The 230686-nt window shown below is 40.9% G+C and carries 230 protein-coding genes and 1 other annotated feature (2 of these 231 running past the window's edge); of the genes, 31 read left to right on the forward strand and 199 right to left on the reverse strand.

Annotation, left to right across the window (positions count from 1 at the left end; translation table 11 throughout):
* The 77 genes from infB to fapR all read right to left on the reverse strand — a co-directional run.
* Positions 1 to 1899, reverse strand: partial view of a translation initiation factor IF-2 gene (infB, locus tag ACFPZG_RS09565; protein WP_317940095.1) — the 5' portion only. 723 nt of this gene lie to the left of the window's left edge; the window shows 1899 of its 2622 coding nt (coding positions 1-1899); its start codon is at positions 1897 to 1899; its stop codon lies off the left edge, out of view.
* Entirely contained in the window at positions 1847 to 2224 is a 378-nt protein-coding gene (locus ACFPZG_RS09570) for a YlxQ family RNA-binding protein (protein ID WP_283731745.1), read from the reverse strand. Before ACFPZG_RS09570 ends, infB begins: the two co-directional genes overlap by 53 nt.
* Positions 2221 to 2499: an RNase P modulator RnpM gene (rnpM, locus tag ACFPZG_RS09575; protein WP_283731744.1), complete on the reverse strand. Its 279-nt coding sequence runs from the start codon at positions 2497 to 2499 to the stop codon at positions 2221 to 2223. Before rnpM ends, ACFPZG_RS09570 begins: the two co-directional genes overlap by 4 nt.
* Positions 2500 to 2518: 19 nt before the next feature.
* On the reverse strand, positions 2519 to 3730 hold the full coding sequence (gene nusA / locus ACFPZG_RS09580) for a transcription termination factor NusA (protein WP_283731743.1): 1212 nt from the start codon (positions 3728 to 3730) through the stop codon (positions 2519 to 2521).
* A 22-nt stretch (positions 3731 to 3752) separates the two neighbouring features.
* Entirely contained in the window at positions 3753 to 4229 is a 477-nt protein-coding gene (gene rimP / locus ACFPZG_RS09585; protein ID WP_317940096.1) for a ribosome maturation factor RimP, read from the reverse strand.
* A gap of 177 nt (positions 4230 to 4406) precedes the next feature.
* Positions 4407 to 8720: a PolC-type DNA polymerase III gene (locus ACFPZG_RS09590; RefSeq protein WP_317940097.1), complete on the reverse strand. Its 4314-nt coding sequence runs from the start codon at positions 8718 to 8720 to the stop codon at positions 4407 to 4409.
* Positions 8721 to 8789: 69 nt separating this feature from the next.
* Positions 8790 to 10490 (reverse strand): proline--tRNA ligase, encoded by a 1701-nt coding sequence (locus tag ACFPZG_RS09595; protein WP_317940098.1) that lies wholly within the window; start codon positions 10488 to 10490, stop codon positions 8790 to 8792.
* Between the two features lie 163 nt (positions 10491 to 10653).
* The gene (rseP, locus tag ACFPZG_RS09600; protein ID WP_317940099.1) at positions 10654 to 11916 is read right to left on the reverse strand and encodes an RIP metalloprotease RseP; all 1263 of its coding nucleotides are present in this window, start codon (positions 11914 to 11916) and stop codon (positions 10654 to 10656) included.
* Between the two features lie 40 nt (positions 11917 to 11956).
* The gene (locus ACFPZG_RS09605; RefSeq protein WP_317940242.1) at positions 11957 to 13102 is read right to left on the reverse strand and encodes a 1-deoxy-D-xylulose-5-phosphate reductoisomerase; all 1146 of its coding nucleotides are present in this window, start codon (positions 13100 to 13102) and stop codon (positions 11957 to 11959) included.
* A 23-nt stretch (positions 13103 to 13125) separates the two neighbouring features.
* The gene (locus tag ACFPZG_RS09610; protein ID WP_283731742.1) at positions 13126 to 13920 is read right to left on the reverse strand and encodes a phosphatidate cytidylyltransferase; all 795 of its coding nucleotides are present in this window, start codon (positions 13918 to 13920) and stop codon (positions 13126 to 13128) included.
* Positions 13917 to 14711 carry an isoprenyl transferase gene (locus ACFPZG_RS09615; protein ID WP_283731741.1) on the reverse strand — a complete coding sequence of 265 codons (795 nt, stop codon included), beginning with the start codon at positions 14709 to 14711 and terminating at the stop codon, positions 13917 to 13919. The genes ACFPZG_RS09610 and ACFPZG_RS09615 overlap by 4 nt, the downstream gene beginning before the upstream one ends.
* Before the next feature lie 301 nt (positions 14712 to 15012).
* Positions 15013 to 15570, reverse strand: coding sequence for a ribosome recycling factor (frr, locus tag ACFPZG_RS09620; RefSeq protein WP_317940100.1), 558 nt, complete (start codon positions 15568 to 15570; stop codon positions 15013 to 15015).
* Complete coding sequence (pyrH, locus tag ACFPZG_RS09625; protein ID WP_283731740.1) at positions 15571 to 16296, reverse strand: UMP kinase; 726 nt, start codon at positions 16294 to 16296, stop codon at positions 15571 to 15573.
* 85 nt (positions 16297 to 16381) lie between these two features.
* Positions 16382 to 17266: a translation elongation factor Ts gene (gene tsf / locus ACFPZG_RS09630; RefSeq protein ID WP_317940101.1), complete on the reverse strand. Its 885-nt coding sequence runs from the start codon at positions 17264 to 17266 to the stop codon at positions 16382 to 16384.
* Positions 17267 to 17447: 181 nt separating this feature from the next.
* Positions 17448 to 18179, reverse strand: a complete 732-nt coding sequence (gene rpsB, locus ACFPZG_RS09635) for a 30S ribosomal protein S2 (protein ID WP_317940102.1) — start codon at positions 18177 to 18179, stop codon at positions 17448 to 17450.
* Between the two features lie 143 nt (positions 18180 to 18322).
* Entirely contained in the window at positions 18323 to 18820 is a 498-nt protein-coding gene (locus ACFPZG_RS09640) for a hypothetical protein (RefSeq protein WP_283731739.1), read from the reverse strand.
* 4 nt (positions 18821 to 18824) lie between these two features.
* The gene (locus ACFPZG_RS09645; protein WP_283731738.1) at positions 18825 to 19133 is read right to left on the reverse strand and encodes an RNA polymerase subunit sigma; all 309 of its coding nucleotides are present in this window, start codon (positions 19131 to 19133) and stop codon (positions 18825 to 18827) included.
* Positions 19130 to 19909 (reverse strand): FliA/WhiG family RNA polymerase sigma factor, encoded by a 780-nt coding sequence (locus tag ACFPZG_RS09650; RefSeq protein ID WP_283731737.1) that lies wholly within the window; start codon positions 19907 to 19909, stop codon positions 19130 to 19132. Before ACFPZG_RS09650 ends, ACFPZG_RS09645 begins: the two co-directional genes overlap by 4 nt.
* Positions 19884 to 20039, reverse strand: a complete 156-nt coding sequence (locus tag ACFPZG_RS09655) for a hypothetical protein (RefSeq protein ID WP_283731736.1) — start codon at positions 20037 to 20039, stop codon at positions 19884 to 19886. Before ACFPZG_RS09655 ends, ACFPZG_RS09650 begins: the two co-directional genes overlap by 26 nt.
* Before the next feature lie 15 nt (positions 20040 to 20054).
* On the reverse strand, positions 20055 to 20549 hold the full coding sequence (locus ACFPZG_RS09660) for a chemotaxis protein CheD (RefSeq protein ID WP_317940103.1): 495 nt from the start codon (positions 20547 to 20549) through the stop codon (positions 20055 to 20057).
* Entirely contained in the window at positions 20550 to 21173 is a 624-nt protein-coding gene (locus ACFPZG_RS09665) for a chemotaxis protein CheC (protein WP_283731735.1), read from the reverse strand. It lies immediately after the preceding gene.
* Positions 21163 to 21642, reverse strand: coding sequence for a chemotaxis protein CheW (locus ACFPZG_RS09670; protein WP_283731734.1), 480 nt, complete (start codon positions 21640 to 21642; stop codon positions 21163 to 21165). Before ACFPZG_RS09670 ends, ACFPZG_RS09665 begins: the two co-directional genes overlap by 11 nt.
* A 16-nt stretch (positions 21643 to 21658) precedes the next feature.
* Positions 21659 to 23641 carry a chemotaxis protein CheA gene (locus ACFPZG_RS09675; RefSeq protein WP_317940104.1) on the reverse strand — a complete coding sequence of 661 codons (1983 nt, stop codon included), beginning with the start codon at positions 23639 to 23641 and terminating at the stop codon, positions 21659 to 21661.
* Between the two features lie 186 nt (positions 23642 to 23827).
* Positions 23828 to 24691: a MinD/ParA family protein gene (locus tag ACFPZG_RS09680; RefSeq protein ID WP_283731733.1), complete on the reverse strand. Its 864-nt coding sequence runs from the start codon at positions 24689 to 24691 to the stop codon at positions 23828 to 23830.
* The gene (flhF, locus tag ACFPZG_RS09685) at positions 24684 to 25790 is read right to left on the reverse strand and encodes a flagellar biosynthesis protein FlhF (protein WP_283731732.1); all 1107 of its coding nucleotides are present in this window, start codon (positions 25788 to 25790) and stop codon (positions 24684 to 24686) included. Before flhF ends, ACFPZG_RS09680 begins: the two co-directional genes overlap by 8 nt.
* Positions 25790 to 27820 carry a flagellar biosynthesis protein FlhA gene (flhA, locus tag ACFPZG_RS09690; RefSeq protein ID WP_283731731.1) on the reverse strand — a complete coding sequence of 677 codons (2031 nt, stop codon included), beginning with the start codon at positions 27818 to 27820 and terminating at the stop codon, positions 25790 to 25792. Before flhA ends, flhF begins: the two co-directional genes overlap by 1 nt.
* Before the next feature lie 25 nt (positions 27821 to 27845).
* Entirely contained in the window at positions 27846 to 28925 is a 1080-nt protein-coding gene (flhB, locus tag ACFPZG_RS09695) for a flagellar biosynthesis protein FlhB (RefSeq protein WP_283731730.1), read from the reverse strand.
* Positions 28926 to 28928: 3 nt separating this feature from the next.
* Positions 28929 to 29705 carry a flagellar biosynthetic protein FliR gene (fliR, locus tag ACFPZG_RS09700; RefSeq protein ID WP_317940105.1) on the reverse strand — a complete coding sequence of 259 codons (777 nt, stop codon included), beginning with the start codon at positions 29703 to 29705 and terminating at the stop codon, positions 28929 to 28931.
* Between the two features lie 4 nt (positions 29706 to 29709).
* Positions 29710 to 29979, reverse strand: coding sequence for a flagellar biosynthesis protein FliQ (gene fliQ, locus ACFPZG_RS09705; protein ID WP_283731729.1), 270 nt, complete (start codon positions 29977 to 29979; stop codon positions 29710 to 29712).
* A 58-nt stretch (positions 29980 to 30037) separates the two neighbouring features.
* Complete coding sequence (fliP, locus tag ACFPZG_RS09710; protein ID WP_283731728.1) at positions 30038 to 30703, reverse strand: flagellar type III secretion system pore protein FliP; 666 nt, start codon at positions 30701 to 30703, stop codon at positions 30038 to 30040.
* The gene (locus ACFPZG_RS09715; RefSeq protein WP_381426916.1) at positions 30696 to 31304 is read right to left on the reverse strand and encodes a flagellar biosynthetic protein FliO; all 609 of its coding nucleotides are present in this window, start codon (positions 31302 to 31304) and stop codon (positions 30696 to 30698) included. Before ACFPZG_RS09715 ends, fliP begins: the two co-directional genes overlap by 8 nt.
* An 81-nt stretch (positions 31305 to 31385) precedes the next feature.
* A complete protein-coding gene (locus ACFPZG_RS09720; RefSeq protein WP_283731726.1) occupies positions 31386 to 31748 on the reverse strand; it encodes a response regulator in 363 nt (120 codons plus the stop codon).
* Positions 31749 to 31766: 18 nt separating this feature from the next.
* Entirely contained in the window at positions 31767 to 32969 is a 1203-nt protein-coding gene (gene fliY, locus ACFPZG_RS09725; protein WP_317940106.1) for a flagellar motor switch phosphatase FliY, read from the reverse strand.
* The gene (fliM, locus tag ACFPZG_RS09730; RefSeq protein WP_317940107.1) at positions 32962 to 33960 is read right to left on the reverse strand and encodes a flagellar motor switch protein FliM; all 999 of its coding nucleotides are present in this window, start codon (positions 33958 to 33960) and stop codon (positions 32962 to 32964) included. Before fliM ends, fliY begins: the two co-directional genes overlap by 8 nt.
* A gap of 33 nt (positions 33961 to 33993) precedes the next feature.
* Complete coding sequence (fliL, locus tag ACFPZG_RS09735) at positions 33994 to 34425, reverse strand: flagellar basal body-associated protein FliL (RefSeq protein ID WP_283731725.1); 432 nt, start codon at positions 34423 to 34425, stop codon at positions 33994 to 33996.
* On the reverse strand, positions 34415 to 34636 hold the full coding sequence (locus ACFPZG_RS09740; protein WP_283731724.1) for a flagellar FlbD family protein: 222 nt from the start codon (positions 34634 to 34636) through the stop codon (positions 34415 to 34417). The genes fliL and ACFPZG_RS09740 overlap by 11 nt, the downstream gene beginning before the upstream one ends.
* A 65-nt stretch (positions 34637 to 34701) precedes the next feature.
* Positions 34702 to 35493 carry a flagellar basal body rod protein FlgG gene (gene flgG, locus ACFPZG_RS09745; protein ID WP_283731723.1) on the reverse strand — a complete coding sequence of 264 codons (792 nt, stop codon included), beginning with the start codon at positions 35491 to 35493 and terminating at the stop codon, positions 34702 to 34704.
* 83 nt (positions 35494 to 35576) lie between these two features.
* Entirely contained in the window at positions 35577 to 35957 is a 381-nt protein-coding gene (locus ACFPZG_RS09750) for a TIGR02530 family flagellar biosynthesis protein (RefSeq protein ID WP_283731722.1), read from the reverse strand.
* A 16-nt stretch (positions 35958 to 35973) separates the two neighbouring features.
* The gene (flgD, locus tag ACFPZG_RS09755; RefSeq protein WP_283731721.1) at positions 35974 to 36618 is read right to left on the reverse strand and encodes a flagellar hook assembly protein FlgD; all 645 of its coding nucleotides are present in this window, start codon (positions 36616 to 36618) and stop codon (positions 35974 to 35976) included.
* A 3-nt stretch (positions 36619 to 36621) separates the two neighbouring features.
* Positions 36622 to 37884 (reverse strand): flagellar hook-length control protein FliK, encoded by a 1263-nt coding sequence (locus ACFPZG_RS09760; RefSeq protein ID WP_317940108.1) that lies wholly within the window; start codon positions 37882 to 37884, stop codon positions 36622 to 36624.
* 30 nt (positions 37885 to 37914) lie between these two features.
* A complete protein-coding gene (locus ACFPZG_RS09765) occupies positions 37915 to 38514 on the reverse strand; it encodes a MotE family protein (protein ID WP_283731718.1) in 600 nt (199 codons plus the stop codon).
* A gap of 1 nt (position 38515) precedes the next feature.
* Positions 38516 to 38968 carry a flagellar export protein FliJ gene (fliJ, locus tag ACFPZG_RS09770; RefSeq protein ID WP_317940109.1) on the reverse strand — a complete coding sequence of 151 codons (453 nt, stop codon included), beginning with the start codon at positions 38966 to 38968 and terminating at the stop codon, positions 38516 to 38518.
* The gene (gene fliI, locus ACFPZG_RS09775) at positions 38968 to 40302 is read right to left on the reverse strand and encodes a flagellar protein export ATPase FliI (protein WP_317940243.1); all 1335 of its coding nucleotides are present in this window, start codon (positions 40300 to 40302) and stop codon (positions 38968 to 38970) included. The genes fliJ and fliI overlap by 1 nt, the downstream gene beginning before the upstream one ends.
* The gene (gene fliH / locus ACFPZG_RS09780; protein ID WP_381426929.1) at positions 40299 to 41075 is read right to left on the reverse strand and encodes a flagellar assembly protein FliH; all 777 of its coding nucleotides are present in this window, start codon (positions 41073 to 41075) and stop codon (positions 40299 to 40301) included. The genes fliI and fliH overlap by 4 nt, the downstream gene beginning before the upstream one ends.
* Positions 41059 to 42072, reverse strand: coding sequence for a flagellar motor switch protein FliG (fliG, locus tag ACFPZG_RS09785; protein WP_283731716.1), 1014 nt, complete (start codon positions 42070 to 42072; stop codon positions 41059 to 41061). Before fliG ends, fliH begins: the two co-directional genes overlap by 17 nt.
* Before the next feature lie 13 nt (positions 42073 to 42085).
* A complete protein-coding gene (gene fliF, locus ACFPZG_RS09790) occupies positions 42086 to 43666 on the reverse strand; it encodes a flagellar basal-body MS-ring/collar protein FliF (RefSeq protein ID WP_283731715.1) in 1581 nt (526 codons plus the stop codon).
* Positions 43667 to 43716: 50 nt separating this feature from the next.
* Positions 43717 to 44025 carry a flagellar hook-basal body complex protein FliE gene (gene fliE, locus ACFPZG_RS09795; RefSeq protein ID WP_283731714.1) on the reverse strand — a complete coding sequence of 103 codons (309 nt, stop codon included), beginning with the start codon at positions 44023 to 44025 and terminating at the stop codon, positions 43717 to 43719.
* A gap of 18 nt (positions 44026 to 44043) precedes the next feature.
* On the reverse strand, positions 44044 to 44502 hold the full coding sequence (gene flgC, locus ACFPZG_RS09800; RefSeq protein WP_283731713.1) for a flagellar basal body rod protein FlgC: 459 nt from the start codon (positions 44500 to 44502) through the stop codon (positions 44044 to 44046).
* Between the two features lie 2 nt (positions 44503 to 44504).
* Positions 44505 to 44897: a flagellar basal body rod protein FlgB gene (gene flgB, locus ACFPZG_RS09805; protein WP_283731712.1), complete on the reverse strand. Its 393-nt coding sequence runs from the start codon at positions 44895 to 44897 to the stop codon at positions 44505 to 44507.
* A gap of 307 nt (positions 44898 to 45204) precedes the next feature.
* A complete protein-coding gene (codY, locus tag ACFPZG_RS09810; RefSeq protein ID WP_283731711.1) occupies positions 45205 to 45981 on the reverse strand; it encodes a GTP-sensing pleiotropic transcriptional regulator CodY in 777 nt (258 codons plus the stop codon).
* Between the two features lie 80 nt (positions 45982 to 46061).
* Positions 46062 to 47465 (reverse strand): ATP-dependent protease ATPase subunit HslU, encoded by a 1404-nt coding sequence (gene hslU, locus ACFPZG_RS09815; protein WP_317940110.1) that lies wholly within the window; start codon positions 47463 to 47465, stop codon positions 46062 to 46064.
* Positions 47462 to 48007, reverse strand: coding sequence for an ATP-dependent protease subunit HslV (gene hslV, locus ACFPZG_RS09820; protein WP_317940244.1), 546 nt, complete (start codon positions 48005 to 48007; stop codon positions 47462 to 47464). The genes hslU and hslV overlap by 4 nt, the downstream gene beginning before the upstream one ends.
* Positions 48008 to 48016: 9 nt before the next feature.
* Positions 48017 to 48919, reverse strand: a complete 903-nt coding sequence (xerC, locus tag ACFPZG_RS09825; protein WP_283731710.1) for a tyrosine recombinase XerC — start codon at positions 48917 to 48919, stop codon at positions 48017 to 48019.
* 347 nt (positions 48920 to 49266) lie between these two features.
* Positions 49267 to 51342, reverse strand: coding sequence for a type I DNA topoisomerase (topA, locus tag ACFPZG_RS09830; protein WP_317940111.1), 2076 nt, complete (start codon positions 51340 to 51342; stop codon positions 49267 to 49269).
* 181 nt (positions 51343 to 51523) lie between these two features.
* Entirely contained in the window at positions 51524 to 52399 is an 876-nt protein-coding gene (dprA, locus tag ACFPZG_RS09835) for a DNA-processing protein DprA (RefSeq protein ID WP_283731709.1), read from the reverse strand.
* A 70-nt stretch (positions 52400 to 52469) separates the two neighbouring features.
* Positions 52470 to 53372 (reverse strand): succinate--CoA ligase subunit alpha, encoded by a 903-nt coding sequence (gene sucD, locus ACFPZG_RS09840; RefSeq protein ID WP_283731708.1) that lies wholly within the window; start codon positions 53370 to 53372, stop codon positions 52470 to 52472.
* A gap of 18 nt (positions 53373 to 53390) precedes the next feature.
* On the reverse strand, positions 53391 to 54551 hold the full coding sequence (gene sucC, locus ACFPZG_RS09845) for an ADP-forming succinate--CoA ligase subunit beta (RefSeq protein ID WP_317940112.1): 1161 nt from the start codon (positions 54549 to 54551) through the stop codon (positions 53391 to 53393).
* Between the two features lie 117 nt (positions 54552 to 54668).
* Complete coding sequence (locus ACFPZG_RS09850) at positions 54669 to 54968, reverse strand: EscU/YscU/HrcU family type III secretion system export apparatus switch protein (protein ID WP_283731707.1); 300 nt, start codon at positions 54966 to 54968, stop codon at positions 54669 to 54671.
* Complete coding sequence (locus ACFPZG_RS09855; protein ID WP_317940113.1) at positions 54965 to 56593, reverse strand: hypothetical protein; 1629 nt, start codon at positions 56591 to 56593, stop codon at positions 54965 to 54967. The genes ACFPZG_RS09850 and ACFPZG_RS09855 overlap by 4 nt, the downstream gene beginning before the upstream one ends.
* Positions 56590 to 57369, reverse strand: coding sequence for a ribonuclease HII (locus tag ACFPZG_RS09860; protein ID WP_317940114.1), 780 nt, complete (start codon positions 57367 to 57369; stop codon positions 56590 to 56592). The genes ACFPZG_RS09855 and ACFPZG_RS09860 overlap by 4 nt, the downstream gene beginning before the upstream one ends.
* Before the next feature lie 99 nt (positions 57370 to 57468).
* Positions 57469 to 58350: a ribosome biogenesis GTPase YlqF gene (ylqF, locus tag ACFPZG_RS09865; protein ID WP_317940115.1), complete on the reverse strand. Its 882-nt coding sequence runs from the start codon at positions 58348 to 58350 to the stop codon at positions 57469 to 57471.
* An 18-nt stretch (positions 58351 to 58368) separates the two neighbouring features.
* Positions 58369 to 58926 carry a signal peptidase I gene (gene lepB, locus ACFPZG_RS09870; protein WP_317940116.1) on the reverse strand — a complete coding sequence of 186 codons (558 nt, stop codon included), beginning with the start codon at positions 58924 to 58926 and terminating at the stop codon, positions 58369 to 58371.
* Positions 58927 to 59446: 520 nt separating this feature from the next.
* Complete coding sequence (gene rplS / locus ACFPZG_RS09875) at positions 59447 to 59791, reverse strand: 50S ribosomal protein L19 (RefSeq protein ID WP_283731704.1); 345 nt, start codon at positions 59789 to 59791, stop codon at positions 59447 to 59449.
* Between the two features lie 503 nt (positions 59792 to 60294).
* Positions 60295 to 61035: a tRNA (guanosine(37)-N1)-methyltransferase TrmD gene (trmD, locus tag ACFPZG_RS09880; RefSeq protein WP_283734623.1), complete on the reverse strand. Its 741-nt coding sequence runs from the start codon at positions 61033 to 61035 to the stop codon at positions 60295 to 60297.
* Positions 61035 to 61550 carry a ribosome maturation factor RimM gene (rimM, locus tag ACFPZG_RS09885; protein WP_283731703.1) on the reverse strand — a complete coding sequence of 172 codons (516 nt, stop codon included), beginning with the start codon at positions 61548 to 61550 and terminating at the stop codon, positions 61035 to 61037. The genes trmD and rimM overlap by 1 nt, the downstream gene beginning before the upstream one ends.
* A 141-nt stretch (positions 61551 to 61691) precedes the next feature.
* A complete protein-coding gene (locus ACFPZG_RS09890) occupies positions 61692 to 61925 on the reverse strand; it encodes a KH domain-containing protein (RefSeq protein ID WP_283731702.1) in 234 nt (77 codons plus the stop codon).
* 14 nt (positions 61926 to 61939) lie between these two features.
* Positions 61940 to 62212, reverse strand: coding sequence for a 30S ribosomal protein S16 (rpsP, locus tag ACFPZG_RS09895; protein ID WP_060209070.1), 273 nt, complete (start codon positions 62210 to 62212; stop codon positions 61940 to 61942).
* 112 nt (positions 62213 to 62324) lie between these two features.
* Positions 62325 to 63680: a signal recognition particle protein gene (gene ffh, locus ACFPZG_RS09900; protein WP_283731701.1), complete on the reverse strand. Its 1356-nt coding sequence runs from the start codon at positions 63678 to 63680 to the stop codon at positions 62325 to 62327.
* Positions 63681 to 63691: 11 nt separating this feature from the next.
* Positions 63692 to 64024: a putative DNA-binding protein gene (locus ACFPZG_RS09905; RefSeq protein ID WP_283731700.1), complete on the reverse strand. Its 333-nt coding sequence runs from the start codon at positions 64022 to 64024 to the stop codon at positions 63692 to 63694.
* A 191-nt stretch (positions 64025 to 64215) separates the two neighbouring features.
* A complete protein-coding gene (ftsY, locus tag ACFPZG_RS09910; RefSeq protein WP_283731699.1) occupies positions 64216 to 65205 on the reverse strand; it encodes a signal recognition particle-docking protein FtsY in 990 nt (329 codons plus the stop codon).
* A gap of 35 nt (positions 65206 to 65240) precedes the next feature.
* A complete protein-coding gene (smc, locus tag ACFPZG_RS09915; RefSeq protein WP_317940117.1) occupies positions 65241 to 68798 on the reverse strand; it encodes a chromosome segregation protein SMC in 3558 nt (1185 codons plus the stop codon).
* Between the two features lie 2 nt (positions 68799 to 68800).
* Positions 68801 to 69562, reverse strand: a complete 762-nt coding sequence (gene rnc / locus ACFPZG_RS09920; RefSeq protein ID WP_283734622.1) for a ribonuclease III — start codon at positions 69560 to 69562, stop codon at positions 68801 to 68803.
* Positions 69563 to 69751: 189 nt separating this feature from the next.
* Positions 69752 to 69988 carry an acyl carrier protein gene (locus ACFPZG_RS09925; protein WP_060209057.1) on the reverse strand — a complete coding sequence of 79 codons (237 nt, stop codon included), beginning with the start codon at positions 69986 to 69988 and terminating at the stop codon, positions 69752 to 69754.
* Positions 69989 to 70200: 212 nt separating this feature from the next.
* Positions 70201 to 70947 carry a 3-oxoacyl-[acyl-carrier-protein] reductase gene (gene fabG, locus ACFPZG_RS09930; protein WP_317940118.1) on the reverse strand — a complete coding sequence of 249 codons (747 nt, stop codon included), beginning with the start codon at positions 70945 to 70947 and terminating at the stop codon, positions 70201 to 70203.
* A 1-nt stretch (position 70948) separates the two neighbouring features.
* A complete protein-coding gene (gene fabD / locus ACFPZG_RS09935) occupies positions 70949 to 71884 on the reverse strand; it encodes an ACP S-malonyltransferase (RefSeq protein ID WP_283731694.1) in 936 nt (311 codons plus the stop codon).
* Positions 71881 to 72873, reverse strand: a complete 993-nt coding sequence (gene plsX, locus ACFPZG_RS09940; protein WP_283731693.1) for a phosphate acyltransferase PlsX — start codon at positions 72871 to 72873, stop codon at positions 71881 to 71883. Before plsX ends, fabD begins: the two co-directional genes overlap by 4 nt.
* On the reverse strand, positions 72870 to 73454 hold the full coding sequence (fapR, locus tag ACFPZG_RS09945) for a transcription factor FapR (protein ID WP_283731692.1): 585 nt from the start codon (positions 73452 to 73454) through the stop codon (positions 72870 to 72872). The genes plsX and fapR overlap by 4 nt, the downstream gene beginning before the upstream one ends.
* A 253-nt stretch (positions 73455 to 73707) precedes the next feature.
* Between fapR and ACFPZG_RS09950 the strand changes: the two genes are divergently transcribed.
* Positions 73708 to 74547, forward strand: coding sequence for an FtsX-like permease family protein (locus ACFPZG_RS09950; RefSeq protein WP_381426965.1), 840 nt, complete (start codon positions 73708 to 73710; stop codon positions 74545 to 74547).
* 23 nt (positions 74548 to 74570) lie between these two features.
* Complete coding sequence (locus ACFPZG_RS09955; protein ID WP_283731689.1) at positions 74571 to 75269, forward strand: ABC transporter ATP-binding protein; 699 nt, start codon at positions 74571 to 74573, stop codon at positions 75267 to 75269.
* A 73-nt stretch (positions 75270 to 75342) separates the two neighbouring features.
* Here ACFPZG_RS09955 and recG read toward each other — a convergent pair whose 3' ends face one another.
* From recG to ACFPZG_RS09980, 5 genes are all read right to left on the reverse strand, one after another.
* Positions 75343 to 77391, reverse strand: a complete 2049-nt coding sequence (gene recG / locus ACFPZG_RS09960) for an ATP-dependent DNA helicase RecG (RefSeq protein ID WP_317940119.1) — start codon at positions 77389 to 77391, stop codon at positions 75343 to 75345.
* Positions 77372 to 78280, reverse strand: coding sequence for an L-serine ammonia-lyase, iron-sulfur-dependent, subunit alpha (gene sdaAA, locus ACFPZG_RS09965; RefSeq protein WP_283731688.1), 909 nt, complete (start codon positions 78278 to 78280; stop codon positions 77372 to 77374). The genes recG and sdaAA overlap by 20 nt, the downstream gene beginning before the upstream one ends.
* 14 nt (positions 78281 to 78294) lie before the next feature.
* Positions 78295 to 78957: an L-serine ammonia-lyase, iron-sulfur-dependent subunit beta gene (gene sdaAB, locus ACFPZG_RS09970; protein WP_317940120.1), complete on the reverse strand. Its 663-nt coding sequence runs from the start codon at positions 78955 to 78957 to the stop codon at positions 78295 to 78297.
* A gap of 106 nt (positions 78958 to 79063) precedes the next feature.
* The gene (locus tag ACFPZG_RS09975; protein WP_317940121.1) at positions 79064 to 80722 is read right to left on the reverse strand and encodes a DAK2 domain-containing protein; all 1659 of its coding nucleotides are present in this window, start codon (positions 80720 to 80722) and stop codon (positions 79064 to 79066) included.
* Positions 80723 to 80742: 20 nt separating this feature from the next.
* The gene (locus ACFPZG_RS09980; protein WP_283731687.1) at positions 80743 to 81102 is read right to left on the reverse strand and encodes an Asp23/Gls24 family envelope stress response protein; all 360 of its coding nucleotides are present in this window, start codon (positions 81100 to 81102) and stop codon (positions 80743 to 80745) included.
* 220 nt (positions 81103 to 81322) lie between these two features.
* On the opposite strand from ACFPZG_RS09980, the gene rpmB reads away from it, so the two are divergent.
* Entirely contained in the window at positions 81323 to 81511 is a 189-nt protein-coding gene (gene rpmB, locus ACFPZG_RS09985) for a 50S ribosomal protein L28 (RefSeq protein ID WP_283731686.1), read from the forward strand.
* Positions 81512 to 81694: 183 nt separating this feature from the next.
* On the opposite strand, the gene spoVM is transcribed toward rpmB, so the two are convergent.
* The 13 genes from spoVM to gmk all read right to left on the reverse strand — a co-directional run bounded on the left by spoVM (position 81695) and on the right by gmk (position 94231).
* Positions 81695 to 81850 (reverse strand): stage V sporulation protein SpoVM, encoded by a 156-nt coding sequence (gene spoVM / locus ACFPZG_RS09990; protein ID WP_283731685.1) that lies wholly within the window; start codon positions 81848 to 81850, stop codon positions 81695 to 81697.
* Between the two features lie 14 nt (positions 81851 to 81864).
* Complete coding sequence (locus ACFPZG_RS09995) at positions 81865 to 82518, reverse strand: thiamine diphosphokinase (RefSeq protein WP_283731684.1); 654 nt, start codon at positions 82516 to 82518, stop codon at positions 81865 to 81867.
* Positions 82518 to 83183, reverse strand: coding sequence for a ribulose-phosphate 3-epimerase (rpe, locus tag ACFPZG_RS10000; protein WP_283731683.1), 666 nt, complete (start codon positions 83181 to 83183; stop codon positions 82518 to 82520). Before rpe ends, ACFPZG_RS09995 begins: the two co-directional genes overlap by 1 nt.
* Complete coding sequence (gene rsgA, locus ACFPZG_RS10005) at positions 83176 to 84072, reverse strand: ribosome small subunit-dependent GTPase A (RefSeq protein ID WP_317940122.1); 897 nt, start codon at positions 84070 to 84072, stop codon at positions 83176 to 83178. The genes rpe and rsgA overlap by 8 nt, the downstream gene beginning before the upstream one ends.
* A 14-nt stretch (positions 84073 to 84086) precedes the next feature.
* The gene (gene pknB / locus ACFPZG_RS10010; protein ID WP_317940123.1) at positions 84087 to 86051 is read right to left on the reverse strand and encodes a Stk1 family PASTA domain-containing Ser/Thr kinase; all 1965 of its coding nucleotides are present in this window, start codon (positions 86049 to 86051) and stop codon (positions 84087 to 84089) included.
* On the reverse strand, positions 86048 to 86806 hold the full coding sequence (locus ACFPZG_RS10015) for a Stp1/IreP family PP2C-type Ser/Thr phosphatase (protein ID WP_317940124.1): 759 nt from the start codon (positions 86804 to 86806) through the stop codon (positions 86048 to 86050). Before ACFPZG_RS10015 ends, pknB begins: the two co-directional genes overlap by 4 nt.
* Before the next feature lie 32 nt (positions 86807 to 86838).
* Positions 86839 to 88188 carry a 16S rRNA (cytosine(967)-C(5))-methyltransferase RsmB gene (gene rsmB, locus ACFPZG_RS10020; RefSeq protein ID WP_381427202.1) on the reverse strand — a complete coding sequence of 450 codons (1350 nt, stop codon included), beginning with the start codon at positions 88186 to 88188 and terminating at the stop codon, positions 86839 to 86841.
* Entirely contained in the window at positions 88188 to 89129 is a 942-nt protein-coding gene (fmt, locus tag ACFPZG_RS10025) for a methionyl-tRNA formyltransferase (protein WP_317940125.1), read from the reverse strand. Before fmt ends, rsmB begins: the two co-directional genes overlap by 1 nt.
* Positions 89126 to 89623, reverse strand: coding sequence for a peptide deformylase (gene def / locus ACFPZG_RS10030; protein WP_283731679.1), 498 nt, complete (start codon positions 89621 to 89623; stop codon positions 89126 to 89128). The genes fmt and def (ACFPZG_RS10030) overlap by 4 nt, the downstream gene beginning before the upstream one ends.
* Before the next feature lie 42 nt (positions 89624 to 89665).
* Positions 89666 to 92077, reverse strand: coding sequence for a primosomal protein N' (priA, locus tag ACFPZG_RS10035; protein ID WP_317940126.1), 2412 nt, complete (start codon positions 92075 to 92077; stop codon positions 89666 to 89668).
* Positions 92067 to 93284 (reverse strand): bifunctional phosphopantothenoylcysteine decarboxylase/phosphopantothenate--cysteine ligase CoaBC, encoded by a 1218-nt coding sequence (coaBC, locus tag ACFPZG_RS10040; protein WP_283731678.1) that lies wholly within the window; start codon positions 93282 to 93284, stop codon positions 92067 to 92069. Before coaBC ends, priA begins: the two co-directional genes overlap by 11 nt.
* A 101-nt stretch (positions 93285 to 93385) precedes the next feature.
* A complete protein-coding gene (gene rpoZ / locus ACFPZG_RS10045) occupies positions 93386 to 93610 on the reverse strand; it encodes a DNA-directed RNA polymerase subunit omega (protein ID WP_283731677.1) in 225 nt (74 codons plus the stop codon).
* 3 nt (positions 93611 to 93613) lie between these two features.
* Positions 93614 to 94231 (reverse strand): guanylate kinase, encoded by a 618-nt coding sequence (gmk, locus tag ACFPZG_RS10050; RefSeq protein WP_283731676.1) that lies wholly within the window; start codon positions 94229 to 94231, stop codon positions 93614 to 93616.
* 337 nt (positions 94232 to 94568) lie between these two features.
* Between gmk and ACFPZG_RS10055 the strand changes: the two genes are divergently transcribed.
* Positions 94569 to 96260, forward strand: a complete 1692-nt coding sequence (locus tag ACFPZG_RS10055; protein WP_317940127.1) for an Rqc2 family fibronectin-binding protein — start codon at positions 94569 to 94571, stop codon at positions 96258 to 96260.
* A 42-nt stretch (positions 96261 to 96302) separates the two neighbouring features.
* On the opposite strand, the gene pyrE is transcribed toward ACFPZG_RS10055, so the two are convergent.
* The 41 genes from pyrE to ACFPZG_RS10260 form a co-directional block, all read right to left on the reverse strand.
* Positions 96303 to 96929: an orotate phosphoribosyltransferase gene (pyrE, locus tag ACFPZG_RS10060; protein WP_283731675.1), complete on the reverse strand. Its 627-nt coding sequence runs from the start codon at positions 96927 to 96929 to the stop codon at positions 96303 to 96305.
* Entirely contained in the window at positions 96922 to 97641 is a 720-nt protein-coding gene (gene pyrF, locus ACFPZG_RS10065) for an orotidine-5'-phosphate decarboxylase (protein ID WP_317940128.1), read from the reverse strand. The genes pyrE and pyrF overlap by 8 nt, the downstream gene beginning before the upstream one ends.
* Positions 97638 to 98552 (reverse strand): dihydroorotate dehydrogenase, encoded by a 915-nt coding sequence (locus ACFPZG_RS10070; RefSeq protein WP_283731674.1) that lies wholly within the window; start codon positions 98550 to 98552, stop codon positions 97638 to 97640. The genes pyrF and ACFPZG_RS10070 overlap by 4 nt, the downstream gene beginning before the upstream one ends.
* Positions 98549 to 99325, reverse strand: coding sequence for a dihydroorotate dehydrogenase electron transfer subunit (locus tag ACFPZG_RS10075; RefSeq protein WP_317940129.1), 777 nt, complete (start codon positions 99323 to 99325; stop codon positions 98549 to 98551). The genes ACFPZG_RS10070 and ACFPZG_RS10075 overlap by 4 nt, the downstream gene beginning before the upstream one ends.
* A complete protein-coding gene (locus ACFPZG_RS10080; RefSeq protein WP_317940130.1) occupies positions 99322 to 100650 on the reverse strand; it encodes a dihydroorotase in 1329 nt (442 codons plus the stop codon). Before ACFPZG_RS10080 ends, ACFPZG_RS10075 begins: the two co-directional genes overlap by 4 nt.
* A complete protein-coding gene (locus tag ACFPZG_RS10085) occupies positions 100617 to 101531 on the reverse strand; it encodes an aspartate carbamoyltransferase catalytic subunit (protein WP_317940131.1) in 915 nt (304 codons plus the stop codon). The genes ACFPZG_RS10080 and ACFPZG_RS10085 overlap by 34 nt, the downstream gene beginning before the upstream one ends.
* Before the next feature lie 152 nt (positions 101532 to 101683).
* On the reverse strand, positions 101684 to 102979 hold the full coding sequence (locus ACFPZG_RS10090; RefSeq protein WP_381426989.1) for a uracil-xanthine permease family protein: 1296 nt from the start codon (positions 102977 to 102979) through the stop codon (positions 101684 to 101686).
* 29 nt (positions 102980 to 103008) lie between these two features.
* On the reverse strand, positions 103009 to 103551 hold the full coding sequence (pyrR, locus tag ACFPZG_RS10095) for a bifunctional pyr operon transcriptional regulator/uracil phosphoribosyltransferase PyrR (RefSeq protein ID WP_283731672.1): 543 nt from the start codon (positions 103549 to 103551) through the stop codon (positions 103009 to 103011).
* 232 nt (positions 103552 to 103783) lie between these two features.
* Positions 103784 to 104698 (reverse strand): RluA family pseudouridine synthase, encoded by a 915-nt coding sequence (locus ACFPZG_RS10100; RefSeq protein WP_283731671.1) that lies wholly within the window; start codon positions 104696 to 104698, stop codon positions 103784 to 103786.
* Positions 104698 to 105174, reverse strand: a complete 477-nt coding sequence (gene lspA, locus ACFPZG_RS10105; protein WP_283731670.1) for a signal peptidase II — start codon at positions 105172 to 105174, stop codon at positions 104698 to 104700. The genes ACFPZG_RS10100 and lspA overlap by 1 nt, the downstream gene beginning before the upstream one ends.
* A gap of 129 nt (positions 105175 to 105303) precedes the next feature.
* On the reverse strand, positions 105304 to 108066 hold the full coding sequence (ileS, locus tag ACFPZG_RS10110) for an isoleucine--tRNA ligase (protein WP_317940133.1): 2763 nt from the start codon (positions 108064 to 108066) through the stop codon (positions 105304 to 105306).
* Between the two features lie 307 nt (positions 108067 to 108373).
* Positions 108374 to 108585 (reverse strand) — a binding site (T-box leader).
* A gap of 56 nt (positions 108586 to 108641) precedes the next feature.
* Complete coding sequence (locus ACFPZG_RS10115; protein ID WP_317940134.1) at positions 108642 to 109148, reverse strand: DivIVA domain-containing protein; 507 nt, start codon at positions 109146 to 109148, stop codon at positions 108642 to 108644.
* Between the two features lie 90 nt (positions 109149 to 109238).
* Entirely contained in the window at positions 109239 to 110015 is a 777-nt protein-coding gene (locus tag ACFPZG_RS10120; protein ID WP_283731668.1) for a YlmH family RNA-binding protein, read from the reverse strand.
* Between the two features lie 51 nt (positions 110016 to 110066).
* Positions 110067 to 110357 (reverse strand): YggT family protein, encoded by a 291-nt coding sequence (locus ACFPZG_RS10125; protein ID WP_283731667.1) that lies wholly within the window; start codon positions 110355 to 110357, stop codon positions 110067 to 110069.
* Positions 110358 to 110382: 25 nt separating this feature from the next.
* Positions 110383 to 110829, reverse strand: a complete 447-nt coding sequence (locus tag ACFPZG_RS10130; protein WP_283731666.1) for a cell division protein SepF — start codon at positions 110827 to 110829, stop codon at positions 110383 to 110385.
* The gene (locus tag ACFPZG_RS10135; protein ID WP_283731665.1) at positions 110826 to 111521 is read right to left on the reverse strand and encodes a YggS family pyridoxal phosphate-dependent enzyme; all 696 of its coding nucleotides are present in this window, start codon (positions 111519 to 111521) and stop codon (positions 110826 to 110828) included. The genes ACFPZG_RS10130 and ACFPZG_RS10135 overlap by 4 nt, the downstream gene beginning before the upstream one ends.
* Before the next feature lie 71 nt (positions 111522 to 111592).
* Positions 111593 to 111835 (reverse strand): PRC-barrel domain-containing protein, encoded by a 243-nt coding sequence (locus ACFPZG_RS10140; protein WP_283731664.1) that lies wholly within the window; start codon positions 111833 to 111835, stop codon positions 111593 to 111595.
* Between the two features lie 77 nt (positions 111836 to 111912).
* Positions 111913 to 112695 (reverse strand): RNA polymerase sporulation sigma factor SigG, encoded by a 783-nt coding sequence (sigG, locus tag ACFPZG_RS10145; RefSeq protein ID WP_381426999.1) that lies wholly within the window; start codon positions 112693 to 112695, stop codon positions 111913 to 111915.
* A gap of 93 nt (positions 112696 to 112788) precedes the next feature.
* Positions 112789 to 113490, reverse strand: coding sequence for an RNA polymerase sporulation sigma factor SigE (gene sigE, locus ACFPZG_RS10150; RefSeq protein WP_283731663.1), 702 nt, complete (start codon positions 113488 to 113490; stop codon positions 112789 to 112791).
* Between the two features lies 1 nt (position 113491).
* The gene (locus ACFPZG_RS10155; RefSeq protein ID WP_283731662.1) at positions 113492 to 114346 is read right to left on the reverse strand and encodes a sigma-E processing peptidase SpoIIGA; all 855 of its coding nucleotides are present in this window, start codon (positions 114344 to 114346) and stop codon (positions 113492 to 113494) included.
* A gap of 324 nt (positions 114347 to 114670) precedes the next feature.
* The gene (ftsZ, locus tag ACFPZG_RS10160) at positions 114671 to 115831 is read right to left on the reverse strand and encodes a cell division protein FtsZ (protein ID WP_283731661.1); all 1161 of its coding nucleotides are present in this window, start codon (positions 115829 to 115831) and stop codon (positions 114671 to 114673) included.
* A gap of 39 nt (positions 115832 to 115870) precedes the next feature.
* Positions 115871 to 117154, reverse strand: a complete 1284-nt coding sequence (gene ftsA / locus ACFPZG_RS10165; RefSeq protein WP_283731660.1) for a cell division protein FtsA — start codon at positions 117152 to 117154, stop codon at positions 115871 to 115873.
* Between the two features lie 94 nt (positions 117155 to 117248).
* Positions 117249 to 117620: a small basic family protein gene (locus ACFPZG_RS10170; protein WP_317940246.1), complete on the reverse strand. Its 372-nt coding sequence runs from the start codon at positions 117618 to 117620 to the stop codon at positions 117249 to 117251.
* A 2-nt stretch (positions 117621 to 117622) separates the two neighbouring features.
* Positions 117623 to 118342 (reverse strand): DUF881 domain-containing protein, encoded by a 720-nt coding sequence (locus ACFPZG_RS10175; protein WP_317940136.1) that lies wholly within the window; start codon positions 118340 to 118342, stop codon positions 117623 to 117625.
* A gap of 27 nt (positions 118343 to 118369) precedes the next feature.
* Positions 118370 to 119089, reverse strand: a complete 720-nt coding sequence (locus tag ACFPZG_RS10180; protein ID WP_283731658.1) for a DUF881 domain-containing protein — start codon at positions 119087 to 119089, stop codon at positions 118370 to 118372.
* Positions 119070 to 119882: a cell division protein FtsQ/DivIB gene (locus ACFPZG_RS10185; protein WP_283731657.1), complete on the reverse strand. Its 813-nt coding sequence runs from the start codon at positions 119880 to 119882 to the stop codon at positions 119070 to 119072. The genes ACFPZG_RS10180 and ACFPZG_RS10185 overlap by 20 nt, the downstream gene beginning before the upstream one ends.
* A gap of 18 nt (positions 119883 to 119900) precedes the next feature.
* The gene (gene ftsW / locus ACFPZG_RS10190) at positions 119901 to 120989 is read right to left on the reverse strand and encodes a putative lipid II flippase FtsW (RefSeq protein ID WP_317940138.1); all 1089 of its coding nucleotides are present in this window, start codon (positions 120987 to 120989) and stop codon (positions 119901 to 119903) included.
* Positions 120990 to 121026: 37 nt separating this feature from the next.
* A complete protein-coding gene (gene murD, locus ACFPZG_RS10195; protein ID WP_283731655.1) occupies positions 121027 to 122376 on the reverse strand; it encodes a UDP-N-acetylmuramoyl-L-alanine--D-glutamate ligase in 1350 nt (449 codons plus the stop codon).
* Entirely contained in the window at positions 122377 to 123351 is a 975-nt protein-coding gene (gene mraY / locus ACFPZG_RS10200) for a phospho-N-acetylmuramoyl-pentapeptide-transferase (RefSeq protein ID WP_317940139.1), read from the reverse strand.
* Positions 123352 to 123507: 156 nt separating this feature from the next.
* On the reverse strand, positions 123508 to 125352 hold the full coding sequence (locus ACFPZG_RS10205) for a penicillin-binding transpeptidase domain-containing protein (protein ID WP_317940247.1): 1845 nt from the start codon (positions 125350 to 125352) through the stop codon (positions 123508 to 123510).
* Positions 125353 to 125486: 134 nt separating this feature from the next.
* Positions 125487 to 127676 carry a penicillin-binding protein gene (locus ACFPZG_RS10210; RefSeq protein ID WP_317940140.1) on the reverse strand — a complete coding sequence of 730 codons (2190 nt, stop codon included), beginning with the start codon at positions 127674 to 127676 and terminating at the stop codon, positions 125487 to 125489.
* 38 nt (positions 127677 to 127714) lie between these two features.
* Positions 127715 to 128092, reverse strand: coding sequence for a cell division protein FtsL (gene ftsL / locus ACFPZG_RS10215; RefSeq protein ID WP_283731652.1), 378 nt, complete (start codon positions 128090 to 128092; stop codon positions 127715 to 127717).
* A 16-nt stretch (positions 128093 to 128108) separates the two neighbouring features.
* Positions 128109 to 129041 (reverse strand): 16S rRNA (cytosine(1402)-N(4))-methyltransferase RsmH, encoded by a 933-nt coding sequence (gene rsmH / locus ACFPZG_RS10220; protein ID WP_317940141.1) that lies wholly within the window; start codon positions 129039 to 129041, stop codon positions 128109 to 128111.
* Between the two features lie 29 nt (positions 129042 to 129070).
* The gene (gene mraZ, locus ACFPZG_RS10225; RefSeq protein ID WP_283731651.1) at positions 129071 to 129502 is read right to left on the reverse strand and encodes a division/cell wall cluster transcriptional repressor MraZ; all 432 of its coding nucleotides are present in this window, start codon (positions 129500 to 129502) and stop codon (positions 129071 to 129073) included.
* 189 nt (positions 129503 to 129691) lie between these two features.
* Complete coding sequence (gene bshC / locus ACFPZG_RS10230; RefSeq protein ID WP_283731650.1) at positions 129692 to 131299, reverse strand: bacillithiol biosynthesis cysteine-adding enzyme BshC; 1608 nt, start codon at positions 131297 to 131299, stop codon at positions 129692 to 129694.
* Positions 131300 to 131389: 90 nt separating this feature from the next.
* A complete protein-coding gene (locus ACFPZG_RS10235; RefSeq protein ID WP_317940142.1) occupies positions 131390 to 131782 on the reverse strand; it encodes a DUF3397 domain-containing protein in 393 nt (130 codons plus the stop codon).
* 6 nt (positions 131783 to 131788) lie between these two features.
* Positions 131789 to 132679: a ketopantoate reductase family protein gene (locus tag ACFPZG_RS10240; protein WP_317940143.1), complete on the reverse strand. Its 891-nt coding sequence runs from the start codon at positions 132677 to 132679 to the stop codon at positions 131789 to 131791.
* 68 nt (positions 132680 to 132747) lie between these two features.
* On the reverse strand, positions 132748 to 134298 hold the full coding sequence (locus ACFPZG_RS10245) for an acyl-CoA carboxylase subunit beta (protein WP_317940144.1): 1551 nt from the start codon (positions 134296 to 134298) through the stop codon (positions 132748 to 132750).
* Positions 134299 to 134359: 61 nt separating this feature from the next.
* Positions 134360 to 134575: a biotin/lipoyl-binding carrier protein gene (locus tag ACFPZG_RS10250; RefSeq protein ID WP_283731646.1), complete on the reverse strand. Its 216-nt coding sequence runs from the start codon at positions 134573 to 134575 to the stop codon at positions 134360 to 134362.
* Positions 134572 to 135933 (reverse strand): acetyl-CoA carboxylase biotin carboxylase subunit, encoded by a 1362-nt coding sequence (locus ACFPZG_RS10255; protein ID WP_317940145.1) that lies wholly within the window; start codon positions 135931 to 135933, stop codon positions 134572 to 134574. The genes ACFPZG_RS10250 and ACFPZG_RS10255 overlap by 4 nt, the downstream gene beginning before the upstream one ends.
* A gap of 118 nt (positions 135934 to 136051) precedes the next feature.
* A complete protein-coding gene (locus tag ACFPZG_RS10260) occupies positions 136052 to 136810 on the reverse strand; it encodes an enoyl-CoA hydratase/isomerase family protein (RefSeq protein WP_283734619.1) in 759 nt (252 codons plus the stop codon).
* Between the two features lie 23 nt (positions 136811 to 136833).
* Between ACFPZG_RS10260 and ACFPZG_RS10265 the strand changes: the two genes are divergently transcribed.
* Complete coding sequence (locus ACFPZG_RS10265; RefSeq protein WP_381427017.1) at positions 136834 to 136971, forward strand: hypothetical protein; 138 nt, start codon at positions 136834 to 136836, stop codon at positions 136969 to 136971.
* 332 nt (positions 136972 to 137303) lie between these two features.
* On the opposite strand, the gene rpmF is transcribed toward ACFPZG_RS10265, so the two are convergent.
* Together rpmF and ACFPZG_RS10275 are read right to left on the reverse strand one after the other, a co-directional pair.
* Positions 137304 to 137477, reverse strand: a complete 174-nt coding sequence (gene rpmF / locus ACFPZG_RS10270) for a 50S ribosomal protein L32 (RefSeq protein WP_283731645.1) — start codon at positions 137475 to 137477, stop codon at positions 137304 to 137306.
* A 27-nt stretch (positions 137478 to 137504) separates the two neighbouring features.
* On the reverse strand, positions 137505 to 138038 hold the full coding sequence (locus ACFPZG_RS10275; protein ID WP_283731644.1) for a YceD family protein: 534 nt from the start codon (positions 138036 to 138038) through the stop codon (positions 137505 to 137507).
* Between the two features lie 127 nt (positions 138039 to 138165).
* On the opposite strand from ACFPZG_RS10275, the gene ACFPZG_RS10280 reads away from it, so the two are divergent.
* Positions 138166 to 139410, forward strand: a complete 1245-nt coding sequence (locus tag ACFPZG_RS10280; protein ID WP_317940147.1) for a nucleotidyltransferase — start codon at positions 138166 to 138168, stop codon at positions 139408 to 139410.
* Here ACFPZG_RS10280 and ACFPZG_RS10285 read toward each other — a convergent pair.
* The gene (locus tag ACFPZG_RS10285; protein WP_317940148.1) at positions 139383 to 140429 is read right to left on the reverse strand and encodes a SepM family pheromone-processing serine protease; all 1047 of its coding nucleotides are present in this window, start codon (positions 140427 to 140429) and stop codon (positions 139383 to 139385) included. The genes ACFPZG_RS10280 and ACFPZG_RS10285 overlap by 28 nt on opposite strands.
* A gap of 664 nt (positions 140430 to 141093) precedes the next feature.
* Between ACFPZG_RS10285 and ACFPZG_RS10290 the strand changes: the two genes are divergently transcribed.
* Positions 141094 to 141984 (forward strand): hypothetical protein, encoded by an 891-nt coding sequence (locus ACFPZG_RS10290; RefSeq protein WP_283731641.1) that lies wholly within the window; start codon positions 141094 to 141096, stop codon positions 141982 to 141984.
* Positions 141985 to 142029: 45 nt separating this feature from the next.
* Here the strand turns inward: ACFPZG_RS10290 and coaD are convergent, their stop codons facing one another.
* Genes coaD through ACFPZG_RS10305 form a run of 3 tightly spaced genes read right to left on the reverse strand, consistent with a single transcriptional unit; the run spans position 142030 to position 144486 of the window.
* Positions 142030 to 142512 carry a pantetheine-phosphate adenylyltransferase gene (coaD, locus tag ACFPZG_RS10295; RefSeq protein WP_283731640.1) on the reverse strand — a complete coding sequence of 161 codons (483 nt, stop codon included), beginning with the start codon at positions 142510 to 142512 and terminating at the stop codon, positions 142030 to 142032.
* 10 nt (positions 142513 to 142522) lie between these two features.
* On the reverse strand, positions 142523 to 143071 hold the full coding sequence (gene rsmD / locus ACFPZG_RS10300; RefSeq protein WP_283731639.1) for a 16S rRNA (guanine(966)-N(2))-methyltransferase RsmD: 549 nt from the start codon (positions 143069 to 143071) through the stop codon (positions 142523 to 142525).
* A complete protein-coding gene (locus tag ACFPZG_RS10305) occupies positions 143068 to 144486 on the reverse strand; it encodes a hypothetical protein (RefSeq protein ID WP_317940149.1) in 1419 nt (472 codons plus the stop codon). The genes rsmD and ACFPZG_RS10305 overlap by 4 nt, the downstream gene beginning before the upstream one ends.
* Before the next feature lie 97 nt (positions 144487 to 144583).
* On the opposite strand from ACFPZG_RS10305, the gene ACFPZG_RS10310 reads away from it, so the two are divergent.
* Positions 144584 to 144976, forward strand: coding sequence for a DUF7147 family protein (locus ACFPZG_RS10310; protein WP_283731636.1), 393 nt, complete (start codon positions 144584 to 144586; stop codon positions 144974 to 144976).
* Positions 144977 to 144986: 10 nt separating this feature from the next.
* Here ACFPZG_RS10310 and ACFPZG_RS10315 read toward each other — a convergent pair whose 3' ends face one another.
* Positions 144987 to 145259: a YlbG family protein gene (locus ACFPZG_RS10315; protein WP_283731635.1), complete on the reverse strand. Its 273-nt coding sequence runs from the start codon at positions 145257 to 145259 to the stop codon at positions 144987 to 144989.
* A gap of 136 nt (positions 145260 to 145395) precedes the next feature.
* On the opposite strand from ACFPZG_RS10315, the gene ACFPZG_RS10320 reads away from it, so the two are divergent.
* On the forward strand, positions 145396 to 146304 hold the full coding sequence (locus ACFPZG_RS10320) for a glycerophosphodiester phosphodiesterase (RefSeq protein WP_283731634.1): 909 nt from the start codon (positions 145396 to 145398) through the stop codon (positions 146302 to 146304).
* A 188-nt stretch (positions 146305 to 146492) separates the two neighbouring features.
* Here ACFPZG_RS10320 and ACFPZG_RS10325 read toward each other — a convergent pair whose 3' ends face one another.
* Positions 146493 to 146936, reverse strand: a complete 444-nt coding sequence (locus ACFPZG_RS10325; protein WP_317940150.1) for a YlbF family regulator — start codon at positions 146934 to 146936, stop codon at positions 146493 to 146495.
* Positions 146937 to 147000: 64 nt separating this feature from the next.
* A complete protein-coding gene (locus ACFPZG_RS10330; RefSeq protein WP_317940151.1) occupies positions 147001 to 148422 on the reverse strand; it encodes a UDP-N-acetylmuramoyl-L-alanyl-D-glutamate--2,6-diaminopimelate ligase in 1422 nt (473 codons plus the stop codon).
* 115 nt (positions 148423 to 148537) lie between these two features.
* Between ACFPZG_RS10330 and ACFPZG_RS10335 the strand changes: the two genes are divergently transcribed.
* A complete protein-coding gene (locus ACFPZG_RS10335; RefSeq protein WP_317940152.1) occupies positions 148538 to 149269 on the forward strand; it encodes an amino acid kinase family protein in 732 nt (243 codons plus the stop codon).
* 1 nt (position 149270) lies between these two features.
* Here ACFPZG_RS10335 and ACFPZG_RS10340 read toward each other — a convergent pair whose 3' ends face one another.
* A complete protein-coding gene (locus tag ACFPZG_RS10340; protein WP_283731631.1) occupies positions 149271 to 150362 on the reverse strand; it encodes a CAP domain-containing protein in 1092 nt (363 codons plus the stop codon).
* Between the two features lie 254 nt (positions 150363 to 150616).
* On the opposite strand from ACFPZG_RS10340, the gene ACFPZG_RS10345 reads away from it, so the two are divergent.
* Both ACFPZG_RS10345 and ytvI read left to right on the forward strand, forming a co-directional pair.
* Positions 150617 to 150982, forward strand: coding sequence for a YugN family protein (locus tag ACFPZG_RS10345; protein WP_283731630.1), 366 nt, complete (start codon positions 150617 to 150619; stop codon positions 150980 to 150982).
* Positions 150983 to 151090: 108 nt separating this feature from the next.
* Positions 151091 to 152149, forward strand: coding sequence for a sporulation integral membrane protein YtvI (gene ytvI / locus ACFPZG_RS10350; protein WP_317940153.1), 1059 nt, complete (start codon positions 151091 to 151093; stop codon positions 152147 to 152149).
* 30 nt (positions 152150 to 152179) lie between these two features.
* Here ytvI and ACFPZG_RS10355 read toward each other — a convergent pair whose 3' ends face one another.
* The 7 genes from ACFPZG_RS10355 to cyoE all read right to left on the reverse strand — a co-directional run bounded on the left by ACFPZG_RS10355 (position 152180) and on the right by cyoE (position 158740).
* Positions 152180 to 152641 carry a DUF420 domain-containing protein gene (locus tag ACFPZG_RS10355; protein ID WP_283731628.1) on the reverse strand — a complete coding sequence of 154 codons (462 nt, stop codon included), beginning with the start codon at positions 152639 to 152641 and terminating at the stop codon, positions 152180 to 152182.
* Between the two features lie 28 nt (positions 152642 to 152669).
* On the reverse strand, positions 152670 to 153596 hold the full coding sequence (ctaG, locus tag ACFPZG_RS10360; protein WP_317940154.1) for a cytochrome c oxidase assembly factor CtaG: 927 nt from the start codon (positions 153594 to 153596) through the stop codon (positions 152670 to 152672).
* A gap of 173 nt (positions 153597 to 153769) precedes the next feature.
* A complete protein-coding gene (locus ACFPZG_RS10365) occupies positions 153770 to 154117 on the reverse strand; it encodes a cytochrome C oxidase subunit IV family protein (RefSeq protein ID WP_283731627.1) in 348 nt (115 codons plus the stop codon).
* Position 154118: 1 nt separating this feature from the next.
* Positions 154119 to 154745, reverse strand: a complete 627-nt coding sequence (locus ACFPZG_RS10370) for a cytochrome (ubi)quinol oxidase subunit III (RefSeq protein ID WP_283731626.1) — start codon at positions 154743 to 154745, stop codon at positions 154119 to 154121.
* Entirely contained in the window at positions 154745 to 156619 is a 1875-nt protein-coding gene (locus ACFPZG_RS10375) for a cytochrome c oxidase subunit I (RefSeq protein WP_283731625.1), read from the reverse strand. The genes ACFPZG_RS10370 and ACFPZG_RS10375 overlap by 1 nt, the downstream gene beginning before the upstream one ends.
* A gap of 36 nt (positions 156620 to 156655) precedes the next feature.
* Complete coding sequence (gene coxB, locus ACFPZG_RS10380; protein WP_317940155.1) at positions 156656 to 157723, reverse strand: cytochrome c oxidase subunit II; 1068 nt, start codon at positions 157721 to 157723, stop codon at positions 156656 to 156658.
* A 99-nt stretch (positions 157724 to 157822) separates the two neighbouring features.
* Positions 157823 to 158740, reverse strand: a complete 918-nt coding sequence (gene cyoE, locus ACFPZG_RS10385; RefSeq protein WP_283731624.1) for a heme o synthase — start codon at positions 158738 to 158740, stop codon at positions 157823 to 157825.
* Positions 158741 to 159062: 322 nt separating this feature from the next.
* On the opposite strand from cyoE, the gene ACFPZG_RS10390 reads away from it, so the two are divergent.
* The gene (locus ACFPZG_RS10390; protein ID WP_283731623.1) at positions 159063 to 159971 is read left to right on the forward strand and encodes a COX15/CtaA family protein; all 909 of its coding nucleotides are present in this window, start codon (positions 159063 to 159065) and stop codon (positions 159969 to 159971) included.
* A 43-nt stretch (positions 159972 to 160014) separates the two neighbouring features.
* On the opposite strand, the gene pyc is transcribed toward ACFPZG_RS10390, so the two are convergent.
* The 3 genes from pyc to ACFPZG_RS10405 form a co-directional block, all read right to left on the reverse strand.
* Positions 160015 to 163458 (reverse strand): pyruvate carboxylase, encoded by a 3444-nt coding sequence (gene pyc, locus ACFPZG_RS10395; protein ID WP_317940156.1) that lies wholly within the window; start codon positions 163456 to 163458, stop codon positions 160015 to 160017.
* Between the two features lie 19 nt (positions 163459 to 163477).
* Positions 163478 to 164641, reverse strand: a complete 1164-nt coding sequence (locus tag ACFPZG_RS10400; RefSeq protein WP_317940157.1) for an FtsW/RodA/SpoVE family cell cycle protein — start codon at positions 164639 to 164641, stop codon at positions 163478 to 163480.
* A 61-nt stretch (positions 164642 to 164702) separates the two neighbouring features.
* Positions 164703 to 164984: a YlaN family protein gene (locus ACFPZG_RS10405; RefSeq protein ID WP_317940158.1), complete on the reverse strand. Its 282-nt coding sequence runs from the start codon at positions 164982 to 164984 to the stop codon at positions 164703 to 164705.
* A 184-nt stretch (positions 164985 to 165168) separates the two neighbouring features.
* Here ACFPZG_RS10405 and ACFPZG_RS10410 point away from each other — a divergent pair, with 184 nt between their 5' ends.
* Together ACFPZG_RS10410 and ACFPZG_RS10415 are read left to right on the forward strand one after the other, a co-directional pair.
* The gene (locus ACFPZG_RS10410; RefSeq protein ID WP_283731622.1) at positions 165169 to 165669 is read left to right on the forward strand and encodes a peptidyl-prolyl cis-trans isomerase; all 501 of its coding nucleotides are present in this window, start codon (positions 165169 to 165171) and stop codon (positions 165667 to 165669) included.
* Positions 165670 to 165711: 42 nt separating this feature from the next.
* Positions 165712 to 165915, forward strand: a complete 204-nt coding sequence (locus tag ACFPZG_RS10415; protein ID WP_283731621.1) for a YlaI family protein — start codon at positions 165712 to 165714, stop codon at positions 165913 to 165915.
* A 36-nt stretch (positions 165916 to 165951) separates the two neighbouring features.
* Here ACFPZG_RS10415 and ACFPZG_RS10420 read toward each other — a convergent pair whose 3' ends face one another.
* Both ACFPZG_RS10420 and typA read right to left on the reverse strand, forming a co-directional pair.
* Entirely contained in the window at positions 165952 to 166281 is a 330-nt protein-coding gene (locus ACFPZG_RS10420; protein ID WP_283731620.1) for a YlaH-like family protein, read from the reverse strand.
* 34 nt (positions 166282 to 166315) lie between these two features.
* Entirely contained in the window at positions 166316 to 168157 is a 1842-nt protein-coding gene (typA, locus tag ACFPZG_RS10425) for a translational GTPase TypA (protein ID WP_317940159.1), read from the reverse strand.
* Positions 168158 to 168254: 97 nt separating this feature from the next.
* Between typA and ACFPZG_RS10430 the strand changes: the two genes are divergently transcribed.
* Positions 168255 to 168440 (forward strand): YlaF family protein, encoded by a 186-nt coding sequence (locus ACFPZG_RS10430; RefSeq protein ID WP_283731619.1) that lies wholly within the window; start codon positions 168255 to 168257, stop codon positions 168438 to 168440.
* Positions 168441 to 168481: 41 nt separating this feature from the next.
* Here the strand turns inward: ACFPZG_RS10430 and ACFPZG_RS10435 are convergent, their stop codons facing one another.
* Positions 168482 to 169273, reverse strand: coding sequence for an inositol monophosphatase family protein (locus ACFPZG_RS10435; RefSeq protein ID WP_283731618.1), 792 nt, complete (start codon positions 169271 to 169273; stop codon positions 168482 to 168484).
* Positions 169274 to 169401: 128 nt separating this feature from the next.
* On the reverse strand, positions 169402 to 169599 hold the full coding sequence (locus ACFPZG_RS10440; protein WP_283731617.1) for a hypothetical protein: 198 nt from the start codon (positions 169597 to 169599) through the stop codon (positions 169402 to 169404).
* 144 nt (positions 169600 to 169743) lie between these two features.
* On the opposite strand from ACFPZG_RS10440, the gene ACFPZG_RS10445 reads away from it, so the two are divergent.
* Positions 169744 to 170382 (forward strand): YktB family protein, encoded by a 639-nt coding sequence (locus tag ACFPZG_RS10445; RefSeq protein WP_283731616.1) that lies wholly within the window; start codon positions 169744 to 169746, stop codon positions 170380 to 170382.
* A gap of 83 nt (positions 170383 to 170465) precedes the next feature.
* Here ACFPZG_RS10445 and ACFPZG_RS10450 read toward each other — a convergent pair whose 3' ends face one another.
* The 8 genes from ACFPZG_RS10450 to ACFPZG_RS10485 all read right to left on the reverse strand — a co-directional run bounded on the left by ACFPZG_RS10450 (position 170466) and on the right by ACFPZG_RS10485 (position 178472).
* Positions 170466 to 170735, reverse strand: coding sequence for a UPF0223 family protein (locus ACFPZG_RS10450; protein WP_283731615.1), 270 nt, complete (start codon positions 170733 to 170735; stop codon positions 170466 to 170468).
* 19 nt (positions 170736 to 170754) lie between these two features.
* Positions 170755 to 171711: an NAD(P)H-dependent flavin oxidoreductase gene (locus ACFPZG_RS10455; protein ID WP_283731614.1), complete on the reverse strand. Its 957-nt coding sequence runs from the start codon at positions 171709 to 171711 to the stop codon at positions 170755 to 170757.
* Between the two features lie 19 nt (positions 171712 to 171730).
* Positions 171731 to 172576, reverse strand: coding sequence for a polysaccharide deacetylase family protein (locus ACFPZG_RS10460; protein WP_317940160.1), 846 nt, complete (start codon positions 172574 to 172576; stop codon positions 171731 to 171733).
* Between the two features lie 122 nt (positions 172577 to 172698).
* Entirely contained in the window at positions 172699 to 174111 is a 1413-nt protein-coding gene (lpdA, locus tag ACFPZG_RS10465) for a dihydrolipoyl dehydrogenase (RefSeq protein ID WP_317940161.1), read from the reverse strand.
* Positions 174112 to 174115: 4 nt separating this feature from the next.
* A complete protein-coding gene (locus ACFPZG_RS10470) occupies positions 174116 to 175438 on the reverse strand; it encodes a dihydrolipoamide acetyltransferase family protein (protein WP_317940162.1) in 1323 nt (440 codons plus the stop codon).
* 39 nt (positions 175439 to 175477) lie between these two features.
* On the reverse strand, positions 175478 to 176455 hold the full coding sequence (locus tag ACFPZG_RS10475) for an alpha-ketoacid dehydrogenase subunit beta (RefSeq protein ID WP_317940163.1): 978 nt from the start codon (positions 176453 to 176455) through the stop codon (positions 175478 to 175480).
* Positions 176456 to 176458: 3 nt separating this feature from the next.
* Positions 176459 to 177574: a pyruvate dehydrogenase (acetyl-transferring) E1 component subunit alpha gene (gene pdhA / locus ACFPZG_RS10480; protein WP_317940164.1), complete on the reverse strand. Its 1116-nt coding sequence runs from the start codon at positions 177572 to 177574 to the stop codon at positions 176459 to 176461.
* Positions 177575 to 177830: 256 nt separating this feature from the next.
* Entirely contained in the window at positions 177831 to 178472 is a 642-nt protein-coding gene (locus tag ACFPZG_RS10485) for a YkyA family protein (RefSeq protein WP_283731611.1), read from the reverse strand.
* Between the two features lie 136 nt (positions 178473 to 178608).
* Here ACFPZG_RS10485 and def (ACFPZG_RS10490) point away from each other — a divergent pair, with 136 nt between their 5' ends.
* On the forward strand, positions 178609 to 179172 hold the full coding sequence (gene def / locus ACFPZG_RS10490; RefSeq protein ID WP_283731610.1) for a peptide deformylase: 564 nt from the start codon (positions 178609 to 178611) through the stop codon (positions 179170 to 179172).
* A 527-nt stretch (positions 179173 to 179699) separates the two neighbouring features.
* Here the strand turns inward: def (ACFPZG_RS10490) and ACFPZG_RS10495 are convergent.
* Entirely contained in the window at positions 179700 to 180122 is a 423-nt protein-coding gene (locus tag ACFPZG_RS10495) for a hypothetical protein (protein WP_283731609.1), read from the reverse strand.
* A gap of 339 nt (positions 180123 to 180461) precedes the next feature.
* Between ACFPZG_RS10495 and ACFPZG_RS10500 the strand changes: the two genes are divergently transcribed.
* On the forward strand, positions 180462 to 180671 hold the full coding sequence (locus ACFPZG_RS10500; protein WP_283731608.1) for a DNA-dependent RNA polymerase subunit epsilon: 210 nt from the start codon (positions 180462 to 180464) through the stop codon (positions 180669 to 180671).
* Positions 180672 to 180676: 5 nt separating this feature from the next.
* Positions 180677 to 182344 carry a ribonuclease J1 gene (gene rnjA / locus ACFPZG_RS10505; protein ID WP_317940165.1) on the forward strand — a complete coding sequence of 556 codons (1668 nt, stop codon included), beginning with the start codon at positions 180677 to 180679 and terminating at the stop codon, positions 182342 to 182344.
* Between the two features lie 53 nt (positions 182345 to 182397).
* Here the strand turns inward: rnjA and ACFPZG_RS10510 are convergent, their stop codons facing one another.
* Both ACFPZG_RS10510 and ACFPZG_RS10515 read right to left on the reverse strand, forming a co-directional pair.
* On the reverse strand, positions 182398 to 183057 hold the full coding sequence (locus tag ACFPZG_RS10510) for a potassium channel family protein (protein WP_283731607.1): 660 nt from the start codon (positions 183055 to 183057) through the stop codon (positions 182398 to 182400).
* Positions 183058 to 183154: 97 nt separating this feature from the next.
* Positions 183155 to 183610: a redoxin domain-containing protein gene (locus tag ACFPZG_RS10515; protein WP_283731606.1), complete on the reverse strand. Its 456-nt coding sequence runs from the start codon at positions 183608 to 183610 to the stop codon at positions 183155 to 183157.
* Between the two features lie 180 nt (positions 183611 to 183790).
* Between ACFPZG_RS10515 and ACFPZG_RS10520 the strand changes: the two genes are divergently transcribed.
* From ACFPZG_RS10520 to ACFPZG_RS10545, 6 genes are all read left to right on the forward strand, one after another.
* Positions 183791 to 184333, forward strand: coding sequence for a helix-turn-helix domain-containing protein (locus ACFPZG_RS10520; RefSeq protein ID WP_317940166.1), 543 nt, complete (start codon positions 183791 to 183793; stop codon positions 184331 to 184333).
* A 17-nt stretch (positions 184334 to 184350) separates the two neighbouring features.
* Positions 184351 to 185457: an ABC transporter ATP-binding protein gene (locus ACFPZG_RS10525; RefSeq protein ID WP_317940167.1), complete on the forward strand. Its 1107-nt coding sequence runs from the start codon at positions 184351 to 184353 to the stop codon at positions 185455 to 185457.
* Positions 185447 to 186271 carry an ABC transporter permease gene (locus ACFPZG_RS10530; protein WP_283734616.1) on the forward strand — a complete coding sequence of 275 codons (825 nt, stop codon included), beginning with the start codon at positions 185447 to 185449 and terminating at the stop codon, positions 186269 to 186271. Before ACFPZG_RS10525 ends, ACFPZG_RS10530 begins: the two co-directional genes overlap by 11 nt.
* Complete coding sequence (locus ACFPZG_RS10535) at positions 186255 to 187055, forward strand: ABC transporter permease (protein ID WP_283731604.1); 801 nt, start codon at positions 186255 to 186257, stop codon at positions 187053 to 187055. Before ACFPZG_RS10530 ends, ACFPZG_RS10535 begins: the two co-directional genes overlap by 17 nt.
* A complete protein-coding gene (locus ACFPZG_RS10540; protein ID WP_283731603.1) occupies positions 187052 to 188122 on the forward strand; it encodes an ABC transporter substrate-binding protein in 1071 nt (356 codons plus the stop codon). The genes ACFPZG_RS10535 and ACFPZG_RS10540 overlap by 4 nt, the downstream gene beginning before the upstream one ends.
* Positions 188123 to 188293: 171 nt before the next feature.
* A complete protein-coding gene (locus ACFPZG_RS10545) occupies positions 188294 to 189454 on the forward strand; it encodes an MFS transporter (RefSeq protein ID WP_381427205.1) in 1161 nt (386 codons plus the stop codon).
* 35 nt (positions 189455 to 189489) lie between these two features.
* On the opposite strand, the gene ACFPZG_RS10550 is transcribed toward ACFPZG_RS10545, so the two are convergent.
* The 15 genes from ACFPZG_RS10550 to ACFPZG_RS10620 all read right to left on the reverse strand — a co-directional run bounded on the left by ACFPZG_RS10550 (position 189490) and on the right by ACFPZG_RS10620 (position 209340).
* Entirely contained in the window at positions 189490 to 192087 is a 2598-nt protein-coding gene (locus tag ACFPZG_RS10550; protein ID WP_317940169.1) for a VWA domain-containing protein, read from the reverse strand.
* Positions 192071 to 193837, reverse strand: a complete 1767-nt coding sequence (locus ACFPZG_RS10555) for a vWA domain-containing protein (RefSeq protein WP_317940170.1) — start codon at positions 193835 to 193837, stop codon at positions 192071 to 192073. The genes ACFPZG_RS10550 and ACFPZG_RS10555 overlap by 17 nt, the downstream gene beginning before the upstream one ends.
* Positions 193838 to 193851: 14 nt before the next feature.
* On the reverse strand, positions 193852 to 194724 hold the full coding sequence (locus tag ACFPZG_RS10560) for a DUF58 domain-containing protein (protein WP_283731598.1): 873 nt from the start codon (positions 194722 to 194724) through the stop codon (positions 193852 to 193854).
* Positions 194721 to 195716: an AAA family ATPase gene (locus ACFPZG_RS10565; protein ID WP_283731597.1), complete on the reverse strand. Its 996-nt coding sequence runs from the start codon at positions 195714 to 195716 to the stop codon at positions 194721 to 194723. Before ACFPZG_RS10565 ends, ACFPZG_RS10560 begins: the two co-directional genes overlap by 4 nt.
* 22 nt (positions 195717 to 195738) lie before the next feature.
* Positions 195739 to 197202, reverse strand: coding sequence for a hypothetical protein (locus ACFPZG_RS10570; protein ID WP_283731596.1), 1464 nt, complete (start codon positions 197200 to 197202; stop codon positions 195739 to 195741).
* 13 nt (positions 197203 to 197215) lie between these two features.
* A complete protein-coding gene (locus tag ACFPZG_RS10575) occupies positions 197216 to 198058 on the reverse strand; it encodes an ABC transporter permease (protein ID WP_317940171.1) in 843 nt (280 codons plus the stop codon).
* Position 198059: 1 nt separating this feature from the next.
* Complete coding sequence (locus ACFPZG_RS10580; RefSeq protein ID WP_283731595.1) at positions 198060 to 198992, reverse strand: ABC transporter ATP-binding protein; 933 nt, start codon at positions 198990 to 198992, stop codon at positions 198060 to 198062.
* Positions 198989 to 201409 (reverse strand): hypothetical protein, encoded by a 2421-nt coding sequence (locus ACFPZG_RS10585; RefSeq protein ID WP_317940172.1) that lies wholly within the window; start codon positions 201407 to 201409, stop codon positions 198989 to 198991. Before ACFPZG_RS10585 ends, ACFPZG_RS10580 begins: the two co-directional genes overlap by 4 nt.
* 80 nt (positions 201410 to 201489) lie before the next feature.
* Entirely contained in the window at positions 201490 to 202380 is an 891-nt protein-coding gene (locus ACFPZG_RS10590; protein WP_283731593.1) for a LysR family transcriptional regulator, read from the reverse strand.
* Positions 202367 to 203851, reverse strand: a complete 1485-nt coding sequence (locus tag ACFPZG_RS10595; protein WP_283731592.1) for an MDR family MFS transporter — start codon at positions 203849 to 203851, stop codon at positions 202367 to 202369. The genes ACFPZG_RS10590 and ACFPZG_RS10595 overlap by 14 nt, the downstream gene beginning before the upstream one ends.
* Positions 203852 to 203932: 81 nt before the next feature.
* Positions 203933 to 204370, reverse strand: coding sequence for a cyclic-di-AMP-binding protein CbpB (gene cbpB / locus ACFPZG_RS10600; RefSeq protein ID WP_283731591.1), 438 nt, complete (start codon positions 204368 to 204370; stop codon positions 203933 to 203935).
* A 239-nt stretch (positions 204371 to 204609) separates the two neighbouring features.
* Positions 204610 to 204840, reverse strand: coding sequence for a hypothetical protein (locus ACFPZG_RS10605; protein ID WP_283731590.1), 231 nt, complete (start codon positions 204838 to 204840; stop codon positions 204610 to 204612).
* A gap of 83 nt (positions 204841 to 204923) precedes the next feature.
* Positions 204924 to 205682 carry a 2,4-dienoyl-CoA reductase gene (fadH, locus tag ACFPZG_RS10610; protein WP_283731589.1) on the reverse strand — a complete coding sequence of 253 codons (759 nt, stop codon included), beginning with the start codon at positions 205680 to 205682 and terminating at the stop codon, positions 204924 to 204926.
* A gap of 352 nt (positions 205683 to 206034) precedes the next feature.
* The gene (locus ACFPZG_RS10615) at positions 206035 to 206835 is read right to left on the reverse strand and encodes a DUF2268 domain-containing putative Zn-dependent protease (RefSeq protein WP_283731588.1); all 801 of its coding nucleotides are present in this window, start codon (positions 206833 to 206835) and stop codon (positions 206035 to 206037) included.
* A 447-nt stretch (positions 206836 to 207282) separates the two neighbouring features.
* Positions 207283 to 209340, reverse strand: coding sequence for a putative bifunctional diguanylate cyclase/phosphodiesterase (locus tag ACFPZG_RS10620; RefSeq protein ID WP_317940173.1), 2058 nt, complete (start codon positions 209338 to 209340; stop codon positions 207283 to 207285).
* 217 nt (positions 209341 to 209557) lie between these two features.
* On the opposite strand from ACFPZG_RS10620, the gene ACFPZG_RS10625 reads away from it, so the two are divergent.
* Complete coding sequence (locus tag ACFPZG_RS10625; protein WP_317940174.1) at positions 209558 to 210040, forward strand: YkyB family protein; 483 nt, start codon at positions 209558 to 209560, stop codon at positions 210038 to 210040.
* A gap of 23 nt (positions 210041 to 210063) precedes the next feature.
* Here ACFPZG_RS10625 and ACFPZG_RS10630 read toward each other — a convergent pair whose 3' ends face one another.
* The 5 genes from ACFPZG_RS10630 to ACFPZG_RS10650 all read right to left on the reverse strand — a co-directional run bounded on the left by ACFPZG_RS10630 (position 210064) and on the right by ACFPZG_RS10650 (position 214591).
* On the reverse strand, positions 210064 to 210936 hold the full coding sequence (locus ACFPZG_RS10630; RefSeq protein ID WP_283731584.1) for an NAD(P)-dependent oxidoreductase: 873 nt from the start codon (positions 210934 to 210936) through the stop codon (positions 210064 to 210066).
* A 147-nt stretch (positions 210937 to 211083) separates the two neighbouring features.
* Positions 211084 to 212319, reverse strand: coding sequence for a hypothetical protein (locus ACFPZG_RS10635; RefSeq protein WP_317940175.1), 1236 nt, complete (start codon positions 212317 to 212319; stop codon positions 211084 to 211086).
* Positions 212262 to 213470, reverse strand: coding sequence for a DUF58 domain-containing protein (locus tag ACFPZG_RS10640; protein WP_317940176.1), 1209 nt, complete (start codon positions 213468 to 213470; stop codon positions 212262 to 212264). Before ACFPZG_RS10640 ends, ACFPZG_RS10635 begins: the two co-directional genes overlap by 58 nt.
* A complete protein-coding gene (locus ACFPZG_RS10645) occupies positions 213470 to 214405 on the reverse strand; it encodes an AAA family ATPase (RefSeq protein WP_283731580.1) in 936 nt (311 codons plus the stop codon). The genes ACFPZG_RS10640 and ACFPZG_RS10645 overlap by 1 nt, the downstream gene beginning before the upstream one ends.
* Positions 214406 to 214432: 27 nt before the next feature.
* Positions 214433 to 214591, reverse strand: coding sequence for an aspartyl-phosphate phosphatase Spo0E family protein (locus ACFPZG_RS10650; RefSeq protein ID WP_283734615.1), 159 nt, complete (start codon positions 214589 to 214591; stop codon positions 214433 to 214435).
* A gap of 238 nt (positions 214592 to 214829) precedes the next feature.
* Between ACFPZG_RS10650 and ACFPZG_RS10655 the strand changes: the two genes are divergently transcribed.
* Both ACFPZG_RS10655 and ACFPZG_RS10660 read left to right on the forward strand, forming a co-directional pair.
* Positions 214830 to 215018, forward strand: a complete 189-nt coding sequence (locus ACFPZG_RS10655; RefSeq protein ID WP_283731579.1) for a YkvS family protein — start codon at positions 214830 to 214832, stop codon at positions 215016 to 215018.
* A gap of 49 nt (positions 215019 to 215067) precedes the next feature.
* Positions 215068 to 215661, forward strand: a complete 594-nt coding sequence (locus tag ACFPZG_RS10660) for a hypothetical protein (RefSeq protein ID WP_317940177.1) — start codon at positions 215068 to 215070, stop codon at positions 215659 to 215661.
* A gap of 58 nt (positions 215662 to 215719) precedes the next feature.
* On the opposite strand, the gene ACFPZG_RS10665 is transcribed toward ACFPZG_RS10660, so the two are convergent.
* Together ACFPZG_RS10665 and ACFPZG_RS10670 are read right to left on the reverse strand one after the other, a co-directional pair.
* Positions 215720 to 216160: a MarR family winged helix-turn-helix transcriptional regulator gene (locus ACFPZG_RS10665; protein WP_283731577.1), complete on the reverse strand. Its 441-nt coding sequence runs from the start codon at positions 216158 to 216160 to the stop codon at positions 215720 to 215722.
* Between the two features lie 83 nt (positions 216161 to 216243).
* Positions 216244 to 217674 (reverse strand): ATP-binding protein, encoded by a 1431-nt coding sequence (locus tag ACFPZG_RS10670; RefSeq protein ID WP_317940178.1) that lies wholly within the window; start codon positions 217672 to 217674, stop codon positions 216244 to 216246.
* A 187-nt stretch (positions 217675 to 217861) separates the two neighbouring features.
* Here ACFPZG_RS10670 and ACFPZG_RS10675 point away from each other — a divergent pair, with 187 nt between their 5' ends.
* A complete protein-coding gene (locus ACFPZG_RS10675) occupies positions 217862 to 219613 on the forward strand; it encodes a B12-binding domain-containing radical SAM protein (RefSeq protein ID WP_317940179.1) in 1752 nt (583 codons plus the stop codon).
* 48 nt (positions 219614 to 219661) lie between these two features.
* On the opposite strand, the gene ACFPZG_RS10680 is transcribed toward ACFPZG_RS10675, so the two are convergent.
* The 3 genes from ACFPZG_RS10680 to ACFPZG_RS10690 all read right to left on the reverse strand — a co-directional run bounded on the left by ACFPZG_RS10680 (position 219662) and on the right by ACFPZG_RS10690 (position 225224).
* Complete coding sequence (locus ACFPZG_RS10680; RefSeq protein WP_317940180.1) at positions 219662 to 221011, reverse strand: TrkH family potassium uptake protein; 1350 nt, start codon at positions 221009 to 221011, stop codon at positions 219662 to 219664.
* Between the two features lie 125 nt (positions 221012 to 221136).
* Positions 221137 to 221883 carry a TerC family protein gene (locus tag ACFPZG_RS10685; RefSeq protein WP_283731573.1) on the reverse strand — a complete coding sequence of 249 codons (747 nt, stop codon included), beginning with the start codon at positions 221881 to 221883 and terminating at the stop codon, positions 221137 to 221139.
* Positions 221884 to 222155: 272 nt separating this feature from the next.
* Complete coding sequence (locus ACFPZG_RS10690; RefSeq protein ID WP_317940181.1) at positions 222156 to 225224, reverse strand: efflux RND transporter permease subunit; 3069 nt, start codon at positions 225222 to 225224, stop codon at positions 222156 to 222158.
* A 563-nt stretch (positions 225225 to 225787) separates the two neighbouring features.
* On the opposite strand from ACFPZG_RS10690, the gene ACFPZG_RS10695 reads away from it, so the two are divergent.
* The gene (locus ACFPZG_RS10695; protein WP_283731571.1) at positions 225788 to 226765 is read left to right on the forward strand and encodes a nuclease-related domain-containing protein; all 978 of its coding nucleotides are present in this window, start codon (positions 225788 to 225790) and stop codon (positions 226763 to 226765) included.
* 369 nt (positions 226766 to 227134) lie between these two features.
* Here ACFPZG_RS10695 and ACFPZG_RS10700 read toward each other — a convergent pair whose 3' ends face one another.
* From ACFPZG_RS10700 to ACFPZG_RS10710, 3 genes are all read right to left on the reverse strand, one after another.
* The gene (locus ACFPZG_RS10700) at positions 227135 to 228709 is read right to left on the reverse strand and encodes a peptide chain release factor 3 (RefSeq protein ID WP_317940182.1); all 1575 of its coding nucleotides are present in this window, start codon (positions 228707 to 228709) and stop codon (positions 227135 to 227137) included.
* 137 nt (positions 228710 to 228846) lie between these two features.
* Entirely contained in the window at positions 228847 to 230337 is a 1491-nt protein-coding gene (locus ACFPZG_RS10705) for a UDP-N-acetylmuramoyl-L-alanyl-D-glutamate--2,6-diaminopimelate ligase (RefSeq protein WP_317940183.1), read from the reverse strand.
* 13 nt (positions 230338 to 230350) lie between these two features.
* Positions 230351 to 230686, reverse strand: partial view of a M42 family metallopeptidase gene (locus ACFPZG_RS10710; protein ID WP_317940184.1) — the 3' portion only. The gene runs 714 nt beyond the window's last position; the window shows 336 of its 1050 coding nt (coding positions 715-1050); the start codon falls outside the window, past its right edge — the gene reads right to left on this strand; its stop codon occupies positions 230351 to 230353.

Genomic DNA, 230686 nt, shown 5'->3' on the forward strand with positions numbered 1-230686 from the left:
CTTCTCATCCTCGAAGACAACAAAGCGGTCACCTGCTTGCGGAACATCACTCAAACCTGTTATTTCAACAGGAGTTGATGGACCAGCTTCCTTTACACGACGTCCTAAATCATTGATCATTGCACGTACTTTACCGAATGTGTTCCCGACAACAATAGGATCTCCAATACGAAGTGTCCCGTCTTGAACTAACAATGTTGCTACGGATCCTCGACCACGGTCAAGCTGTGCCTCAATGACAGTACCCCGAGCACGAATGTTTTTGCTCGCTTTCAATTCTCCTACTTCAGCGACTAATAAAACCATTTCGAGCAATTGATTGATTCCTTCACCTTTCAATGCGGAAATCGGTACAAAGATTGTGTCTCCGCCCCATGCTTCGGCTAAAAGACCATGTTCCGTCAACTCTTGCATCACACGATCAGGATTTGCAGATGGTTTATCCATCTTGTTGACAGCTACAATGATTGGTACTTCAGCAGCTTTCGCATGGTTTATCGCTTCTATTGTCTGCGGCATTACACCGTCATCAGCTGCTACGACAAGTATCGTAATATCGGTAACTTTTGCCCCACGTGCACGCATTGTTGTAAATGCAGCATGCCCTGGTGTATCAAGGAAGGTAATTTTCTTTCCTTCAACTTCAACCTGGTAAGCTCCGATATGTTGGGTGATACCGCCTGCTTCACCTTGAGTTACTTTTGTATCTCTGATTGAATCCAGTAGGGTTGTTTTACCGTGGTCGACGTGACCCATTATCGTTACGACTGGTGGTCGTTCAGTTTGAGTTTCCTCAACGACTTCATCTTCCTCGAAGTAAATCTCGAGATCCGTTACATCAATTCGAATTTCTTCTTCTACTTCAACGCCGTAATCAGCACAGATCAGCTCGATTGCATCCTTATCCAATTCTTGGTTAATGGTTGCCATAACACCAAGCATGAATAGTTTTTTGATGATTTCAGAAGGCTCCCGGCCTAGCTTGTTAGCAAGTTCACCAACAGAAAGGGATTCATAGAAAGTAATCTTTTCTGGTAGTGGTTTTTCCACTTTAGGCATTGGGGCTGGACGATGTCTTCTGCGACCTTGGTTTATGCCACGAGCTGGTGGTCTTCCACCACGTCCAGCTGGACGTCCGCCGCCTCCTTGGCCTTGGCGTTGTTGACCTTGTTGACCTTGTTGGCCTTGTTGGCCTTGTGCAGGGCGGTTGCCACCTTGCGTTCCTTGGCCTTGACGTTGTTGACCTGTAGCGGGACGGTTGCCACCTTGTGCCCCTGTACTTGGACGCTGTTGACCTGTTGCATTACGGTTACCGCTTTGTGTCCCTTGTCCTTGGCGTTGTTGACCTGTAGGACGGTTGCCGCCTTGCGACCCCTGACCTTGGCGTTGTTGTCCTTGTGCTGGACGGTTGCCACCTTGTGATCCTTGACCTTGTTGACCTGTAGGACGGTTACCGCCTTGTGATCCTTGACCTTGTTGACCTGTAGGACGGTTGCCACCTTGTGATCCTTGACCTTGGCGTTGTTGCCCTTGTACTGGACGGTTGCCGCCTTGTGAACTTTGACTTGGTCGCTGTTGACCTTGTGCTGGACGATTGCCGCCTTGTGAACTTTGACTTGGTCGCTGTTGACCTTGTGCCGCAGGACTGTCGCCTCTTCTTTGCTTATCTTGCGCATTACTTGCAGGACGTGAAGATTGCTTATGATCCTGTCCAGCCGACTTATCTGACGGTGTTGATCCACCCTTACCAAATCGTTGGTCCAATTTAGATGTAGCATCTCTATCCAACATAGACATGTGGTTAGTTACATTCACATTTAATTTTCCAAGCTCCTCGATGACTTCCTTACTCGTCCGATTCACTTTTTTCGCGTATTCGTGTACACGTATCTTCGTCATTAGCCCACCCCCGGTTATATTCGTTGAGGAGCCCGGACAATTTTCCGGCAAAACCGGTATCCGTTAACGCGAGTACGACCCGCGACTCTTTTCCGATTGCATGGCCGAGTGCTTCTCTACTCCCGAACACATGCTTCTCAACGTTATAAAAATCACATTTATCATTTATTTTCTTCAATGTATTCTTTGAAGCATCTTCAGAAACAATCACGATGCGTGCGTTCCCTGATCGTACTTCTTTTATGACGAGTTCTTCGCCTGTAATCAGTTTCCTGGCCCTTGCTGCCATCCCTAACAATTGGAATATTTCTTTAGGATGATTCATTTCAAAGCCTCACGACGGATTGCATGAAGAAGATCTTCGTATACTTCCTCCGGCACTGATGCTCCAAGCTGGTTTTCAATCGACCTGTTGCGCTTGGCTGTTTCGACAGCTGCTTCAGTTTTCGATACGTATGTACCACGTCCCGATTTTTTGCCTGTCAGATCGACTGAAACATCCCCTTCTTTCGTGCGGACAATGCGGATCATTTCTTTCTTAGGTAACATCTCGCCTGTCGCAGCACATTTACGCAAAGGGAGTTTCTTCTTGCTTGTCATGGGCAATCATCCTTTCAACTCAATTGTTTTCGTCAGTTTCTGAATATAAATCGATCTTTTCGTATTCAGATTCCTTTTCGGAGTCATTGTCGAAATACGGATCTTCCATATATTCATCTTTTCCATTTTCGGTTACGTCATATACATCTTCTGCGAAAGGACCTTCATTTGACGCTGCAGGAGGATAAATGCCCAACTCTCTTGCGTCTGTCTCGCTTTTAATATCAATTTTCCACCCAGTCAATTTGGCAGCGAGTCTGGCGTTTTGACCACGTTTACCAATTGCCAAAGATAGCTGATAGTCCGGAACTACAACCCTTGTCGATCTATCTTCTTCGTTCACTTGCACATCTAATACTTTTGATGGGCTTAACGCATTCGCAACAAACAAGACCGGATCTTCAGACCATTCCACGATATCAATCTTCTCACCGTTGAGTTCATTCGAAATGGATTGGACCCTTGCACCGCGTGAACCTACACATGAACCAACCGGATCTACTTCGTCATTTGTCGTATGAACTGAAATTTTGGAACGGTCCCCCGCTTCCCTTGCAATCGATTTGATTTCAACTGTTCCGTCATAAATTTCCGGAACTTCCATTTCAAACAGCCTACGCAATAGGCCAGGATGTGTACGGGAAACAAATACTTGAGGCCCACGGGATGTACGCTCAACCTTTGTAATATACACTTTAATACGATCATGTGGTTGATAGGATTCCGTAGTGATCTGTTCCGTTGCTGGTAAGACCGCTTCCACTTTACCTAACCCGACATACAGGTTTCTTGCATCTAAGCGTTCAACGATACCATTGACAATGTCATCTTCGCGGTCTACGTACTCATCATAAATCAGACCACGTTCAGCTTCACGTACACGCTGGGTAACAACTTGTTTAGCCGTTTGTGCAGCGATTCGACCAAAGTCACGTGGAGTCACTTCTTCTTCAACGATATCTCCTAATTCATACGCGGGATTAATGGCCAAGGCATCCTCCAAAGCCATTTGAAGTCTTTCATCATCCACTTCTTCAACTACATCTTTGCGTGAGTAAACTTTCATAGTCCCTTTATCTAAGTTCAAATCGACCCGCACATTTTGAGCTTGGTTGAAATTCCGTTTATAAGCCGTTACAAGGGCGGCTTCAATTGCTTCAACAATTACATCTCTTGAGATACCTTTCTGTTTTTCAAGAGCTGTTAATGCATCGAGTAGATCACTACTCATAGTTAATCACTCCTATATTCAATTATGCGGAAAAGTCAATCGCCAATCTTGCGAAGGCAATTTTTTCGTTTTCAATCTTCACTTGCAATTTTCTGGTCTTAATCCGAATTTCCACTTCTGCGAATTCAGAACCATAGGAAAGCAAGTACCCTTCAAATTCCTTCATGCCATTGATCGGTTCATATGTCTTTATAAATACATACTGACCGACCGCCTTATGAAAGTCCTCTTCTTTTTTCAAAGGTCGTTCAGCACCCGGTGAAGATACTTCGAGGAAATAGTTTTGGGTGATTGGATCGGTACGGTCCAGTTCTTCACTAAGCCTTTCGCTAACTTGTGCACATTGTTCAATATCGATATTCCCTTCAGGTGTATCAACATAAACCCGTAAAAACCAGTCTCTACCTTCTTTTACAAATTCAATATCTACCAATTCCAACTCGAGGTCGTTCACAATCGGACTGACGAGTTTTTGGACTTCCTCTGTAATTTTACTCATCAAAACCCTCCCGAAATTTGATTAAAATAGTTTAATACATACAGAACAACAGAAAAGAGCGGGAAACCCCACTCTTTTTCGCGCAAGACTTATAGCAAAAGTTGCTACAATTGTAGCATTTATAGGGCATCATTGCAAATAATGTGCCGTGCTAACCAATTTCGGCGTGGCCTAAGGTCAAAATAATGATAATTGATTCGAATCCGGCATGCCTTCCAAGCAACCTAATGAGTCCATATATTCAATGACGGTTTTAGATACCCTGCCTCGCTGCTGCAGGTCTTCTTTCGACAAGAAGATTCCATCCTTACGTGCCTCAACAATTGTTCTCGCTACGTTTGTACCAAGTGAAGGAATGGAGTCAAAAGGAGGAATTAGTTTATTGTCCTCAATAATGAATACGGAAGCATCAGATTTATATAAATCAGGCTTCGCGAAAGAAAATCCGCGTTCTCCCATTTCCAATGCTATTTCAAGTACTGTCAATAAGTTCTTCTCTTTCGGGCTTGCCTCTAACCCTTTGTCATTGATTTCCTTAATTTTTGCACGCATTGAAGCTGTGCCTTTCGTCATTACTAAAAGATCATAGTCTGTTGCACGCACAGTGAAATAGGCTGCGTAATACATAATTGGATGGTGCACTTTAAAATATGCAATCCTTAACGCCATGAGAACATAGGCTGCCGCATGGGCCTTAGGAAACATATATTTTATTTTCTTACAAGAATCAATATACCAGCCGGGAACGTTATTCGCCTTCATCTCTGCTTCAAATTCCGGAGTCAATCCTTTTCCTTTACGAACAGATTCCATAATTTTAAAGGCAATTGACGGTTCCAATCCTTGATAAATAAGGTAAACCATTATATCGTCACGGCATCCGATAACATCCGACAATTGACAAATATTATTTTGGATCAATTCCTGTGCATTTCCAAGCCAGACATCCGTTCCATGCGATAGTCCCGAAATCTGGATAAGTTCCGAAAATGTGGAAGGTTTTGTCTCCTCTAACATCTGCCTAACAAATCGTGTACCGAACTCAGGAACACCTAATGTACCCGTCTTACAGTCAATCTGTTCTTCAGTAACGCCTAAAGATGAGGTTCCGCTGAAGAGTGCCATTACCCCTTCGTCATCTGGTGGAATCGTTTTCGGGTCGATACCGGAAAGGTCTTCCAGCATTTTGATCATCGTTGGATCATCATGCCCAAGTATATCAAGTTTCAATAAGTTATTATCGATTGAATGGAAGTCAAAATGTGTTGTTCGCCAGCTTGATGAAGTATCGTCAGCCGGGAATTGAATTGGTGAAAAGTCGAAAATCTCCATATTATCAGGTACAACGATGATTCCACCTGGATGTTGCCCTGTATTTCGTTTAACGCCAGTACATCCTTGAACCAACCTGTCAATTTCCGCCCCTCTTAAATGGAGATTATTATCATTCATATATCCCCGGACATACCCATATGCTGTTTTTTCAGCAACTGTACCGATTGTTCCGGCACGATAGACATAATCCTCTCCAAAGAGCTCCTTCGTATAGTTATGCGCATGCGCCTGGTACTCTCCACTAAAGTTCAAATCGATATCAGGGACTTTATCTCCGTTAAACCCAAGAAACGTTTCAAACGGGATATCTTGTCCATCTTTTTTAAACATTGTTCCGCAGGATGGACACGCTTTGTCCGGCAAGTCAAAACCAGAACCGACAGAACCATCGGAAAAGAATTCGGATACTTTACATGATGGACAAACGTAATGTGGCGGCATCGGGTTCACTTCGGTAATTTCCATCATCGTTGCAACGAGTGAAGAACCTACTGACCCACGTGAACCAACTAGATACCCGTCGTCCAATGATCTTTTGACCAGCTTATGTGAAATCAGATAAATAACAGCGAAGCCGTTATCGATAATCGATTTCAATTCTTTTTCGATACGCGCTTCAATAATTTCGGGTAATTGTTCACCATAAATATGACGGGCCATCGAATAGGTAAGCTCCCGTACCTCTTCATCCGCCCCCTCAATCTCTGGGGTATAAAGGTCATCTTTGATAACTTTCACATCTCCGATTCGGTCGGCAATAGATTGCGGGTTATCAATGACAATTTGTTCAGCAGTTTCATTTCCTAAAAACGAAAAATGCTCGAGCATTTCATCGGTTGTCCTAAAATGCACTTCAGGTAATGAATGTCGATTCATCGGATTCGCGCCACCTTGTGATCGAACAAGTACTTGACGATACGTTGCATCCGTTTCATCTATATAGTGAACGTTCCCTGTAGCACAAACCGGGAGACTGAGCTTTTTTCCAAGTTTGATCATTTTACGCATTATATCTTCGAGATTCCATTCATCTCGTATAAGTTCTAACTCAATTAGATGCGAGTAAACCGGTTTTGGATGCAATTCAAGGTAATCATAAAAACGAGCAATTTCCTCTACTTCCTCCATCGATTTTTGCATTAAGCCTTCGAAGACTTCTCCTTTATCACATCCTGATCCAACTAATAAACCCTGTCGGTGTTTTATTAATAACGACCGTGGAATCCTTGGCACCCGATAAAAGTAGTCCATATGGGAAATCGAGACAAGTTTGAATAAATTCTTCAATCCTTCGTCATCGGTTGCAAGTAAAGTACAATGTGAAGGCCTCGACCTTTTATACGCATCCCCTTCCCCGATATTCTTATTGAAATCATCTAAGTAGACGATACCTTTCTCCGAAGCATCTTTCATTAGACGAATGAATAGATAAGCTGTCGCTTCCGTATCGTAGATCGCACGGTGATGCTGAGTCAGTTCGATATCGAATTTCTTCGCCAATGTATTCAATCTGTGATTTCGTAATTCAGGAAATAAAAATCGGGATAGTTCAAGTGTATCGATTGTTGGATAGTTCTTATCATGCAAATCAGCTTTTTTACTAGCCTCATAAAAGAAGCCCATATCAAAAGAGGCATTATGAGCGACTAAGATTGAATCACCGATAAATTCCTTGAAATCCCTGATGACTTCTGATACTTCTGGTGCATCTTTCACCATATCATCCGTAATGCCAGTTAGTTCTGTGGTTGTAGAAGATAGTGGATGATGCGGATTGGCAAAACGTTCAAATCTATCTTTTATTTCGCCATTTACTACTTTCACTGCTGCAAGTTCGATAATTGTGTCATACACAGCAGATAAGCCTGTTGTCTCTACGTCAAACACAACGTACGTATCATCTTCAAGTAAACGATGCTGTTCATCGTAAACAATTGGAACGCCATCATCTACAAGGTTTGCTTCTAAACCGAACAGTACTTTTATGCCATGTTTCTTACCCGCGGAATACGCTTCAGGAAATGATTGGACATTTGCATGATCCGTGATGGCAATTGCAGGATGACCCCATTTAGCTGCTTGAGCGACTAAATTCGATGCAGATGTTACGGCATCCATCTGACTCATATTCGTATGGGCGTGTAATTCAATACGCTTTCGATTCTCAGGTGCATTGTCCTTGCGGATAACTGGAGTGACTTCCATGATGTCTTGAGCCATCATAATAAGATCCCTGACAAAGGTATCATTCTGAATGCTTCCTCGAGCACGAACCCAAGAACCCTTTTTCAATGTTTTCATAAGCTCCGCATCTTCATTATCTCTCGAAAACATTTTAACTAATATTGAGTCGGTATAATCGGTCACTTTGATGGTGATCAATGAGCGTCCACTTCTTAGTTCCCTGACTTCTGTATCGAAGACATATCCTTCGATTGTGACACGTCTTTCTTCATCTTGAATTGTCTGGATGCCAATAATAGGCTCATCTGGTTTAATAGGCACACCTAACACGAATGGCCTGTTTCCGGCATCGCCATTTTCTTTTTTGCTTGCTTCTAATTTTTGAAGGTTTGCTAATGCATTTCTTGCAAATGCTTCTTCCTCCGCTTCCTTCTGTGCAATAAAGGCTAAACGCTCCGCTTCGTTATTTTCAGCCCCTTCAGATATCGTAAATTCAATAGCCATTGTCGGGAAACCGAAAGACCCATAAACTTCCGAGATAAGAGGCCCGTATTTACTTTTCAACGTTTGTTGTTCGAAGTCGTTTGTGCACTCCAATCTCATCTTTTCACCAATCATAACTGGTTGCTGTCCAATGAGACGTTCACGGATTGGTGGAGACATATCTCTCATCTCTTCGATGACGTACGGCCAGTATCCGACTACATTATCGGGATTCCACTCTGGAGAGCTTGTACTTATTTTAAGGCGAATTGTGGCAATGGATTTAAAGGCTTCTTTTAATTTATGTTGGAATAGCTGAAAAACTTGCAAAGGCAATGTTTTTTCAAGTTGAATATTGAATTGCCAGATCCTTGATTTTCGATGGATGTCCACTCGTTCAAGTGTGGCATGTTGGAAGTGGATGATGGTTTGGTCATCAGACATTCCGATTTGTTGCAATAGAGTTAGCATTTTCACTTTAGCATCCATATGTAACCCCCCTGTTTTACAGTGAAAAGGGAAGCGTCGGAACACCCGACCTCCCCTTTCATCATACTATTAATTAAAAAACGATTGTAGTTTTTCTGTAATTTCTTCTTTTTGCCAAACGACTGTTTCACCTGTCTCGCGGAATTTGACTTCTACCATTCCGTCCTGTGCCATTTTACCGATGGTGATACGGACTGGTAATCCAATAAGATCGGCATCCGTGAATTTCACTCCTGCTCTTTCATCCCGATCATCATGAAGGATATCGTACCGGTACGTTTTCAGGAGGTGATAAAGTTCGTTTGATAATTTTGTTTGAATTTCATCGTTCATATTGATTGTTATTAGATGAATGTCATAGGGTGCCAATTTTTTCGGCCATTTCAACCCGTTTGCATCATTGTATTGTTCAGCGATTGCCGCTAAAATTCGAGAAACGCCTATCCCATAACATCCCATTACAAAATGCTGGGAATTTCCATTTTCATCAAGATACGTCGCTTTCATCGCTTCACTATAGGAGACACCTAATTTAAATGTATGGCCGAGTTCAATCCCTTTCGCAAAACGAATTGTTCCGTTTCCGTCCGGCGAAAGGTCCCCCTCCTTTATGAATCTTAAATCTAAATACTTATCAACAGCGAAGTCGCGTTCAGGATTGACATTTTTCAGATGGAAGTCATCCTCATTCGCACCGCAAATTCCGTTAACGATTTCTTTTACAGCATTATCGGCATACACCTTAATTTCAAGAGGTAATTTAACAGGCCCAATAGTACCAACTTTGCAGGAAAGAGTTTTTTCAATTTCACTTTCTGAAGCAAGATTTAACTCACTAACAGAAAGTGCTTTTCTAAGTTTTATCTCATTAATATCATGATCACCACGAACTATAACTGCGCACAATTCATCATCAGCACGGAAGATAATCGTTTTGATAATTTTTGAAGGATCAACATTTAAAAATGTTGCAACATCCACTATAGTCTTTTTTTTAGGTGTTTCAACTTTTTCCAATTCCCTCATTGGTTCACTTGATTTGGCATAGTCGATGTTCACTTCTGCAATTTCAATATTAGCAGCATAAGGTGAAGTTTCACTGAACGCAATTGTATCTTCCCCTGTTTCTGATAGGGCCATGAACTCATGTGTGCTCTTACCACCTATCGATCCGCCATCTGCCAGAACCGTTCGAAATTCCAAACCAAGCCTTGTAAAAATCCTCGAGTAAGCTTCAAGCATTTCATTATACTTCACATCAAGACTTTCCTCTGTGGAATGAAAGGAATATGCATCCTTCATGATGAATTCCCTGCCACGCAGTAATCCGAATCTTGGCCTTTTCTCATCCCTGAACTTTGTTTGAATTTGATACATGGTTAGTGGAAGCTTTTTATAGGATTGCACATCATCACGAACAAGTGATGTGATCACTTCTTCGTGAGTTGGTCCTAATGCCATTTCCCTGTCATGTCTATCAGTTAAGCGGAATAATTCTTGACCATACGTTTGCCATCTTCCCGTTTCTTCCCAAAGGTCAGTTTGTTGCAATGTAGGCAATAAAACCTCTACCGCCTCAATTGCATCCATTTCTTCACGGATAATGTTTTCAATTTTCCTTAACACTTTTTTTGCTAATGGCAAATATGAATAGACCCCGCTCATATGTTGACGAATAAAACCGGCCCTTAATAACAATTGATGGGAGACGATTTCAGCATCGCTTGGTATTTCACGTAAAGTTGGGATGAATGTCCGTGATTGTTTCATAAAAGAGTTCACCTCGGATTCTAAAGAAAAGCGGAAGGCGCTTGCTCAGATGTGACAGGCATAAGGCAAATATGCGTAGTGGCGTCCTTTGACACGCGGCATATTTGACTTATGTCCCGAGTATCTAACGCCTCGAGCTGGACAATAAATTAGTCCAATTCTATTAAAAGAAAAACCTTTGTATATCGTTCCATGTAACGACTAACATAAGCACCATTAATAACATAATCCCTACAAAATGGACCATTCCTTCTTTTTGCTTATCGACAGGTTTGCCCCGTAAGCCTTCAAATAAGAAGAACAATAATCTACCACCATCAAGTGCCGGAAGTGGTAATAGGTTCATGATGCCTAAGTTAATGCTTAATACAGCCGCCCAATTCATAAGGGAGAAAACGCCAAATTGTGCAACTTCCTCAGTTGCCTTATAAATTCCCACTGGGCCACTTAATGCTTCAATTGTAAATTTACCTGTTACGAGCATACCTAAAAGCTCGAAGATTCGTTTAGTCCAGGTATATGTTTGTTCTGCTCCAAAAGCGAACGCCTTCATCGGGTTCTTTTCTAAAGGCGGATCGTACATAACTCCGATCTGGCCTACTTTCTCACCAGCCTCATTCACCACTGTATTCGGAGTTACTGCAAACGTAACGAGATCACCGCCACGCTCTACCTTCAATTGAATTTTTTCGCTGCCACTGCTTTTCACTATATCAGTAAATTCGGTCCACGTCTTAACAGGTACTCCATCCACTTCCTTAATGAAATCTCCTGGTTCCATTCCCGCAGAATATGCAGGACTGTCGCTGATAACTTCGCTAATGATTGGTTCATTAGTAGGGATTCCATGCAGAAGACCAATTGCCAAGAAGATGAAGAATGCAAGGATGAAGTTGAAAAGAGGACCAGCAAAGATAGCCATTGCCCTACTGCCTAAAGGCTTTGAATCAAATTGACGATCATAAGGAGCTATTATTGTCTCCTGACCTTTTTCATAAACAATAGCATTTCTTGAAACGTTGTATTTAACAAGATTTCCGTCTTCATCATATCCCTCGATGAAGAGCGCTTTACTCAAATCGGCCTTTTCCGTTTCTATGAATAGGACATTCGGATTTGAAACTTCCCGATTCAAGTAAATCTTTTCCACCACATCTTCATTATTTAAAATAACGCCAACACGATAACCGGGTTGTAATTCTACAGTGTCAAAATCATCACCTGCCATCCTGACGTATCCCCCCAAGGGAAGAAGGCGGATTGTGTAGAGCGTCTCGTTCTTTCGCAATGCTAATATTTTTGGTCCAAATCCAATTGCAAATTCACGGACCATGATTCCAGCCTTTTTCGCAAACAGGAAATGACCTAATTCATGAAAAAAGACGAGAGAACCAAATATGATTATAAACGCAATTACGGTTTCCATAAAAAACCACCTTAACTGGCCACTTTAGCCGATTTATGAATCATTTTACCTTATCATACACCATCTTACGGGTCAGGGAATCAATTTCAAGGATCGTTTCCAAGTCAGGTGATGAAATTTTTTCGTGCTGATTCATCATCCTTTCAACAATTTCCTCGATTTGTAAAAAAGGAATTTCACCTTTCATAAACAGTTCAACAGCAACCTCATTTGCTGCATTCATCACTGTTGGCATTGTACCGCCTTCCCTACCTGCAGCGTATGCAAGTGCAAGTGCTTTATATCTTTCCATATCCATTTTCTCAAAATGCAAAGTTCCAATTTCCTCGAGTTTGAGTGGTTTTGCATTTTGCATCTGAATCCGATCAGGATAGGTCATTGCGTATTGGATCGGAACACGCATATCAGGAGACCCCAACTGAGCAATCATACTCGTATCTTCAAATTCAACAATTGAATGGATAATACTTTCTTTATGAAGAAGACAATCAATTTTTTCATAAGGCATATTAAATAAATGATGGGCCTCTATCACCTCAAGTCCTTTGTTCATCATCGTCGCAGAGTCAATTGTCAATTTATTGCCCATTGACCAATTGGGATGCGCCAACGCTTGTTGAACAGTAACGTCCTTTAATCCGCTTCTCGACAAATGCCTGAAACTCCCTCCAGAAGCGGTAAGGATTAAACGGGACACTCGTTTGGGATTTTCACCATTCATGGATTGAAACAATGCAGAATGCTCACTATCTACCGGCAACAGTGCAACATTATTCTTTTTTGCTTCCGCCATAACGATATCTCCTGCAGCTACTAATGTTTCTTTATTTGCAATAGCTATCGTTATGCCTTCTTTGATGGCTTCTATAGTCGGCTCCAAACCGATACTGCCAATCACCGCATTGACAAGCATGTCCGCGTTGGAATGAGCAGCAACAATAATTAGGCCTTCTTTTCCATAAACGAATTTCGTCTTAGGGAATTCAGCTTGTAAGACACTCGCGTCAGTCGAGTTTATGACAGATACGATTTCGGGCTGAAACTCCGTTGTGATTTCTCTTACTTTAGTAATATTCATCCCAGCCGAAAAAGATACGAGCTTAAATTTTTCACGGTTTGATTGAATAATATCCAGGGTCTGTGTACCGATTGACCCTGTAGCTCCAAGCAGACTAATTTTTTTCACCATACTGAACTACATCCTTTCCTTTAACCAACAAGATGAAGAAAATGAATAAGTGGCAATACGAAAAGGAGACTATCAAATCTATCAAGAATTCCACCATGTCCCGGTAAAAGATTTCCTGAATCCTTCACTTTAAAATGCCGCTTCAATGCAGATTCAACCAAATCCCCCAACTGACCAACGATGGAGGCAATTATCGTAATAATAGCCAACACGAAATAAGAAGATGCTATTGGATAAAATAGTTGGAAAACTAACGCGAATAGAACAGCAAAAAGAATTCCACCAAGAAACCCTTCTACCGTCTTATTAGGGGAAATTTCCGGCCAAAGTTTACGTTTCCCTATTCTTCTTCCTGTAAAATAAGCTCCGGAATCAGTCGTCCAAATAACCAATAAGGCATAGAAAACATATTCAAATCCGTAAAATCGTGTTTCAATCAAGAAATAAAAACCTATGCCAAGGTATAATGCGCTAAACGCAGTAAATGCCGCATGATCGAATGTAAAACGATTTTTTGAGATTACTGTGAAAATAAGTAAGATAAGTATGAATGCGAATATCAATTCTGTTTTTGTGTAACCGGTAAATTGCAGCACTTCATTCGTCCATGTCGAAGGCATTAAAAGGATAGCAAGCATAAACCATGTAAGGATTCCCTCCACTGAGAATATGCGAATGTTTTTCATGCGTAGCAATTCGAATAAGCCTATTGAAGCGATGGCATAAATCGCTAGTGTAAACGGAAAACCACCTATGATGACGAGTGGGAAAAAAACTGCTAATGCTACAATTGCTGTAATGATTCTCTGTTTCAAAGTTCGTTATCTCCTTCCACACTCCCAAAACGCCTGTTGCGCTTTTGGAATTCTTCTATAGCATTAAGCATACATGATTCGTCGAAATCAGGCCAAAGAACATCTGTGAATGAGAATTCTGAATAGGCAAGTTGCCACAGCATGAAATTCGACAATCTTACTTCCCCACTTGTTCGAATTAGTAAATCCGGTTCAGGCAAATGTGAAGTCATTAAATGCGCATCAATCAAAGATTCATTAATATCATCTATCGATAATTGATTGTTTGCTGTCAATTGGACAATTTCTTTTACTGTCTCAACAATTTCGAGACGGCTTCCGTAATTCATTGCGAAGTTCAGTACAAGACCGGTATTCATCGAGGTAGCTTCTACCGCCTTCAAAATAGCTTCTTTCGTATGGGGTGGCAAAGCATCGAAGTTACCGATTGTTTCTACTTTAACATTCTGTTCAATCAATTCCGGTAAATATGTAGATAAAAACTCTCCAGGAAGCTTCATAAGAAAATCGATTTCCATTTTCGGACGTTTCCAGTTTTCGGTTGAAAAAGCGTATAGCGTTAAGACTTTAATGCCGATATCATTCGCAATACGGGTAATTTTACGGACTGTTTTCATTCCCTCATGGTGACCAGCAATTCTTGGCAAGCTGCGTTGTTTAGCCCATCTGCCGTTCCCATCCATAATGATGGCGACGTGTGAAGGTATTGTCCTACTTTTCACATTCTTAATCCTGTCGGAAATTGACAAATCGGACCCTTTAGTTTTTTTTCGCAACAGTTTTTCTAACATTCCGTTTCCTCCACTCGCCTGCTATTTGAGCAAGTACCTAGTCTATCGTATCAAATCGGCCAGCAAATTTCATTAAAACAAGCAAACGTTTCGATGAAATTTAAAGGATCCCTTGTATAAGACTATGCGTGCCTACTAATAATAATCAATAATATAATAGTTGCCTTCCGTTCCCGGCGGACGTTTTCCACTTTAAGGAACGGAAATCACCATTTACATATGTATGTCATTGGTTTAAACAATTTGGCAAAAAAAAGACGTCCTGAAGATAGGACGTCCGGAGATATAGAAAGTTCTTCGATCAGATTTCCATAATTTCGTTTTCTTTCGCTTTGGAGATCCCGTCAATCTTTTCAATGTACGAATCAGTTAGTTTTTGAATCTCATCGCCCTCACGACGTAATTCATCCTCAGTGATTTCGCCACTTTTTTCCAACTTCTTCAACTCGTCATTCGCATCTCTTCGAACATTTCGAATTGCAATTTTGGAATCCTCTGATTCCTTTTTAACTTCTTTCACAAGTTCCTTACGACGCTCTTCCGTTAAGGCAGGTACAGCCAAACGGATTACAGAACCATCATTGGAAGGAGTGATCCCGATATCAGATTTCAATATCGCCTTTTCAATATCCCCAATTGTCGTTTTGTCATAAGGTTGTATTACCATTAGTCTTGCCTCAGGCACGGAAATACCAGCCATTTGGTTTAACGGCGTTGGTGCTCCGTAGTAAAGAACATTGATTCGATCAAGCAATGATGCACTTGCACGTCCCGCACGGATTGAAGCTAATTGTCGTGAAAATGCTCCAATTGCTTTCTCCATTCTTTCAATCGTTTGGTCCATTAATTCTTTTGGCATTTACCCATTCCTCCTCACAACCGTACCAATCGGTTCCCCTAATACGGCCTTTTTAATATTTCCATTATCCATTATTGAGAATACTACGAGAGGGATATCATTGTCCATACATAGGGTTGAAGCTGTTGAATCCATAACCGCAAGACCTTGGCTAATTACTTCCAAATACGTCAAATCGGTGTATTTCACTGCGTCCTTATCTTTCAGTGGATCGGCAGAATAGACACCATCAACATTGTTTTTCGCCATCAGAATGACATCAGCTTCGATTTCAGCCGCTCTTAGAGCCGCAGTCGTATCGGTTGAGAAGTAAGGGTTCCCTGTTCCAGCAGCAAAGATGACGACACGTTTCTTTTCAAGATGTCTAATCGCTTTTCTCCGAATGTACGGTTCAGCCACTTGACGCATTTCGATAGAAGATGATACTCGTGTTTCAACTCCTAATTTTTCAAGTGCATCTTGTAGTGCTAATGAATTCATGACCGTGGCAAGCATACCCATATAATCAGCAGTCGTGCGGTCCATTCCCATCTCACTGCCGATCTTTCCACGCCAAATATTTCCTCCACCAACTACCACTGCAACTTCCACACCAAGTTCCGTTACATCTTTCACCTGTGCCGCAACTGTTTTAATGATTTCAGGAGATAATCCGAATCCCTTTTCACCTGCGAGTGCTTCACCGCTAAGCTTTAAGACAATTCTTTTGTATTTTGGGACGCTCATATGTACCCTCCGTCTTTAATTTTCTTGAAAAATAGGGAACACAAAGTTGTGTCCCCTAAATTATTTTGTATTCATTAAATGTGAATTAGTTACCTTTAACTTGGCTCATAACTTCTTCAGCAAAGTTATCTTCACGTTTTTCAATGCCTTCACCTACAGCATAGCGAACGAATTCTTTCAAAGAGCCGCCAGTGGACTTAACAAAGTCACGAACTTTTTGATCAGAATTTTTAACGAATGCTTGGTCAAGAACACAGATTTCTTCGAAGTATTTACCAAGACGGCCTTCAACCATTTTCGCAACAATATTTTCAGGCTTGCCTTCGTTCAACGCTTGTTCTGTAAGAACTTTACGCTCGCGCTCCACTTCTTCTGCGGACACTTCGTCACGTGAAATGTATTTAGGGTTCAATGCAGCAATATGCATTGCAACGTCTTTTGCAGCATCAGCGTCTGTTGTGCCTTCAAGGATTGTCAACACAGCAATACGACCGCCCATATGAAGATATGGACCGAATGCATCGTTATCTGTTTTTGTTTTCACTTCAAAGCGGCGAAGAGTGATTTTCTCTCCGATTTTTGAAACAGCGTTAGAAATATGTTCAGCGACTGTAAGGCCGTTTTCCAATTTAGATTCGTTAGCTTCCTCGATTGTAGCTGGTTTAGCTGCAAGAAGATGTTCTCCAAGTTCTTTTACAAGTGTTTGGAATCCTTCGTTTTTCGCAACAAAGTCTGTTTCAGCGTTTACTTCGAAGATAACTGCTTCGTTACCGTTAACGACGATTTCAGTTGTACCTTCAGCTGCGATGCGGTCAGCTTTTTTAGCTGCACTAGATAATCCTTTTTCACGGAGGAAGTCAACTGCTGCTTCCATATCACCGTTTACTTCTGTAAGTGCTTTTTTGCAGTCCATCATGCCTGCGCCAGTTTTTTCACGAAGTTCTTTTACCATTTGTGCTGTAATTGCCATTATAATTTCCTCCTGTATGAGTGATTTGTGACGACAATACTTTGTCTTGTTCAAAAATATTGTTGACCATTTGACGCGTTTCACACCAAAACTTGAACATCAACAAGTGAGTTGAACAAGCCTAATCTTTAAAAAAGACGATAAGGGGGTTGGCCGCTTATCGTCTGTTCATTTCCTAATTTTACTCTGCAGCTACCGTTTCAGACGCTTCTTCAGATACTTCTTCATCTGCGCCTTGTCTTGATTCGATCAACGCATCTGCCATTTTGCTTGTAAGTAAACGAACGGCACGGATTGCGTCATCATTCGCAGGAATGACGTAGTCGATTTCGTCCGGATCACAGTTCGTATCAACAATACCGACGAGTGGAATGTTCAATTTGATAGCTTCAGCTACAGCGATGCGCTCTTTGCGTGGGTCAACAACAAAGATAACATCCGGCAATGATTTCATATCACGGATACCGCCAAGGAATTTCACAAGACGTTCGTGTTCTTTTCTTAGTTCAGAAACTTCTTTCTTAGGAAGTACAGCAAATGTACCGTCCTCTTCCATCGTTTCGATCTTTTTCATACGTGCAACACGTTTTTGGATCGTTCCGAAGTTTGTAAGTGTACCACCAAGCCAACGTTGGTTGATGTAGTACATACCAGCACGTTCTGCTTCTTCTTTAATAGCATCTTGTGCTTGTTTTTTCGTGCCGACGAAAAGTACTTTTCCGCCATCTGCACCAACTTGACGCATGAAGTCATATGCTTCTTCAAGTTTTTTCACCGTCTTTTGAAGATCGATGATGTAGATTCCGTTACGTTCTTGGAAGATAAATTTCTTCATTTTCGGGTTCCAACGACGAGTTTGGTGTCCGAAGTGTACACCTGCTTCAAGCAGTTGTTTCATTGAGATTACTGACATTTGATATTCCTCCTATTTGGTTTGTTTCCTCCGTATGTTTCATCCGATGAAGCGACCTTTCGGCACCGTTTCCATCGTCCACGTACGTGTGTAGTAACACCATTTGATAATATACCATAGTGATTTTAATTTTGCAACTCTGTTCATCGGAATTTGAGTAGTAATTCTACTTCGGTTGTCCCTTTGCCGAGGGTTTTGGCGATTTCTTCTACTGTTTTGCCTTCATCAAACATTGATAAAGCACGATGGTGGTCGTTCTTTTCGGGAGTTAAATTTAACGTTTTTGGGGTTGTAGGTGCATTCTGATATGACTTCAATGCAACATTTACAGGAATATTTGGTTGAACGATCGTAAATTCATTTTCATTTTCCACAATCTTAGTCTTACGGGTAGGTTTTACTTCTTCTTGTACTTTTATAAGGACTTTTTCTTCACGATTTTCAATGATATTAATTAGTCGTTCATTTTCTTCTTTCAATTCGGAAAGATAAGCGGCGATGGCATCATCCATTTCAGCCATAAGCCGCTCTTGCTTTTTTTCAAGGTTGTTGAATTTGGATATCTTCATATACAGAAGTGCAATGACATAAAAACTAACCATTTGTAAAACGAATAACAATAATAAAAATAATGAACTCATTTGCTTAACCTGTAAAGTCTACGAATGACCCTTTATACGGATGCATCGCTTTCTTTTCCTCTTCTCTTTGTTGACGATTTCTTGCTGAAGGTTCCCTTTCCCTTTCCTGCTGACTACTATTTGCGTCGGAATTTGTTTTCGCATATTTGTCAGTATGCAAGACAGTCTCACGGTTTTTCAAAACTTCTTTTTCATTTAACGATTGGGCATGTCCCTGGTCAATTTGGGGTTGTTGTTGCTTTTGCTCTGTTAGTTTACCAGCATCGAAAGTTCTGGGAATTGCAATTTGGAGTTCGATTCCTTTTAAGCTCATAAAATCCCTCCATCAACTATTTCCGGTAATAGTGACTTTCTTAATTTGAAGAGCGCTTTTGAATGAATTTGAGAAATTCGGGAAGTTGATAAACCTAAGATTTCACCAATTTCAGTCAAGGTCATTTCATTCGTATAAAATAGATCTAACACCATTTGCTCATTCGCATTTAATTCTTTGATTTTCATTGTTAAATCCTGAACAAGTTCGCCCATCATGACATGATGCTCCGGTGTTGGTTCATGATGATCTTGTAAAGTATACGAATTGCCTTCCTCGTCATCAGAACCCACACGTTCCTCCATGGAAAGTACGTTTGAAAAGTAATGTTCGTGCAATGTCTGATAGACATCGTCCACTTCAATACCAAGATGATCGGCAATTTCTTCAGGAGTGGCATGTCGCAATAATTTTTGTTCCAACTTACTAATCTCATTCTCCAGTTTTTTTGACTTTTCACGGGCTAACCTTGGCATCCAATCCTCTTTACGAAGTCCGTCTATTATCGATCCGCGTATCCTGAATGAGGCGTATGTATCAAATTTTAAATCTCGATTCGGGTCGAATTTTGTCAAAGCATCGAATAGTCCCTGGAGACCAAGACTTACAATATCGTCCCTTGATACATTTCGGGGCAGGCCTGAGCTGATTCGTTGCACATGATAATTGACTAGAGGAGTATATTTTCGGACAAGGACATCACCCGCATCTGAATCCCTTTTTTTCAACCATTGTATCCAAATTATATCTTCATCCGTCAAATTCTGTTTGGACATGAACTCCACCCACTTTCCATGTTACGACATTCTTCAGCAATAGTTTGACTACAATTATAGCAAACGCAGCTAAAAAAAAGCGACTGAATCGTTCAGCCCCCTTGATACCTATCCATATAACTTTCGCCAATCCACTAGAACGCCATCAAATTTCATTCGTTCCTTCATTAACCGTTCGAATGCTTAATTTAATCGATATCGGGTCAAACTCAATTGTACGCCCTCTTGATCCACCTGTATCTTCTGCAATGATAGGGATTGATAGTCTGCCAAGGACCAGCTTGACCGCTTCAATATTTCGGGGGCCGATGCGGATTGTATCTTTTGATCCGAACTGGAACATTTGAGCTCCACCAGCAATTTTAGCCTTTAAAGAATTAGGATTTACTCCTTCCTTCTTTAATAGTTCCACCAATGAATAGATACCTGTGTCTGCAAATTTAGCCCTATTAAAACTTTCTAATCTTCCAAGACTTGAATCAGGCAACATAACGTGGACTAATCCCGCAATCTTAGTTGTTTCATCGTATAGGACGACACCGACACAAGAACCTAAACTTGATGTCCGAATTTTTTGGGGCGCTTTAACAATCTTCATATCCGCGATACCAACTCTAACAACATTTTTAACTGTATCCATTTATAGAACACCTAACGATCGAAATAAGGAAATATAGGCCTCTGGGTTTGGAAGTAGAAAAAAATGTCCATCCACACTGGAACTTCCCTCAACAATAATTTGAGTGTCTATGACGATAGCCTCGTCGTAATAATGTGATAGTTCTATAAGTCCGAAACTAATTATAGCGCCCACCATATCTACACTAAGCGATGGAACAGTCGGTTGTATCTTCAACTGTGTGAAATCCGATAAAGCAGAAAGATACGACCCAGCTAAGATATTTCCAACCTCCTGCATTGCTGATATCGCCAATTCCGATATTGTTGAATTATGGAAATCGATTGAGGTTTCACCGACTAATCTTTTAGTCAGTTGATTTGCAGAATCTAACGGCAACAAGTAGAACATATTGCCAGAAAGATCACCTTCGATCTTTTGTAGTATTCCGACGACTATTCTTTCAGACCCTCCTGCTAAATCGAACATTTCATCAAATGATACAAAACTTACGTTTGGTACAAGCATTTCAATTTTCTTATCTAATAACTGTGATAATGAAGTGGCTGCATGTGCAGCACCGATACTTCCAATTTCCTTTAAGACATCGAGATGCATATCTGTAATTTTATAGTCAATATTCATCGGTTGTCACTCGTTTCACAGGGATCAGTACTTTATTAAGATTTAACATAACCAAAATCCGTTTATCGATCCTTGCTACTCCATAAATGAATTCAGATTCAACCGAACCAACTACTTTCGGTTGCGGCTCTATTGAATCCTTCGGAATATCAATAACATCAGTCGCCGCATCGACGATCAATCCAACCTTAAACTCGTCACATGAAACGATTATGTTCCGAGTGTCTTCATCAATAGGTTTCATTTCAAGTTCAAACCGTGCTCGCAAATCAATAATCGGTGTAATTACTCCCCTTAGATTAACGACACCTTTTACATAGGAGGGTGTTAGTGGGACATTCGTGATTGAAAGAGTCCTTTCAATCGATTCAACTACATCCACTTTTAGCATATACTCTTTCTCTGCCAACTGGAAAACAACCACTTTTATAACTTCTTTATTTTGGTCCCAATTGTCCGTTGCAGCCATACAATCTCCCTCCCATCTATTTGATTAATGCATTGCAATCAACGATTAATGCGACTCTGCCAGTACCAAGAATTGTAGCGCCTGAAATCGCAAAAACGCTTTGCAAGTAATTCCCAAGTGATTTCAGTACAATTTCTTGTTGTCCAATGAATGAATCCACGATTAGACCAGCCATCTTTTCGCCCTTTTGGACAATAACGATTGATTGGAATTCTTTGGTTTCGACTCCGTTATCCATTTCAAAGATTTCTTTTAAATTCACAAGAGGGACAATGCTTCCCCGTACGTCAATTAACTTTTGGTTATGGCCACTCATAATGTCCGAAGTTCGTATAATTGCTACTTCGTGAATCGATGAAAGCGGGATGGCATATACATCTTCATCTAAATTCACAAGCATTACAGATATGATTGACAGCGTGAGTGGCAATTGTATCCGAAATAGGGTCCCTCGATCCTTTTCAGATTGAATTGCGATATAGCCACCAAGTGATTCTATTTTACTTTTCACAACATCCATACCGACTCCCCGTCCAGACAAATCGGTAACTTTTTCAGCTGTTGAAAATCCCGGCGACATGATCAATTCTAAAATTTGCTCGTCCGTCAATGACGAAGCAAACTCTGCAGTGACAATTCCGCTTTTAATGGCTTTCTTCATAACAAGTTCCTTGTTTATACCTGCCCCGTCATCTTCCATTTCGATAAAGACATGGTTCCCCGAGTGATATGCCCTAAGCGAGATAGACCCCTCCGCAGGTTTTCCTTTTTCAAGTCGTACTGCAGGACTTTCTATTCCGTGGTCAATTGCATTACGGAGTAAATGAACAAGCGGGTCTCCAATTTTATCCATAACTGTGCGATCTAATTCGGTTTTAGCACCTGTAATTTTGAGATTAATAGTCTTCTCTAAATCACGTGCCAATTGACGTACCATTTTTGGAAAGCGGTTAAATACTGTTTCCACTGGAACCATTCTCATTTTAAGAATGATACTTTGAAGGTCGCCTGTAATCCGTGTCATACGTTCCACAGTTTCATCCAAATCCTCATTATGTAATTCATCGGCAATAGATTGTAGGCGCCCCCGATCAATTATTAGTTCCTCAAAAAGATTCATAAGAGTATCGAGCCTGTCTGTATTGACGCGAATTGTCTTACTTGTATTTTGAACAGTTACTGCTCTACTTTCTATTTTGGGGTTTAACTCAGACTTTGCATATTCGATTATTTCTTCATTCTCGGATATTAGAACTGAACCTACTGTTACCGGATGTACGAGAACATTCTCCACTTCCGATATATTCATTACCTGATTTTTTAGTGTATTGGCGTCTATTTTAGTTAATAGAACGACAGTGAACAGTAAATCGAAGTCTTCATTTTCCAATTGTTCAATAGATGGAGTCGATTTAATGATTTCCCCAAACTTCTCGACTAACTCAAACACCATGAATACACGGGCAGCTTTTAGTATGCAATCTTCACCTAAGAGCACGCGTACCTCGAAGGCATTGAAACCCTCTTCCTGTGATTGACTAATAACAGCCATCTCAAATTCATCATATATGATTGCCTGTGTCGGAGTCTCTTTTCTTGAAGATGATGATAGGATTGAATGTTCGGATTCAATCCTGTTTAAAACGTGAACGATTTCACTTACATCTTTTTCTCCAGTTCCTCCTGCTTCTATCTCCAACACCATTTCTTCCAACAAATCGACAGCTTTGAAGACTATATCAAGAATTTCCGTCGTTACATTGATTTTGGAATTACGTATAGCATCAAGAATATTCTCCATTTTATGTGTCACTTCGACAATATTTCCATAGCCCATTGTTGCTGACATTCCTTTTAATGTATGCGCAGAGCGAAAGATTTCATTAACAATGGCTAAGTCTTCCGGATTTTTTTCAAGTGCAAGTAAGAGTTCATTACATGCCTGTAAATGTTCTTTACTTTCATCCAAGAACATATCCAAGTATTGCGCTATTTCCATTCTTAATGTCCCCCCCTTCACGATATTTGACCCATATAATTATTGCTATTGCAATCTCTTGTATAAGCCAAGCCACTTTTGTCCCAATCCATGAAGTTCTTTCGCTACTTAAAACCTATTGCTCTAACTATGAAAATTCGGATATAATAGATTCCGGGTTTAGCATAAAAATCGTGCAGAGGCGTTTTATTGACGCCCTTTCATAAAGATTCCCTTCAATTTGCCAAGGAATCCAGTCTCTTTTTTCGACTCTGGTTGATTCATTTGTACAAATTTTTCCGCAATTGCTAACATACATTTTGAAATTGGGGCGTTTGGATAAAGAAGTAAAAAAGGTTTTTGGGCTAATACCGCCTTCTGAACAGATGGATCTTCAGGTAGGAACCCTAATATTGCAGTTTCTTTATCTAAAAACTTTCGCATCGCAAACTGCAACCTCTTTACTGCATCATTTCCACCATCTCGTTTGGTCAGTCGATTGCTGACAATGTGGAACTCTTTTTCTTGATCTTTAAGGTAGATGAATTTCATCATAGAATAAGCATCCGTTATGGACGTAGGTTCCGTTGTAGAAATAACAATCACTTCATCAACGGATAAAATTAGATCAATAGACTGTTGGGTAGCACCTGCCGCCATATCAAAAAGGATAAAATCGTATTCTTGCTGTAATTGTTCGAAAGCTGTAAATAACCGACTTAACATATCCTGCGACCATTCCAATATGCTATCTAACCCCGATCCACCTGATATATACACTAACCCCTCTTTTTCAACATTAATAACATCTTCCAATTCCGCTTCACCAATTAAATAATCTTTCAAACTATTATTGGGTGCTTCCCCAATAAGGATTGAAATGTTGCCCATACCTATATCCATATCAATAACAATGACTTTCTTCCCTTTTTTTATTAGAGAGTGAGCAAAGTTAACGGAAAAGTTAGACTTTCCCACTCCTCCTTTTCCACTAACAATTGCAATTGACCTCGCTAATTCACCTTTGGCTTTCAACATTTTCAATCTAAGCGCTTCGGCTTGGTCACGCATGTTTAACACCTACCAATAGCAGATTGAGCATTGCTTCAAGATTAGCCTCCATTATATCCTCAGGTACTTCCTGACCGTCTGTAAAATATGCCGTCCCTATTTTGTATTGTTTCATCAAATTGAACATTTGACCGATTGAGCCGGTTTCATCCACTTTTGTGAAGATGAATTTTTCAATCGGGAATGAGGAGAACATTTCGATAATCTTCTTCATGTCTGCTTCTTTAGATGTAACAGATAAGACAAGGAAAGATTCCATATTAATCGAAAAATCGATAATACGGTTCAAATCATCTAAAAATTTCTTTTCCATATAATTACGTCCGGCAGTATCGATAAATATCAAATCAAGATCTTTCATTTTATCAATTGCCGCTTTAAAATCATTGCTGTTATAAACTACTTCAACAGGTGCCTGTAGTAAATTTGCATATGTCCTAAGTTGCTCTATTGCTGCAATTCGATATGTATCAGTCGTTATAAAACCAATCTTTTTCCTATTTTCCAGGACTGCTCTCGCGGCAATCTTAGCAATTGTCGTTGTTTTCCCCACCCCGGTCGGACCGAGTAAATTTACATATTTTTTATTGAATGAAATGCCGCCAAACGGCAAATCAGAATACTCTTTCATCATGAAATCCTTTACAATTTGCAGTTGTTCCGCCTTTGTAAAGTCCTTCTTTTCCGACTTCATCAAAGAAAAGATTTCATTGCCAATTTGTAAAACCAACTCTTTAGACAAATCTTGTTGCTCCAACGAAGCAAGCAATGGTTGTAGTTCATCAGGAAGGCTCCCGAAAGATGCCACTTGTTTCATTTCCTGTAAAAGTTTCTTCATCTCATTCATTTCTTTTTGAATTCCAGAATCCGTCTTTTTCTCAACAGACGAATACTGTGGATGAAAGGTCGTTTCGACAGGTTTCGATACAGTCCTGTCCAACCCCGCAACAACTTCCACGGACTTTTTACGGAATAATCCCATAAAACCTTTCGATTTTACTACTGATGAACTAAGTATGACGGCTTCGTCCCCAAGGTCCATTCGTACTTGTTTCATCGCCTCAACCATTGTGTCCGCTGTATATTTTTTCATCTTCATCAAATTTCCACCACCCCTACGCTTTGGATTTCAATTGATGCCTCAAGTTCATTGTATGATAAAACTGGTATTTGCGGGAAGTATCTTTCTGTTATTTGCCTTAAGTACATTCGTATAGCCGGTGAACAAAGAATTACCGGTGATTGATCCATCAATGCCACCCTTTCAATCTCTTTTGCTATCGATTCCAAAATCTCTTGTGAATGTGAAGGGTTGATGGATAGATAATTTCCTTGCTCAGTTTGCTGGATATTATCAGCAATTAACTTCTCGATTTTCCCTGACACTGTCAGCACTTTTAATGTGTCCACCCCTGCTGAATATTGGGTAGTAATTTGTCGTGCAAGGGATTGGCGGACATATTCTGTTAACAAATCGATATCAGATGTATATTTCGAGTAATCCGCAAGGGTTTCAAATATGATAGGAAGATTGCGGATTGACACATTTTCTCTTAATAACTTGGCCAATACTTTCTGGATTTCACCAATTGAAAGTGGCGTAGGTGTAAGTTCCTCCACCAAAATCGGATAGGTTTCCCGAATATGATCTACAAGTTGTTTTGTTTCTTGACGGCCAATTAGATCAGCTGCATTAGCTCGAATCACTTCTGTTAGATGAGTTGAAACGACACTTGGCGGATCTACGACAGTATAGCCCAAAATCTCAGCATCCTCTTTAACATCCTCGGTTATCCATTTCGCAGGTAGGCCGAATGAAGGCTCAATCGTGTCAATTCCACTGATAGAATCATCACCACCGGGACTCATTGCGAGATAATGGTCCAGGAGAAGTTCTCCCTTTGCAAGCTCATTTCCTTTGATCTTAATTCTATACTCATTCGGCTGAAGTTGAATGTTATCCCTGATCCGTACGACTGGAATGACCAATCCTAATTCAAGAGCAAGTTGTCTTCGAATCATGACAACTCGATCAAGCAGATCACCGCCTTGCTGGGCATCAACTAATGGAATAAGTCCATATCCGAATTCGAATTCGATTGGGTCAACGTTCAATAAATTGACAACGTTTTCCGGACTTTTCATACCTTCAGTTTCAACTTCCTCCGCCATTTCTAACATTTCCTCCGGATCCTCGTCCGGCTTTTGAGACATTCTGTAGGCGCCAATTGCCAATGCCGCAGCAATTGGAATCGTGACGATATCTTGAATTGGCGTAAAGAAGCCTAAAAGAAAAATGGTTGTTGCAGCAACATAAAGGAGTTTTGGTTGTCCCAATAATTGTTTCGTAATATCAGAGCCAAGATTCCCCTCAGATGCCGCTCGTGTTACGACGATACCAGTTGCTGTCGAAGTGAGCAATGCTGGTATTTGTGATACGATCCCATCACCTACTGTTAGCTGGGAAAATTTCATGGCGGCTTCTGCAAATGGTAAGCCCATTTGAATAACCCCGATGATCATCCCAACAAGGAGGTTAATAATTACAATGATAATCCCAGCGATGGCATCTCCCTTAACAAATTTTGTCGCTCCATCCATCGCTCCATAAAAATCCGCTTCATTACTTACTTTTTCACGACGCATTCTCGCTTCTACCTCAGAAATCATTCCTGCATTCAAATCCGCATCAATACTCATCTGTTTACCAGGCATCGCATCTAACGTGAAACGTGCCGCGACTTCAGAAACGCGTTCCGCACCTTTTGTAATTACGATGAATTGAATAATGACTAAAATGGCAAAGACAACAAGGCCGACAACGATATTCCCACCTGTAACAAATGTTCCAAATGTATCAACAACGCCACCAGCATCCCCTTTCGAAAGAATTGCCCGTGTCGTTGAAACATTTAATCCAAGACGAAAAAGTGTTAGCAATAAAACTAAAGAAGGAAAAATTGAAAACTGCAATGCTTCTTGCATATTCATCGATGTTAATAAGACCAATAGAGCCAGTGTAATATTTATAATTATTAAAAAGCTAATAATCCAAGGGGGTAATGGGATGACAAGCATTGCGACAATCATTATGACTGCCGCCAATACACCAATATCCTTAATTTGCATGTCAACACCGCTTTCTCAAGAAGTCCTAAATTTTTCGTTGTATTCTGTACACATACGCCAAGATTTCAGCTACGGTTTTGAAAAATTGATCCGGTATCCGGCCACCAATCTCTACATCATCGTAGAGGGCTCTCGCCAAAGGTCGATTTTCCACCATAGTAATATTATTCTCTTTAGCTATTAGTTTTATCTTTTGAGCGATAAAATCGGCTCCTTTCGCAATTACAATTGGAGCATCCATCTTTTCATCGTCGTATTTCAAGCAAATCGCATAGTGTGTAGGGTTCGTAATGACTACATCCGCCTGCGGGACTTCCTGCATCATCCTTCTCATCGCCATTTCTCTTTGTCGTTGCTTTATTCGAGATTTGATGATTGGGTCCCCTTCAGTATTTTTATATTCATCCTTAATATCCTGCTTGGACATTCGGAGGTTTTTTTCATAGTCAAATTTCTGATAAAAGAAATCTAATATAGCGATAAATAAAAGAACAAAGGAGGCTACAATCCCCATTAGGCCAACCAATTGGCCGACAGTAAGCAATGTAATTTCGGGAGTTTTAAAAGCGAGTCCCAAAACTTTATCTAAATTCATGACTAACAATAGTGTTGTTGTAAAACCTATAAATGAGATTTTCAATAATGATTTCATAAGCTCCACAAGAGCACGGATTGAGAAAATACGCTTTAAACCTTTTATCGGATCAATCTTTTTTAAATCGAATTTCAATGGTTCAGTAGTGAATAACAGCCCGAATTGAAACATATTGCCGGCTATGCTTGCAATTACAGCAACCGCCATAATCGGCAATAAAATATATGCCATTTGGATAACCATGTCCTTATAGATAATCATAGAACTATCAATCGATAATGATTTAATAGATAAAAGCTCATTAAAGGAATGATTGAAGAACATAAAAAAACGATCTCTCATAAAACCTGCTGTAAAAAAAAGAAATAGAAAAATGCAGAGAAGGACAATTGCACTCGTCACATCCTGACTTTTCAATACCTGTCCTTTCTTTCGTGAATCCTGCCGTTTCTTCGGAGTGGCTTTTTCAGTTTTTTCACCAGCAAAGAACTGTAGATCAAGTCTAATCATTTATTAGCCACCCCCTAAGAGAAGCATTAGATCCCTCATTGCGGTAATCATCACCTCAAACAATTTACGCATCATCGAAATCATTACCGTAAACATCGATGCAAGTACAAGAAAACTAACCCCGATTTTAATTGGAAAACCGACAACAAAGATATTTAATTGTGGTACTGTCCTTGCTGTAATACCAAGAGCAAGGTCGACTAAAAATAGGGTTGCGACGATTGGAACAGACATTTGAAATGCGATTGCAAATGATGTAGCAAACGTTTTAATGACGAATTCGACGAGACGTTCACTTCCGAAAGATGGCCAAAGCAGTTCGATGGGGATAAAACGATAGCTGTAAAAAATTCCATCTAATAACATATGGTGACCATTTACTGTCAATAAGAGCAACATGGCGAGAACATTGAAAAACTGTCCCAATAAGGGAGATTGCGCGCCTGTTTGCGGATCGATTACGTTTGCTATCGCAAAACCCATTTGAAAATCGATAAACCCACCAGCAACTTGAATAGCTGAGATGACAATATAGGCAATGATACCGATAAAAAGTCCGGTCGTAGCCTCCTTGATAACAAGTAAAATATACAATCCATCAATCTGGAGTTCAGGGGCATCAATGGTATAAACCATCATCCAGGATAATAGGGCAGCGAAAATAATTCTATGCGTTGTAGGAATCGCACGGTATGAAAATAACGGTACAGTAATGATAAAGGCTGTTACCCTTGTTAAAACTAACAAATATACAGCTAAAGAAGGGATTAATGCTTCCATTCTATCACCCTATGTATCGAACAAGATTTTCGAAAATGTCCGATGCAAAAGCGGTCACCCTGGACAACATCCATGGCCCGAAAAAGATTATTCCTACAAGAACTGCTATGATCTTAGGTACAAATGCAAGGGTCTGTTCCTGTATTTGAGTTGTAGCCTGAAAAATACTAACAATTAATCCAGTGACCAATGCCACAATCAAAAGTGGGCCAGAAGCTAATAATATGACCCATATTGCACGTTCAGCGATCGCAATGACCAATTCGCCTGACATTCAAACCACTCCTATACTTAAAAAATATCTATTGGCCGAAAGCGACAATTGATACCCGCTAAAAACTTTGCAACAATGATTTGACAATAAGATACCAGCCATCAACAAGGACGAACAGTAAAATTTTGAAAGGTAATGAGATCATAACTGGGGGTAACATCATCATCCCCATTGACATCAGAACACTTGCAACGATCATATCAATAACAAGGAAAGGAATGAATATCATAAAACCCATTTGAAAGGCAGTCTTTAATTCACTTAACGCAAATGCCGGAACCATCATAGTTAACGGAATATCATTCAACGTTTCTGGACGTTCTGCCTGATTGTAACGTAGGAATAACTCCAAATCCTTTTGTCGTGTATGTTTACTCATAAATTCCTTAAACGGTATGCTTGCACGATCATACGCCTCTTCAAGTGTTATTTCTTCAGCGAATAATGGCGTTAATGCCGTCTCGTTCACTTGTTGAAATGTCGGAGCCATTATGAAAAAAGTGAGAAATAGTGCTAAGCCGACAATAACTTGATTGGGCGGCATTTGTTGTGTAGCCAGTGCTGTTCTGACAAATGAAAGTACAATCACAATCCTTGCAAAGGATGTCATTAGAATAAGAATTGCGGGCGCAAGTGACAACACCGTTAGAAGAAGGAGCATTTTGATAGATGTCGACACATTGGACGGGTCACTATCAGAGAAAAACTGCATAAAATCATTCATCTTTTCTCTTCTCCTTTTCCTTTAGGCGGTTCAAATGTTTTTTCCGTTCCTCCCTTAATTCATCAAGTCTGGACGTGAATAACTTTCCAAAATCAACTGGTTCTTCATCTGTTGATTCTCTTTTACTTTTAAGCATTGTCATTATTTTATCAACGATGTTTGACGGGCTTTGTTCATCGTTATTTTCAAAATAATTTTCAAGTACATTAATTTCTTCGGCATCTGTAATTTCCTTCAGCAAACGAACTTCATCACCAACACCTACGATGAAATAAGTTTCTCCGATAACAACTAATTGGATTGACTTATTTTGTCCAAGTGAAAGACCGCCAATGTTCTTCATCAACTGGTGCTGATTGAACATCCTATTTTTACGGTTTATGAACTTTAATAAAGCGAAAAGAAGAACTATGACAAACAATAATGCGAAAACTGTCCTTACATAATCCCAAAAGGACAATCCGAAAGTTTCTTCGTCAGCAGTACTGCTATTAACAGGTTCACTTTTATCAAATTCACTTTGAGGTTCTTGATCACAGTCCTCGTTTTTTCCAAGGCAATCGAATATGGATTTATTCGAGTCGGTTTCCGCATGGACCACTTCAAATAGACTAACGTTTAAAACAAAAAAAGTAAGCAGGCAAGTTAAGACTAATTTAAAACCATTTGTAAAGTTCATGAGTTAACCCAATGCTTTTTGGATTGCTTCAACAACGCGATCAGATTGAAATGGTTTCACTATGAAATCTTTCGCTCCTGCCTGAATAGCATCGATAACCATGGCCTGTTGACCCATTGCAGAGCACATGATGACTTTTGCCGAAGGATCATTTTCTTTAATTTGTTTTAAAGCTGTAATCCCATCCATTTCGGGCATTGTAATATCCATCGTTACGAGGTCCGGCAGTAATTCCATATACTTTTCCACGGCCTGCACACCATCCGCAGCCTCACCAACAACTTCAAAATTGTTTTTTATTAAAATATCTTTTATCATCATACGCATAAATGCCGCATCATCGACTATCAATATACGTTTACCCATTTTGTTAGCCTCCGGATTCTATCTTAAATTGTTTAGTCTTTCTTTTTGGCTCAAAACATCTGTAATCCTAACTCCAAAATTCTCATCGATTACAACGACTTCCCCACGTGCAATATGCCGGTTATTCACCAAAATATCAACTGGTTCACCAGCTAACTTATCTAATTCGATAATATAGCCACTTGACATTTCAAGGATTTCTTTAACAGAGCGTTTCGTCCGTCCCAATTCTACTGTCACTTGTAATGGGATATCCAATAACATATTTAAGTTGTTCGATTTTGTCTTATCAAAAGATGGAGTATCAAAACTTGCAAATTGAGCTTGTTGTACATGTACAGTTGGTTGAGGTTCTTTTGTTTGCTCAATCTGTTGTGCTGCATCAAATGATTGTTTGGTCGTTTGCGAATCGCTTTGACTTTTCTCGAAACTTTGAGATTCCTGCCCGCTATTTTCAGACTGTTGCTGCTGGTTTCGGGTAGGAGGCAGTATTGGAGTTTCCATTGTTATTGCTGCCTCATTCGCAACGTCCATTCCCATTAACGTAGTAACAAGATTTTTACCGAATTGTAAAGGGAAAAGCTGCATAATATGGGAGTCTATCAAATTCCCTACTTTTAATTTAAATGAAACTTTAATCATTGGCTCATTTTCTGGAATATATGAAATTTCGTTCTCGCTTGGCATATCGATTAAATCGATAGACGGGGGAGAAATATCGACTCTCTTATTAAAGACTGTCGACATTGATGTTGCTGCAGACCCCATCATTTGATTCATCGCTTCTTGCACTGCACTAAATCGAATTTCATTTAATTCTTCAGGAGGTTGTAGACCATCTTCTCCAAGCATCAAGTCCGCGATAATGGCTGCATCCCTTTGTTTAATGATAAGGAGATTCATGCCATTCAAACCTTCTGTATACTCAACTTGAACTACGATATATGGATGAATGAATTCAGCCATCAGCATATTACGATCAACAACTGTAATTGAAGGTGTTGTGATTTCGACTTTATGACCAAGCAATGAGGAAAGTGCTGTTGCAGAACTGCCGAAGGAAATATTCCCTACTTCACCTAAAGCATCTTTTTCCATTTCACTTAATTCATTATTAGGATTCTGATTCGTTTGGGACGATGTATCAGTTTTTGTCGAATGAATTTCTTCGCCGCGTAATAACGCTTCAATTTCCTCTTGAGAGAGTATATTATCACTCATCATCTTCATCCCCTTCATTCAAACTACCAATAATTTGTACTGCCATTCTATTTCGCACTTGGCCGGGTTGTGCGGTAAATTTAGGTATTCCGCCAACCCTTACTTGTAAAGGATCTTCAATCCTTTTTCCAAGGGGGATAACATCGTCTACTTGAAGGGATAAGAATTCATCAATTGACATTGTACCTTGACCTAACTCAACGCTAATCGGTAAAGTGGTTTGCTTTAAACGTTTTTCCAATTCCGTGTTCTGTTCAGGAGTCGATTCTTTCTGATTGGACTGCATCCAATACCTGACTGAAAGATTAGGAACAATTGGCTCAAGAACGACGTGCGGAATACAAATATTTATCATGCCACTTGACTCTCCAATAACAATATTAAAACCAATGACGACGACTGTTTCATTCGGTGAAATTGTTTGTAAGAATTGAGGATTCACTTCAATTTCTGACAGGTATGGGTCAATTTCAATGATTCCAGTCCACGCCTCTCTAAAATTGTCAAATGAACGTTCAAATAGATTCGTTAAAATCTTCGTTTCAATTTCCGTCATATTATTTATTAGTCCAGTACCTTTTCCTGCACCGCCCATCAAACGGTCAAGCATGGAATAGGCAATATTCGGGTTGACTTCCATTATGATATTCCCTTCCAAAGGTGGAACATCGAATATGTTAAGCAATGTCATATTTGGCATTGACCGGATAAATTCTTCAAACGGAATTTGATCGACTGTAGCGACATGTATTTGAATATAAGTTCGTAATTGTGCAGAAAAATAAGTAGTTAACAATCTCGCAAAGTTCTCATGGATTCTTGTTAAACTACGAATTTGATCTTTTGAAAAACGAAGCGCCCGTTTGAAATCATATACTTTGACCTTCCGGGTTCCATCCTCTTTTTTCATGTTTTCTGCGGACATTTCTCCTGTTGACAATGCGGATAATAAAGCATCTATTTCATTTTGGGATAAGATATCTTCCGGCATTAGGCCACCTCCCGGTACTGTATATGTTTAAGTTCACTGAATGATATAACTAACAATATAAACCTTTTCAATTTCACCCTTTTGCATTAGAGGATTCAATTGAGCTTTTATGGTATCTTCAAATGCCTGTTTTCCTGCTTTTCCTTCAAGTTCTTTGGAGGTCATTTCAGAAAGCTCTTGGATTACCATGTTCTGGACTTGAAATTCCCGTTTTTTCAATTCTTCAGCAGCCTTCTTATCTGTTGTTTGGATCTTTAATGTAATTCTAATAAACTGCTTTCCCGATAAATTTGTCATTATTTCAGGTATATCAACCGATGACTTAAGAATTTCATCAATTGAAGCTTCCTTTATATTTGTTTTGTCACTTTTGTCCAATTGCATCTTAAGAGCAATCCCGATAATGCCGACAAGTGAAATACATATTAAAATGATAAGGACCAATGTCAAAACTTTATTCTTCATGTTCGTCACCCCGGATATGCGGATTTGATAATATTTGAACTGCTTGATAGAAATCGATAATTCGTTGGTTAACAACTTCAATCGGATCGAGGACAACGTATTTCGATCCAGTTGTTAAGGTAATTGTCGTATCGGGAAATGACTCGATTTTTTCTATGTATAATGCATTCAATGTAAAGACTTTTCCATTAAGACGTGTGACTTTTATCATGATAAAGGGGCCGGGCGCTGGGCCGGCCCGTCCCTCCTTTTCTGTAACCAATTATGAAAATCTAATTATCGTTTCAAGTTTACGAGTTCTTGAAGGATTTCGTCGGATGTTGTGATGATACGTGTATTTGCTTGGAAACCACGTTGTGCAACGATCATCTCGGTGAATTCCTCTGAAAGGTCGACGTTGGACATTTCAAGGAAGCCTGATGCGATTTTACCGCGGCCTTCTAATTGCGGCTCACCTTCACTTGGTTCACCGGAGTTTGCAGTTCTTTGATAAAGGTTAGAACCTACTTTCTCAAGTCCACCTGGATTTGGGAATTTAGCCATTTGAATAATTCCTACGTCTTCAGGCACATTATTTATGACGGCCGTTACTGTACCATCTTCAGAGATTGACATTGATGAAGCTTCCAAATCTACTTGAATCGGCCCGTCAGCTCCTTGTAAAAACCTTCCTTCTCCATCTACAATGTAGCCATCCTGATCCATATAAAAATTACCTGCCCTTGTATAAAGTAAATCTTCACCCTCTGAGTTACCTACAATAAAGAAACCATCACCAGCAATCGCTAAGTCTAATGTGTTACCCGTAAACTGGGTCGAACCATTTGTGTGCATTGTGTCAATGGCAGCAATTTGCGAACCTAAACCAACTTGTTTAGGGTTGACACCTCCACGATTTTCATTTCCAGCAGCAGCACCCGCTACTGTCTGCGAAATCAAATCTTTAAAAATAACTCGTCCTTTTTTAAAGCCATACGTATTGACGTTCGCGATGTTATTTCCGATTACGTCCAACTTTGTTTGGAAATTTCGTAGGCCAGAGATTCCTGAATACATTGATCTTAACATGCTTTTCCCTCCCGGATTATATGTGTAACTGCCTCTATCATTCGGCAGTACGATGGCATCCTTATAGGTCCTGCCATTAATAGTTAACTAAGTACAATCGTTCCATCGATATTAGTGAATAATTGATCCTTTGCTTCTTTACGATCCATCGCCGTAATTACTGTGGAATTTTTTGCGCTAATGATTAATGCTGCCTGATCCATTAGAACAAGCGATTCTTTAATTCCCTTCCTCTTTGCCTCGTTCACCTTTTCGCCAATATGTGCCCATTCACTGTCTGAAATATGAATATGTCTTTCTTTCAATCTTTCATTTGCATGTTTGCTTATTTTCAGCTCATGCGGTTCGATTGCTTTATTCAGCTGCTCGAGGAAAGATTGTTTAGGCGCATTAGTCGATTTTGATAGTTGTCTTTGGTGAATAAGCGGCTGCGATGGAACCCTATGAAAATTCAACCTCTCCATTACAATGGCTCCTATTCTATTGACTTATTGATGTAAATGAATCCCCATCAATTCGGCTTCCGTCACTTAATATATATTGCAGTTTTCCATTTTTATTGGAAACGGATACGACAGTACCTGACTTTTCAACTTCTCCGTCCATATAGCCGACCGTTTTACCTATCATGCGACTTGCCTCTACTAAATCTATTGAGTTCGATGCCGAGAGCACCTCTGAAATATTGCCTGGTGAAAGCTCTTTCCCATCTTCCATCGTAAACACTACGGATCCATTCACAAATTTAGCAGATTGGATAATGCCTGTTCCTTCATTTACAACCATTTTTCCTTCTTCGTCTTTCTTATCCGTAATTTCATGCCATCGGACACTCTTACCGACGAATTGATTGTATTGGATTAATTGGGTCTGATTTTGTGATTCTGCAAACTTTTCAAATGCACTTGCCAAGTTCATTGTTTGTTCCAACGATGAAAACTGTGCCATTTGCGCTATGAACTCATTATCCTTCATCGGATTTGTTGGATCCTGGTTTTGCAACTGTGCAATAAGAATCTTCATGAAGGCGTCTTTTCCCATTGTATCCGGACCTGTCTTGCGCTGATCTCGTTGTTTATTGATAAGGAACATCGATTCAGTAATGGGTTTTTGTCCATCAATCATTTATTACACCTCCAATTCAAGTAAATACTCTTCAAAGGATTGGTTTTCTTCGGAATGATTATCGGTTTTCTCCTTTTCCGCATGCTGCTCGCGTTCAAAATGCTCATTAAAGGATTGTTCCCTTTCATTCCTCGATGACTCTTGGATTGATTGGGCAATATCAATACGATCGACTTGGATATTCTGTTGGGTAAAGGCGTGTTTTAATTGATGCAACTGGCTATCCAACATTCCTTTCGCGAGGGCTGTTGATGCTAAAATCCTCGCAGAAATTACACCGTTTGTTTCCACCAATTCAATCCGAATTTGCCCCAAATGCTCAGGATACAATTTAATTAACATCCGATTTGTACCATTAACTTGACCGAAATTGGATCTTTTGAATAAAACCTGTAACTCTCGCACTAAGGATTCGCTTTGATTCAAATTCGTTTTGTTTGGTACAAGATCACCTTTCAAAGTCGATGGTAAGTTAGGTGTAGTTGCTTGTAATTCACTCACTTGTTTAGGGCCTTCTTTTTCTTCAGAAGAGGCCTGGGAAGAATTAAGTTCAGAAATAATTCTAAAGTTGAATTTCTGAATTGGGATATCCAATAACTTTTGTTTCCCCGAAGTAAGCACCTCTTGGTCGAATTGTATAGCGGCTTCCGTAATCATACTTTGAAAAACATGTAACTTCTGCTCCATTGAAATTACCATATCACTTTGCTTTGCCGAAATTTCCACTGTTTTTAAAAAGGCAAGCAGCTGGATAGCTTCCTTGTTTTGTACATTGCTTGTAATAGAATTATTCAAGATCTCCAAAGCGTTATTTCCCAGACCATCAAAGGTAGATAGCATTGTCCATATATCTGCCGATACCGTCAGTTCTTTTAGTTCCTCAAGGGATTTACCCGCCTTAAGCAACAGGTCCTTTAACAATTCTAAAGTTTTTTCCGGGTCCATTGACATTGCCATGGACAGTTCTTCTAAAGTTAAAGTATTTCTTTCACCTAAAAGATCCGATAGCTCTATTGATTCAATACCTTGAAGGGATTCCAATACTTCTTGAAGATCTTCGACTGAATCCGCAGCAAAAATGTCTGAAACCAATTCGGTAGGAATTTCTGTAGACGTTTTAGTTTGTTGATTTTCCCTCGCCGAGACAGCTGAAGTTACCTTATTGAATACGTCACCGAACGACTGCTTGTACTCCCCACCTAAATCCGCACTTTCGGGAAGCTTTTTGCCGATTGTAAAACTCGATTGCAACGCTCCAACGTTCACTATTTTTTCACCCCCCTTCAAAGGAAACTCTTATTTTGTCAAAAGGCTTGTATATCTTGCGGCATCCTCAGCTGAGAGTTTTTCCAAAATCGGAGCCAACACATCCGGCTTAAGGCTTGAAAGTATTTCAATCGCCTCTTCATCATTCATCTTTGAAATAATTGGCGCTACGGATTTAGCTGACATCTTCTCAAAAGTAGAAATAATCTCACTCAAATCACGTTTTTGATCTTCTTTTGCCATTTTCAATTCATCGATTTCAGCCAATAATGCTTTCTGGTCAACTAACAATACTTTCTTTTCCTCATCAGCTTTTGACAATGCCTTTTCAAGTTTGACTAATTGCGCTTCTTTTTCCTGGATTTCAGCTTGTAAGGAGACAACGCGTTCCTCAAATAGAAAAGCATCTAACTTTTCCTCTTCGTCAACTAATTTACTAACAAAAGGAAGTGATGGGTTCCATTCATTTACATCAAATATATTTATATCTGCGACGTATGCTATGATTAAGAGCACCATTGTAGTGGAAAGCAATGGGACAAGAGTCCACAGCAAAACTCCTTGTAAAAGGCCACCTTTCTTTTTATTCACATTTGAATTCAACATTTGCTGTTTTGATTTTTTTACCACATTACCACCCTGTTTTTCTTCGATGGAACTTAGCCGTTGTCAACTCATCCAAGAATCGACCTTCTTGCAGTTCCATTTCATCTCGATAATGTTCTTGATCCTTTTCCTTCATCTTTTCAAACTTTTTTACCTCAATCGTCTTTTCAAGTAACTTTTCCTCGAACCAATTCATTTTTGTCCGCGCCTTAATAACGGATTGTTGCAGAATTGAAATCCGTTTCTCTATACTTTCCAAGTAACGTGTGTATAGGTGGATATCGTTGATGTTGAATCCTTGTTTCATTTTATTTTGATGATCGTATTCAAGGTCTTCTTTCTTTTTCAATAACTCGTATAATTCCGTTGCAACCTTTTCGAAAGAATGTACAGATTTTTTATATTCAACTTCTGTTTCTTCTTTTTCCTGCTCCCGAAACGTTAACACTTTTTCAAATCTGTATAAATAGGGTTTCATCAAACTCCGCCTCCAGAAGCAAGGGAAATCAATTCTTCAATACTATCTTCCATTCTCACATTATCGTTATAACTTTGCTTCAAAAACTTTGTTATATGGGGCTCGAATTCAATTGCTTCATCGATTTCTTTTGATGTCCCACGTTTATAGGCTCCGATATTAATCAGATCTTCAGATTTGTTATAGGTGTAATACAGTTCGCGGAGTTTTTCTGCGGCTTTTATATGTTCCTGACTTGCAATATGATTCATAAGACGGCTGACACTTTTCAATACATTGATAGCTGGATATTGGCCTTTGTTGGCGAGTGTTCTATCCAATACAATGTGGCCATCCAGTATACCCCTGACTGCATCCGCAATCGGCTCGTTCATATCGTCACCATCTACGAGAACCGTGTAGAAGGCTGTAATTGCTCCAACTTCATTTGTTCCTGTTCGTTCAAGCAATTTTGGAAGAATAGAAAAGACAGACGGCGTATAGCCTCGAGTTGCAGGTGGTTCTCCAACTGCAAGCCCAATTTCACGCTGAGCCATTGCAACACGTGTCACGGAATCCATCATTAGCATGACGTTCATCCCTTTATTACGAAAGTATTCCGCTATAGCTGTAGCTGTAAAAGCACCTTTAATACGCATAAGTGCAGGTTGATCGGAAGTGGCTGCAACTACAATTGTTCGACTTAATCCTTCAGGTCCAAGATCCCGCTCAATGAATTCGAGGACTTCCCGTCCCCTTTCTCCAATAAGTGCGATAACGTTTAAATCTGCAGTCGTATTCCTTGCAATCATACCTAATAAAGTACTCTTACCCACTCCCGAACCTGCAAAGATCCCTACCCTTTGGCCATTCCCGACAGCAAGCATGCCGTCTATCGCTTTGACACCAACAGCTAACTTTTCACTAATTGGTTTTCTGGTCATGACGTTAGGAGGTTCCTGCTCCGTCCTGATTGTCGACAGTCCTTTTGGTAATGCGCTATTATCAATCGGATTCCCCATCGCATCAAGCACTTTTCCAATTAGGTTCATACCTACCTTTACCTCAAGGGGTTTTCCGGTACTTTCCACTAAACAGCCGCTTGAAATATCCATAATATTGGTATACGGCATAAGAATGACAATCTCTTCACGAAAGCCGACGACTTCAGCAAAAACAACGGAACTTTCTTTTCTTCCATTTTTCAAATGAATGCGGCAAACATCACCGATGGAACTTTCAGGTCCTTGAGATTCTATCATTAAACCAATTACCTGGACGACTCGCCCAAATTTTCTATGGGAATTTAATTTTGGTATGACATTAAGCAGCTCATTGGCCTTCTTCAATGTCAGTCACCACTTTCCATTAAGTCAAATAGTTGTTCTTTCAGCATGTTCAACTGCTCATCCACACTTACTACAATCCGTCCCTGATTCGTTTCAATGATGCAGTCGTTCACATCAAAATCGTCATTAACAAATATGAGGAATGGGACTTCAGGAGGGAATATCGACATCAACTCGTCACGGTTCGAGGAGATAAAGTCAAAGTGGGCAATTGAAACATACAATTTAACCTCTTTCATTTCCCTAACTTCTTTTAAGCCTTTTTTTACAATTGATAAAAACTTCTCTTCATCATTTTCAAGCAGTGTTCCTAAAATCCGCTCGGCCGTTTTCATTGCAATTTCAAGGATTACTTTTTCCTGTTCTTCAATATACTTCAATGCATTTTCATGCGATTTAGCAGTAATTTCATTCGCAATTTTCACGGATTCATTCATATCGGACAATGATTTATTTCTTCCCTCTTCGTAACCTTGCTGAAAACCTTCTTCATAAGCTTGTTGTTGTAAGTTAGTCTTCTCCTGTTCCCACGCAGATTGCATAGCAGCTATATCCTCAAGTGCGGTTTGTCTTATTTGAGCCAAGTCAGACTTTTCGGTTTCAATTCTCATTTGGGCATCCTGTAACAGTCGATTTCTCTCAATCATAAGTGATTCTTGTGTAAGTACTTGTTCTTCATCAAACGATGATCTATTCAATGTCTTTATTGTGATTTCTTTTACATTTCCTTCTTTGGAAAACGTATTTGCAGCACGATAAACATTAGACAATGATGTCATCTCCTCCACCGCGTGCAATTATGATTTCACCGGATTCCTCTAGTCTACGGATAATAGAAACAATCCTCGCTTGTGCTTCCTCTACATCCCGTAGACGGACAGGTCCCATTACTTCCATTTCATCTTTGAAAGATTCAGCCATCCGCTGAGACATATTCTTAAATAGAACCTCTCTAACCTCTTCGCTTGAAACTCTTAGTGATAAAACAAGGTCGGCGTTTTCGCATTCACGGACAATACGTTGAATTGAACGATTATCCAATGTGACGATATCTTCAAAGACGAACATTCTCTTACGTATTTCCTCAGCAAGTTCTGGGTCCTGGATTTCAAGTGCATCCATTATTGTTTTTTCTGTCGCCCTGTCAACGCCATTCAATACTTGTACAACTGCATCTATTCCACCAGTCTCAGTGAAATCTTGAGTTACTGTAGAAGAAAGTTTCCTTTCAAGTACAGACTCAATCTCACTGATTACTTCTGGGGAAGTTGAATCCATAGTCGCTATTCTTTTAGCGATATCCGCCTGCATTTCCTGTGGCAGTGATGACAATATTATTCCAGCCTGCTCAGCTTCCAAGTAGGAAAGTATTAATGCTATTGTCTGCGGATGTTCATTTTGAATGAAATTCAGCACCTGTGATGGATCAGCTTTTCGGGCAAAATCAAACGGTCTAACTTGCAAGGACGTCGTTAGACGATTGATGATGGATAGGGCATGCTCTTTTCCTAATGCCTTTTCCAACACCGTCTTTGCGTAACCAATTCCACCTTGCGAAATATAGTCTTGAGCAAGTGCAATATTATTGAATTCTTCAATGATTTCTTCCTTAACGGTCGAATCTACTTTTTTTACACCGGAGATTTCAAGGGTCAACATTTCAATCTCTTCTTCTGTCAAATGCTTATAGACGGACGCTGAGACTTCGGGTCCAAGCGAAATGAGAAGAAGTGCCGCTTTTTGTTTACCGGTCATTTCTTTATCTTTCCTAACCATTTTCATCTCTCCATCAATCATCAGTAAGCCATGACCTTAATAACTTTGCAAACTCTTCTGGCTTATCTTTCGCCATTTTTTCAAGAGATTTTTTTCGTAATGAAGCTTCTGTTTCAGGTGCAGTTCTGTTGTCAGTCGCTGTTCCCATTTCTTGGATAATTGCTTCTTCATTCTCAGTTGAACGTCCGCGTTTGCGGAAGTAAACAAAGACAAGAATGACAATTACTATAAGTAAAAAGGCACCGATGCCATAAACCCACCATGGGATGGTAGTCTGTTCAATTGGAGTTGCAGAGCCTGCTTTACCGTTGAAAATCTGTGTAGATATAGCGATTTTATTTTCCCAGAAACTATCAGGTATTTCTGAAGGTAAGTAGCTTTTGTCAATTGAAGTACTAATAATTGTCTCTAAAATCGACCTAATATCTGTTTGCACATCAGCTGATAACGATTCTACATCGTTAACATCAGGAGGCTCTACCATTACCTGTATACCTATGTCTCGAATTTTATAAGGACTTTCAACAATATCTCTTCGAATTCTATTTACTTCGTTATTGATCGTTTCTTCCAAACGGTCATAATCACCGTTTGATGTGCCTGCTTCACCAGTGGTTGTTCGGTTATCTGTAGGGTCTTCTCCCTCCAAAGGGCCTCCCGCATTTGCGCCATTTCCAGAGAAGGTCTCTGTTATTCTTTGTACACTGATTGATAGACTATCAAGATCCTCATCGATACGGTCCACAAGGTTTTCCTGTCTATTTTCCTGTTTAAAGTCAATGTCAGTTGTAACTGAAACGATAACCTTATCTTGACCAACTAAAGTACCAAGCATCATTTGCACTTTCCGTTGTAAATCTCTTTCTATATCTTTCTTCAATTCCATTTGATTAACGATAGATGTGCCTGAAGATTGAGTAGAATTCAGATCAAAGTATTCGGAATACTGGTTCATAATTACGATGTCATCTGTAGATAAATTCGGTAAGCTTTTCGATACCAGATTATAAAGTGCATTTATTTGTGGTTCTGTAAATTGATGACCAGGTTCAGTATCCAGCCTAATCGCCGCAGTGGCATTTTGAACAGATTCGTTCATAAAAACACTTGGTGTCGGCAAAGTGATCATCACCTGCGCGTCCTTAACACCACGAATTCCTTTTATCAAATTAGCCAATTCTGTTTGCATCGTTGCAAGTTTAATCATATTGAATTCATTATCAGTCGTTCCAAAACCTGCATTTTGGGAGAAAAATGAATAATCGATTGTTCCTGAATTCGGATACCCTTCCGCTGCCAATGTCACAAGTAATTCATCAACACGGTTTTTTGGCACAAGGATAGAAGTTCCTCCAGGGGCGATTTGGTTCGGAATACCCTGGACATCCAACTCTTCCTTAATGCGTCCAATTTCAGCACGCGATACATCTTTATAAAGCGGAACAAAGTCAGTCTTCGACAAGAAAAATGTCAAGACTGCGGCCATTGCAACAATCACCACCGCAAACCCGATATATGAAGTTTTTTGTTGTTTGGTGCGACTTGACCAGAACCGTTTTAAATCAGCTCCAATTTTAGTCAATCTTTCTTTCATTCTAATCCCCCGGTCTACTTACGTGGTTCAAGAAACATATATTAGACGGATTATACAGGCATCCGAATAATTTCCTGATAGGCTTCCACTACTTTGTTTCGCACTTCCATTGTAGCGTTCAATGCTATTGAAGCTTTTTGTGCGGTAATCATTACGTTATGTAGATCAACATTTTCACCCATTATAAGCTTCTGGGTTAGTTCATCAGATTTAACTTGTTTGCTATTCACATCCTGGATAGCGTCTTTTAAGTATGCACCAAAGCTTTGTTGCGCCTCGAAAGGTGTTGGCTTTAGGCTTTGATTCACCTTTATCATTCCTGCTGTGTTGTTAATTCCAGTTAATGATTGTATCGGCATTAGTTGTCCCTCCCCTTATCATTTACCTATCTCAAGGGCTTTCATTAGCATAGATTTATTGGCATTTAATACAGTTATATTTGCCTCATAAGATCTTGTTGCTGACATAAGATCAATCATTTCCCTTAACGGATCTACGTTCGGCATTTGAACGTAGCCATCTTCATTCGCATCGGGGTGTGTTGGATCAAATACAAGTTTAAACGGAGTCTCCAGATCTTCATTAATTGCTGAGACCGTTACTCCGTAACCCGCAGTACCCTTATTATTTCCTATTGCTGCATTTAACATTGTTGAAAATTGCCCTTCAATAGGTTTGAAGCTTACTGTTTTTCTTCGGTATGGCTGCCATTCGCCATTTACCATTTTACCTCTTGTCGTTTCAACATTAGCCATATTCGAGGAAATAACATCCATCCTTAAACGTTGAGCGGTTAAGGCTGAAGCGGAAGTGTTCAAACTTTGAAATATTGACATCCTTAACGGCCTCCCTTGATAACGTTTTGAAGTGTATTAAACTTCCCATTTAAACGATCGACAAGCGCATTATAATAAATCTGGTTTGCTGCAAGATCCGCTTGTTCCTTTTCCATATCTACTCCATTACCATTATGCCTATAGCGGAAATCCGAACTGTTGAACCCACTTTTTTGTGATACGTTCGAATTGAAGTCAATGTGCAAGTCATTCGTCCGATATGCTTTTATAGGGCTTGTACTGGATTCGTGAAGTAGTTCTTTAAAACTAACACTCTTCGCTTTATAGTTCGGCGTGTCGACATTTGCTATATTTTGCGAAATTGCTTTACCTTTAGCAGATGAAAAATTCAGTCCACGTTCCAAGAGTGAGATAGTGGATCCGTAAATATTCATATCTATAAATCACCTCATATCTTTTTAACTCTATGTATTACAAGTTTTAATTTCTATCAAATATAAAATTATATATATATATGTCTTATTGTATCGGATTTTGAAGAACTTTGTCTATCATATTAATGTAAATAGCATAGTACAAAACAACCCTTTTAAATACATTAGACATAGGTAAAAACTAACTTATAGGACTATTACTTCGGCTCCTTCAAATATGAACCTATCATTTAATATTTTTTCCCATATTTCTTTTCATAAAAATAACACTTCCGCAAAATAATGCGAAAGTGTTATCAGGATTTAATTAATTCTTTTGGTTTTCAAGTTCTTCAAGGAATTTACTGTTAAGGACTTTGATATACGTTCCTTTCATACCAAGGGAACGTGATTCAATTACACCAGCACTTTCAAGTTTACGTAAAGCATTTACGATAACTGAACGTGTTATTCCAACTCTGTCTGCAATTTTTGAAGCAACAAGTAGTCCCTCGTTACCATTAAGCTCATTGAAAATATGTTCAATTGCTTCGTGTTCGCTATAAGAAAGCGAGTTGATCGCCATTTGAACGACAGCCTTACTACGTGCTTCGATTTCAATTTCTTCTGCTCTTTCACGAAGAATTTCCATACCAACAACTGTAGCGCCGTATTCAGCAAGGATAAGATCATCTTCAGTGAACTCTTGTTGTAATCGAGCAAGAATTAGTGTACCAAGGCGTTCTCCACCACCAATAATTGGAACAACAGTAGTTAGGCCTTCCTTAAAGAGTTCACGTTCTTCTTCAGGAAATACTGTGTAATCACTGTAAACGTCAATATTGGAAGATGTTTCGTTCACTTCGAAAAGTTTTTTTGTATATTCCTCAGGGAATTTACGATCTTCAAACATTTGTTTCAAACGCTCATTTTCGATTTGTTGATGAATTTCTAGTCCAAGTAGTTTACCTTTACGGCTGACGATGAAAGCATTACATTCAATAACTGAACTTAACTTTTCCGCCATTTCCTTAAAGTTAACAGATTTCCCTGCTGATTCTTGTAACATTGCGTTGATTTTTCTTGTTTTAGTTAGTAAAGCCATTACTATTTCCTCCTTAGGTTTCCGTGCATTTATGAATATTCTAAAGCTTTTTAATCGTTAAATAAAGTAAAACGACTCAATTAAAGGATAAAATGTGACAAATCTTTGTTTTTTATGATGTTTTTCATCTTTTCATCGACATATGCCAACGTAATTTTAATTGTGGTCGGTCCAATTTCAGCTGCTTCATAGGATAGTTCCTCAAGTAATTTTTCCAAAATGGTATGCAATCGACGAGCACCGATATTTTCCGTATTGTCATTCACATCATATGCAATTTCAGCGATACGCTCAATCGCATCCTCTGTAAATTCAATATTGACGTTTTCTGTCGCCAATAATCTTTGATATTGAGTGATCAACGAAAAATCTGGTTCTTTCAATATCCTGAAAAAGTCATCTTTTGTCAGTTTATCAAGCTCTACTCGAATCGGGAAACGCCCCTGAAGCTCTGGAATGATATCCGATGGTTTAGACATATGAAAAGCGCCTGCCGCGATAAACAGGATAAAATCCGTTTTAACAGGGCCGTATTTCGTAGTAACGGTTGAGCCCTCCACAATTGGAAGAATGTCTCTTTGTACACCTTCTCTTGAAACATCTGCAGAAGAACCGCCACTATTGCCACGACTAGCGATTTTATCCATTTCATCGATGAAGATAATACCTTGTTGTTCAACTGCTTCAACTGCTTTTCTTGCTATTTCATCAGTATCAATTAGTTTATCCGCTTCTTCTGCTTGAAGGATTTTCCTTGCATCCCTCACCTTCATTTTTCGTTTCATCGTTTTTTTCGGCATTAGAGAAGAGAATGCATCTTGCATACTCGCCCCCATTTGTTCCATTCCCGAACCTTGGAGCGCGTCAAACATCGAAGGTTGTTGGGAAGAGACTTCGACCGTAATCATTTCCTCTTCTAACTCCCCTGCAGCAAGCCTACTTGAAATTTCCGAGCGTTTTCGGCCAATTTCAACTTGCTCCACTGAATCCTTTTCCTCTTCATCAGCCTTTTGTCCGAAAAGCATTTCAAAAGGGTTTTGCATATTCCCTTTTCGTTTCCGTTCCGGGACTAACAACTCGACAAGCCGCTCTTCTGCAAGCTTTTCAGCCTGACCCCTCACAGATTCTCGCATTTCTTCACGGACGATTCTGACACCGACTTCAGTCAAATCTCTAACCATCGACTCGACATCTCTGCCAACATATCCGACTTCTGTAAACTTGGTCGCCTCTACCTTGACGAATGGAGCGTTCACTAATTTCGCAATTCTTCTTGCTATTTCAGTCTTCCCCACTCCAGTAGGTCCAATCATCAAAATATTTTTCGGTATGATTTCACTTTTCTCTTCATCCGTCAAAAGACTTCTTCGATATCTATTCCGCATTGCAACCGCAACAGCCTTTTTAGCTGCGTCTTGGCCAACAATATAGCGATCAAGGAATGCAGTAAGCTCGCGTGGTGTCATTTCCTTTTTTTTGTTCATTTTAGTACCTCCACAATAATTCGATCATTTGTGTAGACACATATTTCTGCGGCAGTTTCAAGTGCCGCCCTTGCAATCTCTTCAGCGGTAAGTGAATCGCCACTATACTTTTTCAACGCACGTCCTGCAGCCAACGCATAGTTTCCACCGGACCCAATAGCAAGGATACCGTCATCAGGCTCAATAACTTCGCCCGTACCCGAAACAAGTAAAATCCTGTCCTTATCGGCAACTAAAAGTAGTGCCTCCAATTTTCTTAGGATACGGTCTCCTCGCCATTCTTTTGCAACTTCAACTGCCGCACGCTCAAGGTTTCCATTAAATTCACCCAATTTACCTTCGAAAAGTTCAAAAAGGGTAAAGGCATCGGCAACCGAACCTGCAAAGCCTGCGAGGATTTTGTCTCCAAAGAGTCTTCTTACCTTTTTCGCAGTATTCTTCATGACAACGGATTCCCCCATCGTCACTTGCCCATCACCTGACATTGCACAAACACCATTATGCCTTACAGCAAATATCGTGGTGGCATGAAATTCCATCAGCTCATCCTCCTACGCTCGCGGATGTGTCTTCATATATACTTTCCGCAAGTGTTCTTTTGTAATATGCGTATACACTTGTGTCGAAGATAAATGACTATGGCCAAGAAGTTCCTGAACTGTCCGTATATCCGCCCCATTTGAGAGCAAATGTGTCGCAAACGAATGGCGGATCATATGCGGATGAATCTTACCATGAATTGCAGCTACCTCCATCATTTTGTTTAAGACATGACGAACACCACTATCAGTAATCGGTTCACCACGTAAATTAACAAACAAGGATTGATGGTTTTGCTTCTTCATCAATATAGGACGACTTTTCTCCAAATAGGATTCCAAAGCTGTCTGGGCAAAACTTCCATAAGGTACATAACGTTCCTTCCTACCTTTACCCATCACCTTGATAATCCCAAGTGAATTATCGATATCTGCAAGTCTGATGAATGTCAATTCACTTACCCGTATGCCAGTTGCATAAAGCAATTCAAGGAGGGCAAGATTGCGAAGTGATTTTGGATCTTCACCATTGCAAGATGTGAACAGCATTTCCAGTTCTTCTTCATAAAAAAAAGCCGGAAGCCGCTGTTCCTTCTTTGGGTGGTTTAACAAACGGAATGCACTATCATTTATCCCGAATCGAGCATTTCCAAATTTATATAACGAACGTATCGACGAAATTTTTCGGGAAATTGTCATTCTTGATAAACCGCGATCGTACAGTCTTGTTACATATAATCTTGCCTCTGGGTACTCGACTTTGTCTAAGTCTACAATTCCTTCTTGACCTAAAAAAGAAAAAAACTCCCGGATATCATTGCTGTATTCCGAAACAGTTAACGACGAATAGTTCTTTTCCAGTCGAATATAGGATATATACTCGTCAAGAATAATAGACATCTCATTTTGCTGCATTAAGTGGTTCACCCCCATAATGAATCACCTTGTTAATTATAACAAAATTAGAACATGTTTGAATAGTGGTTCTTCTTTGTTTTTTAAAAATAGATTACATTCTCGATCTAATTAATCGAATTGGAGGACTAATCGTGTAATTCGAAAGTCGTCCACGATTCACTATACAACCCTTTCGCCACTTCGGCAACAGAATCGTCTTAGGAAGTCTGACATCTCGTGAACTCATCTTTATTTTGACACAATTTGTTCAAATTATCGTAGTTGTAACATGAAAAACTGCACAATGTGAATTATTTCCACATTGCGCAGCCTCTTAACAACAATTTAAAATCAGTGCCCATTGATTACTCTTGTGCATCCTCTTTGTAATCACATTCCGTACATTGAATTTGAACACCTTTTTTAAGTCGTTTTTCGACTAAGGTACTTTGACACTTAGGACACGGCCTCGATATCGGTTTATCCCAAGAAACATATTCACATTCTGGATAGCGGTCACATCCAAAGAATATCCTCTTCGTTTTACTCTTTCTTTCGACAACTTGCCCCTCTTTACAAGATGGACAAGTGACTCCGATTGGCTTAATGATCGCTTTAGTATTTCTACAATCCGGAAAGTTTGAGCATGCCATAAATTTACCGTAGCGTCCCATTTTGAATACCATTGGTGAACCGCATTTTTCACAGTCTTCTCCTGCTGGCTCATCTTTGATTTCAATTTTCTCCATTTCCTCTTCAGCTACTTTTAGATGCTTTTCAAATTCCTTATAAAATTCATCTATGACCTGCTTCCACTGAACTTCGCCTTCTTCAACATCATCCAGACTTTTTTCCATCTCCGCAGTAAATTCAACGTTTATGATGTCCGGGAAGTATTGATTCATAGCTTGATGGACAATTTCACCAAGCTCGGTCGGCACAAAACGTTTGGCGTCCAATGTGACATAACCACGTTTTTGAATCGTATCAAGTGTCGGCGCATATGTCGATGGTCTCCCAATTCCAAGCTCCTCAAGGGTCTTAACAAGCCTCGCTTCAGAATACCGCGGAGGTGGCTGCGTGAAATGCTGCTTCGGATCAATATCTTCACCTTTAATAAGCTCGCCTATTTCAAGCGGGGGTAATATCCGATCCTTTTCCTCTTGCTGATCGTCGTCCCCCTCAATATAGACTTTCATAAATCCAGGGAATTTAACTTCTGATCCCGTCGCTCTGAACTTAACTTCTCCGTTCATCAGATCAGCTGTAACAGTATCAAGAACAGCTTGGGCCATCTGACTCGCCACAAAGCGCTCCCAAATCAATTTATATAATCTAAGCTGGTCACGGGATAAAAACGCTTTCATCGCCTCAGGTGGTCTCATAACTGATGTTGGTCTCACTGCTTCATGCGCATCTTGGGAATTGGCCGATTCCTTGGCCTTCGTCTTTGTAGTTGAAATGTATTCTTTCCCGTACATTGTTTCGATAAAAGAGGCAGCCTCTGCTTTGGCCCCTTCGGAAATACGGGTAGAATCCGTTCTCATATATGTGATGAGTCCAACAATTCCTTCTTTTCCTGTATTGATACCTTCATACAACTGTTGTGCAAGCATCATAGTCTTACGTGCTCTGAAATTCAACTTGCGTGCCGCTTCCTGCTGGAGAGAAGAAGTAGTGAAAGGTGGTGCAGCATTCCTTTTTCTTTCCTTTTTAACAAGGTTTACGACTTCGAATTCTTCGCCAGACATTTTTGATAGGATCTCATCGACCTGTTCCTTATTTTCGAGCTTCAATTTTTTCTTAGCATCGCCATAAAAAGAAGCCTCAAATTTTTTCCCGTTTTTAGTAAACTCTCCAACTATGCTCCAGTATTCCTCTGGCACAAAAGCCTTTATCTCATTCTCACGATCAATTATTAATCGTAATGCAACAGATTGTACTCTACCGGCCGATAATCCTTTTTTAACTTTCTTCCAAAGGATTGGGCTAATATTATAGCCTACAAGTCTGTCTAAAATCCTTCTTGCCTGTTGAGCATCTACACGATTCATATCTATCGGTCTTGGGCTTTTAAAAGATTCTTTAATAGCATCCTTCGTAATTTCATTAAATACTACACGACAGTCCGAATCGATATCAACTCCCAATTGATGGGCCAGATGCCAAGCAATTGCCTCCCCTTCTCTGTCGGGGTCAGCTGCGAGGAATATTTTCTTCGCTTTTTTCGCATCTTTTTTCAATTCTTGGAGAATCGGACCTTTTCCGCGTATTGTAATATATTTCGGTTCATAATTATTTTCGGTGTCCACGCCCATTTGGCTGCGTGGCAAATCCCTTAAATGACCGATAGATGCACGTACTTTATACTTTTTTCCTAAATAACGCTCAATTGTCTTCGCCTTTGCTGGAGATTCGACAATTACTAAATAATCTGCCATTTGCTATGTTCCTCCTCATAGAGGTATCCTATTTATTCACCAAAATTGGTTGTTGTTTATCCTTGCCCATTCTCACTACTGGTGAATACAGACTCAAAAGAATATCTGATGCAAAATGTATAACAGATTTGAGATAAAATCAACCTTTTCAGTACAATGATTGGAATTTACATGTTTTCAGCTAGCTCATTTCGAACACTTGAAAGCCGTTCCAGATGGGTTTAGCGCCCTGTACAATCAATTTATTCGGCCCAAGCGATAAAGACGATGTAATTGGCCCCGGAACGGCGTAAATGGCCTTCCCGTGTTCAAGAGCGTGGTCTACTGTGCTCATCGTTCCGCTTTTCTCATTTGATTCAGTTATAATCACAGATTCTGATAGTCCACTTATAATTCGATTGCGCATCGGAAATGTCCATTTCGCCGGTTTCATATAGGGTGGGTATTCAGTTAATAATAAATGTTTTTTTGCTATTTCTTGAGCGAGATGTCTATTGGCATAAGGATACAAATGAAACAATCCATGACCTAAAACCGCAATTGTTTTACCGCCATATTGAATTGCCGATTCATGTGCCATTGTATCGGCACCTTTCGCAAGCCCGGAAACAATGACTGCCCCCTTATCGACAAGTGGAGGTACAATGAAAGAAAGTGCTTTTTTAGAGTAATCTGTTGCTTTTCTCGAGCCAATTATGGCGACTTTTAACGACGCCTTCAAAACGCTTGTCATTCCTCTTAAATATAGAACAGTTGGAGGATCAACTAACAATTTTAATGACTGCGGATAGTTCTTATTCGTTATTGGTATGGGTATGATGTTTTCTTGATGATAAAGTAGATGAAAGGGGGTTTTTTCATGAAGTACAAGCTGTTCTTTCAGACGGACTGCTTTAATTTCGGGGATTTGCAGCAGCCTCGCTAGGTCACTTGCATAATAGTTAAAAAGAAGTTCGAGATCCGGATCATTCCTCATTATTTCACTTAATTTATTGAAAGGCACAGGATATACATAATGTAAAGCAAGTAGTCTTTTGTCAACTTCAGTAATTTCCATTTGGTTCCTCCTTTAGATGCGTAAATGCAAAAGAACAGCATGCAGTTTTACCTGCATGCCGTACTATGAATTAATGAGTTTTACATTGTTCGTAAAGCCCTTTTTCTTTCAAAACTTTAATCAATGTTTCGCCGATTACGGATGGTGTGTCTGCAACTTCGATACCTGCTGCGTTCATTGCTTTGATCTTTTCAGCTGCAGTACCTTTACCACCGGAAATGATTGCGCCAGCGTGGCCCATACGTTTTCCTGGAGGTGCAGTTTGACCACCGATGAAGCCAACAACAGGTTTAGTCATGTTAGCCTTAACCCACTCAGCAGCCTCTTCCTCAGCAGTACCACCGATTTCACCGATCATGACAACCGCATATGTTTCAGGGTCTTCATTGAACGCCTTAAGAACATCGATGAAATTCGTACCGTTTACAGGGTCTCCACCGATTCCGACTGCAGTTGTTTGACCGATACCAGCTTGGCTTAATTGGTGAGTTGCTTCATAAGTCAATGTCCCAGAACGGGAAACGACACCGACATGGCCTTTTGTATGGATGTAGCCAGGCATAATACCAATCTTGCATTCATCAGCAGTGATGACACCAGGGCAGTTCGGCCCAACAAGACGGGTTTTCTTACCTTCCATATAGCGTTTAACTTTAATCATATCAATAACTGGAATGTGTTCAGTAATACAGATTGCCATATCCAATTCTGCATCGACTGCTTCAAGAATCGCATCCGCTGCAAAAGGAGCTGGAACATAGATGACGGATACGTTTGCGCCTGTTGCTTTAACCGCTTCTTCAACAGTGTTGAAAACAGGAACACCTTCAACTTCTGTTCCGCCTTTTCCTGGAGTAACTCCACCAACAATTTTCGTGCCATACTCAAGCATTTGCTTTGTATGGAAAAGAGCTGTAGAACCTGTGATACCTTGTACAATCACTTTTGTATCTTTATTAATATAAATAGCCATCGTTTGTCCCTGCCTTTCTTAGCCTACGAGTTCAACAATCTTTTGTGCACCGTCTGCCATTGTGTCAGCAGCGATGATATTCAAACCAGATTCGTTCAATAAAGCTTTACCTTTGTCCACATTTGTACCTTCCAAACGTACGACTAATGGTACTTGAAGTCCGACTTCTTTCGCAGCTGCAATAACACCTTCTGCGATAACGTCACATTTCATGATACCACCGAAAATGTTAACGAAAATTCCTTTAACAGCTTCGTCGGACAGGATGATTTTGAATGCTTCAGTAACTTTCTCAGCAGTCGCACCGCCCCCAACGTCAAGGAAGTTTGCGGGTGCTCCGCCGTAGTAATTGATTGTATCCATCGTAGCCATAGCAAGGCCGGCACCGTTAACCATGCAGCCGATATTGCCATCTAAAGAAATATAGCTAAGGTCGTATTTCGATGCTTCGATTTCTTTTGCGTCTTCTTCATCGAAATCGCGTAATTCGACAATGTCTTTATGACGATATAACGCGTTTGCGTCAAAGTTGAATTTTGCATCCAACGCCAATACATCATCATTACTTGTAACGACAAGTGGATTGATTTCTACGATGGAAGCATCTTTTTCAACAAACACTTGATAAAGGCCAAGCATGAATTTCGCTGCCTTGTTTACAAGATGTGTTGGGATGTTCATGTTGAATGCCATACGTCTAGCTTGGAAACCTGTCAAGCCGACGATAGGATCGATAACTTCTTTAAAGATTTTTTCAGGTGTTTTTTCAGCAACTTCCTCGATGTCCATTCCGCCTTCTTCAGATCCCATTAACGTAACACGATCAGTAGCGCGGTCAACTACAAGGCCAATATAGTATTCTTTTTTAATATCGGATCCTTCTTCGATAAGAAGTCTTTTAATTTCTTTACCTTCTGGACCTGTTTGATGGGTTACAAGAGTTTTACCAAGAAGCTCTTTTGCGTATTCACGCACTTCGTCAAGATTTTTAGCGATTTTAACGCCGCCCGCTTTACCACGCCCGCCAGCATGGATTTGTGCTTTGACGACGATGACGTCAGTTCCGAGCTCTTTCGCCGCTTTTACAGCTTCATCGGGTGAGAATGCTACCCGACCGTTTGAAACAGCAACGCCATAATCTCTAAGCAGCTGCTTACCTTGATATTCATGGATATTCATCTTACATCCTCCATTCGAACTTGTAGCTCATAATTTACTGCCGTATCCATTGTAGTAAAGATGTAAATTAATGTCCACAATTGTATGCGCTTTTTGTGTATTTTTTGACAGAGTTCATCATTTTACGATATTTTTCTTTGATACACCATGGTTTCTATCAATATGGTAAATGTAGGCAAACACCTCTGCTACGGCTTGATATAGCTGTTCTGGAATCGTTTCGTTCACGTCAAGTTGACCCAATAACGCCACCAAAGTTGCGTCTTCTTGTATCGGTATGTCGTGCTCCTTTGCTTTTTCAATAATATTTTGGGCTATCATACCTTTGCCCTTAGCAATTATTTTTGGTGCCTCCTCGACATTGGGATCATATGAAAGTGCAATTGCACCTTTTCTCATATTCTTATTTTCCATCATATCCGAAGGTCAACTCCTTGAAAATCTATCTTCGACTGAATCTTTTTTAAGCCTTCTTCTTTTGCAAGTTTTTTAAAAGAGACGCCAGATAATTTATAGTCTGCCGATTCAAGTCCACTCTTCAATTTGTCCTGAAAAACGCTTCCGATAGCCTTTAACCTTTCATCATCATTGAAAACTGTGACAGCCACAATTCTATTTTGTACCTGCATATCAATAACTGTTTCCTTAATCGAATCCAAGTCAAGGTAAAACATAATCCTTGCATATTCTGGATCGATTTTTCCGTCATCCTTCATTCTTCCATTCCATTGCAATGTTGCATCTATACGTTTTCCTAAAAACTCAAGCGGGAATTGCATAATAATCTGTTGGTTCACACCTGCTTCACCAGTATGCAAAAGTGAACCATTCATGCGAGCCAATGCAAATTCTGCGACTCCCTTTAGAGCAGGAGAAATTTCAGTGTCATTCAACAAGGAAATCAATTGCGGCTTTAACATGTCTGCTATCTTTTTGAAATCCGGCTCCTGCCGTAATAATTCCGCTTCGTAATTAAATCCTAAAGAATTGAATAGTTTTTGCATTGCTTCCTTCATTACATTTCCGTCTATGGATTGTTCAACCACTGAATTTGAAATTCTGATTAATTCTTTTGCAACAGGAAGGGGTGATTGCTCCATCATGAGATACAAATCACGAATGCCATTACTCTTAGCCACGTGCTGTAAGAACTCACCTAACTTTGACGCCACATCTGTACTAAACGGCATAGAACGGGTTTGTTCCAAAGTTGCACGCAAATTTTCTGAACCAGATTCTTCATTAACCAATTCTTGTAGATTCGCAAGTGTTATTACGGGAGGAAGAACACCGGATGTCTTCATCATGCCCAACAATTGAGATCTTTCCGCCAGTGGAGCTTTTCCATCTATTAGTTTTATCAATACCTCACTAACTAACACTCTTTCCGAAGCCAAGTGCGTAAATCTTCCCAATGTATCTGAAGTTCCTATTATGCTCTCTTTTAGTTGTGGCGAAACTCCCAAGTCGTCAATTAACGCTGTTTTAAGCAAGTCTAAAACACCGTGAAATCCTTCTTTGGTTTCAATTCCAACGAATGTTTTAAAGTTAAGATCACTTAATGGCAATTTCAATTCAATCAGACGCTGAATTGAGTGCAACGCTTCCCCCTGAATAGTAGGAGGTACAGATTTCATGAGTTGGGCCGCGCCTATGAGATTTTCACGGGATACAGGTAATTTTCGATTCATAAAATGGTTCAATAAAGTTTGCATTTCCGCTTGTTTTGGGAGTTGCATTGACTCCATCAAATTTATTAGTTGTTTTGCCCTTGTATCCGTTTCATTTAAAGGACCTGTAATAACCTTTAATTGCAGTTCCGGTTCAACAGATTTTACCTGGAAGAAATATGCATCTCCCGCCTTCATCGGTACTTCCAGTCGGGCCATCAATTTCTGATCACCAATTTGCACTTCAGCCATCTGCCCTTTGTAAAGTTGTTTTATCTGCCCATGAAACATTTGCCCTTCACGTAATGGCTGGGCTTTTGAGGTTGTGGTAACAGTCTGATTCATCAATCTCTGAATCGATGGATGACTCACCTCTCCATCACACCTTCCAATATCGATTTTACAGGCTCAAAAGTTTTCCTATGCTGTGCACACGGCCCATGGATACGGAGAGCTTCAACGTGCTCTGGCGTACCGTACCCTGCATTCTTTTTGAATTGATACATTGGGTAACAAGTATCAAGCTCGTCCATCAAATCATCCCTTGTCGTCTTTGCCAATATAGAGGCAGCTGCTATCGCAAGACTTTGTGCATCCCCTTTAATAATTGATTCACAACGGCAGTTAACTTTAAGTGCCATTGCATCTGCCAAAACAATCGATGGATAGACAGATAAATTATTTACAGCTGTCTCCATCGATTCCCTCGTCGCAGCATAAATATTCACGGAATCTATCCGTTCCGCTGATTGAATATGTATTGAATAACTAACTGCAATTTCTTTTATCAAGGATGCTAGACGATTCCTTTCCTGCTTTGGCGTCTTTTTTGAATCATCAAGACCTAAAAGACAGTCTACTTCGTCCGGCAAAATAACAGCGGCGCAAACAACGGGACCCGCTAAAGGCCCACGTCCCGCCTCATCTACACCCGCAACCAATTCCGTATCGGCTACCTTATAGCTATCATCAAAGTCGATTTTTTCTTGTAGCATTTTTTTCAATTGCTGTTTCTTCTCAAATTTTCGATACCAGCGTTCCAACTCCGTTTTCACACCGATACGATGATCGGTTTCAAGTTCCTTCATCCATTGTTGAGGTATTTCTGTTGATTTTAATCGCTCGGAGATTTCTTTTATCGTTTTCATGTTTTTCCCCTTTTATATGTATATCGCCTTATCTTTTTTATCGGCAAAAGCAGCGCTACGTTTATTGCCCTTAATAGAAAAAGGCCGATTGTCACGGAATTATTCCGTAACGTTATCGACCATTTCCTCTTTGTTCTCGTCTGTAAAATCGAATGTTAACTTGCCTAACAGTTCGCTGCGTATGTCCAACACAATCAATTCAGCTACTTTGTCATAATCAATTTCCCCGCCTTGAATATACGCCTTGCGGGACTCACCTATCGTATTGAAGACCGCTTGGATATCTTCTCCAACCGTTTTTATGCCATATCGTTTTTCGAGCCGATCGGGATAATGCGTTTCTAAAAAACGCAGTCCGTATACAGCAAGGTTTTCCATATTAACAACTGTATCTTTAATCGCGCCTGTTAAGGCAAGTTTGTACCCGACCGCTTGATCTTCGAATTTCGGCCATAGAATTCCTGGGGTATCCAATAATTCAAGTTCTTTTTCAAACTTGATCCATTGCTGTGCTTTTGTTACACCTGGCTTATTTCCCGTTTTAGCTATATTTTTCTTCGCCAAACGATTTATTAATGTTGATTTACCGACATTCGGAATTCCGACAATCATTGCACGGATGGCTCCAGGTCGGATACCTCTTTTTTTCATACGCTCAATTTTCGGTGCCAGTATCTCCTTTGCCGCCTTCGTCACCGTTTGTAGGCCTTTTCCTTCAAATGAATTGATAGCGACAGCCCGAATACCTTCTGCTTCAAAGTGTTTAATCCAGCGGTCTGTCTCTTTTTCATCCGCAAGATCCATCTTATTTAATATCAATAATCTCGGTTTTTGTTGAATAACCTCGTCAATCATTGGATTCCTTGATGAAAGGGGTAATCTGGCGTCTATCAATTCAAATACGATATCGACAAGTTTCAATTGTTCCGTAACTTCCCGTCTTGCTTTGGCCATATGGCCGGGAAACCATTGAATCGTCAATGTACTCAACCCCTTTCTTTACTCCACCAATCCGAAATCTGCGATTGGCCAAAAAACAAATTTTGTACTTCCTATGATTTCATCGATAGGAACCGCTCCGATATGTCTCGAATCCTTACTTTTTCGGCGATTATCTCCCATAACGAAAACATGACCTTCCGGTACGGTCATCCTATCAATTTTCTCTTCAAGAGTAAAATCTTCAGTTAATGGGCCGTCTGTGACCTCTGCTTTGTATTGGTCAAGATAAGGTTCTTCCTGTGGTACATCATTGATATATAAAATATCATCCCGGTATTCAACCTTGTCTCCAGGAAGCCCGATGACCCGTTTAATATAATCCTTTTTTTCAGGGGCATGGAAGACGACAATATCGAAACGATCGGGTTTACCAAGTGTGTAACCGATTTTGTTTACGATCATTTTATCTCCATGCTCAAGTGTCGGCATCATTGAAATACCGTCTACTACAATTGGTGTAAATAGAAATATTCGAATGACTGCTGCCAACCCGAACGCGATTAATAGCGCTTTAATCCATTCCCATGTTTCATTTTTCTTCTTTTCCTCATTCATCGTCAAAGCCTCCCGCCGAACTACTATAGCTATTGTACCGTTTTATCATATTTCAGGCAAAAACAAAAGCACAGGGTGGCGGTTAGCCTCGACAGGCATAAGGCAGCGGAAGGCAGTCTAAGTGCGCGACGTCCTGTCGCGACGTCTGCACACCTGCATCCATGCAGGCGCTTTTTTGCCGTGTAGCAGAGCTGACTTATGACCCGAGAGGCTGCCACCCAGAGCTGGATGCAAAACAAAAGCGGAGGGTGGCGGTTAGCCTCGACAGGCATAAAGCTGCGGAAGGCAGTCTAAGTGCGCGACGTCCTGTCGCGACGACTGCACACCTGCATCCATGCAGGCGCTTTTTTGCCGTGTAGCAGAGCTGACTTATGACCCGACAGGCTGCCACCCAGAGCTGGATGCAAACAAAAGCACGGGGCGCCTGGAGTTAACAACAAAAAGAAAGGAGACCATTTTCTTTTGGCCTCCTTTTGCTACAAAAAGAAACAGCGGAGAGATACTCTCCGCCGTTTGCATATTATCGGATTTCTTTGATACGTGCAGCTTTTCCGCGTAGGTTGCGAAGGTAGTACAATTTCGCACGGCGTACTTTACCACGACGAGTTACTTCAAGTTTAGCAATTTTTGGTGTGTGTACAGGGAATGTACGTTCAACACCAACACCGTTGGAGATTTTACGAACTGTGAAAGTTTCACTGATTCCGCCTCCACGACGTTTGATAACGACACCTTCGAAAAGCTGGATACGCTCACGCGTGCCCTCAACGATTTTCACGTGCAAGCGGACAGTGTCCCCAGGACGGAAATCAGGATGATCTGTACGAAGTTGGTCTTTTGTTACTTCTGCAATAATGTTTTGCATGATTTTCTCTCCTTATTCACAGATGCTCTTGCACTTCTTGCCTTTGCAGCGGAACACCAGTCAGTTTGTACTCCCCATAGAAGTACATAGTAGATGATAACATATTAGAATGGCTTGTGCAAGCGTGAAATTTAGTAAGGCTAACAGTTGATTTACGCTACAGGCGGACGCTTTCCGTGGGGCGCGGGTGAGCCTCCTCGTCGCTTCGCTCCTGCGGGGTCTCACCATTCGCGCTAAATCCCACAGGAAAAGCCGTAACAAAGAACGGCTTTTGCGAACAAAAGCGAAGCGTTGAGAGCACATTTTTGCACTTCGCCGCCTTTAGCTTCAATCAACGGAAATACTTCATAATAAAGTTTTCTATCTACCACAATCACGCATAAAGTCAGTGAGATGCGCATAAATCGCGTCAGATACGCATAAGTTCTGCTTTATGCGTTTTTCGACAGATTTCTGCGTTTCTCGTGGCTTTTATGCGTGTTTGATCACTATTATGCGTTATTTTATTGATTTTCTTCCTCATACAAACGTTTTAAGTACTTTTGTTGATGTTCCGTCAATGGTGCATTAGCCAAAAGGTCTCTTCTTCGTTCAAACGTCCTTTTCAATGACTGTTCTTGCCGCCATTTTTCGATTTCGGCGTGATTTCCTGATAGAAGGACATCTGGGACTTTCATTCCTCTGAAATCGGCAGGTCTTGTGTATTGCGGGTGTTCGAGTAGTCCAGTCGAGAATGAATCATGTACAGGCGAATCCGTATTGCCCAACACATTTGGTAGGAGTCTTACGACGCTGTCGATGATTGCCATTGAGGCAATTTCTCCGCCAGTCAGAACGAAGTCGCCGAGCGAAATCTCGTCCGTGACAAGATGCTCGCGTATGCGCTCGTCGTAGCCTTCGTAATGCCCGCATAGGAACACGAGATGTTCTTCCTTTGAAAGTTCCTCAGCCTTCTGTTGATTGAATGTGGCACCTTGAGGGCACATCAGAATGACACGCGGCTTGTTAGATGCATCAAGTGCCAGTGATTCGACAGCGGCAAATAAAGGTTCAGGCTTTAATACCATTCCAGCTCCACCGCCGTATGGGTAATCGTCGACTTTATGATGCTTGTTGCCCGAGAAGTCCCTGAAATCGGTCACTTTAAAAGAAACCGCTTCGTTCTCCTGCGCTTTTTTCATGATGGATGAATGCAGGACCCCTTCGAACATTTCTGGAAATAAGGAGAGAACATCTATTTTCATCATGAAAGAAGACCTTCCATTGGTTCGATGACGATTCGTTTTTGTTCGATATCTACCTCTAAAACCACGTCATCGATATAAGGGATGTAATGTGGCTTTCCTGTTTTTGGTGTGACTGTCCATACATCATTGGCACCTGTTTCGATGATTTCAGTCACTTCACCAAGCTCTTCGCCTTTATCCGTATAAACTGTGCAGCCGACGATCTCGTGGTAGTAGAATTCCCCTTCCTCAAGATCTCCAAGCTGCTTTTCAGAGACTTTTAATATGCCATCTCTGTATTTTTCTACGTCACTAATATTGATATGACCCTCAAATGTCAGAAGGTCAAAGTTTTTATGGCGGCGATGACTTGCAACAATCAGCTTGATTGGTTTTTTTTCATTTGACATGAATAAAGAAAGTTCATTCCCGATAGCGTATCTTTCTTCAGGGAAATCGGTACGGGAAATGACTCTGACTTCACCATGTATTCCGTGTGTGTTGACGATTTTTCCAACATTGAACCATTGCATGTAATACACCTTCCTTTCTTTCAGAACATAATCGTAAATAGACAAAAAAGGAGGGAACATGAGCTCCCTCCTTTTTCACAGGTTTTCGGAAAAGTTCCGGTGAGCCTGTTGTTTAGTCTGATCTTTTGCTTTCGCTTTCAATCAGTCAATGATATCAAGGTAAACTTTCTTACCGTGGTGACTGCCTGCCGCTGAGTAAACAATAGTACGTATCGCTTTCGCAACACGTCCCTGCTTTCCGATCACTTTCCCCATATCTTCGGGATTGACGGAAAGTTTGTAAGTGACTCGATGATGTTGTTCATCTTTATCGACCTGAACATCTCCGGGATGATCGACTAAAGGTTTGACAATCGTTTCAATCAGCTGCTTCATGTCCACCCTCCTGATTATTTACCGTATTTAGCGTTATGGAATTTCTCCATGATGCCTTGCTCTGAGAACAGGTTACGAACTGTATCAGATGGCTTAGCACCGTTTTGAAGCCATTTAAGCGCCAATTCTTCGTCGATTTTTACTTCCGCAGGTTTTGTAAGCGGGTTGTAAGTACCAACTGTTTCGATTTGACGACCATCACGTGGTGAACGTGAATCTGCTACTACAATACGATAGAAAGGAGTTTTCTTAGCTCCCATACGTTTTAGACGAATTTTTACTGACATTTTTACTTGCACCTCCGAATAGTTTCACACAAGATAGTATATTATCAAGGTTTTTCATGTTTGTAAAGTGTTTTTTCTTAACACCTTAAATTAATGCGTGAAATCAACAGTTTCACCTAAAAAAAGAGTCGAATCCAGGCATTTTCATTTTCTTTTTACCCTTTTGTTGCATATTGGTCATCTGTTTGACCATTTTTTTCATGTCTTCAAATTGCTTCAACAGTCGATTCACTTCCTGGATGGATGTTCCAGACCCTTTTGCAATTCTTTTCTTTCTGTTTGCGTTGATGATTTCCGGAGTTGTTCTCTCCACCATTGTCATAGATCGAATGACTGCCTCCACGCGACCCATCTGACTTTCGTCCACTTGGGCGTTTTCAAGGCCTTTTATTTTATTCATACCAGGCATCATTTTCAGAATCTCGTCAAGAGGTCCCATTTTCTTCACTTGCTGAAGTTGGTCCAAAAAGTCGTCGAGCGTGAAAGTTTGCGTACGGAACTTCTGTTCAAGTTCCTTCGCCTTCTCCTCATCGACATTTTCTTGAGCCTTTTCAATAAGTGACATGACGTCGCCCATCCCTAAAATCCGGGAAGCCATACGCTCGGGATGGAATGGTTCAAGTGCGTCCATTTTTTCTCCCATACCAACGAATTTAATCGGTTTTTGGGTAACGGAACGAATAGACAATGCTGCACCACCACGGGTGTCGCCGTCTAATTTTGTTAAAACTACACCAGTAATTCCTATTGCTTCATCAAAAGATTTAGCGACATTGACCGCGTCTTGCCCCGTCATCGCATCTACAACCAGGAACACTTCGTCAGGTTTGCTTAAAGCCTGTATATCCTTAAGCTCCTGCATCAGTTTCTCATCGACATGCAATCGTCCAGCTGTATCGATGATGACAACATCATGATGTTCTCTTGCTGCTTCCTCAAGTGCTTGACGCGCGATTTCAACCGGTGACACGTCAGTTCCTAAAGAAAAGACAGGAAGCGTCAATTGTTTGCCAAGTGTTTGCAGTTGCTGGATTGCGGCTGGACGGTAAACGTCAGCGGCAACTAACAATGGTTTTTTATTATGACGTTTGCGAAGAACTGTCGCAAGTTTTCCGGTAGTCGTCGTTTTACCTGCCCCTTGCAGTCCGACCATCATGATAACAGTGGGCGATTTCCTTGCGAATTGGATCGGGTTCTGCTCTCCGCCCATCAAATTCGTCAATTCATCTTTAACGATTTTCACGACTTGCTGGCCTGGTGTCAAGCTCTTCATCACATCTTGACCAACCGCCCGTTCACTTACCGTCTTGACGAACTCTTTAACGACTTTCAAGTTAACGTCTGCCTCGATTAGTGCGAATCGCACTTCTCGCATCATTTCTTTGACGTCTGCCTCACTGATTTTACCTTTGCCCTTTATTTTCTGAAGCGTCCCTTGCAGGCGCTGGGCCAAACCTTCAAATGCCATGCATAGACCCCCTACTCATGTTCTTTAAATGCAGTCAACAGGACCCTTACTTTTTCGGATGGGCCATTGTCATCAGATAAAAGGTGTTCAAGCTCGTCAACAAGCTCCATCCTTTTTTGGAATTTCGAAAAAAGATTCAATTTATTCTCATAGTCTTCCAACATAGCTTCTGTTCTTCGGACATTGTCGTAAACCGCTTGCCTTGAAACCCCATATTCCTCGGCAATTTCACCAAGTGAAAGATCATCAAGATAATAAAGCTGCATATAAATGCGCTGCTTATCGGTCAACAAAGTCTGATAGAAATCATAGAGGAAGTTAACGCGCGTCGTTTTTTCAAGCATCCCGCATCGCCCCCTCTGCCAATCTTAATATTCCCTGCAAGAACTGTCAAGTGAATTTACTTGTCTAATAATGCCGAGGAAGGCGTTTAACTGCGACGGGCGATGGAGGGCTGGAGATAAAGACGCTTTTTGTCATTATTCTCCAGACCGAAGAGACCGTAGCAGTTGCCTTCCGAAGCCGGATTGAACGATTACTCTTCCGCTTCCATTTCCAAGCCTTCCGCAAAGAGCCCGTAAACGTATTTCTCCGGGTCAAATGGTTGCAGATCATCCATTCCTTCACCCAGTCCTACGAATTTAACAGGGATATTCAGCTTGTTGCGGATAGCTAAAACGATTCCGCCCTTGGCTGTCCCGTCAAGCTTCGTTAAAACAATTCCAGTTACATTAGTTGCTTCTTTGAATGTCTGCGCCTGAATTAATGCATTCTGCCCAGTAGTTGCGTCTAACGCAAGAAGGACTTCATGAGGCGCTCCTTCAACCTCTTTACCAATCACACGGTGAACTTTTTCCAATTCATTCATCAAGTTTACTTTATTTTGCAATCGGCCAGCAGTGTCACAGATCAGGACATCCACCTTTCGATTTTTTGCTGCACGAATCGCGTCGTACATGACAGCTGCAGGATCAGATCCTTCCGATTGACGGATCACTTCTACACCGACCCGTTCACCCCAAACAACAAGCTGATCGATTGCACCTGCACGGAATGTATCCCCCGCCGCAAGCATGACTGTCTTTCCTTCGTCTTTTAGACGGGCTGCAAGTTTGCCGATAGTCGTCGTTTTCCCGACACCGTTGACTCCAACCATTAGAATTACTGTCAAATCATCTTGTATATTCAGATTCGTATCAAGTTCCTCACCGGCTTTGTATATTTCCACCAACTTTTCGGAAATGACAGATTGAATACCATCTGTATTCTTTATATTTTTCCTCTTAACTTCCCATCGTAGCTGATCAACAAGCTCCATCACGGTTTCAACACCGACATCGGCTTGTAATAGAAGCTCCTCTAACTCTTCAAAAAAGTCCTCATCCACTTCACGGAAGCGTGCAACGAGATCATTAACTTTCGAAGTGAAGGAATCGCGTGTCTTCGTAAGCCCGTCTTTGAACTTTTCTGTTACAGCTTCGTTTGTTCCCGTGATTTTCTCTTTAAGTTTCTTGAAAAATGACAATCCACTCTCTCCTTTTCACCATGCTATTTGGTTATCTATCCTACTATTTCTGCAGGCACTTCAGACAATTGTACTGAAATCAATTTCGAGACGCCAGATTCCTGCATTGTAACACCGTAAAGGACATCCGCACCTTCCATCGTACCCTTTCGATGGGTGATAACGATGAATTGAGTATTGTTAGAGAACTTCTTCAAGTACTTACTGTAACGGATGACATTTGCTTCGTCGAGTGCCGCCTCAACCTCATCCAAAATACAGAATGGAACAGGCCGCACTTCAATGATGGAAAACAATAAAGTAATCGCTGTAAGCGCTCGTTCCCCGCCTGATAATAGACTTAGGTTTTGGAGCTTCTTACCTGGTGGCCTTGCAACAATTTCAACTCCTGTATCCAACAAGTTATCAGGCTGCGTAAGGATCAAATCCGCATCCCCGCCACCGAACATCTCCTTGAAAACAGTATGGAACCGACTTCTCACCGCATTAAATGTCGTACCGAATCTCATTTCCATTTCCTGATCCATTTCTGACATTGCTTCATTCAACGTGTTTTTGGCCTCTAAAAGATCATTCCTTTGCTCTGTCAAAAATGCATGACGTTCAGACACTTCTTGAAACTCCTGAATAGCGCCAGGGTTTACTGAACCTATCGAATCAAGTTCACCCTTCAGTTGCTCGACACGGATTCTCGTCCTGTCCACATCAAAATCATCATCATTTTCAAAATCAGGATAGAGTCCATACTCGTCCAATAAACGGTTTGTGATAGATTCATATTTTACTTCAAGACGTGAAACGGCCACATTTATTTCATTAAATGCCGAGACAGCTTTGTTTTCCTCGATTCGCATACTTTTCAATGAATGCTCTTGCTGCTCCAGGCCATCTGATAGTCGATTCCTCGTTGCCCTTTCATCCAACAATGTTTGTTCAATCTTTGTCTTTTCCATTGCAGATTTCTCTATACGTGAAGATATCTCTTCCGGTGACAGTTCGATGCCATTTTCATCCTCAGAATACAGACGTTGTTCAGCAACAAGGGTAGAGATTCTTTGCTCCAATTGGGCAAACGTCCTGTCCATTTCCTCCATCAAGGATTGCTGATGTCCTTTTTGCTCCCTAAGGATTGCCGCCTTCTCCCGAAGTTCTCCATTCCTTGCAATGAAAGCAGCTTCTTCGTTCCGTCTATCGGAAGCCAACCGCTCTAATGTCTCCACTTCCTTTTGAATCGACTCGAGTGAAGATTTTATCGCAATATGCTGTTCAAGTAATTCCGATTTTCGTTTTGTTAACTCGGAACCAATATTTTCCGAACCAGCTTTTCCTTTTTCAGCAATGAAAATTTCCGATTCGATTGCCCTGACTTCAACATCCAATTCTCGGATACCAGAATCAATTGAAGACATTTCCTCACGGATGCCTTCCAACTGTTGGCGGTATTTTTCGGCATCGTGCATATGCTGCGCTACATTCATTTTGGAGTCGCCCATTTTTTTCGTTGCAGTTTTTATGGAAGCGTCCATTCGTTCAAGCTGTGCACTTAGGGCATCCAATTCAGCTTTCCGTGAAAACACGGTCGACTGACCTTTTGCACCACCACCTGTTAGAGAACCACCAGCGTTAACCACATCCCCGTCAAGGGTAACTATCCGAAACTTGTATCCCAATGTTTTCGCAATGGCGGATGCCCCGGATAATGTCTTTGCGACTAACGTCATACCAAGGAGGTTTTCAATGATGGCTGTAAATACAGGTTCTGTTCTCACGAGTTGGTCTGCTGTTCCGATGAATTCCGGGTGCCCCTCAACAATACGAATAGATGCAGGTGAAATTTTTCTCGATCTTATAACATCTCGTGGTAAGAATGTTGCGCGTCCCGCATTTTTCTTTTTCAAATAACCAATAGCATTTCGTGCTTCAACTTCGGATGCCGTAACGATATGCTGCATGGCACCACCCAAAGCAGTCTCAACCGCTTTGATGTACATATCTTCTACACTAATAAGTTCCGCGACTGCCCCATCCACTCCGCGTAATTGACCTTCTTTATTTGCGACTAACACAGCCCTTACGCCTGAATAAAAACCTGAAAAGTCAGCCTCCAAGCTTTTAAGAGCACGCAATCTTCCTTGCATTTCAGATTGCTTGTTCATTGCGGTTTGCATGAATTGCTGTTGGTTTCTTAAGTCCGTTTCAGATTCCTGGAAAAGTCCATTGGAATAGTTGTATGCAGCTTCAGCTTGAGCTCTTTTTTCATTCATTGAAGCCTTAATGGTCAATAGGCCCGATCGTTTTTCGGTCAATTCATTAAGTTTGCGTTTTAAAACTGTTGTTTGTTCAACAATTCTGTTCGCTGAGGACTTCTCCCCCTGTAAACGTTCATCGATATGTTTCAAATCGTTTCTCACTGTCGCTTCTTCATTTAAAAGATCGATATAAGACGACTTCAGCTCATTGATTTCTTCTTCGGTTTCTTTAACGGATCGTTTCAGAATTTGGGAAATCTCATTCATTTCAATTTGTATCTTATTTAAATCCGAAGAAGTAATTTCCATTTTCTCCTTCATCGCAGCTATTTTAACGACAAGATCCTCTTTATCCTTTTGAGCAATCCCTAATTCATTGTTGATGCGGTTGATATGTTCTTTCGTGTTCCTTTGTTTTTCGAGGGTTAAGAGTCGGCGTCCTTCCCATCTCTCAGTTTCGGCGCTTATTTCGACCAATTGTTTTTGGAGCAATTCAATTTTTCGATCCGCTTCCGCCAATTGGGATTTCAATAAATTCGACTGTTGCTCGGCTTTTGCGATTTCTTTTTCAAAACCTTCGCGTTGGACTCGTTTCTCTTCCAGTAATTTGGTCTTCGCAACTATTTCATTGCGTAATTTAGCACCATCAAAATTCAGGAGACGGACATCAGCCTCCCTGATTTCCGAGGACAAAATCCCGTGTTTCTCAGCTGCTTTCGCATTTTTTTCAAGTGGCCCGATTCGATCATCCAATTCCTTTAAAATATCAAGGACACGATCTAAATTATCTTCGGTTTCAAAAAGCTTATGTTCAGCTTTTCTCTTTCTTGTCTTATATTTTAAAACCCCTGCTGCTTCGTCAAAAATACTCCTTCTATCTTCTGGACGGCTATTTAAGATCTCATCAACCCGGCCTTGAGAAATGATTGAAAAAGCTTCTTTTCCCAATCCTGAATCCATGAAGACATCATTAATATCTTTCAGTCGGCATTGCTGACCGTTCAATAAATAATTGCTTTCACCCGAGCGGAAGACGCGTCGGCTTACACTAATTTCCGTGTAATCCAGCGGAAAAAGCCCGTTTGTGTTATCAAGGATCAACGTAACTTCCGCGTAATTCAGCGGCTTCCTTGAATCACTACCCGCAAAAATGACATCTTCCATTTTGGCACCCCGTAGGGATTTTGCTGATTGTTCACCAAGCACCCAACGGATTGCATCTGTGATATTACTTTTCCCACTGCCATTCGGTCCGACAATTGCGGTCACGCCCGGTACAAAATCGATTCCAATCCGCTCGGCAAATGATTTAAATCCGATAATCTCTACTCTTTTAAGAAACACAATCAGTTCTCTCCTTCGGCCTCAATGCCTTTTAATACATGAATGGCTTGACGGGCCGCATCCTGCTCGGCTTCTTTTTTCGACCTTCCAATACCTGTTCCTAATTCACGATTTTCCAATCTAACGACGGTGACAAACTTTTTCGCATGCGCAGGACCTTTCTCTTCAACAATCTCGTAATTCAGGTTGCCATGATTGGTCTGTTGAACAATCTCCTGTAGGCGACTCTTATAATCCATCACATGCGAAAAAGCACCGTCTCCAATTTTCGGAAAAACTACTTGTTCAAGGAAAGTAGTCACTGGTTCCATTCCTTGATCCAAAAACAATGCTCCGATAAATGCTTCAAAAACATCAGCAAGCAGAGCTGGCCGCGTTCGACCCCCTGTTTGTTCTTCACCTTTGCCAAGTAAGATAAAGTCTCCGAAATGGAGTTCATTGGAGAATTTGACTAATGAGGGCTCACAGACAATTGCCGCCCTAAGTTTCGTTAGCTCGCCTTCGCTCATATCCGGTTCAGTTGCAAATAGAAAACGAGAAACACCAAGTTCCAATACAGCATCGCCTAAGAATTCAAGTCTCTCGTTGTCCGAGAAATTTTTACGACGATGTTCATTTACATAGGAAGAATGTGTAAATGCATTGTAAAGAAGCGATTCATCCTTAAATTGGATAGAAAGTCGATCTTGGAGTCCTTTAAATTTTCTTCTCACTTCGACTGGGAGTAGCGAGGAGGCATATTTATATTTCTGTTTATTATTCATCGCGATTCTGCCTTTCACTTCATAGTTCTCTTAATTTTACACGGTTCGTGCCTTACATGCAAAACCGAAAAGAGATACTTTCATTCCTTTTCTTGGTTTAAGAAAGGAAGAAAGCATCTCGTTGGAAATTCATTCATATTAGTTGAAGTATTAATGAGCCCATTTTTTCGGTTTTACGAATAAATGAAATTAATTCACTTTTTCTTCGATATATTTCACAGCGTCACCGACAGTTCCGATCTTTTCAGCATCGTCATCGGAAATTTCCATATCGAATTCATCTTCTAATTCCATAACAAGCTCAACGACATCCAAAGAGTCTGCGCCGAGATCATCTTTGAAAGAAGCTTCAGGTTTTACTTCGCTTTCATCGACACCAAGACGGTCGACAACCACTTTCGTTACACGTTCAAGTACTGACAACATAGTCACCTCCTCTCAAGAAAAGCGTAAGCGGCCTGCTTAGGTGCTACAGGCATAAGACACAAGGAAGGCAGTCTAATTTCGCCACTTCCTGTGGCAACGACTGCATACCCGCATCCTGTGGGCACGAAGCGGCGCTTTTTGCCGCACTGCCGGGCTGGCTTATGACCCGAGCACCTGGCCGCTGAAGCTGGACAATAATATTGTACAGGTTATTACATTACCATACCGCCGTCGACATGAATAGTTTGTCCTGTTATATAATTTGCATCGTTGGATAGTAAGAACGCAACTGTTCCTGCGACGTCTTCGGCTGAGCCTAATTTGCCTAAAGGAATGGAGCCCAACATTTGCGCTTTCACGTCTTCAGGAAGAGCGTCTGTCATGTCAGTCGTTATGAAACCTGGAGCGACTGCGTTAACAGTAATGTTTCTTGAAGAAAGCTCTCTCGCAGTTGTTTTTGTTAAGCCAATGACACCTGCTTTTGCTGCGACATAGTTCGCTTGTCCAGGGTTGCCGATGACGCCGACGATTGAAGCGAGATTGACGATTTTTCCTGCACGTTGTTTCATCATTTGGCGAGTGACAGCTTTTGTGCAGAGGAATACGCCTTTTAGGTTGATGTCGATAACATCGTCCCATTCGTCCTCTTTCATGCGCATTAAGAGATTGTCTCTTGTGATGCCGGCATTGTTCACGAGGAAGTCGATTGAACCGAAGTTTTCCATCGTTGCGTCAATCATTTGTTTCACTTGATTGGCGTCTGAAACGTTCGCTTGGATTGCAAATGCATCGCTACCAGAATCCTTAATCAGTTGGACAACTTCTTCAGCTTTCTCTCTGCTACCGCCGTAGTTGACGGCAACTCGAACACCCTCACGACCTAATAATATAGCAATCTCACGTCCAATTCCTCTTGAAGCACCCGTGACAATCGCCGTTTTCCCTTCAAATCTTCCCATCTTATTCCCACCCTTTCGCTGCATCAATGACTGCTTGTAATGTCTCTTCGTCATAGACTGGGAGCACTGTAACAGATCGATCGATTTTCTTTACAAGTCCACTGAGCACTTTTCCTGGACCACATTCGATGAAATGCGTAACTCCAAGGTTGATCAGTTCACGTACCGAATCTTCCCAACGAACTGGAGAATAAAGTTGTTCAACTAACAACTGCTTGATCACTTCACGGTCGGAAACAGTTTCTGCATTCACATTCGCTACAACTGGGATAGAAGCGTCTTTCATTTCAACTTCTTCCAAAGCTTTTTTCAGACGTTCCGCAGCTGGCTTCATGAGGGATGAATGGAATGGTCCGCTCACATCAAGTGGAATCGCTCTTTTCGCACCTGCCTCTTTAAGTGCCACACAAGCTTTTTCGACACCTGCTTTTGTGCCTGATATGACGATTTGACCTGGGCAATTCAAGTTCGCCGGTTGGACGGAATCTCCTTCTACCGTTATGGCGTCCGTCACTTCTTGTAGCTTCTCGCTATCCAATCCAAGAATGGCTGCCATCGCGCCTTCACCCGCAGGTACTGCATCATTCATGAATAAGCCGCGTTGATGGACAACGGAAACTCCATCTTCGAATGATAGAACTCCCGATGCAACAAGAGCTGTATACTCACCAAGACTGTGTCCTGCCGTATAGTCAGGTGTAATGCCGCCTTCAACAAGCTTCGAAGCGATCATTGCTCCTACTGTCAAAAGTGCAGGCTGCGCATTGTACGTTAATGTCAGTTCCTCTTGAGGTCCTTCTTTGAGTAATTTGCTTAAACCGAACTGCAAAACTTCATCAGCACGTTCGAGGAAATTTCCACCGCTATTGAAAAGCTCTTCTCCCATTCCTACGGATTGTGAACCTTGACCCGGGAATATAAACGCTATTTTCGTCACTCCGCCTCCACCTTTCCAACTGTCCTTCCAATTGTTCCACAGACATCGTATTTAACCATCGTCCTAGCTTGTCTAATTGCATTTAATATCGCATTGGCATTAGACGAACCATGCGCTTTAATGACAGGAGAATTTAAGCCGAAGAGACCAGCTCCCCCATATTCCGTGTAATCCATCTTCTTTTTTAATCCCCGTAGGCCATCCTTGACCATTGCAGCGGACAGTTTTGATTTTAATGAAGCGCCGTAAACTTCCTTCAACATCGTGAAGAAGCTAAGAGCTGTACCTTCAATCGTTTTAAGCACCATATTTCCTGTAAAACCGTCGGTAACAACGACGTCTGCCGCTCCACTTAATAAATCCCTCGATTCCACATTACCGATAAAATTGATCGGCGCCTCGGAAAGAAGATCATATGCAGCTTTCGTCAATTCATTTCCTTTGCCTTCTTCGGTACCAATATTCAATAGTCCTACACGTGGCCTTTGAATTCCACGGACTTTTTCGGCATAAATACTTCCCATAATTGCGTATTGCTGTAAATGGACCGGTTTGGCATCGGCATTGGCTCCGACATCCAAAAAGACGAAACCTTGACCTTCTATAGTTGGTAGTGTCGGTGACAGTGCAGGACGGTCAATACCTTTTATACGACCTACAACGAATAGACCTGCCGCCATAAGTGCGCCGGTGTTTCCAGCCGAAACACAAGCATCTGCCTCTCCATCCTTTCCTGCTTGTGCCATTCTCACCATTGATGCATCTTTTTTCTTTCTGATAGCTCGAACGGGTTCATCATCTGGTTCAATCTTCTCTGAACAATGGAACACTTTTAACCGATCATGTTCTTTTAAATACGGAGCCATCATTTCTTCATTTCCATAAATATGTATATGTATATCTTCAAATTCATTTAGACTTTGGAGAGCGCCTGCGATGATTTCACCCGGTGCGTTATCTCCGCCCATTCCGTCTAATGCAATAATCATTTTACTTCACTCCTACTGTGGTTCGTAGTCTGGTACATCTGGAATTCACCTGTGAAAACCGTTTCGTTTTCAACTGTAGAAACGACATCGACGAATGTCCTTTTCTCATTTGAACGCTCTTTATCCACAGTGGCGCGTGAAATTACACGGTCACCCGATCTAACTGGCTTCAAAAAATTGAGTGTCGATGTGACTGTCAAGGCAAGATCATCATCTAATACTGCTACGGCCAAAGAGTTCGCCTGCGCAAATAAATGATGGCCACGGGCTATTCCGCTTCGTCTGAAGACATGATCATCAGTAACATCGAATATGGAAATCGCCCTCTTGTCCAACTCGATGTCAACGATTTCACCGATGACTTCATCAGACTGAATGGATTTCACCTCTGCATCGATTGTTCGTGCAGCTACCGTTTTCAATCGTTCACGTAATTCCGGAATTCCACATTCCAATCGATCTAAGCGAATCGTCTGGACGCTTACTTTAAATTGCTTGGACAATTCTTCGTCTGTCAGAAAAGGATTTTGTTCGAGGCTCATTTCAAGCTGGCGTTGCCTCTCCCTTTTTGGCATTCTCACTCGTTTCACCCTTCCGGATTAGCACTTGGTACTAATACCAGTATATTATCATAGTTCATCTTTGATTTCTACAAAACATTGATGAAGAGTTCTCTTTTTCTATGATGAAGTTCTCGTTTCCTCCCCATAATTTCTCATTCTAATGCAATAAGTTCTCGTATAACCAAGACCAGTTCCCGTTCGGTGGCAAAAGGTTCTCATTTAACCCCGAATATTTCTCATTCTCAGGCAAGGAGTTCTCACCCATAGCCTGTTGAAACGGTCAGCTGATTTTGCGATTCTTCGATCGGTTGGATGGAAACGGAAAAAGATTGTTCGTATTCTGATCGTTGAAGTTCTATTGATTTCGATACTTCCCGTCATTCCGTTTTCAATTGTGAATCGTTCGTTTGCAATCGGGGATGGCTACCAAAGCATTTTCCTATTCCTGATTTTATTCTTGATCACTGGAATCAGCTACTATTCCGGCAGCCGCCACTCCATTATACAAACACCGCGGCAGGCTTTGAACAGTGAAGTGAAGGACAGCAGGGCTTTCCGACTTTTGAATATTAGAAGCATTACCGGATTTGCATACAATCAAATGTTCCGTAGACCGGCACGTTTTTTATTGCTTGCCCTTGTAATTGCGATGACATCGTTCATGATTTTCATTATCCTATCGACACAACAATCACTGCAGAATGAATTGCATGTAAGTTTTGTCGGGGAAACGTTAAACGTGCAACTTTCCGGACTTCAAAATCTGTATGTGGCAATGGGGATAATCCTCACAACTGCCGTCATGCTTTTATTAATTTACTTGAACTTGTCTGAACGGCAAAAGGAATTTCACGTCTTAAAAGCAATCGGTTGGAAGTTCAAACGCGTGCGGATTTATTTGATCATCGAGGCGATTGGCATTTCAGCAATCGGAACAATTGTAGGGAGTACAGCAGCGCTCATCCTTTTGTTGCAAGTCCCTTCCTTCCAGATTACTTGGTGGATCGGCATCCTTGTTTTAGCTATGCCCGTTCTGCAGCAGTTGATATTTACGTTGCTTCTTGTCACGATGATGAACCGGAAAGGAACTTCCATGCTTAAGGAAGCTTGAATGCCGGTAAGGAGATGATAGAAATGATTGATGTGAAGAATGTCAAAAAAAGCTTTATTACCGGAAATAGCAAGACAATAATTTTAAATGATGTTACTTTTTCCATTGAACGCGGTAGATATGTTGCGATCACCGGTCCATCGGGTTCTGGTAAATCTACGTTACTCAATGTTATAGGCGGCCTTGAACCGATAGATGGCGGAGAAATCTACATTAACCGGGATCCAGTCCATCGAATGAATGACGATGAAATGGCGGAAATGCGTGCGAGTATCATCGGCTATGTGTTTCAACAGTTCCACCTGTTGCCGACAGCTACCGCATTAGAAAATGTAATGATGCCGCTGTTATCGACAACTTCATCCAAAGAGGTTGTGGAACTTGCAAAAGAATCGCTCAAACGCGTCGGTCTTGAACACCGAATGAATCACCTGCCAAGCAAACTTTCCGGTGGTGAACAACAGCGGGTTGCAATCGCCCGCGCGATGGTCATTAAACCAAGGATATTATTGGCGGACGAACCGACAGGAAATTTGGACTCCGAAACAGGAAAGCGAATCATCGATTTAATTGAAGGTCTTCGTGAGGAGCAAAAGATGACTATCGTATTAGTGACACATGATTTGGATCTCGCAGCAAGAGCGGATTCCATCATCCATGTGCGAGATGGGGAAGTAGGGTATATTGAACAGAATTTGGCGGAAAAGGTAACACAGGCATAATTCCAAATTAAAAGGCGAGCTTCCTTGAATACAGGCTCGCCTTTTTTATTTTTTAACCTCAACAACTATCCATTCAATCCATTCTCTCTTGAGAAAGCGCGCCGGATTGTTCCAAGTCTTCTCTTAAGAAATTATATTCCGGAGAGCTCCAGAAGCTGTCGGATGATAGCATTTTCTCAGCATCTTGACGAGCGGTTTCCAATGCACGGAAATCGTGGACGAGATCTGCCATTTTAAATTCAGGCATTCCACTTTGCTTTTTGCCGAAAAAGTCTCCTGCCCCTCTTAGCTCGAGGTCTTTTTCCGCGAGGAGGAATCCGTCATTTGTCTCCGTCATCGATTGCATCCGTTCTTTTCCTTCTTCGTTTTTCGGATCAGCAAGAAGGACACAGTATGATTGATCAGCGCCCCGCCCTACTCTTCCTCGTAATTGGTGGAGTTGTGCTAATCCGAAACGGGTTGCATCGTAAATGAGCATAAACGTCGCATTTGGAACGTTTACACCAACTTCAACAACTGTTGTTGAAACGAGGCAGTCGATTTTCCCATCGCTGAAATCACGCATGATTTCGTCCTTTTCATCCGGATGCAGACGCCCATGCATCAGTCCGACTGTATATCTGCCTTTAAAATGGTGGGTGAGCTGTGCATGGACATCGACGGCATTTTGTACATCAAGCTTGTCCGATTCCTCTATCAGAGGGCAAATAACATAAGCTTGGCGACCTGCATGCAATTCCCTCTCCATTTTTCTTAATACGGGTAGTAATGACTCTTCTTTCAACCAATACGTTTCGATTTGTTTACGACCTGCTGGCATTTCATCCAGAACCGAAACATCCATTTCACCGAATGCCGTGATCGCCAAAGTTCTTGGGATTGGAGTTGCTGTCATGAAAAGCACATCCGGATTCAATCCTTTTTCCCTAAGCACACGGCGTTGTTCAACACCGAATCGATGTTGCTCATCTGTTATGACAAGGCCCAATTTGGTGAAACTGACATCTGGTTGAATAAGGGCATGTGTACCAATCAAAAGATCGATTTCACCGTTCGCTAAATTCTCCAAGATATGTCTTCTCGCCTTTACCTTTGTAGATCCCGAAAGAAATGCTACCTTCACTCCAAACGGCTCTAACCAGGAAGAAAGCGAATTGGCATGCTGTTCAGCAAGGATTTCTGTCGGAGCCATCAGTGCTCCTTGGAAGCCTGCGGTGATGGCGGCATATAGTGCAATTGCTGCGACGACAGTCTTTCCGGAACCAACATCCCCTTGCAGAAGGCGATTCATCCTCCCGGAACTTTTCAATTCAGCACAGAGTTCGTTGACGACTCTTTTTTGGGCACCGGTTAACTCAAACGGCAATGAAGAAATAAATGCTTTCAACCGCTCCAAATCGTACTGGATAGTTGTTCCTTTTTCCGCATCCTTACGTATTTTCTTCATCCCAATCATCTTCAATTGGAATTTAAGCAATTCTTCATAGACAAATCTTCTTCTTGCTTGTTTTACATCTGTTGGTGACTTCGGAAAATGAACCATCTCCAATGCCTCACTAACGGATGGCAGCATATAAGCCTCTCTTATGGAATCCGGTAATACTTCCTCTATTTCACCAGCACACAAGTCAAGTGCATTTCTCATATATTTTCGGAATGTCTTTTGATGCATTACATTTTTCAAACTATAAACAGGTTCAAAATCCGCTTGGTCCGTTTTGGGTCCCTCGCTGAAATTGCTAACATTGATCACTTGCCGTCCGCGATCCCATTTTCCTGTCACTGTTACAACCATCCCTATTGAAAGACGTTCTTTTAAATAATGCTGATTGAAAAAGATCGCTTTGACGAGATGTGGACCCGCGAGGAGTCTGATTTGTAGTCGAGAACGGTTCCTCCCTAAAAAAAGAACGGAAGGCTCGCTTTCGACCCTTCCTTCAATCGTAACCCGTTCATTATGCGGTGTATCCGCTAAATCTTTCAATCTAAAATCTTCATGTCGATAAGGAATTGTATTGATCAAATCCCCTATTGTTTCAATCCCTAATTTTTGGAGCCGTTCGGCAGATGCCTTCCCTACACCTTTCAGCGATGTGACCGCGTCACGAATTGACGCGGTCATTGACCGTTCTATCCTTCCCGAATATCTTAGCCTCAAGCCATTTGCCGGTAGGTGTAGCAGCAAGTCCGCCCCTCGCAGTCTCTTTTAGAGCAGACGGCATCGTTTGTCCGATCCTATGCATCGCTTCAATTACTTCGTCGGTAGGGATTCTGCTGACGACTCCTGCAAGGGCCATGTCTGCTCCTACAAGAGCTTTCGCTGCACCCATTGCGTTCCGTTTCACACATGGTACTTCAACCAAACCAGCTACAGGATCACAAACAAGTCCAAGCATATTTTTCATTACAATGGAGAAAGCCTCTGCACTTTGTTGAGGTGTTCCGCCAGCCATTTCTACGATTGCTGCTGCGGCCATGGAAGCCGCAGATCCAGTTTCAGCCTGACACCCTCCTGCTGCACCTGAGATGGATGCGTTATTTGCAACGACAAAGCCGAAAGCTCCAGATGTGAATAGGTAGTTCACCATTTGCTCCCTTGTCGGATTCAATTTGTCTATCACTGCAAAAAGCGTTCCTGGCACAATGCCTGCAGCCCCAGCTGTCGGAGTTGCACAGATCATTCCCATTGCGGCATTCACTTCATTCGTTGCAACTGCTTTGCTGACGGCGTCTAATATAAGGTCACCCGATAAGGATTTCCCGGTCTTTATATAATTTTGAAGAAGTACTGCATCTCCACCAGTCAAACCAGAGGTAGATTTTACACCTTTAAGTCCTTGCTCAACGGCACTTTCCATAACAGTAAGGTTATTATCCATCTGCGCAATTATTTCTTCACGCGTACGCTTTGTAATAAGCATTTCCTGCTCAATCATGATTTCAGAAATTGGCTTGTTTTGTGTCTCAGCAAGTGTTACAAGTTCCTTTACCGAACTGAATAGTACTTCCATATCTATATTCCCCCTTAATTTGCCAATGTCGACACTTGTGTGACATTCGGCAAGGATTTCAATTCATTTATTAACGTTTCATCAAACATCTGATCTATTTCGATAACCATAAGTGCCATTTTCCCTTTTTCTTTCCTGCCGACTTCCATATGAGCAATATTCATCCCTTGCGAAGCAATTGCATTGGAAACGTTTGCAATGACACCTGAACGGTCATGATGAACAACAAGAAGCGCTGGAAAATGGCCAGAAAGACGGAGTGGGAAACCATTCAACTCGGTCACTTCCATTGTCCCCCCACCGATTGAAATGCCTACGAGCTCCATTTCACCTTGGCTATCCCCAATTCTAATTTTCGCCGTATTTGGATGCTCAGCTTCCTCTTCCTCTGGTATGAACTCAAATGTCATTCCAAGTGCTGTAGCATCTTCAAATGCTGTTTTGATCCGTTCGTCAAAGGTATCATAATCTAATAATCCACCGATGATTGCAACATCGGTTCCATGACCTTTATATGTTTCCGCGAAAGAACCATATAAATGAATTTTCGCCCATTCCGGTTGTCTACCAAACAAATCTCGGGCTACACGGCCAATCCTCGCAGCGCCCGCAGTATGTGAAGATGAAGGTCCTATCATCACAGGACCGATTATTTCAAACACGGATCTGTATTTCATACATAATACCCCCTAATTAAAAGACAAGCATGAATTCATTTTACATGATAAAGACAAAATAGAAAAGACGGCACGCTCGTCAAGAGCATACCGTCATTTTCTTTTATTACTCCACAGAGAGGATATATGGATACAACGGCTGTTTCCCATTATAGAGTTCAACTTCCGTATGATCATAATTCTCTTCTACATAGCTCGCAATTTCGTTTGCCTCTTCTTCAGTAACATCTTCACCATAGATAATTGTAACGATTTCATCGTCTTCATCTATCAAAGAAGCCAATAATGTTTTAATAACATCATCCAAAGAAGGCTTAGAAATGACAATTTTACTACCCGCAAGACCCATGAAATCATCTTTCTTAATGTCTACACCGTCAATCGATGTGTCGCGGATTGAATAAGTGACTTGTCCTGTCTTGACGGCAGCTGCAGCCTTGGACATTACTTTTTCATTTTCACTTACACCGATTTCAGGATTGAATGCGAGAATTGCCGATAGACCTTCAGGAACTGATTTCGTTTCTACGACAGCAGCTTCGATACCGATCACTTCAGCTGCCTGCTTTGCAGCCATGATGATATTTTTATTATTCGGCAGGATAATTACACGTTCTGCTCCGACATCTTTGATGGCTTTAACAATATCTTCCGTTGAAGGATTCATTGTCTGACCACCTTCGATTACCGCAGATGCACCGATACTTTTCAGCAGGTCGGCAACTCCGGATCCCATTGCGACTGTTACGATTGCATAAGGATGAACAGCCTTCTCTTCCTTCTTCGTTGAATGGCCTTCACCAACGATGTCGATATGCTGTTGTCGCATATTTTCAATCTTGATGTTAATAAGTGAACCGTATCGTTGAGCGTAATTCAGGGCATCTCCAGGTTCCTCTGTATGGATATGTACTTTCGCGATTTCATCATCGGAGATGACAAGTAACGAATCTCCAAATTTACTTAGATCCAGTCTGAAGTCACCTTCTTCAAAAGGATTCTTCTTAACTTTATCGTCTTCAAATTTCACCATGAATTCTGTGCAATAACCGAATTCAATATCTTCAGTGTTCATGAAACCTTGAACACCGCGATGATGCTCGGCATTTACAAGATCATCCATTGATCCAATTGTTGTACGCTCAGGTAGCGCCTCACCTTTTAGACACGCCAAAAAGCCTTCATATACATAGACAAGGCCTTGTCCACCGCTATCTACAACACCGACTTCTTTCAACACTGGCAAAAGATCCGGAGTTCTCTTTAATGATGCTTTTGATTCTTCGACAATCGCTTCCATTACCTTGATGATATCATCCGTAGTATTAGCCACTTCGACACCTTTTTTCGCAGCATCTTTCGCAACGGTTAAGATAGTCCCTTCGACAGGCTTCATAACTGCCTTATAGGCTGTTTGAACACCATAGTCCAGTGCTCCTGCGAATTTGACACTATTAAGCTTCTCTTCCTCTTCAACCGCTTTCCCGAAACCGCGGAATAATTGAGATAGAATGACGCCTGAGTTCCCACGTGCACCCATTAAAAGACCTTTGGATAATGCTTGAGCTGTTTTACCTAAATGCACAGATGCATGTGCAGCTGTTTCCTTTGCACCTGAGGCAATCGATAAATTCATATTTGTTCCTGTATCACCATCGGGTACTGGAAACACGTTTAATGAATCGACATAGTCTGCATTAAGATGAAGGTGATGAGCACCTATCTTCACCATGTCCGCAAATTTAACACCATCAATAAACTTCATTGAAAGTTTTCCTCCTTCTATCAACTCGTCACCCGAACTCCTTGAACAAATATATTCACTGAATCCACTGTTAACGATAATGTCTTTTTTAGTGTATACATAACTTTGGATTGCACTTGGTACGCAACCTCGGAGATTTTAGTGCCGTAACCAACGATGACATACATATCGATATGTGTCTCATCCCCGATTGTTCTCACAATGACTCCTCTTGCATAATTCTCTTTTCCAAGGATGTCTGTAAGCCCATCCCGGATCTGATGACGTGAAGCCATGCCGACAATTCCGTAGCATTCGATTGCCGCCTCTCCAACCACTTGGGCAATGACGTCATTCGTAATATCTATTTTACCGTAATCGTTTTTCAATTCAATTGACATGATAGCTTCCCCTCCTGCATCCTTTATAGCTTCCCCTATTGTACTATACACCATAACATTATTAAAGAAGAAGTAACCGCAAACATTAAATCTGTAAAGGAGTTTCACTTGAAAGCATCATTAAAAAAGGTTGCAAGCCATTATTTCCTGTGATAAAGTATTATGGTATGCGAATTAGATAGTGAATCGCTTAATCATTATTAGCGAGGAGGTCATAAAAATGGCTAAAGAATGTGTTATTACTGGACGTAAAGCTCGTACTGGAAATGCTCGTTCACACGCAATGAACGCTAACAGACGTACTTGGGGAGCTAACCTTCAAAAAGTCCGTATTCTTGTTAACGGTAAACCAAAACGTGTTTGGGTATCTGCAAGAGCACTTAAATCAGGTAAAGTAGAAAGAGTTTAAACGAAAAGCGGAAACGACCGTTTAGGCTCGACAGGCATAAGACAGATTAGCGTAACGGCGAACTTTGCCGTGGAGCTAATATGGCTTATGACCCGAGAGACTGGTCGTTGCAGCTAGACAATAATTACTTCTTTTGCTTTCCGACAATACGAAAAAAAGAAATAAAACGCCAGGCCGATAAGTTCAGCCTGACGTTTTTTCTTTTTTCCTTTTTCTATTGCGCTGACTCGCACTTGCAGCTGCCTGGCTCTTCTGCTTATCATCTTTTTGGAAGACGACCATGCATTTTCGGACAAAACTACTGAGAAACTTTGGCATCGTAAATGTATAGACTCGCAATTCCCCGGCTCCTTTCAGGAATCTGAACTCCTTACCATTAAGCATATGCCTTTCCGGAATGAGATAGTACAAACTTCTTCAATTGGTTCATTGCTTGTAAACTTTGTCATACCCATTTCCATCCGAGCATTTACAGTCTCATACTTAAAGCCAGTCAAGGTAATTCCCTCAACGGTACTTCCAAAAGGAAAAAAGGATACATAGGGCAGACCTTCGTTTTTATTCACAAGATGTGTTCCCGACTTTAAAATATATAATTCATTGCTTATATTCTTAACGATGAATGACACATCTTCATATTCAATTTGAAGCCGGTATAGTAACTGCAGCGCTGATTCGAAATGATCAATTCTTCCACCCGTCACACCTATGAGGATGATTTCATCGGGTTCATGGGTAAGAGCACGTGTAACCGCCAATTCAGTATCTGTTTCATCTTTCATGGCATTGAATGCATCAACACGGTCCACAGCCGATTGGATCATCTCAAATTCACTTTTAGTAACCGAATCGAAATCACCTACTGCCTCCAAAGGAACTATTCCTCTTTCCAAAAGATGAAGGGAGCCACGATCCACTCCAATAAAAATAGTCCCTTCTGACTTTAAGGCAAGTAAATCCGGTAATTCCTCAACCGGTCCACCAGCGCAAATAACAACTCTTTTCATTATTTCAGCACGCTTTCCCCTGCAGCTTTGATCCGTTGTAATGCCTCTTCACGGTTTTCCGTATTAAAAATAGCAGATCCCGCTACAAAAATAGTAGCACCCGCTTCAGCGCATGGAATGATTGTTTCCTCATTAATGCCGCCGTCGATTTCAATTTCAATGTTGAGTCCTTTTTCTTTAATGACGTCGGAAAGCTGCTTCACTTTCGGAACAACTGAATGAATGAATTTCTGCCCGCCAAATCCCGGGTTCACAGTCATGAACAAGACAAGGTCCACATCCTCCAAGATATGAAGAATATGCTCAATAGGTGTATGTGGATTAAGCACAACACCAGGTTTTACACCAAATGAACGAATTAGTTGAATCGTACGGTGCAAATGCCTACATGCCTCTACATGCACAGTTATATAATCTGCTCCTGCTTTTGCAAACTGTTCAATATATGCATCTGGATTCTCAATCATGAGGTGAACATCAAGAGGGAGGTTGGTTACTGGTCGCAACGCCTCCACAACAATCGGGCCCATCGTAATGTTCGGAACGAAATGTCCATCCATTACATCAATATGGATCAGTTCCGCACCTGCTGCTTCCACTTCTTTAACTTCTTCAGCTAACTTCGAAAAGTCCGCTGCCAATATTGATGGTGCAATTTTAATCATTTTTCGGATACCTCGGCTTTCGGTCAGTAATCTCTTGTAAAAACTGTACGTAATTATCGTATCTGGAGTTTAAAATTTCGCCGGTATCGACCTTTGCTTTTACTGCACATTTAGGCTCTTTAAGATGTAAACAACCTCTGAATTTACAAAGTGGCGCCGCTTGCTCCATTTCAACGAAATAATTACGTAATTCTTCTTTTTCGATATGATCGAAGTCAAGCGAGCTAAAACCCGGAGTGTCTGCAACAAGTCCTCCTGCGACTTCCATTAGTTCGACATGACGAGTTGTGTGTTTTCCCCTGCCCAATGCCTCTGAAATTTCACCAGTTTTCAATAGCAAACCAGGGATCAACGTATTTAACAATGTTGACTTTCCTACACCTGATTGACCCGCAAGGACGGTCGTATTCCCTTTAAGAAAAGGATAAAGTAGGTCGTGCAAATCAGGATCATCGATATATGTCTGAATGACGTCATACCCAATGCCTTCATAGTATTCTATTGCAGCATTAGCGAGTTGAAGGTCAGTTTCATTCGCAATATCCTTTTTGGTTAGACAGATGATAGGTTTTATGTCGACAGATTCAATGACAGTCAGGAATCTATCCAATAAATGAAGGCTGAAATCAGGTTCAACAATAGAGAATACAAGCAATGCCTGATCGATATTAGCAATCGGCGGCCGTACAAGTTCATTTTTCCTCTCATGAACTTCTGTAATTGTCGCATCATTATCGCCATCTTCGACAATCGTTACAATGTCACCTACAAGGGGGGAGATCCCTCTATTTCTAAAGACTCCCCTCCCCTTGCACTGGATCAGATTCCCGTTTTCCCTTTGCACATAATAAAAACCACTAATCGCTTTTCTGATTTGTCCTTGCGGCATCCAATCCCTCTTTCTTATTCTTCGATATCATCGTAATCAACTGTTATATCCTCTATGACTGTATCTCCTCTATAGATGATATATCTTCCACGTTGACCCTCTTCAAGTTCAATCGTAATCTCTCTACGTGTATCTTCAGTAATTTTAAATTCTGCAACCGGGTCTGTCATGGAATGCTTATTATCCTGGATGTATATTTTAACAGTCTGTGGTTCGGGCTCGGATGATTCATCCTCATCATCTACAGTTGTAGATTCATACGGAATATCCACAGGCCTTACATAAACTCTCACTGGTTTCTTCTCTTGTCCTTTGGAACGGACAACGCCAACTTTTGCACCGACTTGCAAATCGGATCCCGCAGGAGGATCTTGCGAAATAACATTACCTTCCGGAATTGTATCATGATACTCCTCTTTTACTACACGAATATCAAATCCCGAGGATTCCGCATAATCATCCAACTGCTTCTTATCATAATTCGTCAGATCGCCTAACTTGACCATTCTCTTTCCTTGACTGACTTTGAATACGATATCCGTCTCCCCTGGAACGACATGCTCGCCTTCAGCTGGGGTTTGCTCAAGAATTTGACCTTCTGGCTGGTCAGAATAAACCGGATCAGCCGTAATTGACCTAAAATTAAATCCTTGCAAGAAATTATAGATTTCATCATAATCCTTACCCGTATAATCAGTCATTTCCATCGTGTCTTTGCCTTTACTTACGTAAAGTGTGACCGGGGTGCCTAACTCACGGTTTTTTCCAGCCTCCGGGATTGTTTTGAAAACCTTACCGGCTTCGTATTCATCGGAGAAGTCCTCGATTATGCCTTCTACCACAAACCCAGTTTCACTAATGAGGTCCCTTGCTTCCGCTTCATCCAATCCCGCAACTTCAGGGATAAGAGCGTCTTTCGGACCTAATAATGAAGGCAGGAAAAGAGCCAATAATGCGATTGCAATAAGACCTATAGAAATACCTAAAACAATCGGCCATTTCTTCCTCTTCTTCTTCACAGGCGGTTGAGGTTCAGGAGTTACTGGTTCGATAATTTTAGTCGTGTCGTGATTATCCACTTTTGATGGATCTGTGATCACGGGAATAATACGAGTTTTATCATCATCAAACGGTAATGTAAACTTACTTTCATACTGTCTTTCAGGAGAAAGAACTGTTAGTAAATCATCATACATTTCATCCGCTGATCGATATCTGTATGTAGCATCTTTCGCTGTTGCCTTTAAAATAACATTTTCAACGCTTTGAGGTATACCGGGAAACGTATTTCGTACAGACGGTGTCTCCTCCTGCAAATGTTTTAAAGCGATTGCGACAGCTGTTTCCGCCGAAAACGGTAATTCGCCAGTCAATAATTCATAAAAGACGATACCTAAGGAGTAAATATCCGATTTTTTAGTCGCCATTCCACCCCTTGCTTGTTCGGGGGATAAATAATGGACTGTCCCAATAACTGAATTTGTTTTTGTATGCGCGGTCGCATGCAGGGCCATTGCAATTCCAAAATCAGTTATCTTCACATCACCATCGGCGTCCATTAAAATATTTTGCGGCTTGATATCCCGATGAATAATGCCATTATGATGCGCATTTGCAATCGCTGAAACAAGTTGTTTCATAATATTGACAGCTTGGGCAACAGGTAATGGACCATTCGACTGAATATATTTTTTCAATGTTTGACCTTCGATGTACTCCATTACGAAATAATGAAGTTCTCCTTCTTCATCTACATCATAAATATTCACAATATGTGGATGCGTCAAACTTGTTGCTGACAATGCTTCCCTTTGAAATCTTTTCTTTATATCTTGCTCGTTTGCGAAATCATAGTTAAGCACTTTAATCGCTACATCGCGGTCTAAAATAATGTCATGTGCCAAATAGACTTTTGACATACCGCCTTCTCCGATGCCTTTAATGACTTCGTAACGTCCACCAATTCGTTTTCCGATCATGATGATCTCACCTCCGAATCGGAGTATCCTAAAACAACAGAAATATTATCTTCGCCACCCATATCATTCGCTAATTTAACTAATTCAACTGCCTTGGAATGGAGATTCCCATCCAATGTAACGATACTATGAATTTTTTCACTATGGACTTTATTGCTTAATCCATCTGTACAGATCAATAGATAAGCGTTTTCTTTCAGCTGAATATGATAAAAATCAGGTGTTATGGATTTTTCTGATCCAACCGCTCGCATGATCCAATTTCGTTGAGGATGCGTCGCAGCTTCTTCTTCTGTTATTTCACCAGAATCAAGCAAGATATTGACGTAGGAATGATCTTTCGTAATTTGAATGATTTCTGTTTCATTAATAATATACACACGACTATCACCTACATGTGTAACTAATCCCTTATTTCCGTTAACAAGCACAGCATCAAGAGTTGTCCCCATACCCTTGAAGTTCTCATCTCTCTCTGCAACCTCGAAAATAGTCTGGTTGATGAATGAAACCGTCTCTAAAAGCCATTCTTTCCAGTCTTCATCATCCATTTCAGCTGAATTGGATACTCCTTGAAACTTTTCCCCCAATAGTTGAACTGCTGTTGCACTTGCAAAGTCTCCACCCCGATGGCCTCCCATACCGTCTGCAATTACAGCCAGTGTTGGGCCATTCTGAATTGTAAAAACAGCTGCACTATCCTCGTTCACTGAACGCTTCTTCCCAATATCCGAAAGCACTTCAAATCGCAACACTTGTCCCCCCTTAATCTTTAAACGCGCAGCAATTACTTCTTACGAAATGCGGTAACAAAAAAACCGTCACTTCCAAAATGTTGAGGTAATACTTGCAACATATTATCTTTAATTGCCAATGATTCATTATTTACGAACGAATCAAGCGGAACAGTTGTCATATCTGTATGTTTTTCAAGGAAATTATGGACTACCCCGGCATTCTCACTATATTCAACTGTACAAGTGCTATAGACTATAATGCCATCTTCTTTTACTAAACCATAGGCTGTATCCAGTAATTCTTCCTGGATTTTTGTTAGGTTTTCCAAGTCCTGCTCTGTCTTATTATATTTTATCTCTGGCTTGCGGCGAATGACCCCGAGACCACTACATGGCGCATCGACCAAAATTCTATCGAAAGAAGAAGGTTCATAAATGGTACCTAATTGTCGACTATCTCCACTGCTCAGTCTGATCGACTCGATTCCAAGTCGATTGGCATTGGATTCGATCAATTTCAATTTATGTTCATGTAAGTCATGTGCATAAACTTCTCCCTGGTTATTCATTTTCTCCGCGATGAATGTTGTTTTTCCGCCTGGAGCGGCACACATGTCCAATACTTTCATATCCGGTTTCACATCAAGAGCAATAACAGGTAACATGGAACTCTCATCCTGGATTGTTAGTAGACCGTTCGCAAAAGCTGCTGTATTCGCCAAACTTCCGCTTGCCGTTTGGATACTTTCCGGCACGACTTCTCCCCTTGTTGCATCAATGCCTTCTTTGGCCAATTCCTTTACAACATCGTCAACCGTCGTTTTCAATAAATTGACACGAGCTGTCATACGGGCAGGATGGTTATTTTCATGGGCCATCGCCAATGCTTCTTCTTTGCCAAATTGTTCAACCCAACGTTTGATCAACCATATAGGGTGACTCGTTTCAATGGAAATTCGTTCAATATCATCTTTGATGTCTTCGATCGAACGGACACCTTTTCGTAAAACGGAACGCAAGATACCATTCACAGTTGACGATATGCCTTTATGACCACGTCTTTTCGCGATTTCCACAGCTTCATGGACTACTGCATGTGGCGGGATTTTTGTTAAGTAGACAATTTGGTAAATCGATAATCGTAATAACTCCCTAACCCATGCATCAAGTTTCCCTTTTACAAATGGCTCTAAATAAAAATCCAGAGTCATTCGATGCTGTAAAGTTCCGTAGGTTAACTCCGTCAATAAGCCGCGGTCTTTTGGATCGATGGCGTATTTTTTAATTGTTCTGTTTAAAAGAAGGTTGCTATAGGCCTGATTATCATTTATCTCCATTAATATCGAAAGTGCTGCATCTCGAACATTTCCGTTCCAAATCTTCTTTTTGGTTTTGTTAATCATTCGAAATGATCTCCTTCATTCCAATTGGCTCCTGCCCCGTTCATAAACTCCTCAGCGGCCATTCGTTTCTTTCCTGCCGGTTGCAATTCTGTTATTGCGATGGAAGTACCGTCGCCTGTTTTTACAACAAGACTGTCCTTTAATCGTTTAATAATTGTACCCGGTGAGGCATCCGTGTCGATTTCACTTTTTTTCGCTTTCCATACTTTTACGTTACCATCTTGGAAAACAGAATATGCTCCTGGCCAAGGATATAACCCACGCACTTTATTGAAGATCTCATTGCCTCCACGTGACCAATCAATACGCTCCTGTTCTCGAGTAATGTTTCCAGCAAACGTTACGTATTTTTCATCTTGGGGAATTCGATCATTCGTCCCAGCCACAATTGATGGCAATGTTTCTTTTAATAATTGCGTACCAGCAGTGGATAACTTTTCAAACAATATTCCTGTATTATCTTCTTCTAAAATCGGAATGCGTACTTGTGAAATAATATCCCCGGCATCCAATTTTTCAACCATATACATTATCGTGACACCTGTTTCCGCTTCGCCATCCATAACAGCTTGGTGGATTGGTGCCCCTCCTCGATATTTCGGTAAAAGCGAGGCATGGACATTGATGCAGCCTAACCTCGGTACATCAAGCAAATCCTTCGGTAGGATTTGCCCATATGCTGCAGTTACGATTAAATCAGGATTCATATTTTTAAGTTCCGTTAATTCATCGGAATTTCTCAGTTTTTCGGGCTGCAAAACTGTCAAACCAAGTCGGTTCGCTTCCACCTTAACGGGAGGTGGTGTAAGAACCCGCTTTCTACCGACAGGCCGATCGGGTTGTGTAACAACAGCCGCAATTTCGAATCCCTCGTTATGTAGCATCGTTAAAACAGGTACTGAAAAGTCGGGTGTCCCCATGAAAACGATTTTCGTCATTCCTCTTCTTCCTCTCCTTCAACCTCTTCAAATTCACTCGGATCTACAATTCGTTTGATTTTCGAGTCGAAAAGAATTCCGTCCAGATGATCGATTTCATGTAAAATCGCCCTTGCTTCATAATCTTCAGCCTCAAGTTCATACAAAGAACCATCACGTTCCTGCGCTTCCACTCGAACGAAGAAAGGACGTTCGACTTCTCCATAAAGGCCGGGAAAACTTAGGCATCCTTCTACATCCACTTCGGAACCACCAATTGCGGTGACAACGGGATTGATCATTTCAATGACTTCGTTCCCTTCACCTAAATCGACAATGGCAACCCGGACAAGTTCACCCACTTGCGGAGCTGCAATTCCAACTCCGTCTGCAGCCACCATCGTTTCGTACATATCATCTAATAATTTTGCAAGCTTTTCATCAAACTTGTCCACTTCCTTGCAGCGTTGTGTAAGCAACGGTGAAGGACTTTTCACAATTTCAAGTATCGCCAAGTCTATTCCTCTTTTCTAGATGTAGATATATATCGGGCTATGTTAATTAATTGAGGTCGGGTCCATGTCAACTGTCATGAGCAACCCTTCCTTCATCCAGTTTGTCCGATACATTTTTATCAATTGCTGTAGTGTTTCAATCAGCTTTGGCTCTATTTTGTATTTTATCAAACATTGGTACCGATATCTATTGTTCACGCGACTGATAGCAGCGGCGGCTGGACCGATAATGACCGTTTCAGGTGAGAGAGAATTTTTCATATACCTTGTACCTTTTTCAGCAAAATCCGCCACTTTCAATAAATCTTCATGGGAAAATTGGATAAGTGTTATATAAAAGAAAGGAGGATACCCATATTGTTTCCTCGCCGACATTTCCAAATTGTAAAACGTCTCGAAGTGTTGCGTCTTTGCAAGCTCTATCGCGTAATGTTCTGGAGAATACGTCTGAATGAATACTTCCCCAGCTAACTCATGACGTCCCGCACGTCCACTAACTTGAGTCATCAATTGAAATGTTTTTTCTGCTGCCCGGAAGTCGGCCAAATGTAATGTAGTATCCGCAGCAAGTACACCAACCAATGTAATATTAGGAAAATCCAGTCCTTTTGCAATCATTTGGGTTCCTAACAGTATATCGGCCTTCCCCTCGCTAAATTTGCGAAGAAGACGTTCATGTGAGCCCTTCTGTCGAGTTGTATCTACATCCATCCGAAGCACCCTCGCTTCAGGGAATAGCTTATAAATTTCTTCTTCGGCTTTCTGTGTACCTGTCCCGAAGAACCGGATATGCTCACTCTCGCATTCTGGACAAACGAGTGGCACACCTTCCTCATGGCCACAATAATGACATTTCAATCTTTCATTTGCCCGATGATACGTTAATGAAATATCACAATTCGGACATTGGACGACTGTGCCACAATCTCTGCATAATACAAAGGAAGAAAATCCCCTTTTATTGAGGAATAGGACAATCTGTTCCTTCCTTTCAAGCCGCTGATGAATAGCATCCGCAAGACTCACTGAAAACATCGAACGATTTCCTTCTTTCAATTCGTCCCGCATATCGACAACCGTTACTGATGGTAATGATTGGTTCTTCGCTCTTTTCGATAACTCAAGTAGTGTATAGACTCCTTTTTTCGCTCTCGCAAAAGATTCCAGCGAAGGGGTTGCACTTCCAAGGATAACCGGGCATCTGTAAAATTCTGAGCGCCAAATCGCAACATCCCTCGCATGATAGCGGGGGTTGTCCTCCTGTTTGTACGTAGATTCATGTTCTTCGTCGAGAATAATAATCCCAATATTTTCAAAGGGAGCAAAGATGGCCGACCGCGCACCAACGACAACCTTCACTTCGCGCCGATGTATTTTACGCCATTCATCGTATTTTTCACCAGCTGATAAACCGCTATGCATGACAGCGACAAGACTACCGAATCTTTCCTGGAAACGGGCCGTCATTTGCGGAGTCAAAGAAATCTCAGGGACGAGGACAATTGCTTCCTTCCCTTTTTCTAATACATGCTTGATAGCCTGTAGGTATACTTCCGTTTTCCCACTACCCGTTACCCCATGCAAAAGAAAAGTTTCCGCTTTCTTCTGATCCGTTGCTATATTAACAGCTTGTAACGCCACTTGTTGTTCATCTGTAAGCCGAATTGGAATTGGTGTATCTTTTAAGTTCGGAGCCTCAGGTTCACGATAAACTTCCGCAACCCCTTCAATTCCTCCACCTTTTTCAACGATCGCTTTCAAGACGGAGTTCTGAATACCTGATTCCTTCAGAAGCTTAGAAACTTCCATTGTTTCCCCAGCGTGGCCTAACATCCAACTGATCAATTCCGTCTGTTTCTTTGCATTAGGATGAACTGACTTCAATAAATCGCTTAAGGTTAAAGAATCAGCAATTTGGATTGTCCGTACCTTTTTCATTTTGGTCTGTTGGCTAACTACGGTATCAACAGAGACTATGCCTTTTGTTGAATAGTCCTTAACAACTTTTAGCAAATGAGAATCATGAAGTTGCTTTAAAGGAATCCTTGTCCTCCCCTTCAAGAAATCGGATAGGCTTGGATCTTCAATCTCATCAGGTCGCTCTATATTAATGAACTTCTCATACTTTGCACGCATAGCAGCTGGTAACATGACTTGTAACGCATCAATTTCATATGAAAGTGTTTCCCTTGCCATCTTTTTTGAAAGCGATAAAAGTTCCGTAGACAAGATAGGCTCTAAATCAATTAATTCATCAATTGGCTTTAATTTTTCCTCATCAACTTCACTTTCCGCTTTCAATCCTGTGACGTACCCAAGCACTTTCCTCGGTCCAAATGGGACTTTGACACGTGATCCGATTTCCATAACCGATTCAAGGTGTTTCGGGACTCTGTAATCGAAAGGCCGGTCAATCGGATAGGCCGAAACATCTACAATGATTTCAACGATCATCTGAAATCGGCCTTTCGTCTGCCACAATCGTTTCAAGCAGCACTTTTGCAAGTTGTTTCTTTTCCATAGCTTCGAATGGATATTGATTTCCCATACCTGTCAATAGTGTGACGACATTCGTGTCATTTCCGAACCCACCATTAGGATCCGTTACATCGTTGACAATGATGTAATCCAAGTTCTTATTCGTCAGCTTAGACATGCCGTATGAAATCGCATCATTTGTTTCTGCTGCAAAACCGACAAGGATTTGGTCTTTCTTCTGTTCACCGAGTGTTCTAAGAATATCTGTTGTACGTTCCAGTTCAATGGATGAATCTCCGTCTTTTTTCTTCATCTTTTGTGTATGTTGTTCTTTCGGGCGATAATCCGCGACAGCAGCTGATTTTATAACCATCGATGCATTGTCGAAATTCTCAAGTACTGCCTCAAGCATCTCGGCCGCGCTCTCGACTTGTATAAATTCGACGCCCGCCGGTTTCGGCAAATCAACAGGTCCTGAAATTAAGACCGTATCAGCACCTAACGATACAGCTGCTTCAGCCATCGCATACCCCATTTTCCCGCTCGAAAAATTGGAAATATACCGTACTGGGTCGATTCGCTCTCTTGTAGGACCCGCAGTAACGACAACTTTTTTGCCTAACAGCGGCAATTCCTTAGTCGATTTCAAAAATCTCTGTTTCACAAGTTCAACTATTTTTTCAGGTTCTTCAAGTCTACCTTTCCCTACATAGCCACATGCAAGAAAACCTACTGACGGTTCAATGAAACGGAAACCATCCTCATGAAGTTGTTGAATGTTGCGGATAACCGCTTTATTTTCGTACATATGTACATTCATTGCCGGGGCGATCCAGACTTCAGATGTTGTTGCAAGTAATGTTGAGGTAACCATATCATCCGCAATGCCGTTAGCAATCTTTCCTATCGTATTAGCAGTGGCAGGCGCGACTATAATTAGATCCGCCCAATCCGCAAGGTCAATATGAGCGATGACACGGGAGTCTTTTTCGTCAAACGTATCGTAATAGACATCATTCCGCGACATTACTTGGAATGTAAGCGGTTGTACAAATTCCATAGCTGAAGCGGTCATAATCACTTTTATTTCCGCTCCTGCCTGGGATAGTTTACTTACTAACGCCACTGTCTTATAGACAGCAATTCCACCAGTGACACATACAAGAATTTTTTTATTCAACAAACGTCTCACCCTTTTTCAGTTAAAATGACAAACTCCCTAAGAAAGTTTGTTTCCAAGGGAGTTATAAGAGCTTATTAAATTCTTCACGGAAGCAAAGACAATCAGATTTCGTCTTCATAGACAATGGAAGCGTCTTGCACTTGTTTTGATAGTGCACCAGCTGCCACTTCTTCCAAGGCTTTCCCTACATTCTTATGAGAGGTATAGGTGCGAAGCAGTTCATTTTTACTTTCCTGCATTTCACGAGCTCTTTTTGCAGCAAGTGTAACTAACGTGTATTTCGAATCAATTTTGCCTTTTAATGAATCGACTGATGGATATAACATGTATTATTCCCCTTCCAACATAAGTAAATAACGTTTTTCGACGCGCTCACGACGACAATGTTCAGCTGTAACGATTGAATTGATGCGATCACAAGCTTTCGATACTTCGTCATTTTCAACAACATAATCGTATAAATTCATCATTTCTAACTCATCGCGTGCTTTTAACACTCGACTCGCGATAACATCGGCTTCTTCTGTGCCTCTTCCTACCAATCGATCCTCTAATTCGGAGAGGCTTGGCGGGGCAAGGAAGATGAAGAGTCCATCGGGAACCTTTTCCCTGACTTGTGCGGCACCGACAACTTCTATTTCAAGAAATACATCTCTTCCTGCGTCGAGAGTTTCGTTGACGTAGTCGAGCGGTGTGCCATAGTAGTTGCCTACGTATTCGGCATACTCGAGAAGTTTGCCTTCGTTAATAAGTGTTTCGAATTCGCTGCGGGATTTGAAGAAGTAATCGACGCCGTCTTGTTCGCCTTCCCGCGGGCTTCTTGTTGTCATTGATATTGAGTATTCGTAGTTTGTGTCAGGTTGTTGAAATAGTTCTTTTCTGACGGTTCCTTTTCCTACACCGGATGGACCGGACAGGACGATTAATAAGCCACGTTTTTTGTACATGCCATCCCTCTTCTTATGTATTATATAGTAGCGATAAAAGAATCAAATCTATACATGGACCGTTGCTTTGCGTTCCAGGAGGACGGTTTCCAATCGAACTACGAAGAGTTCGATTTGCCGTATTTCTGCGCCTTTTGCAGAAATTAAGGCAGGGCTTCCCCCAGGAGTCGCCGCCCTCTGCTCCAAGCAACTAATACTTCTCAATATAGAGCGTATTAATCCTTAGTACTTACTATATAGAAATTTTGGTTAAACGGTAAAAGAATCTCATCATATTATAACATAAGTTGACCGTAGAGTGCTAAAATGGAACAAAACGTTTGAAAGAGGAATTATCATGGCATTTGATGGATTATTCACTGCAGCGATTGTTAAGGAGCTGCAACAAATTAAAGATGGCCGTATATCGAAAATACATCAGCCAAATGCGCAGGAAGTTGTTTTGATGGTGCGGGCTGGAAGAAGCAATTACAAACTTCTCATTTCTGCCCATCCATCGTACTCTCGGGTTCAGTTGACTGATGAAACGATTGCAAATCCCGCGGAACCTCCTATGTTTTGCATGGTGTTGAGGAAGCATCTTGAAGGCGGTATGATTCAATCGATCAGGCAGTCAGGCAATGATCGTATCATATCTTTTGATATAAGAGCAAAAAATGAAATCGGGGATGAGATCCACCGTGAATTGATTGTCGAAGTTATGGGAAGGCATAGTAATTTATTATTGATCGACCCGGAACGAAATATGATCATTGATAGTATGAAACATCTTCCGCCTTCCGTAAACAGTTACAGAACGGTTTTGCCTGGACAGCCTTATGTACCAGCACCGCCACAAGAGAAATTGGATCCATTTGAGTTGGACGAGAAGGAGTTTCTTTCATTATTACCAGAATGGGAGAATGCCAAACAGATTGTTGGGAAACTTTCGGGTTTCTCCCCTATCCATGGTGAGGAGCTTTTGCACCGTTTGAAAGGGATACGGGAGGAAGAAGCCTATCCTATCTATAAGACTTTCCTTTCTTCGTTCAAAGGTGTTGGCCAATTGCCAACGATTGCAGAGGTTGGTACGAAATCTATTTTTTCCGCGACAACATTGACGTATGCCGACAAAATCGTTGCAACGTTTGAGACTCTTGGTGAATTGCTTGATAAGGTTTATTTTGCAAGAGCTGAACGGGAACGTGTGAAATCACAAGCTGCTGATTTGGAACGTTGGCTTGATAATGAAACCGCTAAGTTGAAATTAAAGAAAGAAAAATTGGGTAAGGAACAGAAGGCGGCAGAGAAACTGGATACATTCCAATTGTATGGTGAATTACTGACCGCGAATAGCTATGCCATTCAAAAAGGAGATACTGAGGCTACTGTCGACAATTATTACGAGGAAGGAACAACTGTTACCATTCCCCTTGACGCCAGAAAGACCCCTATCGAGAATGCACAGCGCTTTTATTCCCGTTATACGAAAGCAAAAAATGCTTTGATCATGATTGCTGACCAATTGGCGAAAGCACGGGAAGACATCGAGTATTTTGAAATGATTAAGCAGCAAGTCATGCAAGCCTCTCCGGAAGATATCGATGAAATTCGGGAGGAGTTGGCGGAAGCGGGTTTAATGAGGGCAAGGAAAAGCAAGAAGAAGCAAAAGCCGAAAAAACCTTCTCCTGAAGCCTATGTCTCTTCGTCAGGCATTCCGATTTCTGTTGGTAAAAACAATAAGCAAAATGATTATTTGACGTTCAAGATTGCAGCGAGGGACCATGTATGGCTACATACGAAAGATATTCCTGGATCACATGTCGTAATACATGCGGCCAATCCTGATGAGGAAACGATTCAAGAAGCAGCGACTCTTTCAGCTTACTTTAGTAAAGCAAGAGGCTCATCTTCCGTTCCGGTTGATTTCACTGAAATCAAGCACGTGAAAAAGCCGAATGGCGCAAAACCTGGATTTGTTATATATTTTGAGCAGAAGACTTTGTATGTTACTCCAGATGAGGATGTTGTAAGGAAATTGAAGAAATGAAATAAAGGACTGCCGTATTGTATATGACGGCAATCCTTTTTATTACAGTGATCCGGTTTTTAATTTTCCATGCCATTCGAGCAAATCGCTAATGGATGCTTCATTAATCGATCCAGCATCTTTCGCGGCTTCTGTTAAAGCACCGAAATTCGTTAGACTTTGGTAAGATAGCCCCGCCTCTTCAAATGCCTGATCTGCACTTTCGAGTTCGTATGTAAAGATTGAGACAACGCCCGTAACCTCAACATCCTCTGAGCGAAGAGCTTCTACTGCATTCAAACTGCTTCCGCCTGTTGAAATTAAGTCTTCGATGATGATTGCTTTATCTTCCGGCTTCACTTTACCTTCAATTTGACGGCTACGTCCATGGCCTTTTGCCTTAGAACGGATATACACCATTGGCAAGTCTAAAATGTCCGCCACCCAAGCAGCGTGCGGAATTCCCGCTGTTGCCGTTCCAGCGATAAGTGTAGTCTCTGGATAATGTTCTTTGATTAACCCAGCAAGCCCTTCAGCGATTTGCTTGCGGCCTACTGGATCTGACATTGTCAAACGGTTATCACAATAAATCGGGGACTGTATACCTGATGCCCATGTGAACGGGTCTTCCGGACTCAATTCCACAGCTCCGACATTCAATAAGATTTCTGCGATTTCTTTTTTACCCAATTGACTCCATCCCTTTCCATAATGTACTAATTTCCTCGTAGGCAGCCAAAGGATCTGATGCGCCAGTAATCGCTCTTCCGACTACGATATGTGTCGATCCTTGTTTTTTCGCTTCTACTGGTGTAGCAACCCTTTTCTGATCATGCACCCCGCCCCCGGGTAAACGGATTCCAGGAGTGACCTTTAGGAATTCTGGTCCGCAGACTTCCGAAATGATCGAGGCTTCATGAACTGAACATACGACGCCATCGAGTCCAGCAACACTCGCAAGCTTTGCATAATGAAGGACAGATTCATCAAGGGATGCATGGATAAGTTGTTCCTCTTGCACCTGGCGTTCATCTGTCGAAGTGAGTTGAGTCACACCAATGATGGAAGGTCGTTTCATACCTGACGGCGTCCCTTTATCAAGTCCTTCAAGTGCTGCTTCCATCATTGTCCTCCCGCCCGCAGCATGGACATTGACTAAGCCGACTCCTAAGCCTGCCAACACTTCCATCGCAGACTTCACTGTGTTCGGAATGTCATGAAGTTTCAAGTCTAAGAAGATATCAAACCCACGTTCTTTTAGTTTCTCAATAATTGCAGGGCCTTCTTTATAATAAAGTTGCATGCCCACTTTGACATTGACGTCTCCATTGAAAGCGCTAAGAAATTCAAACGTAGTTTGTGCAGATTCAAAATCTAACGCAATAATTGGTGAGGTTTTCATAATCGATGGCTCCTTCCTACAAGCTCTGAAATATGATCAACGCCTAATTCATCCAATTTCACTGGAAGTTCTTCAATGATTTTCGGGCATATGAAAGGATCGACGAAATTTGCCGTACCTACAGCAACAGCACTTGCACCTGCGGATAGGAAGTCGATGACATCTGCTGTTTCAGACACTCCGCCCATTCCGATGATCGGAATCGTAACGACTTGACTCACTTCGTATACCATTTTAATTGCGACCGGTTTAACAGCAGGTCCCGATAAACCGCCTGTAATATTCGCGATGATCGGACGTCCTGTCTTTTGGTCGAGCCTCATGCCGACAAGTGTGTTAATCATCGTAATACCATCTGCTCCAGCCGCTTCGACTGCTTTCGCGATTTCTTTAATATCAGTCACATTCGGTGAAAGCTTTACATACACAGGAACTTCAGACACTTCTTTTACAGCGGCTGTCAAATCATGCGCTTGCTGTGGGTCTGTACCAAAAGTGATCCCTCCGCATTTCACATTCGGACAAGATATGTTCAACTCAAGTGCTTTTACATTAGGAGCCGTTGAGATTGTTTTCGCCACTTCTACATAATCAGCTGTTTCCGTCCCAGCAACGTTTGCAATGATCGGAACATCAAATTGCTCAAGCCAAGGCAATTCATTTTCCATAACACTTTGCAAACCAGGATTTTGTAGACCGATTGCATTCAGCATTCCGGAAGCCGTTTCTGCAACACGCGGAGTCGGGTTGCCGAAACGCGTTTCAAGAGTCGTTGCCTTGATCATAATCGCACCTAATTTTGATAAATCATAAAGTGCCCCGTATTCTTTACCAAATCCGAAACAGCCCGATGCCGGCATAATTGGATTTTTCAATTGTAATCCTGGCAATTCCATTGATAATCTGTTCATATCGACACCACCCCTGCTGGAAATACTGGTCCATCCGAACATACTTTAACGTATGGTTTTTCGTTTTTCTCAGTCGTCTTACAAACACATGCGAAGCAAGCCCCAATGCCGCAACCCATCCGTTGTTCGAATGAAAGGAAACCCTTCTTTTCGGCGTATGCTGTTTGCACGGCGTTGAGCATCGGGATCGGACCACAACTATAGTAAGTCGCAAATCCATCGCCAATTTCCGCCATCACATCTGTGACAAAGCCCGCAGTTCCTTTCGTGCCATCTACTGTAGCTATATATGTATCTCCCAAAACGCTGAATTCTTCCTCGTAAAAAGAGAGAGACTCAGTTTGAAATCCTAATATATGAATGCACTTAACACCTTTAGCAGTTAGTTGTTTTGATAGCTCATACAAAGGAGGTACACCAATTCCCCCCCCGACAAGAATAGCAGTTTCGCCTGCGGATGTTTCATCTACTGGAAACCCATTCCCCAATGGACCAAGAACATCCACTACCTCACCTTCCCTTTTCAGGGAAAGCAATGTCGTGCCCCTACCCTCTGCACGATAAATGATTGTCATTTCATTTCTTTCATTATCAATAGATGCGATCGAAATCGGTCTTCTCAACAGAGGTTCGAATGAGTCCGATACTCGTATATGGACAAACTGGCCGGGGGAACTAATTTCCCCCACCAACTTGCCAGTTAATTTCATTTCAAATATATTCTTTGCAATTTCCCGTTGTCCCGACACTTTCATTCGGTCCTGGATGATCATACTCTCACCTGCTGTTTTGATATATTTTCCGTTTGATCAGCTGTGCTTCCTTCACTATCCTGCCAAACGATTTGTCCTCCGAAAATTGTTGTTACAGGCCATCCAGCACAATTCCAGCCGTCAAAAGGTGTATTTTTCCCTTTGGACAAAAACGTCTCCCGGTCGATTACTTGTTCTTTATTCAAATCAAGGAGAACGAGATCAGCTTGAGCACCGACTTCAATTTTCCCGTAAGGAAGATCAAATACAGCGGCAGGCTTGATAGTCATCCAGTCGATCAATTGCTTCAATGTCCATTTACCTTCTTTTACAAAATGCGTGTAAAGAAGAGGGAATGCTGTTTCGAATCCTGTAATCCCAAAAGGCGCGTTGGCAAAACCGGCATTTTTCTCTTCCGCTGTATGCGGTGCATGATCTGTTGCGATGAAGTCAAGTGTTCCATCCATTAGCCCTTCTTGCAACGCAAGCAAATCCTCTACTCCGCGAAGTGGTGGGTTCATCTTCCAATCAGCATCATCACCTGGGATATCCTCTTCAGATAAAATCAGATGATGAGGACTTACTTCAGCCGTTACATGAACTCCGGCTTTCTTCGCATCGCGGATGACCCTTACAGATTCTTTCGTACTCACGTGGCACACGTGGTAATGGGCGTTAGCTGCTTCCGCAAGAAGAATATCGCGGACGATATGAACCGATTCTGCCACTGAAGGGATTCCCGGAAGTCCAAGCTCTTTATTCCGTTTCCCTTCATGCATTGCTCCGCCGTATATTAATGTATTGTCTTCACAATGCGCGACAATTGGCATACCGATTTCCGCAGCGTCTTGCATCGCTTCGAACATCATTCCCGCTTGCTGGATGCCGACGCCGTCATCTGTGAATGCGAATGCACCGTTCTCCTTCAATTCTTTCAAGTTCGTCCGCTCTTTTCCAGCTTCCCTAATTGTTATAGAAGCGTATGGCAGCACTCGAATATGTGCTTTATCTGCGATCAATTTATTGACTAAGGATAAGTTTTCTTTTGTATCGGGAACCGGTCTCGTATTCGGCATTGCGCAAATTGTTGTATACCCGCCTTTAGCAGCCGCAAGTGTACCTGTTTCAATTGTTTCTTTATGTTCCCCGCCAGGTTCGCGCAAATGGACATGGACGTCGATGAATCCCGGTGCAAGCAGCAGACCATTGCCTTCAATCACTTCGGAATTCCCTACATTCAAATCGGCGCTAATTTCGGATATTCGGTCCCCCTCAATTCGGACATCAACTAAAACCTTTTCACCTTCATTATTCAAAACATATGCACTCTTGATGATCTTTCCCATGCCAATTCCTCCTTTTGTAAAATCGTTTCTAAGATAGCCGCACGTATATAGACACCATTTTCAACTTGCTTATAAATCATTGATCGGCTGCATTCGACAAGACTTCCCGCTATTTCAACGTCCCGGTTAACCGGTGCAGGATGCATGATGATCGATCCGGGCTTCATTTCCCTTTCCCGTTCAACTGTCAAACCATACTTCTCATGGTATTCTTCCTTCGTAAACCTCATTTTGCCATCATGTCTTTCGTGCTGAACTCTCAGAAGCATGACAACATCGCTTGTGTAGATCACTTCATCCCAGTCACTCACTGATGGGAAATCACCTGCCCACTCCGGGGGGCATAGGAATTTCACATTTGCACCAAGCTTTACAAGAGCATCTGCATTCGACTTTGCAACTCTACTATGGGAAATGTCACCGGCGATGAGCACATTTAACCCTTTAAAGCCGCCGAGCGTTTCTTTTATCGTGAACAAGTCAAGCAATGATTGTGTTGGATGTTGTCCTGATCCATCACCACCGTTGATAATTGCCATATTCATTTTTCCGACGAGATCCTCATAATAGCCTTCTTCGGGATGTCTAATGACGACTGCATCCAATCCGATTTCTTCAAGGGTGCGAAGTGTGTCGTACAACGTTTCTCCCTTTACTGCACTTGAAGAATTAGCTTCAAAGGGGATCGTTTCAAGACCCAATTTCCGTTCCGCCACCTCAAAACTCATTTTTGTCCGTGTACTTGGTTCAAAGAATAGATTGCTAACCATATATTTTTGAGGTAAAGCGCGGATTCCATATCTTTTTAACATTGCGGCACGATCCAAAATAGCTGAAATTTCGTCGATTGTTAAATCTTTCATTGATAATAGGTTTTTCATTTTGAAAATCCCCTTCCGTTTTGGATAAAAAAATGGCCTTTCCGTTAAATGGAAAGGCCAGTGGGCATGACTGAACAACCGTCATTTAGATTAAATGACTATCAGTCTACTGAACCTTTCCTTGTCTCTCAGTACAATTTTAAAAGGTCTTTCTATTCTGTTTGACTATCAGCTAAACTATCATTTGATCTGCCTGGCAATATCATGTTAAGTAGCACACCGACGATAGCAGCAAGCGCCATTCCCCCGACTTGGAATGTTTCGCTGAAATGGATTGACGCGCCGCCGATTCCGATGACAAGTATGACCGAGGCGATAACGAGATTCCGTTGCTGTCCAAAATCCACTTTGTGATCGACGAGCATCCTCAATCCTGATGAAGCGATGATCCCAAACAGTAGAATCGATATCCCACCGAGCACTGCTGTCGGAATCGTTGCGATAACTGCCATCAGCTTGCCGATGAAAGAGAACAATATCGCGAATACTGCCGCGCCAATAATGACGTAGATGCTATACACGCGAGTGATTGCCATTACTCCGATGTTTTCACCGTAAGTTGTTTTCGGTGGACCTCCAAGGAATCCACTTAGGAGAGTTCCTAACCCGTCTCCAAGTAAGGACCTGTTCAAACCAGGGTCTCTGATAAAGTCTTTATTGACAACACGACCTAATACAAGCTGGTGACCGATATGCTCCGAAATTGTAACGATTGATATTGGAACCATGATTGCAAGCAATGTTGGAGTAACAACAAAGTCATAGTCTATTCCAGGAATTAGGAATTCCGGCATTGCAATCCAATCGGCTTCATGCACTTTTGTGAAGTCCAATATTCCGATTGCCGCAGAGTATATGTAACCGACGACTATTCCGATCAGGACAGGCATGAGGCTGACCACTCCTCTAAAGAACATGAGGCAGATGATCGCTGCTGCCAATGTGACAATCGCTGCCGAGAAATGCAGAAGATTGTATTGCGCTTCGCCATCCACTTGGATTGTACTTGCCATGCTGACTGCCGTCGGTGCCAAAGCTAATCCGATTACCATGATCACCGGTCCGACTACGACTGGTGGTAGGAATTCCATGATCCACCCAGATCCCGTCGTCCAGATCAATAACGATACGAGTGCATACACGAGGGCGACAAACATGCTTCCGATCATCGCGCTTCCAATTCCACCATTTTCTGTAGCCACTATTATCGGCGCAATGAATGCGAAAGATGAACCCAGGTAAGCCGGAACTTTGAACCGTGTGACAAGGACGAAGACGATTGTCGCAAGTCCGCTTGTGAGTAAGGCAATTGCTGGGCTTAAGCCGACTAATTGCGGAACAAGGATTGTTGCTCCAAACATTGCAAACATATGCTGCAAACTAAGGGCGAGCCATTTACCAGCATCTGGTTTATCATGTACATCTAACACTTTGTTGTCACTCATCATTTCTCACCTGTCCCTATTCGGATTTTTCTTTATTTTGCGTGAATCGTTACGCCGTCCGAGCCATCTTCTTCAACGACATTGACGACTACCCGTTCTTCACTTGATGTCGGAATGTTTTTACCGACAAAATCAGGTCGAATTGGTAATTCGCGGTGTCCCCTGTCAACAAGGACTGCAAGCTGAATTGCCGCTGGTCTACCTAAATCGATAACAGCATCCATCGCCGCTCTCACCGTTCTTCCTGTGTAAAGCACATCGTCAACAAGAATCACTTTCTTTTCCGTTACATCGTGTTCAATGTCGACTTGGTGGACAAGTGGTTCATGGTTTCCATGTTTATGTTGAAGATCATCCCTATACAGCGTAATATCCAACTCACCAGTCAAAATCGGTCTTCCTTCAATTTGCTTGATCCTTTCTGCAAGACGTTTTGCAAGGACTGCACCTCTTGTTTTGATGCCGACAAGAATACATTCATCGATTCCTTTATTCTTTTCAATGATCTCGTAGGCGATTCTTGTTACCGCTCGTGATATTGCCTGTTCGTCAAGAATGATTGCTTTTTCCGTCATGAAAATTCCTCCTATAATTTAATCTTCTACTCGAGGTGCACTTTCTATTTTTACGTAAAAAAATACTCCTACCAAGATGGCAGGAGGTATACGTGCAGAAATAAGCGTATTCAAGAACAGCGTGCAGCTGTTCATAAATACTTTCCGTGCAACCTTCCCAGCCTCTCTGGACTGTCTTTAAAGGTATCGCTATTCAATTTCAGTTTTAGTATAGACTTATATATTTACAATGTCAACGTTTTTCGTTTTGCATTTTTTCAATCAGGTTTTTGAAGTCCTCCGGCAAAGGTTGTGTAAACTCCAGATATTCGCCTGTCTTCGGATGTTTGAAGCCGATTGTCCCAGCATGCAAAACCTGTCCATTGAAGTCGATTGTTTTCTTCGGGCCATATTTAGGATCCCCTGCAAGTGGATGTCCAATATACTTCATATGCACACGAATCTGATGGGTTCTTCCTGTTTCCAACCTACATTCGACTAATGTGAAGTCCCCGAAACGTTCTAAAACATTGAAGTGCGTAACGGCATGCTTTCCTTTATCTATAATCGTCATGCTTTGACGGTCCCTCGGATCTCTTCCGATAGGTGCATCAATCGTTCCCTGGTCATGCGGGATATGACCATGCACAAGTGCTGTATATACACGTGTAACGGATTTATCGACAAGTTGGTTTACAAGAGATACATGTGCCTGGTCATTTTTCGCGACCATTAGCAAACCCGAGGTATCCTTATCGATTCGATGGACGATACCGGGACGCATAACACCGTTAATACCCGATAGATCGTTCACTTGGTGCATCAACCCGTTAACAAGTGTTCCGCGACTATGACCCGGCGCTGGATGAACGACCATTCCACGGGGTTTATTGACAACAAGGACATCGCTGTCTTCATAAACAATTTCCAAGTCAAGATCCTCAGCAACAATATCAAGTTCTTCCAACTCAGGCTCGACAACTACGATAATATCTCCTGTTTTCACCTTATAATTGGCTTTCACTTGTTCTTCATTCACTAAAATCGCACCATCTTTAACCCATTGCTGAATCTGTGTCCGTGACCATTCAGGATTGTACGTCGATAATGCTTTATCGATTCGTCCTTTTTCCATATCTTCTGATACTACAATTTCAATCGGTTCCATTATGACACCTTTTTCTTGTTCTTTTTTTCATCTAATATTACGTGAATGATCATTAGTACTACCCCTATTGTCAATGCTGCGTCTGCAACATTAAAAATCGGGAAATCATAATTGACGATTGGGATGATTACGTCGACGAAATCGACAACTTCTTTACGCCATAATCGATCAATGAAGTTACCAAGCGCCCCTCCTAATAAAAACATCAAGCTTGTACTAAGTAAAGGTTGGCCTTTGCTTTCCTTGTGGAAGAAATAGATTATACCTCCCACAACAATTACTGTGACAACGTAAAATAGCCACATTTGCCCTTCAAGCATTCCCCATGCCGCTCCTTTGTTACGGTGCGAGAGGAGTGCAAGGTAAGGGTCCATAATTGGAATTCTTTCACCTAAATTCATATTTTGTACAACAAGCCATTTTGTCAGCTGATCTAACAGTATTAAAATAATTGCTATCCCGTAATAAATGAACATACCCAAAACCCCCGTCCGACAGTTTCCGTTTCATTTTACCATAAAAACACTTATATCATACAAACAAAGAAAAGGCTGATTATAACAACGGCATTCAGCCACTGTTACAAACAGCCTTAACCAAATTGCTTATGAATAGTATTTCTTTACAACATCTGCACAACGGGAACATAGTTCTGGATGTTCCGTATCGTTGCCGACAGTTTCTGAAATCGTCCAGCAGCGATCACATTTTTCACCGTCCGCTTTTTCAACAAGAACTGTTGCAGCATCAAGCTTAAGTGCATCAGTAGACATTTCCCCATCTTTGCCTTCGACAAAGTTAGAAACGATAAAGAATTGTGCGAAATCGATATCCTCCGCCGCAAATACTCCAGTCATTTTTTCCGGCAATGCGACAGTCACTTTTGCCTCAAGGGATTTACCAATTACTTTAGCATTTCGAGCTTCTTCAAGTGCTTTCAATACATCATCACGCACAAGCATCAATTTAGCAAATCGCTCGCGTAACGTAGTAGCCAATTCACCAAGTTCTTCAGCTTGTGGCATGTCTGTCAATTGGACGCTTTCCTCTTCAACATGCTCAAGGAATGCCCACATTTCATCCGTAGTATGAGGGATGATTGGAGTCAAAAGCTTCAATAGTGCAAGCAGGGAATCATACATAACCGTTTGCATCGCACGACGATGTGGATGATCCGCACCTTCGATATAGACAACATCTTTAGCGATATCCAAATAGAATGAGCTTAAGTCGCCTGTACAGAAATTATTTACAGCATGATAAACGCCTGCAAACTCATAGTTTTCATATGACTTCAATACTTCCTTAATTAAATCTTGAAGCTTCACATTGACGTATTGGTCAATCGGACGCATATCTTCAAATGCTACACGATCAGTTGACGGATTAAAGTCGGATACATTTCCGTGTAGGAAACGGAGGGTATTCCGGATTTTACGGTATACCTCTGATACTTGCTTAAAGTTCGAATCGGAAACACGGACATCTGCCGTATAATCTACAGACGATACCCATAGACGAAGAATATCAGCACCTAATTGATTCATCACTTTTGCTGGTACGATTACGTTTCCAAGTGATTTACTCATCTTGCGCCCTTCTCCATCCAAAGTGAAGCCATGGCTTAATAAGCCTTTATATGGAGAGATTCCATTGATCGCAACACTTGTTGTCAATGATGAGTTGAACCAACCACGGTATTGGTCGCTTCCTTCAAGATATAGGTCTGCAGGATAGACAAGATCGTCTCTCTCTACAAGCACACCTTGATGCGTTGAGCCTGAATCGAACCAAACATCCATGATGTCCGTCTCTTTCGTGAAGATGCCGTTCGGGCTGCCTGCGTGTTCAAAACCTTCAGGAAGAAGATCTTTTGCATCACGTTCAAACCAAATGTTTGAACCATGTTCACGGAATAGGCGAGATACATTGGAAATAGTTTCATCTGTAATGATGGCTTCTCCGTTTTCCGCGTAAAATACCGGAATTGGAACACCCCATACACGTTGACGGGAAATACACCAATCTCCACGGTCACGTACCATGTTGTAAAGACGTGTTTCACCCCAAGTTGGAGTGAATTTTGTATTACGGATTGCGTCAAGCAATTCGTTACGGAAAGAATTGATAGATGCAAACCATTGCGCCGTTGCACGGTAAATGACTGGTTTCTTAGAACGCCAATCATGTGGGTAGGAGTGCGTGATGAATGAAAGTTTCAAAAGTGCCCCTACTTCATCCAACTTCTTCGTTACCTCTTTATTTGCATCTTCATAAAACAATCCTTCAAATCCAGGTGCCTCTTCAGTCATGACACCCCGGTCATTGACAGGGGATAATGCATCAATTCCATATTGTTTCGAAACATAGAAGTCATCCTCACCGTGACCAGGTGCAGTATGGACACAGCCTGTTCCTGCCTCAGCTGTTACATGCTCACCAAGCATTACAAGGGAGTCACGATCGTAGAACGGATGTTTAGCAATTACCCGGTCTAAGTCGGCCCCTTTTAATTCGCGTACAACTTCGTATGATTCCCAGCCAATTTCTTTGGCAACTAATTCGACAAGATCTTTTGCCAATAGATATTTATTTCCATCCACTTCTACAATTGCGTAATTGAATTCCGGATGGACTGAAATTCCAAGGTTTGCAGGAATCGTCCAAGGAGTTGTCGTCCAGATAACAATACGGACGTCTTCTTCCACTACACCTAATCCGTCTTTGATCGGGAAAGCGACATAAATGGAAGGTGATTTTTTATCTTGATATTCAATTTCCGCTTCAGCAAGTGCTGATTCACTTGAAGGGGACCAGTAAACTGGCTTCAGGCCTTTGTAGATATAGCCTTTTTTCGCCATTTCGCCGAAAACTTCAATTTGTCGAGATTCAAATTCTGGTTTCAATGTGATATATGGGTTATCCCAGTTACCACGCACACCGATCCGTTTGAATTGTGAACGTTGGTTGTCAATTTGACTATAGGCATATTCTTCACACATTCTGCGGAATTCTGCAACAGAGTGCTCTTTACGGTTTACACCTTTGTTCACAAGTGCTTGCTCAATTGGAAGACCGTGAGTGTCCCAGCCTGGTACGTATGGAGCATGGAAGCCTGTCATTGATTTATGGCGAACAATCATGTCTTTTAGTACTTTGTTTAGGGCGTGACCCATATGAAGGTCACCGTTTGCGTATGGTGGCCCGTCGTGAAGTACGAAGAAGGGACGGTCTTTAGTCCGTTCTTGGACTTTTTGATAGATGTCCATTTCTTCCCACTTTTCCTGCATTTGCGGTTCTTTATTTGGCAAGTTGCCGCGCATTGGAAATTCCGTTTTCGGCATTAGCAATGTGTCTTTGTAATCCATTTAACTTCCTCCTTTAAAAGATATAACCTTGAAATGTTGATTTCAGCTATAGGCGGACGCTTTCCGCGGGCACGGCTTCAGCCGATCGAACCACGCAGAGTTCGATTTGCCGTATTTCTGCGGTTTTTGCAGAAATTAAGGCAGCGGCTAACTTCATCCTGTTCGCAACGCTCCGCTTTTGCTCACAAACACCGTTCTTCGTGACGGTGTTCGCTGGAGTCGCCGCCTTCCGCTCCAATCAACGGAAAATCTAAAATAACAATAAATGTTCTTAAGTGGTGAAGAATATAAAAAACCCCGCCCCTAAAAAAGGGACGAGGTTTTGTTCTCGCGTTACCACCCTAGTTGCAATATGAACTCATATTGCCGCTCAGAACACCATAACGGGGTGCATCCGGGATTGGTTTTGGTCAATCCGGCTCTAAAGTGATTTTCGTTTCCGTTCATCGACCAGGCTTCCACCATCCCCGGCTCGCTATACGTGTATACGGAAAGTACTCTCTCTGTCAACGCCTATTCCTGCTTATATGGTAATTATTATATGCGTGTTGGAAATAGTTTGTCAAGCATCCTTGTTATTCAACATCAGAGGCAGCTTCAAGTTCTTCTGCATCTGGTCGATATTCCATAAGTCTTTCCCAATCATCCGTTTTAATCATGTCGAGTTGAGCCTCGATTAACATACGGAATCGATTTCGGAATACTTTTGACTGTTTTTTCAAATCTTCAATTTCCATAGCAATCTTCCTAGCACGGGATAGTGCTTCGTTAACAATACGGTCTGCATTCTTTTCCGCTTCTTTAACGATAAGCTTGGATTCTTGAAGTGAATTCCTTCGCACATCCTCTGCCGCTTCTTGGGCAATTAAAATGGATTTTTGCAATGTCTCTTCTATGGAATTAAAGTGGGAAATCTTTTCCTTCGTTTCCTTAAGACTATTTTTTAATGTCTTGTTCTCCTCAAGAACATTTTCGTAGTCCTTCATGATTTGTTCAAGGAATTCATTGACCTCATCTTCATCATACCCGCGGAAGCCACGGCTGAATTCCTTATTATGTATATCAAGCGGTGATAATGCCATCTGCTGTTTCCTCCTCTTCAAATCTTCTTATTCTTATTATACATGTACACAAAAGATAAAACAGCAGTTTTTATACAGATGTCTGAAAAATCATTCTAACTTCCCTATCAACAATCTAATTTTATCTTTTCGTGTTCTGCCTTCAATCGACATAATTTTAAAACGCCCAAAACCTCTAATCGAAAGGATATCTGATTCATTCACTTCAAACGCTTGCTGATTACGAATAACGTGATTCACTTTCACTTTATCATTCTGAACAAGTGCGACCGCTTTTTGACGCGGATAATTCACTAACGAAGCGACAATTGAGTCGAGACGTAAAGAGCTGATTGTATGAAGCTCCTCTTTCCATGATTCTGCCATCACGATTAGGTCGTCCGCGGAAGTGACTTCTTCAACACGTACTTTGGATTTACCGATTGAAGTTAAGTTAGCGATAAGATAATCTTTCATCTCTTCTGCTGCGGTGAATTGAGCGACACCTTCCTTAAGGCGTATATCTCCAAATTTCGAACGGTCGATACCGAGTGCCATAAGTGATCCTAAAATGTCACGATGTTCAACCGACATGAATTTTGCAGGATACCTAACTGAAAAAACAATTACTTGAAAATCTTCATCTTCGGGTTCGTAATAATCCGGATAGATTAAAGCGCGTTGACGTTCCGGTTCAAGGAAGGCACCGTTTACCGCAAATTGCAAACCAGAGCCTCCTACGATGGAACTTAAAATGAAAATCTGTCTCGGATCAAGAAAACCAGTTAACTTCGGAGAATACGTATCCTCAACTTCCCGCGTCCACCCGACTACAGTTTCTATGAATGGCTGCTCGTCTTTTCTAAAATGTTGTAAGATGGATTCCATTGTTTACGACTCCTTACGATGATTGAGAGAATGCCCTTTATAGAAAAAACCTCACATGAGTGAGGCTCTGATTAACCTATATACTTCAAATACGCCTCTTGTAATTAAATAATTCAAGACAAAAATAGCAACGATCGGCGAAATATCAATCATTCCAAGTGGTGGAATGAATCTGCGGAAAAAGGCCAAATAAGGCTCAGTTATCCGGCTTAAGAGTATACCAAATTTAGTTTCCCTCGATGCTGGTACCCACGACATTAAAATATATATAATGAGGAGTATCATGTAAAGTTGTATTCCCTTAAATATTAGACCAAATATCAAATCAACAGCTTGTATCATATCAGTTTCTACACCTCATCCAGTTCTATCTTTCAAAAAAATCCGAAATGGAACCTGCCACTTCGACGTTCTCAGGCACGCATAAAAAAATATCAGTTCCGATACGTTGAATATCTCCCCCAAGCGCATAAACTGTCCCACTTAGGAAATCTACAATACGGATACCTTGATCTCTTTCAATTCTTTGTAAATTTACAACTACTGCCCTTTTATTCTTCAAGTGTTCGGAAATATCCTGTGCTTCTGCATAAACCCTTGGTTCAAACAGGACAACTTTTGAAGACTTCTGAAGGCTTTGCAAGCTTACGACCGTGCCTGGTTGCTGTGTTTCCGCCACTTGCTGTTTTCGTGATGCCACTTTCCTTGGCTGTTGTTCCTGAGTAGGCGGCTGTTGTCGAACAGGCTGCTCTTGTTGGATTTCCTCTTCATCTTCAAGATAAAACCATTTTTCAAACTTTCTTTTTATACTCATCCGTCTCCCTCGCTTTCCAATCCGACTAAAGCGGTACCGATTCTAATATGGGTTGCACCTTCTTCTATTGCTATTGTGTAATCATTTGACATTCCCATAGATAATTCTGTGCAAGGTGCATTTATTAAGTTAAGAGCAGCTATCTGGTCACGAAGGACACGTAACGACCGGAATACCGAACGGATTAAATCCTCATCCTCTGTAAATGGTGCCATTGTCATTAATCCGATGACACGTATTTTATCAAATTCCGATAATTCACGAAGAAACCCTTTTAGTTCTTCCGGTTGAATTCCTGATTTGGATTCTTCTCCTGAAACATTCACTTGTAAAAAGCAATCAATAGTAGATGCTGCCCTTTTTTGAATCTCTTTTGCAATAGTTATCCGATCAAGGGAATGAAGAAAATCTACTTTATCAATGATGTCCTTAACTTTCCTACTTTGGACGTTCCCGATGAAATGCCAGTTGATAGTATCCAAGGTAATCTCTTCCTGTTTTCCTAAAAGTCCCTCAGGCCGATTTTCTCCAAGGTTGTCTATACCGGCTTTAATAACTTCCTGCGTTCTTTCGACTGAAACTTGCTTTGTTACGGCAATAACAGTTATATCGTTTCTTTTACGTCCTGAACGTGTGCAGGCAGCTTGAATCTCTTCTTCTATAACTTTCATTCGTTGTTGAAGTGTTTCCAATGCAATCACTACTTTTCGGGTTACTTTGCTTTATTGTATCAAGTGAATGCTCACATATCAATGATAAGTCATCATGTATCGGTCTTTTTACCGACTAACACAATATCTTTTCCTATTGTTAACACATCGTCATATTTAACTTGCTTCAAATCTTTAATTTTTGAATCTAAAAAAAGCGACCTTTCTGCCCCTCCAACTTGTAAAACTGCAATCTTCCCGTTTTTCATATCAATTGTTGCATCTTGAACAAATCCCAAGAACGATCCTTTTTTCACTTCAATTACTTCTTTTTTTTGCAAATCGGAAAATCTCATCTACATTCCTCCTTTTTACAGGATATGCGTAATGCGGCAAGAAAAAAACGCAATGCATTTGCATTGCGTTACCGTCATCATTTATTTTCCATACCTTCACGAATAATTTGAATGGCGTTTTTCTCTAACCTTGAAATCTGTGCTTGGGAGATACCTAATTCTTTAGCTATTTCGGTCTGAGTCTGCCCTAAATAAAATCGTTTAGAAAGGATCAATTGCTGTCTTTCCGTCATTCCTGAAACAGTTTCCTTTACTGATACATAAGTGAGCCAACGCTCTTCTGATACTTTTTTATCTTGTAACTGGTCCATAATATAGACTGGATCTCCACCATCCCCATTCATTGGTTCATGTAGGGACATTGGATCTTGGATTGCATCCAAAGCAAACAATATATCATCTTCAGGAATACCTGTAATTTCGGCCAAATCGGAGATTCTTGGTTCTTTTTGATGATCATTGACAAATTGTTCCTTCGCCCGAATTGCTTTATAAGCAATATCTCTGAGAGATCTGGATACCCTAATAGCATGGTGATCCCTTAAATGCCTTTTAATTTCACCAATAATCATTGGTACGGCATACGTTGAAAATCGGACATTATGTTTCAAATCGAAATTGTCAATTGACTTCAATAAACCGATACAACCTACCTGAAAAAGATCGTCTGCTTGTTCACCCCTATATGCAAATCTTTGGACAAGGCTTAGCACCAATCGCAAGTTCCCAACTACAAGTTCTTCCCTTGCAGATTCGTCACCATTTTGAAGCCGGATAAACGTTTCTTTCATCACTTCATTCGTCAGTAATGGCAAATTGGACGTATCGATTCCGCATATTTCCACTCTTGTACGCATCATTCGCTTTTCCTCCGCATTCTGTAGATGACTGTACGAAATAGTTTGTCCTCAGTCTTGCAGAATATGCGAAATTCGATTCTCCAATTTCAACCATTAGGCAATCGGATGGTTCAATCTATCCCTTAATTCAGAGATGATTTTCTTTTCAAGACGTGATATATAAGATTGCGAAATACCGAGTAATTCAGCTACTTCCTTCTGTGTCATTTCCAAATGTCCGGTTAAGCCAAATCTACATTCCATAATATATCGTTCTCTTTCATCCAACGTACTAATTGCCTCAATCATATGTTGTCTCTCTAATTTTTTTTCAACATCATCAATAATAATATGCTCGTCTGTGCCCAATATATCCGAAAGCAATAATTCATTGCCATCCGCGTCCGAGTTCAAAGGTTCATCAAATGAAATTTCCGATCTTGTCCGGTTTGTTTTACGTAAGTGCATCAAAATTTCATTCTCAATACAACGTGAAGCGTATGTCGCTAATTTAATATTGCGATCGCTTTTAAATGTTTCGATCGCTTTTATAAGTCCAATAGTGCCTATACTTATTAAATCTTCAATATGTGTATTCGTATTATCAAATCTTCTTGCAATATAAACGACAAGTCTTAAATTCTTTTCGATAAGAGTGTCTCTTGCATCCATGTCACCTTCCATAAATGCTCGAATTGTTTGAGCCTCTTCTTCTCTTGTTAACGGTTTTGGTAGTGATTCGTGGCCCCCAATGTAATATGTGCCACTTTTTCTTTTTGAAAAGAAACTTTTAATAATTGATAACCAATTTTTCATTTTATGCCACATGTTCTGTTCCCCTTTCTTCCGTTATTGATTCCAATGCAGAGGCATGCAGAATGGCGGCTGCGCCTTCGGGATAACGATTATCTTCCTTTGTAAGGACAATATAGCCTGTTGGCAACTCACTTCCTTCCCCGATGACCCAATGGTCGAATTTAAAACCAACTGCCCAAGAGGCACCCTGCACTGTTTGAAGGCGGATAAGACGTGCATTTTTTTGATACTGTTTGGGAATCTTCGAAAGTTGATGCATGTCTTTGGTATTCCATGTATGCAAAGGCTTTACAAGCTCCTTGGGTATAATGGACTCAACAGCTTTGAAAGATACGAAGTGAACCGCTTCGCCTGTAAGAGGTTCAATACACCGATTTCCGGTATCGATGAACACTTGAATCGTAGTTGTTCCTTCCCAAATTGATAGCACCGAAGTGTATGAAAAAGTTGACATCTGACGGGCCATTCTTACATCCAACCATTTTGTTTTTAATAAGTACAATGAAATATAAGCTAAAAGTGCACAAACAAAGACGGTCACTCTGGCATCAGAAAACATGAATCTGTCAGTGAATACGGTTAGTACTCCTCCGGCGAAAAGTGCGCCTATAAGTACAATGAGTGAGGGACCTTTCCAAGCAGTGAAAGATACCCCAAAGGCACAAACAACCATTCCTAAAAAAGCGATTACAATTGCGAAAGCAGAGTTAGGGAAGAGTGTGACTGGAAAGGCGCCAATGAATGATGCAAGTAGGAGGCGTTTCCAGGTTGTCTGTGACTTGGCCATTCGGCTGGCGAATGAAAGAATTGCATAGTTGAATACCATGTTAATACCAATAATGATTTCCCCATACATCAGCCCACCCTCCTTGAAAGTAAGGATAACACTCAAATTCTGCAATGTTTGTCGGAATGAGGATGAATTTTGAGTAAAAATACGACAAAATCTGAAGTCCAAATGAAGTATGTTGTGTTACGAAGAGTTTATGTTGTGATACAAGGGAGTTACTTTTAAGTTGTGATACGGTGGTTACATTGTGATACGAACGAGTTACGTTGTGATACGAAGCTTTTACATTGTGATACGACCAAGTTCCATTGTGATACAAATCCCTTAAATGAACATCAAAAAAATCCCCGGCTTGTCCATTTGGACTCCGGGGATTTTCTATTCAAAAGATTATCTTCTTTGACGATTACGCAGGAAAGTTGGAATATCCAATGCATCATCCTGCTGATTGCTTTGCTGTTGTCTTCCCATCTCAGGTTGATGGTATTGTTGTTGTGGCTCTTCCCTACGTGTATGCATTGTTGTTACTGGTTGCTGTTCACGTTGACGAGTTGCGCCGAAGCCTGGGTTTCTTGTAGCCTTCGAAGGGCTTAACTGTTCTTCATTGAAACCTGTAGCAATAACGGTAACAACAATTTCATCTTTCAAATTATCATTGATGACGGAACCGAAAATCATATTTACATCTTCGTCTGAAGCAGATGCCACTATATCAGCAGCCTCTTGAACCTCAAACAAGCTTAAATTGGAACCGCCTGTAATATTCATCAAGACACCTTTAGCGCCATCAATAGAAGTTTCTAAAAGTGGACTTGAAATCGCTTTTTTCGCAGCTTCTGCAGCACGGTTTTCACCAGTGGACATACCGATACCCATAAGTGCAGAACCTTTATTTGACATGATTGTTTTCACATCGGCGAAATCCAAGTTAATAAGCCCTGGCACTGCAATTAGATCTGAAATACCTTGTACACCTTGTCGAAGGACATTGTCAGCTTCACGGAAAGCTTCCAACATTGGTGTATTCTTATCGACAATTTCCAATAACTTATCATTTGGAATGACAATTAGCGTATCGACCGATTCTTTCATTGCAGTAATTCCACCGATTGCTTGTGTTTGGCGTTTTCGACCTTCAAACGTGAATGGACGCGTAACAACACCAACTGTTAATGCGCCAAGATCCTTAGCCACTTGGGCGATAACAGGAGCTGCACCAGTTCCAGTTCCGCCTCCCATTCCGGCTGTTACAAAGACCATATCTGCACCACGAAGTGCTTCTTCAATCTGTTCACGGCTTTCTTCTGCTGCCTTCTTACCTACTTCAGGATTTGCCCCGGCACCAAGTCCGCGTGTCAGTTTTCCACCGATTTGCAATTTCACTTCAGCTGCAGATAGGTTAAGTGCTTGTGCATCCGTATTCACCGCGATGAATTCTACGCCTTGTACTCCATGTTCGATCATGCGATTAACCGCATTGTTTCCTCCACCACCGACTCCAATCACCTTTATGACTGCGAGTGCATCGATATTTGTATCAAAATCCAGCATTGTCTCTCCTCCTAATCCCAATCAGACCGTTTTTTTTGGTCATTCAAAAAATCCATCGAAAAATTTCTTAGTCTTGCTCATGAAGCTTGATTTTTTCTCTTTATTCTGTACCGTAGCCTTCTTTTTCGGTGTTGAAGGGTAATCCATATCACTATGAGCTGCTGCAGATTGAGATTCTGCTGAAATACCAAAATAGGAATCTTCCATATTAGCATAACGGATAAGACCCACAGCCGTCGAATACATTGGTTCGCGAACACCGATATACTCAGGTGTATGGATACGAACCCTTGTCTTCAAGACATGTCTTGCAAGCTGCAGGATGCCCTCTAACTTGGTAGTCCCACCAGTCAATACGACTCCGCCAGGCAAATCTCGAATCCCCATTCGGTAAAATTCTTCTAGCACCAAGTCGAATAATTCTTCCAATCGGACACCAATGATTTCCGATATGTATCGTTGACTATATTGATCTTTTGAATCGGCACCAATGACAGGAACTTCAAAAAGCTCATCATCAGATGCATCATCATAAAAGGCATGTCCAAATTGATGTTTGATCTTCCTGGCTTGTTCAGTAGGAGTTTTTAAAATAATGGACAAGTCCTTTGTTATATGGTCTCCTCCGACTGGAATGACTGTGGTAGACATGAAACGGTTATCCTCGAAAACGGTGATAGTTGTCGAACCTCCACCAATGTCGATGAAAGCCGTGCCGTGATTCATCTCATCTTCCGTTAAAGCAAATGTACCTGCTGCCAAAGGTTGAAGATAGATTTCACGTATTACCAGCCCAGCCCTTTCAACGCATCGTAAAATATTATGCACCAATGTTTTGGAAGTAGTGATAAGTGTACCGTCCAGCTCGAGACGAACGCCTATCATCCCGCGTGGGTCTTTAATTTCATCATAATCGTCGACAATAAATTGTTTTGGGATGATATTAACTATTTCCCGATCAGGAGGAACCGACATGACCTGAGCAGATTTCATAACACGACTCAAATCATCATCCGTTATCTCCCTATTCTCCGAATTAACAGCGACAACACCTTTAACGTCCTGTAAATGAACGCCATTAGCGGGGACACCCAATATAACTTCCCGAATTTGCATGCCCGTCATCCGCTCCGCCTGTTCCACCGCTTTTCGGATTGACTGGACGGTCGCATCTATGTCGATTATCGTCCCTTTTCGAATTCCGGCCGATTGGACGTTGCCAACTCCAATCACATGGAGGGAGCCGCTATCCACTTCGCCAATCAGCACTTTGACTGACGAAGATCCTATATCAAGTGATACATATGTTGTAGATTGATTCAATTCCCGGCACCTCCTATTGCTGTCCTTACCTTACATTCTATTGTATTAGAGTCATATTGTCTAAATATTTTCGCCATCTTTCCCTCAAATCCTTTCATTCCTGAAATTTCTTTTCAGAAACCTTTCCTCGTTCCGACCATTTCGTTAGCAAAATCCTTCTTATAACTGCGATATTTTGGAAAAGTCTTACCCCAAATGCGAATACCGCTGCCAAATATAGATCTACTCCCAGATGTACACCGAGGAATGCCAAACCGGCAGCAAGGGCGATATTAAAGAAGAAGCCCGAAATAAAAACCTTATCATCATAAATTTGTTGAAGGTGCGCCCGTATCCCACCGAATAATGTATCCAGTGCAGCTAATACGGCGATTGATAAATAGTTGCTATAAAGTTGTGGAATTTGAATATCTGATAACAGACCAAGCGAAACTCCAAGTATTAAGCCAAGCAACGGCAACCACATTGTCATTCCCCTTTCGGCAGCTCCTGCAAATACAGATTTTCAAATTTCTCAGGCCATCCACGAATGCTTACATCATTCACTGGCTGATTAATATCTAACACTAAATTATCAAGATAAAAATCATCATGAATGGATGAGGCCAATAAATAATTATAAAGCTTTTCACTGTCGGACATTGTAGGTGAAATAATCTTAATCTTAAAAGGTGGTGTCGAAACATTGAGTCCGTTTACTGATGTATAACCATTTATGACCCTTATCGAGCTCATCACTGTATACCGCTTACCGTCAATCTCCATGGTGATCCCTTTAAACCGATTCACCTCGTTGACAAAACGTGTCAATAAATCTGATGAAATACTCGTGATTGGTATTCCATACGCTACACTTTCAGGTGATGGATTGATTTCAATAGTAATACCGGGTCCGGTTATATCCGTTGTCCCCGCTTTGCGGTTTAGTTTATCCACCGTATCATTCAAGGCTTGTCCAGCACTGGACTCGCTCAGCGACTTATAAGTCGATATTGTTTTGTCCAAATCCCTGATTTCTGATAGTAGCTCCGAATGAAGTTTCTTTTCCTCTGCCAACTCTTGTCGAATTGCCCATATATCCCTCGTATCACGTATCTTAGGATTTTTCACTGAATTATACTGAATGGCAATCATGAAGCCGATTAACAGAAGGACCATAGTGAATTTCCAATTGATTGCCTTATTCATGGATCCCCCTCCCTTTACTACAGCAGTTTACGATTCATCCCTCAATGCAGGTAATTTCAGCACTTTCAATTGTTCAAGGGTTACCTCAATATTGTCGTGGACAAGGCCATCAATAACCCCTCCGCCAAGACTTAGTGATGAAGATAATATATTCGCGTCTCCAATTGCTTCAACTACGAAAGGTGCAGGTAAAGTGCGGCCGTCAATCTGAATAACGGGTCCTGTGCATTTTATATATGAATTTGAAGATATCCTTTGGCCATTGATGGCGATACCTTGTGCACCGGATATTTTCAATTCGTTTACAACTCGTAGCACATGACTTTCATGCACAATATAGTCGTTCGGATTTTGTTCGATTGGATCATAATCCCCATCTTTCAATGTAACGCGGACTCCGGGTCCAACTGCCGGAATAACCCCTAAAAGTAAACGTAGATCTTTAGCTTCTTCAACAAGTACTGCATGATTCTCTTCGTTTTCAGAGAAAGATTGTTCAAATTCACGGATTGCTGCTTGTTTTGACCGCATCTCGTCTGTTAGTTCCTTATTTCTTTCCTTTTGAACAATTAAATCCGCACGATATTGCTCTTCCTCTTGAAAAGTGGGTGATGGGGAAGTTTCTCCACTGTCCTTACCTAAAGTACGATAAGAAAATGCGAAGATAAATCCAAGGACCAAAAAGACAAGGGAGTACAAAATATATCTGCCTTTCTTTTTATTTTCCTCACTCATTTTCTTCGCCATCTACATCACCTTCTCCTTCTCCATTCCCCTCCATTTCTAGTTCCTTCTCAATTCCGTAAACTTTGTTAAATGGGGAAAAATATGTACCGACTTCCATATCGATTATACCTTTTTCCATGCCCTCTAATTGAGATGTAATTTCTGGATAGTAATCCATTTTCTCCGCGAAAGTCGGAATAATAGCATGGACTTCATATCCATCATCCATATAGGCCGTTATTGTATCGGGATATTCCTCAGTTCCTGTATATATAATTTCAGAAATTAAGTGCAGGACATCCTTGTCCATCTTCATAAGTTGATGAGTCAGCTTTTTCCTTATGTCGGGCTTGTCCAAATGATTCAATATCGGGACATTTGGATAATTGTTGTCACTTGAAATAAGTTCACCATTCTCCAACAATAAATCAAATTTTCCGCTGTTCTCCATATAGGCAACCATTTTCCACTCAGTTATGGAAATTTCAATATCCCTAAAAAGTTTTCTTGATACGGATACTTTACTGACGCCTTCGATTTTCAAAAGTTCTTTCTCAATTTCTTTTGTGTCGAACCCCCAATATGGACTACCTAAAGGGACACCACTCTTTTCGAAGTAAAACTGATCATCATACAGTTCCGCGCCATGGATTTCAATCGCCCCCACTTTACTAAGCGGTGATTGGAAATATAGTAGCACAAGGAGGGCTATGCAGAATACGGCAATGATGAAAATGAATTTTTTATTCGTTTTCCTTCGCCGTTTTTCCCGCATGGACGGTATTCTTTCTTCGATGTCAATCACTTTATCCATGTGTTAGCCCCCCCCTTTTTAGGTTTTTTTATAAAAGGCAAAGTGTAAAATAGTTCCTACGGCCATCCATGTCGTTAGCAAGGAAGAGCCACCATAACTAATGAACGGTAAAGTTACCCCGGTTACAGGTAGTAATCCAGAAACGACACCAACGTTAAGGAATGTTTGAAAAATGATCATGGAAGCCATTCCCGCTGTTATTAAAAACGCTTTGTAATCATGCGTTCGGATTGCGATACCAAAGGCTGATAAAAGCAGTACTGCAAATAATAACAATATGAATGTAGCTCCTATAAAACCGGTCTCCTCAGCAATTATTGAAAAGATGAAATCATTTTGCGGTTCCGGCAGGTAAAGGTATTTTTGCCGACTATTGCCATATCCATGACCAAATAATCCACCTGGGGCAATTGCAAACAGTGACTGGATTCCTTGAAACCCTTTTCCAAGGGGGTCATTCCATGGGTCTATATATGATTTAATACGGTCAATCCTGTATGGGGCCGAAATTATCAATACCACAAAGGCACCGATTCCAGTCATACCAAGAATTGCGAAAAAGGATAATGGATAGCCTGCAAGGAATAGAATTACGAACGCTGCAACAATCATTATCACAGTTGATCCAAGATCCGGTTGCAACATGATTAAACCTGCTGGAAGTAAAATTAATACAAAATGACTCAACCTAAATGGACTTTTCCCAGAAGAGTTTTTAACACTGGAAGCAAGTTTTCCGATAAGGGCAACTTTGACAAACTCTGCGGGTTGGATGCTGAATGGGCCGAGGGCTATCCAACTTTGAGAGCCGTTCCTCACCGCTCCAATTCCAGGAATCATGACAGCGACTAATAAGATAATTGTTATGTAATAAAAGGCAGTCCAAAATGATTCATTGGATGTCCATTTCCCTTTCATCAACATTAGTGCGACAAAGATTGATATTACCATGTATATACCCTGTTTTACTATGAATGGGGATGAATCCGCGTAGTGGATTTGTCCCCAATATGAACCAGCAGAATGGACAAAAATCAAGCCAATTAGTGATAGTGATACTGCCGAAATGATGAAGGCAGCTTTCAATTTCTGATCCAGTGAACGCATCCTTCCGTGTTAGTGTTAAATCGGTTAAGAAGCTATTTTACAGCTTATCGATAGCGTCGATAAAGGCATCGCCGCGTTTTTCGAAGTTTGGATACTGGTCCCAGCTTGCACAGGCTGGCGAAAGTACTATTTGATCGCCTTCCAAGGAAATTTGAAAAGCTCCATTGACTGCATCATCCATCGTTTCCACTTTTTCAGCGTAAGGAACACCACATGATTTTGCGAATTCGATTAATCGATCGCCGGTTTCACCCAATGCAAAAAGTGCCTTTACCCTTCCCATATAAGGTCGAAGCTCTTCGAAAGAATGTCCTCTGTCCAATCCACCCGCTAACAGGATTACAGGAGCTTGGAAAGATGATAGGGCACTTTTCGTCGCCAATGTATTAGTGGCTTTTGAGTCATTATAAAATGCTCGCCCCTTCAGTTCTTTCACAAATTGCATACGATGCCGTACACCTGTGAATGAACTTAAAACATTCTCGATCGTTTCTTTATCACAATCCATTAAGATTGCAGAAGCCGTTGCAGCTAAAATGTTTTCCAAATTATGCTGACCTAAAAGCTTTATGATTGAACGCTCTAAAAAAGGTTCTCCTAGCCAATAAATCATCTCTTCATCGGCAGAAATACCTTCGACCGCCCTTCCTTTCAAAGTAAAAGGAATCTTTGTTGCTGCAGATCTCTCTACATACGGGAGTAATTCCGGTTGGTCAGCATTGTATATGAAGAAATCATCTTTTGTCTGGTTTCTTGTAACTTTCGCTTTTGCCATAGCGTATTCTTCGGTAGTTCCATGATAATCGATATGGGCTTCGTATAAATTTGTCCAAACGGATATTCTCGGACGAAACTTCTCCGTACCCGCCAATTGGAACGAAGAAACTTCCATGGCGATAACTTCTTCTTCAGTTGCCTCTTCCGCTACTGTACATGCAACAGTCCCGATATTTCCCGCAATAAGTGGTTTTTTACCACCAATATTCAAAATATGATAGAGAAGGGTTGTAGTTGTAGTCTTACCATTGGAACCTGTAATTGCTATGATAGGAGCCTTACTTATTAGGTACGCTAACTCAATCTCAGTCCAAATCGGAATCTCTTTTTTTAGGGCTTGCTGAAGAACTTGGTTCTTATAAGGAATCCCTGGGTTTTTCACTATGAAGTCAAAGCCTCCATCCAAGATTCCCTTGGGATGGCCACCGCAAATTACATTAATACCTTTTGACTGTAGAGCAAGGGCTTCATTATTTCCTTCCTCAGGTGAAGAATCATTGACAAGTACTTCTGCTCCAAGGGAATGCAGCAAATCAGCCGCAGCATAACCACTTTTAGCAAGACCAAGCACCAGTACTTTCTTTCCTTTAAACTGAATTCGATTTTCCACTTACATCACCTCCCACAATATGGGCAGTATTGAAGCCAAGAAGGCAATTCCCCAAAACACAATTACAATCTTCCACTCAGACCAACCCGAAAGCTCGAAGTGATGGTGGATCGGACTCATTTTAAATACCCGTTTTCCCGTCAGCTTAAAGCTTGTTACTTGAATCATTACTGATAATGTTTCAATCACATATACGATTCCAATAACAAGTAACAGAAGCTCCTGCTTTACAAGAATTGAAAGCATTGCAAGAACTCCGCCCAATGCCAAGGAACCAGTATCGCCCATAAACACTTTCGCTGGCTTCATATTGAACAATAAAAACCCTAACATTGCACCAGCAACAACGAATGCGAACATCGCGATGTCATGCTGCTCATAGATGAGGCCATACACACCAAATGCAGCAAATGCCACAGTTGATGTACCTGCAACAAGTCCATCAAGTCCATCCGATAAATTGACTGCGTTTGAAAACCCTACAAGCCAAAATATTAGGAAAGCCACGTAGATTATACCTAAGTCTATGGTGATATTCGTAAATGGAATGAGTACTGTTGTTTCAAAAGGTCCCATTCTTAATAGGAAGTAGGCAAGAACAGCAATTACAATCTGTCCGATTAACTTTTGTATGGATGTTAAGCCCAAGTTCCGTTTCATGACGACAATGATAAAATCGTCTAGGAATCCGATAACACCGAATCCAGCAAGCACAATCATCAGTACAATTGTCTGTGTTGTTAGTACTTCTTCATATATGTATGAAAGGACGAGCATCGTAATGATGATAGAACTCAGGAAAATAAGGCCGCCCATAGTGGGCGTGCCTGCTTTTTTCTTATGGGCTGCTGGACCTTCTTCCCTGATGCTCTGCCCAAACTTTAATCTTCTAAGCAACGGTATGATGGCGGTCCCGATAAGTGCTGTTAGTATAAATGAAACGGTGATTACCGTAATTGTAGTGACAAGTGTCATAATATTTCTCCTTAACTGTTATGAAACTGTATTAGTGTTGTCTAGCTACAGGCGCCAGGTGCTCGGGTCATAAGTCAAAGCTGCTTTGTGGCAAAGAACGCCACGACGCATCTTCGCCTTATGCCTGTCGCACCTAAGCGGGCGCCTTCCGCTTTTCTATTCTTCCTCAGTATATACGTGGATGATATCGTCCACCATTATTAAGGAATCAGGTGCCGGCATTTGATATTTTATCACTTCTCCATCACCATGCCATTGTATACGATATGTGTGAAGTTGGCGCCCAACCATTCCTTTTGTCATCCCTGTCAAATCAGGTGCACGATGTGTTAAAGGATCACCCCAGCGATATTCCTTTTCAATCTGCCCTTCCCTTTTTTCAATCCCTGCAAGAGGTGCAATTTCCTCAATGATCCGTCCTACGATTGGTGCAGCAATGACACCACCGAACTGGATTGAGTTTTTAGGACTATCAACAGCGATATAGACAAGTAGTTCAGGGTCGTCAGCCGGTGTAAATCCAATGAAAGATACAATATAGTCCCCATCGCTATACGTACCATTCACGACCTTTTGTGCCGTACCCGTTTTTCCGCCTACTCGTAGACCATCATTGAATGCATTCCGACCTGAACCATTTGCGACAACCGATTCAAGAGCTTCTCGAACTTTAGCTGATGTTTCTTCGCTAATGACACGGCGTTTCATCTCTGGTTCAAAAGACTGTATTGTCTCACCCTTATCATTCTTAATTTCCTTAATAATATACGGCTTATACAAATAGCCTCCGTTAATAGCTGCTGCTACCGCCTGAACTTGTTGAATTGGCGTGACAGATATACCTTGACCGAACGCGGTCGTAGCCTGTTCAACTGGACCGAATGCCTTTTGCGAGAATAATATTCCCTTTGCCTCTCCCGCAATGCCGGAGCCAGTCGATTCACCAAAACCGAAATCCCTAATGTATTTATCTAACTTTTCGCCGCCTAAGCGCCTGCCAATTTCGATGAATCCTGGGTTACAGGAATTTTCTACAACTTCGAGGAAGGTTTGATGACCATGGCCTTCCCTTTTCCAACATCTTAACCTTGCGTTCGCGACCATTGTATATCCCGGGTCATTAAAGTGTTGATTATGCAAATCGATGACACCTTCCTCGAGTCCTGCAGCAAGTGTCACGATCTTGAATGTTGATCCCGGCTCGAATGTCATCCAAACCGGCAAGTTGCGATTGTAAATCGAAGGGTCAGCATTTTGATAATTGGCCGGGTCAAATGAAGGCACGGAGGCAAGGACAAGAATTTCTCCCGTCTTTGGATTCATGACAATCGCTAACGCCGATGCAGCATCAAATTTTTCCAAAGCCTGTTGCAACTCCCGCTCAACTGCTTTTTGCATTTCAAGGTCGATTGTCAATTCAACACTCGCCCCATTTTTGCCAGTTTCGAAACTGTCATCTACATGAGGCAATGGGATTGTCCTTGCATCCGTATATAGACGTATTTTATCGCCTGTACCTTTTAAGATTTCATCATATGCATATTCAATTCCAGCAAGGCCATCTCCATCATAACCAGTGAATCCAATGAGCCTTGATAATAATTCTCCATTTGGGTAATTCCTAACAAAATCTACCCCAGTATACAAACCATCAATTTGCAACTTCGCAATTTCATCAGCTTGATCTTGGGTTATGTTCTTACCCTCAGGAGCCAATTTGACCATATACGCTTTTTTTGTCATCTTCTCAAGCAGTTTATCTTTATCCATACCGATGACGCTTGCTATTGCTGCTGCAGCCTTTTCAGGTTCTTTGTTCTGGGATGGCATGTAATAAAGCGTTGGAGCAAGTCGGTTACCAACTATCAATTGACCATTACGATCATTGATTTCTCCCCTTAATGCTCCAAAAGGGATTTCCCTATCCCAGTTCTCTTCCGCACGCGCCTTTAACCATTCATGTTTAATGATTTGAACGTGGAAGAGCTTTCCTACGACCATGAAGATTGCAATAACGAAAATAATATAGACAGCCCGCAATCTTTTCTTGGATTGCAGATCAGCATATTTTTTACGCAGCGCCCCACACCTTTCGTTTTTCTACTAACCTATGAATAGATGTGGACTGCTATACATCATCCTCCAATTATCTCCTCTTCTTTTTCCTCATCCTGCGGGGCAGGAGTATGAAGATCGGCCGGCGTCAACAGTTGAAGGACAACGGGATCGTCCTTACTAATAACGGCTCCTTCGGATAAGCTTTGTTCGGTTACATATCCATCACCATTCAAACGAATATCAAGCCCTGATAACATTTTAAATGATAATGCCATTTTTTTCGACCACCCGTAAAAATTTGGCAAAGTAGTATCCCCATTAGTTTCCAGGAGAACAATAGATCCTTTATTCATCTTCGTGCCTTTTTGAGGGTATTGACTAATAACATTGCCACCCTCTCCTATTAACACCGGAGAAAAACCTTGTTCACGGAGTTCTTCGATTGCAGAAGATGAATCACTGCCGATAAATTCCGATATAGGGACAGTTGAAGAACTTTCATTATTTTCTGGTACGATATTCATATATTTCAAACTGCTTTCCATAATTGACGTAAACAGTTTTGCCACAGGATCAGAACCATATTGTCCTATCTCAAGCTTCGGTTGCTGAACAATAACGTAAGCCAATAATTGGGGATCTTCGATTGGCGCCATCCCAAGGAACGAATAAAGATAATTCCCATCTCCTGAGAGATATCCCGGTCCATCCTTTTTGGGTATTTCTGCAGTTCCTGTTTTTCCGCCGACCGAATAACCCGAGAGGGCAAATTTTTTAGCTGTCCCAGGCGCAGAAGTTACGGTTGTGGCTAAGATTTCACGAACTTGCTTTGCAGTTTCAGCCGAAATAGGTGATTCCTTTTCTTCTGGTTTATGGTCTTCTACAGTTTCTTCAGTATTTGGGTTAATAATCTTATCAATGACGTACGGTTTCATCATCTTGCCATCGTTTGCAACCGCAGTAGCCGCTTGAATCATTTGAATTGGAGTTACAGTCGAACCTTGTCCATATGAAGTTGTTAATCTCTCACTCGGATTTATATCCAAAATGATGCCAGATGCTTCATTCGGCAAGTCAATTCCAACCTTTTCGCCAAAGCCAAAATCCTTTAAGTACTCGATGAATGTGCGATCTCCCATTCTTTCCAATAGGTAAGCCATCGAAACGTTGGATGATCTCTGAAAACCTTCGAGAAAGGAAATCCTTCCCCAACCGGTTCTATTAACATCTCGAATTGTCTTATCATAGATCGTATATTGTCCGGATTGGAATTCCGCAAATGGATCCCATTTTCTTTCCTCGATTGCTGCGGCTAATGTGAATATTTTCATTGTTGAACCCGGTTCAATCGTATTTTGCACAGCATCGTTCAACCAGTTTTCGGTCAGACCGACGCGTGTTGAAGGGTGAAATGAAGGTCGCTGGCTCATCGCATAAATTTCACCGGTATTAGGGTTAGTTATGATGACAAGCATTTTTTCGGGCGAGTATTCTTCGTCAACCTGATTCATAGCATCCTCAACAAAGTTTTGAATCGTCTTATCAATCGTTAACTGAATCGTCATGCCGTCTTGTGCAGCAACAATTTGTTTTTCTGACTTCGGTAATATAAAGCCCCATCTATCAGTCTTAAAATCCACCTTACCGTTCACACCTGTCAATGCCTCGTTGTATGTCTGCTCAAGGCCCATTTTACCGACTGTGGATACTTTTTTATTTTCATCCTCTTCCCTCATCGCAAAACCGATCAAATAGGATGCAAAATTGCCATTCGGATAAAATCTTTTTTTATCTTCGATGAACTGCAGACCTGTTACGCCTTCCTTATCCGCCGCCTCTTTAATGGCTAACATCGTTTCATGACTAATATCCCTTCCTGCCTTACCGAACTCGATTTGATAAACATTCGAGTTATTCGCAACAGCCTTATCCCTAATCTCAATCATCTTGGATTTCTCCATTGGGATAAATCTACTTAACAGGTCTGCCGCTTTTTCAAAATCCACGACATGTCTTGGCTCCTGAGCACCTTTTTCAGTCGCTTTTTCATTCAATACCGCAATAAGCCGGTAACTTAATGTATCGGAAGCGATTAATTCACCGTTACGGTCAATAATTTTTCCTCTTTCAGCCTGAAGGATTGCTTCCCTTGCATATTTCGCCTCAGCCATGACAGCCATTGGTCTACCTTCAGCTTGTCCGGTAATTTGGATACTTAATAAACGTCCAAACAATAGGAAAAAGAGCCCTCCGAAAAAAACGAACATCAGAAAGGCTCCCCATTGAAATCGAAACTTCTTCTTTTTCATCGTCCAGGCACGACCTTTACGTTTTTCTCGTTTAGATTCAAGCCGAGCTCCTTCGCTTTATTCCAAATCACTTCATATGTAGATTTCTCGCTCACGAGATTGGACAATTCAGTATTCTGTTTTTGAGTTTCTACAACTTCACTATTTAAAAGTTGCACTTCCTTATTGGTATCATTAATTTGCGCCTGTGTATGCAAAATCATCGTAGAAAAAATAACGAGAATTGCTGAAAACAGCACGAACAAAAACTTTTCGCCTTTGGAAATAAGTCTTTTAGAACGCCTATTCGGCTGCAACTCTTGTTTCTTCGGTGATTGTGGTGCTTCAATTTCATGTACTGTATTCATCTGGAATGTCCTTTGTTCCAATGCCATCTAACAATTCCCCCTTCTATTTTTTCTCAATAATCCGTAATTTTGCTGATCTTGATCTTTTGTTCACTGAAATTTCCTCTTCACTTGGCACAATCGGTTTTCTTGTAACTGACTTGAATTCAGGTTCCATATGATCAGGAATAACTGGTAAATTTGGTGGAAGTTCCGGTAAAGAGGTCACCTCTTTAAAAATCGTTTTGCACAAACGGTCCTCCAATGAGTGGAAGGTGATGACAGAAATACGTCCACCTGGATTCATGACCGTTAATGCGTCAGTTAATGAGTCTTCAGCTGCCCCAAGTTCATCATTTACAGCAATTCTTATTGCCTGGAATACTCTTTTGGCCGGATGTCCACCCGTCCTGCGTGCTGCTGCAGGGATGCCGTTCTTTATCAGTTCAACTAATTCTCCCGTACTTTGAATGGGTGCTTGTTTACGTGCTTCTTCTATTTTACGGGCGATTCCTTTTGAAAACTTTTCTTCCCCATATCTGAAAAAGATACGGACTAAATCTTCGTAAGCCCACTCGTTCACAACGTCAAAGGCTGTTAAAGGTGCATCTGTATCCATACGCATGTCCAGTTTTGCATCATGATTGTAGCTGAAACCGCGTTCTGGAGTGTCGAGCTGTGGTGATGATACACCAAGGTCATAGAGAACCCCATCCACAGAGTGAATTCCGATGTTTTTGAGTTCGTTTTTCAAGTTTCTAAAGTTCGAATGAATGAAAGTAATTTGGGATAAATAATCTTTTAGTTTTACTTTTGCTGCTTCAATTGCTGTTGTATCCTGATCGAAACAAATCAGTCGACCTTCAGGTGAGAGCTTTTTAACAATTTCAAGGCTGTGTCCTGCACCTCCAAGTGTGCAGTCTACGTAGACACCATCGGGCTTAATATTAAGCCCTTCGACGGCTTCGTGGAGTAATACGGTTATATGATCGAACATTGAAACCGCCATCCTTTCTTTTTCTAATATTAAAAATCAAAGTCGATGATGTTTTCAGCGATTTCGTTGAATGATTGCTCCGACTCATCATAATAGGAGTCCCAAGATGATTTGGACCAAATTTCGATACGGCTGGAAACTCCGATGACTACGCAATCTTTTTCCACTTTTGCATAATCCAGTAGGGAGGTTGGTATATTTACGCGACCTTGCTTGTCGATTTCCACTTCTGTAGCACCTGAAAAGAAAAACCTTGCAAATGCCCGAGCATCTTTTTTCGTTACGGGCAGTGCTTTCAATTTTTCCTCTAATCGCTTCCATTCCTCCATAGGGTAACCGAAGAGGCAATTATCCAATCCACGAGTCAACACAAAGCCATCCGCCAAATATTCCCTGAATTTAGAAGGGACTATTAAGCGGCCTTTTGCATCCACAGTATGCTGATATTCGCCCATGAACATACTCTTCACCCCACTATGTGATTTTAATGTACCACATCCCCCCACATTCCTCCACCCATAATCTATTTTCCATTAAAAATGTGCCGATAGTACTTGTTTTATTGAGATGGGGCTTGATTTTCACCAATCACGTAGGTCTAAATAAAAAAGCTTTTCCAGTCGAAAATTGACTGGAAAAGCTAATAATTATCAAAGATAAACGATTTGATGGGTGCCGTCCATTTTCAATGGCTGGCAAAGCAAATTTCGGACCAATTCAGGACCATATTGATTCATAAAAGTATAGGGAGTGAAAAGCCGTTCTTGCAATGACCCTTCTGGAAGTAGTTCATTTTCAAGGATTCGATATTTACGTAAGGCAACCTCATGTTTAAGTAAAAGGCTTTCTTCAGCTTTCCCTCTTAAGTAATTTAGTTGTTTCTTATGAAATTCGAGGTTTTTATGAAGCAATTGCGTCATTGAAAGATCTACCACGGACTCTAATTCTACGTATTTACTTGTTAAAAACGTTTCTGTTTCCCTAAGTAGTTCATCAAATTGCTCATCATGCAATGTTTCAATGAATTTTTCACGTTCGTCTAGTACTTTTCCGGACAATACATCTGAGACCGTCAATGCAACATCGTCCATAGCCTGTTTCGCCTGTGGAGTGACTAATGTAATTGAAATCCGTGGAACAAGAATCGGCATTTTGATGCCAAAATGGTGGAAGGCATCTTTCAATAATGCCCAATAGGCAATTTCGCCAGGCCCCCCGACAAAAGATAGGACTGGAAATACCATATCTTGCATTATCGGACGTGTTGCAACATTATTGCTTAGGAGCCAAGGTTCCTCATTCGCCACTTTCATCAATTCATCGGGCGTGAAACGGATACCTGCACTACTATTCACGAAGTCTTCATTATCCCTTGTCAATAAGACCCTTCCCGTTTCATGCATATAAAAAAGATTCGCTGCATCGTATTCCGCTTGGATTGGCCTACCGAAACCAATCGCATCAAATTCTTCTTCTGTACTTGCAATCATTTTCGCGATTTTTTCAGCCGCTTCGATGAAACCAGTGAATGGTCCTTTTTCTATCTCTCTTAACGGTTTATATGCCGAATCAATAAGGAGGAGACCATGCTCACTGAATAGGCCATTCATCAATCTGACAAAAAAGCCAGTGAAAGTCTTTTCTAAACTAACTGCTTCAAGGACTTCGTCCAATAAGGATTTCGTATGCTCGGTTTCTCCGAATTGACGGAAAGTATCTTTAACGAAGGTGGTCATCATCTCATGTGAATACTCGGCTTCTGATGCCATTAATTTTAAAATATATTTTTCACGGTATTTATTCTTTGTCACCTTTCCGGAAACCTCTGTATAGACATGATTAATTTCATTCAGATCATGATCTTCTCCGGCAATCCAGAAAACAGGAATAACTGGAACACCAAGTTCTTCCCTCTTCTTTTCAGCAAGCAAGATGACAGTTATTGCTTTATGGACTGAATAAAGTGGCCCTGTCATTATTCCAGCTTGTTGGCCACCGATGACAACAACACCATCATTAGCTAACTCATCGATATATTTTGCAGCTTTTTCAGAGATGCCAAACGGTTCCATAAAGGAAGTAATTACATTCGCCAATTCCTTCCTCTGAAATGAACGATCCGACAACTCTTTCAACCTCTTCGGATAGGAGTTGCTTTCATTTTTATAGTCAAAAAAAGTATGTATGAATTTTTCATCATGATTATATGCTTGCATTACCTTATTTCCATTTTGTAATTCCAATGACTCAAGTTCCATCCTTCATGCCCCTTTTTACTAGTTTGAACAAAGTATACATTGAATTTCATCAGATTGAAAAAATTACGCTTATCCCCTACTATTTCGATCTCATTTGACATATTCCGAAACTTTGAAAATGATACCTGTCACAATTAGAACTAGGTAGGATAGTCCTAATACAAGAAAATATAATCTCCATGTTTTTTGTAAAAAGCGAGAGATTATAAATTCTTTCACTTTCATTCTTTCGATCACCGCTTGAAGTATGGCGATGAATATGGCGATACCCACAATATAGTACCCTACTCCATCACCGAATATTGCTGAAGCGCTGATATATACAGCTAAAAAAAGAAAGGGGGTTGTCCAGTCCGCCGCCTGTCCTAAAACACGTGCTGGAGCCTTCCCCATTTTTCTCATCGTCACAAGAAAAACGATAGTTACAAGAAAAGGACATACAATAACTATTCCAATGAGCACCGAAATGATTCCATGAATCACGAACAATCATCTCCCATCCAAGACAAACAAAATTTTCTCAAGGGTTTTCAATATCGGTAGAGGCGTTCCCTTTTTTTCCGCCATCTTAATAACCGCTGTCACAATTGTTTCTATTTCCATCGAATTCCCATTCAACCTATCTTTTAACATAGAAGACTGATTTAACGCGGTTTTCCGGCATACTTCTTCAATAGCATCCTTTGGTAAACTTTCTTGCATTTCCGGAAAGGCATTACTGATTTCCAAAAATAATTCATCAAACAAGATCTTCGCATGCTTACGCTCCAATAATTCACCATTTCTTAATTGAAGAATCGCAGTCAATGGATTAATCATGCAGTTGATCAGCACTTTTCGTAACACGATTCCCCGAGCATCCTCTACGAATTCGATAGGAAACGCCGATGTATTGACAAACCGCAGCGGATCAAAAACATTTTCATCCCCACGGAAAGGGGCAATCCTTATAAAACCAATACCATTGTGCGAAACAGTGCGGTCATTTAGACGACCAGCTCCGTGTTCAACAGTCGCAAAGAAAACAGTCGGTAATTCTGATTCTTCAACAAGATTGAAATGTCCTAAACCATTTTGAATAAACATCACCGCATTGTCCATTTTTCTTTCTTCAAGAATTGAGATAATTGAAGCAACTCCACTATATTTTACAGCGACTATCCAAGGCGCTGACTTAGGTAATTTCTCAATCTCCGTTTCAGCATTAACTTGAAATATGCATTCAGTTCCTTCTGCATCAATCCGCTTAATCCCTTCTTTACGAATAATTGAAGCTTGTTCTTCCCTTCTTGTATAGAAAGAAACCTTCCATCCAGCTTCCGCAAAATAGGATCCCATGAGCAAACCGATCGAACCAGCCCCCGCAATAACAACTTCCACCCCGATACCCTCCTTGTAGAAAAGGGCACCTTCAGAAAAAGGCGCCCTCTATTTTTCCTATTATTCAATTATACAGGATATACTGGATGTTTTTTAGGTGGTAATGGAAGATCTTTTGTCGAATAGAAATTGAATCTCTCCGCAAGTACTTCGCGTAAATCTGAAGGTGAAATAATTTCATCCACGATCATCTCGGAAGCCATTTTGTAAATATCAATTTCTTCTTTATATTCCTTCTGCTTCGCCTGCACAAATGCAATTCTCTCTTTCGGATCTTCAATTGCTTCAATCTTATTCGAATAAACAGCGTTGACAGCCGCTTCTGGTCCCATGACAGCAATTTGTGCAGTTGGTAAAGCTATACATACATCCGGTTCAAAAGCCGGACCCGCCATTGCATATAATCCAGCACCATAAGCTTTTCTAACAACAACCGAAATCTTTGGCACAGTTGCTGAACTCATCGCCATGATTAATTTAGCTCCATGGCGGATAATTCCATCACGTTCAACTTTCGTCCCTATCATGAAACCTGGAACATCAGCCAGGAATAATAACGGTATCGAAAAGGCGTCACATAAGTTAATGAATTTCGCTGCCTTATCCGCAGAATCTACGAATAGGACACCACCCTTAATTTTCGGCTGGTTTGCAATAATCCCAACAGGTTGCCCTTCAATCCTCGCGAGTCCCGTAATCATTTCTGAAGCAAATAGTTTTTTAATATCAAAGAAGCTTCCTTCATCGATTAAAGCATCAATCGCTTCATACATATCGAACGGTGCATTCTGGTTTAGAGGGATGATTTCCTCAAGCGAGCGTCCTGCTTTTCTCGCTACAGGGTCTTTTAGTGAAGGCTTTTCAGTAAAGTTTGCCGGAAAGAATTCCAGATAACGGCGGGCTTCACTTATTGCCTTTTCTTCACTTTCAACAAGGACGTCACCGCAGCCACTAACTGTACAATGCATTCTTGCCCCACCCATTTCTTCCAATGAAACCTTTTCCCCAATCACTTTTTCCGCCATTCGAGGGGATCCTAAATACATTGATGCATTTCCTTCCACCATAATGACGATGTCACAAAATGCCGGGATGTATGCACCTCCCGCAGCGGATGGTCCAAACAAAAGACAGATTTGAGGGATGAAGCCGGATAACCTCACTTGGTTATGAAAAATCCTTCCCGCACCACGGCGGTTCGGGAACATATCAAGCTGATCTGTAATCCTTGCTCCAGCCGAATCGACAAGGTATAGGATAGGAACCCGATTTTTCTCTGCAACTTCTTGGATACGAATAATTTTTTCTACTGTTCGGGATCCCCAAGATCCAGCTTTCACTGTAGAATCATTCGCCATTACACAAACTGTTTGCCCATTTACCTTCCCCATTGCAGTCACTACACCATCTGCGGGTAAATCGTCAGCTTCACAATTCGCAAAACGGCCGTCTTCCATGTATTTTCCGTCATCGAATAAAAGTCTCAAACGATCACGAACGAATAACTTATTCTGTTCTTTCAATCTCTCATGATATTTCGGATGTCCACCCGCTACAATTTCTTCGATCTTCTTTTTTAATTGTTCATTGTAAACTGTCTGTTCTGCTTGTTTTGTCATCGTGTTCTACCCCTTCCGATCACAGTTGCCTTTGTTAGATAGTTCGGCAAATCCCATTCTTTTATGCCTCAATTACAGCCAATACATCCTCTTCATTTACAAAATCCCCAACTTGAACATTAATAGAAGATACTTTACCGGTAATTTCTGCTTCAACAGGAATTTCCATTTTCATGGATTCCAATACAATAATCACTTGACCGGCCTCTACTTGTTCACCTTCCGCCACATTTACAGTGAATACCGTACCAGCCATAGCCGCTTTTAATTGTGTCATATATTTACTTCCTCCTTATTAGTTAATAACCATTCCATTAACACATTTGTATTGTAATTGCCGTCCAAGAATTCTTTGGAGTCGATGAATTTTTGGAACAGCGGTATATTTGTTTTAATACCTTCAATTGTATACGAATTGAAAAATGTCTTTGATTTTTCAATCACTTCTTGACGCGTCTCTCCATAAACAATAACTTTTGCAATCATCGGGTCATAAAAAGGCGTGATTGCACCACTTTCTTCATAACCAGCGTCAATACGTACGCCTTCCAAATGAAGCGACTCCATCTTGGCAATTTTACCTGGAGATGGCATGAATGTTGTTGGGTGTTCCGCATAAATCCTGTATTCAACGGCGTGGCCCGAAGAGGAAATCAACTTTTGTTCCTTTATCGGCAATTCATTTCCACGGGCAACTTCAATTTGCCACTCTACCAAATCATATCCAGTCACTTCTTCGGTTACTGGGTGTTCTACTTGTAAACGTGTATTCATCTCAAGGAAATAAAATTCATCATTATCCGCTAAAATGAATTCCACCGTTCCAGCATTTTCATATGCTACAGCCTTAGCAGCATTCACCGCGGCTTCATGCAATCGAACTCTTACCTCTTCACTTAAACCCGGTGATGGAGATTCCTCAATCACTTTTTGATTTCTTCTTTGAACGGAACAATTCCGTTCGAATAGATGGACTATATTTCCCTTTGAATCTCCGAAAACCTGCACTTCAATATGACGTGCATTTTCAACAAACTTTTCAAGGAAAACCACATCATCACCGAAATAGGCCTTTGCACGGCTTTTGATGGATTGGAAGTGCTGACTGAGCGCTTGCTCACTTTCACATCGCACCATACCAATTCCTCCGCCGCCAGCACTTGCCTTTAGCATTATTGGATAACCAATCTGTTCAGCTGCAACGATAGCTTCTTCAATTGTAGAAACGCCCTCATCCGTACCAGGAACGACCGGAACCCCTGCATCCTTCATCTTCACCCTTGATGCAATTTTGTCCCCCATTAATTCAATTGTTTGCGCATCGGGACCGATAAATTTCAAGCCCGCGTCTTTAATTTTCCGAGCAAATACCGCGTTTTCTGATAACAGACCATACCCCGGATGAATCGCTTCCGCACCGGTCTGTAGTGCGATTCCAATAATATCATCAGCCTTCAGATATGACTGCTGAACAGGTCCCGGTCCGATTAAATAGGCTTCATCCGCGGCTTTCACGAAAGGCATGTGCTCGTCAGCTGCAGAATATACAGCTACTGTGCTAATTCCGAGTCGCTTGCATGTTTTGATGATTCTAAGGGCAATTTCTCCGCGATTCGCTATAAGAATTTTATTCATTTTGAAACCCCCAAGTTGCTTAAATTAGAATTTCTCCCCATCTATAGTTTATACGAAGAATGAAACCGTTTTCAACTATTAGTCTGAATAAGTTTGATAATCTAAGTTTTATCAGTACTTATTTTTTTCTTAAGAAACTTTCCACAGCCTTATGATGCGCTTCGCTTTCCCATAGTTTGGCGCATTGTTCGGCCTCTTCAAGCATCCGATTTTCTATTTCGGTGTTTTTCCAATTTTGAATGGAAATCTTTTTATAAGCCCTATGTACATCTGGATGGATATCTTTCATCGTGGAGATGAATTCATGTAAACCTATTTCAGCAGTGTCATCATAAATAGAGGTAGCCCAACCTATCGATTTCAACTCTTCCGCATTATGGATTTTTGCTTCAGTTAGGAATTTCAAAACGGCATCATGATTTTTCATTTTCGTAAATAGTTGTGTAGCCCCACCCCAACCACTTGTAATCGCGAGTGTACCTTGGATGAATCCTGCCCTCGCTTTTGAGGATACAACCCTATAATCACAAGCTGATGCGATTTCACAACCACCTCCGACTGCTGCTCCGTTGACGAGTGCAATGACTGGCATAGGTAAGGTAGACAATCTGAATAATAAGCTCGCCATTCTACTCAACATCGGATAGGCTTCGATTGCTGTGCGAAAGCCATGAAATTCCGATAAATCTCCACCTGAACAAAATGCGCGGTCACCAGATCCAGTTATAACTGCGAAGGCGATTTTTTCATCATTCTCCACAATCCCTAAAAACTTTTCCAAGCCATCCATGACCTCAAAATTAATGGCGTTCCTCATTTCAGGCCGGTTAATCGTAAACGTAGCAACACCATCATTGATTTTAATTTTATACGCCAACATTATCCCTCCCTTTTAGGTAGTTGAAGAAATATATCGATCATTTCCCAATGGATATCAATCATTTCCCACGATATATCGATCAATTCAAAGGATATATCGGTTATTTCCCGACTTATATTGATCATTTCCCGAGATATATGGTCATTTCGGGTCTTTAGTCACATCTACATAGCGCGCTTTCCGCTTTTTTCAATCCAGCTACAGCGGCCAGACGCTCGGGTCATAAGTCAGACATGCTGCACGGCAAAAAGCGCCGTTTCTCGTGGCCGCCTTATGCCTGTCGCATCTTAACGGCCGCCTCCGCTTTTTTTCAATCCAACTCCGGCGGCCAGACGCTCGGGTCATAAGTCAGATACGCTACACGGCAAAAAGCACCGTTGCGCGTGTCCGCCTTATGCCTGTCGCATCTAAACGGCCGCCTCCGCTTTTTAAATATAAAAAAGATCACCGGAGCCATGGCCTCTCGGTGATCTTTTAAGTAGGTTTTTGATTATTCGCCTACTACTTCTTTTCCTTTGTAATGACCGCAAGATTTGCAAACGCGGTGTGCCAACTTCACTTCGCCACAATTGTCACAAGTTGTCATGCCTGGAACTTGTAGTTTGAAATGTGTACGACGAAGTCTTTTAGATGTTTTTGAAGTTCTTCTTTTTGGTACTGCCATTTGAGGCACCTCCTTATAATCGATCGCCTATTCCTTGTCCGAATTAAAAAATTCAGCCAATCCAGCTAATCGTGGATCAACTTTATTTTCCTTTTCTTCGTTCAACTGCGCATCGTATTCATCTTCTGTTGTATATGACCAACCTTTCCCCTCTGCCCTTTTCATCTTTTCAGCTTCTTCGCTAAAAACTTGTAAAGGCACTTCAAGAAGAATTAATTCTTCAAAAAGTAGAGTCGGATCGACAACTTCACCTTCTACGGGGTGAATTGAATCGTCCGAAGCAAGGGTGGCTTCATCCCAACTAAACTGTTCGTTCGTTTCTATTGAAAAAGGAAATTCAACATCTACCCATGTACGAGAACAAGGTAATGTCATAACACCTTCAAGGTGAAAACGACAACTCAGTTTTTTCGAACCAATTACACAGCTGCCCGTTACGTGGACAGGCTTAATATCCCGGATTTCCGGATTCCGCTTTTTAACGGTTTCAAGGTTGACCGCTTCGTCAAGCGGCATAGCCCCTTGTCGGTATTTCTGTAATTGATGAATGGACCATTTCACGTCTATATCACCTCAAGACAACACTGTTGATTATATAATGGATAAAATGGGATGTCAAGATATTTTCTTGTCACCTAAATCGCAGCATCGTATAATTTAAATAGATAATATCAAAGGGGTGGACAAAATGAAAGCAACAGGGGTTGTCGTTGAATATAACCCTTTGCATAACGGGCATGTATACCATGCACAGCAAGCTAAAGCGGCGACAAATGCTGATTTAATCATTGCTGTCATGAGTGGCAATTTCCTGCAAAGAGGAGAACCCGCATTTATCGATAAATGGGCGCGGACAAAGATGGCCTTGGCGTCCGGTGTAGATATTGTTTTCGAGCTGCCTTATCGCTTCGCAACCGGACATGCCACAGTATTTGCTCACGGGGCAATAAGCTTACTTGACGCTGCGGGTTGCACGGCATTTTGTTTCGGTAGTGAAGATGGTGATATTGAGCCCTTCCACAACACCTTGGACCTTCTTGACAATAATTCGGAAGAATACAACCAGGCAATAAAAAACGCCATGCAAGAAGGGTTAAGCTATCCAATGGCACTAAACAAGGCATATGATGCAGTTCAACCTAACACAGAAAAGGGTGGAAGGCTTGTTGACCTCTCCAAACCAAACAATATTTTAGGGTTCCATTACATGCAAGCAGCCCGTACACTAAACTCATCAATGATGCCAACAACTATTAAAAGGCTTGGTGCAGAGTATCACGACGATACATTGGAAGTTAATAAAGTGGCGAGCGCTACGGGAATCCGCAAATCTTTTTTTTCGACAGAAAAATTGGATGAAGTACTCAATTTCATTCCCGAATCAACAAAAAACATTCTGATCGAATGGCAAACTGAACGAATGAATTTTGGTAACTGGGAGAGTTTTTATCCATTTTTACGATTTAGTATTTTACGGGATGGCCCAGCGCACCTTTCTACCATTGCCGACCTTTCAGAAGGTATCGAGAACCTGATTTACCGCGCCGCCAAAAAAAACGATACATTTCAAACATTTATGAATGACATAAAGTCTAAGCGCTATACATGGACAAGGATTCAACGAATGCTAACACATATATTAACCGGTTTTACAAAAGAAATGCGTTCTGAAATAGATGTTCCCGCTTATTTGAGATTGTTAGGAATGACAGATAAGGGACGGTCCTATCTTAGCGGTAGGAAAAAGGACTTGCCACTTCCCCTCATCAGCAAAGTGGCAGCCTTTTCAAATCCATCACTTGATATGGATATCCAAGCATCCGATATTTATGCATTGGCGATTGGAAAAGGATCTATCGCTTCTAAAATAGGGCTGGATTATACAATATCTCCAATTATGAACAATTACTTTTCAGGCAGTCCCCTTAAATAAGCTAGGGCATCGTCAATTGTTCGGACGGGCACGATTTTCATCTTCGTGCCTATTTTTTCGGCCATTTTTACGGCTTCCTGATAGTTCGTCTTTATACCGGGGTTAGCATTGATCACTTGATCAGATAAATAATCATCAGGAGCAAAGAATATTTCAATGCCTTCTCGATCAGCAGCAATCACCTTAAAATCGGCTCCACCAATTCGTCCAACTGTACCGTCAGCAAGCATTTCACCGGTCCCTGCAATGTTGTACCCTTTTGTTAAGTCCTCATCCATCAACTGATTCATGATTTGAAGTGTAAACATTAGACCGGCAGAAGGTCCGCCTATTTCAGCTGTATGGATATCCACTTTTGGATTCGTAGATAGCTCACGATCTTCTTGGAATTGAACCCCTAAGCCTACCCGTCCTTCTTGGTTAGGAATTTCACTTAATACTAAATCTACATCCTTTTGTTCCGAGTCCCTGTCAACGGTTAGAGTTACTTTATCTCCCTTACCTTTTCCGGAAATTTTAGAGGCGAATTGTCCGGACTCTTGCAATTGCTCCCCGTCAATTTTACGAATCTTATCACCGACTTCAAGCTTTCCGTCTGCAGCCCCCCCAGTCAATACACTTACGACGAAGACGCCATCGTATGTAATATCGACCGGGATTCCTACCCTCTCGAATGCGACTGTAATCGCATTAAATTGTGAATCCGACATAAGCTTCTTTTGGCGAATATTATATTCTTTATCATTTTCCCCATCCCGCCTCACTTTATTTACCTCTAAGATTTTCATCCGATCTGAAAACTTGGAGGCTACATAAGAAAAGGGAGTGGCTTTTCCGATTGAAATCGTCATCAAATTAAATGTTCCGACATCATTCACATCGCCCCCTTCAACCTCTACAATTGGCGCTAAATCATAGGCACCACCAGGTTTAGATACGTAAGCATCCAAAGGGAAAATAAATAAAAACAACAATAAAAGCACAACAACCGCATACAATCCAATCCTTTTAGCTTTCATACACACACACCTCCATTAATAGCCTGTACAGATAACGCATATAAATAACAAAAGAAAAGCGTAGGCGGCCTGCTTAGGTGCGACAGGCATAAGACTGACCTACGAAACGGCGCTTTTTGCCGTGCAGTAGGGCTGGCTTATGACCCGAGCACCTGGCCGCCGGAGCTGGACAAAGAAAAGCGTAGGCGGCCTGCTTAGGTGCGACAGGCATAAGTCAGACCTACTAAACGGCGCCCTTTGCCGTGCAGTAGGGCTGACTTATGACCCGAGCACCTGGCCGCCGAAGCTGGACAAAAGAAAAACAGAGGGTGGCGTTTAGCTGCGACAGGCACTAAAGGATTTGAAAACAAAGGCGCTTTTTGCCTTTATTTCAAAACCGAAGTGACCCGAGCAGCTGCCACCCGGAGTTAGACAAAGAAAAGCGGAGGCGGCCGCTTAGGTGCGACAGGCATAAGACTGACCTACGAAACGGCGCTTTTTGCCGTGCAGTAGGGCTGGCTTATGACCCGAGCACCTGGCCGCCGGAGCTGGACAACAATATTGTTAACTAGTGTACCATCAAAAATATTCACAATAAAGTATTAATAAAAACGAATCCAATTCTGAGCCTGAAAGGAAGAGCATACTTGAAAAAACACTTACATAACATGCCACAATCGATAATATGATCAATCTTATTATTATATGGGGTCTGATCGTCTTATTCATCTTACAGCCAGGCATTGCCCATGACGGTGCAGAGGCCGGCGCTGCATTATTTGTAAATGCGCTGCTCCCTTACTTATTACCCTATATTATTCTAACGCAATGGCTTTTAAAAACGCCAATGAAGTCCAATTCAAAAAGAAACTGGAAGCGTTATTTTAAGGCATATGTTTTAGGTTCTTTCGGTGGGTTTCCTGTTGGAGCAGTAACCGTAACGGAAATGGTGAAAAACGGAGAATTGACGCGACGGGAAAGTGGCTACCTGCTTGCGGCATGTCATGCACCTGGCCCGATGTTCATTATAGGTTTTGTCGGTACAGAATTATTCGGCAGTTCAATAGCTGGCTGGAAACTTCTTGCTTCCATCCATATTGCTAATATCATATTTTTCATATTCACTTTACTATTATTAAAGAAAACTCAACCAAAAATGGAGATCCCTCAACAAGTGAGCAAGATAAAAGTTTCTAATTCCCCCCTTTTGGATGCACTAAAGGACAGCACAAACGTTATTGTATTGGTTGCAACTACTGTCATATTCTTCTCTTCTCTTGGAAATGTCTTAACCTCAACGATTTTATCTACTTTTACTGTTGATCTTGGAATTACTAAAACAATTCTTTTAGCTATATTTGAAATGACATCAGGTGTCCAGTCCGCTACAGATCATTTTTACACATCAAAACTATTTCCATTCATAATAGCTGCAATTATTTCTATGAACGGCCTAAGTATCCATATGCAAGTGTTCGTCATCGCAAAAACAGTCAATACACCACTTCTCCCCTACTTCTTTAGCAGACTTTGGAGCATCATTACAGTACCAGTAATTTTATATTTTCTTTTATAAATATAAATGTAGGGGGCTGGGGTTTTCCCCCTGCCCCCTACATAATTACTTTTCAAACTTCTTATTTAGTGCAACTTCAACCTCATGAGGAACAAGTGCTGATATATCCCCACCGTACTGCGCAACTTCCTTCACAATGGAAGAACTGAGGAAGGAGTACTGATTTTTCGTCATAACAAAAAATGTTTCAATACTTTCATCTAACATCCGATTCATCGAAGTAATCTGCATTTCATATTCAAAATCCGAAATCGCACGCAGACCACGTACAATTACTGAGGCCCCAGCATTTCGAGCATAATCCATTAACAAACCACTTGAAGATTCTACAATAACATTTGGAAACTTCGAAGTAACGGCACGGATTAATTCCTTCCGTTCCTCTACGGTGAATAGGGAACGTTTCGAAGAATTATTCATAACTGCTACTCGAACTTCTGGAAAAACTTTTGATGCTCTTTCGATAATATCAAGATGACCATTTGTAATCGGATCAAAACTTCCAGGTACTACTGCTATTTTCGACATAGATGTTCACTCATTTCATATAAATGGATATCGCACTGTTGCCGTAAATTGGGTTTTTCGTCTTTATGTATTCTCCAAATGACTCTGGTAATGTCAACTGCTTTTCATGTTCACAAATAACAATCGCATTATCGGATAATAAGCCCGCTTGCACAAATTCCAAAGCCAAGTCATAATACTTATCCTCAGCATATGGAGGGTCGATAAATAATAAATCTACAAGAACGTTAGATGATTGCAATGACTTTACCGCATTCCTCGCATCATTCCGTATGATATGCACTTCATCTGTAAATCGGCATTTCTCTACATTTTCCCGTATGATTGTGCAAGCCTTCGGGTTTTTTTCGAATATATACGCTTCATCCACCCCTCTTGACAGCGATTCGATGGACAATGAGCCACTGCCTCCGAATAATTCAACAACTATCCCACCATCAAAATAAGGGCCAATCATATTAAAAATTGATTCTTTCACTTTATCAGAGGTTGGTCTTGTCAAGTTGCCCGTTAGTGATTTTAATGGAGTTCCTTTCCTTGACCCTGAAACGACTCTCATTCAATTCCACCTCCCGTTAATGTAGTGATAAATATGGCCTCTTGATTTTTTTGTATCGATAAGTGAAATAGACGTCTTAATGTGTCTTCCTCGAAATAATATTCATTGTCAATTAATTCGAAAGGTGAATCCCTAAACGTATATCTTCTTTCGTTCAATACATAAAAAGGATCCAGTAATGAAAACCTAATCTTCTCTGCATCATTTTCAATGTATATAGATTGATCGGTAATTAATAGTGTATAACCACTCTGTGTCAAAATCTCCATCGCTGGATAGAGAGTCCTGTTATTCACTACTACCGCCCGCAGATCCTCTTGCGCCTTGCCGTTTAAATGGATGGTTTTAGTCTCTTCAAAAAGAAGAGGATAATTACCTTCTCTGTTCTTTTGTACAAAAGTGGTCCTTAGTCCATTTACTTCACCGATTAGTCTATCCAACGCGGCTGCATCGACACTTGTCCCCCGTAGGTCGGCCAAATGGGTTTTCAACTCTTCCAACTGACTTGTTCTCAAAGACTTTTTCAACATCTCAAAAGCCTCCGTCGACCTTTGGTTCCCAATAGGCTTATCAATGAGTATGGACACTATTAAATCGGCTGTTAGCTGCTCCCCCTCGGGGAAAAAGTACTGGGAATGTACACCTCTATCCAAGACCGCATCCGTACTTTCAGGAAAGCCAAGATGGGCAATGACGAACCGGTCTGAATGAAGCGACTCCCCTTCGGGATCCACTGCTAATACAAGGTGAGTAGCATTCATTTTCCCTAACTGATCATTTAATTGGGTTGCTAACTCTTCATTAACGGATTGACCTAATATTGAAAGGTTGCTTCCCTTGTATGCTAGGGGCAGGGCTTTCTGTTGCCAATAAAGGTCGGTTACTTGGCCATTGCCTTTATACAATGAGTAGTCAATCATCTCCGTTTTTTTAGTTCCTACCAATTTTAATCCACTGATCCATATGCCGTTAATACCTGTTTCGTCTGTGATATGCAACATAGTTGTATCAGGTGTTGCACCTTTCAATGTAGCGAAAGGGCTTCTCCATAACTTCCTCACAGCCATAGTTTCGGATTTTGGAATGTTGTAAGAAATGGATTGATGGTTAATCTCACCTTCCAAAATCGCCGAAACATTTTCATTGATTCTTTCACAAGATGAGTCGACCTCACTGTAGCAGCTAATGTCCTCGCTGCCCTCTGGCCATATAATTTCATATCTGTTTGAGTTCAAATTTCGAAAATGGTGCCTGACAAAAAGCGCATCGGTTCTATTTATTACTTCAATTTCTTCTGAGTATGTCATTACTTGTTCCATAGTACCGTTTGCATCCGCCATTTGGCTGTAATGCATATATAATAATGAGAAGTTCATTATTAATAACAGAATGACTGTTCTAATGACGATCTTCATTTGTTGCACCTCATTGCAAGGGATGATAAATGCACTTTAAAAAATTCAATGCTATGATATGATGTATTCTGTTTCAAAGAAAGGTGGTTAAAAAATTATGTTACAACAGTACTTTATTGAATTAGGCGAAGGCTACGGTGACATTTTTGAGTTAGTCGAACTTATGAAAACAAATCAAAAGCGCTTACATAGAACCTTCATATTTTCTTCCAATACGAACGGAGGACAAGCAATCTCCCTTGCAGCCGTATTCCATCCTGCACAAGATAGTAAATTCATGCCAATATACATATGCCGGGAAGGAATTAAACAAATAGATGATAAAAAATCAAAAAGAAGAGTACTTTTTGAAAAGGCGGCTGAAGAAGTTGGTCAGGAACCCATTTTTATAGAATTAAAGCATTCTTCTGAGTTCGCTGATCATCGTCTTTTTTATCAGTATATAACAGGAATCCTACGTTTGAATCATTTAGTTCCGCCTCTGCAATAACGAAACAGTTTCAAAGACCGATTTTGTAGTCGTATTCTTTCGCCTTATCGGGTTTTACATTCTCGTATTCGGTTTTTACAAAAGGTCGATATGATGGCAGTACTTTTTTAACAGATGGAAGACGTTCAATTTTACGGATGTTCTCTTCAACATCCACTTGATCACAATACAGGACAACATATTTCAGTTTTCTCGATATATAATGGACATGACCATACTTCCTTAATGACTTGGCTTGTTTCAAATGATGCAGATAGACTATTATCCCTTGTCGATCAATCATGATTTCCCCCCTCTTTTCCTATCCCATACAATACCATAGGTGAGAAATAGCCTGCAACCGAACATTGCTGACAGCCTTCGTTTTTTCCCTTATAATGTGTGTAGGACATGTTTACGATAATAGAGGAGGATACGAAATGGGAAGAAAAACGAAAGTGGCCATTACCGTTGGAGCAGCCGGTCTAACAGCTTGGGCAGCCTCCAAAGTAGTTGCCAAGCCGAAACCCCGCTCTCCCAAGCAATCACTTGAATTCAAAAATCCAGTCGTCCTATCAAATCGTGGTGGAATGATAAACGCACCAGAACACACATTGGCAGCGTTTTCAAAATCGGCAGAACTTGGTGTTAATGGTTTTGCTATTGATATCCGATTAACTAAAGACGAAGAGATCATCGTTTTCCACGATGAAACAGCAGATCGAACAACTGACTTTTCTGGTAAAATATCCGAATATACATTAGATGAGTTAAAAAATGCAGATGCTGGATATATGTTTGTAGATGATGAAGGCAATTATCCATACCGCGATAAAGGTGAGAAAATTATTACCTTGCGTGAACTATTGCATGCATACCCGCAAATGCTTATTGCCATTAATCTTAAAGACTCACCTGACACGTATGAAGGCAGTTTAATGCCATCCAAACTTTGGCGTCTCCTTGAAGAGACAGGTGCTGAGGATCGTGTCATTGTCATAAGTTCTTTTGACGAGCAAACGGATCGCTTCAATTTGTATGCTCAAAACAAAGTTGCAACCGGAGCCGGAAATGATGAAGTGAGAAAGGCCTATGCAGCGTATTCAAGTAAATTTGGTCATTTATACAATCCACGTGCAGATTTATTTTGCATCCCGGAAAAGTTGGGGGTTTTCCCGATGAATACTGAAAGCTTTATCAACTTCCTTTCTAGTCTTAACGTTGCTGTTTACTATAATGATGTTAAAGATAAAGAAACAATTGAAAGATTACTTAGCATAGGGGCGGCTGGTTTTGTAACTGATGTCCCGGAATTGGTGACGGAAATCATTCAACACCATTCAGACTAATAGAAACGGTTGCCATTATAAGAATGGCAACCGTTTCTTTTGTTTATACATATATTTTTACGCCGAACATGAACAACTTCCTCCGGTACCGCATCCAATCGAACAGCGAAGGGTTCGATTTGCCGTATTTCTGCGCCTTTTGCAGAAATTAAGGCACCACGATTCACTTGTCACTATTTTAAAAGCGTTTAAGCCGAACAGGAACAACTGCCGCCGGAGCCACACCCTCCACCGCATGATGAATCCGTAAAGAATCCGTCACCAGCAGGGGCCTTAACCGAATCGGACACCGATTTTGCAATGATTGCACTAACCTCGTTCAATAAGTTCTGAACATCGTTCTCAGCAATTCTAAGAGCAGCTATCTGCTCATTCATATCCAAGTTTCTTTTTTGGATACGTATATCTTTCATCACTGTCTTATAATCAGGATGGTATCTACCAAAACGTTGCACTTCTTCGTAACGCTCTTTCATGTTGGTAAAATCGTAAATCGCTTTTGCCAACAACTTGTCGGAATATACGGCATGATTCGCTCTTCTATACTCATTAATAATTTCAGAAGAGAGTATCATGTCGGAGAGCGTCTCCGCTTTCTCAATGATTGACATCCATTCATCTGTCATCATCATCGGGCATTCCCCTCCATTCCAACTAATCATAACAAATATGATACTGTTTTTGCATGTTTTCTGTTCAATTAATCTCGAATTTTTTATTCTGCAATGCTTCTTTTGCAATCCGAGAATCAGAGAACGGGAAAAACATTTGACCGACCTGCTGCGTTTTTTCATGCCCCTTACCAGCTATCAATACAACATCTCCATCTTTTGCTTCAAATACTGCTCTCTCAATGGCGGTTTTCCGATCAGGTTCAACAATTATATTAGGCGACATGTCATCTATCCCCATTAATATCTCATAAATTATTCTAAGTGGATCTTCATTTCTTGGATTATCGGAAGTAATAATTACTTGTGTCGAGAAGGCCGCCGCTACTTCTCCCATCATCGGACGCTTCCCATGATCCCTGTCACCCCCGCAACCAAATACAGTGATTAGTCCGCCAGTGCATTCTTTCCTCAAAGAGGATAGTACATTATGGAGTGCATCAGGTGTATGGGCATAGTCAATATAAACCGTTACACCTGATTCTTCAATTCTTTGCAAACGCCCCTCCGGCAATTGAAGCTGTTGGCAAAGTGATAATAATTCCATCCTATCAAAACCAAGAGAACTTAAAGTTGTAACGGCGGCAAGTGCGTTCATCCTATTATGTCTACCAGGTATAGCAGTGAAGTAGAGTCCATCCGTAGCCTTTACATCAGTGATCATCGTTTCACTAAAATAGATTGTTGGTCGCTTGGAATTATGAACAAGGGCCATGCATTGTTCGTCATCTGCATTCACAACCAATTCTTTCGCTATTGAAGCCAACTTCTTTTTTGCACTAAGATAGGACTGCTTACTGCCATGTTCCTCGTAATGGTCAACACCGATGTTTAAAAATACACCAATGTCGATTATGCAATGATCGAGTCTTGATGTGGAAAGTCCCAAAGAAGAGGCTTCCATGACTACATATTCCATTCCCGCATGAAGGCATCCTTTTAATAAGGGATGGAGGAATTCAGCTGGTAATGTTGTCATCTCAGGAACTTCCATACTAATTTTTCTTCCATTCGAAAAGATGCCTGTCGTACCGATAACTGCAGCTTGTTTCCCACACATATTTAATAATTGACCGATAAAATGCGTAACAGTTGTCTTGCCATTCGTGCCAGTTACAGCAATGATTGTCAGTGATTCTGATGGATCACCTGCAAGTTTTGAGCTTACATATGAGATGAACTTTCTTCCATCCGGTACGGCAATAATTGTAATATTATCAGGTATTTTTATATTTATAGTTGTATTGCGATCAACAACAATTGCAATCGCACCACTTTCTATTGCTTCCTGTAGATGACATAACCCATCATCCTTGGCACCTTTCCTTGCAACAAAAATATAACCCTCTCTCACATTCCCCGAGCGCTCGGTTATGCCACGTACTGACATACCGATACTTCCAGAAACCGTGCAGGGCCAATCTTTCAAGATCTCCGACAGTAACAAAAGCCCTCTCCCCTTCCCGAACAATTTTCACGAATACCGAATATATTGAGAGCGAACCATACTTTATCGTATGAAGAAAATGAAACGAACGACACGAAGAAAGTTGGGAGCTTGAATGATAGTTCAAAAATTTGGCGGAGTGGCTATGAAAGACCAACAAACAAGAAAATTATGCATCGAACACATCCAAGCCGCTCTGGAGAGATATCAAAATGTTGTAGTGGTCGTTTCGGCCATCGGAAGAGGGATTGATCCATATTCCACAGATAGTCTATTACATCTAACCGATGCTTTTAGCTCTGCGAAAGCTGCAAGTGATTTAGCCGCTTCATGTGGGGAGCTTATCGCTGCGGCCATCCTATCTGCGGAACTACAACAGGCAGGTACCCCGAATAGGATTTTACATGGCATACAAGCGGGTATTTGGACATCTGGAGATTTCGGGGATGGAACAATAAGTGATGTTGATCCAACAATGATAAAAGATGCATTAACAGAAACTGGTTGCGTCATTATTCCCGGTTTTCAAGGGATAAACGAATTCGGTCAGGTAATGACCATTGGAAGAGGTGGAAGTGATTTGACTGCCATCGCTGTTGGTGCTGCTCTAAGAGTCTCACATGTTGAGTTTTTCAAAGACGTTCCAGGCATCATGTCCAGCGACCCCAAAGATCACAATGATTCCAGGAAGTTAGATAATCTTAACATCCTTCAACTGCTACCTCTACTTGAAACAGACCGCCCCGTTATTCAAAAACGAGCTGCAATTTATGCAATGAAAAAAGCGATACCCCTGTATGTAAGAGGTATCACTTCTAAAGAGAATGGTACTTGGGTCAATCCATAATTCATCTTTGCATTAATCCTGAATCAGTTTTTTTCTTTGGATCGGATTTAATTAATACTTGTGTATAAAATTTTCCATATGCACCAGTACCGATATCCGTTGCATCGGGATCCAATAAGACACTGCGATGTGCGGGGGAATTCAGCCAACCATGTACCGCTTCTATAGCGTCTACGTAATTGGAGGCAATATTCTCCCCCGCCTTTTTATGTTCAATACCGGAGTTTTTCAACCGTTCTGATAGGTTTCCACCTGAAGGAGACTCATGTGAAAAGTAATTTCCGATAGCCATGTCTTTGCTATGATTTTGGGCAAGAGTTGTTAACCAATAATTATTTTCCAAAGGCTCAAGTCCGTGGTGTTCACGATAAAAATTCGTCAATTCAAAAATTTGTCGCTCCATGGAACGATCCACTTCCATCTGGGCTCTCGAAGATGGATGCCGAGCCACCATCAACTCACCCATATATTCCATATCATACGGTTGGTGGACGACTAATGTCTTAGGGTCGATAAATCGTACACCTTCAATTATTTCTTCTTCTCCATCTACATAAATTTGTGCAAAAAGACCTTCAAACTTCAATAGGATTTTATCTTTTAAATCTTGACTGTTTAATGTAAATGTATATACATTTTCTCCTAACACAACATTCACTTCGGTTTCTATAATTGAAAATCTATAAATTTCATTTATATCTTGCCCGACAAAAAATGGTTTCAATTCCACTGATTGATCTGCACTGAATATTTGGTTCACTTTTTCATCGTCGTTCACACCTGCCATGAAAGAGTATCCATCCGTGTATATCCACCATTCGTAACCATAGGAGGAAGGTTCAATCCTGTCTGGTTCTCCAAATGCTTCAATCAAGTCAATAGTATTCTTCCCGACAAATGTCGAAAGTCCTGATTTGGGTCTTTCAGGACCAGAAATCTGTTGTTCATCAAATTCCTTATCGGGTACGGGAATTGCCGTTCCGTGTTTTACTGGTGATTCAAGTGGTTCATTTTCTTTGACCCGACTGTCCAAGAAATAGAAAACTGCGAGAAGTATAAACAGTAATAAAGCTATCTTCCAAAAAACTCTCAAGTCTTCTCGCCCCTTTCTGATTACTTCAACCTATAGTTTACGTGAATTTAATCCTATTATAATACATTCATGACTATAGGGGCTATGTTAATTGTAACGACTTAAAAAACCGCCTCATTTTATCATGACTATCCAATTTAGACGTCCTCACTTCAATCATGACACAATGTTGTCATTGCAACTCACTCGAAATTGTTCTATTATGAATAAGTATAAGCAATTGACTGGATGATCACGAAGGAGGACTTTAGACGATGTATATTGAAAATACAGGCATTGAAGAAGTTGTTGCCGACTTATCATTACTTGATGAAATCATGTTGAATCATGATCTTGTTCGTGCTGGACAATGGGACTACGAGCGAGTAACCTATGATAAAAAATATGTAATTAAAGAGGGTACATATTACCTTCGTGTATTCGGTTTCACACCTGATGGAGATGTCGATACACGCGATGCCACCATACACTTAAAGAAACCAGCACTTGGGAAACACTACTATCCACACGGCGTTGAATATGGAGAAGATGAGAACTTCCCAGCGGGCCTTGTGAAAGACTGCCAAACAACATTGAAGGCAGTTATGGAAGATCTTAAACCATACCTACAAAAAAATTAATATTTTTAGTAAAAGTCGAAGAACTTTTGGTTCTTCGACTTTTTTTCTATTTAACTTTGCCTAATTTTGGGTATAATGCTAACAATGAACATTATGGAGGTATGACCATTGGCTCGTTGGCTTACAAAGAGGAATATTACGCTCTTTTCCCTGCTCATCATCGTCATTTTACTATCAATTTTTATACTCCCTGTCTCAATACCAATTATTTTGGCCTTTTTAACCGCACTTCTTTTCGAACCACTCGTGAAATTAGCCGAATCAAAATTTAAATGGAAACGAAATGTGTCCGTTATGTCTGTTTATATTTTCATAATTGCACTTTTAGCTGTTATCATCTATTATACAGTCACTTCATTGATAGGTAGACTCATTCAATTCACAAAAGACGCACCGGAGTACTTGAACAAACTTTCAAATGTATGGATAGACTTCCAAAGTAAGATCTTTTTATACACCTCCGATTTGCCAGATGATGTAGTGAGGTCAATGCAAAATGGTTTTAATGATATTTTGATATCCTTTAAGGATTCATTTTTAGCTTTTTTTAATTCCGAAAAGATACTATCCTTAGCGTCTGAAATTCCAAGCTACTTAGTCAGCTTTATATTTTATATGATTGCGCTATTCCTCTTCATGTTAGAAATACCGGAGTTAAAGAAAATGATTTTCAGATACTTGTCAGAAGAAACTTCTAAGAAAGTACGCTATATGATAGTGAAATTAAACTCAGTCATTTTCGGATTTTTAAAAGCGCAATTGCTTGTAAGTTTCGTCATCCTTGCTGTTAGTTTCGTAGGTTTACTGTTCATAGCACCAAAATATGCTTTGGTCATGTCCCTCGTTATTTGGATAATCGATATTATCCCGATTTTAGGGGCTATCATCATACTTGCACCTTGGTCATTATATCAATACGTCAGTGGAGATATTGGACTCGGTACAAAGCTTGCTATCCTCGCTGCTGTTCTATTAGTCGTTCGAAGAACTGTCGAACCGAAAGTGATGGGCAATCAGATTGGCCTTTCCCCTCTTCCAACGTTGATAGGAATGTTCATCGGTTTAAAATTGTTTGGTGTATTTGGATTGTTCATTGGACCAATGATAGTAATAATATTTAATACCGCGCGAGAAGCAGGCATCATCAAGTTGAATTTTAAATTATAAAAAACACGCTCCCTCAGAAGCGTGTTTTTCTTATATTCCTAATATGGCTTTGATCATTGACGTTGTTTCTCCGCCTTCATATATTACATAAAGCAATAAATAAACGGCAACGCCAGTGAGTGCGGTGAATAGCCAAATAATGCTTGTAACCGGACCAATCTTACGGTGTTTGTCCAATTTGTTTTTTAATCCCCAATTGATAGTAATCGCCCCGAAGATTGCTCCCGTAGTCGCAAGGACAATGTGAAAAACAAGGAAAATTGTATAGTAGACCTTCAAATTATCTGGCCCACCGAAAGCTGTATTTCCAATTAGAATAGTGCGTGTTGCGTATATGATAAAGAAAATTACAGCTGAGACTGCTGCAGCAATCATCATTTTTTTATGAGCTTCAATTTTTCTATCACGTATCAGTTTCCAACCAATTACTACAAAGATTGCTGATAACACTATGAAAAAAGTGCTCACTGTCGGTAAAAAAGGAACATCCATACATAATACTCCTTCAAAGTGAAATAGATTATCTATTCATTTCAAATTTTTGTCTTTCCAATAAATCTCTTTGAGTAATCTCATCAGCATTCAATTGCTCATCACGATACCATTTAATGAAGATTTTACCGATGACAACTACATAGATTAATTCTTGAATAATTTTCATAATAATTCCGCCCAGTTGCTGATCATATACTGTAGGCATGTTTGTAAATAACTCCGGTCCTGAAATGCCTAGACCAGATATGCCAGATAGCGTCCCAGCAGGTACACACAGTGCCATTGCCTTCAACCACGCTTCTCCGCTGCTGTACGTTTCATATACAGGTACATCTACAAAAATGATTAACGCACATGCAGGCGTCACTAAAAGGGCACTCAATATGACATAGCCAATTTTCTTCAATCCATGCAGTGTAGGATGATCTTCCATTGTATTTACAACCGGCCACCATAAAACCACAGCCGCTAAAAATACTGTAATTGTAAATATTGCATGCAATACCGCACTTAATTTAATGTAATCTAAAATCATCGGATAGTGGTACATAGAAAATGCAAGCGTAAAAATAAGTAAGCTAATAATTGGCTTGGTAAACAATCTAAAAACCTTATCAATGATTTTCACACTGAAAACTTTTTTCCAAATAAAGTTTGGTATTCCGATAATCATTAATGGGGCGACTCCCAATAATAGAAGAGCCATCTGCGTCATATGAACTGAAAACAAAATATGCCCAATCAAATCAAGCGGCGATCCTTTTACAATATACAAAAGAATCATTGAAGCAATAAAATACTTGATTTGTCGACCCGATACAGGTTCGGTTCCCTCAAACCAATGTCGCCATTTCTTCGTCAATAGGAAGTATAGTACGACAAGCAGTACAATTGTTAAGAAAAAATAGGGACTCCAAAGTGCCTGAAATCCGAATATGCTAAAAGGCATCATTGCCATCGCTCCTTTAAGGTGTCTTATTCTATTATAAAACGAACGAGACATTTAACACAATGAACGAACTTTAACATTGCCTCATTTTTGACTAGAATGTGACGAATTGATCTGAAATACACCGTAAAACAGAAAAAGCCTGTGGAATGGATCCACAGGTTTTTTCTTACTAATTACCACCAAACGATTGTAACGAATGTTAAAGGGATCAAGAAACCTAAAAGGGCTCCTGTGTACATGAACATTTGAGGAATGCCATGCCCTTTTTCACTCATATGCATGAAGTAATACAGTTGCAACCCAACTTGAACAGCTGCAAAAAGCATGATCATCGGGATAATAAAGAATTTGGAAAACCCTGCAACTTCAGCTTCATATGCAACAACCATAGAGAATGAAACAATTGTCAGGAAGATCATAAGAGAAAACATCATAACCTGACTGCGCATAGATTGCTTTGCACGTCTTTGTGCAAGCTGTTGTTCAGCCGGTGTACGTTTGTAAACTTGGATGTCTGCCATCTTAACCTACCACTCCCATCAAGTAGACTACAGTGAAGATGAATACCCAAACAACGTCGATAAAGTGCCAGTACAATGAAAATGTATAGTACTTCGTAGCGTTATAAAGGTTTAAACCGCGTTTCGCATTACGGAAAATCAACAACGTGATCCAAACAAGACCAACAGCTACGTGGAACCCGTGAGTTCCAACAAGCGTATAGAACGCCGAACTGAAAGCACTGTTACCGTAAGTGAACCCTAAGCTGACATAATGCGAGAACTCATAAACTTCAAGCATTAGGAAGCCAAGTCCTAAAAATGCAGTAATTGCAAGCCAAAGTTGCATTTTCTTGAAGTTGTAGTTACGCAAATGGTACATCGCAAACACACTTGTCAATGAAGATGTTAGAAGCAACATCGTCATGACGAATACTAATGGTAATTCATAAAGCCCTTGAGTCGAGAAGCCAAAGCCGCTCGGTCCAGAGTTTTTCAATGCAACGTATGTTGCAAATAATGTCGCGAACAAGATTGTCTCTCCACCAAGGAAGAGCCAGAAACCTACAAATTTGTTTTTCGCTTCAAGCGTTGCTCTTTCCGGATGGTCAGGCCACGTCTCAGGGGTGAATTTTTTATTCAAATCCATTAGTTTTGACCCCCTTTACGTTTCAAATCACGGAGAATCTCTTCTTTTTTAACATAGTATCCAGTGTCATCTTGCAAAGAACGTGCTGCCATTGAAACGAAAGTCCATAGTAGACCGAAGATAAGTAATGGTAATCCCCATGACTCTTCAGTACGGAACATCGCGCCAAATCCTGCAATGAATAAACCGAAAGCCATAAGCAAAGGAATGATAGAACCGTTTGGCATATGAATGTCTTTGACTGGTTCTGAAGGTGTTAATCCTGACTCGTTGCCTTCCTTCTTCTCAATCCAAACAGTATCAAGTCCACGAACAAGTGGAGTTGCAGCGAAGTTGTAATACACAGGTGGTGATTCAATTGCCCACTCCAGTGTACGTCCATCTCCCCATGGATCGTTTGAAACTTTTACATTTTTAACTGATGTGATGATTGCATTGATAACAAGTACAATAACCCCTACTGCCATAAAGAACGCACCAACTGTACTGATAAGGTTTGCAAGGTTCCAACCTTGACCGTCCATATACGTCCAAACTCGACGCGGCATACCCCAGAATCCTAACCAGTGTTGGATAAGGAATGTCATATGGAATCCGATAAAGAAGAACCAGAATGTTACTTTACCAAGCGTTTCATTCAACATCGTACCAAACATTTTTGGCCACCAGTAATGTGTAGCTGCCAAAATCGCAAGAACAACACCACCAACGATTACGTAGTGGAAGTGAGCTACGATGAAATAAGAATCGTGCAATTGGTAGTCAAGTGGTGCAGCCCCTTGCATAACACCCGTAACCCCACCCATTGTAAATGATGGTATGAAACCAAGTGCATAAAGCATTGGAGTTGTAACCTTGATGCTTCCGCCCCACATTGTCAATAGCCAGTTAAAGATTTTAACCCCTGTAGGCACGGCAATCGCCATTGTTGCAACAGCGAAAATTGCGTTCGCAGTCGGCCCTAAACCAACAGTGAACATATGGTGAGCCCACACCATAAATCCTAGGAAACCGATCAACACAGTCGCGAAGACCATGGATGGATATCCGAACAAACGCTTACGGGAGAATACCGAGAAAATCTCAGAGAAAATACCGAAAGCAGGCAAAATAAGAATATAAACTTCAGGGTGACCGAAAATCCAGAAAATATGCTCCCAGATAATTGTATTACCACCCATTTCATGATTGAAGAAGTTTCCTCCGAACATACGGTCAAACGTCAAGAAGAATAGACCTATTGTCAATGGAGGGAATGCGAACAAGATCATTGCAGATGCAACAAACGTTGTCCATGTGAACAATGGCATCCGCATGTACGTCATACCTGGCGCGCGCATGTTGATGATTGTGACGAGGAAGTTGATCCCCGCTATCAATGTACCGCCCCCGGCAATTTGAAGCCCTATCGCATAGAAATCAACACCATGTCCTTGGGATGCAAGTGAAAGTGATGCGTAAGATGTCCATCCAGCATCAGGAACCTCACCATATAACCAAGAAATGTTGAGGAATAATCCTCCGAAGAAGAACATCCAAAAACCCAATGAGTTAAGGAATGGGAACGCAACGTCACGCGCACCGATTTGTAACGGCATTATCGCGTTCATAAATCCAAATAATATAGGCATGGCTGCTAAGAAAATCATCGTCGTTCCGTGCATTGTGATCAAATCATTGAATAGACCTGCACTAACGAAATCATTGTTTGGAATATGAAGCTGCCAACGAATCAGCATAGCTTCAATTCCGCCTACAACGAAGAAGAATCCGCCCCCAAGGAAGTAAAGGATTCCGATTTTCTTATGGTCGACTGTAGTTAACCAGTCCCACAGCGTTGCGCCAAAACCCTTTTTTTGAGCAACTGAACTCACTTTGTTTACCTCCTCATCAAAATCGAGTGAAAATTATTATTCAATAGATAGACCCATTAGGTATTCAGCAATGGCATCCAATTCCGAATCAGAAAACTGACCATCGAAATCAGGCATCTTATTACCTGGTTTGTATTGTTGTGGATGTTTGATCCATTCAATCAAATCTTCTTTCGTGTGATCCATAAATCCAGCAACACGGTTACGGTCTCCGAAAGTAGCAAGGTTCGGGCCTTGTGCTCCAGTCTCACCTACACCTGAAACTGCGTGACACCCGATACAGCTTTGTTGGAATAGAGCTTGACCATCTGGATTTGCTACAACTTGATTATCAGCTGTTGCCTGCATTGCAGTAACCCAACGGTCAAATTCAGCACGTGGCATCGTTTTTACTTTGAAGTCCATCAATGCGTGAGATGGTCCACAAAGCTCCGCACACTTACCATAGAAGACTCCGCCTGCGTCTTTAAGATCTTTTGAATTCTTTTCAAATGTTAGATAGAACTTATTGACGTTTTCAACGTTCGTATCAAGCTTACCACCTACGGCTGGTATCCAGAATGAGTGTTTAACGTCTGCAGCAATTAGATTGAAGTAAACCTTTTCATCCATCGGCACGACCAATTCTTGTGCAGTTACGATACCTAAATCTGGGTATTCAAACTCCCACCAATATAGTTTCGCAGTAACATCTACTACAAGATTTTCAGCATTCCCATCTTCATCTACAGCACCCATTGCTGCCACATCTCCAAGTTTATAAGTGTAATAAACAGTAGGAACAGCGAGTAGTAAAATTAATAGAATCGGAATGATCGTCCATACAAGCTCAAGCTTATGACTGCCTTCAACTTGTTCTGGAATATGATCTTCACCTAATTTGGAGCGTCTGAAACGTACTAACGCTACTAAATAAATTGCTACAACTACGAGAATAACGAGTAACATGATCGCTGAAGACAGTAGTAGTAAGTTGAACTGATCTCTTCCGACTTGTCCTGCAGGCAGAAGCGTTGATAGTTCTTCTTGACCACATCCCGCAAGGAACACTGTTAGTACAGCCAATAGAGAAAAGAGACGCCAATTTTTAAGTCCTTTCATCATCGCTAACTAATACCTCTCTTTCTAAAAAAATGTTTTGTTCAAATGAGGACTGTTGACCTCTCTATCATGAATTCCTGTCAAAAGAAAGAATTCCATCATTTAGATGAATATCGAAAAAATGATCATAGCAACAAAAAGGATTGTCATGTAATTCAGTGAATAGATGAACATGGATGTTGCCCATTTCAAATCTTCCTTTGCCTTAAATCCTTTTACCGCCAAGTATAACCAACCGATATTCAATACAGTTCCCAACACAATGAATCCGACACCAAGATCAGCAAGTAGGAATGGCAACGGGAATAATAGAAGCACCCATGCAAGTATTGAAACTTTTGTCCTCTTGAAACCCTTTACAACTGGTAGCATCGGTATTCCTGCAGCACGGTACTCTTCAGTCCTGCGCATTGCCAGAGCATAAAAATGTGGGGGCTGCCACACGAACATAATAAGGAATAACGCCCAGGCACCCATACCAAGTGTGGGTTCAACCGCGGCCCAACCGATTAAAGGAGGTATTGCTCCGGATATACTACCTACGATAGTATTGCTGACATATTTTCTTTTAGACCACATTGAATAGAGTACAACATAGCTGAATACACCCGCAAGCCCCCATAATCCAGCCGCTGGTGATGCTGCAAACAACATCACTTCTCCTATCACTATGAAAGCGAGAGCGAGAGTTAATACGTAAGGTGCTTTAAATCTACCTGTGACTGTTGGGCGCGTCTTGGTTCTTGTCATAACGGGATCGATATCCCGATCGATAAGATTATTCAAAGCTGCCGACCCGGCAATAATGAGCCCTGAACCAAGAAGTGCATACAACATTAAGTCCAAATTGTGGATAAAGCTCTTGCTTGAGAATTGAAAGGCTAAGAAAAGTCCGGTAAATGTTGTAATCAGATTAGAATTGACTATGCCTATTTTAATAAGTGCAAGGAAATCTTTCACGATGGAAGTCGATCTGATATCCGGTTCAACGGATGACGTAATCGCCCGACCATTTGACATATGTACCCTCCTTTCAAGGATGTCGGCAAGGACCGCTATACTTTACTATATCGAAATTCGGGACTAATTTCTATACATAAACCGAATTTCAATAAATCCGCAAAGTTGTACCACTTGTAAATTCACTTCGCCTATCTATAGTAAATCATTTCCCTATGCCTTTTGTGAAGTTAAAGGGTCTTTTTTATGAACAATTTGTGAAATAGCTTAGGGTAAACCCTGAATTGGCCAATATACGTTGTTTTTTCTACTATTTTTCGATATCATCTACAAGCGGAGTCTTTTATTCATATAGCAATCATTAGTTAAAGTAGGTGTTTTTTTGAGATATAATAAATTTTTAAAATGGTTTGCTGTAGCTTCTACAATTGGTATGCTACTAATTCTTTTGGGCGGTGCACTTGTTACAAAGACCGATAGCGGTATGGGTTGCGGAAGGCATTGGCCAGGTTGTAATGGTCAATTGATTCCTGATGAAATAACTGCGGAAGTGTTAATCGAATTCTCTCATCGGCTTGTGACTGGTGCTGTTGGAATCTTGATTGTCGTCTTGTCTGTTTGGTCGTGGAAAGCGATTGGCCATATTAGAGAAACGAAACTCCTTTCTTTTTTAGCTCTATTCTTCTTGATCTTACAAGCGTTAATAGGAGCTGCACAGGTTCTATGGGGACAAGGTGATTTCATACTTGCACTTCACTTTGGAATATCGCTTATTTCATTCGCTTCTGTCCTACTTCTTACCTTGTTAATATTTGAGGTTGATAAGAAATTTGACGCAGACACGCTGAAAATTGGTAAAACACTCAAAACACATACGATTGGAGTAACAATTTACTCTTATATTGTTGTTTATACTGGAGCGCTTGTTCGCCATACAGAGTCTGAACTTAGCTGTACAGATTGGCCGATGTGCAAAAACGGAGACTTTTCCCTTCCGCAAAACTTCTGGGAATGGGTTCAAATGGGTCATCGGACAGCAGCCGCATTAATTTTTATATGGCTCTTGATTATTGCAATCCACGCAATTAGGCATTATAAAAACCAAAGAGTTATCTATTGGGGATGGATCATCGCCTTCTCATTAGTGACATTACAAGTTTTAGCTGGCGCTATCGTCATTATTACTCGTTTGAATCTATACGTTGCTTTAGCCCACTCACTATTTGTAATCCTATTGTTTGGATTACTAACGTATATGGTCCTACTCGTATCAAGAAGTAGACAAAATTAATAAAAAAAACAACGCTCGTGAGTCAATGCTCACGAGCGTTGTTTTAATGATCAAGCTCTATTAGTAAATCCCCTGTCGAAATGGATTCCCCTGCGTTTACGTAGATTTCTTTTACTATCCCATCGAATGGTGCTTGGATCGTCGTTTCCATCTTCATTGCCTCTGTGATTAGTAGATGCTCTCCCCTTCTGACTTTTGTTCCTTTTGAGACAGCAATTTTCAATACAGTTCCAGGCATTGTTGCCGCTATATGCGAATCATTTGATAGATCCGCTTTTTGTTTATGAATAACATCGGATTCGATGTTCATGTCCTGTATGACAATTTCCCGTGGTTGGCCGTTTAATTCGAAGTAAATTATCCTATTCCCATCCGATTGCGGTTCCCCAATGGATACCAATTTAATGATTAGTGTTTTCCCTCTTTCAATCTCCACTTCAATTTCTTGCCCCAATCGCATTCCGAAAAGGAATTCTGATGTATTAACGACAGATATGTTTCCGAACTGCTTCTTCGTCGTTGCATACTCCTCGAACACTTTTGGATAAAGCGTGTATGCCAATGCATCTTTCATCGTTGAAGGATGACCTAATAATTCCTCCGTCTTATTAAGAAGGATTTCAAAGTCCACATCCTCTAATAGTTCACCGGGACGTACAGTAATCGGCTTTCTTCCCTTTAGAATGACCTGTTGCAATTCTTCCGGGAATCCGCCATACGGTTGGCCTATATACCCTTCAAAAAACTCGATGACAGATTCAGGAAAATCAATTGTCTTCCCTCGATCTATAACCGAAATCTCATTCAGATTATTTTGCACCATGAACAATGCCATATCTCCGATTACTTTCGAAGATGGTGTTACTTTCACAACATCTCCGAAGAGCAAGTTGACACGGGAATACATTTCTTTCACTTCTTCCCATCTTTCCCCGAGTCCTACAGCCTTTGCTTGTTGTTGAAGATTGGAATATTGACCACCGGGCATTTCATGCACGTAAACTTCAGAGTGAGGGCTCACCATGCCGCTTTCAAAGTTTTGATAATATTTCCGTACATCCTCCCAGTAATAAGATAAGGATTCAAGTGCTTTAACGTCAGCACGTACTTGCCGTTTACCATGCTGCAAAGCATAATAAAGAGAACTTACAGATGGCTGAGAAGTGAGACCCGACATAGAACCAAGAGCAGTATCAACGATATCGACTCCAGCTTCTACAGCTTTTGCATACATATAGATCCCATTCCCACTCGTGTCATGTGAGTGAAGATGAATCGGTATGTCAACTGTCGCCTTTAGTTCTGAAATTAGTCTGTAAGCTGCCTCTGGTTTCAACAGACCAGCCATATCTTTTATGGCAAGAATATGAGCACCAGTTGCTTCAAGCTCCTTCGCCATCTTCTTATAATAATCCACCGTATATTTTGCTCGGGAATCATCAAGGATGTCCCCTGTATAACAAAGTGCGGCTTCTGCGACCTTACCCGCTTGACGAGTTGCATCAATAGCAATCTCCATTCCTTTTATCCAGTTCAGGCTATCGAAAATACGAAACACATCTATCCCAGATTCCGCCGAAGTTTTGATGAATTCACGGATGACATTATCGGGATAATTTGAATATCCAACCGCATTAGCCCCTCGGAAAAGCATCTGAAAAAGTACATTTGGAATTTGGTTGCGAAGTTTCGTTAGCCTTTCCCATGGATCCTCTTTTAAGAACCGGTATGCAACGTCAAATGTTGCACCTCCCCACATTTCAAACGAAAACAGATCGGGCATAAGTCTTGCTGACTCAGAAGCAATATTTACAATATCCGAAGTACGAACACGTGTCGCAAGTAATGATTGGTGTGCATCCCGAAATGTAGTATCCGTGAGAAGAACATCTTTTTGATCCTTTATCCATTGAACCAATGCTTCGGGTCCTTTTTCATCCAATAGTTGCTTTGTACCGTAAGTCGGCGGAACGGATAGATCTATTGCGGGTTTTCTTACTGGATGGAAAATAGGTTTGGCCTGTTTACCTATGCCCGGAAACCCGTTGACTGTCACATTTCCCAAGTAATTAAGAATTTTGGTTCCTCTGTCTTTCCTTACTGGGAATTCGAATAACTCTGGTGTAGAGTCTATGAAACTAGTGTCATAACTTCCTGTTAGAAAGTTCTCATGACGGACAACATTCTCTAAGAATGGTATGTTTGTTTTAATTCCCCTAATTCTAAATTCTTGTAAATTGCGGTCCATCTTCGCTGCTGCGTCTTTGAATGAGGTTCCCCAAGTCGACACCTTGACTAAAAGGGAATCGTAATATGGGGTAATGACTGCCCCTTGGAAGCCGTTACCTGCGTCAAGTCGGACGCCAAAGCCTCCACCCGATCGATAGACCATCAGCTTGCCAGTATCAGGCATGAAATCATTTAACGGGTCTTCCGTTGTCACCCTGGATTGAATCGCATAACCGAATAGTGGTATTTTACTCTGTTCCGGAATTGCGGATTCACCTTCATGGAGATTTCCTCCATTTGCAATATGGATTTGAGCATGTACGATATCAATACCTGTCACCATCTCCGTAATAGTGTGCTCGACTTGAATACGAGGATTAACCTCGATGAAATAAAAATCACCATCCGAAACGAGGAATTCAACTGTTCCAGCATTGACGTAGGAAACATTTCTCGCCAATTTCACAGCTGCATCGCAAATATCTTGGCGTAGCGTATCATCCAATGATATTGATGGTGCTATCTCAACTACCTTCTGGTGGCGACGTTGAATGGAACAATCTCGTTCATATAAATGAACAACATTGCCATACGCATCTCCTAAGATTTGAACTTCTATATGTTTTGGCTTGTTAATATATTTTTCAACATACACTTCATCAGAACCGAATGCCGATTTTGCTTCTGACTTCGCACGTTCATAAGCATCAGGGACTTCATCCTCGGAATGGACAATTCGCATCCCTCTCCCCCCACCACCAAGTGAAGCTTTGATAATGAGTGGATAACCATGAATATCCGCGAAAGCGTTTACTTCCGAAATGGAGGAAACAGGACCATCCGTACCTGGAATTACTGGAATTTTAGCTTTAATCGCCTGTTCTCTTGCTTTTACCTTATCCCCAAACATATCTAAATGTTTGGATGAAGGCCCTATGAATATGATCCCTTCCTCTTCAAGTCTTCGGGCAAACTCCTCGTTTTCTGCAAGAAAACCATATCCAGGATGGACTGCATTTGCCCCGCATGACTTCGCTAACGCAATGATCCCTTCAATATCCAAGTATGCATCAATCGGTTTTTTCCCTTCACCGATAAGGTATGATTCATCAGCTTTGTAACGGTGGAATGAACCCCTGTCTTCTGCAGAATAAATACCGACAGTTGGGATTCTTAATTCAGTACATGCACGAAATATGCGGATTGCAATTTCACCGCGGTTTGCTACGAGGATTTTCTTTATACGTCCTAATTCCACCGTAAATGCACTTCCTTTTCTATTTATTCTTTTGGTATTTTGAGAACATTGACACATTCATCAATATTCCTAAAGATAAAGATAACAGAATCATAGAAGTTCCGCCATAACTTATAAGAGGAAGGGGTACACCTGTAAGCGGAATTAAACCGGTTAACCCACCAAGATTCACAAATGTCTGGATCCCAATGACACTTCCAATACCAGCTGCAAGCATTCGGGCTTGTGGGTCTGTAGTGGTCATCGCAATATACAATGCACGTAATACGATGAACCCAAGACCTCCTATAACAATGATTGTCCCAAGTATACCAATCTCTTCAGAAATTACAGCCATGATTACATCCGTATGCGGCTCTGGTAAATAGCCCATCTTCTGAATGGAATTTCCTAAACCCAATCCTTTTACTCCCCCAGTTCCAATTGCAATATAACCGTTTGCGATTTGGTATCCGGAGCCTTGTACATAATCGAAAGGGTTCATGAAAGATAAAATACGGCCTTTCCGACTGTCATTCATGACTGTATCCCAAATAAAATAAAGACTAGCTGAACCTATTATCATCCCTACCATAATTATTCCGCCTAATTTACCAAACGTCTTTAATCGTAGACCGCTTGCAGCAATTACTGAAAAGGCACCCATGATAATGATGAATGATGTGCCGATATCTGTCTCAAACATAATCAATCCAATAGCAAAGACAAGGATGCCGACAGGAGGTCCAATCGATTTATTAATAGAATCGATTGTTCCTGCTTCATATTTTTTAGCAAAAACACTTGCAAAATAGATGATGATTACAAGCTTCGCAACTTCCGAAGGTTGGATGTTTCCGAATCCCGGGACTCGGATCCAACTTTGGGAACCACCTGCAGCATATCCAATGAAATGGACAAGTATGAGCAGCATGAACATTACTGCAATCGAAAACATCATGAACTTTTTTCTCTTGTAATTCTGATACGGGAAGAATGACGCTAATAGGAAAACAGGAATTGACACTGCCAGATTCTTCAATTGTCTTACATAAAAATGGTCAGGTGAAAAACCATATCGATTAACCGCCACTACCATACTTGAACTATAGATCATCACTAATCCGAAGAGGCAAAGCACTATGTATACTATGAATAACGGATAATCGAAGTTTGAAATCATTCTCTTAATATATTTCCCCATCGGACTTCCCACCTTTATTAAATAAAAAACTCAAACCAATTAATGAGTTTGAGTCTTTTGTTTATTTTTTTGTATATAGCTCATGCAGAATGTTCATCTCTTTTTCTAACAACGAAAGGATTTCCTTTCCTCTTTCACGCTCAATCAATCCAAGCTTGACAGCAAAATCAATTTCCCTGGATAAGCCGTACATTTGGGTATCCAACACTTCCTCGTAAAGAGGGCATTGGGGCATAGTCAAATGATCCATCTGTACCTTTATGAGTTGTGCGATTTTATCTGCATCAGCTTGCAATTGTTTCATTGCTTTTTCCTGATAGGTTTCCTGCAATTCAATATCCACGAGGACGCCCCCATTCACCTTTTATTTCTACTACGGTGATTATGAATTAAATTGTATCTTTTGAGAAGGTAAATTGCAAGTGTTTCCCTTTTCACAGGTAGTATAATATCAATGTCTTTCCACAATCAATTGGAAGGAGTATACTATATACTAAACAGCTATAAGTTGTAGGAGGCTATTCACATTGGAAACAATCATAACTGTACAAGGCAATGTAAAACATAACATCACCCTCGATCCAACTGTCTGGATCTTCGACGACCGTAGAATTGATTTAAATACGTATTTTAACGAAGATCGAATTGAAATAGATGAAGACGAGAAATATTTAAATAGCATGGGCAAACATTGGTCCAGGGAGATTATGGAGGGTGCTACTTTCCCTCCTACATTAAAAACAGAAAAAAAGTTTGACCGTAAAAAAATGGTTACAGGTACTTTCGGGATTTTATTGAAACCTTTCCTGAAAAACGCCGTCCCGGGGGAAAATGCGGAGACGATCACTTTCGTTACATCTACCAATCACGAAGAAACATTTTCGCTTTCTGAAGCTGAAGATTTTATCTTTAAGTTCAGTCAGGACGGCAAGCCATTACTGGAAGACGGACCTGTACATCTATTATTTAATGATGGGTCGAATATCGAAAACCCTTTAAAAGCAATCAGCGGCATAGTCATTAAGTGATAATTGTCTTGTTTGGTTTTTCACGAAAAAGGAGTTGATCATTTGCGAGTAAAATGTGTTCTTTGCGACGAAATCGGGCAGCTACAAGATGATACTCCACTTGCTAAAAAACTTAGGAATCATCCGATCAATACCTATATGTGCGATCAATGCAATGAACGGATTACGAATTATACTAACTTACGAGTCAGCACGGGCAAGTTTATCTTCCACCGCAGTTCCCACTCTGCTGAAGATAAATTTTAGCCGATAAAATTTTAGTCCATAAGAAAACTCCACCGTTTAAACGGTGGAGTTTTCTTTATGCTCGTTCATCCTACGAATTCTGTAAATGATTAATATGAGCGCTGCAACAATCAGTCCCTCCGCAATTGGAAGGAAGAAGGCAAGGAACGTCAAGATAAGACATCCCAAAAACAAGAATGCATATATAACGAGATTTTGCCATGGCTTGATTTTCCTGGCAAAACCAAGCTTATAAACAAGTGCCGATAAGAGGAACACGAGGGCTAATAACACATACCCTGCCGAAGTGAACGAAGGCATCATTTCATATATAAAACGTGATATCCCCGACATACTTTCGATTACGTCCGAATCCTCCAACTTCATTCAACACATCCCTTTCCATCAACTCGATATAGCCTTACTCACCGAGTTTTTTCTTCTTTTGCACACGTTCACGTTCGTTTTTATCAAGGATCTTTTTACGTAAGCGGATTGATTGAGGTGTAACTTCACAATACTCATCATCTCCAACATATTGTAACGCTTCCTCAAGTGACATAATCCGTGGTTTCTTAGTTGTAACAGTTTGATCTTTTGTAGCAGATCGCACGTTTGTAGCATGCTTGATCTTTGTTAGATTAATCGTCAAGTCATTGTCACGGCTATTTTCACCGACAACCATCCCGGCGTAAATTTCAGTACCCGCATCTACAAACATGACTCCACGATCTTCCAATTGCATTATACCATATCCTGTGACAGTTCCTGTCTCCATAGATACAAGCACACCATGGCGACGGCCACCAACACGACCGTGCGCAACCGGCTTATAAGAATCGAATGTATGATTAATAATTCCGTACCCTCTTGTTAGTGTAAGGAAGTCAGTAGAATACCCAATCAATCCCCTAGCTGGAACTAGGAAAATTAGGCGAACCTGTCCATTACCGTTGTTAATCATATCCAGCATTTCACCTTTGCGCTCTCCGATGGATTCGATAATAGCGCCGGTATATTCTTCAGGGATGTCAATTTGTACACGTTCAACAGGTTCAGAACGCACTCCATCAATTGTACGAATGATAACTTCAGGCTTCGATACTTGAAGTTCGAACCCTTCTCGACGCATATTTTCAATCAGAATAGAAAGATGAAGTTCCCCACGTCCCGAAACAACCCAAGCATCCGGTGAATCTGTAGGATCTACACGCAGAGAGACATCCGTTTGTAATTGCTGTTCTAATCTTTCCTCGATTTTCCTTGCTGTTACCCATTTACCTTCTTTCCCGGCAAACGGACTATTATTGACAAGGAAAGTCATTTGAAGCGTTGGTTCATCGATGTGAAGTTCAGGCAATGCTTCCTGGTGATCGATAGGACAAACCGTTTCACCAACGTCTATATTTTCCATTCCTGATACAGCGATCAAGTCTCCCGCATAAGCCTCTTCAATCTCAATTCGCTTTAACCCTAGGAAACCATACATTTTCGTAACGCGATAATTTTTGGTTGAACCATCACGTTTTAGAACTGATACTTGTTGACCCACTTTCATAGTTCCACGGAAAACACGCCCAATTCCAATTCGACCAACATAGTCATTGTAATCAAGTAATGAAACTTGGAATTGTAACGGCTCTTCACGATTATCGACAGGAGCAGGAATATGTTCAACAATTGCATCGAACAATACTTCCAACGTTTCTTCCTGATCTGCTGGGTTTGGTGACAGACTTGCTGTTCCATTAAAACCGGAAGCATAGACTACAGGGAACTCAAGTTGTTCATCATTCGCATCCAACTCAATGAATAATTCGAGTACTTCGTCGACTACTTCTTCAGGACGCGCAAAATCTCTGTCAATTTTGTTTACAACAACAATCGGTTTTAAATTCGTTTCCAATGCTTTTTTCAACACGAAACGGGTTTGCGGCATACATCCTTCGAAGGAGTCGACAACAAGTACGACACCGTCTACCATTTTCAAGATCCGTTCCACTTCCCCACCAAAATCAGCATGTCCTGGTGTATCAAGAATGTTAATTTTCGTGTCTTTATACTCAATTCCCGTATTTTTAGCAAGAATTGTAATTCCACGTTCACGTTCAAGATCATTTGAGTCCATTGCACGGTCTTCTACATGTTCATTTGACCGGAATATACCGGATTGCTTTAACAACGAATCGACGAGTGTCGTTTTTCCGTGGTCAACGTGGGCGATAATTGCTATATTCCGTAAATCATTACGTTTTTTTGTCATGTTTTCACTCCGTTATCTTTTATCAGATGTATAACTGTGTTATTATAGCACATAGGGATGGTATTAAAAAACATTTTATTTCGGGAGATGTATCATTTTGAAGAATATTAAATGGGTTTTCGTCATTTATTCTTTTGCTGCAATTGCTGCCATGTGTGGTATTGGTATAGCCGTAGGCATGCGTAGTATCCCCGCTGCTCTAATTGCTATTCTCGCACTTATTTTCGTCATGGGTAATGGTTTCAAAACGAAGAAGAAGATGCGGGAACAAGGTTTATTATAATCGTGAAAAGGGACTGCAGGTTATTTTAAGCAGTCCTTTTTTTATTTGAGTACTATATAGTTTTTCAAAATCTCCTCATGTAATCCGGATTTTGCAACGATAAAAGTATCCTGCCCTAATAAATGCGGGTTTTCACCTTTCATATTTGTCGCTATCGCCCCAACCTCCTGGGCGATGACCATTCCTCCGGCAATATCCCAAGGCGATAAACGCAGAGACATATAGGCATCGATACGCCCTGATGACACATAAGCAAGTTCAATGGCTGCGGACCCATAAGATCTGGTTCCACGGCATCTATGTACCATTTCAACAATCGGCATATGTTCAATTCTTCGATTAGGTGCAACCCAGCTGGCATTTACACCAATGACCGCTTCTTCGATCGGCGTATTTTCAAGCATAGGGAGACGTTCATCGTTAAAATATGCCCCTTCGCCTTTTACGGCATGGTAAAAGTCATCATTCATCACATCATATATATAACCAAGTATTCCAACGCCTTCAAGATAAATGCCAAGTGAAATAGCGAAGTTCCTTTTTTGGTGGATGAAATTCATAGTACCATCTATCGGATCAAGCATCCAAATCACACCTTCAAGTGACTTGATCTCATCACCAAAACCCTCTTCCCCAAAAATACGGTGATCAGGAAATTTCTCTCTAATCTTGCGAATGAAAAATTGTTCGATGTCACGGTCAATATTCGTGACTAAATCATTCGCTTCAGCTTTAGACTCAACATCAATTGTTTTGTAAAAGGACACCCTTATTTTATGGCCCGCTTCTTTAATAAGGGATTTTGCATACCGGTCAATTGCTCCCCAGTTCATCTATACACCCCATCTACAGTCTTATTATTCAATAATAACATAATCCGCAGACAAAAAGGCGCCCCACACTGTTATGTACCCTAAAGGGTTTTCAGTGAAGGCGCCTAATTCGGTTCGATGGATTTCTATTACGCAAAAGCATTGAAAGTCTCCAGCTCACAATGGATTTCAGTGAGTCTTACCTTGCTTTTCTCAGCCTGTTTGCTATCCTTCTCTTGCATGGCATCGAACAATGTAGCTAATTCATAATCCAATTCAAGATGCAGTAGTTTCACGTACTCCTTTTCAATTTCAGCTTTACGGATAATATGGACGACTTGTTTCATTTCGTAACACCCCTTTTTTTATCATTTACTTACGATGCATTTACTTACTTCTAACTTATGCTGGCCATTTTGCTTTTGTTAGTTATAAGCCTTCTTGTATAAGATTGTTCCCCGTTTTCTGTTACGATAAACGTGGAGAATGAAATGGAGGAGTTAAAATTGACACAAGGATTTTGGACAAAAGAAGATTTTAATGTATTTTCAATAGATGGATTAGATAACAGAATGAGTGCGCTTCAAAATAGAATTCAACCGAAGTTTGGAGTAATTGGTGAACATATTGCAACTTTTTTATCTTCTCATGGAACAGGCGAATTTTATCCACATATTGCAAAACACGCAAGAAGGACGGTTAATCCGCCGAAAGATAGCTGGGTGGCGTTCGCTCCTGCAAAACGAGGATATAAAGCTTTACCGCATTTTCAAGTGGGATTATGGGGAACCCATTTATTTATCATTTTGGCCGTAATTTATGAAAATCCGGATAAAAAAGGAATTGCTGAAAGGCTTAGTAAAAACAGTAACGTGCTTTTATCTTTACCTGAAGACTTCGTTATATCGGGTGACCATATGAAACCTGAGGCGGAATACATACATGAAATAGGGATTGAAGGGATCGAAAGTTTATTGGAAAGGTTAAAAACCGTAAAAAAAGCTGAGCTTGTAATCGGTAAGCATTTGTCTACAGACGTAGCAACCACCCTTTCTGAAACAGAATTTTTGGTACTTGTGGAAAAAACAATCAATGATCTTTATCCTTTATATGATGTCATCATCGGATAAAAGGAAGGGATGCATGTAGTATGCATCCCTTTTCTCAATTGTATAAGTCGTTTTTTCAGAAAAACTTTTTTCGTACCCGCCCGTTATGCCTTGATTAATTCACCGTCATCGCCTTCTTTAGCGGACTTCACGATTTTATAGCTATTAAACCCGCTGACGTCTTCAAATTCTTTGAAAATCGTTTTTTCTTCTGCCATTGAAGGAACGACCTTTTTGAAAGCCCTATAAGCATTCATGAAATTCTCTCTCTTTATTTCTTTTTCATAAGCCTTTTCGACAGCCTGAAAGAAATTTACAACATCAATTATTTCTTCAGTCGTCCAATGATGACTCAGTGGGTAATTATAATCCAATATTCTTCCGCACCTTTCTTCAAGCCCATTTTCCACGTATTTTTTCGGCTTGATCTACCATTCGTCCGATCAATTCAGCAACTGAAGGTACATCCTCAATCATTCCAGCAACTTGTCCAGCCCAACCGAAACCTTGCTGCTCGTCCCCATGATGGATAAATCGGCAATTTGCCTCTCCGCTAATATAATCCTTCAACTTATCATAATCCGCATTGTCGGCTTCCATACGTAAGATTTTTTCAGTCCATGTACCAGTGAGGGCGCGTGCAGGTGCGCCAATTGTACGTTTAATGACAACTGTACCTGTTTCCTCAGCTTGAAGTAATGCATCTTTATACGCAGAGGAGGCATGAACACATTCTTTTGTCGCGATAAAACGCGTTCCCATCTCAATGCCTTCCGCGCCTAAGGTATGAGCAGCCATCCATCCACGTCCGTCCCCAATGCCACCTGAAGCGATTACAGGGATTTTAACAGCGTCAACAACTTGAGGGACTAAGACAAACGTACCGATATCGTCACGCCCTAAATGGCCGCCACCTTCTTGGCCGACAACCATTACAGCATCCGCTCCGAGGGATTCCGCTTTTATCGCTTGTCTCTTGGAGGCAACTAAGACAAGTTTTTTTATATCGATCCCTTTTAAGTACTCAAAGAATGGAGCTGGATTTCCCCCAGTAACAGAGACCACCTTAACATTTTCTTCGATTGCTACATCCAATAGATGTTCATACGGCCTTCCATGTTGACCAATTGCAAAGTTCACGCCAAAAGGCTTATTCGTCAACGACTTAACTTTTTTTATTTCCTCTCTTAACGCATCTGGAGATTCAAGACTCATCGCTGTAATTTGTCCAAGTCCACCGGCTTTGGAAACCGCTGCAGCAAGGTCCGAATACGCAAGATAAGCCAAACCTCCTTGAATAATCGGGTATTCAATTCCCAACAGTTCAGTAACTCTCGTTTTCCACTGCATGATTCATTCCCCCATTCACTTATTCATTCTCTTCTATTCCTTTTATCAAATTCGGATCGACAAAATTATAACCTTTCTCTCGCAATCCGTTTACTATCTCCTCTAACGCATCAGCTGTCCATTCCCTATCATGCATTAATAGATTTGAGCCATTTCTCAAGAGTTCAGTATTCACCATAATATCCGCAATTTTTTCTTTCGTCATATACTCTTTTTCATAATCGTATCCATATGACCAATTCATCAACAGCATACCTTCTTCTTTCGCCAAAGCACGGCTAAAATCGGTATTCACACCAAATGGAGCACGGAAAAACTTTGGACGCTCACCAGTCACCTCTTCAACGATATCATTCACGGAAATGATTTCCTCACGTTGTTCATCTTCCGATATTTTTTTTAGATTCGCATGCGTTTTTGTATGATTACCGATTATAAAACCCATATCATGGATTTCTTTCAGAATCGTCTTTTTTTCGTCAGTAGCGATGAAGTGACCGTTGACGAAGAAAATTGCAGGAACACCCAATTCCTTCAATGTCTTGGCCATATCAAGAGCCCGTTTATCTGGAGCGTCGTCTATTGTAAGAAGTACAACTTTTGGGTCCGCTTCACCGAATGGTTCGATTGAATACGTATTTGGATTCATCACGTATTGTGGTGCTCGAATAGATTTCTCCTCTTCTTCCTCTGCTATTTCCGTTTCGGATTCATTTTCAATATCCTTTTCCAAAACCTCTTCTGTTTCTATTTCTGCATTTGCTGGATTTTCTTCATGTAGAGAAGTTTCAGGATTCGTTTTTTCATTGCAAGAAGCCAAAAGCAGCATGGACAGTAATGGTATGTATAGTATTCTCTTTTTCATAGAAACATCTCCTTTTATTGAATAATTCAATCCTAACATGATTTTGGATATCGCTTCAAACGAATAAAACGCGTCCGGCGGCAATTCATGCCTTGGACGCGTTCTCTATTAAACATGAAATATTATTTTGTAATCATATGAATAGGTTTACCTAAAGCAACTTCCGCTGCTTCCATTGAGATTTCACCCAATGTTGGATGCGCATGGATTGTCATTGCGATATCTTCAAGTGTCATACCTGCTTCAATTGCAAGTCCAAGTTCCGCTATCATATCGGATGCATTTTCTCCTACGATTTGCGCACCTAATAGTAATCCGTCTTCTTTACGTGAAACAAGTTTAACGAAACCGTCAGTTGCATTCAGTGCAAGCGCACGTCCATTTGCAGCAAATGGGAATTTGCCAGCTACAACTTCATACCCTTCGTCTTTCGCTTGTTTTTCATTTAATCCTACTGTTGCAAGCTCAGGATCAGTGAAGCAGACAGCCGGAATAGCCAAATAATCTACCTCGGATTTCTCGCCTGAAATCGCTTCAGCTGCTACTTTCGCTTCATAAGAAGCTTTGTGTGCAAGCTGTGGACCCGATACGATATCACCGATTGCATAGATGTTCGAGATACTTGTACGGCATTGCTTATCTACATCGATCAAACCACGCTCAAGGAATTTAACGCCCATTTCTTCAAGACCGATTTCATCTGTGTTCGGACGACGTCCAACTGTAACGAGAACATAGTCAGCTTCAACTTTTTGCTCTTCGCCTTTTGCTTCGTAAGTAACGACAACTCCAGTATCGGACTCTTCAACGCCTTTTGCAGATGCTTTCACAACCACTTCGACGCCTTTATTCTTCAAGCCTTTTTTAACGATTTGAGTCATTTGTTTTTCGAAGCCAGCAAGGATATCATCTCCACCTTCGATAATTGTAACTTTCGATCCAAGGTTGGCATAAGCGGAACCAAGTTCAGTTCCTATGTAACCGCCACCGATAACTACAAGATGTCCAGGCACCTCTTCTAAGTTTAGCGCCCCTGTAGAATTGATAACACGTTTCGAGTATTTGAATGATGGAATTTCAACAGGACGTGAACCAGTAGCGATGATCGCATTTTTAAACTTATACGTTTGCGAAGATTTCTCGTCCATTACTTTTGCAGTATTAGCGTCAACGAAGTATGCTTCCCCCGTGACGATATCCACTTTATTACCTTTTAACAATCCTTCAACGCCGCCAGTCAATTTGTTGACTACACTATTTTTGAAAGCTTGAGCTTTTGAGAAGTCAAGCTTTACATCTGTTGCCGTAATTCCCATATCATCGGAATTCTTAGCAGATGCGTAACGGTGACCTACAGAAATAAGTGCTTTGGAAGGGATGCATCCAACGTTCAGACATACGCCTCCAAGATTTTCTCTTTCAACGATTGTCACTTTTTGTCCCAACTGCGCTGCTCGGATTGCCGCAACGTATCCTCCTGGGCCAGATCCTACAACAAGTGTATCCACTTCGATTGGAAAGTCTCCTACTACCATTTGCTTACGCCTCCATTAATAATAGTTCTGGATTGCCGAGTAATTTTTTAATATGGTTCAGAGCTTGCTGTCCTGTAACACCATCAATCACTCGATGATCGAATACCAAAGATAATGCTAACATAGGTGCAGCTATAATTTCACCATTTTTTACAATTGGTTTTTCTGAAATTCTTCCAATTCCAAGAATTGCAACCTCAGGATGGTTGATAATCGGTGTGAACCATTGTCCACCTGCAGAGCCGATATTCGTGATTGAACAAGAAGCACCTTTCATTTCTGCGGGGCTTAATTTACCGTCACGAGCCTTTTCTCCCAACGTGCTAATCTCTTCAGAAATTGCAAATACTGATTTACGATCTGCATGTTTAATTACCGGAACTAAAAGACCGCGATCTGTATCAGCCGCAATTCCAATGTTGTAATAATGCTTTTGAATAATTTCTTCTTTTGCATCATCAAGTGATGTATTCAACTGCGGGAACTCACGTAAGGTCGATACAAGAGCTTTTACAACGTAAGGAAGATATGTTAACTTAATATCTTTTTCCGCAGCAATCGCCTTGAATTTCTTACGATGAGCGACAAGCTCGGTTACATCGATTTCATCCAATAATGTCACGTGTGGTGCAGTATGCTTGGAATTGACCATTGCTTTTGCAATTGCCTTACGGATTCCTGACATTTTCTCACGAGTTTCTGGGAAATCACCCTCAAGCACGACTGGTGCCGCAGGGATAGCAACTTTTTCTTCAGATACAACAGCGTCTGTAGTTTGAGCTTCTTGAGTCGGTTGTGCAACTTCCTGTTGTCCGCCGCTTAAGAACGTCTCAATATCCTCTTTCACAACACGCCCGTTTTTACCTGACCCTTGCACCTGACGAATATCTACTCCCTGCTCACGAGCATATTTTCGGACAGATGGCATCGCGATAACACGTAGTGATGGTGATTCTTCAGCTTGCACTTTTTCAGGCTGCTGTTGCTTTACTTCAGCCTTTTCGATTTTTTGTCCTGCTTCAGCAGTCGACTGAACCTGTGCTTCAGTCTCCTCTTTGCCCTCTTCTTCAACATGAGGACTTTCGAATCCTGGAGCATCAAGACGGATTAAAACGTCTCCAACAATTGCAACTTTACCTTCTTCAACAAGGATTTCTTCAACTGTGCCGGTAACAGGAGATGGTATCTCTACTACTGCTTTATCATTTTGGATTTCAAGAAGCGTGTCGTCTTCATTGATTTTATCGCCTTTAGCAACAAACCACTTTACAACTTCACCTTCGTGGATTCCTTCTCCGATATCCGGTAAACGGAATTCATATGCCACAAGATTCACCCTTTCATATTGTCACTGTTAAACCTCAAATTAGAATGTCAACACTTTCTTAGCTGTTTCAATAATGTCGTTTGCATCCGGCAGCCAAGCATTTTCACCTTGTGCAAATGGATAGATTGTATCTGGAGCTGCCACCCTTAAGACTGGAGCCTCCAAGCTCAAGATTGCTCGTTCTGTAATTTCGGATACGACATTAGCTGCTATACCTGCTTGTTTTTGTGCTTCTTGGACAACGATTGCTCGGTTCGTTTTCTCAACGGATGCAATGATTGTTTCGATATCCAATGGTTGGATTGTCCGCAAGTCAACTACTTCTACTGAGTATCCTTCTTTCTCCAATACTTCAGCTGCTTTCAAGCTTTCATGCACCATCGCACCATAAGTAATGATTGAAAGATCGCTACCTTCACGTTTCACATCAGCCTTACCAAGTGGAATTGTATATTCTCCCTCAGGAACTTCTTGTCTGAATGAACGGTAAAGTTTCATATGCTCAAGGAAAACAACCGGATTATCATCCTTAATAGCAGAAATAAGAAGCCCTTTTGCATCATAAGGAGTTGAAGGAATAACTACTTTTATCCCCGGTTGTGATGCGACAAGTCCTTCTAAGCTATCAGCATGCATTTCCGGTGTTGCAACACCCCCGCCGAATGGAGAACGGATTGTAACTGGAGCATTGAAATGTCCACCACTACGGAAGGATTGACGTGCTAGCTGACCGCTTACAGAGTCGATCACTTCAAAAATGAAACCGAAGAATTGGATTTCCATTACCGGACGGAATCCAGTTAACGATAAACCAATTGCAAGTCCGCCGATACCAGACTCGGCAAGTGGTGTATCGAATACTCGATCCTCGCCAAATTCTTTTTGTAGCCCCTCTGTTGCGCGGAATACACCGCCATTTACCCCAACGTCTTCACCGAAGACGAGGACGTTTTCATCATTTTTAAGCTCCGTGCGCATTGCATCGGTAATCGCTTGAATCATCGTCATTTGTGCCATCGGTTACTTCGACTCCTTCTCTGTGTAGATATCAAGTTGTTCTTGTAAGTTATATGGCAGATCGCCTTTATACATAATTTTGATAAAATCGCTTACTTTCTGTTTAGGTGCACCGTCAGCCAATTTAATAGCTTCTTTGATTTCTTCTTTAGCGCGCTCGATCACTTCGTTTTCCTTTTCTTCCGACCAAATGCCTTTTGCTTCAAGGTATTTACGGAAACGGATCAACGGATCGCGCTTCTCCCATTCGTTATCCGTGTCGGACGTACGGTATCTCGTCGGATCATCGCCCGCCATTGTATGTGGACCATATCTGTAACACATCGTTTCGATCAACGTAGGACCTTCACCGTTAATCGCACGTTCTCTTGCATCATGAGTCGCAACATACACTGCAAGTGCGTCCATCCCGTCAACAAGAATGCTTGGAATACCTGCTGCAACACCTTTTTGTGCAAGTGTTTTCGCAGCTGTCTGCAATTCACGAGGAGTTGAGATTGCATATTGGTTGTTTTGAACTACAAAAATTGCTGGTACACGGAATGCTCCTGCAAAGTTGATACCTTCGTAGAAATCACCTTGTGAAGTTCCACCATCACCTGTATAAGTCATAGCAACCGCTTTCACACCACGTTTTTGGAAACCAAGTGCAACTCCTGCGGCTTGGATATATTGTGCCCCAATAATGATTTGCGGAACGAAAATATTCAATCCTTCAGGAATGACACTTCCTTGATAATGTCCACGGGACCATAAAAACGCCATATGTAATGGAAGGCCATGGAATAAAAGTTGCGGTACATCACGGTAGCCCGGCAAGATGAAGTCTTCTTTTTCCAATGCAAAGTGTGATGCTAACTGCGAAGCTTCCTGACCTGCTGTCGGAGCATAGAATCCAAGTCGACCTTGACGGTTCAAAGAGATAGAGCGTTGATCTAAAATTCTTGTATAGACCATTCTCGTCATTAATTCCGTAAGTTCTTCGTTGGACAATTTCGGCTCAGCGTCCTTATTGACGATTTCGCCTTCTTCATTCAAAATCTGGAACATCTCAAACTGTTCTTCAATAGAATGAAGCGTTTCCACCGGATTGAACTGCTTGTCTTTTTTTGCAGCCATAGCGGCAACTCTCCTTTATAACTGTATTATTTTTTCTATTACTTAAAGTGATACAATAGTCTTCACCATTTAGTATACTTAAGTGGAGCAAATTGGTCAATCGTTGAAATCATCGTTATTTCAATGCGTAATCACTATCTTAATTATACCAGAATAACAGTCTGTACTACTACAATATTTCACCTGTATTATAATAGTTATGCATTTTAAGAAAAAGAAAAAGTGGAGCAAATCGCCACCACTTTACCCATTTCCTTTATTTATCCTTTTCTAAACTTGAAAACACATCGTCCTTTATCGAATTGACTTCTTTTGTTGCTTCATTGAAATCGGCAATAGCAGTTTTAACAACCGCATTTTGTTCGTTGATTTCTTCCACTCTTTGCTTTAATTCTTCCAATTTAACATCTTCTTTGGATAAAACACTGTAAAATTCTTTTTGAAGAGAAGCTAACTTTCTATATTCATCCACAAATGACCGATGTAGTTCATATCGTTTTTGAACAGAGACTTTCAACTTTTCGACCTGACTTTTCTCCGATTCTGAAGCTTTTTCCAGAATCGTATCGAGTTCTTTGATGAATCCTTCCGCTTCCTTCATGGATTCTTTTTCTTTGCCTAATTGACCTAACCTCTCTTCAATAAGTTTCTCCAACTCTGTCACATTGGACCGTAACTTATCAACATCTTCCTTCGTTAACTCCATTGTTTCTTCAAATATCTTTTGTTCCGTCAATTCCATCTCTGTCATTTCACTTTGCGTATTTCGATATTCCGACTCAGAATCATTCATTTTAGATAGCGTGTCGGATAATTGTTTCTCGGTTGACACACCTATGCTGCAACCTGATAGTATCATTACACCGATCACCAAAAATCCTAACAGATTTTTCTTCATACGTTTTCCTCCAATCTTTGTTTCACTATATCGCTATCGTTCATCCTTTTCAAGGATGCACAAATTACTTTAACCATTTTTCCTATTAGCATATAATAGAGGAAAGCATGGTAAATGAAAGGAAGAAGAGCATCCAATGATTTTGATGAATGATATTGTGCGCGAGGGTCATCCCGTACTAAGAAAAGTCGCAAAAGAAGTGACTTTCCCTTTAATTGATGAAGACAAAAAACTTTGTGAAGAGTTACTTCAATATATTATAAATAGTCAAGACTTTGAAGTATGCGAACGATACGACCTGCGACCAGGCATAGGACTCGCTGCACCACAGGTTAATGTTTCAAAACGAGTATTCGCCTTGCATATTGAAGATGATGATGAAGATAAAGAGCCGCTAAGCTTTGTCGCCATCAACCCGAAAATAATTAGCCATTCAGTTGAAAGAACTTATTTATCGTCCGGAGAAGGCTGTTTATCAGTAGACCGCGATGTTGAAGGTTTTGTACCTCGCTATTCGAGAATTACGATTAAAGCATTCGATGTTGACGGCAAGGAATTCAAGTTAAGATTAAAGGGCCTTCCGGCTATTGCATTTCAACATGAATTGGACCATTTGAACGGTGTCATGTTTTACGATCATATCGATCCTAATGAACCTTTCAAAGAAATCCCAGGCGCAGTTCCTTTTGAAAGGGATTAATGGAAGATAAATAAAAAGTAAACCGTTGATTTACGCTGCTGGCGGACGCTTTCCGGGGGGCGGGCGGTGAGCCTCCTCGGTCGCTTCGCTCCACTGCGGGGTCTCACCTGTCCCGCTTATCCCCCAGGAAAAGCCGTAACAAAGAACGGCTTTTGCGAACAATAGCGAAGCGTTGAGAGCATATCTTTGCATTTCGCCGCCTTCCGCTTCAATAAACAGATATTCTTTCACCATAATTAAAGTTTAAAATTAATAGAATACCCCATCAAAAAATGCTTAGAAGTCTCTGAGCATTTTTTCTTTCCATATTCCTTCTAAAACTATTTCCCTTGTTTGAAACGAAATCGTCCACTTGCAGCGCAAAATAACAGCAAATTTCTAATCAGGAAAATGTTTATCACCACTCAAAGCATGCTTATCACCACTTATGTGGGGTTTATCACCACTTAAAGCATGCTTATCACCACTAAGGCGATGTTTATCACCACTTAGTGTTAAAAACTCGATTTTTCCCTATACTATGCGTTTTATGTCCATAACATTTCTAAATTAAAAGTAATCCAAGTAGCTAAAGTGTGATCATCGTCGATTTTTAACAATCCTTCGTAAACAGGTGTATTATAATCCAATTCTTTTGACTCAATGATTAGTGCTTTTAAAAAGTCTAGAATATCTGTACGTATTTGGGGGTGTTTGAACCCACCGTTACCAAGATTTGACCAGATGAATTGTTTAATTTTCTCTGCTTGCACCTCTTCCACGTCAGTTAACGATACTTTCATAGTTGTACCATTAATTTGGTACACTTTCTCAATCTTCTCAGGAATAGTTCCCAAATTCACCATTTCTCCATCTGACGTACTTGCAGTAAACGGTTGTTCCTTTATCTCTAATCCCCAACACTCAGCCAATTCTGACCAACCGTAACCTTTAAATTTATATTCACTCATTATTTTCATCCTTTCATTAATGGGAAGTATTTCCGTTGATTGAAGCGGAAACCGTCCGCCTGCAGCGCAAATCAACATTACCTATTTTCATCATTAAACCTTAATTCAACTTGACAGAAAGTTCGAATAGATGTATAATGTCTTTAAGGAGTGATATGCCCATGTACAAGCGCCTAAAACGCAAACTGTTGAAACGGCTCAATGGCATACTCGGCAAAAAGACTATTGCATAATTTCACGCCCGCCAATGCAATTGGTGGGCTTTTCTTTATTTTAGACAACTGACATGCTAAGATGAAGAGAAAGATTTCAAACGAACGTAAAAAAGGAGAGCTTACCATGATTTACAAAGTCTATTACCAAGAAAATGTAACACAAGTACCTATTCGCGAAAACACAAAACATTTGTACATCGAATCCGATTCAGAAAGAACTGTCCGCGAAAAACTGAAGGATCGTAAGTACAATATTGAATTGATTCAGCTACTTGAAGGCGAACATCTCGAATATGAGCAAGCATCCCCTCATTTTGAGTTAGAGCAGGTCTAAGCATCATGAAATTAATAAAAAACAATGAAACTGCCGTTTTCGCTTTAGGCGGACTTGGTGAAATCGGCAAAAATACGTACTGCGTACAATTTCAGGATGAAATCATCCTAATTGACGCAGGCATTAAATTTCCAGAGGACGATTTGCTTGGAATTGACTATGTAATTCCTGACTATACGTATTTGGAAAGGAATATCGATAAAATCAAAGGGCTATTTATCACGCATGGCCACGAAGATCATATTGGCGGTATTCCATATTTACTAAGAAAAATTAATATTCCAGTCTATGGTGGGAAATTAGCACTTGGCCTTCTTCGCAATAAACTCGAGGAACACGGCCTCCTTCGAACAACAAAAATGATTGAAATCAAAGAAGAAGACGTCATCAAATTCAGAAAGACATCTGTTTCTTTTTTCCGAACAACCCATAGTATTCCCGATGCTTTCGGAGTAGTCGTTAAAACACCTTCCGGAAATGTCGTACACACGGGAGATTTCAAATTTGATTTCACTCCGGTCGGAGAGCCTGCTAATCTTGCAAAAATGGCAAAAGTCGGTAGCGACGGTGTCCTTTGTCTTTTATCGGACAGTACGAATGCCGAAGTGCCGAACTTTACAATGTCGGAACGAAAAGTCGGTGACAGTCTTAACGAAATTTTCCGGAAAGTGGATGGAAGGATCATTTTCGCTACTTTCGCTTCCAATATACATCGTCTACAACAGGTTATCGAAGCTGCTGAGCATTATGGTAGAAAAATAGCTGTATTCGGCCGTAGCATGGATAATGCAATTACAATTGGTCGTGAACTGGGATATATTAATGCCCCTAAGGAATTATTCGTTGATACTCAATCACTAAACAGACTTCCCGCCAATGAAGTAATGATTCTTTGTACAGGAAGCCAAGGTGAGCCTATGGCAGCTTTGTCGAGGATTGCGAATGGGACTCATCGCCAAGTACAAATACAACCTGGCGACACTGTAATCTTTTCGTCGTCTCCAATTCCCGGAAACACTCTTAGTGTTAACAAAACAATTAATGCGTTGTTCCGTGCAGGAGCCGAAGTTATTTATGGTGCTCTAAACAACATCCATACATCTGGTCACGGATCCCAAGAAGAACAGAAACTGATGCTTCGTTTGATTAAACCTAAATTCTTTATGCCTATCCATGGAGAATACCGCATGTTAAAGATGCATAAAGAGCTTGCCATTGACTGTGATGTTGAACCAGAAAACACATTCATCATGAGTAACGGTGATGTCTTGGCGTTAACTGAGAATACTGCAAGAGTCGCTGGCAAAATTCCATCAGGAGATGTGTACATCGACGGAAGTGGAATTGGTGATATTGGAAGTGTTGTATTACGCGATCGTAAAATCCTTTCCGAAGACGGTTTGGTGATCGTTGTTGCAACAGTTGATAAGAAACGTAACAAAGTTGTTTCAGGACCGGACATTATTTCTCGTGGTTTTGTCTATATGAGAGAGTCAGGTACAATGATTAGCGAAGCCCAGCAATTGTTGTCTAAGGAATTGAATAAAAAGCTTGCCAATTCCTCGGCCGAAGCAGGAGCTTTAAAGAGTGACATAATCGATATCCTATCCCCTTATTTATACGACCAGACAAAGCGGAGACCAATGGTCCTTCCTGTCGTCATGGAAGTATAAAACAAAAAATCCTCTGTCATTAAATGACATGAGGATTTTTTTATCTTTCAAATTTAATGAAGAGACTTTCTCTCGAATCTATGGATATCGATATCAGAACCAATGACAATCAAAATATCATTCAGTTCAATCTCCTCAATAGCTTGTGGTGAAACTAATATTTGTGATTGGCGTTTAATCGCGACAATATTGACCCCGAATTTCGCACGGATATCTAAATCGATCAGTGTAAAACCTGCAATTTTTTCATTTGCCCTGATTTCAACAATCGAATACTCATCCGACAATTCAAGGTAGTCAAGGATGTTATTCGAAACCATATTATTTGCAAGCCTTTTCGCCATATCGCGCTCTGGATGCACAACCTGATCGGCCCCGATTTTACTTAATACTTTTTCATGATAATCATTTTGCGCTTTGACGGTAACTTTCTTTATACCGATTTCTTTTAATATCAATGTCGTTAAAATACTTGCTTGTATATTCTCCCCGATCGCGACGACAACATGTTCGAAATTCCGGATCCCGAGTGCACGTAACGCAGATTCGTCGGTCGTATCTGCTGAAACTGCAGTAGTCGCAATTTGAGCAAACTCTTCCACCCGTTCATGGGACACATCAATCGCCATAACATCCGCGCCAAGTTCCACTAATTCCTTAACAATGCTACCGCCAAATCTCCCTAATCCAATGACAACAAATTCCTTTTTCATATACCGACGCTCCAATCCGCTTGATGGATGAAACTAGTGTATCATACTTTCCTGACAAATAAAAAAGACGACCTATCCTATAGGCCATCCCGTTTATCTATTGCATTCTCGTTTCATCCAATACACGACTTACACGATTTTCAAGCATATGCATACTTCCGCTTCCACCTGCTTGGAAATGACGCAATTGACCATGCTTATCGAAGACATAATACGCCGGAACGAATTGGTTATCGAATGCATCTGACAATAGTAAATCATTATCGACAAAAACCGGTTGTGTAATATCATGTAATCTAACAAGCGCTTTAATCGTATCCAAATCATTGTCATCTGCGGATCGAGGCATATGCACAGCGACAATATTCAATTTACCCTTGTAGCGGTCACGGATATAATTTACATCCCGTATTGCTACTTTGCATTGACGGCAGCTTGCAGACCAAAAATGAATAAGGGTAGGCCTCTCACCTATCAGATCATACCTATCCACCCTCCCATTTAACCAAGTTGTTGCTCCTCTCAATTCGGGCATCTGTTCGCGTATTTTCATAGGTTTTTCCCTCCGTTTAAAAAGATCTTCACTGCCTATTCTATGCGTGCCCATCAAAATTTGTATTAAATTTAATTAACATCTTGATTTTCAACCAGTATTTTGTATAATTAAAAAGGTTTATAGTAAACTTAAAGTACAGTAATACTAAACTCCGATATGAAGGGAAGATGATACACCATGCAGATCGGGAGTAAAATCAAAAGTCTTCGATTGAAAAAAGGATTGACCCAAGAAGAGTTAGGCGAAAGAACTGACCTTACAAAAGGCTATATATCTCAATTGGAACGCGAACTTACTTCTCCATCAATCGAAACTCTCTTTTCTTTATTGGAGGTGTTAGGAACTACGCCAAAAGAATTTTTCGATGAACCTAAGAAAAACATGAAAGTAGTTTACTCACCTGAAGATCAAACCACCTATGTGAATGACGAACTAAAATATAGTATCCGTTGGTTAGTTCCCCGTTCGAATGAAAATGAAATGGAACCTGTCCATATTTCATTTTCAAAACACGGCGAATTTAAACAGTTCGATCCATCGCTTGCGGAAACTTTCATTTATGTTTTATCCGGTAAAGTTGAAATTGAACTTGGCAAACGTACATACACGGCCTCGAAGGGTGATTCAGCTTATTATGAAGCATCCGACCATCATCGTGTATCGAATGCAAATGAAGGTCCGACCGAGTTGCTACTTGTGGCAACAGAATCATATTTATAAAGGGGGAAATTTTTAAAATGGCAAACCAGCCTATTATCCGTTTTGAGAACGTAACAAAGAAATACAGTGATGACACAACCGTATTGGATAATGTCTCTTTCGAGATGGAACGCGGTAAGTTTTATACTTTATTAGGACCTTCAGGATGTGGTAAGACGACAATTCTTCGATTAATCGCGGGATTTATCGAGCCAACTGATGGGACGATTTACTTCAATGGAAAAAACATCAATAACGTCCCTGCAAATGAACGTCAAGTGAATACGGTATTCCAAGACTATGCCCTCTTCCCCCATCTGAATGTGTATGAAAATATCGCATTCGGCTTGCGTATAAAAAAAGTGAAGAAGGATGAAATCGATCTTAAAGTCAAGGAAGCATTGAAATTCGTCAATCTTGCGGGCTATGAGAATCGGGAAATTACGGAGATGTCAGGTGGCCAACGCCAACGTGTTGCAATTGCAAGAGCGATTGTCAATGATCCCGAAATCATTCTCTTAGACGAACCTTTATCCGCCCTTGACTTAAAGTTACGTTCGGAAATGCAGTATGAATTACGCGAATTACAGCAGCGTTTAGGTAAAACATTCGTCTTCGTCACTCATGACCAAGAAGAAGCACTTGCCATGTCGGATGAAATCTTCGTCATGAACGACGGTGTTATTCAACAATCCGGTACACCTCTTGATATTTACGACGAACCGATTAACCGTTTTGTCGCAGATTTCATTGGTGAATCCAATATAGTTTCAGGTCGAATGATTGAGGATTATATCGTTGAATTTACAAGCAAGAGATTTGATTGTGCTGATGCGGGTCTTCAACCGAATGAAAAAGTCGATATCGTCATCCGGCCAGAGGATTTGGAGATTACAACCGTCGATAAAGGTAAAATGAATGTAACAGTAGATACACAATTATTCCGTGGAGTACATTATGAACTGTCCACTTATGACAAGGACGGAAACGAATGGCTCGTCCATTCAACAAAGAAGGCGGAAGTTGGTGCAGTAATCGGTCTCGATTTCAATCCTGAAGACATTCATGTCATGAGGTTGAATGAGTCAGAAGAAGAATACGATGCAAGACTTGAATCCTATGGAGCGCTTGCCGATGAAGAATAATCGCCTACGGTCAATTTACACGGTTCCTTATACAGCTTGGATAGTATTGTTTGTCCTTGCACCGATTGCATTGATCGTCTACTATTCATTTTTCGATTTAACAGGCAACTTCACTTTATCCAATTATAAAGACTTTTTTACATCTGTTTATCTTAAGCTAACAATAAGTTCATTTTGGTATGCATTTTTAATTACATTGTTTTCATTGTTAATCGCCTATCCAACAGCTTATTTCATAACAAAGACTAAGCATAAGCAGCTATGGCTTTTATTAATCATTATTCCTTCGTGGATTAATCTATTGCTAAAAACGTATGCGTTCATTGGATTAATGGGATTATACGGACCAATCAATGCGTTGCTTGATGTAATAGGTATTGGCAAACAACAGATTCTGTTCACCGATTTCAGTTTCGTTTTCGTTTCCGTCTATATTTTCATTCCGTTCATGATTTTGCCGATTTTCAACGCGCTCGACAAGTTGAACCCTGCATTGATAGACGCGTCACGTGATTTAGGTGCTAATAGTTGGACGACGTTTAAACGTGTGATCTGGCCGTTGACGATAAACGGCGTGAAATCGGGTATTCAAGTGGTTTTCATCCCTGCCCTATCGCTCTTCATGATCACAAGACTGATTGCAGGTAACAAAGTGATTACACTAGGAACAGCAATTGAACAACAGTTTTTAGTGACGCAAAACTGGGGAATGGGTTCAACGATTGCGGTATTCCTAATTCTCTTCATGTTCATTATAATGATGTTCACTACTGGTAAAGAAAAGGGGGTTACAGGCAATGGAAAGAATAGGTAAGCTTCCAAAACTGTATCTAACTGTTATTTTCATTATCCTGTATGCGCCTATTTTTTATTTGATATTCTACTCTTTTAATTCTGGAGGCGGAATGTCGAATTTCGAATCATTTACTTGGGAGCATTATGCCGCAGTTTTTGAAGATAAACGGCTGATTATCATTGTATTAAATACAGTCATTATCGCCCTATTATCCGCACTTGTTTCAACAGCTATCGGTGTTATCGGAGCGTTGGCTATTTACTTCATGAGAAATAAAAAAATGAGAAATGCAGTGCTTTCACTGAATAATATTCTGATGGTAAGCCCAGATGTTATTATCGGAGCATCATTCCTCATCCTTTTCACAATGATTGGGGTTAAATTAGGCTTCGCATCGGTGTTGATATCACATATTGCATTCAGTATTCCGATTGTTGTTATTATGGTATTGCCGAAATTATCGGAGATGAATCCTACTTTGATAGATGCTGCACGCGATTTAGGTGCAACGCATAAAGACATTATGACAAGGGTCATCCTCCCTTTCATAAAGCCAGGTATATTCGCCGGGTTTTTCCTTGCACTAACCTATTCTCTTGATGATTTTGCAGTTACATTCTTTGTAACTGGAAATGGATTCTCTACTTTATCCGTTGAAATCTATTCAATGGCGAGAACAGGGATTAGTCTTACTATCAATGCCCTATCCGGAATTATCTTCGTAGTAACAGTTGGCCTTGTACTTGGATATTACGCACTAACTCGGAAAATGAAAGCGCCTCTTGCGGGGGTGAAAAAATGAAATCAATCTATCAAGCAGCAATATTAATCCTTATCGTTTCCGGTATCCTAATTTTCATCAATGCCAAATTGAATGAAGGAGGTTCAGCCGGAAAAAATACAATCACAGTTTACAACTGGGGCGAATATATCGATCCTGATCTGATAAAGCAATTTGAACAAGAAACAGGCATCAAGGTCATTTATGAAACATTCGATTCGAATGAAGGAATGATGGGAAAGATCGAGCAAGGCGGTACATCATATGATATTACAGCTCCTTCAGAATATATGATAGAAATGATGAAAGAAAAGAACCTTTTGTTGCCACTTGATTTCAGTAAAATTCCAAACATCAAGCATATCGACCCCTATTTTTTAGATTTGTCATTCGACCCGGGGAATAAATACTCCGTCCCTTATTTTTGGGGAACGGTGGGGATCGCCTATAATCCCACTTTGTTAGAAGGCCAAACATTTGAAAGTTGGGACGATCTCTGGGACCCTTCCCTAAAGCAAAGGGTTATCCTTGTAGATAGCGCAAGAGAGACAGTAGGGATGAGTTTAAATTCATTGGGATATTCTTTGAACTCAACAGATCTTGATGAATTACGCGAAGCAACAGATAAGTTGAAGGCATTAACTCCCAATGTCAAAGCAGTAATCGGCGATGAAGTAACTCAGTTAATGGTCAATAACGAGGCGGCCATAGCGCTAACTTGGTCCGGTCAGGCAGCTGACATGATGTCTGAGAATGAAGATATCGACTATATCGTACCTGAAGAAGGGTCCAATTTATGGTTTGACAATTTTGTCATTCCACGGACGGTTAAAAATATCGAAGGTGCCTATGCCTTCCTTAATTTTATGCTTGACCCAGAAGTAGCAGCTCAAAATGCTGATTATGTCGGTTATTCAACGCCAAATCTAACGGCACTTGACTTGATGGATCCTGAAGTGGTGGAAGATGAACGCTTCTACCCTGATGAAGAGACACGGAGCCATTTGGAAGTGTATAAAAACTTAGGTTTAGAATTATTAGGCGTTTACAATGAACTCTTCTTGGAATTCAAAATGAATTTGAGATAATCGTTCAATGCCCCCCCTCAATCTGTTTGAGGGGGGGTTATGTTCCTAAGCACCGAAGTGTTTTTACTTGCCGACTGTGGTAAACTATTTCAGATACACGAAATAGTTAAGAGAGGTGGTGTGTTCTTGGTCGAGAAACAACAATCCAATAATTTGGCATTATACATACTGATGTTCAATATGTTTATCGCCATGGCTGGCATTGGCCTAATTATTCCTATCATGCCGAAGTTCCTTGGAACATTCGGAGCTGCCGGGCAAGTGCTTGGGTTCCTGATTGCAATATTTTCCTTTGCACAGTTCATTTTTTCTCCTATCTCCGGAAGTTTATCCGACCGACATGGCAGAAAGAAAATTATTATTTTCGGATTAATAATATACGGCTTAGCGCAGCTTGCGTTCAGTATGTCGACTCATTTATGGATGCTTTTCGCAGCTCGATTCTTCTCGGGTCTCGGGGCCGCATTCATCGTGCCACCAATGATGGCATTCGTTGCCGATATAACGACTTTGGAGCGACGTGGGAGAGGAATGGGTCTCCTTGGAGCGTCAATGTCATTGGGCTTTATGATTGGACCGGGTATTGGCGGTTTTCTTTCGAAGATTAGTCTTCTGTTTCCTTTTTATTTTGCAGCAGGAGCTGCAGTGTTTGCAGCAATATTATCTATTTTCATCTTGCCGAATCCCGCGCCATCCATCTCAGTTGAAAAGCTTCAGAGTCGGAAAGAAAATCTGATTGAACAATTGTATCGGTCAACGAAAACACCTTACTTCATAATGTTGATTGTCATGTTCGTTTTTTCCTTCGGACTTGCAAACTATCAGGCGACAATTTCACTATATGTTGACCAGAAATACGGATATACTCCTTCTCAAATCGCAATCCTTATCACTGTCGGGGGATTTGTCGGCGTCATTGTACAAACTTTTGTTATTAACCCGCTGTTTAAACGGTACGGTGAAATGCGCGTTATATTAGTCAACTTGATTGTCGCTGCATTTTCTATGTCGGCAGTTTTACTTGTTGATCTATTTTGGACGATTCTTTTAGTTGCGACAGTATTCTCAACAGCTACTTCCCTACTACGTCCAGCCGTGAACACACTCGTATCAAAGCTTGCTGGAGAAGAACAAGGCTTTGCAGCAGGGATGATGAATGCCTATATGAGTTTAGGCAATATGGTCGGTCCCGCACTTGCCGGTTCTATTTTCGATTTCAATATCGCTTTGCCTTACTTGGTTGGTACAGCAATATTATTAATTTGTTTTGGAATTACTGGCTTTTGGGCCAATAAAAACAAAACACTTCTTGCATCAACACGGACAACATAAAAACCTCATCTTCGAATCTGAAGATGAGGTTTTTCTTATCTTTTCTTTTTCGCTTTCAAAAGTTCAGATACATGGTCTTCTGCAACGGCGGGGTTACTTTCCGTTACAGGTTTTTTCTCGATTTTTGCCATGAGTCCCGAGAACATGCCAAAACGGCGTAATGTAATATCAATAAAAAATAAGATCATCGCAGCCATGATCAACCAATTTGCGATAGGCTTTTGATTCCCACTCTTAAACGGATGTGACCTGAATACTTTTTCAGGATCTTCATGATATTCTCCGCCTGTACGCTCAGCGATTTTTTCCAGTAACGCAACATTCGGCTCTGATGGCTTGTATTCCTCACTGTAAGGGACTGACACACCCGCTTCAAACAAACCGCCTTTATCATCCGAAACACCGAAAAAGACAAGTCCCGGATCTGCTTGCAAGGTAACTCTTACTTTCCCGGGAGCCAAAGGTTCAGACTGGAAAGGTACCTCATTTCCTTTTTCATCTATAATGGCAATATCGAGGAATGCAGCCTTACGGGAACTGTCTGTTACTGTATACGTACCGCCACGATCATGGGTAATGAGATAAGGGACGTCTTCATACGACGGCAGAAGTCGTGAAACAGCCGTATTCCAAAAATCGGAATAGCCTCCCCATCTTGCAAGATCCCCTGACCACTTTCCTGTCGAATCTGAAGTGAAAGCAATCGTACGACCTAAACCATACATCCACTCCGCAATGACAGGGTCTTCTTTAGGACTTTCCGCAACAATAGTCGAGGATCCCTTTGGAGTTGTTGCAATATAAGCATTCATTTGTGGTACCCCGTCCTTGAAAATCGATGTCCACTCCGGAACATTGCTGAATGTTGCGTAGAACGGATCGTCTTCAATATACGTTCGGGTTAGCATCGATGTCTCCCGCGTTAATATTGCGGGAATTGTTGACTCATCCACCGCATCATAAAATCTTCCCCCGCCAATTTCAGCTAATTCTTCTAATAAGACACTATCTGCATCCGTTCCGATTGCAACGGTTGATAATGTAACATTGTTATTTTTCCCCTCTGAAATAATATCTTCATAATCAGGAGGCATACCTGACTGCCCATCTGTCAAAAGGATAATATGTTTTCGTTGGAGCTTTAAATCGGCTAAATCTTCGTAACCTTTCTCGACAGAAGGGAAAATATCTGTACCACCAGCGGCGGGAATCGATAGAATTTTATCGATCGTCTCTTGCTTATTCCCTAAGGGTCCAACGGGAATCACTTCCCATATTTCATGGTCAAATGCAGTGAAACCAAATGTATCATCATTCCGCAGCAATTCCACTGCCCTTGCGGCAGCTTCCCTAGCAATCACAATTTTCGAGCCGGACATACTTCCCGAACGGTCCATAGCGATGACAAGTCCAAGTGAAGGAAGCTGTTCTTTTCCTTTCACTTCCATTTCCACAGGCAATAAACGCTCGATTGGGGATTTGAAATAACCACCTAATCCATAGCTTTCATCTCCGCCCACCATCATGAAGCCTGTACCGAAGCTCTTGACTGCCTGTTCGATTACTGCCATTTTATGTTCACCAACAAGATGACCTGGGACATTATCGAAAAGAATCGCACCATAGCCCAAAAACCCTGATAAATTCTCTGGTAACTGTTCGGCATTCACAACTTCAACTTCCATGGCATTTTGGTCAAGAAGTGTTGGGATAACAGATGGATTACGCTCCGTTTGAACGATGAGAACCCTTGGGGATTGCTCCAACATCGTAACGGATAGCATTCGGTTGTTTTCCAGTAATCCATCATCAGGGACAATCAGTTTTGCCTCGTATTTCAGAAGTCCAGTTCCCCTTGCCTCTACATGGAATGAAAACATGTTTCCACCTTCATCAAGTGAGACAAGTTCATTAATTATTTCTTCATCGTTTCGATAGATAAGTAACTGACCAGATTTCTGGGAAGACGATTCTACTTCCAGCTGCAGTAATTGTTTTTCCCCTTCATATGCAGTTCGTGGGGTTTCGAATAGCGAGATAGATGCATCTGTTCTATTTGCCCTGTTTAAGACAACCGTATCGATTTGAACTCGGCTATTCTCGTACTTTGGCAATAGTTCCTCCATAGACCCTTCCGTCTCTAACCCGTCGGATAAAAGAACAATCCTTGTAGCTAAATTCGATTTTGCCACTGCTGCGGACAAATCTATTGCATTCGCGATGTTCGTATTATTACTTGATTCAATCGGCTCCAATTTTGGCAGCTTTGCTTCCCCATCGGATAATTGAAAATCGGTTCGAAAGGTACCGGCAAATGAATAGATCCCTACTGATTGATTTGCACGGCGGAACTTTAAGCTGTCCGTAATCCATTTTTCAGCTGATGGTCCTGCATCTTCGACTGATACGGATCTATCCACGACAAATAAAATCTGTTCCTCATTATCCGGCAACATAATATAAGGGAAAGTAAGTGCAAATACGATACAAAAAATTGTCAGGCTCCTTAGCGCATAAAGAATGGTTCCTTTTCCAAAGAACCGCATTTTCGAAGCCTTCCAAGTGTACACCATATAAAGCGCTACAGGGATAAGCAACACTAGCCATAGCGGCTCCTCAATTCGGATATCCACGACGTCTTTGCACCTCCCACTCAATCAATAAAAGAAGGAGGACAGGCAATAAAAATAGCCATCCAATCATACTTTTGCCTTCTTCTTTCCCACTACTATCAACTTCAACGAAGCCTATACGATAACTCATTCCACTGGAAACAACTTTTTCGTTCGGTTCCAATTGAACTGATAAATATTTCTCCGTTCCGCCATCTATCATTTTATAAACCCCTGGTACTGAGGGTGCTACAAAACTTCTGCCATTCGGGTAGCTAACAACGTATTTGTCTTCGATTGTAAAAATTTCGATTCCGTCCGATCCTCCACTTGTTAGGACGGCTTTCCTTTCATTTGGAGTAAAAGTCCCTACATTCTCATTAGCCGACCTAAGCGTTTCTGCAGTACTCCATATAAATAGCGGAAATGAGGGATGTAATGGCCAATCGGTCAACGCAATATCTGATAAGACGATAATATCGCCTCGCTGCGAACGCTGTATAAAAGGCTTTCCATCTATTGACGCCAATGTCGTATACCCCTCAAACGGAGGGTATACTGCACTCACGTATATATCATTAATCGATGCAATGGTAAACAAGGAGTCGTTGACACTATCCACCACCCCTGAAACCGGCTCAGTTGACGAATCGTTTCTGCCAAGTAAAAGAATCGGGTCCGATCCCTCAAGAAGAAATGACGGATCATTTGTCACAAGCATTGCCTGATCCCTTGCCATCGCATTTTTCTTAACGGAGCCCGTCGTTACGGTTAATCCGATTGCTTCAAATGCTTTCTTTACAAGTTCATGCAATTGGCTATCTACAATTACCTCAGACGATTCGTTGCCAATCATGACGAAGGCCTCGTTATCAGTTTGATAATCATCTTGTACTTGAAGAACAGCACTAACGGCAGAGAGTAACGGTAAACCTTTAAATGAAAGAAGAATATCAGCTTCCTCATTGACGGAAAATTCCTGTTCCGATAATGATTCATCTGTCAATTCATTCTTAATGATCACCTTTCCAGATTGTTTAGATTTAGATTGATTCGACAGCTTAATAATGGCCTCGGTTCCATCCACGGTAGATACGGCACCGAACTTTTCAATGGCGATATTAACGGATGGACTTTCATTGTTATGTACTGTCCAGGTGATTCCACTTACACTTTCCACGAATACCGACCTATCTAAAAAATCGGTGAAAATATGGACATCCGCACCATCCTGCAAAGCAATTGACTTTGCGAAGTCGATTGAGCGTGCCATATGTTCATGTTCATATTGCACACCTAATTTATCAATTGCTGCCAAAACTGCGCGTGTATCAGTCTCTTTCCGCAATAACAAAGACGGTTCTTTTCCGGTGGTAATGATTGATATTGCGTTACCAGCACGCTCTTCAGCGAGGTTTATCATTTTTTCTTTATTTCTTTCAAACAATGAAAGATCACCATCGGTTACACCCATGCTTGCAGATGTATCCACGACGAAAACAGTATGACTGTCCATAACAGTTTCCTTCGGTAAAAAAGGTGCAAGTAATATAAAAAGCAAAAGTAATAATGCCGCCATTTGTAAATAGAATAACGCATTACGCTGTAAATTTTTCAAATAAGGAGACACCTTCGTCTCACGCATTGAGTTCTCCCAGAATAATGTAGATGAAATTGTTGTGGTGACATACTTTTTCCTGAAGAAATAATAAAGAAGGACGGCCAACGGAAAAACCGCAGTCCACATATTACTTAACTGATCGAACCCCACTTAGCCGCCCCCTATCACTGTAACCAACCAACTTGGCGCATTTTTTTCGTGAATAGATCCATGACACCTTCAGAAACCTCTGAACGTAATAATCCAATTCCGTACTTATTCGCCAATGCGGTTAGTTCGTTTTCATGTTTTCTTTTTTTCTCGGTATAGTCTTCAACGATTCTTTTAGTCATTGAAACTTCAATAACCGATTCATTCTCGATATCCACTAGCCTGACATCGCCTTCAAATGCAGGAAGCTCTTCCGATGAAGAGTGTACGGTCACTATACGGACATCCCTACAAATACCGGGTAATCTCTTGCATAACTTCTCCCATTTCTCAAGCTGTTCCAAACCGTCGGTAATAATTAATAGTACAGTCAATGCCTTCGGTATATGTTTTAAGGCTTGATCAGCAAAATCCATATTGGATGATGGGGTTTCAATTTTGGAAATGAATTTTGATAAATTAGCACGATGTAATGCACCTTTTTTCCGAAAAAAGAAGCTTTCATCCGTGCTCCAGGTAGAAAACGAAACAGTATCACCGCTTTTTAAAGCAATATGGCCGAATCCAATTGCAATTTGGCGTGCAAAATCCCATTTACCATCTGTACCCATGGACTTTGTGGAATCGAGTAAGATATGTACCCGCATCTCCTGTTCATCTAAAAACTGCTTAATGAAGGGTTTATCCGTACGCGCAAATACATTCCAGTCGATATGCCGTAAATCGTCGCCGGGATGATATTCTCGGAAATCCGAAAAATCGAGGGAAGAACCCGTCTTAGTTGAACGATGCGCACCTTTATGATGACCAAGGCGTCTCGATTTCGTCGAAATGGACAAAGCACCCAACCGTTTGGCCAATCTATCGGGAAATAGCTCTACCTTCATTGGATTGAAGCCCCTTGACGTACTTCCTCCAATAGTTTATCGATAAGCTTGTCGACATCAATCCCTTCCGCTTCCCCTTCATAATTGATGAGGATACGGTGCCGTAATGCTGGTTTTGCAACTGTTTTAATATCTGCAATTGATACATGAACACGCCCCGCCATAAGCGCTCTTGCTTTCGCAAGACGTATGATGGACTGCAACCCACGAGGGCCACTGCCATACTGAACGTACTGATTCCATTCATCTTCCGATCCCGATTTATGATGGGTTGCTGAAACAAGATCGACTGCGTAGTCAATCATATCATCAGCAATGACAACCGCTTTCGCCATTTCTTGTGCTTCTACGATTGTTTCAGTATTCATGACTTTTCGTATGGCAATAGACTCAGGACCGGTTGTTCTTAACATTATTTCCTTCAATTCTTCCTTAGAAGGATATGGCAATAAAACTTTACATAAGAACCGGTCCATTTGAGCTTCAGGCAATGGATAGGTACCTTCCATTTCAATCGGGTTTTGAGTAGCCAAGACAAAAAACGGTTTGGCCATCTTTCTAGTTTCACCAAGCACTGTTACGGTTTTCTCACCCATTGCTTCAAGAAGAGCACTCTGTGTCTTCGGTGTGGCACGGTTTATCTCATCCGCAAGTACCATTTGGCTGAAGATGGGTCCTTCCTTGAAAACAAATCGTTGTACGCCATCCTCACTGCGTTCAAGAATACTGGTTCCCGTTATATCTGCCGGCATTAGATCCGGTGTGAATTGGATTCGAGAGAAGGAAAGGTCCAAGACTTCCGAAATAGTTCTGATAAGCATGGTTTTCCCAAGTCCAGGTAGCCCTTCCAACAAAGCATGCCCATCAGACAAAATGGAGTACAAGGAAAATTCGACTGCTTCCTGTTGTCCAACTATGAATTTGCCTATTTCTGCACGTACATCAGCAAGTTTCTTGCTCATTTCTTCAAATTGTTCCGACGAAAACGACATGTGTACATCTCCCATTCATTTCTCATTCAATTGATGAAAAGTAATCAGAAAGAATTCTTTGCAAGTCAGCAGGTAACTTTAACTTATCCGAACCTTTCAAGTATGCATCTTTGTAACTGCCCACTACTTCGCGGTATGGCTTAAGGTTTCCTCTTTCGACAAGACCGTCACGTTCATTCTCTTCGATAAACTCACCTTCTCCAAGTTCACCGCCAATTACTGTTGGATCATTGTAGCCACCTATACGATCGTTTGGAATCGAAAGCATATTCCGGCCACCTGTTCCCGTTCCAGCACCCGGGCCCTGACCTTGGCCTTGACCTTGACCTTGACCTTGGCCTTGACCTTGACCTTGACCTTGACCCTGACCTTGGCCTTGCCCTTGCCCTTGCCCTTGCCCTTGACCTTGACCTTGGCCTTGACCTTCGCCCTGACCCTCGCCTTGACCTTCGCCTTGACCTTCGCCCTGACCCTCGCCCTGACCCTCGCCTTGACCTTCGTCTTGACCTTCGCCTTGACCTTCGCCTTGACCTTGACCTTGGCCTCCAGAACCAACTTGGGATTGGCCTGAGCCGGTTTTTCCATTTGTATTGGTGTTAGATTGGCCACTGCCCAACGGCTGGTTCCCGGCGTTAGCTAATGCTGGTAAAGAAGGGGCTTTGCCGATTTTATTTAATGCGCTTTGTGACTTTCCTGCTTGCTGAGCGAGCTGGTCGACTAACGGCCTAAGTTTGTCGAGTTCATCCTCTTCAGATTCACTTAATCCTTCGCCATCGTTATTTTTCTTTTCGGCTAATCTCTGTTCCTTCAACTTGAACTCTTTTTGTTTCTTCACTAATTCTCGCAAAGTCTCTTCAGTTGTTTCCATGGCTTTTAATTTCTCAGTTAAGTCTTCAAGATCCTTCTTAAGTTCAGGGTTTTTTTCCTTTTTGGCTAACTCTTGAATTTCTTTCTTTAATTCTTCAATGATCTCTTTCTCCTTGGCAACAGCAGTCGCTTCCTGCTGTGCATTAGAAGGAAACATCACCAACAATATAGATGCTGTAAGAAGGATCAGAAAACCAACTAACATCTTGCCATTTACAAACTTCTTTTCACGTTTCTTAAATTCTAGATACGCAGAGTTCATACTTTTCTTCGCATTTTGAGTGATTGACTCAGCAAAGCTCGATTGTTGGATACGATCATCCAATGCCGTCACTAATAAATTATCAGGTAAATATTTATCCAGCCTCCAGATGGCCTCTTCACGCCGAACATTTTTTAGTAATAAAGCGACAATCGTAACTCCAATTGTTAGGCAAGCAATCCAAATGGCTATCAATAAGTAATGCGGCAGTATGAACAGTCTGGAAGCGGAAAGGATTAGTGTGAACAGCAAAGCGGACAGAAACAATCCAGTTTGCAACTTATAGACCGATCGTTCGAGACGTAATGATCTTAACGCCTTTTTGACATATCGCTGTAACGCTATTTTCCCTTCCATCTGTTACACCCCCTCATTTTAATCTTTTCATATTGACACGTAATCTTTTCACCGATATAAAAAACGCCGTCACGGTAATCAATCCATAAAATATTAAATAACCGGCCCAAATCGGGAAGTCGATTTTCGTTAATTCGCTAATGGAGCTATTCAAATCGGGTGATAAAAATGATGCAAACAGCACCCCAGGATTAATGGATGCCAAAAACTGACCTAAATAAGAAGGTGAGGTAATGGTCCCCATATTATTGAAAGCTTTCATTTGCATTACAATAATGAATAGGAAACCAGTTACTACCGATAAGAAAAGCATTGATCCATATGTTGCAATCATTGATACAATTGTTCTGCGAATTAATGTAGAGAACATGACCCCGATACTTCCAATTGCTAACAACGTTACGAATAGGAAGAAAAAAACCTTTACAAAATCCATTGGGGAAATACCGCCAAACAAGAATACCAAGCTATAAACAGGAAGTCCCGCAACGATTAGTAAGAGTAGGAAAGCTACGGACGAAAGCATTTTCCCTGAAATTATTTGAAACGAGCTTTGAGAAGTTGTCAAAAGAATTGGCAATGTCTGTTTTTCCCTTTCCGAACTGATTGATCCAGCCGTTAGCCCTGGGGCTGTGAATAACACAAGCCCAAGTTGGATATAGGATAGAAAGGCAAATAGGACAAAACTTTGACTTGGTCTGAAATAGGATGTGCCCGTCATGTTAACAGTGAGGAATATATAACCGAAAACAAATATGCACATAGCTAACAGAAAGAATAATATCCCATTGAAGCCTTTGAATGATCGGAATCTAAGTTTCAATTCCTTAAAAAGAACCGGATTATTAAAATTCATATTAGTCGGCGGCTCCTTTCGTTATTTCCATAAAGACATCTTCAAGGTTTGTTACATGTTCCATGAATGAAACAATCGGCAAATCTTCTAACATCGCCTTTTTCAGCATGCCAATCTGCTCCTCTTCGCTTCCCCTATACGTGAAGGAAATGCCATCTCCACTATCAAGCCTTTCAATTGATGTAACATATGGCTGTTCCTCAAAAAAGGAAATTACTTCATAAGTTTTAGAGATAAGTCGAACTGTAATTACTTTTTCTCCTTGCAATTTTTTCTGTATTTCAGCAACGGATCCATGTGCAATCAGTTTCCCATTGTCAATAACACCAATTTCATCACACATCTCCGCAAGTTCAGGCAGAATATGAGAGGAGATTAAGATTGTCTTTCCCATACCTTTTAACGTTTTTAGAATATCACGCATTTCAACCCGTGCCCTTGGATCAAGTCCAGAAGCAGGTTCATCCAAAATAAGCACCTTAGGATCGTGTATCAAGCTACGAGCCAAGCATAGTCTCTGCTTCATCCCCCTCGAAAGCAAATCAACATAAGAATTTCTTTTATGAGTTAGATTTACTAACTCCAACAACTGCGGTATAAGTATCTTCCTTTCCTCATCAGGAATACCGTAGCTGGCTCCATAAAAGTCCAAATATTCATCAGCCTTTAGCTGATCGTATACACCGAAGAAATCTGGCATATAGCCAATCAGTTTTCGGATTTCTGATGGCTTTTCACGAACGCTGATGCCATTGATGAATACTTCTCCTGAAGTTGGTTGAAGCAATGTGGAAAGGATTAAAAATGTCGTTGATTTACCGGCACCATTCGCACCGACAAATCCGAATACCGTTCCCTCATCGAGCGTTAAATCCAAATTATCAAGCGCGGTAAATTGCCCATATTTCTTTGTCAGCCCTTTAATTTCTATCATTTCTTCACCTCGCCATGCAACTTGATTTCGGGAGCTTGTGCTTCAATTCCACGTTGCCCACCTGTAAATTCAAGGTGGAATTTCAATTCACCATTTTCAGACAAGTAAGGCCGGATTGAATCGATGGTTTGCTTCCGTTCAGACTTTAATTGCTCGAATTGCTGTGTGGTTTGATTAAAAATGCTCAAATTATATAATTGGTGTTGAATTTTGGATATATCTGCTGACTTCCAGTGGAATCCATTCCCCATGTACTCCTCAGGAATCTTCCATGTTTGGACATAACTTTCCTCATCGAAATAGTACATATTACCCGGATAGCCCGTTAGATGAGGCTCCATATTATATTTCTCCGAAAGAAGTTTCATCTCCATCATTTCGGCATCCATCGTGAAGGAATCACTGAATTCAATTTTAGGTGTAAATGGCTGTGTAATCATTGTCAGTGCGTCGGTAGTCGCTTTTATCTTCTCAAGCTTTACAGGTATTAGTTGTGTATCCGCATAACCAATGATTGCTGGTTTGGATTGACTATTGATAAAATCACCTGAAAACGACATTAGTCCACGTTTTCTCATTTCCATTAATTCATCTGTGTTCACCGGCATTTGGCCCGAATACACATTGCTGACTGAACGTTTAGGCAATAATGTGGAAGTAGTCAAAGTTTCATTCACTTTTAACGTTTCGCCCGGTCCTAAATCACCAATTTCGATTTGCTTATTTCCTGACCAAATAGCAACATCTTTTAAAGGGAAAGGGAAATTATTCGTTATTTCACCAGTAAGCTGTTTATCCTTCACGGTAAGTTTCACATCGTAATTTCCTTTTAGATCCAGCGTCGTTTGACCATACACGGAAGCAACATCCCAGTAACCAATATCTCTTAAAGATAATTTAGAGCCTGTTGCGTCTTTTTCAAGGATAGCCCGCTTATGTGAATTGGTGCTCATTCGCGAAGGTCCGAAAATGGAACCCATCGAATATGGCGTATACGTTGATAAAGTCGTCTCGAGGGGTACTGAGAAAACAAAATCCCCTGCTTTGTTTGTCAAAATGGATTCAACAAAATAACCAGTCAATGTTCCATCCCCGCTCACATCAAAGACGGAAGTCTGCTGTATTTGAGCCTGGCCGATACGATCTCGTGCACCATATGCAAAGATGAACACGGAAACGGCAACCGATATCGCGGGAATAATCCACCATGCGTGCTCCCTTTTGTCTTTACGTTTCAATACAAGATATAAAATCGGAATGATGATGACAATGTAGATCAGAATTACTCCAAATAGAAGTGGGGCGGACACTTTGAATGATGGAAAGAGCTCATTCGAATTTCCAATGGTCCAACGTAATGATTCAACCGGATCGTTGTAATATGGCATCATACCACCTGTCATCATTGATTGATCAACAGTGTCAAGTAGTTTTTTCCACACAGTATGTGCCCCATGCATTTTTGAAAAGGGTTCATCTCCCAATGAAAAAGAGGTTTGAACTACCATTCCCTTACCAAGTGGCTTCGATGCCGCCAAAATATGAGGACCGTCTGCATAAATCACTTTGGCATCGGCATTCAATTCTGACTGCGCAATAGTAACTTCCTTATCAAAGCCTTCGATTCCAGTCCAAATAATGAATGCTTCAGGACCGATTGTTGTACTAGTAGTTTGTGTAAGCGGCAAATAATCTGCAAAAACACCAGACTCTACAGTTAGATGATCTGAACCTCCGAAAATGATGACCCCACCTGAACGAACCCAGTTTAGTAACGCTTCCTGTTCAGCAGTAGTCATGTCAGCAATCGGGTATTCATCAATGATAATCGTATCAGTTGGTCCCCATCCGGCAGATTCATCTGGTAGTTTAACGGAGGCTATCTTGGAAGCATCAATCATCTGCACGTTAGGATAATTGGTTAAGCGCATTCCTTTTAAAGCGGACAGACGATCGATATTATCCGTAAATGCAGTTATGATTTTTGTATCTTCGTGATACATAGCAACCGTTATTTGCTGAGAACCTTTATGGGCTATCTCTTTCCCTTGTTTCCAGCCACCTTCATAAAAGAAGATTGACTTAGTGTTCATACCATACATATTGAAATCGAACATCTTAGAATTAATGAAAGTGACTGTTTTCGTTTCCCCAGCCCCTATATTTAGCGGAAAAACTTCACCGACTCCTGATTCATATGATTGCTGTGTATCGATGATTAAATCACCATTAAACGACGATGTTCCACTATTTTCGATTTCAATCGTAATGGGTGCCCCTTTACCATACTTTGCCTTTCCGTCAAACCCGGCAGACACCTTTACTTTAAGCTCAGGAGCTGCCATTGCATGAATGGTTGGTAAAAACAGGCATAATGCCATTAGTGTTAAAATAATTCCTATTTGCCTCTTCCACATAAGTAAATCCCCCTTCGTCAAACGCCATCTAACTTTGACCTTTCCTAATTAGTACGTAGAGAATAGAGGAAAGTTCCCTTCTATTCTGATTCCTTTCTTAATCTTCCAGCATATTTATTTACAACTTGAGTAAACGCATCCACTTGTTTCAATGCAAACGAAGATTCATAGCCGATCAGCCATGTATCTCTTGTCAGTTCAAATTCTTCCTCACTATTCAAAAGCGGTATCCTATTGACATCCTCATTCCCCGTTAACGTTATGGAAGGTAAGATCGCATAACCGATTCCATTAAGCGCAAGCTGTTTACACGTCTCGATTTGGTCCACGGTAATTTGTCTTCCAGGGTTTTGCGTGAAATGGCGCTGCCACCATCGCTGGATTTCCATATAATAATTTGAATCGCTTTTAAACTGGATGAATGGCCTGCTTGTATTTTTCAACTCGTCAATTGATGTGATTTCTTGATCGACAAGATACAGGCGATCCCTGAATAAATATTCTTTTTTACTTTTCCAATCGACTTGTCCACGTACAATTCCAATATGCGCTTCCCCGTCATAAAGTGCTTTTACAATTTCCGAACTCCAACCAGTCATCAAAGAAATTTTTGCATCAGGATACGTACCAACAAACTCTTTCAATACTTGAGGCAGCCATGTTTGGCCAACAATAGAAGCGCAGGCAATTTTCAAGGTTCCATGCACTTTATCCGCCAATGAAGCAATCATTTCCGCAGTTTCCTCTTTTTTAAGAATTGTTTCCTTTGCGAACGAAATAACAAGTTCACCAGCTGGAGTAGGTTCCAATCCTTTTTGGGAGCGGATGAAAAGCAATGTCCCCCATTCTTTCTCAATTGTCTGAAGCCGTTGAGAAAGTGCAGGCTGCGATAGAAATAACCGTTCTGCAGCCTTCCGCATATTTCCCTCTTCAGCCAAAGTCTTGATAATTTCAAGTTCAGTTGTCGTCATATTGAACCACCCCCCGCGGAATCCGTAAAATAAGTAGCATACTTATTACTGCAAAAACAAGAACGGCGATATATACCCATTGTAAAGACCCATCAAGTGCATGTTGCAATTCTTCCATTTTGAAAACTGGCAGTGTTGACCTCGCTTCTTCCGTCAAAAGAAGATTAATGTCATTTACTTCATAGTCAAGTTCCTTCTTTTTGAAGATCGTAAGTAATGATCCATTAAGTACGGCTCCGAAAATTGCGGCTCCTATCGTATTCCCAAAATTACGCATGAACATGTTAGCCGCAGTCGCAGAACCGCGGTGTTCCCGGCTAACAGCTCCTTGAATAGTTACAATGAAGGCTGTACTTGTCAAACCCATACCTACACCAATAAAAAAGCTTGAGAATGCTGCCCATAAAGGGCCCGACCCACCAGTCATTAATACGAATAACATTCCTCCGATAATTAATGATAACCCTCCGGCGAATGAAACCTTAAAAGTCCCGAATCTTATAAGAAGATGTCCTGCAACAGAAGAGGCAATTGGCCATCCTATCGACATCGCTGTCAATGTAAACCCAGCGATAATTGCAGGCTGTTCCATTACACCTGTCACGAATGTCGGTAAATAAGAGGAAACGCCAATCATTATGCCACCTGTCGTTAACGAAACAAGATTTGCGTAAAGAATCACAGGATTTTTCCAAATAGCAAATGGCATCATAGGATCCGCGGCCCTTCGCTCCGTCCAGATGAATAATGTAAACAATCCAATCCCGAAAACAACTAAGAAAAGACTTAATAAGGATGTCCTATCGAATGCTTGCCCGCCTTCAACAAGCCAAAATAGGATGATTGATAAAGAAGTGGCTAAAAGTGCTGCCCCTTTAAAATCAATGGCAACCTTCCGTTCAATTACAGGTTCTTGAAGAAAGAAAAATACTCCCGCCATCGCCAAAAGACCAAGTGGTACATTCACCCAGAAAACATATTTCCAGTCCATATACTGGACAATCAAACCACCAATGACTGGGCCTGAAACTGCAGAAACGCCCCATACACTTGATAGGTAACCTTGGATTTTCGCCCTTTCCTTAGTCGAATAGATATCCCCAACAATCGTAGTTGCGATTGGCATGACTGCGCCTGCTCCTAACCCTTGGATCAATCTATAGACGATTAACTGTTCCATCGTGTATGCAAAGCCACAAAGGATAGAACCTATAAGAAAGATAGACATTCCAATAAAGAATATTGGTTTACGACCAAACAAGTCCGCCAACTTTCCATATATAAGAACAGTGACAGTACTCATCAACAAATAGGATGAAAATATCCAACTATATCTCGAAAAGCCACCAAGTTCTGCAGCAATTGCAGGCATTGCCGTTGAAACGATTGTCGCTTCTACCGCACCAACGAACATGGCAAGCATCACTGAGATCAAAACGAATGGTCGATTTGTCTTTTTATGTATATTCATAATAATTCTCCTTCTCACATCGATACAAATAACAAAAGGCCCCAATTGGAGCCTTCCTCTTCAACGGCGAACCATTGAGCATTAATTCTTGTAAATGTATTTCTTAAATTCTTTCAGCATAACTCTTCTCGTCAGTATACCCGCAAAAGTACCGTCCTCTTCAGTTACACAAAGAAAAGTATGATTAATAAGCAGGTCCAAGCCCTTTTGGAACTTGTCAGTAGTTTTTATGTTCGGAATATCCGTTTGCATGATTTGGTCCACCTTCAAGTCTGCAAGCTTTTCATATTCGATTCGTTCCAACCCTAAAATGGAATCTGTAATCATCCCAATTCCAAGGAGTCCTTTTAGGTGATTTTTTGAATCGATGACAGGTATTGCAGAATAACCGGTTTTCGTAAGGACGAGAAGGGCGTGTTCCGCATTATTGCCGATTTGAACATGTGCCACTTTTTCGGCAGGAATTATATAATCGGCAATCGGTACGAATAGAAAATCCCTGTTATTTAGAGAAATCATTGAAATATCGCTCCTTCTGTTCACAAGCTTTAAAACAATTCTACAACACTATCATACCATAAGAGCAGTTAACATCCCATCGAATTCAAAATAAATGCGCAGGGCGCTCGCCTAACTGCGACAGGCATAAGACAGATAGCTAAACGGAGTCTTTTGACGTGCAGCGAAGCTGACTTATGACCCAAGCAGTTAGCGCCCGGAGCTGGACAAGTTTCAGCAGCAAAAAAGAAAACCCCTTCCTATATGGAAGAGGCCCAGTAAAAGAAAATTACGAATAGAATAAATAACGTTGCCACAGCGATCACCCAAATGATAGGGTTCAGAGACATCGGATGATCTTCAATCGCATCTGAAACATCATGATCATTTTCATTCAGAACAACACCGGTATTCCAGCTTCTTACAGCTTTCCATCCAATAGCCCCAATAATAAAAAACACGATTGCCAATGGAATAACCCAAATTACCATCTAAAAACATCCTCCCTAACACAATTTTCATTTAGGATGTGTTAGTTAAGCGATATAATACTTGTTCAGTTAGTGTTTTCACTTTAGAAAGGATACTGGTTCAACCATTGACCGCCGTCTAATGTTACGATTTCGCCGTTCATATATGCTGCTTTGTCTGACATGATGAAGGCAGCTAATTCAGCAATTTCTTCTGGTTTACCCACTCTTCCAAGCGGTACTGAATTGATCGTTCGTTGAACTGCTTTTTCCGATTGGAACAGACGTTCTGCACCGCCAGTTCGTTCAATTGGGCCTGGAGCAATTCCATTTATTCTGAACCCGTAGCTTCTTCCCCACTCAACAGCAAGTGTGCGTGTCAACGACATGACGCCAGCCTTTGCCGCAGCCGAATGGACAATTCCCGGACCAGCATCCCATGCGTAGGTCGCCAGCATATTAAGAATGGAACCTTTCTGCCCTTTTTTAATCCAATAATTCCCGACTGCACTTGTACAGTAGAATGTCCCATTTAAAACAATATCAATGACCGCATTCCATCCATTCGGAGAAAGTTCCTCCGCTTTGACAATGAAATTACCGGCAGCGTTATTCACGAGGCCATCAATTTTCCCGAATTTCTCGTCTGCGAATTCGACTAAACCTTGTACATTTTCAATATTGCGCACGTCCATTTGATAAATATGCGCTCTTTCCCCAATTTCCCCTTTTGCGGCATTTAGCCGATCGAGGTCGCGCCCGGTGATAATTACATCGGCACCTTCATCAGCAAATTTCTTTGCCATGTACTTCCCCATACCGTTCGATCCACCAGTTACAATAAACACCTTTTCAGTAAACATAACAATCCCCCTTAAAAGTGAATGAGTATTCATTCAAAATTATAGCATAACTTTCCATAGTTTCCGAGAGTAATCTGTCAACCGTTGATTTCCGTTTCAGGCGGACGCTTTCCGCAGGGCGGGCGGTGAACCACACCGCTCGCTACGCTCACAGGGTGTTTCACCTGTCAGAGCAAAGATGTGCTCCTTTCGCTACGCTTCACTCGCAAAAGCCGTTCTTCGTTACGGCTCTCGCTAATCCTCCCGGAGTCGCCGCCCTCCGCTCCAATCAACTAAGAGAATGCTTATTAATCAATTTATTAATTACATAATTAATTGAGGCTATTTGGGGTTAAAGAAATACATGTTCACTTTAGTTGAGATAGTTAGCCATGTAGTTTCCTTCTTCAAAAATTTCCTCCGAACTTTTTGAAGTCCATTCTCCTACTGTCATATCAGGATGCATATTTAAATAAGATCGAACCATTTTGTATCCTTCGCTATAGCCATAATTATGTGGGAGATTATTAGTGCCACCAAACATCATTTCAGCAATGATTTCATTGGTAGGGATACTATTAAGATATGGCTCAATCTTGCTCCAATTTTCTTTGTTAAAGCCTTCGTCAACATAATAATGGGTACTGTTTAAATTGGGATACACCAAGGTTTCAAACATTACTGCTTGCCCTTCCAGTATTAAATAATCTAATCCTGTCAAATTATAATTTTCCGTATGATGTTTTCCAATCCAAACACTATGATGGTATTCATGGGCCATACCTGGTTTATAAGTATTATCAAGCCTACTGTAAAAGACTGTAACTTTCCCTGACCCGCTTGTCACCATTTGAGAAGGATACCTTTCATTTTCAGGAAACACACATACTGTAGTTGTTTTATCTGATGGGAGTATGTCTGAGGACTTAACAAGTGATTCCTCAAATATCTCATTTAAATAATCTTTATTCATTTTTTCAATTTGATTTTTAATACTGTCAAAATCACTTTCTTTTGGTGTCCATTCCAATACAGTGGCAGAATCCATGTTAAAATGTTCAGCATCTTTGAAGCATGCTTCATATACAGGTTGTATTATTTCCTGTTGATATAATCTATAGAGTGTTTGATCTGGATTATCTTTGACTGCATCAAAAAAATACCCATATAACAAGTAGGCATAGATTATATTAAATTCCTGCCCTGTATTTGGGTTTTTAAATGAATAAGATATGCCTTCTTGCTCACTTTTTATATCCTCATTTGATTGCTCAATTTGCTTACAGGCAGTTAAAGATAAAATAAAAAGAAAACAAATTGTAATTAAAACTTTATTTGTGGTTTTTATTGTTCTCCTCTTCCTTTACTAGATTGTTGAACCTTCCCCATTTATAAAACTCTCCGTTGCTTGAAGTGGAAGGCGGCGAAGTTCAAAGATATGCTCTCAACGCTTCGCTTTTGTTCGCAAAAGCCGTTCTTCGTTCGTTACGGATTTTCCTGCGGGAAAAGCGAGACAACTGAGACCCCGCAAGGAGCGCGCTTTTCGCGACTGAGGAGGCTCAGCCTCGCCCGCGGAAAGCGTCCGCCTGGAACGGAGAGCAACTGTTTAAGGCATTTTCTTTCACATCCATGAAAAATACTTTTCAACAATTTGTGAAGCAGGTATAGCCTTGCTGAATAAAAACCCCTGCGCTTTATGGCAGTCGGCCTCTGTTAGGATTTTAACCTGTAAATCCTTCTCTACTCCTTCAGCAATCACTTGCATCCCAAGATTATGCGCAAGATTAATAATCGTCTTGGCAATCGCAGCATTTTTTTCATCCACTTCAATATCCTTAATAAACGATCGGTCGATCTTAATGATATCAATCGGATACAATTTCAAGTAACTAAGTGATGAATATCCAGTACCGAAATCATCTATTGAAATCGTTACGCCAATCTCCTTCAGCTTTTGCAAAGTGAAAAGTGTATCTTTTATATTCATAAGTACAGTTTCAGTTATTTCAACTTCGAATGAGGACGCATGTATACCATACTTATCAATCATATCTTTTGCTTTATTCGCAAATTCACCTGTGCTGAATTGTTTTGGTGAGATATTTACTGCAATCCGCACTTTCCGGAATTGCTTGTCCTGCCATTCCTTCAGTTGTTTACAAACAGTTTCCAGTACCCAATCCCCTATTGTATGAATGAGTCCTGATTCTTCCGCCATCGGTATGAATAGCGATGGTGAGACGAAACCGAATTTACGATTATTCCACCTTAGCAATGCCTCGAAGCTGTCAATTTGTCCAGTTTTTAAATTCACTTGCGGTTGATAATGAATTTCAAGTTCATTGAACTCTATCGCTCTACGGAGATGGGATTCCATTATTGCAGCATCCGTAAAGGATGTGTTCATCTCTTCTTTATAAAACCTGTAATGTGCTCTCCCACGTTCTTTGACGAAAAATACAGCCTGCTCCGCTTTTTTTAGAAGATCTTCAAGTATCACCCCATCGTCGGGGTAAACTGAAATACCGATAGAAGAGGAAATGAAATATTCTTGATGGTCGAAATAGAACGGCTTTGTAAAATCGCTTAATATTCGTTTAGATAGGTCTTCCGTTTTTTCGATGGAATGATCGCGCAAAAGGATGATAAATTCGTCCCCGCCATTCCGATAGAGCTTGCCTGCCTTCGGACATACAACTTTGATCCGTTCAGCAATCATTTTTAGGATTTCATCGGCACCTGTTCTTCCAATCGAATCGTTGATGGTCTTGAAACGATCCAAATCCAAATGAATGAACGATATTTTTTCTTCACTGCGGTATGCGTATTCAGCATCACCCTCAAAATGTTCTTTCAAGGCCCTTCTGTTCCACAATCCCGTTAATTGGTCATGATAAGATAGGAATAATAGCTTTTCGTTATTTTTAAAATGTGTAGAAGTATCCCTTAATATAAAATGGATTTCCTGTATTTCCCCTTGTATTGAAACGGGGATGGTTTTCAAATAAGCTGACAGATACTGTCCTTTTTTATGAAAAAAAGTTATTCCTTCCATTTCGATTGACTCACCAGAGAACGCACGCGATAGGAAACTCCTAAAATCGTCGACCCTTTCGTCTCCAATTAAATCCACAATGGATCTGCCCGTCAATTCTTTTGAACGATACCCAAAAGATTTATGAACCGCGCTATTTGCATATGTAATCCGGTTTTTCCGATTAACTGTAATAATCGGATCTAAATTATGATCAATGACTGACATATACTTTTGCTCGTATAGCCACCTAACTTTTTGTTCTGACATTAATTCATCTTGGGCACTTAATTCGATAAATATAGTTTGCTCGAATTCTTTGGTTTCTTGTCGAAATAATCTCAACTCAAAAAGCTTATCCTTATCATCTGTTTTGATGGTTAAAAACGCTTGTGTATACGGTCGAACCTTTAACGCTTTTAGATGCTTTTTAATCGTTTTCCAAATAGATCCAAAAAAAGCCGATGCAAGGACCCCTTCTTCCTCCTTGAAAAAGTGGCTTGCTTTATTATTAGCGAGGATCACCTTCCATTCATTTTCTATGCCCGACCCGATTAGGACGGTCATGTCGAATGGATGATTGTAAAAGTATGTATCCGTTGCTGGTTCAAGTTGAGCTTCAATTTCCACTGTTTTATTCTTCATGGCCGCCTCCATGCATGTCTTGAATGTAAAATAGTTTTATGCTCTCATGCAGTACTTTTTTCGACGTTATTTTACAAGTATACCTTTTAATTCGACAAAAAAATAGTAGTTTCCTAAAATTTCAGTACCTTTCGCCTAATCATTTTGTAAATGTTTCGAGAATATTTGTGATAAAATATAAAGAGAGGAAAGATTTTAAAATAAATAGGAGGAGTCTATGGAAACTGAGAGCAACATACGTCAAATCGCCATTGCAATTTACACTGTGAATCGGCACGCAAAAACTGCACCAAATAATCGAGTACTATACGAATTGAAAAACAGTTCGATACGAAAATTGCTTCGTTTGGGATATGCACAAAAAATCGGCTTACACTTTATCGAAAATCCCCAATTAAGCAAACAAAGCTCTACCGTATTAGTTAAATGCGGTGACTTCCTCTTTCATACCTTACCTGAAAAAGAAGACTTCAAATCTCTTCCCCATTTAGGCAACCAAGACGAAACATTTCGGAACCCCCAAGAACGGATGAATTTGAAAACCGCGAAAGAAATATTGTCAGATTTTATCGATGAACAAAATCCACCGATAACGGTCGGAAAGAAAAGATTGGTTTCACCAAAACGACCAGCTAAACGATTAAAACCGAGAGTGAGCAACACCCAATCATTTCGTTCATCATACTTGGATGGAAAATAAAAAGGAGGGTTTCCCCTCCTTTTTCACTTGCCGATATATCGTTTGTATAAAACCTGTGTCCCTTTCTCACCATATCCTTCTCCAATAAGTTCATCATACATATTCCTTGCCATTTCAAGACCTGGGAGCGATATCCCCATAAGTTCAGCTTCAGATAATGCAATATTCATGTCCTTCAGGAAATGTTTAACAAAGAATCCTGGTTCAAAATCACCGTTTATAATTCGTGGAGCTAAATTTGAAAGGGACCATGATCCCGCGGCGCCAGATGAAATGGATTGCAATATCGTGTCAGCATCCAATCCAGCGGCCTTTCCATAGGCAAGCGCTTCACAGACCCCAATCATATTTGTCGCGATGGCAATTTGATTGCACATTTTTGTATGCTGACCTGCACCTGCACCCCCTTGGTAAACAATTTGCTTCCCGAAAACCTCTAAAATTGGGAGCAATCGTTTAAATGTCTGCTCATCTCCTCCACACATAATCGATAAAGTACCATTTTGGGCACCGACATCCCCTCCGGAGACTGGTGCATCTATAGAATGAAGTCCCTTATTTTCACCATCCGCCGCAATTCTTTTTGCTAATTCCGGACTTGATGTCGTCATATCAACTAAAACTGCTCCATTTTGCGCATTCGCAAAAATTCCATTTTTGGAGTAATATACTTCTTCAACGTCTGCCGGATAGCCAACCATTGTAAAGATAAGGTCAGCATCTTTCACTGCTTGTCCAACTGTTTCAGCCCACTTTGCTCCCAAGGCAATTACCGACTCTGCCCTTTCCTTAGTACGTGTAAAAATTGTCACATCATATTCAGCATTTCTTAGGTGTTTAACAATACTACTTCCCATAACTCCGGTTCCAATAAAAGCAATTTTCTCTTTCCCCATTCATAACTCCTCCAATTTTTAGTCTATATCCATTATAATCAAAAATCATAAAAAAAGGAGGACAGATCCTGTAAAGGGTCCGTCCTCAAAAGGGGGAAATGAGAATGTTGCTGTGTTCAATTATAATGTCCCCCGTTTTAAAACATTCTAAACCTCTTTTACGAAAAAACTTTTTTTAATTTGATCAAGTGCTTGCATAAAATTAGTTTGCTCACTCTCTGTAGGGACATGCGAGCCATATCTGACCTCATTGTAAACAGTTAAAATCTGTTCATTCTGCCCCCAGCCCATGCGTGAAAACCACTCTTTCACAGTCTCACCGTGCAGCCTATTTAATTTAAAGTCCTGAGCCTCTTTCTCAAATCGTTCAAAAGATTTCCGTACCTCATCCCTTGCGGAAGAATAATCATACAACAAGCTTTGATGTTTCGTTTCTTTCTCTTTCTTCCCTTTGAACGAAAATGTGTAGGCTTCCTGTTTTTCAACATAGCGATTGTTTTTCTTTTTCATGATGATGATGATTACGACGGCGATTAAAATAACCAAAGCAACAGCCAATGTCGTGTATTCAAAGATTGAGGAAGTGTTGCCAAAGACTTTATATGGATCATCTAATGGTGTCCAGTCGTCCCAACTACCTTCAACTTCTTCCTCCACATTTTCCTCTATGATTACTTGAGGTTCCAGTATAGGATCCAACGCTCTCCCAAAAATCCCAAACACGCCACCGAAAAGAAAACTGAAAATCTCGATGAACATTGTTCGTACAGGCTTCAGGGCAAATAAAATAACTAAAAACGCTGAAGTCCCAATCCCCATAATAACGCCGAAAATCCTTCCAGCTTCTCTCACTTTGAAGTTGCCTAACTGCCTGCTGTTCACCGTAATCGAAAGCATCCGTATAAAATAGAACAGCAACGATGTGCACAGATAGATGATCAGCATTTGCCGCATGATCAACTGTGGATTTTCGAATACATAAAACACCCTCGAAACAAAAGAGAAAAAGACCAAAGCGGCTGAATTTGCAGCAAAAAATGGCCAACCATTAATTCGCGAGCCATTGAAGTTTGCATGAATCCTCCAAAGCACAAATACGAAAAACACCAAAAGAATCATCAATGGAGTCCCAATCAGCCATAACAGCACCATCAGGCATACCGCGAGTGCAAGGCTAAGACCGAAAGAATAACTACGTTTAGTAAACAGGACATAAGAGATGATCCCGCCAACAATTGCGATAAGCAGCCAAATGTATGGCATGATGGAAGTTGGATTCGCAAGTAGGAAGGCGAATAGATACACTAAAAGAAATAGTTCAACGACTAAGCGCTCGGAATGGATGAATCTGTTCCGGTCTTTTTCAAAACTGGATTGTTCCATTCTTCTCCACTCCCTTCACTTGCGGTATCCATAATGACCGTGTATTGTTTCGACCACTTTTGTGCAACCGCCCTGACCTTTTCATTTTCATGCGTAATCAAAACGATCGTTTGCGGAAGTTGTCCAGTACTTTCCATATTTAACAGCATCTCTTCATAAAACATTTTTGCATTCTTATCAGATATTTTCGCAAGCATGACCATCGTTTTTTGAAACTGGATTTTCCCGGTACCGCTTGGCAATTGTAAATAAGGTGTTGATCCAAAGCTACGCAAATTGATTGAAACCGAATAAGGAATATTATGTTTCATGCAATAATCGGCATATGAAACGAGCCTTTCGATTTTTTTTTCGAAATCCATATACCCTCTGTCCTTCTCGATTGCATTCAAAATGAGCGCGACACTTTGTGAGCTGACCGGAAGGAATTCCTTCGTTTGGAGTTTTTGCATTTTAGCGCTTGCCGTCCAGTGGATTTGATCGAAACGATCTGTCGGCACGTAATCACGGGTGCCGATCATCTGCAATGTATCTCTAAACAGTGAAGTCTTTTGCTCAACTTCCCCAGGCTTGAATGGTGATGATTCCAGTTCCCTTCTAAGTGTCGTTACTCGCGGGTAAACTAAGCTTTGATAGGAAATTGGATCTTCTAGTTCCATATTGACAGAGCCGTCACCAAATAGGTGCGGTACTTCCAGCAATAGTCTTGTGACCCTCGACATTCCCCTCTTTTTACCTTCAAGAGGAATCCGGATTTCAACCTTCTTATTTGACCCAACCGCAAACGGAACCGATAAGTCGTAAATGCCGCTATAATGTTTTCGATTATCAGTATTCGGCGCAACGGGATCTTCAATTGACAGGGTAAGCGTGCCATTCCAAATCGGAACGATGCCATTTTCAAACTCCATGATCAACTCTTCTTCACCATCTATCAAAATACGTTTCTGTTTTGCCTTGAAGTTGACTTTCAAATCCTTGCCTACCTTGGCAAAATAAACGTTCTGGAATGCAAGCATACCAAAAACCGCACCAAAGCCTGCAGCCAACCACGGTTGTAAAAAAATGAAGGACCAGATAAAAAATATGAAAGTAAAGGCCATGCCTTGATGTATAGTCTTAAATCCATTTTCATAACGTATCCAGTTCATTAGACTGTAGCCTCTAATGGAGTTGGAATGGAAACAACTATTTCTTGAAGCACTTCATCAATACTCTTTGTCAATACCCCTTCCGTCGATAGCTCCATCCGATGCAGTGCAACTGGTGCAACAATTGCCTTAACGTCGTCTGGCGTTGCATAATCCCTGCCTTCGAGATAGGCCTTTGTACGCGTAGCTTGGAGAATTGCGAGAGCCGCACGAGAACTCAAACCAAGTTCCAAGAATGGATGCTCCCTTGTCGCACGGACGATTTTCAATATATACTTTTCGATATCTTCATGGACACTTACTTTTCGAGCTTCAGCCGCCCATTTCAAAACAGTTTCTGCGTCGATAATCGTTTGCGTTTTAATATCCCCAGGCTTTTGGCCATACTGCTTTAAAATCTCATGTTCCTCTTCAAATGTCGGATAATCGATGTTCAATTTAAAAAGAAAACGGTCTAATTGTGCAGCTGGCAGCGGGAATGTCCCTTGTTGCGACTCAATTGGATTTTGCGTTGCAATGACCATGAACGGTTTCGGTAATGGAAGCGTTTCTCCGTCTATCGTCACTTGCTTCTCTTCCATCGACTCAAGCAAACTAGACTGCGTACGCGGTGTTGCACGGTTTATTTCATCTGCCAATAGAATATTTGAAGAGACCGGACCAGCTTTCAGTATGAAATCCTGTGATTGAGGATTGAAATAACGAATACCTGTTACATCTGATGGCAAAACATCTGGCGTGAATTGAACACGTTTAAAATCACCTTTAAATGCGTTCGCAAAACTTTTAGCCATCATCGTTTTTCCTGACCCAGGCACACTTTCAAGCAATACATGTCCATCTTGCAATAAAGCTATCAACATCAAATCAAATTCTTTCTCTCTACCAATTACAGCCTGGTTTAACTCTTTTCTAAAATCTTTAATTGTTACCAAATAAACCACCCTTTCCCATTTCCCTATTTATTTTAAAAAGATCTCTTCATTTTCAAGGGAATTGTATTGGTTGATTAGACGATCAAGCTCTTCACTTATCATTAAGGTATCAATCGATGATAAACCTTTTTGCCTAGCCATCACGATCAACTCCGTGCGCTTGGACTCAACTTGTTCCTCTAACATCTGTTTCAAGCGCAATCCCCCCGACTATAGAAGATATTACTAAATTATTATTATACATGATTTTGAAGATAAAGGTAATTCTATTTTAGATATCTTGAACAAATAAAAAAATTCTATTTTAATAGGAAAGACTTTACGTTATAGTTTTTTTATTGCACACTATAAGGTGAAACTTCTTGCATTGCAGATTTTCCACTGCATGTTAGTTGAAGTAATCAATTAAAGGAGCTGTTTCGCTATGAAAATTGCGGAAGTTGGAAATATTATAGAATTCAAAGATGGGCTGCAAGGAATCGTTGAGAAGGTGAATGAAAACTCAGTAATTGTTGACTTGACATATATGGAGAACTTCAACGAATTGGAACTAGAAGAAAAGACTGTCATCAACCACAAACGTTATACAATCATCCATGGAAGCGATGAATGAAACATTTTTTTCCTACAACCGTCTAAATAGGAAATGAGGAGGGATAGTAGTGAAAGTAAATTGGAAACTTTTATGTACTGGATTTGCAACAGCGGTTCTACTTTCCGCATGTACAAATAGCGATACAAAACCGAGTGAAAACACAGACCCAAACAATTCAGAGCAAGTTTCCGACGAAACAGCAACTGATCAGGGAAGCATCGTTAATGAGGACATGTCAGAGGCCATTTTGACTGATAGTGATGCGCAACCTTTCTCGATGTATGTATTGCCTACCTATAAGCTTACAAGCGAAGAGCCTGGACGGGATAGCTTATATTCAGAAGAAAACCCTTCTGCCTTTATGCGTATTGAAACGCAGGTTGCAGAGGAAGAGACATATGAATATTTATTAGACAATATGCAAGAAGTTTTAATTGCTTCTAGCAACGGCGAAGAACCAAAAGAGGTGCAAGATGTTTTTGCAAACCCAAGTGAGAAAGAAATAAAAAACGTAAAAGCATTTAAAGTGGATACTGAGACTGGTCCTGTTACAGGTGTCCTATTCGAAAAGGATAATATGGTCATCCGACTTACCCTTTTTGACACACCTGAAGAGGAATATCAGAAAGACTTTCTGAACATGGGGCAAACGATTAAATAATAAACGCCGCCCGAAGCTGGATAACAAAAAGCCGAACAGAATCGTCTGTTCGGCTTTTTTATGATAAGTTCTTAATGGATAATCCTAATTTTTTTAGAAGTTCGATTGCTGTCTCTTGCTCTTCCTTAGAAAGAACGGACATCAAATCTTGAATTTTTTCTTCATGGGACGGAAATATTCTTTCAATCAATTCTTTACCAGCTGGTGTGATGGACATATATGTGACCCTTTTATCCTCTTGGCAAAAAACCCTTTCCAATAACCCCTTCTTTTCAAGCTTATCCACGACATATGTCATTGACCCACTTCTGAGCAATATCTTTTGCCCAATCTTTTGTATCGGCTGCCTACCTTTATGATGTAATAGCTCCAACACTGCAAATTCAGTAGGGTTCAATTCATATGATTCGATTATTTTATTTGCTTCTTCCGAGACTACCTTGCTTGCCCTCGAAAGCACTATAAATAACTTCAATGCGATTTCAGTATCATTTCCCATTTATCGGATCCACCTTTTGTATTCCTGTCAAAGACTTGTAACTATTATAGCCAATATATTTGGTAGGTGTCAAAATGAATAGGTTATAATATAATGGATTGTATTTTTTCCAAAGGAATCGGTTTACTGTCGCTCATCAATGGAAAACTCAATATGAATTGTGTGCCAACGTCCACTCGGCTTTCCACTTTGATCGTACCGCCGTGATCTTCCACTGTTTTAAGGACAAAAGGAAGACCTAAACCAGTTCCCCCAGGTTTCGAACTGAAAAACGGCATGAATACTTGACTCACTTGATGATCTGTCATTCCTTTACCTGTATCGGAAACAATTAGGCTTAATCTTCCATCGTCTTCGGCTAAAAGGGTGGATAATATTCCCCCTTCTTTCATGGCCTCTAACGCATTCTTATACAAATTTAATAGCACTTGTTTAATCTTATCGGGATCACCGTAAATTAAAGGAACATTGTTCAATTCGACTTTTTCGATAACTTCAATACCTTCCATATTCGCTTTAGGTTTTATGACCGCAACCATATCGGCAATTAACAGATCTAAAGAGAAAGCTATTTTCTTTTTTCTGGATGGTTTCGAAAGTACAAGCATTTCACCTAAAATTGATTCCATTCTTTCAATCTCATCCTCGATAACAGAAATGTATCGGACTGAATCATCTGAAGCGGACGCCTTTAGTAACTGCGTAAATCCTTTTAATGTCGTAATTGGATTTCTAAGTTCATGGGCAATACTTGCTGCTATCTGGCCAACAGCTGAAAGCGAACCTGAATGAGCTAATTGAACTTGTAAGTTTTCTTTTTCAGTTGCATCCGACATATGGACGATAAACATTTTCGTTTCCTTGTCATAATACGAGACAATATGATAAAATCGTGTATCCTCCGTCGATTTTTGATACTTTATAATCGTCGTGACACAACCTTGTTTCTCGGCGAGTTCAAAGTAATCGGGAAGTTGCTGAGCATTTTCTGGATCAATCAATGAAAAAACCTTAGAAATATGTTCACCGATCAATTCTTCACTTGTTTGGTTAATAAACATTGTATGCATTTCATTAACATCCCGAATAATCCCTTTTCGGTCAACTAAAAGCATAAAGGAACCGGATTGTTTGAATGCATTCAAGTACGTTTTAAGTGAGGGAATCTTTTGCGGTTCAAGGATATCAAATAATGCAATGATTTTATTTATATCGGGCAGATAAAATAACTGTACGTCAATCTTATGCTTTTCATTAAATAAGACATTCATCTGTATCATTTCCATTAGAATATGGGGTGAGTTTGCAGACCGTTCCGTAAAACTTGTCCAAGAATGTATCGATGATGAGTCAATGATTTCATCGATATTCTGTCGAGTTTTAGCCGCAAAGTGCACTTTAAATTGCTCATTTTCGTAATAAATATCTCCATTTAATTGCACGATTACACCCGGACGAAAACTATCGTCCAATAAAAACGACACACTTTTTCTTATCTTATCAACACTGTTCAATTTGATACCTCCCGCGCCTTTTACCAATACAGTATGAGAAACGACAAGATTTCATTCGTTACATAAAATTTATTAAAACATCTTAATTCAGATTATTTCATATTGTCAATATAAATTATATAGTATATATAGACCCATTTCAATGAACAAAAATATGAAATTAGTAACATATAAAAGGAGAAATAAAATGAATATAGTCCTTACAACTTTAAACGCAAAATATATTCACACGAATCTTGCGATCAGGTATTTGAAATCATACGTAATGCCCGATTATGAACCGATTTTATCGGAATATACGATAAAAGATCCTATTTTAAACATTGTAGCAGATATTCATCAGAAAAAACCGAAAATTGTTGGATTTAGTTTGTATATTTGGAATATCGAGGAATCTATTAAAGTAATTCGGATACTAAAGAAAACAAATCCTGAACTAGTCATTGTCGCGGGCGGTCCTGAAGTAACGTATGACTACGATAAATGGCTTGAAAAAGTCCCAGAGATTGATTTCATTGCTATTGGTGAAGGTGAGCGAACTTTTAAACAGCTGTTAGACTATCACGCGGGGAAAATTCAACTTTCAGAAGTACAAGGGATCGCTTACAACATAGATGACAAGTTAAAAATCACAGCACCTGGTCCAAAACTCGACTTAAGAGAGATCCCTTCCCCATTCAGATTCCCTGAGGATGTCCCTCATCTTAGCAGTCGTGTCACGTATATTGAGACAAGCAGAGGCTGTCCATTTTCCTGCCAATTTTGCTTATCCTCAATCGAAGTAGGGGTTCGCTATTTCAATCGAGAAACGGTTAAAGACGACATCCGGTACTTGATGAAAAACGGTGCCAAAACGATTAAATTCGTCGATCGAACATTTAATATAAGCCGTAGCTACGCAATGGAAATGTTCCGATTTTTAATTGATGAATATTTGCCAGGGACTGTCTTCCAATTTGAAATAACCGGAGACATTATGCGACCTGAAGTTATTAATTTCCTAAACGAAAACGCTCCGAAAGGACTATTCCGATTTGAAATCGGCGTCCAATCGACAAATGATTTAACGAATGAACTTGTTAAAAGGAGACAGAATTTCGAAAAGCTCTCACGAACTGTCACAATGGTTAAAGAGGGCGGGAAAATTGCACAGCATCTGGACTTAATCGCAGGTTTACCTGAAGAGGATTATGATTCATTCAGAAAAACGTTTAACGATGTTTTTGCTATGCGTCCTGAAGAATTACAATTAGGTTTCCTTAAGCTTTTAAGAGGAACTGGGTTGCGTATTCAAGCGGAACAATACGGCTATACGTATATCGATGAGGCACCATATGAAATCCTTTCGAATAACGTTTTGACATTTGATGAAATTCTTCGTATTAAACAAACAGAAGACGTGCTTGAAAAATATTGGAATGATAATCGTATGCCAAGAACAATTGAATATCTTGTTTCTGAAGTGTTTGAAACACCATTCGACTTCTTCCAGGAATTCGGTACTTTTTGGGAATTGAGCGGATGGTCAAGAATTGGCCATCAACTACAGGATTTGTATACACGACTCGAGTCGTTCCTATTGGAATTTGGAAAAGCGGATATGGAAATCGTCCAGAGCCTAATGAAAATTGACTACCTTGCACACCACACATTCCAGCCGCGCCATATTTGGTGGAAAGATGATTTTGACGCTGATACATTGACTGGTATTGAACGATTGATTTTGAATGATGCTGAGCTGCTTGAGAGGACAGTAACCCCTACCAAGCTAACCGAAAGAAATATCCGTAAACATACCTTCATCACACCGGTTGCTATTAGACCGAATGAGACAAATGAAAATGAGTTTATCAAAGAAGATGGCTATCTCGTTACATTCTTCTGCCGCGGGCAAGAACCCCAGTTCCATTTTCTTGCAAAAAAATTAATGAATGCTTAAATCGAAAAAGCATCTTTCCGATTCTAACGAATCGAAAAGATGCTTTTTTCATCCAATAATAACGCGTTCCTTCGGATATGAATACGGTCTTTTATTTGTCTTACCACCTAATGTGTAAAGGAATGAAATCAACCCTACACGACCAATGAACATCAGTACCATAATGATTGATTTCCCTATAATCGACAGATCGGATGTAATTCCGAGTGACATTCCGCACGTACCGAAAGCCGATGTTATCTCAAATAACAATGCAACAACAGGTACGCCCGGCTCGGTAATAAGCAAGATAAGCAATGCTGTCATAACCATCATTGCGGCTAATAAAATTACCGCATAGGAACGGTAGACATCGATTAACTTGATCTCACGTTTAAATATATTGATGACATTATTGCCTTGTGCGAAATTGATAAGGAATAAAAGCGCTATCGCAAAAGTAGTTGTCCGAATTCCCCCTCCCACCGAACTTGGTGAAGCACCAATGAACATTAGAGAGGATATGAATATATCTGTCGCATCGCTGAACTGGGTAATATCGTAAGTTGTTAGACCGGCTGATCTTGCAGAAACTGAATGGAATAATGACGCAAATATCCTTTCATGCCACGCAAGACCTTTGAAAGAATGAAATGATTCCAACACAAAAATGAGAACTGCACCCCAAACAAGTAGAAAAGCGAATGTGACTGTTGTAATCTTCGTAAATAGGGAAAACCTGAAATTCGGTGCCTTTTTTGAAAAAAATGCCTTTACTTCAATAAGCACCGGGAAGCCGATAGCACCTAATACAATAAGGATCATAATTACGGTCTGTATAAAATAATCACCGAAGTATGGATGCATCGAAGAGCCTGTAATGTCGAATCCCGCATTTGTTGTAGCTGATACCGCCATGAACATTCCATTTAAAAGCGCCTCGCTAAAGCTGTCATAAAACTTCATAATATACAATGTCAAAATGATTCCACCAATTGCCTCTATCAAGAAGATGATTACGACAATCTGTTGAATCAGCTGTACTACTCCCGCCAAGGAATATTGATTATGATCCACCATTATCAATTGGCGCTCACGCAGCCCTATCTTTTTCTTTACAAGAAGCCAGAAGAACGTACCTATTGACATAATCCCGATTCCACCAAGTTGAAGGACGAGCATAAGCATGCAGAGGCCAAAGATGGAGTAAGTCCCACCAATGCTTATTGGCGTCAATCCGGTTACGCTAACGGCACTTACCGCAGTAAACAGGCTATCAATGAAGCTAACCTTCACTCCCGGCAAATAAACGCCAGGAAGATTCAACAAAAGGAATGAAAAGCCAATTGCCAAAAAGTAATAAAAGACAATTATTTGTGCAGGTGTAAACCTATGCAAATTTTCCCTTGTTAGTTTCATGCCATCAATACCTTTCTGTATGAAGGAATCATCTTTCCATTTTAGAGAATTTCTCTGTAAAAAGAAAGGAAACAACAAAAAAAGAAGGCTGGACACATTTATCATGTCCAACCTTCCCCATTCAATTATTTTTTCTTTTTCGCCACTGCAGTAATCCAACCACCAATTGCGATTGATGCAAGTACAATCCAGAAGATCAATTTCCACAATGTCGAATGTGGGAATGCCTCATCGATAATTTGCAAGTTCGGATGTGCCAATGTCAGAACGACTAATTTAACACCTACCCAGCCGACGATTAAGAATGCAGCTGTTTCAAGGGATGGATATTTTTCAAGCAATACAACGAACTGTCTTGCTGCAAAACGGATGATAACAAGACCGATAATTCCACCAAGAAGCATGACAGTGAATTGGCCGCCGTTTATTCCACCGATATGAAAATCTCCAAGCTCTGGCAAGGTAACAGCCAATGCAACCGCAGCAAGCATTGAATCGAGGGCGAAAGCGATATCAGCAAGCTCTACCTTTAACACAGTCATCCAAAAACCGGATTTTTTGCGTGGTTTTTTTAAATCGTCATGGTCTCCTTTTCCTTTATCCAATAAGCTTTTGATGGATATGAATAAAAGATAAGCTGCGCCAAGTGCCTGTATTTGCCAAATATTCACCAAGAACGTAATCATGAACAAAGCTGCAAAACGGAAGACAAATGCTCCTAAAAGCCCGTAAAACAATGCCTTCTTCTGTTGTACCTTTGGCAAATGTTTTACCATTACAGCCATAACAACTGCATTATCTGCAGCCAACAATCCTTCAAGTGCTATCAATACTACAAGTACCCATGCGTATTCCAATAATATTGCTTCCAACTAATTTCCTCCTTAATAAACCAAATAAAAAAACCCTCACCTAATAAAAGGCAAAGGTCTCGCTAAGTCAGAAATTCAGACGTGAATAATCCTGCTATCATAACCGATGGCACTTGCCACGTATTGACGACTATGAAATAGGTTGCCCTATAGCTACTCCCCTTTGACAACTGTCAAAGAACTAATATGTTGTTGAGTGAATTCTTATGCTTAATTGTACCATCATTAATTCTTTAATACAATTTTTATTGATAGAAAAAAGGTAGGTTCTTTTACCGTTTTCCCCCAATGGCACGTTTTCTTGTCTGCTGATCAAACAAGCTATAGATGATTGGAACGATATACAACGTTAAGAACGTTGAGCTGATCAGACCACCTATAACCGCAATTCCCATCGGCTGATTCATTTCCGTACCTTCGCCTATGCCTAACGCCAAAGGCAGTAGACCTAAAATAGTAGTTAATGCGGTCATCAAAATAGGCCGGACCCGATCCCTTACAGAAGCGATGATTGCATCATAAGAAGTCATCCCTGCTTCCTTCCTTTGATTTATATAATCGACAAGGACAATCCCATTGTTTACTACGATACCAACAAGCACAAGTATACCGATAATGGCTGTAACACTTATTGGTGTCGATGTTATCAATAATCCAGCCGCCACGCCAATCACCATCAACGGCACGGAGAACATGATAACGAAAGGATATTTAAAGGATTCAAACTGTGCAGCCATTACGATGTAAACTAATACGACAGCAAGAGCGATGGCTAATAGCATATCATCAATGGCATTATCGAATAACTCCCTGTCGCCGCCATATGACATTTCCGTTTCTTCGGATATATCGATTCCATTGATCATTTCCTCTACTTTCGTAGTCATATCACCCATCGATAAGGATGACACATACTTAACATTAAAGGTAACCGAATGGGCTTGATCGACCCTTCGGATTGAAACAGGACCTTCTGCAATTGAAATTGTGGCAACATCCTTTAGTGCTACAAAATTACCCATTTGAGTCCTTAATTTGATTTTATTTAAAGCCTCTATACTGTCTCGATATTTTTCATCATACCTGACGATAACCGAGATTACTTTTTCATTTTCATCAACTATTTGCGATGCAAAAGTACCCCTTGTTATTGTGTTTACAGTTTGAGCGATTTGGTATGGAACCAATCCAAGGTCGGAGGCTTTCTCCCGATTCACATCTATATGAATCTCCTCAATTGTATCCTGAAGATTATTTGTAACCTTAAGTACTGAATCCAGTTTACGCAATTCATTATTAACCTTCTCAACTGCGTTTTTCAACCTCGCTTCATCCGTGTCTTTCAATGAAAATGATAATGTATTTGGATTAGAACCCGCTGCTGTTTGCATGTCAAAGCTTACACGGGCATCATCACCTACCAGTTCAAGCACTTCCGGTTGTACATCATCTATGAACTCGAAAACCGAACGTCCCCGGTCTGATAAGGGAACTAATTTGACATACATTTCCGCAGTGTTTGTTTTAGAGCTGCCTTGCGCCATGCTTTGCTGTGTTCCACCTACAAGACTTACATAAACTTCTATTTCTTCTTCTTCCTTTAATTTATCCTCAATTCTTTTAACGACTTCATTTGTTGCTGTTAGTGAGGACCCATTTGGAAGCTTAACGGAAATACTGAAGAATCCTTCATCTGTTGGCGGAAGGAATTCCGTACCGACTTTGAATAATCCGAAGCCGCTTCCTACAAGCAAGATACCTGTCATGATTAAAATAAATGCGCGATGCTTCAATGACCATTTTACTGATCGCTCAAAATTATTGAATGCCTTGGAACGACGCCTTCTTGCATCAATATTCCCCTTTGGTTTATTCAGCATTCGGCTTGCCATCATCGGCACAACTGTCAAAGCAACTACAAGCGAGGCAAATAGGCTAAAGGATATCGTCAATGCGAATTCTGTGAAAATCTGTCCAATCAGTCCACTAATAAAGATCACAGGAACAAAAACAGCAAGTGTTGTTAATGTTGAGGCTGTTATTGCACCACTGATTTCCTTGGCACCATCTCTCGCAGCATCTACACGGTCTTTCCCCATTGCAAGATGCCGTTCGATATTTTCGATCACAACAATCGCATTATCGACCAACATTCCTATACCAAGCGCCAATGCTCCCAAAGTCATTATATTCAGTGAGAAATTCGCAAAAAACATGAGTACAAATGTAACAATGACTGAATATGGAATAGCTACACCGATAATAATCGGGCTCTTTATACCCCTGAGGAAAAAGAACAAGACAAGCATCGCGAATAATCCACCAAGTATTAATGATTGTCCGATATTACCGATCGCAAGCTTCACATAGTCGCCTTGATCGAATAAAATATCAGCCTTAATATCCTTGAATTCATCTTGTTTTAGCAACTTATCCAATGCATTCTTAAAGGCGGTAGATACTGTTGCTGTATTAGCTCCTGATTCCTGAAGCACCGACATAAGCACGGCCTTTTGATCATTCGCTCTTGTTTCAGAAGATACCGGCGCCTCAAGTAATGCCACTTTCCCAACCTCAGAAATCTTTACTTTCTTCCCAGTCAAAGGGTGTGTACCGACCGTAATATTTTGTATATCAGTAACAGAAGTTAGTGAACTGATTATTCTTGTAGTCAGCTGTTTTCCATCTTGCGTTTCAATTGGTTCACCCGGCATGGATACATTATTCGCCTGAATCGCCTGAACAATATCCGATTGAACCATTCCGTTGCTTTCCAATTTACTCTGATCTAATATTACCTGGACTTCTTCTACCAATTTACCTGAAACGGTTACACTGGCAACGCCATTCGTCCTGCGCAATTCCGTCTCGAGACGTTCTGATAGTTCCCTTATGTCAGCCCCTTCAGCATTCGTTCTAAGCGACAACTGAATGACCGGAAATTGAGCAGGGTCAAACTTCATGAATCTTGGGGCTTTTGCTCCTTCCGGTACTGGAACTTGGTCAATCCTTTGCATAATATCCAACTGAACATCATCAATTTTTGTAGACCAATCGAACATTAATAAAATGAAATTTGCACCTTCCTGTGATGAAGATTGCATTGATTTCAATCCAGGAGAAGTGGATAGACTCGCCTCAAGTGGCTTCGTTAATTTCTCACTCACCTCAGTCGATGAAGCACCCGGATAATTTGTAACGACGACTGCAACAGGCGGATTTAACTCTGGTATTAACGTGACAGGAATCTTGAAAAAGGAAACTGTCCCTAAAATGATGACAAGTAACATCGTAACAATTGTAAAAACCGGTCTTCGTATGGAAAAATTACTGATCTTCATTCGCAAAATTCCTTTCATTTACAAAACTCTCTCTATCCATCATATTGAAATTCACAACCAACATCAAATGCGGACTACAATATATATTTCGCCAAATACAACCGTTTCCCTGCGCAGGTACTCGTTTATATCTGAATCCGCTCGTTCTATCGTGGAACCGCTCGTTTATTCCTGGAATCGCTCGTTCTTTCGTGGAACCGCTCGTTTATTCCTGGAACCGCTCGTTCTTTCGTGTAACCGCTCGTTTATTCCTAAATCCGCTCGTTCTTTCGTGGAACCGCTCGTTTATTCCTGGATCCGCTCGTTCTTTCGTGGAACCGCTCGTTTATTCCTGGAACCGCTCGTATTCCAGAATCCGCTCGTTCATCATACAACGAAGTACGTTTTTATTTTGACAAAGGCACTTGGCGCGATATTTTAGATGTTTAGTAAAAAGGGTTTACCGCGTGACGTTAACCATTTTGTATCAAACATACCGCCGTATTTTTTAATACTTTCGACAATTTCAATCAGACTATTCCAAAATTCGACAAGTTTGGATACAATGAAGTGGAGGTGATGATGTGTTAGTAAAAAATAGAACAAAGACAATGGAAATTGACGGACTAATCGCATTGCTAAAACGAATGGGGAAAGGAGATGAGAGAAGAACAAGAATTGAAGAGAGATTGTACAACTTACAAGCCGGATTCGGGGGTGAAAGTCAATATGATAAGTATTTAACGGAATTCAAACCCGACTTTCCACATGCTATATTGCATTACGTCACACTTTGCGACGATAATACTTTCTTCCAAATGGATTCCATATTGATTACTCCAGCGTTTATCGTAATTTCGGAGGTCAAGAACATTGCGGAGAAGATCGTTGTTAAATCTAACCCTTTACAGTTTATCAAGGAATATCCCACCGGAAAAAGACTGCCATTGAAAAATCCAATTGTTGAAGTGGAAAGAAAAATGTTCCATCTGAATAGTTGGTTAAAAAAGCGTAAAATCAACATTCCAATAAAAGGATTAATTGCATTCGCTTATAACAATGAACTAATAATCGAGGAACCCCCTAATATGGACATCATGTTTACCTACGAAGTTGCCGCACATCTTAGAACATTATCGGTTACTCAAAGCATTCTTGACAAACCGAAAATCCACTCATTAGCACAAAAGATGGTTAAAAACCACAAAGAATTCCACCCGTTTCCTTTAATAAATAAATATAATATCCATCTTAGCGATATAAAAACAGGTGTTTTCTGCCCCATTTGCAGTAGCCTTTCCATGAAGTGGGAATATCAAAAATGGAGATGTACAAGCTGCGGTCACACAGGGAAAAAGGAACACCAAAATGCTTTATTTGATTGGTCAATGTTAATAAGGGAAAATATCACAAACAAGGAATTCCGCTATTTCACACGCTTGAATGACAGACATACAGCTAAAAGGTTACTGGCCACATCGTCGGCGGAACTGACTGGAAACGGAAGAGGTTCAAGATACAATATTGTCTTGCGTCCCGAGACTAAATTACCTTTATCGTAGAACCTTGCACCATATGGACGTATTGCTGAACCGCGGAAACTTGGTTAGTGTTTTGATCTGCTATATCGCGCTAAATGCATTTTACAAATTAATATTACTATCTTTTCAACCAGTGCTTGTTTATATCAATAGGCACTTGTTTTATTTGTTAATCGCTCGTTCTTTCGTGAAACCGCTCGTTTATTCCTAAATCCGCTCGTTCTTTCGTGGAACCGCTCGTTTATTCCTGGAATCGCTCGTTCTTACGTGGTACCGCTCGTTTATATCTGAATCCGCTCGTTCTTCTTCACAACTGCTCGTTTTCTCGCCCGCCATCGACAAAAAACCGGGAGGACTTTTAAACGTAAGTCCTTCCGGTTCCAGTTGTTCTTATAATAAGTTATATAGCTTAATATCAGGATATTTATCTCCGAACCAGCGGAGCGCGAATTCATTTTCGAATAGGAAGACAAGATTGTCATAACGGTCTTTTACAAGCATGGAGCGTTGACCTGTCATTGACTCTTTAACATCACTTTCATTTTCAATCCAACGAGCGACTTTTGAACCGACATGCTCCATATTGACTTCAACATTATACTCGTTTTTCATACGGTGCTCGAACACTTCGAATTGAAGTTGACCGACAGCGCCGAGGATAACTTCTTCTGTATGAAGTGTTTTATAGTATTGAATGGCACCCTCCTGGACCAGTTGAAGAATCCCTTTATGGAAGTGCTTTGATTTCATAACGTTTTTTGCCGTGACTCGTACGAATAGCTCGGGAGTAAACTGCGGCAATGCTTCGAATTGGAAATTCAACTTGCCCCCAACTACTGTATCGCCAATCTGATAGTTCCCTGTGTCGTAAAGACCAATTATATCCCCCGCAACCGCTTCGTTTACAGTTTCACGATCATCCGCAAGGAATTGTGTTGTCTGGGATAATTTAAAGGACTTTGAAATCCTTGGTACAGTAACCGACATTCCTCTTTCGAAGGCACCAGATACAATACGAACGAATGCAATTCTATCGCGGTGAGCCGGATTCATATTCGCTTGAATTTTAAAGATAAATCCTGAAAAATCTTCAGATTGCGGGTCGACCTGCTGATCCTCCTTCGTCTGACGAGGTTGTGGCGGTGGAGCAAATTGAAGAAACGTCTCCAAAAATGTTTGTACACCGAAATTAGTCAATGCACTACCGAAAAATACCGGTGTCAACTCACCTTTCGATACACGCTCAATATCAAATTTATTTCCAGCCTCATTCAATAGCATTACATCTTCAATAGCCTGTTTATAATAGGACGTTTCTGTCATCGGGTGCTCGACTGCAAGCTCCCCTTCTTCATTCAAAGGTAGGTAATGACTGTCGCCTTCAACACGCGCTTGTTCAATCCTATTATTGAATCGATCGTATACGCCGATAAACTCTTTCCCCATACCGATCGGATAGTTCATGGCATAAGATTGAATTTCAAGAACTTCCTCAAGTTCTTCCATTAATTCAAGCGGTTCTTTCCCTTGGCGGTCCATCTTGTTCATGAACGTGAAAATAGGAATGCCTCTCATTCGACAAACTTTGAACAACTTGATTGTTTGAGGTTCAATTCCCTTTGCTGAATCGACCATCATGACAGCGGCATCTACAGCCATTAGTGTACGGTACGTATCTTCACTGAAGTCCTCATGTCCCGGTGTATCCAAAATATTGACGCGCTTCTCATCATAGTCAAATTGCAAAACCGATGATGTAACTGAAATTCCACGTTGCTTTTCAATTTCCATCCAGTCGGACGTTGCATACTTACCAGTCTTTTTACCTTTTACAGTACCTGCGTCCCGAATTGCCCCACCGAAATAAAGCAGTTTTTCAGTCATAGTCGTTTTCCCAGCATCTGGGTGGGAAATGATTGCGAATGTGCGTCGGGATGCGATTTCTTCATTTATAGGTCTTTGCATTTTAAACGAACTCCTTCTTTTCTGCTTTTATAAGCATAGACAGATTACGAGCCAATTTCAACATTTTTTTCTTTGTCAATAGAACATTATATGTAAAATAGAAAAAGCTGCCCCGAGAGACAGCTTTTTCGTCATACTCAATTGTCCAAAATACCTTCGCCAAACTTTTTCTTCGCCTCATCCAATGCGATTGTTGCATCTGAATGCGGCAGTTTTTCCCTGCCTACAATTTGAAAATCTTCATGACCTTTTCCTGCAAAAATAATGATGTCTCCTGGATCAGCAACTGAAACAGCATGGCGGACAGCTTCTTCCCGATCCCCTATGCACGCATAGCGTTCATGTTTCATACCTGCTTCCAATTCGGCAAGGATGGATTCAAATGGCTCATCACGAGGATCATCAGTCGTTAAAATAACATAATCCGAAATCGAAGCCTTCTCCGCCATGATTGGACGTTTCTGTCTGTCTCTATTTCCCCCTGTCCCGATAACAAAGATTAATTTGCTATCAGCATCTTTATATGGAAGAACAGCTTGAATCGCCTTTTCTATTGCATCTGGAGAATGGGCATAATCGATATAAATCGTCAATGGCATATCGGTTTCCACTTTTTCCATTCGACCTTTCGCTGCCGGAATAACAGCAAGCCCGTCTAAAATTTCTTCCATTTCAAGCCCTTTTGCAAATAGCGCAGCAATGACGGCAAGCGCGTTATAGACATTAAACTCTCCAATTAGGGACATGGAAGCTTCAAACTCTCCCACGGGTGACACTAATGTAAATGTTGTGCCTTCCACAGTTAACTTAATGTCTTTCGCCATAAAATCTGCATTTTTATGAACTGCATACGTCAAAATAGGGTAAGGTGTCATTTCCATCATTCGCCCACCCCAAGGATCATCAACATTCACTATTCCAAATTTCGATTGACTTAAATCTTGTCCAAGCTGAGCAAATAATAGACCTTTTGCGTAGCCGTAGTTTTCCATAGTCTTATGGAAGTCCAAATGGTCATGTGATAAATTCGTAAACACGGCAATATCGAACTCCGTACCAGCCAATCTTCCTTCCATAAGGCCATGTGAAGAAACTTCCATCGTCATTGTTGTGCAAGCTGCATTTGCCGCCTGATTGATCATCTGCTGGGTCGTCAATACATCAGCTGTAGTGTTTTCTGTTTCATATAACACTCCATCCAAGTTAAATCCAATCGTTCCAGTAACAGCTGACTTTTCGCCGACATGACTTAATATGGAGTGCAGCATATTGCTGACACTTGTTTTTCCGTTTGTACCGGTAACACCGATCATCGTCATCTGTTTGGAAGGATAATTAAAGAATCTCGGTGCGAGTAAGGCGACTGCCCTTGTGGTATCTTCAACATAGACGACTGCTTGCTTGTCCAAATCCACTTCGATTTCACGTGACGCAACAATAACTCGCGCCCCTTGGTCGATTGCTTTTTGCACATAAGCATGTCCATCCACTGTAAAACCTTCAATACAAACAAAAACGCCGCCAGCATTCACAGTACGGGAATCCACAGCAAGATCTGTAACAATTTCAGGTAAATTCCCTTCCACTTTCTTTATCGGTAAGCTTGAGAATAAATATTCGCTTTCCATGACCTGCCTCCAATCAATCCATCATGTCTGAAGTAATATACGAATGTAGTAATTGTGCTGTCGCTTTTAACGAGTCGACATGTGTCCTCTCAAGTGCATGGGACGATTCAATCCCCGGTCCGAATAATGCATGCTTTACATCGAATCCTGCACGGATTGCAGCAGACGCATCCGAACCATAGTATGGATAAATATCAAGCTTGAATGGAATGCTTCCTTTTTCACAAAGACCCGTCAAATGTCTTGTTAATGCATAATGATACGGACCGCTCGAATCCTTTGCACAAATTGAAACTGTGTATTCATCCGAGGATTGTCCATCTCCTATTGCCCCCATGTCGACAGCTAT

It is taken from the genome of Sporosarcina thermotolerans (genome assembly GCF_042658975.1).
Classification (GTDB): domain Bacteria; phylum Bacillota; class Bacilli; order Bacillales_A; family Planococcaceae; genus Sporosarcina; species Sporosarcina thermotolerans.

What these genes read in the sequence shown, in the direction of transcription:
- ACFPZG_RS10180 (WP_283731658.1), bottom strand. Translation starts at nt 119,089, where the DNA reads ATGGCGAAGAAAATGAGTGAGGAAAATAAAAAGAAAGGCAGATATATT.
- ACFPZG_RS10705 (WP_317940183.1), bottom strand. Translation starts at nt 230,337, where the DNA reads ATGGAAAGCGAATATTTATTCTCAAGCTTACCGATAAAGAAAGTGGAA.
- ACFPZG_RS10130 (WP_283731666.1), bottom strand. Translation starts at nt 110,829, where the DNA reads ATGAGTATAAAAAGAAAGTTTGAAAAATGGTTTTATCTTGAAGATGAA.
- ACFPZG_RS10420 (WP_283731620.1), bottom strand. Translation starts at nt 166,281, where the DNA reads ATGAAGTTGGAGGATTCGGACGTAATCGAAAGTATGTCGGGGATATCA.
- recG (WP_317940119.1), bottom strand. Translation starts at nt 77,391, where the DNA reads ATGACCGCGTCAATTCGTGACGCGGTCACATCGCTGAAAGGTGTAGGG.
- coxB (WP_317940155.1), bottom strand. Translation starts at nt 157,723, where the DNA reads ATGATGAAAGGACTTAAAAATTGGCGTCTCTTTTCTCTATTGGCTGTA.
- ACFPZG_RS10635 (WP_317940175.1), bottom strand. Translation starts at nt 212,319, where the DNA reads ATGGAACAATCCAGTTTTGAAAAAGACCGGAACAGATTCATCCATTCC.
- ACFPZG_RS10455 (WP_283731614.1), bottom strand. Translation starts at nt 171,711, where the DNA reads ATGCAGTGGAAAACGAGAGTTACTGAACTGTTGGGAATTGAATACCCG.
- ACFPZG_RS09955 (WP_283731689.1), top strand. Translation starts at nt 74,571, where the DNA reads ATGATTGATGTGAAGAATGTCAAAAAAAGCTTTATTACCGGAAATAGC.
- fliG (WP_283731716.1), bottom strand. Translation starts at nt 42,072, where the DNA reads ATGGTTAGGAAAGATAAAGAAATGACCGGTAAACAAAAAGCGGCACTT.
- flhB (WP_283731730.1), bottom strand. Translation starts at nt 28,925, where the DNA reads ATGATTAGACTTGATCTACAGTTCTTTGCTGGTGAAAAAACTGAAAAA.
- ACFPZG_RS10335 (WP_317940152.1), top strand. Translation starts at nt 148,538, where the DNA reads ATGATAGTTCAAAAATTTGGCGGAGTGGCTATGAAAGACCAACAAACA.
- flgB (WP_283731712.1), bottom strand. Translation starts at nt 44,897, where the DNA reads ATGAATATTTACGGATCCACTATCTCACTCTTGGAACGTGGACTGAAT.
- fliY (WP_317940106.1), bottom strand. Translation starts at nt 32,969, where the DNA reads ATGAGTGATAATATACTCTCTCAAGAGGAAATTGAAGCGTTATTACGC.
- lspA (WP_283731670.1), bottom strand. Translation starts at nt 105,174, where the DNA reads ATGTTCATTTATTACGGGATAGCAATTATTTTAATACTGTTAGATCAG.
- rsmH (WP_317940141.1), bottom strand. Translation starts at nt 129,041, where the DNA reads ATGTTCGATCATATAACCGTATTACTCCACGAAGCCGTCGAAGGGCTT.
- sucC (WP_317940112.1), bottom strand. Translation starts at nt 54,551, where the DNA reads ATGAATATCCATGAATATCAAGGTAAGCAGCTGCTTAGAGATTATGGC.
- ACFPZG_RS10590 (WP_283731593.1), bottom strand. Translation starts at nt 202,380, where the DNA reads ATGACGACAACTGAACTTGAAATTATCAAGACTTTGGCTGAAGAGGGA.
- fliL (WP_283731725.1), bottom strand. Translation starts at nt 34,425, where the DNA reads ATGAAGAATAAAGTTTTGACATTGGTCCTTATCATTTTAATATGTATT.
- rnc (WP_283734622.1), bottom strand. Translation starts at nt 69,562, where the DNA reads ATGAATAATAAACAGAAATATAAATATGCCTCCTCGCTACTCCCAGTC.
- fliH (WP_381426929.1), bottom strand. Translation starts at nt 41,075, where the DNA reads ATGACATCATTGTCTAATGTTTATCGTGCTGCAAATACGTTTTCCAAA.
- ctaG (WP_317940154.1), bottom strand. Translation starts at nt 153,596, where the DNA reads ATGATGCCTTTTAGCATATTCGGATTTCAGGCACTTTGGAGTCCCTAT.
- ACFPZG_RS09980 (WP_283731687.1), bottom strand. Translation starts at nt 81,102, where the DNA reads ATGTCAATTGAATTGAAAAACGATTACGGTAAAATAGATATTACGAAT.
- plsX (WP_283731693.1), bottom strand. Translation starts at nt 72,873, where the DNA reads ATGATTATTGCATTAGACGGAATGGGCGGAGATAACGCACCGGGTGAA.
- ACFPZG_RS09905 (WP_283731700.1), bottom strand. Translation starts at nt 64,024, where the DNA reads ATGCTTGAAAAAACGACGCGCGTTAACTTCCTCTATGATTTCTATCAG.
- rpmF (WP_283731645.1), bottom strand. Translation starts at nt 137,477, where the DNA reads ATGGCAGTACCAAAAAGAAGAACTTCAAAAACATCTAAAAGACTTCGT.
- ACFPZG_RS10280 (WP_317940147.1), top strand. Translation starts at nt 138,166, where the DNA reads ATGAAAGCAACAGGGGTTGTCGTTGAATATAACCCTTTGCATAACGGG.
- sucD (WP_283731708.1), bottom strand. Translation starts at nt 53,372, where the DNA reads ATGGCTATTTATATTAATAAAGATACAAAAGTGATTGTACAAGGTATC.
- ACFPZG_RS10175 (WP_317940136.1), bottom strand. Translation starts at nt 118,342, where the DNA reads ATGAATAAGGCAATCAATTGGAAATTCACTATGGTCCTTCTGTTAATC.
- ACFPZG_RS10285 (WP_317940148.1), bottom strand. Translation starts at nt 140,429, where the DNA reads ATGAAAGCTAAAAGGATTGGATTGTATGCGGTTGTTGTGCTTTTATTG.
- rimP (WP_317940096.1), bottom strand. Translation starts at nt 4,229, where the DNA reads ATGAGTAAAATTACAGAGGAAGTCCAAAAACTCGTCAGTCCGATTGTG.
- pknB (WP_317940123.1), bottom strand. Translation starts at nt 86,051, where the DNA reads ATGATCGGAAAACGAATTGGTGGACGTTACGAAGTCATTAAAGGCATC.
- ACFPZG_RS09570 (WP_283731745.1), bottom strand. Translation starts at nt 2,224, where the DNA reads ATGAATCATCCTAAAGAAATATTCCAATTGTTAGGGATGGCAGCAAGG.
- ACFPZG_RS10140 (WP_283731664.1), bottom strand. Translation starts at nt 111,835, where the DNA reads ATGAGATTTTCCGATTTGCAAAAAAAAGAAGTAATTGAAGTGAAAAAA.
- fmt (WP_317940125.1), bottom strand. Translation starts at nt 89,129, where the DNA reads ATGACGAAAATCGTTTTCATGGGGACACCCGACTTTTCAGTACCTGTT.
- ACFPZG_RS10245 (WP_317940144.1), bottom strand. Translation starts at nt 134,298, where the DNA reads ATGACAAAACAAGCAGAACAGACAGTTTACAATGAACAATTAAAAAAG.
- ACFPZG_RS10325 (WP_317940150.1), bottom strand. Translation starts at nt 146,936, where the DNA reads ATGATGATGACAGATGAATGGATGTCAATCATTGAGAAAGCGGAGACG.
- lepB (WP_317940116.1), bottom strand. Translation starts at nt 58,926, where the DNA reads ATGAATGAGGAAAAGAAGAAAAATGAAACATGGGAATGGATTAAAGCG.
- sigE (WP_283731663.1), bottom strand. Translation starts at nt 113,490, where the DNA reads ATGAAAAATTGGTTATCAATTATTAAAAGTTTCTTTTCAAAAAGAAAA.
- ACFPZG_RS09975 (WP_317940121.1), bottom strand. Translation starts at nt 80,722, where the DNA reads ATGAAGTTTATTGATGGTGTTAAATTTGCGGACATGGTGAAGATAGGT.
- ACFPZG_RS10520 (WP_317940166.1), top strand. Translation starts at nt 183,791, where the DNA reads ATGCAGATCGGGAGTAAAATCAAAAGTCTTCGATTGAAAAAAGGATTG.
- frr (WP_317940100.1), bottom strand. Translation starts at nt 15,570, where the DNA reads ATGCCAAAAGAATTAATGGACCAAACGATTGAAAGAATGGAGAAAGCA.
- ACFPZG_RS10560 (WP_283731598.1), bottom strand. Translation starts at nt 194,724, where the DNA reads ATGAAGGTAGAGCTATTTCCCGATAGATTGGCCAAACGGTTGGGTGCT.
- fliF (WP_283731715.1), bottom strand. Translation starts at nt 43,666, where the DNA reads ATGAAAGAAAGATTGACTAAAATTGGAGCTGATTTAAAACGGTTCTGG.
- cbpB (WP_283731591.1), bottom strand. Translation starts at nt 204,370, where the DNA reads ATGATTTCTCTAAATAACAGGGATTTTCTATTCGTACCGATTGCCGAT.
- fliR (WP_317940105.1), bottom strand. Translation starts at nt 29,705, where the DNA reads ATGGAAGCATTAATCCCTTCTTTAGCTGTATATTTGTTAGTTTTAACA.
- gmk (WP_283731676.1), bottom strand. Translation starts at nt 94,231, where the DNA reads ATGTACAAAAAACGTGGCTTATTAATCGTCCTGTCCGGTCCATCCGGT.
- mraZ (WP_283731651.1), bottom strand. Translation starts at nt 129,502, where the DNA reads ATGTTCATGGGCGAATATCAGCATACTGTGGATGCAAAAGGCCGCTTA.
- ACFPZG_RS10400 (WP_317940157.1), bottom strand. Translation starts at nt 164,641, where the DNA reads ATGGGGAAATATATTAAGAGAATGATTTCAAACTTCGATTATCCGTTA.
- tsf (WP_317940101.1), bottom strand. Translation starts at nt 17,266, where the DNA reads ATGGCAATTACAGCACAAATGGTAAAAGAACTTCGTGAAAAAACTGGC.
- ACFPZG_RS10565 (WP_283731597.1), bottom strand. Translation starts at nt 195,716, where the DNA reads ATGTCGTTTTCGTCGGAACAATTTGAAGAAATGAGCAAGAAACTTGCT.
- ACFPZG_RS10625 (WP_317940174.1), top strand. Translation starts at nt 209,558, where the DNA reads ATGGAAACTGAGAGCAACATACGTCAAATCGCCATTGCAATTTACACT.
- ACFPZG_RS10205 (WP_317940247.1), bottom strand. Translation starts at nt 125,352, where the DNA reads ATGGTCGTAGGAAAGCTCTTCCACGTTCAAATCATTAAACATGAATGG.
- ACFPZG_RS09720 (WP_283731726.1), bottom strand. Translation starts at nt 31,748, where the DNA reads ATGGGTAAACGTATATTGATAGTCGATGATGCGGCATTTATGCGTATG.
- fadH (WP_283731589.1), bottom strand. Translation starts at nt 205,682, where the DNA reads ATGTTTACTGAAAAGGTGTTTATTGTAACTGGTGGATCGAACGGTATG.
- ACFPZG_RS10630 (WP_283731584.1), bottom strand. Translation starts at nt 210,936, where the DNA reads ATGGGGAAAGAGAAAATTGCTTTTATTGGAACCGGAGTTATGGGAAGT.
- ACFPZG_RS10090 (WP_381426989.1), bottom strand. Translation starts at nt 102,979, where the DNA reads ATGATGAGTGACAACAAAGTGTTAGATGTACATGATAAACCAGATGCT.
- pdhA (WP_317940164.1), bottom strand. Translation starts at nt 177,574, where the DNA reads ATGGCTGCAAAAAAAGACAAGCAGTTCAATCCGGTGGAAACGCTTCAT.
- sdaAB (WP_317940120.1), bottom strand. Translation starts at nt 78,957, where the DNA reads ATGAAATACAGATCCGTGTTTGAAATAATCGGTCCTGTGATGATAGGA.
- mraY (WP_317940139.1), bottom strand. Translation starts at nt 123,351, where the DNA reads ATGACACTTGTCACTACAATTACGGTAATCACCGTTTCATTTATACTA.
- fliM (WP_317940107.1), bottom strand. Translation starts at nt 33,960, where the DNA reads ATGCCGGAAGATATCTTATCCCAAAATGAAATAGATGCTTTATTATCC.
- ACFPZG_RS10570 (WP_283731596.1), bottom strand. Translation starts at nt 197,202, where the DNA reads ATGGAAGGGAAAATAGCGTTACAGCGATATGTCAAAAAGGCGTTAAGA.
- ACFPZG_RS10445 (WP_283731616.1), top strand. Translation starts at nt 169,744, where the DNA reads ATGGAGGAGTTAAAATTGACACAAGGATTTTGGACAAAAGAAGATTTT.
- dprA (WP_283731709.1), bottom strand. Translation starts at nt 52,399, where the DNA reads ATGGAAATTACTGAAGTTGACAAAAGACTACTTGCTTTACATTATGTA.
- rimM (WP_283731703.1), bottom strand. Translation starts at nt 61,550, where the DNA reads ATGCAATGGTTCAATGTTGGAAAAATCGTCAACACACACGGAATACAT.
- ACFPZG_RS10370 (WP_283731626.1), bottom strand. Translation starts at nt 154,745, where the DNA reads ATGGATTTGAATAAAAAATTCACCCCTGAGACGTGGCCTGACCATCCG.
- bshC (WP_283731650.1), bottom strand. Translation starts at nt 131,299, where the DNA reads ATGGAACTTGAGTCATTGGAATTACAAAATGGAAATAAGGTAATGCAA.
- cyoE (WP_283731624.1), bottom strand. Translation starts at nt 158,740, where the DNA reads ATGTCAAATGGTCGGGCGATTACGTCATCCGTTGAACCGGATATCAGA.
- ACFPZG_RS10665 (WP_283731577.1), bottom strand. Translation starts at nt 216,160, where the DNA reads ATGGGAAATGATACTGAAATCGCATTGAAGTTATTTATAGTGCTTTCG.
- coaD (WP_283731640.1), bottom strand. Translation starts at nt 142,512, where the DNA reads ATGTCGAAAATAGCAGTAGTACCTGGAAGTTTTGATCCGATTACAAAT.
- fliQ (WP_283731729.1), bottom strand. Translation starts at nt 29,979, where the DNA reads ATGTCAGGCGAATTGGTCATTGCGATCGCTGAACGTGCAATATGGGTC.
- xerC (WP_283731710.1), bottom strand. Translation starts at nt 48,919, where the DNA reads ATGCAGCAAAATGAGATGTCTATTATTCTTGACGAGTATATATCCTAT.
- ACFPZG_RS09650 (WP_283731737.1), bottom strand. Translation starts at nt 19,909, where the DNA reads ATGTCCAAACAGAATTTGACGGATGAAGATATAATTTGGATACAATGG.
- ACFPZG_RS10115 (WP_317940134.1), bottom strand. Translation starts at nt 109,148, where the DNA reads ATGGCATTATCACCGCTTGATATACATAATAAGGAATTCAGCCGTGGC.
- ACFPZG_RS10320 (WP_283731634.1), top strand. Translation starts at nt 145,396, where the DNA reads ATGGGAAGAAAAACGAAAGTGGCCATTACCGTTGGAGCAGCCGGTCTA.
- rsmD (WP_283731639.1), bottom strand. Translation starts at nt 143,071, where the DNA reads ATGAGAGTCGTTTCAGGGTCAAGGAAAGGAACTCCATTAAAATCACTA.
- rpsP (WP_060209070.1), bottom strand. Translation starts at nt 62,212, where the DNA reads ATGTCAGTAAAAATTCGTCTAAAACGTATGGGAGCTAAGAAAACTCCT.
- ACFPZG_RS10690 (WP_317940181.1), bottom strand. Translation starts at nt 225,224, where the DNA reads ATGAAGATCAGTAATTTTTCCATACGAAGACCGGTTTTTACAATTGTT.
- ACFPZG_RS10210 (WP_317940140.1), bottom strand. Translation starts at nt 127,676, where the DNA reads ATGTTCGTTTTTTTCGGAGGGCTCTTTTTCCTATTGTTTGGACGTTTA.
- pyrR (WP_283731672.1), bottom strand. Translation starts at nt 103,551, where the DNA reads ATGACGGAAAAAGCAATCATTCTTGACGAACAGGCAATATCACGAGCG.
- priA (WP_317940126.1), bottom strand. Translation starts at nt 92,077, where the DNA reads ATGATCGTTGAAATCATTGTAGATGTTTCGGCCTATCCGATTGACCGG.
- flgD (WP_283731721.1), bottom strand. Translation starts at nt 36,618, where the DNA reads ATGATTGATGGACAAAAACCCATTACTGAATCGATGTTCCTTATCAAT.
- ACFPZG_RS09680 (WP_283731733.1), bottom strand. Translation starts at nt 24,691, where the DNA reads ATGCGTGACCAAGCCGAAGCGCTTAGATTGAAAATGTTGAAAGCCAAA.
- ACFPZG_RS09665 (WP_283731735.1), bottom strand. Translation starts at nt 21,173, where the DNA reads ATGAATATTGACTATAAAATTACAGATATGCATCTCGATGTCTTAAAG.
- ACFPZG_RS09645 (WP_283731738.1), bottom strand. Translation starts at nt 19,133, where the DNA reads ATGAGCTTAAAAGGAATCGAACTCCAAATTGCAATTCCCAGAACTTTC.
- ACFPZG_RS10535 (WP_283731604.1), top strand. Translation starts at nt 186,255, where the DNA reads ATGGAAAGAATAGGTAAGCTTCCAAAACTGTATCTAACTGTTATTTTC.
- fabG (WP_317940118.1), bottom strand. Translation starts at nt 70,947, where the DNA reads ATGGGAAGATTTGAAGGGAAAACGGCGATTGTCACGGGTGCTTCAAGA.
- trmD (WP_283734623.1), bottom strand. Translation starts at nt 61,035, where the DNA reads ATGAAAATAGATGTTCTCTCCTTATTTCCAGAAATGTTCGAAGGGGTC.
- lpdA (WP_317940161.1), bottom strand. Translation starts at nt 174,111, where the DNA reads ATGGTAGTAGGAGACTTTCCAATCGAAGTGGATACACTTGTTGTAGGA.
- ACFPZG_RS10255 (WP_317940145.1), bottom strand. Translation starts at nt 135,933, where the DNA reads ATGAATAAAATTCTTATAGCGAATCGCGGAGAAATTGCCCTTAGAATC.
- ACFPZG_RS10055 (WP_317940127.1), top strand. Translation starts at nt 94,569, where the DNA reads ATGGCATTTGATGGATTATTCACTGCAGCGATTGTTAAGGAGCTGCAA.
- pyrF (WP_317940128.1), bottom strand. Translation starts at nt 97,641, where the DNA reads ATGAAAACCTCACCAATTATTGCGTTAGATTTTGAATCTGCACAAACT.
- ACFPZG_RS10700 (WP_317940182.1), bottom strand. Translation starts at nt 228,709, where the DNA reads ATGCAAAGACCTATAAATGAAGAAATCGCATCCCGACGCACATTCGCA.
- ACFPZG_RS10585 (WP_317940172.1), bottom strand. Translation starts at nt 201,409, where the DNA reads ATGTGGAAGAGGCAAATAGGAATTATTTTAACACTAATGGCATTATGC.
- flhA (WP_283731731.1), bottom strand. Translation starts at nt 27,820, where the DNA reads ATGCAAATTAAGGATATTGGTGTATTGGCGGCAGTCATAATGATTGTC.
- ACFPZG_RS10305 (WP_317940149.1), bottom strand. Translation starts at nt 144,486, where the DNA reads ATGAAGATCGTCATTAGAACAGTCATTCTGTTATTAATAATGAACTTC.
- flgC (WP_283731713.1), bottom strand. Translation starts at nt 44,502, where the DNA reads ATGTCAATATTTCAAAGTTTGAACACTTCCGCTTCAGCCTTAACCGCT.
- ACFPZG_RS10500 (WP_283731608.1), top strand. Translation starts at nt 180,462, where the DNA reads ATGATTTACAAAGTCTATTACCAAGAAAATGTAACACAAGTACCTATT.
- ACFPZG_RS10185 (WP_283731657.1), bottom strand. Translation starts at nt 119,882, where the DNA reads ATGGATAAAGTGATTGACATCGAAGAAAGAATACCGTCCATGCGGGAA.
- rnjA (WP_317940165.1), top strand. Translation starts at nt 180,677, where the DNA reads ATGAAATTAATAAAAAACAATGAAACTGCCGTTTTCGCTTTAGGCGGA.
- ACFPZG_RS10510 (WP_283731607.1), bottom strand. Translation starts at nt 183,057, where the DNA reads ATGAAAAAGGAATTTGTTGTCATTGGATTAGGGAGATTTGGCGGTAGC.
- ACFPZG_RS10365 (WP_283731627.1), bottom strand. Translation starts at nt 154,117, where the DNA reads ATGGCAGACATCCAAGTTTACAAACGTACACCGGCTGAACAACAGCTT.
- ACFPZG_RS09675 (WP_317940104.1), bottom strand. Translation starts at nt 23,641, where the DNA reads ATGGAAATAGCGCAATACTTGGATATGTTCTTGGATGAAAGTAAAGAA.
- ACFPZG_RS10655 (WP_283731579.1), top strand. Translation starts at nt 214,830, where the DNA reads ATGAAAATTGCGGAAGTTGGAAATATTATAGAATTCAAAGATGGGCTG.
- ACFPZG_RS10595 (WP_283731592.1), bottom strand. Translation starts at nt 203,851, where the DNA reads ATGAATATACATAAAAAGACAAATCGACCATTCGTTTTGATCTCAGTG.
- ACFPZG_RS10440 (WP_283731617.1), bottom strand. Translation starts at nt 169,599, where the DNA reads ATGAAACAAGTCGTCCATATTATCCGTAAAGCTGAAATTGAAAAGGAG.
- ACFPZG_RS10680 (WP_317940180.1), bottom strand. Translation starts at nt 221,011, where the DNA reads ATGAAACTAACAAGGGAAAATTTGCATAGGTTTACACCTGCACAAATA.
- rpe (WP_283731683.1), bottom strand. Translation starts at nt 83,183, where the DNA reads ATGATTAAAATTGCACCATCAATATTGGCAGCGGACTTTTCGAAGTTA.
- fliE (WP_283731714.1), bottom strand. Translation starts at nt 44,025, where the DNA reads ATGCCGATACAATCATTAACTGGAATTAACAACACAGCAGGAATGATA.
- ACFPZG_RS10075 (WP_317940129.1), bottom strand. Translation starts at nt 99,325, where the DNA reads ATGATCATCCAGGACCGAATGAAAGTGTCGGGACAACGGGAAATTGCA.
- ACFPZG_RS10620 (WP_317940173.1), bottom strand. Translation starts at nt 209,340, where the DNA reads ATGAAGAATAAAACAGTGGAAATTGAAGCTCAACTTGAACCAGCAACG.
- ACFPZG_RS10080 (WP_317940130.1), bottom strand. Translation starts at nt 100,650, where the DNA reads ATGGGAAAGATCATCAAGAGTGCATATGTTTTGAATAATGAAGGTGAA.
- ACFPZG_RS10640 (WP_317940176.1), bottom strand. Translation starts at nt 213,470, where the DNA reads ATGAACTGGATACGTTATGAAAATGGATTTAAGACTATACATCAAGGC.
- ACFPZG_RS10355 (WP_283731628.1), bottom strand. Translation starts at nt 152,641, where the DNA reads ATGGATGTTCCTTTTTTACCGACAGTGAGCACTTTTTTCATAGTGTTA.
- ACFPZG_RS10310 (WP_283731636.1), top strand. Translation starts at nt 144,584, where the DNA reads ATGTTACAACAGTACTTTATTGAATTAGGCGAAGGCTACGGTGACATT.
- rseP (WP_317940099.1), bottom strand. Translation starts at nt 11,916, where the DNA reads ATGGAAACCGTAATTGCGTTTATAATCATATTTGGTTCTCTCGTCTTT.
- fliP (WP_283731728.1), bottom strand. Translation starts at nt 30,703, where the DNA reads ATGAATGATTTTATGCAGTTTTTCTCTGATAGTGACCCGTCCAATGTG.
- ACFPZG_RS10125 (WP_283731667.1), bottom strand. Translation starts at nt 110,357, where the DNA reads ATGATACAAGCTGTTGATTTGATATTTGGTCTAATATTTAAGGGAATA.
- ACFPZG_RS10545 (WP_381427205.1), top strand. Translation starts at nt 188,294, where the DNA reads ATGTTCAATATGTTTATCGCCATGGCTGGCATTGGCCTAATTATTCCT.
- ACFPZG_RS10170 (WP_317940246.1), bottom strand. Translation starts at nt 117,620, where the DNA reads ATGTGGTTGCCGTTGCTTGGCTTAATACTTGGAGTTTCGCTTGGTCTG.
- pyrH (WP_283731740.1), bottom strand. Translation starts at nt 16,296, where the DNA reads ATGAGCGTCCCAAAATACAAAAGAATTGTCTTAAAGCTTAGCGGTGAA.
- ACFPZG_RS09850 (WP_283731707.1), bottom strand. Translation starts at nt 54,968, where the DNA reads ATGATGGAAAATAAGAATATGAGAAAAGGTGCAATTGCACTTTCATAT.
- ACFPZG_RS09640 (WP_283731739.1), bottom strand. Translation starts at nt 18,820, where the DNA reads ATGAGTTCATTATTTTTATTATTGTTATTCGTTTTACAAATGGTTAGT.
- sdaAA (WP_283731688.1), bottom strand. Translation starts at nt 78,280, where the DNA reads ATGGAAGTACTATTCAGTTCGGTAAAGGAACTTGTAACACTTGCTGAG.
- fliJ (WP_317940109.1), bottom strand. Translation starts at nt 38,968, where the DNA reads ATGAAACCCTATTTATACAGATTTGAAAAAGTGTTAACGTTTCGGGAG.
- ACFPZG_RS10485 (WP_283731611.1), bottom strand. Translation starts at nt 178,472, where the DNA reads ATGAAGAAAAATCTGTTAGGATTTTTGGTGATCGGTGTAATGATACTA.
- ACFPZG_RS10515 (WP_283731606.1), bottom strand. Translation starts at nt 183,610, where the DNA reads ATGAAAATACGCGAACAGATGCCCGAATTGAGAGGAGCAACAACTTGG.
- ACFPZG_RS10250 (WP_283731646.1), bottom strand. Translation starts at nt 134,575, where the DNA reads ATGACACAATTAAAAGCGGCTATGGCTGGTACGGTATTCACTGTAAAT.
- rsgA (WP_317940122.1), bottom strand. Translation starts at nt 84,072, where the DNA reads ATGCCGCAAGGACAAATCAGAAAAGCGATTAGTGGTTTTTATTATGTG.
- ffh (WP_283731701.1), bottom strand. Translation starts at nt 63,680, where the DNA reads ATGGCATTTGAAGGTTTGGCCCAGCGCCTGCAAGGGACGCTTCAGAAA.
- rplS (WP_283731704.1), bottom strand. Translation starts at nt 59,791, where the DNA reads ATGCAAAACATTATTGCAGAAGTAACAAAAGACCAACTTCGTACAGAT.
- ACFPZG_RS09995 (WP_283731684.1), bottom strand. Translation starts at nt 82,518, where the DNA reads ATGAAAAGAGTTGTTATTTGCGCTGGTGGACCGGTTGAGGAATTACCG.
- ACFPZG_RS09750 (WP_283731722.1), bottom strand. Translation starts at nt 35,957, where the DNA reads ATGGAGAGGTTGAATTTTCATAGGGTTCCATCGCAGCCGCTTATTCAC.
- typA (WP_317940159.1), bottom strand. Translation starts at nt 168,157, where the DNA reads ATGACAAAAAAACGTAATGATTTACGGAATATAGCAATTATCGCCCAC.
- ftsZ (WP_283731661.1), bottom strand. Translation starts at nt 115,831, where the DNA reads ATGCTGGATTTTGATACAAATATCGATGCACTCGCAGTCATAAAGGTG.
- ACFPZG_RS10650 (WP_283734615.1), bottom strand. Translation starts at nt 214,591, where the DNA reads ATGTTAGAGGAACAAGTTGAGTCCAAGCGCACGGAGTTGATCGTGATG.
- ACFPZG_RS10070 (WP_283731674.1), bottom strand. Translation starts at nt 98,552, where the DNA reads ATGAACAGATTATCAATGGAATTGCCAGGATTACAATTGAAAAATCCA.
- rpmB (WP_283731686.1), top strand. Translation starts at nt 81,323, where the DNA reads ATGGCTAAAGAATGTGTTATTACTGGACGTAAAGCTCGTACTGGAAAT.
- ACFPZG_RS10575 (WP_317940171.1), bottom strand. Translation starts at nt 198,058, where the DNA reads ATGAATTTTAATAATCCGGTTCTTTTTAAGGAATTGAAACTTAGATTC.
- ACFPZG_RS09670 (WP_283731734.1), bottom strand. Translation starts at nt 21,642, where the DNA reads ATGGCTGCAACGGACAATTGGGACCAAAATAAAGAAGTTATAAAAGTG.
- def (WP_283731610.1), top strand. Translation starts at nt 178,609, where the DNA reads ATGATTTTGATGAATGATATTGTGCGCGAGGGTCATCCCGTACTAAGA.
- ACFPZG_RS09925 (WP_060209057.1), bottom strand. Translation starts at nt 69,988, where the DNA reads ATGTTGTCAGTACTTGAACGTGTAACGAAAGTGGTTGTCGACCGTCTT.
- ACFPZG_RS09660 (WP_317940103.1), bottom strand. Translation starts at nt 20,549, where the DNA reads ATGGATACAGTTAAAAATGTTGTTAGAGTTGGTATCGCGGATATGAAG.
- flhF (WP_283731732.1), bottom strand. Translation starts at nt 25,790, where the DNA reads ATGAAGATGAAAAAATATACAGCGGACACAATGGTTGAGGCGATGAAA.
- flgG (WP_283731723.1), bottom strand. Translation starts at nt 35,493, where the DNA reads ATGTTAAGATCAATGTATTCAGGAATCTCTGGCCTACGAAATTTCCAA.
- ACFPZG_RS09590 (WP_317940097.1), bottom strand. Translation starts at nt 8,720, where the DNA reads ATGGATGCTAAAGTGAAAATGCTAACTCTATTGCAACAAATCGGAATG.
- ACFPZG_RS10085 (WP_317940131.1), bottom strand. Translation starts at nt 101,531, where the DNA reads ATGAAAAACCTATTATCAATGAAAGATTTAACAATCGACGAAATTTCA.
- ACFPZG_RS10435 (WP_283731618.1), bottom strand. Translation starts at nt 169,273, where the DNA reads ATGAACTGGGGAGCAATTGACCGGTATGCAAAATCCCTTATTAAAGAA.
- ACFPZG_RS10460 (WP_317940160.1), bottom strand. Translation starts at nt 172,576, where the DNA reads ATGAAAAAGAGAATACTATACATACCATTACTGTCCATGCTGCTTTTG.
- ACFPZG_RS09890 (WP_283731702.1), bottom strand. Translation starts at nt 61,925, where the DNA reads ATGAAGCAGCTGATTGAAACGATTGTCAAACCTTTAGTCGATCATCCC.
- rpoZ (WP_283731677.1), bottom strand. Translation starts at nt 93,610, where the DNA reads ATGTTATATCCATCAGTCGATTCATTAAAAGGCAAAATTGATTCGAAA.
- ACFPZG_RS10475 (WP_317940163.1), bottom strand. Translation starts at nt 176,455, where the DNA reads ATGGCACAAATGACGATGATTCAAGCGATTACCGATGCAATGCGCACG.
- ACFPZG_RS09595 (WP_317940098.1), bottom strand. Translation starts at nt 10,490, where the DNA reads ATGAAACAATCACGGACATTCATCCCAACTTTACGTGAAATACCAAGC.
- sigG (WP_381426999.1), bottom strand. Translation starts at nt 112,695, where the DNA reads ATGATGCGTACAAGAGTGGAAATATGCGGAATCGATACGTCCAATTTG.
- ACFPZG_RS10675 (WP_317940179.1), top strand. Translation starts at nt 217,862, where the DNA reads ATGAATATAGTCCTTACAACTTTAAACGCAAAATATATTCACACGAAT.
- ACFPZG_RS09615 (WP_283731741.1), bottom strand. Translation starts at nt 14,711, where the DNA reads ATGTTAGAAAAACTGTTGCGAAAAAAAACTAAAGGGTCCGATTTGTCA.
- rnpM (WP_283731744.1), bottom strand. Translation starts at nt 2,499, where the DNA reads ATGACAAGCAAGAAGAAACTCCCTTTGCGTAAATGTGCTGCGACAGGC.
- ACFPZG_RS10495 (WP_283731609.1), bottom strand. Translation starts at nt 180,122, where the DNA reads ATGAGTGAATATAAATTTAAAGGTTACGGTTGGTCAGAATTGGCTGAG.
- ACFPZG_RS10530 (WP_283734616.1), top strand. Translation starts at nt 185,447, where the DNA reads ATGAAGAATAATCGCCTACGGTCAATTTACACGGTTCCTTATACAGCT.
- ACFPZG_RS10580 (WP_283731595.1), bottom strand. Translation starts at nt 198,992, where the DNA reads ATGATAGAAATTAAAGGGCTGACAAAGAAATATGGGCAATTTACCGCG.
- topA (WP_317940111.1), bottom strand. Translation starts at nt 51,342, where the DNA reads ATGGCAGATTATTTAGTAATTGTCGAATCTCCAGCAAAGGCGAAGACA.
- ftsW (WP_317940138.1), bottom strand. Translation starts at nt 120,989, where the DNA reads ATGCGTTCACTGGATCAGAAATTGAAAGCTGCCTTCATCATTTCGGCA.
- ACFPZG_RS10345 (WP_283731630.1), top strand. Translation starts at nt 150,617, where the DNA reads ATGTATATTGAAAATACAGGCATTGAAGAAGTTGTTGCCGACTTATCA.
- ACFPZG_RS09740 (WP_283731724.1), bottom strand. Translation starts at nt 34,636, where the DNA reads ATGATAAAAGTCACACGTCTTAATGGAAAAGTCTTTACATTGAATGCA.
- codY (WP_283731711.1), bottom strand. Translation starts at nt 45,981, where the DNA reads ATGGCTTTACTAACTAAAACAAGAAAAATCAACGCAATGTTACAAGAA.
- ACFPZG_RS10155 (WP_283731662.1), bottom strand. Translation starts at nt 114,346, where the DNA reads ATGTATGGGGAAATCATTATTGGTATTAACATGGTATTCAACTATGCA.
- ACFPZG_RS09860 (WP_317940114.1), bottom strand. Translation starts at nt 57,369, where the DNA reads ATGAAAACGATAAAAGAAATCTCCGAGCGATTAAAATCAACAGAAATA.
- hslU (WP_317940110.1), bottom strand. Translation starts at nt 47,465, where the DNA reads ATGAACAAAAAAAAGGAAATGACACCACGCGAGCTTACTGCATTCCTT.
- ACFPZG_RS10290 (WP_283731641.1), top strand. Translation starts at nt 141,094, where the DNA reads ATGATCAATCTTATTATTATATGGGGTCTGATCGTCTTATTCATCTTA.
- rpsB (WP_317940102.1), bottom strand. Translation starts at nt 18,179, where the DNA reads ATGTCAGTAATCTCAATGAAACAACTGCTTGAAGCAGGTGTACACTTC.
- nusA (WP_283731743.1), bottom strand. Translation starts at nt 3,730, where the DNA reads ATGAGTAGTGATCTACTCGATGCATTAACAGCTCTTGAAAAACAGAAA.
- ACFPZG_RS10315 (WP_283731635.1), bottom strand. Translation starts at nt 145,259, where the DNA reads ATGATTGATCGACAAGGGATAATAGTCTATCTGCATCATTTGAAACAA.
- ftsL (WP_283731652.1), bottom strand. Translation starts at nt 128,092, where the DNA reads ATGGCATTGGAACAAAGGACATTCCAGATGAATACAGTACATGAAATT.
- ACFPZG_RS10525 (WP_317940167.1), top strand. Translation starts at nt 184,351, where the DNA reads ATGGCAAACCAGCCTATTATCCGTTTTGAGAACGTAACAAAGAAATAC.
- ACFPZG_RS10540 (WP_283731603.1), top strand. Translation starts at nt 187,052, where the DNA reads ATGAAATCAATCTATCAAGCAGCAATATTAATCCTTATCGTTTCCGGT.
- ileS (WP_317940133.1), bottom strand. Translation starts at nt 108,066, where the DNA reads ATGGATTACAAAGACACATTGCTAATGCCGAAAACGGAATTTCCAATG.
- ACFPZG_RS10605 (WP_283731590.1), bottom strand. Translation starts at nt 204,840, where the DNA reads ATGGTAATTTGGGTTATTCCATTGGCAATCGTGTTTTTTATTATTGGG.
- ACFPZG_RS10100 (WP_283731671.1), bottom strand. Translation starts at nt 104,698, where the DNA reads ATGGAACCGATTGAAATTGTAGTATCAGAAGATATGGAAAAAGGACGA.
- ACFPZG_RS10120 (WP_283731668.1), bottom strand. Translation starts at nt 110,015, where the DNA reads ATGGAATCCATCTTACAACATTTTAGAAAAGACGAGCAGCCATTCATA.